The following is a 164,331-nucleotide window of genomic DNA, read 5'->3' as shown; positions in this document are numbered from 1 at the left end:
GTCGTGGCCGAGATCACGGCCGGTGGCGGCGAGGCGATCGCCGTGCGGGCCAGCGTTGCGAATGGCGAGGATGTAAAGCGCCTGTTCGCACGGGCGATAGCCGCCTACGGCTCGCTCGACATTCTTGTAAACAACGCGGCCGTCTACGGCCCGACGCCGCTCGGCAACATCACGCCGGACGAGTTCCACCGCCACTTCGACACCAACGTCCTTGGCGTCATCCAGACCATTCAGGAGGCGGCACGGCACTTTGGACCGGCGGGCGGCAGCATCGTCAACATCGGCTCGATCGACAGCGTCCGTGCGGTTCCGGGCATGGCGGTCTATTCGGCTACGAAGGGTGCGCTGGACTGCCTGACGCGGGCGTTCGCCGCCGAGTTGGGTCCCCGCGGCATCCGCGTCAACACGCTTGCCCCAGGCGGCACGCACACCGAGGGCATCGAGAGCGCGGGCTTCATCGGCAGCCCGTTCGAGACCGAGATGGTCGGCCGGACGCCGCTCGGGCGGCTTGGGCAACCCGCGGACATCGCTCGGGCGGTCGCGTTCCTCGCCTCTGACGATGCCTCCTGGATCACCGGCGACCGCATCGTGGCTTCGGGCGGGTTTACCGGCTGAGGCTTGATCCCGCACCATTCGGCATGGGACGATGTCTGCTTTCTTCCGGACACCGCTCCGAAGCGGACTGGCAGGTTTCCACACGACACTGCCGACCGGCACCGCGGAAGCGGAGGCTTGGAAGCACTCTTTCTGCAACAGACGCTTCTCAGGTATCTACCGCGCGATTGCGTCTCTCGGAAACCACCGTCGTCGGACGTCGATTGCAGAACGGCGTGGGGCGCGGGCGCGACCAGAATGTAGTGCCATTCGCTTCTAGTGGATGGCAGCCTGCAGAACCCGCTCCGCATTGGCCTCAGCGCGCGAGAACTCGGCTGCGATGGTACCGCTCTTCGCCACTAGGATGCGGTCGGACAGGTCTAGGATCTCCGGCAGGTAGGACGAGATCAGAACGACGCCCGCGCCGCTGTCGGCGATGTCGCGGATGATCTGACGGATGCCGGCGATGGCACCGACGTCGACGCCACGCGTCGGCTCGTCGAAGATCACGAGGCGCGGCTCCTGTACCAGCGACTTTGCGATGACCACCTTCTGCTGGTTACCTCCCGACAGCTGCATCACCGACTGATGTTCGCCAAGACGCCGGATGGCGAGGCGCTGTTCCCAGTCCTTGGCGATCGCCTTGAGGCGGCCGAGCGGCGCGATCGGCTGTCGCCGTCCGAACTTGGCGATCCAACCGAGACCGATATTGTCGGCGACCGACATCGTGTCGAAGAAGCCGTCGAGCTTCCGATCCTCGCTGACGTAGGCAATGCCGTCCGCTACGGCTTCCGACGGCAGCGCGTAACGTACCTCGCGCCCGTCCAGCCAGATCCGGCCGCCGTCGAAATTGCGCTTGGTGTGTCCGGCGATGACCTTGGCGACCTCGCTGCGGCCGGAGCCGATGAGTCCTGCGATGCCGGTGATCTCGCCCGGAAAGACCGAGAAGGACATGTTGTTGACCATGGCGCCCATGCGCACGTTCTCGACGCGCAGCACCGGTAGGGCCGAGCGGGGTCGGCGCACCTCGCTCGGCGCTCCGCTGCGCTCGTTGAGCTCCTCGCCGATCATGTGGCGGATGAGTCGGGCACGGTCGAAGTCGGCCGCCGGCCCCGAGACCATCATCCGCCCGTTGCGCAGGACCGAGATGCGATCGGCATAGGTCAGCGCCTCCTCCAGCGCATGCGAGATGAAGATCATCGCGACACCCGAGCGCTGGAGCGAGCGCATCAGGTCGAAGAGGTGGTCCGTCTCCTCCGGAGTCAGGGCGGCCGTGGGTTCGTCGAAGATGATGACACGGGCCTCGTTGAAGACCGCACGGGCGATCTCCACCATTTGCCGCTTGGCCGCCGAGAGCGAGCCGGCAAGCTGCGACGGCTCGACCTTGAAGTTGAGGCGTTGCAGGACCTGGCGTGCCGCGTTCTGGACCTTGCGGACCGAGTTGAACGCACCTTCGCGGCCGAGCACGATGTTCTGGGCGACGGTGAGTTGCGGCACCAGGCTGGTCTCCTGATAGACCATCGAGATGCCTCGCCGGCTGGCGTCCTTGGGAGCGCCGAAGACGGCCGCCTCGCCGTCGATTAGGATCGTGCCGGTGGTAGGCGAGACGACACCGGCGATCAGCTTGCAGAGCGTCGACTTGCCCGCGCCGTTCTCGCCGACCAGCGCGTGGATCTCGCCGGGACGCAGCTCGAAGCTCGCCTCGTCCAGCGCCGCGACGCCGCCGTAGATCTTGCTGACCGCATCGAGCTGGACGACGGGGCGCGTGTCGGAACCGGTCATAGGTCGTCTCCGATCTTGAGGATCTCGCCGCTCGCGCGGCTCGTCGCCAATAGGCTACCGCCCCAGGACGCCACGTCGCCGATCGCATGGCGCCGGCCGTCGGCACGCGACTGCGCCGAGCCCGTCGGCATGAGCGCGTCGTCGAGCGTGACGAGAAGGCCGTAGGAGAAGGACGGCGCCCAGGGCTTGACCTCGCCATAGAGACGCGTCGCGCCGAGCTCGATGGGTAGATCGTGCGAGAACGCCGCGTCGAGACGAGGACCGATCCAATGTCTGGGCGCGATCGTCGCCTTCATCTCCGCGACGAAGGCGGGCTCGCTTTTCAGGAACTCGACCAGCGGATCCCGGCGCGACAGGCAGGCGAGGACGTAGCCGTCGCGATGGCGCCGCAGCCGGCCCGCATAGCCCGGATAGCCGGCCTGGAGCACCCGCCCCGTCTCGTCGACGATCGCGGCACGTTCCAGAAGCGAGACGAGAAGGCCGCCCTTGGCATCGAGGCATACGCCCATCGGATAGTGCAGACCGGGCAGGATCACGCGCAGCTCGCCCGAGTGGCGCAGCGAGACCACCTGCCCACGCGCCTCGTCGTCCCATGCGGCGGCGGAAAGAAGGTCGTCCGTGTCGCTCCGACCGCAATCGACGAGAATGAGTTCGTCGTCGGTACGGAAGACGAGGTCGATGACGGAGGCGAGTTGTCCTATCGGGTGCGACCAGCCTGCGACGGGCCGCCCGTCCGCGTCCAACACCGCCAGACCGCCTGCGCCGAGGCCCACGGCCACCCGTCCGCCAGGGCTCTGGGCGAGCGCGGTGACGGGCGCGGCGAAGGCTGCCCAGAATTCCGGCTCCCCGCCCCACGCATTGAGCGCCAGCACCTGGCGCCCGGAGGAGAGGAGAAGCCGGCCATCGTGGAGCGGGCAGAGCGTGTCGGGCGACTGGACCGATACGGCGTCGGCCTGGTCGAGGCGCTGGTTCGGACCGACGACGCCCTCCAGCGTCATGAAGGGCGCGGCCTGCCGCTTGCGAGCGAGAAAGTTCATCGTGCCGCTCCCCAGTAGCTGTCCGGCCCCCGCCAACAGGCGTCGGCGCCGGCGACGCCGAGGCGCCCGATCTTGTTGTTGGTCACGCCGCCGAGATAGAGCGCGCCCTCGTGCTCCCGCATGGAGGTGATCATGTAGAGGGGGCCGTCCGGTGCATCCCACAGCGCGTCCGCGACCTGACCCTTCGCATCCACCTTGAGGACGCCGCCGACGTTGAGGTTGCCGAAGAGCCAGTTGGTCGGCGGCACGCTCCTGGCCATGCGGCGACGCATGTCGGGATGGCGCATGGCGAGGTCGAAGACCGGGTTGCGCATGCCCGCCAGTGCCACCCAGTAGCTGCCGTCCAAGGCCCGGTTCACGTTGTCGGGGTATCCCGGCAGGCCGTCGGCGAAGACGCGCGGTCCGTCCGAGAGCCGGTCGAGATCGAAGATCAGGATCGAACACTCCCAGGTGCTGGCGACCAGGAGATGCTTGCCGTCGTGGGTCAGGCAGACGCCGTTCGGGAAGCGTAGGTTGTCGCAGACGGTGCGGGTCCTGCGCGTCTTCGGATCGTAGGACAGGAGGCGGCCGTTCGGGCGCCCTTCCAGGAGATCGAGGCCCCAGTCGTCGATGTCGTAGCGCTTGGTGGCGTCGGTGAAGAAGATCGTACCGTCCGGCGCGATGTCGAGGTCGTCTGCCATGCGGATGGCGGTGTCGTCGCGCAGGCTGAACAGGCTGCGCTCGGTCTCGTAGGTCAGGAGCTCGACCTCGCCCGCCATCGTGACCCGCACGAGACCCATGCCGGCGACGCAGACGACGATCCGGTTCTCGGCGTCGAGCGCCAGCCCGAGCGGACGGCCGCCGATCTTGGCGAGCACCTCGGCGCTGTCGTGGTCGGGGCCCGGGATCCGATAGAGATAGCCGTCGCGGCTACCGCAGTAGATGTTGCCGTCGCGGTCGAGAAGGACGTCCTCCGGCCCGTCGACCTGTCCGGCTACGAGAATATCGGCTCTCGCGAGCTTGGGCACGGTCTCGTCCGGCATCAGGCCGTCCATGCCCTTGACAGGTCCCGGATCGTAGGTGGCGGGATCGAGATAGGACGAGGCGAGGAGCCGATGGCGGTTCTTGCGGAACTTCACGTCGATCGCGAGGATCGCGAGGATGATCGCGCCGAGGCTGAACTGGACGAAGTCGCCACGGAAGCCGCCGTTCACCATCGCGTTGTTGAGGATATAGATCGTCGCGAAGCCGATCAGCACCGACATCACGGCGCCACGCCCCGGCACGAAGCCGCCGAGACCCACCACGAGGGCGGTCAGGGCGAACAGCTCGAGGCCGATGCCGGTATCGGAGCCGATGCTGTTCTGTCGGGCGGCGAAGAAGAAGCCAGCGAGCCCGACGAGGAATCCGGCGCAGACATAGGCGAGGAACACCGTCGTCCTGACGCGGATGCCGCCGTGGCGCGCCGCCTTGCGGTTTCCGCCGACGGCCAGCACGTGCCAGCCGAAGCGGCTCTGGCGGAACATGACGAAGACGATGGCGACGACTGCCACCAGTGCCCAGAAGCCGACGGGCAGCGTCAGCACCTTCTCGAAACCGATGAAGTCCCAGAGGTCGTCCATGCGGGCGGAGCCGGAGATTTCGACGAGCCATGCCTGCGAACCCAGGGTGTAGAGGCCCCTCATCGTGATCATGGTGCCGAGCGTCGTCAGCAGCGCGCCACAGCCCATGAGCCCCGCGACGACGCCGTTGACCACGCCGACGAGGGCACCGGAGGCTAGCGCTGCCAGGAGCACCACGGGTACCGGGAGCTGGAGGATGTGGAAGCAGAAGAGCGCGACGAAGGCCGACATCGCGAAGTTGGAGCCGACCGACAGGTCGATGCCGCCGACCGCCACGACGATCAGCAGCGCCAGGACCACGAGGCCACCGTCGGTCGCGTACTGCGCGAGGTTGCGCAGGTTCGAGGCCGCGAAGTAGCCGTCCGTCGTCAACAGCACGCCGGCTGCGACGCAGACGAGCGCGACGAAGGGGATCAGGCTCTCGATCCACCCCTTGGACAGCATGTCGGACAGGATGCGTCTCGGCGACAGGACGAGCCGCGGGACGGGCTGCCTGCGCAACGCGGAGAATGGGACGTCGAGGCTCATGGCAGCGTTCCCTCCGGGGCGTTCGTCGCCGTGCGTCCGGACGGACGCCTGTGGGTGGTCTGGGACCGATCGGAAGCCGCTCCGGACATCACGGGGCTACCCGGAGCGAAGGGGATGCGCCTCAGCGCTTCCAGCACAGCGACGGATCGTAGCTCGCGCCCGCCTTGATGATCTTAAGCTTCGACTCGACCTGCAGCGGCGAGCCGTCGCCGGTCGCTCCCTGGAGGAGACGGTCGACGATCTCGCCCGCGTCCTGTCCCTGCCCGTCCGCGTCGTAGCTCCAGACCCGGTCGAGCACTCCGTCCTCGACAGCCTTGCAGGTCACGTCGTCGCCCCCGCCAGTGGCGTACACCAGGACGTCGTCGGTCTTGCCCGCGTCCTTCACGGCATTGCCCGCGCCCATGGTATGGACGTCCCAATGGCCGAAGATGGCACAGAGGTCGGGGCTCTGCTGGAGCACGGTCGTCGTGATCTGGCGGGCCTTCTCGGGCTCCCAGTCGGACGCCTGGTTGGAGACGACCTCGATCTCGGGATGCTCGGCGAAGACCTTCATCGCCGCTTCGTTCATCATCACGCTGTCGGCCGCCGTCAGCTGGCCGGGAATGATGGCGACCTTGCCCGACTTGCCGCTGCCCGTGCCGCATTCCTTGACGATGTCCTCGGCGATCTCGTGTCCGATCCGCTCCCAGTTCGCGCCGACGAAGGCGGTGGAGGGCTGGCTGGACTGGAGGTTGATCTGGAGGACCTTGATCCCCTGCGCCTCCGCCTGGCGGATCTGGCGCGCCAGGAGCTGGACGGTCGGGTTGTGGACGACGAGCACGTCCGGCTTCTCGCTGATGGCCTTGGCCAGAAGCTCCGACATCACGCCGGTGTTGAAGGCCGGGTCGCGGATGTCAAGCGTGTAGCCGTTAGCGGTCGCGTGTTCCTTCATGCGGCGCGCCCAGCCCTCGGTGAGCGAGATGCCCATGGCGATGGGCACGAAGATGACCTTCTTGCCCGCCATCGCGCCTTCGGCCTGGGCGCTCGCGCCCGTGGTCGCGAAAGCGACGGCGCCTATCATGAGGCCGGCAGCCGTGCGGCGCATCAGACTCTTCACTGTCTTCGTCATGGTGTTCCTCCCGTTTCTGCGGTTCGGTCAGAGGTCGCCGACGGTGTCCGTTTCGGCGTCCCTGGGGTTGAAGTGGTTGTCGACGACGATCGCGGAGAGCAGGACGACGCCCTTCAGCATGTCCTGGGTCTGCGTCGTGAAATCCATCAGCGTCATGCCGTTGCGCAGTACGGCGATGAGGGCGACGCCGACGACGATGTTGCGCACGCCGCCCCGCCCGCCTCGCAGGGGGATGCCGCCGAGCACGACAGCCAGGATGACGTCGAAGATCAGCGTTCCGTTGGTGACGGTGCGGAAGTCGACGGCACCGCTGGCCGAGGCCGTGACGAGGCCGGCGACGAGCGCAGTGAGACCTGCGAAGACGTAGACCACGATGGTCGTGCGGCGGACCGGGAGTCCGGTCAGGCGTGCCGCCTGGAAGTTGTCGCCCATCGCGTAGGTGATCCGTCCCGCCGTCGAGCGGGCGAGTAGGAACCAGGTGGCGGCGACGGTCGCGAGCATCAGGAGGACGGGGACCGACAGGCCAATCGGTAGGCTGCTGGCGAGGAAGGCGACCGTCGGATCGGACTTGGGCAAAAGCAGGAGGAACTCGCCGCGCAGCACCGCGAAGCGCAGGAAGCCGACCATGAACATGGATGAAGCGAGAGTCGCCAGCATGGCCGGGATCTCGACATAGGCGATTAGCCAGGCGTTGAGGAAGCCGATCAGGACGATCGCCGCGAGCGATGCGCCGACCGCCACGGGTGCCGCGACGCCGTTGGCGAGAAGGATGCCGAACACGGTCGCGCCGGCGGTCATCTGCGCGACCAGCGAGAGGTCCAGCCCGCGCGAGATCACGACGACCGCCATGCCGCAGCTCAGGATGGCGAGCGAAGCGGAGTTGGACAGGATGACCTGGAGGTTGCCGAGGCTGAGGAAGCCGTCGATCGAAACCGAGAAGACGAGGACCAGTGCGGTGAGCACGCCGGTGACGATCCGCTCGAGCTGGTTGCCCGAGCGCTTGGCCTTGGTCGGCATGGGCGAAGCCGACGCGGCGAGGCGGCCGGCCGCTGCGAACGGATGCATGTCGTTCCTCCCCGTGCTGGCCGATCGAGCGGCCCCTGTCCGATGCTCGCCCTCCGCCGCGCCGCCCTTCTCCGGGATCGTGCGCGAGCAGGCATTCCTAGGCTACGGCGCGACCTACGTCGGCTGCGTCGTCCCACGCGTCTTCGGCCTCTCTGGCGCTCGACAGTTCCCGTTCCATCTGCGCGAGGCCGTAGGTTGGCACTCCGTCGCCCTCGCGGGCCCCGATCGCATCCCAACGCTCGGCGACGCCAACGGCATCGCCGGCGAAGGCACCGTGCGTCAGCGTGACGTAGGCACGGGCGAAGTGGCCAGCACCGGCGCATAGGATCGCCCGCGTCGGCGCCGCCTCGCCGACGAGGGCCGGCAGGCCCTGACTGACGAGCCCGGGCGAGAAAAGATCGGACGCCTCGGGCGAAAGGATGCCGTCGGTCATCGCCGTCGAGGCGGTCGGGGCCAGGCAGTTGACGCGGATGTCGTACTTCTCGCCCTCGAGGGCCAGGGTCTGCATCAGGCCGACCAACGCCATCTTGGCGGCGCCGTAGTTGGCCTGGCCGAAGCTGCCGAAGAGCCCGGAGGAAGACGTCGTCATCACCACGCGGCCGTAGGACTGCGCCCGCATGATGGCCCATACTGCCTTGGTGCAGATCGCGGAGCCCATGAGGTGCACGTCCACCACCTCGCGGAACTCGGTCATGGTCATCTTGGCGAAGGAGCGGTCGCGCAGGATCCCGGCGTTGTTGACCAGTATGTCGACGCGGCCCCAGGCCTGCATCGCGCTGGCCACCATCGCGTCGATAAGCGGCTCGTCCGTCACCGAGGCCGCGAACGGCATGGCGGAGCCGCCGGCGGCGGCGATCTCGTGCGAGACCGCCTCGGCCGCCGCGACGTTCGTGTCGTTGACGACGACGCGGGCACCGAGATGGCCTAGTAGCATGGCATGGGACCGACCGAGCCCGCCGCCCGCCCCCGTCACGATCGCGACGCGCCCCTCGAGTTTCGTCACCGATCCCTCCCAAGCTCAGTTACTAACTCACTAGTGAATGAACCAGAGTTTTGCAAGGGGTTTATCCGCCGCCCCGACGCTACGCACCCCTGCGGAACATGGTCGGGCGACGGTCTCAGCTCTCCGAGCGGGACCGGCAGATTTCAGTGAAACCGGCCGCCATGAAGGTCGCCATGCGCTCCTTCACCGCGACGAAGTCGTCGGACCGGCATAGCCCACCGGACAGCTTGTCGATGCGGCCCGTGCGCGCCAGGGTCAGCATCAGCGCCCCCGTGGTGAAGTGGTATCCCCAGAAGATGTCCTCCTCCGGGCAGCCCGGCATGGCGGCCTTCAGGAGTTCTATGAGCTTCAGGACCACGGGGTCGAAATGCCGATCCATCAGCTCGGCCCCCCAGAGCGGCGTGTTCGCGACCTGGGCGCCGAGTGCCGCATAGTTCTTCCAGCCCTCGCCACCCTCGATGTAGAGGTCGAGGTCGGTATCGAGAAACGCGCGCAACGCGCCCTCGACCGTCGGACGGCCCTTCGACGCGGCCTCGTATTCCTCGAGCATGCGCATGCGCCGCTCGCTCGTCACCACCGCCCGGCGGGTGAACACGGCGTCGAAGAGCGCCTTCTTGTCCGCGAAGTAGTAGTTGATCAGCGTGTGATGAGAGCCGACCATCTTGGCGACGTCCTTCAGCGTGACGCCGTAGAGACCATGCCGCGAGAACAGGAACTCGGCGGCGTCCAGGATCTGCTCGGTCATCTCGGCGCGCTGGGCGGCCTTCGTCCCCTGGCGGCGGCGCTTCGGCGGGACGGCCGGTTCGATGGTAGGGGTGTGCTTGTTCATGGCCGATCTATAGGTTCAACCGAATACCTCGAACAGGCCCGCGGCCCCCATCCCGCCTCCGACGCACATGGTCACGACGACGAATTTCGCGCCGCGCCGGCGGCCTTCGATCAGCGCGTGACCGACGAGCCGCGCTCCCGTCATCCCGTACGGGTGGCCGATCGAGATGCCACCGCCGTTCACGTTGTAGACGTCGGGATCGATGCCGAGCTGGTCGCGGCAGTAGAGCGCCTGCACCGCGAAGGCCTCGTTGAGCTCCCAGAGACCGATGTCGCCGACCGCGAGGCCGTGTCGGGACAGGAGCTTCGGCACGGCGTGGAGCGGCCCTACGCCCATCTCCTCCGGCGCGCATCCGGCGACCGCCATTCCTCGATAGGCGCCGAGCGGCGTCAGCCCCCGTCGCTCGACGCTAGCCCCGTCCATGAGGATGCAGGCGGACGCGCCATCCGACAGCTGACTGGCGTTTCCGACCGTGATCGAGCCGCCCTCCACGACCGGCTTCAGCGCGGACAGGGATTCCCAAGTCGTGTCCGGCCGGTTTCCCTCGTCCCTATCGATCACGACCCTTCGCTCGGAGACGTCGCCCGTCTCCCTGTCCTTGACGCGCATCACGGTCTGGAAGGGAACGATCTCCGCATCGAAGCGGCCGGCGACCTGCGCGGCTGCCGTGCGCCGCTGGGACTCGGCGGCGTATGCGTCCTGGGCGTCGCGACCGACGCCGTAACGCTCGGCGACACGCTCGGCCGTGCGCAGCATCGGCATGTAGGCCGAAGGCACGTTGGCGGTGACGTTCGGATCGGCGTCCTCGGCGACCCAGGCGAAGTAGCGGTCCTGGACGGCGGAGATGTTCTCCTGCCCCCCGGCGGCGACGACTTCCATGCCGTCGACCACGATCTGCTTGGCAGCCGTGGCGATGGCCATGAGACCCGACGCGCACTGCCGGTCGACCGTCTGGGCGGCGACGCCGACTGGCACCCCGGCGGCGAAGAGCGAGTTGCGGGCGACGTTGGAGCCGGCGGTGCCCGCGCCGAGCACCGTACCGAGCACGAAGTCCTCCACCTCGCCTGGCTCGATTCCGGCACGCGCGATCGCATGGGTGAGCGCATGGGCAGCGAGGGTCGGCGACTTCGTGGCGTTGAAGGCGCCACGATACGCCTTGCCGATGCCGGTGCGGGCGGTGCTGACGACGAAGGCTTCACGCATGGACGGATGTCTCGGGCTCAGCCGGCGGCTTGGCTGTAGAGGGTGCGGAGACGCATCTTGTCGATCTTCCCCGTCGCGGCCTTCGGCATCTCCGGAAGACGGATCACCGTCTCGGGGATCCACCACGATGCGACCTGACCGCGTAGGGAACCGAGAAGATCGAGGTCGTCGATGTCGGCGCCCTTGCGCATCTCGACGAGCAGGATGGGCCGTTCGCCCCACTTGGGGTCGGTGCGCCCGACCACGGCAGCCATCGAGACCTCCGGCAAGGCTCCGACGATCTCCTCGATGTGGGCGGGATTGATCCACTCGCCCCCGGACTTGATCAGGTCCTTCGCCCGGCCGGTGATCGTGAGATTGCCCTCGGCGTCGAGGCGTGCGAGATCGCCGGTGGCGAACCAACCGTCCGCATCCGTCACGGGCTCGTCCTGTCCGAAATACCGCTCCACCACGGCGGGGCCCCGTACGCGCAGGTGCCCTTCGACGCCGCGTTGCTCGGGCAGCGGTCGGCCGGCGGCGTCGGTCAGCAGAAGGTCGATGCCGACGCTCGGCCGGCCCGACACGCCCGCATCCCTTCGGGAGGTGGCCGGGGAGGCCATGGTACCGAGGGGCGACAGTTCCGTCATGCCCCAGCTCGTCTGCACCACGATGCCGAGCACGCGCTCCAGCCGCTCCATCAGGGCGGCCGGCATCGACGATCCCCCGACGACGATGCGCTCCAACGAGGGTAGCGTCTCGCCGTGGGTCTCCACGTGTTCGAGCAGTCCGATCCAGACGGTCGGCACGCCGACCGCGACCGTCACGCCTTCGTCCGCGATGAGGGTGGCGAGGCTACGCCCATCGGCATGGCGGCCAGGCAGCACGAGCCTGGCGCCCACGGCGGGCGCGGCGAAGGGCAGGCCCCAGGCATTGGCATGGAACATCGGCACCGCCGCGAGCACCGTGTCGCGGGCCGTGAAGCCCATGACGTCGGCTTGCAGCAGTCGCAACGTGTGGAGATAGCTGGAGCGGTGGGTGTAGGCGACGCCCTTCGGCGCCCCGGTCGTGCCGGACGTGAAGCAGAGGCCGCTCGGGGCGTCCTCCCCGACGTCGGCCCAACGGGCGGCGGGCCGCCTCGTGGCGACCAGCGTCTCCAGGGACGCGACGCCCTCCCCGACTTCCTCGACTCCGCCGTCGATCACGAGGATCGATCGCAACGGGATCCGTGCCGCGACCTGTCGCGCGAGCGGCAGGAGGTCGGCGCTGACGATCGCGACCCGCGCCTGCGACTGGCGCAGCATGGCGGCGAGCTGGTCCGCCGTCAGCCGCGGATTGAGCGTATGGCAGGCGGCGCCGAGCCCCATGATACCGTACCAGACTTCCATGTGCGTCTGGCTGTTCCAGGCGAGCGTGGCGACATGGTCACCCGGCTCGACGCCGAGCTCCGTCAGAAGGGCGAGGACCCGCAGCGCGCCTTCGCGCAGGTCCGCATAGCCGATCCGTCGCGAGGTCTCGCCCTGGCGTGCGGTCACCACCTCGGTCTGAGGGTGCCACCTGGCTGCGTGATCGAGAAACGTGTTCAGAGTGAGTTCGAAGGGCTGCATCGGACCGTCACTGTTGAGGCTGGACGCACCGCGATGGGTACGGCGTCGGCTGCATGAACTCGGTCTGCGGTAGGCGCCGGAGACCGGCGCCGCCGGATTCAGACCATCCAGAAGTCGGCGACGGCTATCGTCCGGTCGGCGAACTCGAAGAACTCGACCCCGTTGAGATGGTCGGACACGCCACCGTTCGTGACGGTGATCGTGGAGCCGTTCTGGCCGAATCCGTATTGAGACATGACGCCCTGGAAGACGGCCGTATCGACCCCGTCGCCGCCGAGGACGACGTTGCGTCCGGTGCCTGCGTCCAGCCGGTCGTCACCACTTCCGCCATGAAGCGTATCGTCGCCGGTTCCCCCCGCCAGCGTGTCGTTGCCCGCCAGACCGAAGAGGGCGTCCGTGCCGACGGTACCGACCATGCTGTCGGCGCTCGTGGTTCCTTCCGTGTGCGCCGAGAAGGTCAGAAGCGAGGTCGAGACCGCGAGCGTCGCGTCGTTGGCGGCGTGGAGCGGACCTTCCACGGCGATCTTCTCGACGCCGACGAGTTCCTTCGCGCCTAGGGCCAACGTCTTGTCGTTGAGGACCAGCGTGCCGTCCGCCAGCCTGAAGGCCTTGTAGTCGGACCATCCGCCGAGCAGGAACACGGTGTCGGTGCCCGCTCCTCCGGCGACGACGTCGTGCCCACCCGACAGGCGCACCAGATCGTCCCCGGCAAGCGCGTCGACATGGTCGTCGCGCTTGCCGTCCTCGAGCCAGTCGACGGTGCCTGCCCCGACCAGAAAGGTGGACACGGCGACGTCGCCACCCTTGATCCAGACGTTGGGGGGCGGGTTCATGCCGGAAAAGTCCCAGCCCGGCCATTCGCCGGACTTCAGCGCGTCGGTCTGGTACTGCGTCAGGACGACGTGACTGTCCTCGTCCATCAGGTCGTAGAAGCTGGAGGTCGCGATCCGCTCGACCTGGTTCTGCATGATGCCGGACAGATGGGCCGACCAGCCGAAGATGTTGTCCAGCTGGAACCCGTAGGCCTTCACGTACGGGAAATCGGCGGCAGCACCGACATGGTTCTGATCCCAGCCATAGGCCCTGATCGTATCGAAGAGCAGCACGTTGTCGGTCGACGACGCGAAGGATCCATCGTTGCCCGGCACCGGGGGGACGTAGGTTTCGTCCGTCGCGAGCCGGTTCCAGTCGACGAGCGGCGAGTCGAGATCGACACGGAAGATGACGTCGTTCTCGTATCCGAAATTGAAGATGCCGTCGTCCGCATCGGCGCTCTGAAGTCCGGCGAAGGCTACGAAGTCCGCATCGGCGTAGAAGCCGTTCCAAGCCGTCTCGCGAACCTCGTACATGTTGTTGGCCGCGCCGCCGCCCAGACTGTAGCCGGTCACGAGCACGTCCGATCCGTCCAGGCCCCGCGCCGTCGCGTAGGTCTCGACCGCGTCGAGCACGTAGTCGAAGTTGCGGATGTAGGACGCGTCGACGAGCTTGTGCCACTCTGCCTTGTCCGCCTGCGAGTTGGTGCCCGCGATCGAGAACGCGATCTCGGTCAGGATGCCTCCGGCATCGTACTTGCCGAGAACGTAGGACTGCGCCGCATCCTCGCGCGTCCCGAGCTCACTCTCACCCTTGAAGGCACCACGCGCGTCCACGTTCGAAGCCGATATGCCGAGCTCATCCGCCGACAGCCGGCTCCAACCGGCCGGCAACGGCTTGGCGATGTCGTAGCCGGCGAGCGTAGTGCTCGTCGCGATCGTGTAGGCATCCATCACCAGGGCCGACGCGTCGTGCCCCTTGTAGGCGAACATCCCCATGCCGTCCTCCCGACGCGCCCTCCCGAGGCGACGCCGGAATGATGGCACGGGCCGACAGACCACGCAACACAAACTCTCAAGCGAGTGAACGTTTAATCGAACTAGAAGCTGTCTGACTCCTGGCACGGTTCGCTATCGACGCACCGCAGTCGGCAGGACGGCACCGAACACTGGCTGGCGCGCCTCGCTCGCCGCCATCCAGGGGACCAGCCGCTAGAACCGGAGGTCCCACTTCCACCGCTCGTGCAGGGGTAAACCCTTCCGGGCCGCGGCACGCCTGGCTCGCAAACTCTCCACCCGAGCTTTCGAGGCTTCCGCCGCCTCGACCGGAATGTCGGACGGCCTGGCGACGGTCGCGTCGGACACCGGGTCGTCGCCGGCGTTCTCGGCATGGTCGAACTCGTCGTGATCATGGGTCGGGCGAAGGCGGGTCTGTCGAACGCGTCGCGTTCCAGGATCGACGACGCCCGGGACGCGTGCTGGTTCGTCGCCCGTAGGGACGGAGGGTCTCGCTTCCAGGATGCGGGGACGTGCGGGTGCGGCAGCGACCGGACGGTCGTCGCCGGGCTCCCGGACCTGGTCCTCGACCTGCTTCCCGTCCCGATCCCGGTCGCGAACCATCTGGCGAAGCGCTCGTCCCGTCGCATCGGACCAGAGGCCGGGAGGCTCGCCGGCCCCACCGCGCACGCGGCGCCTATGTTCCACGACGAACGGCTTGACGGGTCGCTTCATCGAACGTCTCGAACTCCGGCTTGATTCATGGAAGAGCGTCCTGGTCTGGATGACGGCGTCGGCATCCGGATCGGCTACCGATCGGGAGCCCGCTCCGCGAGAGCGCTCCGCTTGCGTTCGATCTCGGCATCCAGCAACGCCTGCCAGGACCGCGCCGCAGCCAGATGCCGCGCCTTCATCTGCGAAAGCGGTTCGGCGTCCGCGGCCTTCAGGCACGCGGCGATCCGGGCGCGGTAGACGTCTTCGCCGTCCATCATGCCGGTGCCCCTCCCTCGCGCCGACGGCGACCGCCGAGCGTGTGCTTCGATGGCGAACAGAGGTGAACGCTTCCGCTCAACCGGCGTCCGTGTCTCTGTCCATCTTCGGCTTGCGGCCCAGACCCATGTCGCGTGCCAACTGCGAACGCTGCGCCGCGTAGTTCGCCGCTATCATCGGATAGTCGGGAGGCAGGCCCCACTTGGCACGGTACTCGGCAGGCGTCAGATCGTAGTGCGCCGCCAGATGACGCTTGAGCGACTTGAACGACCGTCCGTCCTCCAGGCAGATCAGGTAGTCGGCCGTCACCGATTTGCGGATCGGAACCGCGGGCTCCTGCGCTGCCGGCCCGGCCACGGCAGATGGCGAGGCATCCAGCGTCACCAGGGCCGCGAACACGGCTTCGATGAGGCCGGCGACATCGTCCCGGGGGACATGGTTGTGCGCGACATAGCTCTTCACGATCTGCGCCGTCTCGACGACGAGGACCTCGCGGTCGGCGGGGTTGTCGGCCATGGTGTCCTCGCTCGGTGACATGGCCCCGTCTCGCACGGCTGGGCTTCTACCGCAAACCGCGCCGCACGGCGGATGACGAGCCTCCGGATCCACGGACCGGGCTTCGTCGGCTCACGACCGAGACCGCTCGGTCGCCGTCGCCCACTGCAGGTAGAAATCATTCCCGCTACCCGGCAGCCTGGATCGCCGGAAGTCCGCTGCCCGGAAGCGGACGCCATCCGTTCATCGCCACGGTGAAACGATTCCGTTCCAGTGCGGACGAAGCATGCAACCGGGCGACGACGCCGATCGCACGGATCGCGACCGACAACGCTTCAATTTTGTTCTACGACGTTCAGTCTTCCTACAATTGCAGCGCGTAGGACGGTGCGGTTCGCAAAGGGACTTGCCATGCTTCGATACGTGCTCGCCGCCTCCGTATGCTTCTCGTTCGCGATGGATGCCGAAGCGCGTGGCGGGCGTGGAGGTGGAAAGTCGTCCTCCTGGTCGAGGTCGTCCAGCTCATCCTGGTCGGCTCCTTCCCGACGTCCATACACACCCCGCTCGTCCGGGCGGTCGTCGAGCCCATACGACCTCGGTCCCTGGAGCGGTGGCCCGCAACTCACCGCCGACGACGAGGTTCTCCTCGAACCCGTCGAGACCCCGATCGCAGACGAGGACTTTCCGCCGGAGTCACCATCGGCCGAGCGCGGAGAGGTGCCGGGCGATGTCGCTCCAGACGCCGATGCCTTCACGCCGTCCATCGAAGGCGACATGGTCGGATCGTCCCCGTCCGCGCTGGCGACGGTCGAACTCGTCGGACGTGCTAGAACTCCCGAGGACGTGGGCCATTGCGTCAGCCGAGGGTCGCTGGTGTGCATATGGGACGGCGAAGACGTCGACGCCTGGCCCGTGGCCGTCGACGAGAGAGGCATCCGAAGCCGGACCGGCACACCCATCGCATTCTTCATCGAAGAACGGCGCCGCCCGCCGCTGGACGAGATCAGGGCGGCGGTAGGCTATAGGCCGGTGTCCATGCTGGAAGTCGCAGCGGAAGCGAAGCCGAAGTAGTCCCCGACCCGTCGCGCCCTCGAACGTTCGATCCCGTCGACGACCGGAGCGTCTTGGTCTTGCGCTCCCGCGGAAGGCTCGGACACTCGGGCCCACGACAACCGGCAGTTCCTCAATGGCATGCCGTTCGTGCTGCGAACTGGGTGCATGGCCGACCTTGGCCGAGGTCTTTTCGGAGACAGGTGCAGAGAAGGCGTCTCCGATGTCCTCCTGTAGGATGTCCTCCTGTAGGACCGGTCGACCAGCAGGATATGACGTTTTCGAGATGTCGGAGGAATGGAAGCGGAGATCCCTTCCCGTGCTGGTGCGATCGCGATCCTTCCGGAGATTCTGACCCGATGGATATCGGTCCGAAACCCGGCACTCGTCCCCCTGCACGCATGGACCACTCGTCCCGTGGGGATACGGAGGTGTCCGGCGGGTATCCGATGACATGCCAGCGAGACCGATGTCCGCCGGTCGCACGGGACGTCATTCGCCGGATTAGTGATCGCGTGGTTTCCCGAGCAAGCGGAGTGCCAAGGTGACCTCTATCAGGAAGCACAGAAGGCCAGCCATCAGCAGCAGCATCGATACGATGAAGGCGAGAGCGACGGCGATGTCGATGTGAAGGCCGACGAGGGTCGAGACGAACAAAAGCGCGATGACGAGGCAGACCACGAATACGGAAACGACGGAGAGGAGAACCGCAAGCTTGATGAGCTTCATTCTCGTGTAGGTGAGGTCCATCTCCAGGCGTCGATTGCCTGACGTTGGATCCGGATCGTTTTCGAGCTGGTGCGCTCGATCCATTATGCGGGAAAGCCGACCCGTCATGACGCCGAGGAGTGCACCGATCCCGGTGAGCAGGAAGACTGGCGTGACGGCGATACGGATCGTCTCGACCACGTTCGAAACGGATGCGGCGTCGATCATCTCGTCGTCCTCCCCGAGGCACCGGCAGGATTGCTTGGCGTTTCCTTAGAGTCCGTCGATCTCGGGCGGTAGCCCCGCGATCGCCGCTTCCGCCACCTCGACGTCCTGCCGGACGGTACCGGCGCTGGCACCGATCGCGCCGACCACGGTCCCGTTCCGGAACACGGGCAGACCACCGCCGATCAGCATCACTTCGCCGCCATTGCTATGCTGGATGCCGTAGAGGTCCGCTCCCGGCTGGGCCATTCGACTCAACTCCGCGGTCCGGTTGTCGAACAGACGTGCGGTACGCGCCTTCTGGATGGCGAGGTCGATGCAGCCGATCAGGGCACCGTCCTGACGTGCGAAGGCCAGAAGATGCCCACCCGCGTCAACGACGGCGATGCAGTACGGTATGTTCAGAGCGTCCGCAGCGACCTCGGCGGCAGCGATCATGTGCTGGGCATCGGCATATTCGAGCGTGAGATAGGTACGTGGCATGACTGTTCTCCCGGTGAACGATGCTTGACGCCTGGATCGCGGTGCCGGCGCCAAGCATTTCCCCGAACTACTGCTTCGATCCGTCGGCGCTCTCGATGAACGCCGCGACTTCGTCCGGACGAGACATCATCACGGCATGGCTGCTTGCGATTTCCTGGGTCTTGCCGTCAGCACGCTTGGCCATCGTGCGTTGGGCGGTCGGTGGCACCATGCGATCTTGCGTGGTCACCATGAAGTAGCTCGGCTTCGATTTCCATGCCGCGTGGGTGATCACCCCGCCCACGGCGTCCAGTCCCCATGGAACCTGCGCCCTCGCCATGAAGGCGGTCGTCCCCGGGTCGACGTCGGCTGCGAAGGCGGCCGGGAACTTGGCGGGATCCACGATCAGGAAGCCGTCGGCCGGGGGCAGCAACGGCGCGCCTGGCTCGCCCGGTACCGGCGTCTCCGCCAGCTTGGCAACAGACTCTCCGACATCGGGTGCGAACGCAGCGAGATACACGAGGCTGCGGACCTTGGGATCGTTGCCCGCTTCGGTGATGACCGAGCCGCCGTAGGAGTGGCCCACCAGGATGACGGGATGTTTGGCCTTGGCGATGGCCTTCTGCGTGATCGCCACGTCGTCCTCGAGCGTGATCGTGGGGTTCTGAACGACTAGAACTTCGTAACCGTCCTCGGTCAGGCGGTCATGGACCGCACGCCAGCCCGAAGCGTCGACGAAGGCGCCATGGACGAGAACGACGGAGAATGGCTTGTCTGCGGCGTGCGCCGGCAGGATGGGCGCGGCGACGGTTGCGAGGGCGAGCAGCCCGGTCAGCTTGCGGATCATGACGAATCTCCAGGATTGGGTCGAGGTCTTGGGTCAGGCCACTGCGACTGGATCGAGCGTCACGGCGGTGCGCTCGGCGAGGCTGCCGATGACCGAGGCATAGGCCTGGAAGTGCGGCGTCGCACGGTGGGCGGCGACCGCTTCGCCATCGACGTAGAGTTCGTCGAGCACGAAGCGATCCGGATTGGTCTGGTCCTGCCAGAGGTCGTAGCGCAGGTTGCCCGTCTCCGCGCGGCTCGGCGCGATCATGCCGTCGAGCAGGGTTCGCAGGTCCCCTGCCTTGCCTGGCAGCGCGACGAAGATCGCGACGGTTTTCGCATGGTTGGACATTTCGTTGTTCCCTTGCCGATGGACCGATGCGGCGGGCCACGTTCGAAGCGCCCCGCCGGTCATGCGGGTGCTCATGCGTTCGCGTTCGCGGCGTTGAGTGCTTCGATCAGCTTGGTGGCGATCAGGCGATCGGAGCCCATGTTCTGGCCGGTGATCAGCTCGCGATCGATCACCACGTTCGGCGCCCAGTCGACGGCGCCGGTGGTGACCGTTGCGCCTGCCAGCCGCAGCGCGTCGGGCATGTAGAAGGGCAGCCGGGCGTGGAAGAGATTGTCCTCGGCCCACTTCTCCTCGCTGGTCGAGAAGACGGTCATGCGATACCCCGCATACGGCCAATCCCTGGCGATGTCGCTGGCTCTCGTCGTTTCGCCGTTCACGAGCGCCGCTCGGAATTCCGCGGCACGGGTCATGGCGGCGGCGATCGCCACCGGGCCATGGCAGAGGAGCGCCGTCGGCTTTCCGGTATCGTGGAAGTGCCGCAGGATCGCTCCCATGTCGGCGTCCTGCATCAGGTCGACCACCGGCGCATGTCCGCCGGGTACGAACACACCCGCATAGCCGTCCAGCCCATCCTCCAGAACGGAGCGCAGCGGACGCACCTGGTTCATCGAGGGGGCCTCGTCGAAGAAGCTCTTCCCCCTCGCATAGGCCGCCTCGTCGTCTCCGAAGTGCCTCGCGGAATCGGAGAACTCGTCGATATGCGGCTTGGTGCCGTCAGGCGTCGCGAGGACGATCTCGTAACCCGCCTCGATCAGCGCCATCGACGGCACGACCGTCTCGTTGAGGTACTGCCCGATCGCGGCCGAGCCGCCACCCTTGAGTTCGATACGCGTGGCGTTGGAACCGAGTACCAGGATTTTCGCGTCGGCCATGTGAAGCTCCGTTGTGAATTGCGAGGCCCGTGGGGCACGAGAACAACATGGCCTCGGGGAACATATTCCGGAAATTCATTTCTCGGATGCCTGATATGCTGCTATCGGCATAACCATGCGATACGACCTCAACCTGCTGCCGATCTTCGTCGCCCTGATGGAGGAGCGCAGCGTCACGCGTGCCGCGGAACGGGTCGGCATGACCCAGCCGGCCCTGTCCAACGCGCTCGCCCGTCTGCGCACCATGCTGCAGGACCCGCTCTTCGTCCGGGAGCGCTACGGCATCCAGCCGACGCCGATCGCCCTGGAACTCGCGCCCGTCATTGCCGAGGCCTTGGCGAAGCTCGACGACGCCGTGCTCGGGCAACAGGAGTTCGACCCTGCGACGGCGGAGCGCGTATTGACCATCGCCCCTAACGGCTATGTCGAGTTCGTGCTCATGCCCGCGATCGTGGCGAAGCTCCGCGAGGTCGCTCCCGGTATCAAGCTGCACCTCACTCCGTACGGCAACGATCTGGTCGAGACGGGCGTCATTTCCGGCACCACCGCACTGGTGCTGGGCCGGATAGTCGATCCTCCCGACAACCTGGTCGTGCAGCACGTGATGGACGAAGGGCTTTCCTGCATCGTACGAGCGGACCATCCGCAGATCGGCGACAGCATGACCCGCGATCAGTTCGAGCGGCTCAAGCACGTGAACGTCGTACCGCCCGGGCGGATGCGGGCTGGCTTGTTCCAGGCCATGGCGCAACGGCAGCTGAAACGCGACGTCGCGATATCGGTCACCAATTTCTTCGCGGTCGCGGAGATGGTCGCCGTCACCGACTACTGCGCGACACTGCCGAACTTGATCTGCCGCAGACTGGCGCACGATCCACGGCTCAGGGTTCTCGCAGCGCCGGTCGATCTTGGAACCTTCCCGATCGAGATGGCCTGGCACCTGCGCTACCGTCACGACCCGTCCCATCGCTGGCTGCGGTCGCTGATCGGCGAAGTGGCGGCCTCGCTGAGGGTCGAGCGGGATCGACATTCCTGACCTGCCGCTTCGGTCGAAGCGCTGCTTGGTTCCCATGAATCCCGACGCTTCGGTCGGGCGGACACTCCCAAGGGCCGTAGACCTCGATCGACGACCCCCGGGTGGTCCTTCGCAGCTTGTCGCTCGGCAACCTGTCTGTCGTCCTGGGAACCCGGAACGACCTCGATAGCCGAACGCCCGGAGCGACGGCTGACCTCAGTTGGCCACGAAGGCAAGGAGATCTTCGTTCAGCACGTCGGCGTTCAAAGTCAGCATGCCATGAGAGAAGGTGGGATAGGTCTTCAGCGTGCCGTTCGGAAGCAGTTCGATGGACTTCCGCGCCGAAGCGGCTATCGGGACAACCTGGTCGTCCTCGCCATGCATGACGAGCGTGGGGACCGTCATCGCCTTCAGATCCTCGGTCTGGTCGGTTTCGGAGAAGGCTCCGATGCCGTCGTGATGCGCCTTCGCGCTTCCCATCATGCCCTGGCGCCACCAGTTCAAAATCATTCCCTGATGCACCACGGCTCCCTCTCGGTTGAAGCCGAAGAACGGGCCCGTAGGAACATCGAGAAAGAACTGGGCGCGGTTGGCGGCGAGTGCGGACCGGAAGCCGTCGAACACCTGCAACGGCGTGCCTTCCGGGTTTTCGACGGTCTTCAACATCAACGGCGGAACGGCCGAGACGAGAACCGCTTTCGCCACGCGGCCGGACGGTCCGCCGTGTCGGGCGACGTATCGCGCGACCTCTCCGCCTCCCGTGGAATGGCCGACGTGCACGGCGTTTCTCAGGTCGAGCGCCTCGACGACGGCGAAGGCGTCGGCCGCGTAGTGGTCCATGTCGTGACCGTGGTCGACCTGACTAGAGCGTCCGTGGCCACGTCGGTCATGCGCGACGACACGGTAGCCCTTCGCCAGGAAGAACAGCATCTGCGCGTCCCAGTCGTCGGAGGAGAGAGGCCAGCCGTGGTGGAACATGATCGGCTGGGCGTCCTTCCGTCCCCAGTCCTTGTAGAAAATGTCGACGCCATCGGTGGTGGTGACAAAGGCCATCGTCTCATCTCTCCTTCGTGGATCTGCGCCGTTACTGACCGCTCGGACCGGCGGGTGACACTGCGGCTTTCAAAGCCGAGATCGCGTCGCCGATCTCGACACCTCCACCCGTTGCTTCGAGGATCAGCCGTTTGAGTTCGGGCGTTCTCAGAAGAGCGATGGCGGTCGCCGCCACGTCGTCCCGGGTGATCTCGACGTGGACCTTCGCGAGCCCGAGATCGACCCGCCCGGTGCCTGGATCCTCGGTCAGGGCCGAAGGTCGCAGGATGATCCAGTCCAGATCCGTAAGGACCAGCTGGGTCTCGGCCCTCTTCTTTTCGACCATGTAGTGTTCGAAGGACGCGTCCATGCGGCGCTCGCGCCATGCCTCGGGGAACACCGAGACGAGGAGGAAGCGGCGTATCCCCGCGAGCTTGGCTGCCGCAGCCAGTTTCCCCGGTCCGTCGCCGTCGATGGATGTGGTTCCGGCATCGCTGTCCTTCCCCCCGGCACCGGCGGTGAAGACCACGGCGTCGCTACCACGCATCGCGGCAGCGAGGTCGCCTACCGACATCGCGACGAGGTCTCCATGGACGGTTTGTATGCTTCTCGCCGCCAGCGCGGCCACCTGCTCGGACTTCCGCACCAGGCCGGTCGGCTCGTCGCCCGCCTCGGCGAGCTGTGCCGCGACCCGGCTTCCCACGCCGCCGGCAATACCGACTATGAAGACCTTCATTTGTTCCCCGCGTCGAGATGGAATGAAGCTACGTCTGTGGATCCACTGGCGGCAGCCGAGCGAGAACGAGGAACGGTCCGATGCGGCTTCCACGTTTTGCGACGCCCCGCTCCCGCGTCGGCTCTCTCGGCTCCCACGAGTTCCTGACGGCCTGGAACCCGGGCGCAGAGGTCTCCGGTCGCGGATGGTTTGCCTGTCAAACCGACGTACCGCTTCGGTCGGGCATCGTTCGAGCTCATGGAAAAACGGGGCCGCCCATCGCCATGTCGTGAATGCACCATTGCCAGGACGGCTTACAGCAGTGACCGGCTGTCGCGTTGTGTCGATTTATTTCGTTTTATGTCGACGAGGCGCGGTTCGGTATCGACGCTCTTGTGCAGACCGAACCCCTACTGTCGAACTCCGACGCCAGGTCGGAACTTGCGTTCGAGCACGGAAACGGCAGGCGTCGCGAACCGTTCGCTGAAGTGGTTTGGGTCAGCCCCTGTCATCCACTGGAGCTGTATCGTCACGCAGACGAAGCGCTGGACGGAAGGCATCGGCCTGAATCGAAGAAGTACGCACGTTCAAGGCGCGCAGACCAACGGTGTGTCCCGGGCCATGACCTACGCGATCGAAAGCGACCACCTTCGTCTTCTGTGCCTTTCAAGCAAGACAACGCGGTCCATGTCCACGGCAGTTCGGAGAACCGTCACCGCGCGAGTCCAACTGGCAGTACCAGCTCTCCCAGGTCGTTCCCTTTATTTCGAAGGCGGCCGAGATTTCACAGACAGAATGCAGCGGCGCATCCGTCCGCTTTCCGATCAAGTTGCCGGTCTCAGATCCCCGAGCAGCGTCGGGATCAGTTCGGAGACGGTCGGATGGATCGGGACGGCGCGCTGGACTGTCGTGTACGACAGGTCGGCGTTCATCGCGAGCAGCAGGCCATGGATCGCCTCGTCGCCTTCCACGCCCAGTATAGCCGCACCCATGATGCGCTGGGTGTCGGCGTCGACGACGGCTTTCATGAAGCCGGCGGTCTCCCCCTTCTCTACCGCACGCCCCACACGCGCCATCGGACGCGTAGCGATCAGGATCCGCCGCCCGCTGGCCCGCGCTTCACGCTCCGTCATGCCGACCCGCCCAAGGGGCGGATCGGTGTATAAGGCATAGGCTGGAACGCGGTCGCTCACGCGACGACGTTCGCCGTCGAGAAGGTTCGCGGCGACGATCTCGTAGTCGTTGTAGCTGGTATGAGTGAAGGCGCCGCGCCCGTTGCAGTCGCCAAGCGCAAAGACTCCGGGCACGATCGTCTGAAGATCGTCGCCGACCGGAATGTAGCCGTGCTTGTCGGTTTCGATCCCGACGGTCGCGAGACCGAGATCGTCCGTGTTCGGACGCCTCCCGACGGCCATCAGAACATGGCTGGCGATGATCTCTGGTGCTCCTTGCGCACAGGATAGGCGCACTTTCGTGCCGTCCACGTGGGGTGCGAAGCCGATGCAATCGGCATCGGTGCGCACGACGATGCCCTCGCCTTCCAGCAGCCCGCGGATCGCGTCCGACACGTCCTCGTCCTCGCGAGACACGAGACGGGGACCACGCTCGACCACCGTCACCTCGGCCCCGAAGCGCCGATACATCTGCGCGAACTCCAGTCCGATATAGCTCCCGCCGATCACCACCAGATGGCGCGGCAGCTCGTCCAGTGCCACCATGTCCGTATGGGTCATGACGACCACGTCGCGGACCCCAGGCATGTCGGGGACCACGGCGCGCCCGCCGACATTGAGGAACACGAGCGGCGCGCTCAGGCGTTCGTCGCCGACGCGGATCGTCTGGGCATCCTCAAAGCGGGCATGTCCGCGAAGCAGCGTGACGCCACTCGTTGCCTCCAGCCAGTTCTCGTTGCCGATCCTTGCCTTGCGCGACACGCCTTCCGCCCGCGCCTTCACGGCGCGCATGTCGACCTCGATCGGTCCCGACAGGCGAACGCCATAATCAACGGCGCGGCGGGCGACATGCGCTGCCCGGGCGCTCGCGACCAGGGTCTTCGTCGGCATGCAGCCGGTGTTGACGCAGGTGCCGCCGACGAGATGCCTTTCCACGACGGCAACCTGCCGCCCGGCCTGTGCGAGCCTCACCGCCAGGGATGGACCTGCCTGGCCGGCGCCGATCACGATCGCGTCGAAACGTTTGGTCATGGGAGACAAGCTTTGGGACCGTGCAAAGGAGACATGGTGGACATCGAAATCCCTTCCCGATCGCTCGCTGGAAGCAGGTTCACCATCGGGCAGTAGGTTGTTCCTGTTGGCCAGCCTAGCTGACTTTCGTCATGCGGCAATGCAGGTTGGCACCTCGCAGCGACGCAACGAAGGCGTTGCGATTGCAGACGGTACGGTCGATGTCGGCATATCCGTCCCAGAGCCGGACCAGGGTTCGGACAGCGACTCAAACAGCGCTCTTCGTTTGCTGATCGGCACCCGCGAGCGACAGCACGGTTCAGCCCGTCGGTCCCTTGGTCCTCGCGTCGTACTCGGACCGGCTCGCTCCGATCGCGGCCCGATTGTGGATTGCCCACTCGGCCAGCTCACGGATCGGGCCGGATAGGGATCGTCCCAACGGAGTGAGAGCATACTCGACTTGCGGTGGCGTGGTCTGATGCACCGTCCGTTGCACCAGACCGTCTCTTTCCAGAGCTTTCAGCGCGGACGCCAGCGCTTGCTGGGAGACGCCGGGTACCAGCCGTTTGAGGCTGTTGAAACGCTCGCCACGGCGATGCAGCACCACCACGATCTGAACGGACCACTTGTCGCCCACTCGCGACAGCACGTTTCCGACGCCGGTGCAGTCGGGCAGCGGAGATGGGTCGGCAGTCATGTCCGGGTGACCTCGTCCTGTACGAATGCGTTCTTGCGCCGTCTCGTCGGTCGTATACCTGGTGCAGGTCCAAATGAATGACCGCCTTTCGTGAGGCATTCCAACGCCTAGTGGGATGGTCCAACAGGGAGACCTTCGATGCCAGGTGCTTGGATCCCCAGAGACGCCAACATGGATGCGCCCGTACCGACGTTGTCGGCCAGGGCGATCAGGCTGCCAGATCCAGAGCGTGGAGAGGATATCCAGGTCCGCGTGTCCGCGCCGGTTACCGGACGCGCGTTGCCAGTCATCCTCTTCTCTCACGGCCATGGGTCCTCCATGGATGGCTACGCGCCGCTCGTCGACTTCTGGTCTGCACGCGGCTTCGTGGTCGTACAGCCGACCTACCTCGACGCACGCCGGCTGGGTCTCCACGAGAACGACACGCGCCGCCCTTCGATCTGGCGGACGCGGATAGCCGATGCGAAGCGCGTCATCGACGAGCTGGATCAGGTGCTCAAGCCGGTCCCGGGACTTCGCGAACGCATCGATCCCACGCGGATCGCGGCGGTCGGTCACTCGTTCGGCGGTCAGACGACCAGCATGCTATTGGGCGCGCGAATGATCGCCGGCGACGAAGACGAGGACTTCGCCGATCGACGCGTCAAGGCGGGCATACTCCTGGCCTCGGGCGGCAGAGGTGGCGACGATCTCAGTGACCTCGGCCGCCGGATCACCCCCTATCTCGACACGTCCTTCGACGGAATGACGACGCCGGCGCTGATCGTCGCCGGGGATGCGGACCGCTCGCCTCTGACGGTACGTGGACCGGACTGGTTCCAGGATCCATTCCATCTCTCCCCCGGTCCCAAGGCCCTTCTCACCCTGCGCGGCGGCGAGCACATGTTGGGGGGCATCTCCGGCTACGAGGTGACCGAGACCACAGACGAGAACGCTGACCGCGTCAGGCTCATTCAGGAAGCGACGCTCGCCTACCTCAGGAACGAGCTGAACGGCGATCGGGCCGGTTGGACGGAGATCGCCACTCGACTATCGAACGGAGCCGAGGCAACGATCGAGACGAAGCAGGCGAGTTGCTGATGATACGGGAGCCAAAGCCTTCATTCACGCTGCTCGATACGGTACTCAAGGCCCATAGATCCTGCATCGGCGGGAGCAGCCCGATATCGTGGTGTCCTCGGCGACGATCATGTGATCGTGTCGGTTCCCGACTGATCTCTGACGAGAAGCAGGATGGTAGCTTTCCAACCATCCTCGACGCTATCGCGCAGCTTCCTCGGTGCTGCCGTCGACATAGATGTGCGCGAAGCGCCCGTAGTCGCGCCATCGCTCCATGTTGTCGTTGGAATATCTCGCACCGATTGCGATGGCGCTGGCATCTGACGAACTGCTGGCGATAGGAGCAAGGTAGTGGCCGGGCACCTTGCGCGGCGCCTCCTCGCGGGAGGCGGCGATGCGATCCTTCCCATGAAGGGGCGCGGCATGGTCGTCGGTCATGCCGCCACCTTCGGGAACACCCGCGACCGATGGATGGCCAGCGCGGCCATGACACCGTCTGCGCAAGCGAAGGTGACGGTATGACCCATGCGGGTCACGTCGCCTGCCGCAAAGACCCCAGCAACGCTGGTGGCCTTCATCTCGTCCACCTTGAGGACCGGGCCCAGCGGCCCCGCTTCGATTGCGCATCCGAGACGCTCCGCGATGTCGCTGGAGAAGCGGTAGCGGGGTCCGATGTAGAGCGCATCGATCGGGATGGATCGTCCGTCCGCAAGGCGGACGGCGGACAGGAGCGGTCCGTTCCCCTCAAGGCCGACGACCCTTTCGCGCTCGACCGACACACCCCGCGCCGTCAGCGCCTCGATCGCGTCGGGCTCGACCGTCTGCCCGTCCGTGAAGAACGTCGTCGGACCCCATTCGGGGATCAACTGCGCCTGGTGGACCGACAGCGGCGACGAGGCGAGAACACCGAGGTTGCGGTCCGCGAATTCGTAGCCATGGCAGTACGGACAGTGAATCACGGACCGACCCCAGCGTTCGGCTACGCCCGGAAGGTCGGGCAGGATATCGGTGATGCCGGAGGCCAGAAGGAGCTGCAGGCCCTTCACCGTTCGACCATCGGCAAGTCGGACGACGAAGGCGCCTCGCTCGCGCCCGACATCGACGGCGGCCCCATCCACAAGCTGGACGGTCGGATAAGCCGAAAGCTGCTTGCGCATCGTACCCAGCATCGAAGCGGGGTCGCTTCCGTCGTGCCCGAACAGACCGTGGGAGTGGTTCGTGAAGCGGTTGCGCGGCGCCCCTGTGTCGAGGACGCAGACGTGGACCCTGGCGCGCCCGAGGTAGAGCGCAGCCGAGAGGCCGGCGAAGCTGCCGCCGATGACGATGGCGTCGTATGGCATGATGGGGTCACTCCTGGCGATTGACGTCGCTTCATGTAGCATCAAAAGCTACATAATGACCTCTGTACCCGTCAACCCGCCTCGCCATACTAAGCGGGGGTCAGCCAACCGCGACTGAACGAGGATCTGCCGTGCAAAGAGACACCCGCTTGTCCGACGTCCTGCACGTGCTGCTGCACATGTCGCAGACGGACACGCCGCTGACGTCGGAGGTCCTGGCGCAGAGCATGGGCACCAACCCGGCCGTGTTCCGGCGCACGATGGCGGGGCTGCGGCAAGCCGGGATCGTGGCTTCCGGCAAAGGGCATGGCGGCGGCTGGCGCCTGTCGAGGCCGCTTCGCGAGATCACCCTCCTGGCGGTCTACGAGGCCCTCGGACGCCCGACGCTGTTCGCCTTCGGCAACCGCAGTCGCCACCCTGACTGTCTTGTCGAGCGAGGCGTCAATGCCGTGATGGAAACGACGATGACCGATGCGACGGCCCTGTTCTCCCGGCGTTTCGGTGAGATCACCCTCGACCAGATCCTGCCAGACGTGGCTACCCCTCTGGCGGTCCATGCCGTTTCCGCCAATGCGAAGGTGGGCGTCTGAGTGCGCACGGCGGCGCGCGTCCTTCCGTAAGGCGATCGGTTTCCGGGAGTTGCCTCCTAAATGGGTTGGTCCGCTTTCGACCCTTTCGAGCCACAGTCTCCCGGCTTAGGGTTCCCCGGAAGCGGACACACCGTTCGGGGCGAAGCAAAACCGTGTGTTCGCGACTGAACTCCGTCAGCCAGAATGGGACCATGATCAAAACCGACCGCGAAGTGATCACCGAGCTTCAAGCGGTCATGCAAAACATGCGCGAACTGGGACTGACGACCGCTCGAATGCAGCACTTCTTCGATGTCGGAGAATGGTTGATCTGCTTCGAGGGAGCTTGGATGCTTGTCCAAGACGATCCTGATCACGCCTTGAAGTTGAATGCCTCGTATCTGGCGTTGGAGGCGTACTTCGCGGACGAGTTGGGTTGACGAGATGCCCGATCGCTGACGACCGGGACCGGTCCATCCGCTACCGACCCGGTCGCGCCGATCGGTATGGACGAAGCGGACGCTCGGAAGCGGTCCAGCCGCTTTCGACCCTTCCAAGACATTCCAGGTTGTCGAACGCCTTCCCAAGAGCGGACATTCCGACATCTGACTTCATCCCCACCTAGGAACAGCTCATCCGCTTGCTCGGTCACATGGACCAGTCAGCTCCTCTTGCGTTGCCACCTACGCGGTCCGATCGGTCGTTCTTCCACGAGCTACCGATCGGACCGGAACCAGCCGCCTTCCGATCCGGTTCGCCTGCCGATCTGTGTTGGAGACTTTCATGGCGTTGCGGGTTCTGATCGTCGAGGACGAAGTCCTGATCGCCCTCCATCTCGAGGGTATCCTTGAGGACGCCGGTCACGAGGTCGTCGGAACAGCCGCCAGTTCCAGCGCGGCCCTGGATCTCGCAAGGCGTTCGGTCCCGTTCGACCTCGCCATCATGGACGTCGACCTCCTGGACGGGCCGAACGGCGTCGAAACGGCGCGGCGGCTCCGGGAGGAGCACGGTGTGGCCTCGCTGTTTGTGAGCGGGCGCCTGGAAGAGGAGGTTCAGGCGATGGGGCTCGCATGGAAGCCGCTCGGGTTCATCGGCAAACCCTTCATGGAGGCGCAGATCATCGAAGCGCTGGAGCGGATTGCGGCGCAGCCACAGGACGCCTGAGTGATGCGCTTCAGGGAAGCCTGGGACGTCAGGAGCGCTGAACGTCCAGGCGTGCCGTGCGTCCTCAGCTCTGGATCTGAGCCGAGATGTCGTTCAGCGCCCGCAAGATGTCGTCCGGCGGGTAGGGCTTGGCGAAGAACAGCCCGTTCTCGGGCATCTGCTCCTTGGTCACCTGCACTCGTCCGGAGGTGACGAGAATGGCGACCGGCGGCCAACGGTCGCGCACGGCACGCGCCAGTTTCAGCCCGTCCATCGAGCCCCCCATCTCGACGTCGGTGAACAGGACGCGGATCTCCGAGTGCCGTTCGAGCTGCCGGATCGCTTGGGCCGCGTTCTTGGCTTCGTAGACCGTGAAGCCCGCCTCAAAGCACAGGTCCACGGCCTCCGTGCGCACAAGCGCGTCGTCTTCCACGACAAGGACCGCATATCGTGCGGGATCGAAGGACTGTCCCATGCGGCGCGACGCGACCCTTACGCTGCGACCGGGGTGCCGTGGGCCGCCCCTGTCAACGTGAACCTGACACCGGACGGATCGAACTCGATATGACCCTCGCCGTCGAAGTACGAACCGACGATCCGCTCGATCAACCTAGAGCCGAAGCCGCGCCTGTCAGGTGCGACAACTGCGGGGCCACCGGTTTCGATCCAGCGAAAGCAAAACGTGCCGTCCACGACGTCCCATGACATGGCGACCCGACCCGTCTCGTTCGACAGGGCACCGTACTTGGCCGCGTTGGTCGCCAGTTCGTGGACCGCAAGGCTGAGGCCGAGCGCCTGCTGCGAGGTCAGTGCGAAGCGAGGTCCTTCCCAAGTGATGCGGTCTGGCGTGAGGTGATGGGGCGCGATCGCAGCGGACACGACCTCGCCGACGTCGGCCGAGGTGAAGTTCGTCCTCGTGAGAATGTCCTGCGCCCGGCCCAGCGCCGACAGACGCTGCGCGACCGCTGTGCGGCCCTCGTCCATCGTGCGCGCTTGGCGCAGGGTCTGCGTGGTGATCGCCTGCACCATGGCAAGCGTGTTCTTCATGCGGTGCGCCAGCTCGGCGTTCAGGACGGCACGCGCCTCTTCTGATGCCTTGAGCGCCGAGATGTCCCGCGACACAGACAGGATGCGCTCGGGCTTCCCGTTCGCCCCGAAGATCGGCGACACCTGGACGTCCCAGTAGAGGTGGTTGCCCTTCAGGGTGTCGGCGTAGCCCTGGAAGCTGGCGGACACACCGGCTCGCGCCGAGACGAGGGCCTCGCGTGCGGCCAGGCTGTCGTCGGCGGTGTAGAAGTCCGGCCAGGGGCAGCCCGCGATGTCGTTGAAGTCCGACACCTCCATGACCTTCATGCCCCCCTCGCTCATGAAGACGAGGTTGCCGTCGAGGTCCAGCACCTTGATGCAGTCGCTCGACGAGGTCAGGACGCTGCGCAGGAAGCTCTCGCTGTCACGCAGTTCCTCCTCGGCGCGCCGCCGCTCGACGGCGTTGCGCATGCGGTCCGCCGCGTCCGCGATGAACGCCAACTTTTCGGGACGCCAGTCGCGGACCTCGTCATCGTTGACGTAGAGAACGGCCACCGTGCGCCCGTTCTCGACGATCGGAAGGTTCACGAGCGACCGGACGCAGACGCGTTCCAAGGGACCGATGTCCCCCGCCGTGCGCGGATCCATCCAGATGTCGGGGATGACGACGGTGCGGCCCTGTCGCAGGTCCTCGGCGTAGCCGCCGTAGTCGTCCATGCGGTACACGCCGGCCAGACTCGGATAGCCCTCCGCCGTCCAGTCGCTGGGAACGGTGAAGGTCTCGCCGTCACCAGCAACCGTGCCGTAGCCGACGCGACCCACGCCTAGGGTCTGGCCGATGATGCGGGCAGCCGTTGCCGCCATGTCGTTGGGCGCAGTGAGGTCAGACAAGGCCAGGGCCAGCTCGGCGATCGCCTCCCGCCGCGCTTCGGCCTGGATGCGGTCCGTGACATCGAGGAAGATGACGGTGAACCGGTCGTCCCCGATCGCATGGCACACACCGTCGTACCAACGACCGAGCGTGCCGACCTGGCGTGTGAAGCGGATCGTCTCGCCGGTCTCGACGACGTCGGCGAACTCGTTCACCCACGCGTCCTCGATGCCGGGAAAGACTTGGCGGATCGTGCGGCCGGCCGCGTCCGTGGACGGGATACCGACGAGTTCGCCCCAGGCCCGGTTGACCTCCTCGTAGCGCCAGTCCGTGACCCGCCCTTCCGCGTCGCGCAGGACGCGCCCGAGGATGAAGCCTTCATGAAGGTTCTCGAACAGGCTGCGCCACTTGCGCTCGCTGTTGGCCAGATCTGTGACGGCTCGGCGGCGATCCGTCACATCCGTGAACAAGATCGCGACATGGTGACGGTCCGGGTCGCCGACACGGTGCGCCTCGACCTCGAACATCCGGTTGCCGAGCCCCGTCGCTCCCAGCTCGAAACGAGCGGGTTCACCGGTCAAAGCGACGTGGCCGTAAGTGTCGAACCAGTGCCGTTCGAGACCGGGTGCGATCTCGCTGACCCATTTGCCCACTGAGCCATAGAGCCCTGTGTGCCGCTCATAGGCGGGGTTGCCGTCGACGATACGATAGTCGACCGCCTTCCCGTCCCCATCGAACTTCATCTCGATGACGCACATGCCGACGTCAACGTTCTCGGCAAGCGCCCGATACCTGTCCTCGGCCTCCCGGAGACGGCGGGCACCGGCAACCCGTTCGGTGACGTCGACGCCTTCCACGAAGATACCGACGACCGACCCGTCCGCGTCGCGGATCGGCTGGTAAACGAAGTCGAGAAAGAGGTGCTCGGCCGGGACGTCGGGGCTGGCTTGGAGCGTGATCGGCGTCTCCGTCGCGTGGTGAGGCTGGCCGCGTCGGTACACATCGTCCAAGAGGTCGATGAATCCCTGTGCCACCGCCTCGGGCAATGCCTCAGCAACCGTTCGTCCCACGACGTCACGCCCGCCGACAAGCTTCACGTAGCCCGGATTGGCGCGTTCGAACCGATGCTCTGGCCCACGCAGAAGGGCCATGAAGGACGGCGACTGCGAGAAGATCGCCTCGAGCTGCTCCTGGTCATCGCGGCGCGCCCGTTGTGCGACGGCATAGTCTGTCCGGTCTCGCAGAACCTTCACGAAGCCGATGTGCCGATCATCATCATCGCGAAGCGGCATCATCTCGCCACTGGCCCAGAAGCGGCTTCCATCACTCTTGAGATGCCAGCGTTCGTCGAGGGCACGCCCCGTTTCCAGCGCGATGGTCATCTCCTTGAACGCGCGTCCGCCCTTGCGATCCTCAGGCGTGAAGAAGAGTTCCGCAGTGCGTCCAACCATCTCCCGGGCCGACCATCCAAGGATCTGCTCGGCACCCGCGTTCCAATCGGTGACGATGCCCTCGCGATCTGTAGCGATGATTGCGAACTCGGTGATGCTCTGGATGATCTGCCGGTCGCGGGCCGGACTGTAGGCGGGTTCGTCGCGTCTCATTTCCAGGCGTCCAAAGTCGCAGCTTGATCGCTCGCGGACAGTTGATCTCGTACGACCTTTGCTTCGTCGACGCTCCGTATTCAAGCGAGCAGTGTGGTCAGCGGCAAGGGTTCGGCACGCCTGCTTCCGGGCGGGGCCAAGCCCACGTGTTCAATCCGTGGCCAACGTCCGCTTCGACTGGACCGCGTTCCAAAGCGGACTAGCAGGAAACCACCCGGTCTCGCCGATCAGCTCCACGAAAGCGGACGCCCGGAAGCGGTCTGCCCGCCATCGACCCTTCCAAAACATCCATCGTTGCCGGCATCCCTCCCGATAGCAGATATGGCCCAACACCCTTGAACACTACAACGATGTTTGCAATATCGCAGGGATGAACGACGCCACAGCCGTTGCGGCCCTGTCCGCCCTTGCCCATGCCGACCGTCTCGCGGCCTTCCGGATGCTCGTCCGGGCCGGCCCGAACGGAATGCCGTCCGGAGAGATCGCCGAGGCGCTATCCATCCCGCCGACGCGGATGAGCTTCCACCTCGCCACGCTGGAGCGCGCCAAGCTCCTGCGCTCGTGGCGCGACGGCCGCCGCATCCTTTACGCGGCGAGCTACGACGACATGCGCCAGCTCCTCGCCTTCCTGACCGAGGACTGCTGTTCGGGGAACCCGGAGATTTGCGGGAGCCTCGGCGCCGACCTTCTCGCCCCGTCCTGCTCGTCGGAGATCTGCTCGTGACCGTCACCATCTACCACAACCCCGCCTGCGGCACGTCGCGCAACACGCTGGAGATGATCCGGCAGTCCGGCGAGGATCCGCAGGTGATCGAGTACCTGAAGGACCCGCCGAGCCGCGAGGTCCTCGCCGAACTCCTCGACATGATGGGCCTGAAGCCGCGGGACATCCTGCGGGAGAAGGGGACGCCCTATGCCGAGCTTGGCCTCGCCGACACGGAGCTGACGGACGAAGAACTTTTGGCCGCGATGATCGAGCACCCGATCCTGATCAACCGTCCGATCGTCGTGACCGGCAAGGCCGCCGCGCTCTGCCGCCCGTCGGAGAAGGTGCTGTCGCTCCTTTCCAACCCCGTCGCCACCTTCACGAAGGAGGACGGGGAGGTCGTGGCCCCATCCGGAGCGGCAGCGTGACGGATACCGGCGCCATCGACCTGCCGAGCATCGACCTCGACCAGCTTCGCCCGATCGACGTCGATGCGCTGGTCGGCCCGGGTGCCCCGACGCATCCGCCGCGCATCCTTGTCCTCTACGGCTCGATCCGTGAGCGGTCCTACTCCCGCCTCCTGTCCGAGGAGGCCGGCCGCCTGCTGAGCTGGTTCGGCTGCGACGTGCGCACCTTCGACCCCCGCGGCCTGCCGCTCCCCGACGGGGCGGAGCCCGACCATCCGAAGGTCGCGGAACTGCGCGACCTCGCCGACTGGTCCGAGGGCATGGTCTGGGTCAGCCCGGAGCGGCATGGCGCGATGACCGGGATCATGAAGGCGCAGATCGACTGGATACCCCTGGCGCTCGGCGCCAAGCGTCCGACGCAGGGCAAGACGCTGGCCGTCATGGAGGTATCGGGCGGCTCGCAGTCCTTCAACGCCGTGAACCAGATGCGCATCCTCGGCCGCTGGATGCGCATGGTGACGATCCCCAACCAGTCGTCGGTCCCGAAGGCGTTCCTCGAGTTCGATGAGGCGGGACGCATGAAGCCGTCCGCCCTCTACCAGCGCGTCGTCGACGTCTGCGAAGAACTGGTGAAGTTCACTTGGCTGGTGCGCGGACGGTCGGACTACCTCACGGACCGCTACTCCGAGCGCGTCGAGAGCGCGGAGAAGCTATCCGAGCGCGTGAACCAGCGCACCCTCTGATCCTCCTGTCCCCGGACCGTCCATGCTCGCCCTCGCGATCTTCGTCGCCACCCTCGTCCTCGTCATCTGGCAGCCCCGGGGCCTCGGCATCGGATGGTCGGCGCTGGCCGGCGCCGCAGTCGCCCTGGCGAGCGGCGTCGTCGGCTGGGGCGATGTCGGGTTGGTCTGGGAGATCGTCTGGGACGCGACGTTCACCTTCGTCGCGCTGATCGTCATCTCGCTGGTCCTCGACGAGGCCGGGTTCTTCGCCTGGGCCGCACTCCACGTCGCCCGCTGGGGCGGGGGCAACGGGCGGCGGCTGTTCCCGCTCGTCGTCGTGCTCGGTGCCGCCATCGCCGCCGTCTTCGCCAACGACGGGGCCGCGCTGCTCCTCACCCCGATCGTGCTCGCCATCCTCCTGCGCCTCGACTTCCCGCCGGCCGGGGCGCTCGCCTTCGTCGTAGCCTGCGGGTTCGTCGCCGACACGACCAGCCTGCCGCTCGTGGTGTCGAACCTCGTGAACATCGTCACCGCGAACTTCTTCGACGTGTCCTTCGGCCGCTACGCCGCGGTCATGGCGCCGGTAAACCTCGTCTCGCTGGCCGCGACGCTCCTCGTCCTATGGGCCTACTTCCGGAAGGACATCCCGGCGACCTACGACATCGGACGGCTCGAGGCTCCCGGCAGCGCGATCCGCGATCCGGCAGTCTTCCACGCCGCGTTCCCGCTCCTCGGGCTCCTGCTCGTCGCCTACTTCGTGACGGGGCCGCTCGGCGTGCCGATTGCCTTCGTCACCAGCGCCGCCGCCCTCGTGCTCATGGCGGTCGCGGGACGATGGCTCTCCGGCGGACGCGGTGCGGTGGTCGACTTGGCCAAGGTCCTGCGCGGCGCGCCATGGCAGATCGTCCTCTTCTCGATCGGCATGTACCTCGTCGTCTACGGCCTCGGGAACGCCGGTCTGACCGACATCGCGGCGGGTGTCCTGCGCTGGCTTGGCGAGCAAGGGACGTTTATCGCCACCGTCGGCACGGGATTCGTCGTGGCGGCGCTCGCCTCCGTCATGAACAACATGCCCGCGACCCTCGTCGGGGCGCTCGCCATCGACCGGGCGGACGTGGCGCCGCTCACCCGCGAGCTCATGGTCTACGCCAACGTCGTCGGGAACGACCTCGGCCCGAAGCTCACGCCGATCGGATCGCTCGCGACCCTCCTGTGGCTTCACGTCCTCTCGGGCAAGGGGCAGCGGATCACCTGGGGGCAGTACATGCGGGTCGGCCTCGTCCTGACGCCGCCCGTGCTGCTGGCGACGCTCGTCGCCCTCTGGGTGTGGCTCCCGATCGTGTCGTCCCCATGAAGGACGCGCGCGGCGCCTGGGCGGACATCGCTGCCCTCGGGGTCAGCCAGATCGTCGGCTACGGGACCCTCTACTACAGCTTCGGCATTCTCGCCCCGGCGATGGCGCAAGACATCGGGTGGCCGACCGAGTGGGTGTTCGGCGCCCTCACCGTCGCACTGCTCACGGGCGGGCTGGTCGCGCCTTGGACGGGGCGCTGGCTTGACCGCTTCGGCGCCGGTCGCGTCATGGCCGCGGGGTCCGTCGCGGCCGCCGTTGCGCTGGCCGCCGCCGCCCTCGCTCCGGACGCCCCCGCCTTCGTCCTCGCCCTCATCGCGATCGAGGTCGCGTCCACCTTCGTCCAGTACGGGGCGGCCTTCCCCCTGCTGGTCCAGCGTCACCCGGGGACGGCGCAGCGGAACATCTTGTACCTCACCTTGATCGCCGGGTTCGCCTCGACCCTGTTCTGGCCCCTCACGACATGGCTGCACGAGACGATGGCGTGGCGCGAGGTCTACCTCGTCTTCGCGGCTATGAACGTTGCGGTATGCCTGCCTATCCACTTATGGCTGGCCCGCCGGCCGGAGGCCCGGCCGCTCGCAGCGGCTGAGGCTGAACCCGTTGCCCGCGTCGTCCCCGCGAGGGGCCTCGTGCCGCTGTCCCTTCGGTCCCGGGCCTTCCTCCTGATGGGCGTCGCCTTCGCCTTCCAGAGCCTCGTGGTCTCGTCCGTGCTGGTCCACATGCTGCCAATCATCTCAGCGCTTGGGCTGGGGCTCGCGGGCGTGATGGTCAGCGCGGTGTTCGGGCCGGCGCAGGTCGCGGGCCGATTCACCCTCATGGTGTTCGGGCGGGACCTGTCCCCGCTGGCGCTTGCGGTGATCTCCGCCGCCCTTCTGCCCGTCTCCCTGGTCCTCCTCGCGGCCACCGCGCCATCCACCGCTGGGGCCGCCGTCTTCGCTGCTCTGTTCGGCCTCGGAAACGGTCTCTACAGCATCGTTGGGGGCACCCTGCCGCTCGCGCTCTTCGGCCCCGAGGGGTACGGCGCGTTGCAGGGGCGCGTCACGTCCATTCGGCTGATCGTCGGCTCGGCGGCGCCGTTCGCCTTCGCCCTGGCGACGGACTGGATGGGCGTCACCGGCGGTCTGCTGGTCACGTCGCTCCTCGGGTGCGGGGCGGTCCTCGCCTTCACCACCGTCGGGCTCCTGTTGCGCCGAAGGTCCGATCGTCACTTGCCGCCGACGGTGACGAACGTCCGCTCAAATGCGTGATCGGATCCAAGGCGGACCGACCGCTTTCGACCCTTCTGAGACGCTCAAGGGGCGCTCATTTCTATCGAAAGCGGACGCATTTCGCATTCGAGGGAGAAAGGTCACGCTCTTCGCGGTGGCACTGAACGACGAACATTCTGTAGGTTCGCCGCGACCTAACATCTACTTCGAGACACGGAGGTTGCGGTTTGCCACATGTGATCATGCAGGCTGTAAGTGCGATCGCGTTCGGCGTATCGTTCTTTCTGCTTTGGTTGGCGTTTTTCGGCTTTTGGTTGGGAATTGTAACTAGGCTCTACAGGAATGGCAATTTCGAAGATGTTTTCGCGATAAAGAGGAAATCGAACCCAAAATCGATAGACGCAGCCACAAGAGATATGAGGGACTACTCGAGATCTAAATTTGGCCGATTGCACGGTATCGCTCTTGGTACTTTGGTGATCACGACGCTCGCATTCGGGTTGTGGGCAGCCATTGAGAATAAAAAACCGAGCATCCCGACGCATTCGGACCGATCAACAGTCCAAGTTTCACGCTGACCGATCTTGGTTCCCACCAGAAGGCAGGCGAAAGCATACCGATCGGAAACCACCGGGCTCAGTCGATCTGAGCCGTGGAGTGGACGCATGGGAGCGATCCGTTCGCAATCGACCCTTCCAAGCCATCCAACGCGACGAACCTACGTTCCGAAAGCGGACGCCTTTCATGCCTTCGCATCATGGGTCGAGTGCGGTCTTGGTCGAATAAGCCATGCCACAGGGCGAGAGTAGGCGATGGCATGAACGGCGGCGAAGAGGCTGATTCCCACTAGAATGTACAGGAACCATGTGCCGACGTCCGGCAGGCCGTCGAAACGGTAGTAGTCGATTACCAGCTTGGCGACGAACTCGAAGACCGTTGCGAAGACCGCGCTTGTAAAGACGAGAAGCCAATACTCCGACCGGGTCGGCCGGCGGCCAAGATGCCTGACGACGTAAGCGAAGGCGCAGATCGCCGCGATGATCATCACTGCGAGCGACAGTGCCCATTCACCCGTGAAGTCCCTTGTGATCGAAACCCACTCAGTAAGTGCATAAAGGGGGATGTAGACGGCGAAGTAGCGGACGAGAAACGGTCCCATGCCGCCGAACGTCATCCTATTGGACGGCGGTTCAGGGGGTGGGCCACGCAGCGCCTGCTTCGCTTTGATCCACTCCAAACTGCGCTCGGCGAAGCGGCCCCCTCGGAAAAAGAGCATATTGCCGAGAACGCCTTTGAAGAGAGGAAAACCGATGAGGATCAGTAACACTAATCTATCGATGCCGGCTCGCTGCGTGGATTGGATCACAAGAGCGTTGAGCGTAACGTCAACAACCAGCACGATGATGGAACCGACAGCGACAAGCGACCAGTATTCGCGGGGTGTTGGAAGGCGGAGCTTGTCTTCGAGGAATCGAAGGTAGGTGAACCCTGCGGCACCGATGAGCGCGCCGATACTCATATGGGATGATCGGAACTCAAAAAACAACGTGGCGATCGTAGCTCCTACGAAGATGACGCCCAACACGCCAACATAGATGAGAGCGTAGTAGATACCGTATCGCAGAATTTCTTTCGTGGGCATGTCGTTCAGCGCCCCAACGCATCTCTGACAACGCGGAAAGAGCACACCTCGAGGTCAACCGTCGAGGGCATACCGATCTCTAACGTCCGCTATGGTTGTTTTCGATGGTAAAAGCCGATCATCGCATTTCGAGCCGGTCGTGCCGATCGCCACATGGAAAGCTGACGCCCAACATAGTCAGATGGGTTTCGACCCTTCCAAGACATCTCCCGCCATGTTCCATACTTCCCGAAAGCGGATGTCGATAGACAGATGACCGAACGTGGTGATGCTACAGGCGTGGGATGACCAATCTAAGGGAAGGCACTTGCCTGCTGCGCATCGTCCTCGGAGGTCTGACAGCGCTCTGCGTCACGCTCGCAGTGGTCGCGGTCTACCGGACTGTGGACGCAGCTCGATACGCGATGTCGCCCGAGGAGACGACCCTCTACCTCATCTACGCCATTCCGCCACGCAGCGTCCCGAGAACTGCCGGGATGTACATCATACGCTGGGAGGCGAAGACGCAATCCGAGCAGCTCAATCCTACGTTGATGACCGTCAGGCGAAACGTCGGGTGTCGGGTCGAGCTTGTGAGCAGGACCGTCGACGAGGGCGATCCGACGGTCACGAAGGTTGAGCGGCGAATCTACGACTGGAGCCACGTCCGCGCCGACGACATCACCGTCGAAAAGGTCCTCGTTCCCGGCCAGGGATACGAAGCGTACTACATAAACGTGGAGGTGCCGGGTGAGATGATGAGGCATCAGGCATTCCGCGAGACTCGCCAAGGTACGGACACGGTTACATCCGAGGTGTTTTCTGGGTCTCTTCGCTTCGAGTGGCCATATGCACCCGGACAAGACAGCGTGTATGCGCGGAACCGGGAGCCGTTTCTTGAACTCATGCAGCGATGCACTGGCAAGACGCCGAAGCTTCCGGAACTGCGAGAGCCGCTAGTCCCAGAGGGCGGGATCGCGACATGATCGGAAAAGCCGGCCTCGCCCTGGCCGTGGGGCTAGCCGCATCCCCCGCCCTCGCCTCCGCCGCGGAACCGGTGCGGTACACCGTTCGATACGGGCTGACCCTCGGTACGTTCGAGCCCGTGGCTGGGGAAGCCTTGTGCATCGCCGATGCGGACTGCGTGATCCCGCTTTCGCTGTCGCCTGCAATCGAGATCAGATTGCGAGGCCATCCCGAGAACCCAAGCTGGGGAACGGCCTTCGTCTTCTGCGCAGGGATGGAATGCGGCTTCGGCAACGGTCGACGCACGACCGGGTACGGCGGACGGGTGAACCGCCTCCTCATCTACGATGGTGTTGCTCAAGAAGGCGGGATAGAGATACTCGGCCTGAGGCGTCTACCGCTGCTCGGTCAGTTCGATTTCGCGATCAACCGGTAGGTCGCCTCATCGCGACCGGCAGCTTACCGCCAACCTCGTTCAGAAGCGGACTGTCGCCTTTCCACCCAGCATCGCCATCTGAACCGTCAGGTGCTGGCCGGCAACTCGATCTTGCTCAACGTGACGTTGAGGTTCGCTCATCGAGCATCCCGCGAGTTTGCGCTTGCCGTATTGATCATCTGGGCGAAAGCTTTCGCACGGAACGATCGGATCAAAAACACGCCTCGGTCGCTGCCTATATCTACAATGCCCGAAAGCCATCCGAACCGGTATGTGACGGATGTTATCTCCCGCAACGGTATCTCAAAGCGGAGTTGATCTCCGTCAACGTGCGCCAGCCGGTTCACTCTGTTCGCTTTGAAGACGAAGGCGCTACGCGTCACCACCGCGCGACCGCCGACCCATAAACCACCTTGCGTACTGCTGAACCTGTCTAAGGCCGACGCTACGATCTTCGGATCAACGCCTCCGAAGCTGATACCCCGTTCGGCCATCTGTGACATACGTGCATCCGCGAAGAGAGCGTTCGCTGCCCGACTGTCGATCACCTCCTCGGTCGTGATGTTGTTCATCGGCCTTCTGCCCCAACAAGCCGTCCAACGCTTCGTTTTCGATTGCCTGTGATGACGCCGGTGCTCATGGAGGCGCCAACAGCGCCCTGAGCTGCACGTCGGCTGATCATACGGGTTCTACCTTCTGTCCCTCACGACGGGGCGCCGCCTCGTCGAGCGCGTCCAGCAGGTCGCCGATGCGTGCGGGGATCCGGCGGTCGATGCGATGGGAAGGGGAGCAGCGCATCGCCTGGCGAACGAGAGACGTAATCGCCGGCGACGGGAGGACTCTGAGGCGATCGGTCATTCACATGCCCTCCTGCGCTGCTCCTAACGCAATCATGGGGCGTGATGGTGAATGAAGCGTGTGCGGTGTCCGCGGTCGTTCGGTTCAAGGAAGTTGCAGCAAGGGGAGTTCGGGCATGGTCGCCTGGACCCAACCAAGACTCCTGACGAGCGGAATGATGGCCAGCATGACGCAGCCGTCAAGAACGGTGCGGGTCCAGCGCCCCGGTGCGACCGACAGAACGTCGACGCTGCGCCAAAGGGAGGGTCTGGGAATGAAGCGCGGGACGGCGTCGCGGTACGCGTCGAACCGTTTTCCATGGAGACGAGCGAGCGCCGTCTCCTCCTCCCGGACCACGGGAACGAAAAGGGCGGCGGCGATCAGGGTCACAAGAAGGGTCACGGTGAGGCTTCCGGTCTGTGCCGCGAGCCCGCCGACGCCCAGGAACGAGAAGACGTACAGGGGATTGCGGACGATCGAATAGGGACCGACCGTCACGAGGTCGCGGACCTTCCGTCCGCCGATAAAGAGCGTGCACCAGGACCGTCCCAGGACCGCCGCGACGACCATCGCGACGCCGACGCCGGCAACGAGGCCGTGCGTCCAGGAACCGGGCTCCGCCGACGAACGCGTGAAGAAGAACGCCGGTGCCAGTGCGAGAACCGTCGTCCAGACGGCTAGCTTCCTGCGTGACTGGATCTCGTCCAGGCCGGCAAGGACAGTCGATAGATCAAACGTCATCTCGAACTCGCAGTTATGAGGGCGCGTCGGGATCAGAATGGAATGTCGGCGCGATGCCCGACGCTTCATTCGGTTACGGAATGTTGCGGCCTCCGAAGGCTCGCGCTCCGGAACGAGGCCGGGGTGCGTTCGAGGCCACTCGTTCACGGATGTCGGGACCGGAGTGTCGCTCGGAGGCTGGCAGACCCGGGAGCCGAGGCTTCCCGAGTGCATGTCTCAGGACGGCCCGATGCCCTTAGAACCGGTAGCCGACGAGCAGCAGACCGGACGGCTGGATCTCGTCCTGAACGATCGGGCTGTCGGCGGCATCGCCGATCAGAACGCCCACACCCGCCTCACCCCGTGCGAACCAGTTCTCGTTGAAGGCGAACGTGGCGGTGGCAGCGAGATCGACGCGCTTGATGCCGGCGTCCGGCTCGTATGCCGCGTAGCCGGAACGGACGGATTGCACGGCGTCGATCCCGAAGTAGGCCTGCATGTGCTTCTCATCGGCAAAGGTCGCCGAACCCTTCAGGCCGAGAAACAGTGACTGCGAGACGGCATACTCGACCTCGGCTCCCGCTTCGGCGACGAAGCCGTCGCTTCCGCCGATGGTCTTCTGGGCGCTGACAAAGAGTTCTGCCGGTCCAACCTCTAGGGCGGCCAGCGCTCCGACGTTCACGCCGAAGTCGACGTCGCCCAGACCCCGGAGCCTGTCGGAGTCGTCTTCCGAGCGTCCCGTCTCGTAGCCGAGCAGCCCGTCCAGGCGGATCGCATCGGTCCGGTAGACGGTAGCGGCTGCACCCGTCGGATCGATCTTCAGCCAGTCACCGTAGGTTGCGGAGACGAAGGGGACGGGGGTGACTTCGAACTCGTCCGATCCTTCGTACTCGGGCTCGATCAGCGCACCGCCCCCAACCACGACCTCCCATTCGCCCAGGCGCTCGACGATCCGCCCGAAACGGGAGGGGTCAGGCTGCGACGAGACGGATGGAACCTCGCCGCTGCGCATCTCGTCGACGGACGCATCGGCCGCCACGGCCTCGGACGCGGAGGTCACGGAGGCGGTCATCGATAGCCCGGCGAGGAGTAGACGCTTGAGAAATCTTGCAGTTGTACGGCGGGACGACGGCGAGATGGACGAACGCGACATGGGAACTCCGGTACTCTGGGTCCCGGAGAGGCGAATGAACTCGACCGGGAAGCGTTTGGACGTTCCAGGGGTAGCCGCTCGACGGTGCGAACGAGATTTTGAAGTGTTGCCATGTGTTGCGACGAGGTGATCGTCGCCTCACGTCCCTGAACCCAATTCTCGATGGTCCGGGAGCCGCCGGCTGACGTCCGGTCCGTACAGATGGCAGGGAAGCGATAACTTCAGGATATCTACGGTGGCCCTCCCTCGTCCTGAGGTTCCATGGACAGAACGTGCAGACCGTCTCGAACGCGGTCGTTGAAGGGCGCTCGATCGATGTCGCCGCGAAGCTCGTCGACACAAACCGAAACATTTCCACACAAGCCGGCGGTGGAGCATGTCGTAGAAGCCGGTTCCACGACGCTCGCGGGCGAGTCGTCACCTTCGACTTCGAGGACCTACAACCGTGAACATCGTGCCGCCGAGCGGTGCCGTCCGTCTGTCCCTGATGGCCAAAGGGATGTTCTCCCGGCAAGCCACGGGAGGTAACGCCTTCGCCTACCGACGGAAGTGCGAAGCCATGCTTCCCGTGGTGTTCGATGGAAAGACGTCGGACTATTCGAAAACCGGTACCGGCCGGGCGTTCTCGCCCCGCAAGCGGCACCCGAGCGACGAGATGTCGGTCCGCAAGGGACTGTCCCGGCTTCGCTTCGCGGCTTTCCATACGAGTTCGCGACCGGCCTCGTGCCCCGATCGAACGTGCCTCTGCTCACGTGTTCGCGCGCCGTGGTCGCCGTGCGTTCCGACTTCGGTGGGTTCGGGGCTCGGTCTGGACTACGATCGGACGAGCGCACGATACCGAGCGGCTCCCCTGGTTCGGCATGAACGACCCCGTCCGAGGTGAAGTCCGTGAACGTGGTCTTGAAACGTCTTTATCCTTCGACACTGCGCGGCCAGATCATCCTGATGATCCTGGTTGCCGTGATCTCCGTCATCGTCGTGGGACGTATAATCGAGCCGCTACGCGAGACGGGACCTCTCGCGTCCGCCGATCTCGACCTGATGGTCGACCGCGTGTCGCTGATCGCGCAGGTCATGGCGCGGTCCGACGAAGCGGAACGGTCTTGGCTGCTGGAGAGATTCGCCGTCACCGGGCTGGAACTGCGGGTCGTCGACCGACCCGCTCTCGCGACCATGCGGGCGATGTCGGCCGATGGGTACGCGTTCGAGAGATGGGTTTTCTGGCTGTTCCCGCCAGATGCCTATCCGGCGTCCGGCGGTGGGTGGGATATCGTCGATGGTCGTCCGTTCTTCTGGTGCCCGATCGACGGCTCGACCTTTCTGGTCGCGCGCAATCTGCCGAGCATGGTATCGACGACGGACTTTTCCGGGCCCCTGACCTACTACCTTCTTGCCTTCGCAACGCTTCTGGTCCTGTTCACCGTCTACGCGGCTCAGGCGCTCGCCAACCCGCTGGCACGGATCGTCGACGAACTCGATCGAAGCGACGGCGTCTCGAAGGACACGCCGATCGCCGAGCGCGGCACCGTCGAGATCGTTCGGTTGGCCAAGGCGCTGAATGGGATGCGGACCCGCATCCGCAGTATGGTCGATATGCGCATGCGCATGCTGCGCAGCGTCAGTCACGACCTGCGAACGCCCCTGACGCGCCTGCGGCTGCGCGCCGAGCGCCTGGACGACGTCACCACCCGTCAGTCGATGCTGGGAGACATCGAGCAGATCGACGCCTTGATCGGGGAGACGCTCGCCTACCTGCGCACGGACGCGTTGGGCGAGGAGGCCGAGAAGCTCGACGTCGCCAGCCTTCTCCAGACCATTCAATGCGAGTTCGCCGATGTCGGCTTCCCCGTTCGCTACGAGGGACCGGATCGGTTGTCGGCGGTCTGTCGCCCGAATGCCCTGACCCGCGCCGTCAACAATCTCTGCGACAACGCTCTCAAGTTCGGCCAGGAGGCCGTGGTTTCCCTGGTGCCGAACGGGAGCGAGTACTGGATCGAAGTCGCCGACGACGGTCCCGGTATCCCCGCCGACAAGCGCGAGCTGGTTCTGGAGCCCTTCTACAAGCTCGATGCGTCGCGCGGCCCGAACTCCCCGAAGGGCTTCGGGCTGGGCCTGTCGATCGTCGCGGACATCGTGCGAGCCCATGGTGGCACGCTGGAGCTGCACGATCGCCAGCCGCACGGCCTTGTGGTTCGCCTGCGTCTACCCTCGCTCGGCAACGCTTCTCCGCCGAACTCCTGAAGCGGATGACGTCCGTTCACCCTTGGTTGCAACCGTTGCAGAGTACCATGATGTCCACATTCTCACGCTCCGATCGCGAGCAACCGATGATCCTCGTGGTGGAGGACGATCCGGTTATCGCTTCCCTCCTGGCGAAGACGCTGGATGAAGCGGGCATGACGGCCCGCACCGCCGGAAGCGGTATCGAGATGGACGTGCAGATGCGGCGTGAGACCTTCGACCTGATCGTCCTCGACCTGATGCTGCCCGGCGAGGACGGGTTCCAGATATGCCGCAGGCTTCGCGCCCAGAGCACGATCCCGATCCTGATGCTGACCGCCCAGCACGAGGAGATCGACCGGATCGTCGGGCTCGAGCTCGGCGCCGACGACTACGTGACGAAGCCGTTCTCGACCCGTGAGGTCATGGCCCGCATCCGAAGCCTGCTGCGTCGCGCCTCCTATGCGCCGGAGGAAGGCGACACGTCGCGCCCGCTTCGCTTCGACGACTGGACGATCGATCCCAAGCGACGGCAGGTGCGCAACCCGAGCGGGGCACGCGTGTCGTTGACCACGACCGAGTTCGATCTTCTGCTGGCCCTGTGCCGCAACCCGAACCGCGTCCTGTCGCGGGAGCAGCTGCTGACGATGACCCACGCTGGCCTGGCCGGTCCCGTCGAGCGCTCGATCGACGTCCATATCAGTCGGCTACGCGCCAAGATCGAGCCGGACCCAGCGCAGCCCACCTTGCTGACCACGGTGCGGCTCGCGGGCTACATGTTCACTGCCAGCGTCGAGTCCGCTTGAACGCGAATGCGATCAACCTTGTTGGTCCACACCCAGACAATCGCTACAAAAAGCGAGAACGTGGCGGAGAACGCTCACCGGCGACACAAAACTCAACAACGCGCAAACCTGCTTCCTTCCCTCATCGATAGGTTGATGTCGGACCAAGTCACCGTAGCGGTCGATCTTGCGGATCACCATGCGAATGGAGCGACGAGGCCACAAGCCCTCTGGTTCGATCTACGACCAAGCGTTCGGGAAGTCATTCATGACAGTCGATGCCTTCAGCCTGCACCATTCGCGGCGGATGTTCTGGCCTTATCGGCCAGTCCAGCCTGCTGCAGCCCCCATGACAGTTGCCGAGACGCAAACGGGACATCTGATAAGCGCGGCCCTGCTCTACGACTTTGGGTCGGAGTACGGAGACGACTGGGTCTTGGCCGCCAACATCATGCGCTGGCTAAAGGTGGAAGCGGAGTCGAAATCGTCCTGACGTCGGCATGCCCGGTGTCAGGGCCCCATGCTTCGCAACGTATCGCAACACGATGACATCCGGCACGTACGGCCAGCATCCTACGGTTTGAGGATCGGCGGTCGGACGGTTCGACGTCCGCCGCGAACCCGACCGGAGCGACGCCGTGGCGACCATGCACCAGAACCACCCGATCCGAACCCTGCCGTCCCGGCGACCACGATTGCGACCCATCGTCGGAGTGCTCGGGCTGGTGTCGTCGTGCCTGGCCTCCCCCCTCGCCGCGCAGATGCCCGAAGGGGCCCAATCCATCAGCGTCGTGGTCGCGCGAACGGGCGAGGTGGTGCAGACGGTTCGCGCGACCGGGACCGTCGTGCCGCGGGACGCGATCATGCTCCGGGCGGATCTCGACGGCCTGCGCCTCACGGCCGTCGAGGTCGAGGCTGGCGATCTCGTGCGGGCCGGCGACGTCCTCGCCCGACTGGACGACACGATGATGCGGGCGGACGAGCGCGAACTGTCCGCTCGTCTCCTGCGTACCGAGGGGACCATCAACCAGGCCCGCAACGGGCTGGAAGACGCCGAGATCGCTCTGGCGCAGGCCGAGAGCGACATGCGGCGTGGCGGCTCCCTCCAGAAGCGGGGCTTTACGTCCTCACAGGCGGCCGAGACGCTGGAGACCGCACTGAAGCGAGCGGGTGCCGCCCGAGCCATCGCGGCGCAGACGTTGCAGCTCGCCGTGATCGATCGACAGGTGATCGAGGCCGAGGCGGCCCGGTTGGCAACTCGCCTCGAGAAGACGCTGGTACGCGCCCCCGTCGCCGGGCGCGTCCAGAAGCGCGGCGCCACCGTCGGCATGCTGGTCGCGAGTGCGGGTGAACCGCTGTTCATCCTGTCGGAGAACGCCGTTCTCGAGGTTGAGGTGGAACTGGCGGAACGGGACTTCGCCCTGGTCCGGGTCGGACAGGGCGTCGAACTCCGGATCTCCGGACAGAACGCGCCCGTGCGCGGCACGGTGAGGCTCGTCCTGCCAGAGTTGACGGAGGTGACCCGCCTTGGCCGGGCCCGCATTGCCCTGTCCGCCACCGCCGGTCTTCCCGCGGGCGCCTTCGTGAGAGGCGAAGTCGAAGTCTCCCGTCACCAGGGCGTCGTCGTTCCCGCATCCGCCGTCTCGATCGATGGCGCCGTGAGTTCGCTGTGGCAGGAGCGGGAGGGCGTCGTGGAGCGCGTCCGGGTCAAGACGGGTGCTCGCGTCGGCGATGTCGTCCATGTCACCTCCGGTCTCGCGGAGGACACCCATGTCGTCCTGAAGGCAGGCAGCCTGCTCACGGAAGGAGACCGGATCGCGCCCGTCGAGGTCGCCTACGACATCCCGTCCCAGCCCTCGCCCACTTTGCAGAGCGCGAGGGCGGATCGATGAACGTCTCCGCCTGGGCGATCCGTCATCCGCTGCCGACCACGGTCCTCTTCGTGGTTCTGACCGCACTGGGGCTTCTCTCCTTCCGCTCGCTGCCGATCACGTACTTCCCGACGATCGACGTTCCCCTCGTCACGGTCACGATCGGCGATCCGGGCGCCGCACCCGAAGACATCGAGACGGCGATCACGCAGCGCGTCGAGGACGCCGTCGCCAGCCTGACCGGCATCGAGGAGCTCGAGTCCGTTGTCGAGATGGGCCGCTCCGTCACCACCGTCGAGTTCGAGTTGAGCGTTCCGATCGACCGAGCCGTCGCCGACGTACGCGACGCCGTCGCCTCCGTGCGCAGCGACTTTCCTTCCGGCATCGACGAGCCGGTCGTCGCCCGCGTCGAGGCCGAGAGCGGACCGGTCGTCACCTACGCGGTGGCCGACCCTTCGCTGACCCGCGAGGAGCTGTCCTTCTTCGTGGACGACGTCGTGACCCGCGAGTTGCGCTCGCGAGCCGGCATTGGCCGTGTGGAGCGGATCGGCGGGGTGGACCGCGAGATCCAGATCCGTCTCGATCCCGATCGGCTCCTGGCGCTCGACGTCACCGCCTCGCAGGTCAACGCCGAGCTTGGTCGCCTTGCGTTCGATGCGGGTGGAGGCACGATGCGAACGGGTGATGTCGACCGCATGGTCTCGACGGTCGCGACGCTGCGCTCGCTGGAGGATCTCGAAGCCACCGCGATCCGGCTTCCCAACGGATCCTCGGCGACGCTCGGAAGCCTCGGCACGGTGATCGACACCTATGCCGAGCCCGACGGGTTCGGCGTCCTGGACGGGACGGAGGTGGTCGGCTTCAGCGTGCTGCGAGCCCGCGGCGCCAGCGACGTCGGCGTGGCGGATGTCGTCGACGAGGCGATCGGCGAACTGCTGACGGCGCATCCCACCGTCCGCTTCAGCCGGATCGACGACAGCGTCACCTACACGCTCGGCAACTACCACTCGGCCCTCAAGACGCTGGCGGAAGGGTCCCTCCTCGCCATGGTCGTGGTATTCTTGTTCCTGCGCGACTGGCGGGCCACCGCGGTCGCGGCCGTCGCCCTGCCGCTCGCCATCGTCCCGACCTTCTGGGCGATGCAGCTTCTCGGCTTCTCGCTCAACATCATCAGCCTTCTCGGGATCACGTTGGTCGCGGGCATTCTGGTCGACGACGCGATCGTCGAGATCGAGAACATCGAGCGGCACGGCCGCATGGGCAAACCGGCCCGTCAGGCCGCGATCGACGCTTCGGCGCAGATCGGCCTCACCGTCACCGCTATCGCGGCCACCATCATCGCCGTGTTCATGCCGGTCGGCTTCATGAGCGGGGTGGTCGGGCAGTACTTCCGCGAGTTCGGCCTGACGGTCGCGATTGCCGTGTTCTTCTCGCTGCTGGTGGCACGCCTCGTCACTCCCCTCCTCGCGGTCCACCTGATGCGCTTCCACGCCGAGATTCGCAGGGCTCCTGGCATGGTCGAGCGCGCCTATGCTTCGCTTCTGCGCATCGCGGTCACTTGGCGCGGTACGACGGTCGCGGTCGCCGTTCTCCTGTTCGCCGGCTCGCTCGCGCTCGCCATCCGCCTGCCCACGGCCTTCCTGCCGGACGAGGACAACGGCAAGATCCAGGTCTCGGTGGAACTACCCGCTGGATCGTCCCTCGACGACACCCGGTCCACGGCCGAGACGATCCGCAATGAGTTGAAGAACTTGGACGGGGTCGGCGGCATCTTCATTCGAGGGGGCACGAACGCCTCGGGTCAACGGGGGCTCAACCTCGCATCCCTGTTGGTGATCCTCGAACCAAAGACCGAACGCGCCCTATCCGCCCAGGCGTTGACTCCGCTCGTCGCGGACGCGTTGCGCCGCGTCCCCGACATCGGCTTTGAGCCGCTGAACAGTTCAGGCGAGCGCGACGTGTCGGTCTCGATCCTGTCGCGTGATGGTACGGCGGCGAGCGAGGCGGCCGACGCGATGCTTCGCGATCTCGCCATGGCTCCCTTCGCGGTCGCCCCTGCCTCCAGCGAGACGGCCCGCACGCCCGAGATCCGCATCCGTCCCGACATCGAGCGGATGGCCAATGCGGGCGTGACCACCACGGCGCTGGCCGACACGGTCCGTGTCGCGACCGTTGGGGCCTACGACGACGATCTGGCCGAGTTCATCGATCGCGACCGCCGCATTCCGATCCGGCTTCAACTCGAGCGATCCGCCCGTGACGATCTGGAGACTCTGCGGACCCAGCGCGTTCCTGCCGACGACGGGCGGCTCGTACCCCTGGCGCAGCTCGCCGACGTCGACTTCGCCGAGCGTGTGTCGCGTATCGAGCGCCGCGACCGGGAACGGCGGATCGACGTTGCCTTCGACACGCCGGAGGGCATGGCCTCGGGCCCGGGCATGAACGAGTTGCGAGCCCTGGTCGCGGTGCGCGGTCTGCCGGCGGGCGTTCGCCTGGAGGCGAGCGGTGACTCCGACACGCAAGGGAACGTGTTCTCCGGCTTCGCCTCGGCCATGGGGCTCGGTATCGGCCTCGTCTTCGTGGTGCTCGTGCTCCTGTTCGGCAGCGTCGTGACGCCGGTCACCATCCTCGTCACGCTACCCCTCTCGCTGGCCGGCGTCGTCGCCGCACTGATGCTGACGGGAACGGCGGTCTCGCTGCCCGTCGTCATCGGCATCCTGATGCTGATGGGCATCGTCACCAAGAACGCCATCATGCTTCTCGACTTCGCCCAGGAAGGCGAGCGTGAGGGACTGTCGCGGGCCGAGGCATCGGTCGCCGCAGGCCGCGAGCGGGCCCGTCCCATCGTCATGACGACGCTCGCGATGGTCGCCGGTATGGTGCCGGCGGCGCTGGCTCTTGGCGAGGGCGGCGACTTCCGTGCACCCATGGCGATCGCGGTGATCGGCGGCCTCGTCGTCTCGACGCTCCTGTCGCTGGTCGTCGTGCCGGCCTTGCATACGCTGATGGGTGACGCATCGAACGCGCTTCGGCGCGTTCTGTCGCGCATCGGCTCCGGTGGACGGGCCGAAGCGTCCGTCACGTGAGACCGATGCGTCTCGTGCCGGTGCCCGAAGCGGCACCGGCAACTCGAAACCCATCCATTCGCACGATGAGATCGCCGTTCGTCCGCGCCGCATGCCGAGGTCTCGGCATACGGCGGCCTCGAACGCAACAAACCGCAACAAACCTAAGCCCATCTCCTGTCGGTGCCAAGCTAGGTTCCCAATGGCCACAGTAGAGGGCTTGGCCCAGGTCAGAAAGGAACAAGCAATGTCGACCCCGGTCACAGACCATGTCCACATGATCTCGCACGGCGGAGCGAACGCGTTTCTCTTGGAGGATGGCGACAGCGTGACGTTGATCGATAGCGGCATCCCGGGACACGCAACCGCTATCTTGAATGCGATCGTCGACCTCGGCCGCCCGGTCTCCCACCTCAAGCACATCGTCCTGACGCATGCCCATCCCGACCGCATCGGCAACGCTGCCGCGTTGGTCCGGCAGACCGGAGCGAAGGTCCTGATCCACGCTGCGGATCGTGCGATCGCCGAGCGCGGCGGCAAGTTCCGTCCGATGCGCGCAGCTCCAGGTCTTCTGCCCAGTACCTTGTTTCGAATGTTCGGACCGAAGCCTTCCACAACCGTCGAGCCGGTGGCGATCGACGCCACGATCGCCGACGGCGAAGTGCTGCGGATCGCCGGCGGCCTGCAGGTCGTGCACGTTCCCGGCCACTGCGCCGGTCAGGTCGCCCTTCTCTGGCGTCCTCGCGGCGTCCTGTTCGCGGGCGACGCCTGCGCGAACGTCTTCGGGTTGGGCGATCCCATCGCCTTCGAGGATCTTGAGACAGGTCGGCGCAGTCAGTGGCGGCTGGCGAGACTGTCGTTCGAGACGGCCTGCTTCGGACGCGGAAGGCCCATCGTCGGAAACGCTTCCGCGCGTTTCCGACGCAAGTGGTGGCACGTCGAACGATCGCCGGCCGCATCGCGTCTCGGGCGTGGGAAACTGGCGTGAGGAGGCGGGTATGGATGGTCGCGGCCCTGGCGACGATATCGGCGGCGATCGGGGTGGCCTATTCCCTCCAGGAGCCGCCCTATGCCCCACCCGTCGCGGGACGGCTCCCGGACGGTGGGGCCCGAGGCGTATCCATCGCTCCGACGGTCGATGCCTTGACCTTCGCCCGCTACCGGGACGGTGAGCGGTTGCGTCTCCTGCGCGTCGAGAGCTACGACGACGGCATCGTTCGCGGCATCGCGCTCGACGCGCTGACCGCAGACGACGCCAGAGCCGATCCCGTGACGCTCATGGGCCACGCCTCGTTCGCGGAGGTGATGGACGCTATCGGGAACCCCGTCACCGTGGAGGAAGGGGCGCTCGTCGTTCCTTTCGATGGGCGCAACGTGCAGATCGCCATCGGCGGGAACTATCCTTCGCACATGGCGGAAACGACCTTGGAGGAGTCCTTTCTCTTTCCGAAGATGAGACCGCCAGAGCGCTTCGACGCGGCCGTTTCCGTCGGTGGCGGACTTCTCGACTACGAGATGGAGCTCGGCTTCGTCCCGCTGCCACCCGGCGGCGTGGATACCCCGACCATGGGCCTCGTGCTCGCCACCGACTACACGGATCGCGAAATCCTTCTGAGACGGAGCCAATTCACCGACATCGAGTCGGGGATAGGCTTCACCGATGCCAAGAGCCGCAGGGGCTACATGCCGGTCGGCAACCTCTTCGTCGTTCCACGCGACACCGATCGGTTCTATCGGACACTGGAACTGCGGCTCTACGTCAACGGTACCTTGCGTCAGGTCGCGCTGCCCGGCGAGATGGTCTGGGACATGGGCGAGATCGTCCGACAGAGCGTCGCTGCACGCGATCGGCAATGGGAATGGCAGGGCGGTCTGGCCTCGCTTCCGATCGCCGGGCGAGCCATCCTTCCGCGCACGGTCATCCTGTCGGGCACGACGGACGGTGTCGTGTTCAGGCCGCCGAGCGTCCGACAGGTCGCGCTCGGCATTCTGGAAGGGCTTTCCGATCCCAGGCGGATGCGGGACGCGATGGTGGGCCCGGCGATCCGCGAGGCGAAGCGCGATAGACGCTACCTCCAGCCCGACGACGAGGTGGTCGGGATCGCGGACCGTCTCGGCATCGTGCGCAACCGGATCGTCCCGTGATGCCGGTCGAAGCAACCGTCGACGTCGCGGGCCGTTCGGCTCCGGTGGATGAGAAGCGATGGACGAGCTGGTGGCGGGTCACCGGTTCTCGGATCCGGACCGGCGTTGCGAGTGCGGAGCAGGTGACGCAGGACGCGTTGGTTCTGCAAGACGTCGTCGCGGGATATGGCCGCTCGACGGTGCTGCAGGATCTGAACCTGCGCGTCTCGGCAGGCGAGGTCGTGGCTCTCGTAGGTCGAAACGGCGCAGGCAAGTCCACCACCGCGCAGGTCGCCTGCGGTCTCCTGAACCCGAGGTCGGGAACGGTTCTCGTTGCGGGTCGCGCTCCAGGCACGCGTCGGGGAAGATTCCGTGACGTCGGTCACTGTCCACAGGACTGTGCCCTGTTTCCCGCCCTCACGATCCACGAGAACCTGTCCGTGTTCGCATCCCTCCAGTTGGGGGATCGACAGTCTCGTGCCCGCAGGATCGATCGCTTGCTTTCCGACCTCGATCTGTTCGAACGAGCCGATCAGATCGTAGGCTCCCTGTCCGGCGGTTGGAAGAAGCGTGTCAACCTCGCCGTCGCTCTGATGGGCGATGCCCGTCTGCTCGTCCTGGACGAGCCGACCGAAGCGGTCGACGAGGATACGCGCCTCCTGATCGGCGACGCGGTCCGCAACGCGGCTTCGGACGGAACCGGTTGTCTGCTGGTCAGTCACGATGACCGGTTCGTCGATCGGGTCGCCGATCGCATCGCGCTCATCGAGGACGGGTGCGTCGCGCTTGAGGGTTGCGGCAAGGATCTGGTGTCTCAGACCTTCGGATCGTCGCAGTTCCTTGAGTTGCGCTTCGATGCGCCGGTCGGATGGGAGGACGCCGGACGCCTTCGAGACGTGGCGTTCGCTCCAGCCGACAACGGCACCTGCTGGCGGTTCGTCGGCTGCGATCCCATCGCCCAGGCACGCCTGGTAGAACGCCTCGTCGAACGCAACGCAGGATCGATGACCGTGCGCCGACCTGTTCTTTCCGACCTTGCCAAATCCGACGGAAGAGCGTCCCCATGATCGCCATCGTCCTCGCCTACGCTCGGAGTTTCCTGCGTGACCGGACGGGCTGTGTCATGACGCTCGTCCTGCCGCCACTGCTCTACCTCGTGTTCGGCATGATTTTCACCGCCGATATCCAAAAGGAGATTCGTTCGACGGTGCATGTTCTTGACACCGTTCGCAACGACCGTAGCGCTGCCGTCGTGAAAGGACTCGGCGCGATCTACGGTGATGGGCTTCATGCCGCCCGCGACACACGGGATATCGAAGAATCCGTCGGGTCTGGTTTGTCGGACGCAGGTCTCGTCATCAGGGGGACGCCGGACGCCCCGCTATCGTTCGACATCGTCAGGGGAGCCGAGGATCCGCTCACCGTCATGACGCTCGCAGGCCAGGCGAGCGGGATCGTCGATCGAATGCACGACCGGAAGTTCGAGGCTGCACGGGTGAGCCATCGTCTGGTCGGTCCGGAAGGCGACTACCAGCGAACCTATCTCGCCGGAACGGTGAGCACGCTGTTCGTCTTCTTCGCTGCCATGCATGGTGCGATGATCGGACTCGACGATCGCCGCTCCGGGCTACAGGCGCGTCTGGTCCTTGCTGCCGGCGGGATGGGTCGCATCGTCGGGGCACGGATCGTCTGGTTGACCATCGTAGGGCTGCTTCAGACCCTATGCGTGTTCGCGGTCGCCTATCGCTACGTGCCGGTCGCGGACCACCTGTCGGGTTTGGCTTGGCTCGTGACGGCAACCGCAGTCGCCTTCGCGGCCGGCGGCATCGCCATGGCCCTCTGCGCGATCTGTCGGTCGCGTGAGCAGGCCCAGCCGTTTTCGACCGCCTTGTTCCTCCTCTTGGCAGCGTTGGGCGGAACGATGTTCCCGAGCTATCTCATGCCAAGCGACATTCAGGAATGGAGCTGGGTGACACCCCATGCGTGGGCAGTCGAATGCTACCGCCTAGTCGTCTGGCAGGGAGATATCTCCAGAAACGTGTTCGTCGGATGGGCCGTCCTCGCAACCGTTGGCTTCGGCGGCACCGTTTTCGCTATGGTATCCGAGGGTTATAAAGGCTCTTGGTCTGCCCCCTGAAAAGCGGTCCTTCCTGAAGTAGGCTTTCGAGCCTTTGGAGGATGCCAGGAATGCCGCAGAAGAAGCGCAAGCCCGAGGAGATCCTCGCCAAGCTTCGGCAGGTCGACGTGTTGCTGTCGCAGGGCCGCCCGGTGGCGGAGGCGGTCCGCACGATCAGCGTGACGCCGTTCACCTACTACCGGTGGCGAAAGGAGTTCGGTGGACTGAAGTCCGACCAGGTCAAACGGCTGAAGGACCTCGAGAAGGAGAACGAGCGCCTTCGCAAGGCCGTGTCGGACCTGACGCTGGAGAAGCTGATCTTGACATGTGAGGCTTTGCCGAACGCATCGGGAAACCGGTGATGCCCTTCGAAGAGGCGCGTGACTCTTCGAACCGGCGGCGGCGCTGCATCGACCATACCGTGCGCAAGTTCGGCGTGTCGGAGCGGCTGGCGTGCCGGGTTCTGGGGCAGCACCGATCGACACAGCGCAAGGCACCCAAGGGGCGAGCCGACGATGCGGCGCTGACGGCCGACATCATCGAACTGGCAACACGCTACGGGCGCTATGGGTACAGGCGCATCGCGGCTTTGCTGCGGGATGCCGGCTGGCTCGTGAACGTGAAGCGGGTTGAGCGCATCTGGCGGCAGGAAGGGCTGAAGGTGCCAGCTAGGCAGCCCAAGAAGGGTCGGCTCTGGTCGAACGACGGGTCCTGCGTTCGGCTTCGGCCCGAGCGCCCCAATCATGTCTGGTACTATGACTTCGTCGAGGGCCGAACCCACAACGGGCGCAAGTTCCGCATGCTCAATCTGATCGATCAGTTCACCCGCGAATGCCTTGCCATACGGATCGACCGGAAGCTCAAATCCACCGACGTCATCGACGTGTTGTCCGAGCTCTTCATCCTGCACGGGGTGCCGGGACACATCCGTACCAAGTTCAGAGGGTCAGCCATCGATCCAGTATCGATGGCCCGAAGAACGGTCCGGAGTTCATCGCCAAGGCGGTGCGCGACTGGATCACGGCGATAGGCGCCAGGACCGCCTTCATCGAGCGCGGCAGCCCATGGGAGAACGGCACCTGCAAGAGCTTCAATTCGAAGCTCCGGGACGAACTCCTGAACGGCGAGATCGTCTACAGCGTTGGCCTCGGCCCGCATCGTCATCGAGATCTGGCGACAGCACTACAACACGGTGCGCCCGCACTCCTCGCTGGGCTAACCTCCGCCAGCACCCGGCGCCGTACCGTGGCCGCCTGCGCTACCCAACCCCGCTCGGCCGGCCACCTCGAACGTCGCCAACAAGCCTACCATGCATTAGTTTTGAACCGGGCCACCTAATGGGGGCAGACCATCACGCGCGATAAGGTTACGAAAGTAGTCGCTTCTCCGCACCGTTCTACACACCAGAATGTGTAAGATAAAATGTCATATGCAACCTTAACGAGATCGCGAGAAGGGGCTGTTTTTGATCCGTATCCTGATTGGCCTCAGTCTGATCACCTACGTTTCGTTGGCAATTTCTGGCTTCTGCTTTCGCGAATTTCGTTGGTTCTCTGGGTCAGAAATCGTTTCGAAGGCGCTTGAGTTCGAACTGAGCATAGATGGGCAGCATGACGACGCTGTAGCATTTAACTTACTTCGTGGTAGCTGCTGCCAAATATACCGTGGAGCTGGGTTCACATCCGAGAGTGATTTTGCCGCGATATTCTTCGGAAAGAAAATTCCTGTGCTAGTTAGCTATGGTGAACGCAGATCATCACTTGATAAGCGTGGGCAGAACGCTGTCTACATAATGGACTGCTGCGGTCGAGTCTTGGATATTGAAGGTGGTCGTCGCTAAGGTCATGACCCATTGATTTGAGGCGTCCCGTTTTATTCAGGCTCCGGCCCGGGGACTGGATATGAGCGACCTGCTTTGGCTGGCGGACGAACAGATGGGGCGGTTGCGGCCGTTCTTTCCCGGAAGTCACGGCAGGCCACGGATCGATGATCGGCGCGTATTGAGCGAGATCGTGTTCATCAACCGCAACGGTCTGCGCTGATGGGGTGGAGCGCACCCCGTTCCAACCAGACAGGCTGCAGAGCCTACAAGGCATAGGCAGCCGCGAACGAGTACGGCTATCTGGCCGAGCACGCCCCTCGAAGCGATATTCGACGTCGGAAGCCATGGCGGCCGATGAAGTCGGGAGCGCTCTTGCTCGCTGGATCAGTTGCGGATGCCTACCGGCGCGACGGGGACGAGGACCCGGACGATCGACCCTCGATCCGTCGTAGCACCGATCCGATGCTCCGCGCCGCTGCGATGTGCCTGCGCTGCCGCGCGAAGGGAACGGAATCGCCGGAAGTTTCCCGGTCCGCGTTGGTGATGGCGGGGCGGACGACCAACAGTTCGCGATGGGACGGGCCAGGCGTTCCAAGTGGTTTGGGTCGACAAGTCGAGGTGAGTTGCCTCCGCCGGGACGGATGATCGCGGATCGTACGAGGAGCGATCGAAGTCAAGGCGACAGTGCCGCCGTTGCGGACCAGCTGCATTCCCCGTCTTCTTCCGGCTCCACCGCGGCCATCGCACATGGCTCTGGTGGCATGTTGAGGCAGCGTTCGAGGTCTCGAACGAAATCGATCATGTCCTGTACCGGTGCCTCGACTGCAACGACGACCGCCTCGCCGGAAGGGCCGAACGCAACTGTCGTACGCAGCGGCTCGTCCTCGTCCGGGGTTCGGAAGGTCAGCATCATCGCTTTCCGACCGGACGGTACGTCCCCCGCCGCATCGCCTATGCCTAGGTCGACGTTCACGTCGGCCACCTTCCAGAACCGGCCGTCTGCCTCCCAGCACCTGCCGCCGAAAATGTCGCTGTACCGCACGTCCGTACCCGGTCCACCGAACCCGGTGTCCGTCCTTGCGGCTCGGCGATGCAGCTCGTGCGCGACGGTGTCGCCCAGGGCGACGACCGGGAACCGGGCTCGACGAAGGTTCGCAGTCACGACGTCGATCGCCACCGACCCTGTCGCGCGTCCCGTCGCAGGATCGACCTCGACGACGCGGGCCGTTCCGCCAGCCACCGAAAGCCATCGCAGGATCGCTCCCGGAAGTGCGGCATCCGATGTCGCCGTCGACGAGCATGCCAGGAAGACGCTTTCGCCGCTTCGGATCGGCCGGTCATCCAGTGCAGGCACGCAGGCGAGCGCCATGCAGCAGTTGCGCCAATGCACGGCCGAGGCGGCGCGCGGCGGCGACAGCATGTCGAGGAGGCGGATCGGGTAGGACGTCGCGTAGGGACGCTCGGCCTCCGAGATCACCTTCGTCTCAAGCCACGTACCGTCTGCTTCCCGTACACGGTCGTACAAGCAGACTGCGGCGGATACCACGTCCCCGTCCTCAATCGCCAGATGGACGAGGCCGCTCCAGTCGTCTCCCTCCACGTGGCGACCGACGATCCGGCGATGGCCCAACTGGCGAGCTAGTTCCCGGTCGAGAAGCCACGACGTCGGGGTACGTTCGCTCGCAATGCGGATGCTGCTGCGCATGTTCGTCTCCATGGTTGGCAGCGGAGACGATGTGTCCTACCGAAGAAAGTCACGAGCATCGGAGGCTATCGTCTCCGGAACGGTCGGGACCGATCCGACCGGAGACTATCGCGCCCTCTGAGCCAATTAGGCCAGGAGGAATGTGCATGAAGTGTCGATCACGGCAATAAAACGCAGTCCAATCAACGGGCTATCCAATCGAACGCTTTTGACCCAAAACTAGTTTAGTTTTGTTTATTGGTGGATTTTCACAAACTATTGGTGCTCTCGACAAAAGGCAGGATAGCGGGATCATCGGCTGGCTTTTCCGTTCAGTGGCGGAAGTGGCGCATGCCTGTGAACACCATGGCAATGTCGTTCTCGTCGGCCGCCGCGATCACCTCGTTGTCGCGCATGGAGCCGCCCGGCTGGATCACCGCCGTCGCGCCCGCCTCGACCGCCGACAGGAGGCCGTCGGCGAACGGGAAGAAGGCGTCCGACGCCACGGCCGAGCCGTGCGTCAGCGGCGTGCCGCCCGCCGCCTTGGCCGCGTCCTCGGCCTTGCGCGCGGCGATGCGCGCCGAGTCGACGCGGCTCATCTGCCCCGCGCCGATGCCCACCGTCGCCAGGTCCTTGGCATAGACGATGGCGTTGGACTTCACGTGCTTGGCGATGCGGAAGGCAAAGCGAAGGTCCGCCATCTCGGCCGCCGTAGGCTGGCGCTTGGTGACGACGCGAAGCTCTAGGTCGTCGACCACGCCGTTGTCGCGCGTCTGGGCGAGGAAGCCGCCGGCCACCGAGCGGATCACGGTGCCGCCGGTGCGCGGGTCCGGCAGGCCGCCGGTCAGGAGCAGGCGAAGGTTCCGCTTGGCCGCGACGATCTGAATGGCCTCCTCGTCGGCGTCGGGCGCGATGATCACCTCGGTGAAGACCTCGGTGATGGCGCGGGCCGAGACGGCGTCGAGCCGCCGGTTCAGGGCGACGATGCCGCCGAAGGCCGACACGGGGTCGCAGGCGAGCGCCCGCCCGTAGGCGTCGATCAGCGAGGCGCCCTCCGCCACGCCGCAGGGGTTGGCGTGCTTGATGATGGCGACCGCCGCGGTGCGCTCGGGATCGAACTCGGCCACGAGCTCGAAGGCGGCATCGGTGTCGTTGATGTTGTTGTAGGACAGTTCCTTGCCCTGCACCTGCCGCGCGGTCGCGACGCCGAAGCGCTGCGTGCCGTCGAGATAGAAGCTCGCGCGCTGGTGCGGGTTCTCACCGTAGCGAAGCTGACCGGCCGAGACGCCGGCGACCGCGAGGCGCTTAGGCGCGCCCTCCTCGCCTTCCGCGAACCAGGCCGACACGGCGGCGTCGTAGGCGGCGGTCTGGGCAAACGCCGCGCCGGCCCAGCGGCGCCGGGCGCGAAGCGTCGTTTCGCCCCCGTTCCGATCGAGCTCGTCGAGCAGCGCCGCGTAGTCGGCCGGGTCTGTGAGGACGCTGACATAGCTGTGGTTCTTGGCGCCCGCGCGGATCATGGCGGGACCGCCGATGTCGATGTTCTCGAGGATCGTGGCGAACGGCGCGCCCGAGCGCCGCGTCTCGTTGAACGGGTAGAGGTTGACGACGAGAAGGTCGATCGCGGCGATGCCGTGCGCGCGCATCGCCTCGGCATGGGTGGCGTCGTCGCGGATGCCCAAAAGCCCGCCGTGCACCAGCGGGTGGAGCGTCTTCACGCGCCCGTCCATGATCTCGGGAAAGCCGGTCAGCTCGCCGACGTCCTTGACCGGCAGGCCGGCCTCGGTGAGCGCGCGGTGCGTGCCCCCCGTCGAGACGAGTTCCACGCCGCGCTCGTGCAGCGCGCGCGCCAGATCCACGACGCCGGTCTTGTCGAAGACGGACAGAAGCGCGCGGCGCAGCGGCACGCGATCGGGAACGGGCGTGGTGTTGGCGGCCACAGTCATGGGCGGAGCCTTCCTCGGGTCGGGCTGAAGGGAGTCGCCCTCCCCTTAGCGGCGCCGCGTCACCGAGACAACAAAGGCGGGCGCCCTTAGAGCGGCCGGTTGGCGTCGCGCAGCGCCCGGTCGCCGGGTTGCTCGGCGCCGCGCAAGGGGGCGGTGTCGCGCTGGAGGTTGTCAAGCGTGTTGGGCAGGACGCCGACCGCGCGGTTCATGCCGCCGCAGCCCGAAAGGGTCGCCGCCACCAGCAGCGCGCCGAGAAGCCGTGTCGTCATGTCGTTCGCTCCGATCCGTTCCGCGGCCAGATAAGGCGAGCGGAGCGCGAAGCGAGCGGTGGAACCCTTAGCCGCGCTCCAGGCGCCACGCGAGCTCGGGCTGCTCCAGGCAATCCAGCGCCACGGTGATCTGGCGCGTGCGCCGCATGCCGCCGCTATCGGCGAAGAAGATCGAGTCCTCGATCTCGGGAACGGTGTCGGCGGTGAACCACCAGATCTCCTCGCCCGCCACGAGGCGCACCGCCTCGCCGATGCGCTCCGCCTTCACGTCGGGATGGAGATGGAAGCGCACGAGCCCGATGGGTTCCTGCGCCTCGAGCTTGGCGCCGCGCCCGGCCGAGGGGAAGAGCCGGTCCACGCCGTCCAAGACCGTGCCCCCTTCCGAGAGCGTCATCTGCCGCTCGTGAACGAAGCCGAACGTGGCGCGATAGCCGTCGTGGGCGGCGACCAGGGTCTGGCCGTGCGAGCCGTCGTCGCGCGTGAGGGGCACGCGCGTCGGGCCGGGCAGAAGCGGGCCGCCCAGGAAGCGGTCCAGCGCCTCGGAGCGCGAGAAGCGCGACGAGGAATGGTCGTTCAGCGTCAGGGTCGAGTGGGCAGCCGTGGTGCGCGACAGGCGGCGCCAGCCCCCGTCGAGGCGCTGCGGCGCACCGCAGTTGACCACGAGGCGACGGCCCGCCGACGAGAACTCGAAGGACAGGGTGCCGGCATGGGCCTCGGAGGAGACGCCGGGCTCGGGCGGCAGGCCGGTGTCGGCGATCAGGACCGAGCGGCCGGCGGCCAGGCGCTGGTAGCCGGTCTGGCGCATCTGGCTGATTGGCTCGCCGAGGCTCTCGTCGTGGCGCAGGATCGCGGCGACGAGGTGGTTGTCGGGCGCGCCCGCCCCGTTGAACAGGGCCAGCGCCCCGTCGGCGTGACGAAAGAAGCGCAGCGCCGGCAGCATGCGGTCGAGCGCCGAGAACACGCCGCGCGGCACGATCTGGTTGCGCGTCTGCAGAAGCTGCACGAGCGGCAGGAGGTCGGCGAGGATCGCGACCAGGACGCCGGGATTGCGCGAAACGTGGCCGCCGTCGGGATGGATCTGGCGGTCGAGTTCCTCGGCGAGGCGCGCGGTGGCCTGGCGCACCGAGGCGCGCCGTTCGGGCTGGCAGACGGTGCCGAGCGCCACGGCGATCGCGGCGCGAAGGCGCGGCAGGCCGTCGGGCGCGGAGCGTGCGGTGCGGCGCAGCCAGCGCAGCTCGGCCCCGAGCGCCTGCGAGAAGCGGCGCGCAAACAGGGTGTCGGCGCCCGACAGGACGATCGGCGCATGGGTCATCCACGAGATGGCGCGCCGCGCCACGGTCTCGTGCTCGCGCGACACGCGCGCCCGGCGGCGGCGCGGCAGGGCGAGCCAGTCGCCGACCAGCGCCCGGGCATGCTCGGCCGACAGCGCGTCGCCGCTCTGGGTGAAATGGCGCAGCCACGCGAAGGAATGGAGTTCGGCCAGCCAGTTGGCGGGCTCGTCGCTGACCTGGAACAGGGGGCGGCCGTGCAGCTCCACGACATGACCGCCGAGCGCGACGTGGCCGACATAGAAGGCGCGGGCGACCGAGGCGTCGGCGCGGCGGTAGTCGCGCGGACCCGCCAGCAGCGGTTCGGCGGTGGCGGGCATGCGGACAAGGGCACGCAGGGCCGCCGTCGCGCGGCGCGCCGTCTCGCGTAGCATCAACCCCGCAAGGCGGGGTTCGTCCACAAAACCCGTGGTCATGCCGCCCAAACCTCTCCATCGGCGGTCCCCGCCTTTGGTTGGCGGGCCGTCGCAGGGGCATGAAACGAAGTCTTATCCTTATGCTGCCCCGGCGAGGACTTTCCTCGATCAGGGTTAACGGAAGCTTAAGCCGCGGTCTTGCTTTGCGTGACGCGACGGAAGCGAGCCGCGAAGAACCCGTCGAGGCCGGACAGTTCCGCCGTGTCCCGGCGCAGCATGGCGGGCGTCGTGCGCAGGAAACCCTCCCGGGTCACCGCGTCCTCGATGCCCGGCACCTCGGCGGCGGCGACCGGCACGAGCTGGAACTCGCCGCGCTCGGCCAGGAAGCGCCGGGCCGTGTCCTCGCCCTCGCGCGGGTCGAGCGAGCAGTTGGAAAAGACGAGAAGCCCGCCCGGCCGCACGTGATCGGCCGCGGCGCGCAGAAGGCGCTCCTGGACGCCGGCGAGCTTCTCGACCTCCTCCGCCGTCTTGGTGAAGGGCACGTCGGGATGGCGGCGGATCGTGCCGGTGGAGGAGCAGGGCGCATCGAGCAGCACGGCGTCGAAGCCTTCCGCGTCCCGGAAGTCCTCGATCGAGCCCTCGTGCGTGTCCGCCTCCAGCCGGAGCCGCTCCAGGTTGCCGCGCAGGCGGCGAAGGCGCGAGGCGGAGATGTCGAGCGCGGTGACGCGGGCCCCGGCCGCGGCGAGCTGCGCGGTCTTGCCGCCGGGCGCAGCGCAGGCGTCCAGTGCGCGCAGGCCCGACAGGTCGCCGAAGAGGCGCGCGGGCAGCGCGGCGGCGGCATCCTGCACCCACCATGCCCCGTCGGCGAAACCCGGCATCTGATCGACGGCCCCGGTCTCGCGCGCCCCCAGACGCACCGTGCCGGTGGGCAGGAGCGACCCGCCGAGCCGCTCGGCCCAGAGCGAGGGATCCTCGCGACAGGTGAGGTCGAGCGGCGCGGGCACGCGCTGCGCATGAAGGATCGCGCGGGCGCCCGCCGCGCCGTAGGCCGCCTCGAGGCGGTCGAGCAGCCAGCGCGGGGCGTCCAGCGCGGGGTCGTCGAAGCGGGCGAGAAAGCCCGCCTTGTCGCGTGCGATGCGGCGCAGAACCGCATTGGTGAGGTTGGCAAAGCGCGCCGAGCGCGGGTCGGCCTGCGCGCTGGCGACCGCCAGGTCCACCGCCGCCGAGTCCGGCACGTCGAGAAACAGGATCTGCGCCGAGGCGACGTGGAGGATGTGGCGCAGCGCACTCGCGCCGGAGGGCAGGGCCTTTTCCAGGCAGTCGGCGAGGATCGCGTCGATCGTGCCGCGCCGGCGCAGGGCGGCCAGGAGGATCGCGCGCACCAGGGCCTGGTCGCGGCCCTCCAGCTTGCGGAACTCGGGGTGCCCGTTGCCCCGGTCGGTCAGCCCGTCGAGCGAGGTGCGCGCGTCCACCACGGCGGCGAGCAGGCGCGCGGCGACGCGGCGGGCGCCAAGGCCCGGCCGCTGCGCGTCGTCGGCCAGGCTCGGGCGCTCGGCGGCGGGAGCCGTCTTGGATGGGACGGGACGCCGGAGGCGCTGCGGGGAGACGGGGGGACGATCCATCCCGTTCCTATGGTCCCCTTGTGGTCGGGCGGCAAGGGCGCGGGCGGACCCGCCGGCGGATCAGCCCCAGGGGCCGCGCGAGCGCGGACGGCTGGCGGGAACCGAGCCGCCGGGCCGCTGCAGGCCCCGCGCACCCGCCGCATGATCGAGCCCGGCGCCGAAGGGCGAGCGCGCCACGGAGCCGCCGTCGCCGATTGCGCCCTCCATGCCCAGCAGGGCGTCGATGCGGTTCTGCGTATCGGGATGGGTCGAGAACAGCCCGTCCATGCGCTGGCCGCTCAAGGGATTGATGATGAACATGTGCGCGGTTGCGGGATTGCGCTCGGCGTCGTAGTTCACCGTGCGCCCGGCGCTCTCAGCGATCTTGGCGAGCGCGGAGGCGAGCGCGCGCGGGTTGCCCGAGATCTCGGCGCCGCGCCGGTCGGCCGAGTATTCGCGCGTGCGCGACACCGCCATCTGCACGATCATGGCCGCGAGCGGGGCGACGATCATCGCCAGAAGCACGCCGACGAAGCCGAGCGGGTTGCGGTTGTCGCTCGACGAGCCGCCGAAGAAGAAGGCGAAGTTGCCGAGCATCGAGATCGCGCCGGCCAGCGTCGCGGTGACGGTCATGGTCAGCGTGTCGCGGTTCTGGACGTGGGCGAGCTCGTGCGCCATCACGCCGGCGATCTCCTCGCGGCTGAGCCGCGCGAGCAGGCCGGTGGTGGCGGCCACCGCCGCGTTCTCGGGGTTGCGCCCCGTCGCAAAGGCGTTGGGCTGGTCGTTCTCGATGATGAAGACGCGCGGCATCGGCAGGCCGGCGCGCGCGGCAAGGTCCGCGACGAGGCCGTGAAAGTCCGGCGCGCTCGCGGCGTCCACCTCGCGCGCATGGTGCATGCGCAGCACCATCTTGTCGGCGTTCCAGTAGGCGAAGAGGTTGGTGGCGACCGCAATGGCGAGCGCCACCAACATGCCGCGCGGGCCGCCGATCAGGAGCCCGACGCCCATGAACAAGGCGGTCATGCCGGCGATCAGCATGGCGGTCTTGACGGTGTTCATGGATGTCCTGCCTCTGCCTCGGATGCCTGGTTGCGGATGCGCGCCGGCATCCCGATGTTCGTGACGGAGATTTGGGAACAGGAGCGGAACGCTTCAACCGAGCCATGGTTGAGAGACGTGCCGTCCCGCATCACGATCGCGAAAGGCTTGGCCCATGACAGAGCCCCTGACAGACACGCCCGAGAGGTCCGCGAATGCCGACGCCACCGAGCCCCGACGCGCGCTGTCGCCGGCCGCGCAACGGGCCCTGGCCGAGGCCGAGGCGCGCCGCGCGGCCGGGCGCGACATGGTGGTGCGCCCCGGCGAGCTGCCGCCCGAGGTGAACGGCCGCAAGGGACCCGAGCCGGTGCGCTTCGGCGACTGGGAGAAGAACGGCATCATCAGCGACTTCTGACGCGCTTTCCCCCCTCACCGGAACCGGAGCCATGCGCCGCCCCCTTCTCGCCCTTGTCCTGGTCCTGACGGCCCTTGCGCCGGCCGCGCGGGCGGCGGACGATCCGAGCCCGCCGCGCGAGATTGCCGGCCCGGTCGAGGCGCGGGTGGTGCGGGTGCGTGACGGCGACACGGTGGAGGTCGAGGCCTTCGTCTGGCCGATGCAGAGCGTGTCGGTGGCGGTGCGCCTGCGCAACGTCGACGCGCCGGAGCTGCGCGCCAAGTGCGACTCCGAGCGCCGGTCGGCGGAAGCGGCGCGCGAACGCTTCCGCCAGCTGGTGGGCCAGGGCCCCGTGTTTCTCTCGCAGGTCTCGGGCGACAAGTATTTCGGCCGCGTGCTGGCCCGTCTCGGCACCCGGGACACGCCCGACATCGGCGCGGTGCTTCTGCGCGAGGGCCTGGTGGACGCCTATGACGGCGGGCGGCGGCGCGACTGGTGCAACGCGGTGGGCGCCGCGTTGCCCGAGCGCCCGAAGACGCCGGAGCGCCCGGCTGCGACCACCCAGCCGGGCCTGTTCTGGCGCGGCTGAGATGATGGCTTGAACGGGGAGCCAGCGGTCCCATCTCTCAAAGCGAGGGACGACCCTCGCGCCTTTCCGCACCCCCGCCGGGACGACCCGGTCGTCCGCACCCACGCGGCTCATCGGAAGACGCATCCTATGCCCTGGCTCCTGCTTCTCATTGCCGGCCTTCTCGAGGTCGGCTGGGCCTTTTCCCTGAAAAACTCCGCCGGCTTCACGCGGCTTGGGCCCAGCCTTGTCACGTTCGTCCTGATGGCGGGCAGCTTTGCGCTGCTGGCGATCGCCATGCGCACGCTGCCGCTCGGCACGGCCTACGCGGTGTGGACCGGCATCGGCGCGCTCGGCGCCTTTACGGTCGGCATCCTCGTCCTCGGCGAGTCCGCCGATCCGCTGCGGCTCCTGGCCGCCGCCCTGATCCTGACCGGCATCGTCCTCATGAAGGTCGCCTCGCCGGCCTGACGGACGCTCGGGCCAGCTGCGGGACGCTCGGCGCAGCTGCCGGACGCTTGGACGAGCGACCGGACGCTCGGCCGGACCGGGCGGGTGGCGCGGGCGGACCGGCATCGCTAGAAGCGTTTCACGTGAAACCGGATGCCCGCCCCATGTCCTCGTCGTCCGACGCCGCCCGGATCGAAACGCTCGTGCGCAAGGCGGTGGACGCCTTCCGACCCGACCTCGGCGTGCGGCTGTGGACCGGCGAGCGCCTGGGGCCGCAGGAGGGTCCGTGCATCGCGATCCGCGACGTGGCGGCGCTGGCCGAACTCGCGCTCGCGCCCCGCATCGACACCGCCGTGCAGCTCTGGACGAGCGGTCGGCTCGACATCGAGGACGGCTCGATCTTCGACATCGCCGACCGGCGCTCTCCCGTGAAGCCGAAGGACGCCCTGCGCCGTCTCGGCAAGCGCCGCATCGCGGCGGCCCTGCCCGCGCTCTGGCGCATCCGCCGCGCGGCCAAGCGCGAGGCGCTGGCGCAGACGGGGGCGGACGCGGGCGCCAGCGGCTCGACCAAGGCCGCGATCCAGTTCCACTACGACGTGTCGAACGATTTCTACCGGCTCTTCCTCGACGAGCGGATGGTCTACAGCTGCGCCTACTTCACCGAGTGGCACGACGACATCGACCGCGCGCAACGCGACAAGCTGGAGATGATCTGCCGCAAGCTGCGGCTGCAAAGCGGAGACCGGATGCTCGACATCGGCTGCGGCTGGGGCGCGCTCCTGATCCACGCCGCGACCCATCACGGCGTCACCGGCCACGGCGTGACGCTGAGCCAGGCGCAGTTCGATCTGGCGCAGGAGCGCATTCGTGCCGCGGGTCTCGAGGATCGCATCACGATCGAGCTGAAGCCCTTCCAGGAGCTGACCGGCACCTTCGACAAGATCTCCTCGATCGGCATGTTCGAGCACGTGGGCTTCGCCAACCACGACGCGTATTTCGCGACCGTGAAGCGCCTGCTGCGCCCGCGCGGCCTCTACCTCCACCACACGATCGCCCGGCCCGCCAAGAAGTCGCTGAAGGCCTTCATGCGCGGCGGCTCGGAGTACCGCGCGATCACGCGCTACATCTTTCCGGGTGGCGAGCTCGACTATATCGGCCACTCCCTCCAGAAGCTGGAAGCAAACCGCTTCGAGGTGCACGACGTCGAGAACTGGCGCGAGCACTACGGGCGCACCTGCCGCCTCTGGGCCGAGCGGCTGCGCCTCAACTTCGCCGAGGCCGCCGCCGAGGTCGGCGAGCCGCGCGCCCGGCTCTGGCTCCTGTATCTGGCGGGCTGCGCGCTGGCCTTCGAGCGCGGCACGGTGATGATCAACCAGACGCTCGCCTCGCGGCGCGACAAGGGTCCCTCCGGCCTGCCGCCGACGCGCGCCGACCTCTACCGCTAGGGTTAATCGTTCACGCCTGCTGAACGCACCCTCTTGCCGCAGCGCGGAACACATTTCCGTGCGCCCCGTTTGATCCGCACCTCTCGGGCCGACTGGCCCGGCTGTCCGGATCACGCGCCATGCTCGAAGAATCCCGCTTTCCCTGGACCCACGGCGATGCCGACGGCACCGTCGCGATTGATCCCGAAGCTCGCTCGGGCGAGAGCCACGAGACGACGCACGAGCCGGAAGCGCGCGAGACGAAGCGCGAGCCGCGCCGCGACGAACCCGAGAAGGGCCGGACCGAGGGCGAGAACGAGAACGCGTCCGACGCCAAGGGCGAGGACGACGGGACGGGCGACCAGAACAAGGAGAAGCGCCCCTCGATCCTGCGCCGCCACCCGTTCATCGTTCTCCTGGTGCTGGTCGCGATCGTCGCGGCGGGGGTCGGCGGCTATTTCTACTGGCTCAGCGCGATCCACCCCTACGAGTCCACCGACGACGCCTTTGTGGACTCGCGCCAGTTCGCGGTCTCGCCCCAGGTCGCGGGCTATGTCTCGGAGGTGCTGGTCTCCGACAACCAGCACGTGAACGCGGGCGAGGTGATCCTGCGCATCGATCCGCGCGACTACCAGGCGGCCGTCGACGAGGCGGACGCGCGCGTCGCCGCCGCGCAGGCCGCGATCAACGGTGCCGACGCCCAGATCGCCGCGCAAGGTGCCCAGGTCACCGAGGCGCAGGCTGCGGTCGCGCAGAACGAGGCGAGCGTCCAGTTCGCCCAAGAGGAGGCCGCACGCGCCCAGACCCTGGCGCGCTCGGGCGCCGGCACGGTCCAGACCGCGCAGCAGCAGACCTCGGCGCTGCGGCAGGCCGAGGCCGAGCTGAACCGCTCGCGCGCCGCCGTCACCGCCGCGCAGAAGCAGGTCGGCTCGCTCCAGGCCCAGCGTGCGACCTCGGTCGCCGACCTTCGCGAGGCCAACGCCCAGGCCGCGCAGGCCCGGCTCAACCTGTCCTATGTCACGGTCACCGCCGCGCAGCCGGGCCGCGTCGTTCAGCTGACGGGCGCCGTCGGCCAGTACGTCCAGGCGGGGCAGAGCGTCGCCATGTTCGTGCCCGACGACATCTGGGTGACCGCCAACTTCAAGGAAACGCAGATCACCGACATGCGGCCCGGACAGGCGGTCGACATCCGCATCGACGCCTATCCCGACCACGAGATCAAGGGACGGGTCGACTCCGTGCAGCCGGGCTCGGGCACCGCCTTCTCGCTGCTGCCGGCCGAGAACGCCACGGGCAACTACGTGAAGGTCGTCCAGCGCGTGCCCGTGAAGATCGTCGCCGACTCTTGGCCGCGCGACGTCTCGATCGGCCCGGGCATGTCGGTCGTGCCTACCGTCACCGTCCGCCCGAAGGACTGATCCCATGTCCGCTGTGGCCGCGTCGGCCGCCCCGGCCCGGCGCTCGGGCGCGCCCAACCCGTGGGTGATCGCGATCGTGGTGTCGATCGCGACCTTCATGGAGGTGCTCGACACCACGATCGCCAACGTCGCGCTGCGCTACATCTCGGGGGGCCTCGGCGTTTCCTCGGACGAGGCGTCCTGGGTGGTGACGACCTATCTCGTGTCCAACGCCATCACGCTGACGGCCTCGTCGTTCATCGCCAAGCGCTACGGGCGCAAGCGCTTCTATCTCGCCTGCCTTGCGCTGTTCACGATCTCGTCGGTCCTGTGCGGGTTCGCCTGGAACATCGAGTCCCTGATCTTCTTCCGCATCCTGCAGGGGTTCGCGGGCGGCGGTATGGTGCCGATCTCGCAGTCGATCCTCGCCGACAGCTTCCCGCCCGAAAAGCGCGGCCAGGCCTTCGCGCTGTTCGGCGTGGCGGTGGTGGTCGCGCCCGTGGTCGGCCCGACGCTCGGCGGCTGGCTGTCCGACAACGTGTCCTGGCACTGGTGCTTCCTGATCAACGGGCCGGTGGGCGTGCTCGCCTTCGCGCTGGTCTGGTTCCTGGTCACCGAGTCCGACGAGGCCAAGCGCGAGCGCGAGCAGATCAAGCGCCGGGGCGTGCGCTTCGACCTCATCGGCTTCCTCGCCGTCGCGACCTTCCTCGGCGCGCTGGAGCTCGTGCTCGACCGCGGCCAGACCGAGGACTGGTTCGCATCCAACTTCATCATCGTCTCGGCCACCGTCTGCCTGCTCGCCTTCCTGTTCATGATCCCGTGGGAGCTCAAGCACGACAATCCGGTGGTGGACCTGCGCATGATCTGGAGCCGGCAGTTCGGGTCCTGCTTCCTCGTGATGATGGCGACCGGCGCGATCCTGATCGCGACCACGCAGTTCCTGCCCGAGCTTCTCCAGAGCTTCTACGGCTACACCGCCACCTGGGCGGGCCTGGCGCTCTCGCCGGGCGGCATCGTCACCATGACCATGATGTTCGTGGTGGGGCGCGTCACGAACGTCGTGCAGCCGAAATACCTGATCGCGCTCGGCGCGGCGATCGTGGCGTTCGCCATGTGGGACCTCACGCGCCTCTCGCCCGACGTCAACTTCGGCTACTTCGTCTGGTCGCGCGTCTTCGTCGGCCTCGGCCTGCCGCTGATCTTCATCCCGATCACCACGGCCTCCTACGACGGCATCCCGAAGAACAAGACCGACCAGGCTTCGGCGCTGATCAACGTCGCGCGCAACGTCGGCGGCTCGATCGGCGTGTCGATCGCGCAGAACACGCTGGCCTTCCGCGAGCAGTTCCACCAGAGCCGCCTCGTGGAGCACATCACGCCCACCAGCCCCGCCTACCACCAGACGCTGGAGGCGACCGTCACGGCGCTGAAGGCACGCGGCCTGTCGGCGACCCAGGCTGAACAGGGCGCGATCGCGGTGATCGGCCAGACCCTGGAAAAGCAGGTCGGCTACCTCGCCTATATCGACGTCTTCCACGTGCTGATGCTGATCTCGCTCTCGGCCGTGCCGCTGGCGCTGATCCTGCGCAACGTGAAGACGGGCGGCGGGGCGCCGGCGGGCGCCCACTGAACCGCCCTCAGGCGGCCAGCGCCTCGTCCTCGGCGTTCTCGACGCGCAGCACGTCGCGGGCCCAGCGTTGGAGCGCGGCTCGGTCCGTGCCCGGCACGGCGCGTTCCAGATGCACGGTTCGCCCGTCGCGCGGGTCGATGCGGTAGAGGTGCGCCCAGCCCGCCGCACGGCCGCCGGCGTGCCAGACGAGCCAGACCTCGCCGCGATCGCGCATCGGGCGCCCCGATGCCGCGCCCACCATGCCCATGCGCATCGCACGGTCGCCGGGGCGAACCAGGAGCGCTGCGGGAAGGGGCGGCGATAGCGGGATCATGCGTCGGCTCCGACAAGGAATGCCGGACCGACGCTAACCGAAAGGGGTCGAGGTGGCGGGTCCGCTTGGTTGCCGGGTCGGCCACATCTCCCGTTTCGGGACGCCACCTTGCCCGGACGGGCAGGTTGGCGTCGGGCGTCGGCCCGACTCTGGATGCGGGGCGACCCCTATCGCGTCGCGGCCGCGCGATCAAGGGCCGCGGGCCGCAAGGGAACGGCGCTCGGGCGCGCGCGGTGCTAGCCGAGCGACACGGTTCCGTCGGCGATCAGGGCCTGCACGCTCTGGTGCACGGCCTCGAGGCTCGAGTAGCGCGGATTGTATCCCAGGCGCTGCCGGCTCTTCTCGATGGAATGGCACGAGCTGCGGATCACATGGCCGCGCGTGCTCTCGGCCCAGTCTCCCAGTTCCGCGATCCAGGTCTCGTACGGCGCAAAGGAGATGCGCGGCTCCTGCCCGAACCAGCGATAAACGGCTTCCGCATAGCCGCGCAGCGTCAGCGCCTGGGCCGAGACCGTGTTGAAGACCTCGCCGATCGTCGCCGCGCGGTTCTCGATCGCGCAGACGATCCACTGCGCGACGTCGTCGGCGTGGACATGGTGGACCATCTCCAGCCCGAGGTTCGGCAGCACCAGCTCCTCGCCCCTCGCGATCCGCGTGAAGGTCTCCGGGTTGGTGTTGCCCTGAGGCGTGATCGGGTGCCAGCCCTCGCCGACGATATGCCCCGGGCGGAAGCAGGTGGCCGGAAACCCCGAGCGGCGGGCCTCGTGCACGAGCCAGGCCTCGCTCTCGGCCTTGCCGCGCCCGTAGCTGTCGATCGGGTTGGGCGGATCGGTCTCGGTGGAGGGAACCGCGAACAGGCGCCCGTAGACCCAGATCGAGCTGCAGAACAGGTAGTGCTCGACCTGTCCGCGCAGCGCCTCGACGAGGTGCCGCGTGCTCCCCGGATCGAAGGCGATCATGTCCACGACGATGTCGGGCCGAAGCCCCGCGATCGCGGGGCCGAACCGGCCGCGGCTCTCCTCCGCGATGCGGTCGAGCGTGACGGTCTCGACCGCGCTCCAGGCCTGATGCGGGCGGTAGGGTCGGGCCTCGCCCCGGCTGACGTTCACGACGTCATGGCCGAGCTCCACGAGCCGGGGCACGAGATAGGTGCCCACATGGCCGCTCCCGCCGATCACCACGATACGCGCCATCGCCGTCCCTCCCCGCCCGCACGAGTCATGCCGGTGAGGTAACCCGGCAGGCGGCGGAGGCAAGCGGCTGTGCCGGCGCCGCCGCACAGGTTGCTCACGCGTGCGGCGGATATCCCGACAGGTCGGGCGTCGTCCTGTCGCCGCCCGCAAACAGCTTGGCGGCCAGATCGCGCACGCTCGGGCGGCTCGCCAGACCCAGCGCGCCGTGCAGGAGGCGGACGCCCAGGCGGCTGCGCGGATGCAGGAGGCGCGGGCCGATCTTCGGCACGCCCTGCCCGTCCTCGACCATGGGGCGCATCGCGGCCTCGTATCGCTCCAGGGCGGCCGGCACGTCGTCGCCCGCCCCGATCTCTCCCGCCAGGACATAGGCGCCGGTTACCGCCAGCGTCGTGCCGATGCCGGCGAGCGGCGTCGCGCACCAGGCGGCATCGCCGGTCAAAACGACGCGCCCCTTCCGCCAGCGCTTCAGGCGGACCTGGCGCAGGACGTCGAAGTAGAAGTCCGGCGTCTCGTCCATTCCGTTCAGGACCCGCTCGGCCTGCCATCCCGCATCCGCAAAACGCTCGCGCAGGTAGCGCTTCTGCCGGTCCTCGTCCCAGGTGTCCTCGCCGCCCGGCGGCTGCTGCAGGGTCAGGCTGGCGCGCGTCGTGCCGTGGTTGTCGGGGCGCAGCGAGATGCTCCGGCCGCCGGTCGCGGCGTACCAGCGCCACATGCGGTTGTCGTCGGGCACGCGCGGGATCGTGAAGTAGGCGATGGTCAGGTCCATCCAGCGCGGATCGTTCTCGCCGGGAAACACGAGCTCGCGCGTGTGCGACCCGACGCCTTCCGCGACCACCACGAGGTCGAAGCTCTCGCGGGCGCCGCTGCCGAAGGTGACCAAGGCCTGGCGTCCGTCGTCGTCGATGCGCTCGATCCGGTCGCCGAAGCGGAACGTCGCCCGTTCGCGCGCGGGCTCGAACAGAAGGCGCGCAAGATCGCCGCGCAGGATCTCCATCTCGGCGGTCGGACCGTCGCCGGGCAGCTCGTCCGTGACGAACGCCGCCACGACCTCGCCGTGCTCGTCGATCCAGGTCGTGCCCTCCTCGCCGGTGCCGCGCTCCAGTGCGACCCGCTCCAGCCCCATGCGGCGCAGCACCTCGCGCCCGACGCCGCGCACGTCGACGTTCTGTCCGCCGTCGCGAAATTCCGGCGCGCGTTCCACCACGGTGACGTCGTGGCCGAGCCGACCGAGCCACCAGGCGGCGGTGTTGCCGGCGACGCTGGCACCGGAGACGAGGATGCGTCGGGACACGGGCGTGATCCTCCTTGGACCCAGAATATCACGCCTGATGTATATTCCGGTTAAGCCCGGTCAAGGTTGCCGATCAGCCGTTGCAGGAGCCCGACCAGCTGGCCGGTTTCCTGGGGCGAGAACCCTTCGAGACCCAGCCTGTTGCCCTCCACCAGCGCCTCGCGGCCGATGCGCGCGGCATCGCGCCCCCGGTCCGTCAGGTCGACGAGCGAGGCCCGCCGGTCGCTCGGCGAGGGCGTTCGCCCGATCAGTCCCGTCGCCTCCAGGCGGTCGAGCAGCGCCGCCATGGCGGGTTGCCGGACCGCCGACCAGCGCACGATATCGCGCTGCAGGAGAGGTCCCTTCCAGGACAGGAGCAGGAGCGGCCCGATCAGCGCCATGGTCAGCCCGTGCGGCTTCAGGGCGGCGTCCACGCGGCGGTTGAAGGCGCGGGCGGCGTGGTTGGCGAGGTAGCCGGGTGCCACCGCCGCTTCGGGGTGGATGTCGTCCTGGTCCTGCATCAGAATATCCGGCGCTCGCAGAACCCGCTAACCCGGTCCCGCATTCCGGGATACGGCGCGCCGCCCGTGGCGGCAAGGCGGCGAGACGGACGGGCGACCGGGCCGGTCGCCGGCGCGGCCCGCGGTGCCTCAGAACGCTTCCATCAGCGCCGCGCCCAGCATCGCGGACAGCGCGACCGCGCCGGTGGCGGCGATCGGCGCGCGCAGCGAGCGGCGGCGCTCCTCGATCGTGAAGAGGTTCAGCGGAAACAGGTGCTGGTGCGGCCCACCCCCACCCGCGCTAGCGGCCGGCCGGGGCGCCTCCATGTAGCACTCCTCGTCGAAGAAGCTCCAATCGTCGCTCCAGGTCCAGCAGTCGTGCCGGCGGTAGACGTCCGCGATCGCGCCCGACAGCGCCTTGTCGGTGCGTAGGCGCAGGTAGGGGCCGGGCGCGGACCGGAAGTAGCGCATGGCGAGCGGCAGCGAGCGCTCGGTCGCGTAGTTCGACATCCAGAGCCGGAAGCCGATCCGCTCGCGCAGGGCCGCCAGCACGGCGAAGACCTGCACATGGTCCTCGTGCCCGTATTCGCCCCAGGGATTGTGGGTGAAGACGTTCATGCCCGGTCGCAGCCGCGGCTTGAGGGCGCGGGTGATGCGGTCGAAGTTCTCGCGGTAGTGCGCGGCGACGCGGGCCGGCGAGGCGTTCAGCGAGACCGGGAGCACCGAGCCGGCCGAGCGCTTGGCGAGCCGCGTCATCTCGCGCCGGGTTTCCTCCAGCCCGAGCTTCAGGCCGTGCTCGCCCAGCACCGGCTCTGCCCAGTTGGCGCAGCCGTAGGTGCCGGCCTCCGCGATGTCGAGATGGGTGACGCGGCGCAGCGGAAGCTCGGCCACCGCGCGGCGGCGGCGCTCGCCCAGACCCGGCTGCGCCCAGTAGTCGCCATACACGATCACCACCTCGTCGACCCGCCCGACGATGGCGTTGAACCACAACATCTCGTCGTCGGGATGGGCGCCGACGATCAGGGAGTCGGTGAGCATGCGGTCTGCGGCAGCGGTCATGCGGGTCTCCTCCGGCAGGGCGGGCGTCGTCGGGCGGCCGGCGCGGCCCTTCGAGCCGGTACGGAAGGGGCCGAGCCGTGACGGATCAGCCTAGACACGCGATGGTTGATGCTCCGGTCGCGGCCGGAAACACGTTTCCGGCATCGGCGCATGAAAAAGGCCGCCTCCCCGATCGGGAAGGCGGCCCCGTGATGTCATTGATGCCGGGGGTCGTCGAGACCGCTCCCGGATCGACTCACCTATCAGGCGAACGAAAGAGGCTGCCCCTTCGTGCCCTCGAGATGCATGGACCCAACCGGCATCAGATAATCACTCGACATTGGATCACCTCCTTTCGCTTTGTTGAACATGACGGGAATATGGGCTTGGGCTGGGGGCGACGCAACCCCGAACCGGAAACCCGTGTCCGATGGCCGCAGACGGCACCTCTTCAGTCGCCGACCCGGACGCCGTTTCGTCCGCCGCGCCGGTCGGGCGCGCCGGCGAGGTCTTCCGCGCCTTTCTCGTTCTCGGCTGCACGAGCTTCGGCGGGCCGACCGCCCACCTGTCCTACTTTCGCGAGAGCTTCGTGGCGCGCCGGCGCTGGCTCGCCGACGAGACCTATGCCGATCTCGTGGCGCTCGCGCAGTTCCTGCCCGGTCCCGCTTCCAGCCAGGTCGGCATGGGGATCGGCTGGATGCGCGCGGGCTGGGCGGGCCTCCTGGCCGCCTTTGTCGGCTTCACGTTGCCGTCCGCGCTTCTGATGGCGGGGGCGGCCCTTGGGCTCACCGCGCTTCTGGGTCCGGAAGCGACGGGCCTTCTGGCGGGCCTCAAGGCCGCGGCGGTGGCGGTGGTGGCGCAGGCGCTCGCCGCCATGGCCAGCAGTCTGGCCAGCGGCGGGCGGCGCGCGGCGATCGCGCTCGTCTGCGGCGCGCTCGCGCTTCTGGTCGCCGGCCCCGCCGGTCAGGTCGGCGCGATCGCGCTCGGTGCCGGTCTTGGTCTTCTGCTCGAGCCGGCGAGCGGCGCCCTGGCATCGCGAGACCCCCTGCCCGCGCCGCGCCGACGCACCGGGTTCGCCCTGCTCGCCGTTTTGGCGCTGGTGCTCGTGCTGCCGGGCCCGCTCGCCGCGCTCTTTGACTGGCCGGCGCTGGATCTGGCGGGTCGCTTCGCGCGGGCGGGCGCCCTCGTGTTCGGCGGCGGCCATGTGGTCCTGCCGCTTCTGGAGGCGGAAACCGTGGGGCGCGGCCTCGTGTCCGAAACCGGTTTTCTCGCGGGCTACGGCCTGGCCCAGGCCGTGCCCGGGCCGCTCTTCACCTTTGCCACCTATCTCGGCGCGCTCGCGCCGCCCGGCGGGTGGGGCGGCGCGCTTCTGGCGACGCTCGCGATCTTCCTGCCGGCGGGGCTCCTGATCGCCGGCGCGCTGCCCTTCTGGTCGCGCCTCCGCGCCCTGCCGGGCGCCCGGCGGGCGCTGGCCGGCGTCAACGCCGCCGTTGTCGGGCTGCTCGGCGCGGCGTTTCTGGATCCCGTGCTGCCGGCCGGCGTCACCTCCGGCGCGACGGCGCTCGTGGCGCTTCTCGCCCTGGCGCTGCTTCTGGCGGGCACGCCCGCCCCGCTCGTGGTGCTCGGCGCGGGCGCGCTCGGCTGGCTCGGGCTCTAGCGCGCTGCTAGCCGCGCAGGGCGGCCTCGATGTCGTCGAGAACCTTGTCGCGGCCGATGCCGGTCAGGAACGGCAGGCCCTTGAAGGTCGGCTTGCCGAGATCGTCGGGCACCGGCGTGGTGGCCACCACCACATCGGCGTCGGCGGCGAGCCCGCGCACCTCGGTCGCCTTGCACTGGCGCACGTCCACCGGGATGCCGCGCTCGCGCATGGCCTCCTCGATCGCCACCGCCACCACGGTGGAGGTGGCGACGGCGGTGCCGCAGGCGATCAGAACGGTCTTGCGTTGCATCGTGTCTCCTCCTGTCAGGTGTCCAGCGCCGCCAGCGCCTCGTCGGCGTCGCGGGCCGCCGCCAGGCGCGCCAGCCGCTCGGCGTCGGCCAGCGTTCCGATCACGGCCTGCAGCATGGGGATCTGCGCGCCCTTCTCGCGGACCGCGAGCGCGAACACGACGCGCACGTCGACCCGCTCGTCGGGATCCTCCATCGAGCGGAACGCGACGGGTTCGCCCAGAATGGCGAGCGCCACCGCCGCCTCGCGCACGTGCTCGGGATCGGTATGGGGAATAGCCGCGTTGAGCGCGCCGAGCGGCAGGCCGGTCGGCATGGTCGCCTCGCGCCGGCGCGCGGCCGGACCCCAGGAGGGATGAACGCGGCCGAGCGCCTCGAGCCGCGCCGCCAGAAGGTCGATCGCCTCGTCGCTCGAGGCCACTCGGGCGCCCACCAGGATCGCGCGCGGGTCGAGATGGCGCCGCAGGAGCTCGCTCACGGGCGCCCCGCGAGCGGGCGGCCGGGAGCGACCGTTGCGGGCAGCGCGGCCTCCGGCGCGGGCTCGTCCGCTCCCGCCAGGCGCTCCATCGCGCGCGGCGCCCGGCGCCAGGCGAGAAGCAGCGCGGCGACGCCCCCCAGCACGAGAAGGAGGCCGACGAGGCCGAGCCCCTGCGTGAGGCGGATCACGACCCACGGGATATACAGGAACCCGTCCACCACGCTGGTGATGCCGGTGGCGTTGGCGGGAATCGCGAAGCCCGAGCTGGCGGCCGTGGTGGTCATCAGCGGCGACAGCGCCATGCCGACATAGAAGCCCACGACCAGCGTGACCGTGCCGATCACCACCATGCGGAAGACGTTGCCGTTGACGATCGGCGCGGCCATGGCGACCACGAAGGGAATGACGGCAAGGTCCGCGAACAGGATGATGCGGTTGCCCGGCAGGACCAGCGACAGGAGGATCGCGATCGGCACGAGGATCAGCGACGAGGCGATCGCGGCCGGATGCCCGATCAGGATCGCCGAGTCGAGGCCGACATGGATCTCGCGGTCGCCGGCGCGCTTCTGGACGAAGTCGCGGGCCGCCTCCGAGACCGGGATCAGGCCCTCCATCAGGATGCGCACCATGCGCGGCAGGAGCAGCATCACGGCGGCGAGGTTCATGCCGGTCTGGAGGCTCTTGGTCACAACCGTCCCCGCATCCGCCGAGCCGGCATAGGCGACGAGGCCGAGCACGAGCCCGATCGCGAGGCCCATGACGATCGGCTCGCCGAAGACGCCGAGCCGGCGCTGCACGGTCTCGGTGTCGACGCGGATGCGGTTGACGCCGGGGATGCGGTCCAGGATCCAGTTCAGGAGGATCGCGAGCGGCACGATCTGGGCCGAGGCGAGGTGCGGCACCGAGACGCCCGGCACGCCGTAGAAGCGCTGGACGCCCTTGGCGGTCCAGTCCGCCAGCACCAGCGAGAGCGCCGCCATCAGCGCGGCGGCGAGGAGCCCCATGCCGAGGCTTCCCGTGGCCGCCACCACCAGCGAGCCGACGAAGGCGAAGTGCCAGAAGTTCCAGACGTCGACGTTGAGCGTGCGCGTGAGGCCGGAGAACAGGAGCGCGACGTTGACGAGGATGCCGAGCGGAATGACCCAGAGGCCGACCGAGGAGCCGAAGGCGATCGCGGCCGCCGAGGGCCATCCGACATCCACGATGTCGCGCTGCATGCCGGTGTTGGTGACGATGGCCTGCGCGACCTCGCCGAGCGTCGTCAGCATGAGCCCGAGCACGAGGTTGATGCCGATAAAGGCGATGCCGATCGTGAGGCCCGCCCGAAAGGCGCGGCCGGGCCTGGCGCCCAGCACCAACGCGATCACGAAGATGATGATGGGCAGAAGCACGGTCGCGCCCAGGGCGTCGACCACACTCTTCAGGGCGGCCAGGATCTCGGCCATGGTGTTCCTCCCGGACAACGGGCGGGTCCGGGTCTCGAGCCGCCCGGGTTCACCGCCGGCCCGAGTATGAGCACCTGCCTACGCGCTGCGCAACGGGATCCGGTCGCCTCAGGCGGCCGGCGCCTTGCGGTTCTGGCGGTTCTCCACGAGGTCGTCGACCACGGCCGGGTCGGCCAGCGTCGAGGTGTCGCCGAGCGCGCCGAAGTCGTCCTCGGCGATCTTGCGCAGGATGCGGCGCATGATCTTGCCCGAGCGCGTCTTGGGCAGGCCCGGGGCCCACTGGATCTTGTCGGGCGAGGCGATCGGGCCGATCTCGTTTCGCACGTGCCGGACGAGTTCCTGCTTCAGGTCGTCGGACGGCGCTTCCCCGTTCATGAGCGTGACGTAGCAGTAGATGCCCTGCCCCTTCACGTCGTGCGGGTAGCCGACCACCGCGGCCTCGGAGACCTTGGGGTGCGAGACGAGGGCCGATTCCACCTCGGCCGTGCCCATGCGGTGGCCCGACACGTTGATCACGTCGTCGACGCGGCCCGTGATCCACCAGTAGCCGTCCTCGTCGCGACGCGCGCCGTCGCCCGTGAAGTACTTGCCGGGATAGGTCGAGAAGTAGGTCTGCTCGAAGCGCTCGTGGTCGCCGTAGACCGTGCGCATCTGGCCGGGCCACGAGTCGGTGATGCACAGGTTCCCGTCCGCCGCGCCGTAGAGCGTCTTGCCCTCGCCGTCGACGAGCTCGGGCTTCACCGAGAAGAAGGGGATGGCGGCCGAGCCGGGCTTCAGGTCGGTCGCGCCCGGCAGCGGCGTCATCAGGATGCCGCCGGTCTCGGTCTGCCACCACGTGTCGACGATCGGCAGGCGCTCCTCGCCCACGGTGCGGTAGTACCAGTTCCAGGCTTCCGGGTTGATCGGCTCGCCGACCGAGCCCAGCAGCCGCAGGGACTTTCGCGAGGCGCGTGCGACGAAGCCGTCGCCCGCCCCCATCAGGGCGCGGATCGCGGTCGGCGCGGTGTAGAAGATGTTGACGGCGTGCTTGTCGACCACCTCCCACATGCGACCCGCATCGGGATAGTTCGGCACGCCCTCGAACATCACCGTCGTGCCGCCGTTCGCCAGCGGCCCGTAGACGGAATAGGTGTGGCCGGTCACCCAGCCGACATCCGCCGTGCACCAGAAGACCTCGCCCTCGCGGTAGTCGAAGACGTACTGGTGCGTCATCGAGGCCCAGACGAGGTAGCCGCCGGTGGTGTGGAGGACGCCCTTCGGCTTGCCGGTGGAACCCGACGTGTAGAGGATGAAGAGCGGGTCCTCGGCGCCCATCTCCTCGGGCTCGCTCACCGTGGACACGCGCTCGCGCTCCTCGTGCCACCAGTGGTCGCGCCCCTCCACCATGGGAACGTCGGCCCCGGTGCGGCGCACGACCAGCACCTTTTCCACCTGATGCCCGGCCTTGGCTGAAATTTCGATCGCGCGGTCGCCGTTCGCCTTCAACGGAACCTTGCGTCCCGCGCGCAGGCCCTCGTCGGCGGTGACGAGGAGCTTCGAGGTCGAGCCCTCCATGCGGCCCGCCAGCGCGTCAGGCGAGAAGCCGCCGAACACCACGGAATGGATCGCGCCGACGCGCGCCGAGGCCAGCATCGCGACCGCCGCTTCCGGGATCATCGGCATGTAGATCGAGATGCGGTCGCCGCGCCCCACGCCCAGCGACTTGTACACGTTGGCCATGCGGCAGACGTCGGCGTGGAGTTCGCGATAGGTGATGCGGCGCGAGTCCTCCGGATCGTCGCCTTCCCAGATGATCGCGGTCTGGTCGCCGCGCGTCTCGAGGTGCCGGTCGAGGCAGTTGGCCGAGAGGTTGAGCGTGCCGTCCTCGAACCACTTGATCGACACGGCGCCGGGCTGGAACGAGGTGTTCTTGACCACCGTGTAGGGCTTGATCCAGCTGATCCGGCGGCCGTGCTCGCGCCAGAAGCCCTCCACGTCCTCGACCGAGCGGCGATACCAGTCGAGATAGCGCTCGCGCGTCAGGAGCGTGCCGTTCTTCCAGCTGTCCTTGACGGGTACGATGGTCATGGCGGCGCTCTCCTCCCGATGCGACGTTCGATCCGCCCTCCCGAGGCGGCCGGCGCGCAAGCTAAAGCGTGGCGGGCGGCTTGGACAGACACCAAAACCGGCTCGATCCCGAATTTGCGTATCGCACGATGATTTATCGTGGCTCGACGGGTCCGCCGAGGACGTCCTTGACGTAGAGCTCGCGCACCAGTGTCACCACCACGGCGACGATCGGGACCGCCAGAACGAAGCCCAGCACGCCGAACAGGATGCCGAACACGATCTGGACGCTGAGCGTGAGCGCCGGCGGCAGCGAGGAGGTCCATCGCTGGGCGATGGGCTGGGCGACGTTGGACTCCACGCCCTGGATCAGGAGGTAGACCCCAAGCGCCCAGAGCGCCATCTCTCCTCCTTGCGCCAAGCCCGCCAGCACGATGATGACGCCCGCCACGAAGGGCCCGAGCGTCGGGATGAAGGCGAGCAGCCCCGCCTGGAGCGCCAGAAGGAAGCTGTTGTTCATGCCGATCAGCGACAGGCCGAGCCAGGACACGCTGAAGATGATCGTCATGGAGATGGCATCGCCCAAGACCCAGAGGATCAGCGAATGGGCGCTCTGGTCGAGCACCTCGGCGACGCGCCGCCGCTTGTCGCGCGGGAGGAGCGAAACGAGGCCGTCGCGATAGATCTCCGGCTGCCAGGAGATGAAGACGGCGAGGAACAGGACCACGAAGACGTTTCCGATGCCGCCGAGCAGCGCGAACAGGGCGGTTCCCGCCTGGCTGACGAGGCCGCCGGAGTTGGGCAGGAGGCTCTGGATCGCCTCGCCCTCCGATGCTCCTTGCGTCAGGCGCTCCACCGGCAGGCCCGCGTCGCCCGCCCGGGCCAGGAGCGAGCCGGCCTGGTCGCGCACGGCGGTCAGGAGGTCGCTGAACTGCTGCACCAGCGCCACCCCGCCCCAGGCGACCGGCGCGATCAGGAGCACGAAGGTGAAGAGGTAGACCAGAAGCAGCGAGAGCCAGCGCGGCAGTCCGAGACGCTGCAGGAGCCGCGCGAGGCCGCAGAAGATCGCGGCGATCAGGAGGGCGGCGAAGATCAGCAGCAGCGCCGAGGCGGCGGCGTAGGCGAGAAGCGTCAGCAGCACCAGGGCGCCCACCACCGCGGTGACGAGAACCGTGCGTCGCGCGAGCTGCGCCGACCCCTCGCCCCGCGTCGGCTGCGGCTCGTTCGGCTGGATCAGGGTCATCGCGCTCGGCTCCGCTGGGCGTTCCGCCCGGCGGCGGTCCAGCGCTATATCGAGCCGCCCCGCCGAAAGGCGAGCGCGACCGCGATCCGGTCGCCTCAGGCCGGGCGGGGCCGCGTGCCGAAGATCGCCGAGCCGACGCGCACGCTGGTCGCGCCGAACGGGATGGCGCGCTCGAAGTCGCCCGACATGCCCATGGAGAGCTTCTCCACCCCCGCCTCTCCGGCGATCGTCTGCAGCAGCGCGAAGAAGGGTCCGGGTGCCTCGTCCACGGGCGGGATGCACATCAGGCCCTCGATGCTCAGGCCGTGCCCGTCGCGACAATGCTGCACGAAGGCGACGGCCTCGTTGGGCGCGATGCCGGCCTTCTGCGCTTCCTCGCCGATGTCGACCTGGACGAAGAGACGGGGGCGCCGGTTCTGCCGCGCCATCTCCTTGGCGAGGGCGGCGGCGATCTTCTCGCGGTCCACGGTCTCGATCACGTCGAACAGCGCCACGGCCTCGGCGGCCTTGTTGCTCTGGAGCGGCCCGATGAGATGCAGCTCGATGTCGGGATAGCTGTCGCGCAGGGCCGGCCATTTCGCCATCGCCTCCTGCACGCGGTTCTCGCCGAAGACGCGCTGGCCGGCCTCCAGCACAGGCCGGATCTCGTGCGCCTCGAACGTCTTCGACACGGCGACGAGCTCCACCGAGCCGGCCGGCCGACCGGCCTCGCGCGTGGCGGCGAGGACGCGCGCACAGATATCCTGAAGGCGTTCGACGGCGGTGTCGGAAGTGGTCATGCGGCCTGCCGATTTCACGTGAAACACAAGCGCGCTTCTTAAGGCGGGACGCGCCGCTTGGGGAGGGCTCCCGTCCCGGCCGGACCCGCGCAGACCGCCGCATGGGGCGACGCCATTTTATCGCGTGCGAGCTAAAATCGGGGAACAGGCGTTCGAACCAGTCGTTAGCTGGCACCAAGCCCCTGGCGGAGAGCCTTGTGCCGGGGCTGGCGACATAGGGAGAATCCCATGAGCGACTACAGGAACTCGAACGGCTACGGCCGATACAACGACGACCGCGACGATCGCTTCGGTCGCACCGACGAGCGCACCGCCCGCCGCGACGCCTATGGCGACGACCGCTACCGCTCCGAGTCCGGCGCCTTCGGCCGCGACGACGCGAGCCGCTATGGCTCGCGCGACACCGAGCGCGGCGAAACCGGCTACGGACGCGGCTCCTCGGGCGACTACCTGTCGTCGGCCACGCGCGGCTACGGTCGCTCGTCCTACGGTGGCAGCGACTTCGACCGCAGCTACAACAACAATCGTGGCTACAACGATCGCGGCTACGGCTCCAACAGCCCGGGCTACGGCTACAATACTGGCGGCAACATGGGCGGCGACCGCTATCGCGACGCCTTCGGCACCGGCTACGACCGCCGCAACGAGGGCTACGGCTACGGCTCCAACGCGGACTACCGCAACTCGCAGTCCGGCGAGCGCTCCTTTATCGATCGCGCGAGCGACGAGATCTCGTCCTGGTTCGGCGACCGCGACGCCGAGCGCCGTCGCGAGGCCGACCACCAGTACGGCGGTCGCGGCCCGAAGAACTACACGCGTTCGGATTCGCGCATCCAGGACGACGTCAACGACCGCCTGACCGACGATCATTACATCGACGCCTCGGACATCGAGGTGAGCGTCAAGGACCGCGAGGTCACCCTGACGGGCCACGTCGCCAACCGCGACCAGAAGCGCCGCGCCGAGGATCTGGCCGAGCGCATCTCTGGCGTCAGCCACGTCCAGAACAACCTGCGCGTCAAGAACGACGGCGACAGCCTGTTCGGCACGACGAAGACGACCACGGGCTCGTCTTCGAGCTCGGGTTCGAGCATCCTCTAAGCACAACCTCGTCCCAGCGCCGCGCGGCGCCGGGACGAGGATCCCCCTGGATCCCGACGCGCGGGTCCGTTCGTTGGTCCACCGCGCCGGGAGCCGAGCCGCTTGAACGACACCAGCCGTTCCCACACGCCCGAGGGGGTCGGTGCCGTCCTCGACCAGTTGGCCGACGCCGCGCGCGATACCGATGCGGTACGCGTCGGCGAGATCGCCGACCGCTTCGGCGGACGCGGCTTCGGGCCCTTCCTGCTTCTGCCGGCGCTGATCGAGATTTCCCCGATCGGCGGCATTCCCGGCCTACCGACGGTGCTGGCCCTGATCATCGCCGTGTTCGCGGTGCAGATCCTTCTGGGACGCGAACGGCTATGGCTGCCGCGCTTCATCAAGGAGCGCACCCTTTCGGCGCGCCGCGTCGCGGAGGCCGTGGCCAAGCTGCGTCCCCTCGCCCTCTGGCTCGACCGCTGGTTCCACGGCCGGCTGGAACTCCTCGTCACGGCGCCCTTCGTGAAGGGCGCCGCGGTGATCGTGATCCTGGCCTGCCTGTCGGTGCCGTTTCTGGAACTTCTGCCCTTTGCCTCCACGATCCCGATGGCGGTGGTAATCGTCTTCGGCCTCGCCATGACGGTGCGCGACGGGCTCCTGATGGCGCTGGGCTATGCGGCGACGCTTCTCGGCGCCTTCGGCCTTTGGGCGATCGCCGGCTCGGGCAGCTGAAAGGCCGGGCGGAAATTGACTTGTTTCGCCGAACGGGGTTGATGCCGGATCGATCCTTGCGGTTGCGTCGCGGCCGCCCTCCCCGTTCGCATCCGAGACGAAGTCCGCCGCCCATGCCCGTCGAGCGCTACAACCCCAAGGCCGCCGAACCCCGCTGGCAGGAGCGCTGGAACGCGGCCAAGCTGTTCGAGGCCGACACGTCCGCGCCGGGCGAGACCTACTACGTCCTCGAGATGTTCCCCTACCCCTCGGGGCGCATCCACATGGGGCACGTGCGCAACTACGCGATGGGCGACGTGGTGGCGCGCTTCAAGCGCGCGCGGGGGATGAACGTCCTTCATCCCATGGGCTGGGACGCCTTCGGCATGCCGGCCGAGAACGCGGCCATGCAGAACAAGGTCCATCCCGCCAAGTGGACCTACGAGAACATCGCGGCGATGCGGGCGCAGCTGAAAAGCATGGGCCTGTCGCTCGACTGGTCGAGAGAGTTCGCGACCTGCGACGTCGAGTACTACCACCGCCAGCAGATGCTGTTCCTGGACATGCTGGACAAGGACCTCGCCTATCGCCGCTCGGCCAAGGTGAACTGGGACCCGGTCGACATGACCGTGCTCGCCAACGAGCAGGTGATCGACGGCCGCGGCTGGCGCTCGGGTGCCCTGGTGGAGCAGCGCGAGCTGACCCAGTGGTTCTTCCGCATCACGCGCTACGCAGATGATCTTTTGGCCGCGCTCGACGATCTGCCCGGCTGGCCCGAGAAGGTGCGCGTCATGCAGCGCAACTGGATCGGCCGCTCGGACGGCCTCTCGTTCAGCTTCGGCCTGAAGGGCGCCCCGGAGGGTTTCACCGCCCTTCCCGTCTTCACGACGCGCGCCGACACCATGTACGGCCCGACCTTTGCGGCCGTCTCGCCCGACCATCCGCTCGCCAAGCGGCTGGCGGAAGACGACTCGAAGGTCGCCGCCTTCATCGAGGAGTGCCATCGCCTCGGCACGAGCCAGGCCGAGATCGATACCGCCGAGAAGCTCGGGTACGACACCGGCATCAAGGCGCTGCACCCGGCCGACCCCTCCTGGGAGCTGCCGCTCTTCATCGCCAACTTCGTGCTCATGGACTACGGCACGGGCGCCATCATCGGCTGCCCCGCCCATGACAGCCGCGACTTCGAGTTCGCCCAGAAATACGATCTGCCGATCCTCGACGTCTTCGTGCCGGACGACACGGGCGCGGGCGTCGCGGACGAGGTCTTCTCGCCGCCCAAGACCGAGCGCGTGCGCTACGTGCGCTGGGCGGGCGAGCCGGGCACGGTGATCACCGTCCAGGAGGCGATGGACCGCTCGCTCGCGCAGTTCGAGGCGGCCGGCTGGGGCCGTCGCGAGACGCAGTTCCGCCTGCGCGACTGGGGCGTGTCGCGCCAGCGCTACTGGGGCTGCCCGATCCCGGTACTCCATTGCGAGGCCTGCGGCGTCGTGCCCGAAAGCCGCGCGAACCTGCCGGTGCGCCTGCCCGAGGACATCGACTTCGACAAGCCCGGCAACCCGCTCGACCGCCATCCGACTTGGGGCGCGGCGACCTGCCCGCAGTGCGGCGGCCCCGCGCGGCGCGAGACCGACACGATGGACACGTTCGTGGACTCGTCGTGGTACTTCGCGCGCTTCACGGCGCCCCACGCCAACGAGCCGACCGACCCGCAGGCCGCCAACCGCTGGCTGCCGGTGGACCAGTATATCGGCGGCATCGAGCACGCGATCCTGCATCTCCTCTACTCCCGCTTCTTCACGCGGGCGATGCGCGACACCGGCCATCTCGACCTTGCCGAGCCCTTCCGGGGCCTGTTCACGCAAGGCATGGTGGTGCACGAGACCTATCGCGAGGGCACCGAGTGGGTGCCGCCCGCCGACGTGCGCATCACCGGCGAAGGCGCGAGCCGGCAGGCGACGCGCCTGTCGACCGGCGCGCCGGTGGCCATCGGCTCGATCGAGAAGATGTCGAAGTCGAAGCGCAACGTCGTCGACCCCGACGACATCATCGCCTCGTTCGGTGCCGACACGGCGCGCTGGTTCATGCTGTCGGACTCGCCGCCCGACCGCGATGTGATCTGGACCGAGGCCGGCGTCGAGGGCGCCCATCGTTTCGTGCAGCGCCTGTGGCGTCTGGTGGGTGACACGGCGGAAACACTGGATCGTTTCGGCGGCGAAACGGCTCAGGGCGAGGCGTCCGACGCTGCCCTCGCCGTGCGCCGTGCGGCGCACCGGGCCGCCAGCGGTGTCACCGACGACATCGAGCGCCTAGCCTTCAACAAGGCGGTCGCGCGTCTCTACGAACTCGTGAACACGCTGCAGGCGATCCTCGCGCCGGAGGCCCTAGAGCGCGATGCCGCGCTGCGCACGGCCGCGCGCGAGGGACTGTCGATACTGGTGCGCCTCAGCGCGCCGATGATGCCGCATCTGGCGGAGGAATGCTGGGCAAAGCTGGGCGAGGAGGGCTTGTGCGCCGCCGCCCGATGGCCGACCGTGGACCCGGCTCTCCTGGTGGACAACGAGATCACGCTGCCGGTCCAGATCAACGGCAAGAAGCGCGGCGACATCACCGTGCCCGCCGAGGCCGACAAGGGCGAGGTGGAGCGGCTGACGCGCCTCCTGCCCTTCGTGGTCGAGGCGCTCGGCGGCGCGGAGCCCAAGCGTCTGGTGGTGGTGCCCGGAAGGATCGTGAATGTCGTCGTCTAAGCTCCTCCTGGTGGCCGCCGTTTCGGCTCTCGCCGCGCTGTCGGCCTGTACCAGCGGTCCGCTCTACGGCACGACCGATGTCGATCCGGGTACGGGCGCGCGTTCCTCGGTGCTGACCGAGCTGCGCGGCCGCATCGCGGTGCAGGGCGCCGACACGCGCACCGCGCAGATCTTCCGCAACGCCATGCTGTTCGAGCTGAACGGCGCCGAGCCGGTACGCGGCGCGCTCTACGAGCTGCGCTACACCGTGACGTCGACCGACCAGGTCTCGTCGCTGGAGACCGGCACCGGCGTTCCCACGGCCAGCCTCTACCGCATGACGGTGGGCTTCGATCTCGTGCGCCTCGCCGACAACACGTCGGTGGCCAAGGGCTCGCGTTTCGCGATGATACCCTACGACCGCACCAATCAGGTCTTCGCCGCGACGCGGGCCGTGGTGGACGCGCAGAACCAGGCGGGCGAGACGGTGGCGCGGCGCATTCTCTTTGCGATCGGCCCGGCGCTGCAGCGCGACGCCATGGCGGGCGTTCCCACGCCGGCCACCGCCAAGCCGTAAGGGGTCCGCGCCGGTGGCCCAGCGCAAGGCCGGCGAGGTGGAAGCCTTTCTGTCGCGGCCCGACACCTCGTTTCCCGTGGTCGTGCTCTACGGGCCCGATCCCGGCCTCGTGTCGGAGCGCGCCGACAAGGTGGCGCAGCTGTCCGGCGTCGATCCGTCCGACCCGTTCAGTTCCGTGACGCTGCAGGCCGACGAGCTCGAACGCGACATCGGCCGCCTGTTCGACGAGGCGCGCACGGTCTCGATGTTCGGTGGCCGGCGCCTGATCCGCGTCAAGGGCGCGGGAAACGGGCGCAACCTGTCGGATGCGGTGGCGGACCTCGCCGACAACCCGCCCGAGGGCGCGACGGTCGTGATCGAGGCGGGCGATCTCAAGAAGAGCGCCGGGCTCCGGCTCAACGCCGAGCGCGGGCGCGGTGCCATGGCGCTGCCCTGCTACCAGGACGAGGGTCGCTCGCTCGACCGGATGATCGACGAGGAGCTCGGCGAGGCCGGCCTCTCGATCGACCGCGCCGCGCGCGAAACCCTGCGGGCCCGGCTCGGCGCCAACCGGCTCGCCTCGCGCGGCGAGGTGAGGAAGCTCGCCCTCTACGCGCTCGGGCGCCGCACCGTGACGGAAGAGGATGTCGAGGCGATCGTCGGCGACGTGTCGGCGGATACGGTGGACGAGACCGTGGATGCGGCCGCCAGCGGCGAGGTGCGCCTCCTGCCGGGCCTCGTGGAGCGCCTGACCGGTGCGGGCACATCGATCTTTCAGCTCCAGGGCGCGCTGCTGCGCCACTTCCAGACGCTGCAGGCGATGCGCGCCGAGGTCGAGCGCGGCACGCCGGTTCCAGCGGTCGTCGAGCGCCGCCGCGTCCACTTCCGCCGCAAGGGCGCCTTCGAGGCGGCGCTTGCCGCCTGGGACGGGGCTGGGATCGCCCGCGCGCTGCGCCGTATCGAGGCCGACATCCTCCTTTCGCGGAAAGAGAGCGCGCTGGCCGACACGATCATGCGCCGCATGCTCACCGAGATCGGCGTGGAGGCCGCCCGGCGCAGGCGGGCGCGGCGCTAGCCGCGGCGCATTCCCATCGGCTTGGGTTCCGGACCTCCGATGCCGCGACCCGATCTGGGAAAAAACGCTAGAGAATGCGGTCCCGATAGGTCGCAGGCGCGACCCAGCAGCTCGTCCGGCGCCCGAACAAGCGGTAGCGATTGCGCGCGACAAGGCGGTAGACGGGATCGCGAAGCGCAGCGGGCACGATGCGAAGGACCGTCAGGAGCTTCCAGGGGTAGCCGAGACGCTCGTAGATGCTGAGAACGGCGTCGCTGTCGCGCCGCATCCGCTCGCCCTCGATCACCAGCATCGTCGCCGGGTCCGCCGGATCCATGCCATGTCGCCGGTACAGTCTTTGTCCGACCTCACCCTGCATGGACGCAAGACGAAAGACCGCCGCATGATCGCGTTCGAGGATGAAGCGCGCATTGGCGGAGCACAGCACGCATTCCGCATCGAACAGGATCACGGGCCGGTCGATGGGAAAAGGTGCGTTCTCCAATGGACGTGCACCCTGTTCCGTGCCGTCTCCGCAGCTGGCATAAGCCGGCTTATCGAGCATTCTATGTCTTACAGCGAGCGAACGCGCGGTCCCGTATCCTCGTCGCGCCGGGGTGCAGCCTGCAGGCGGCGGCAGAGGTCATCGAGCTGGGACAGGGAGCGGAAGTCGAGCTGGAGCCGTCCGCCCTCCGCGCCGAGCTCGATCGTCACGGGATAGCCGAGCGTTTCCGACAGGAGACCTTCGAGCGCGCGCACGTCGCCGCGCTTCTCGGGAATCGGTGCCGGCGTGGCCGGGGCAGGGGCCTTGCCGGCGGCGCTGGAGCGGCGTGAGCGGGCAGGGGGCGGCGCGGGCGTCTCGCCGCGCGCGATGGTCTCGGCGGCGCGAACGGAGTGGCCCTCCTCCACGATGCGACGGGCGAAGGCTTCGGGATCGTCCTGCGTGACGGCGGTGCGTGCGGCGCTGGCCGACAGGCGCCCGTCCGACACCATGGCCTTGACGCTGTCCGGCAGCTTCAGGAGGCGCAGCGTGTTGGCGACGTGGGAGCGGCTCTTGCCCAGGACCTCGGCGAGCTCCCCTTGCGTGTAGCCGTGCTCGCGGATCAGCTGGTCGTAGCCGAGCGCCTCCTCCACCGCATCGAGATCGGCGCGCTGGACGTTCTCGATGATCGCGATCTCGAGCGACTGGCGGTCGTCGATCTCGCGCACCACGACGGGCACGTCCTTGAGCCCTGCGGCCTTGGCCGCGCGCCAGCGCCGCTCGCCCGCCACGATCTCCAGGCGCCCCTCGACGCGGCGCGCCAGGATCGGCTGGACGACGCCGTGGCGCCGCACCGAATCCGTGAGCTCGGCAAGGTCCGCCTCGTGGAAGGTCTTGCGCGGATTGCGCGGGTTGGGGTCGAGGTCGGCGGTGGACACGCGCCGCTCGCCCGGCGGCAGGCTGCCGCGCAGCGAGGGCAGGGCCGGGGCACCCGTGCGGGGCGGGGCGGCCGAGGTCGGCGCGCCGCCGATCAGGGAGGCGAGGCCCCGTCCGAGGCGCTGTCGGCCCTTGTCGTCGTTCATGGGGACTGGTCCTGCTTCTGGTCGACGCGTCACGCCGCGTCCGCCAGGAGGCGTTCGCGCTGGATCACCTCGGAGGCGAGGCGGATATAGGCTTGGCTGCCCGGGCACTTCATGTCGTAGAGGATGGCGGGCTTGCCGAAGGAGGGGGCTTCCGAAACGCGCACGTTGCGCGGGATGATGGTCTCGTAGACGTGCTCGCCCATGTAGGAGCGCACGTCGCGCACGACCTGGGCAGCGAGGTTGTTGCGCCCGTCATACATGGTGAGAACGATGCCGTGCAGCGACAGCGCCGGGTTCAGCGAGTCGCGCACCTGTTCCACCGTCTCCAGAAGCTGGCTGAGGCCTTCCAGCGCGAAGAACTCGCACTGGAGCGGCACGAGGATCGCGTCCGCCGCCGCCATGGCGTTGATCGTGAGAAGGTTCAGCGAGGGCGGACAGTCCACCAGCACGAAGTCGAACAGCGCGTGCTCCACGCCATGGAAGTGCAGCGCGTCGCGCAGGCGGTAGGCGCGCCCGCTCGCGCTGGAGATCTCCATCTCGAGACCGAGGAGGTCGAGCGTCGAGGGCACGAGCCAGAGGTCGGGCACCGCCGTCTCCATGGCCGCCTCGGTCACGCTCGCGCGCTCCGTGAGGAGATCGTAGGAGGAGGTGCCGCGCTCCTCGCGGTCGATGCCGAGACCCGTCGAGGCATTGCCCTGCGGGTCGAGGTCGATCAGGAGCGTGCGCTTGCCGATCGCCGCCAGCGCGGTCGCCAGATTGATCGCGGTCGTGGTCTTGCCGACGCCGCCCTTCTGGTTCGCGATCGTGATGACGCGCATGGGATGGGCGGGGGACATGGTATCCATGGGTCTTCGCGCGCTGCCTCGGGGCCGGGCCCCGAGGGGACCGGCGAACTCCGTCAGGAAAGGGGGGCCGGGGAGGGCGAGGCGCCCGCGCCGAGCGGTTCGGCCGAGCGGATCTCGAGGATCACCGACCCGTCCTCGACTAACGGATGCTTTACCATGTCGAGCCGCCATTGGGCAGCGGCTTTCGCGATCTCGTCCTCGTGCGTGCGCCCCTTCAGGAACCAGCGTGCGGCACCCGGTGCCAGATGCGGCGCGGTCATCGCGAGAAGCTCGTCCAGCGGGGCCAGCGCCCGGGCCGACACGGCGTCGACCTTGGCCAGCACCGCGCCGCAGCTTTCGATGCGGGCGGCATGCACGGTCGCGGGGAGCTGGAGCTCGCGCTGGACGGTGCGCAGGAAGGCGGCCTTCTTGGCGTTCGCCTCGATGAGGTCGACATGCCCGCCCTCGCGCTCGGCCATGAGGATCGCAAGGACGAGGCCCGGCAGGCCGGCGCCCGAGCCGATGTCGGCCCAGCGCAGGTGGCGTCGGGCCAACTGTCCGAGGATCAGCCCATCCTCGACATGGCGCGTCCAGATCTCGGGGACGGTCGCGGGCGAGACGAGGTTGATGCGCGCCTGCCACTGCCGCAGAAGCGCGACGAAGCGATCCAGCCGCTCCACGGTTTCACGTGAAACACCGTGCCGCGACAGGACGAGGGCACGCTCCTCCGTGAGCTTCGCCTCGGTCGCGGCCCGACCCATGCGCGGCTTGGAGGGCGCGGGCTTCTTCGCTTGCGCCTTCGAGGCGGGGGAGCGGTCGGCGAAGGGCTTGCGGCGTTCAGGCGGCCTGGACATGCGGCTCCGCTGGGGTCGGGCGCCCGAGGGCGACGAGGATCAGGGCAAGGGCTGCGGGCGTCATGCCGTCGATGCGCTCGGCCTCGGCCAGCGTCGCGGGACGGCGCGCCTCGAGCTTCTGGCGCAGCTCGTTGGACAGACCCTTGAGCGTTTCGAACGAGAAGCCCTCGGGGATGCGCCGGGCCTCGCCCTGCCGCAGCCGCGCCTCGTCGCGCCGCTGGCGTTCGAGATAGACGTCGTAGCCCGCCTCGATCGCGGTGCGCTCGCGCGTCTTCGCATCCACCGCACCCAGCTCCGGCCAGATCGCGACGAGGCGATCCCAACCGATGTCCGGCTGGGCGAGGAACAGCCAGGCCGAGCGGCGGCGTCCGTCCTGATTGACCGGCAGGCCGTGGCGCGCGGCCTCCGCCGGAGTGACGGTCAGGCTCTCCAGCAGCGCGCGCGCCTCGCGCAACCGGCTCTCGCTCGCCCCGAACACGGCGCGGCGGCGCGCATCGACGAGGCCCCATTCGAGGCCCATCGGCGTCAGGCGGCGGTCGGCATTGTCGGCGCGAAGCGACAGGCGGAACTCGGCGCGGCTCGTGAACATGCGATAGGGCTCGGTGACGCCGGTGCGCGTCAGGTCGTCCACCATCACGCCGAGATAGCCGTCGGCCCGGCCGATCACGGTCGGCTCGGCGCCGGAGGCCCGGCGCGCCGCGTTCAGTCCCGCGAGCAACCCCTGCGCCGCGGCCTCCTCGTAGCCCGTCGTGCCGTTGATCTGACCGGCAAGGAACAGACCCTGCGCCGCCCGCACCTCCAGCGAGCGCGAGAGCTCGCGCGGGTCGACATGGTCGTACTCGATCGCGTAGCCCGGCTGGAGGATGCGGACCTTGGCGAGGCCCGGCAGCGAACGCAGGAAGGCGTTCTGCACGTCGGCCGGCAGCGAGGTCGACAGGCCGTTCGGATAGACCGTCGCATCGTCCAGGCCTTCCGGCTCCAGGAAGACCTGGTGGCCGTCGCGGTCGCCGAACTTGACGATCTTATCCTCGATCGAGGGACAGTAGCGCGGACCCACCCCCTCGATCATGCCGCCGTAGAGGGCCGAGCGATGAAGGTTGTCGCGGATGATGCGGTGCGTCTCCGGCGTCGTGCGCGTGATGCCGCAGTCGATCTGCGGGTTGGAGATGGCATCGGTCAGGTAGGAGAAGGGCACCGGCTCGTCGTCGGGGCGCTGGCGCTCGAGGCTCGCCCAGTCGATCGTCGCTCCGTCGAGCCGGGCGGGCGTTCCGGTCTTGAGACGGCCGAGGCGCAGTCCCAGGCGCTCGAAGGTTTGCGACAGCCCGATCGAAGGCGCCTCATCGACCCGTCCTGCCGGGATCGTTTCGGAGCCGATATGGATCAGGCCGCGCAGGAATGTTCCGGTGGTGACCACGACGGCGCCACAAACAATGCGCCGACCATCGGCCAGAACAACACCCTCGACGCGGTGGTCCGCGCCCAGCACGAGATCGAAGGCATCGCCCTCGACGATCGCAAGGCCGGCCTGCGCGCGCACCGCCGCCTGGACGGCGGCGCGGTAGAGCTTGCGGTCGGCCTGCGTGCGGGGACCGTGGACGGCGGGACCCTTGGAGCGGTTGAGAAGGCGGAACTGGATGCCGCCGCGGTCGGCCGCCTCGCCCATGATGCCACCGAGCGCATCGATCTCGCGAACGAGGTGACCCTTGCCGATGCCGCCGATCGCCGGGTTGCAGCTCATGGCGCCGACGGTGGCGAAGCGGTGGGTGAGAAGGATCGTCCGTGCGCCCGTGCGGGCCGCGGCGCAGGCCGCCTCCACGCCCGCATGGCCGCCGCCGATCACCACGACGTCGGCGCGAGAAGCTGAATTGTCCGGTGTCATGGAACGGGGTTAAGCCGCAGCGGGCCGTCGGTGTCAATCGAGCGGCGTGCGGCTTTGCGGAATGCCTGGGCGGGGCGGCTCGCGCAGGCGCGCCATCGTGTAGGCGTCGACGAGTTCGCCGGCGCGCAGGATCGAGCGACGCTCGCAGCCTTCGGTCTCGAAGCCGCAGCTCTCGTAGAGGCGGATGGCGGGCGCGTTGTCGACGTTCACCGAGAGTTCGAGGCGCAGGAGGCCGAGCCAGTCGTCGGCGACCTCGATCGCGGCCATGAGCAGCTGGCGGCCGATGCCGCGCCCGGTGAAGTCATCGTGGACGCCCATGCCGATGCGCCCGACATGCGAGCGCCGACCCTGCTGTCGCCACAGGCCGAGATTGCCGACGATGCGCCCGTCCCATTCGGCGACCAGCGAGGTGATGTCGGCGCTGCCGTTGAAGATCCGCTTCCCGGCGGCGTCCACGCTCTCGAAGGGCAGGCGCAGCGTTCCGTGGCGGTAGCCCGGCAGGTTCATGAGGGCGGTGAGCTGCGCGACGTCGGCGGGCTCGGCGGCACGGACGAGGATGGGTAGATGTTCGCTCATTTGCCGACGCAGAATTCCGAGAAGATGACGCCGAGGAGATCCTCGACGCCGGTGCGACCCGTCAAGCTGCCAAGCCGATCGGCGGCGAGCCGCAGCGTCTCGGCGGCGACCTCGGGCGGCTGGTGCTCGGGATCGTAGGCGGCGAGGATCGCGGCGGTTTCGGCGAGCACGAGGCGGTGGCGCTCGCGCGTCGGCACGACCTCGGCGGGGTCGCCCGCCGCCTCGCGCGCAGCGTTCGAGATCCGTTCGAGAAGCGTGTCGAGCCCAAGGCCGGTGGCGGTCGACAGCGCGGGTTCGCCATGCGGGAGAGCCAGATCCGCCTTGGTGCGCAGGGGCCAGACCGGAGCCTGCGTATCCAATGCCTCGAAGGCGTGGCCGGGCTCGGCCAGCGACAGGACGAGATCGGCCTCGCCGATCGCCGCGCGTGCCCGCTCGATGCCGATGCGCTCCACCAGGCCGTCGGTCTCGCGCAGGCCGGCCGTGTCGGTGAGGATCACGACGGCGCCGCCGAGATCGAGACGCACCTCCACCAGATCGCGCGTCGTGCCCGCTTCCGGTGAGACGATCGCCGCCTCGCGCGCGCTGAGCGCATTCAGAAGGCTCGACTTGCCGGCGTTGGGCGCGCCGGCGATCGCCACGCGAAACCCCTCGCGCCCGATCTCGCCGCGCCGCGCGCCCCTGAGACGCCTTTCGATGTCGACGCGCAACGCCTCCACCTCGGACCGGACGCCCCGCGCCGCGCTTTCGCCGACATCCCCCTCGTCGGAGAAGTCGAACTCGGCCTCGATCAGGGCGCGGGCGCGCAAGAGGCGGCGGGCCCAGCCTTCCGCCAGATCGCGGAACTCGCCCGCACTCTGCCGGAAGGCGCGGCGGCGCTGCGTCTCGGTCTCGGCGGCCAGGAGATCGGCAAGCCCCTCGGCTTCCGTCAGGTCGATACGCCCGTTCGCAAAGGCGCGGCGCGTGAACTCGCCGGCTTCCGCCAGACGGATATCCGGCAGCGCCGTCAGGGCACTCAGCATGGCAGCCACCACGGCACGCCCGCCATGGAGGTGGAACTCGGCCAGGTCCTCGCCCGTGACGCTCGTGGGACCGGGAAAGAACAAAAGGAGACCGCGATCGATCGGCTCGCCCGCAACGTCGCGAAAGGTGCGCAGGGTCGCCCGGCGCGCCTCGGGCACCCCGCCCGCCAGTTGCTCCAGCGCCGCGCGCACGCGCCCGCCCGACAGGCGCAGAACGGCGATGCCGGCGGGAAGCGGACCCGACGAGAGCGCCGCGATCGTGTCGTCCAACGTCACGGCGCCTCGATGCGGATCGCCTTGGCGCCCGTCTGCAGGGTCTCGCGCCCGAGCGCCGCGAGCGTGTCAAGGTCGCCGAGGATGCGCAGGAACGGGTTGCCCGCGAGCGGGCCGGCCTTGGAGGCGAAGCTGACCGCGCCGTAGCCGAGCAGGATTTCGGTCTCCGACACGCCGCCGGGGTAGAGGATCATCTCGCCGGGCGCCGGGTGGGAGGTGGCGTCCTCGTAGCCGAGGCCGAAGTCGTGCGCGCCGAGCGGGATCCACACCGCCTCGCCCGACCAGCGCACGTGGATGACGCGCTCCCGATAGGGGAGCACCGCGCGCATCGCGGCGACCGTTCGCGGCGCGCGCTCGGGCGTGAAGCGGGCGGGAAAGGGCGTCTCGTCGATCACGACGCGGCAGTCGGGCTGAAGGAGCATCGGGGCGCTTTCGAACAGGTCCGGGCCCCGTTAGAGACCATTTCAAAAGCCCACCGGGTCGGCTCGCCGGGTCTCTCCGCCGTCCACCTCGTTGCCGAGCCTCACAGATGCCGCCGGCATCCGCTGCGTTCGGCGCCTCGTGGAGCGACCGAGATCCCTCGCCGATCCTCCGCGGGGACTTCAGAAACAGTCTCCTAGCACGGCTCAGCTCAAGGCGACGACATCGGCGTCGGTCGCGATGCGCAAGGCGTCGGGCACGGTCTCGAAGACGTGGAACGGCGTGCCGGCCGCCGCCCAGACGACGTCGAAGCCCATGAGCGTCCGGTCCATGTAGACGGGCAGGGGATGGGTGGAGCCCAAGGGCGCGACGCCGCCGATCGCAAAGCCCGTGCGCTCGCGCACGAAGTCGGCGTCGGGGCGCTCCACCGGCTCGCCAAGAAGCGCGGCGAGCTTCTTGGTATCCACCCGGTTCGCGCCCGACACGAGCAGCAGCACCGCGCGGTCGGTCTCGCTTGCGCGGAACACGAGGCTTTTCACGATCTGGCCGACCTCGACGTTGACGGCCTCGGCCGCCTCCTCCGCCGTGCGGGCGATCGTGGCGGTGCGAACGACGCGAAACGGCAGGGTGCGCGACAGGGCGGCGATCTCGACGCGGCGCACGGCGTCGGGCAGGTCTTCGGGCTCGCCGCTCATGCCGCCACCGCCTCGCCCGCCCACAGCCGCGCGACGGGCCCAACCGCGTTGTCGGGCTTGCTGTCGCCGATGAAGATCACGACCGGGCCGGGATCGCTTTTTGCGGGATCGTAGAAGTCGAGAAGCCTGGGGTAGCGCGTCTGCAGGAAGTCCGGCACGAGGCCGCGCTCGCGCAGCCAATGGTCGATCACCACCTGGTCGCCGTGGACCGAGTTCGGCACCGGCCCGCAGGAGCCCGGCTCCATCCAGCGCATCGGGTCGGCGGCGAAGCGCTCGTACAGGAAGGCGAGCTCGTCGCCCTGCCAGCGCAGGAGCGCACTCGACACACGGCCCTTCAGGAAATGGTCCTCCATCGCGGCGAGACCCGGCTCGGCGAGGGCCGAGGCGTCGCCCGCGAACACGGTGTCGAGGTCGCAGAGCAGCGTCGTGCCGGTCGTGAGACCCGGCCGGAAGGCCTCGAACTTCGCCCACCAGCGCGGCCAGTCGTGCCGCAGCACAACGGTTTCCACGCCCTCCACGGCCATGTCGAGGTCGGTGAGGCAGCGGATGCGGCCAAGACCGCGGATATGCGCCCGCGCGCCCCGCGCCAGCCGCTCCATCCACGAGGCGTCGTAGCGCCCCCCCGAACGCAGAACGGCGAGAAGCGTCAGCCCCTCGCCGTCATGTCTCGTCTCGTCCATGCCCAAACCCCGATCCCGTTGCGCCAGACATGGCGCGCCGAGGCCGAGGGGCGAGGGATCAGGTGTTCATCGAGTCGAAGAAGTCGCCGTTCGACTTGGTCTGCTTGAGCTTGTCGTTCAGGAACTCGATCGCATCGGTCGTGCCCATGGGCGCGAGGATGCGGCGCAGCACGAAGATCTTCTGCAGGTCCTGGCGCGGCACCAAGAGGTCCTCCTTGCGCGTGCCGCTCTTGAGGATATCCATCGCCGGGAAGATGCGCTTGTCGGCCACCTTGCGGTCGAGCACGAGCTCGGAGTTGCCGGTGCCCTTGAACTCCTCGAAGATCACTTCGTCCATACGCGAGCCCGTGTCGATCAGCGCGGTCGCGATGATGGTGAGCGAGCCGCCCTCCTCGATGTTGCGCGCCGCGCCGAAGAAGCGCTTGGGGCGCTGGAGCGCGTTGGCGTCGACACCGCCCGTCAGCACCTTGCCGCTCGAGGGCACGGTCGTGTTGTAGGCGCGGCCCAAGCGCGTGATGGAGTCCAGGAGGATCACGACGTCGCGGCCGTGCTCCACCAGGCGCTTGGCCTTTTCGATCACCATCTCGGCGACCTGCACGTGGCGCGTCGCCGGCTCGTCGAAGGTCGAGGAGACGACCTCGCCCTTCACCGAGCGCTGCATGTCGGTCACCTCCTCGGGGCGCTCGTCGATGAGCAGCACGATGAGGTAGCACTCGGGGTGGTTGGCGGTGATCGAGTGGGCGATGTTCTGGAGGAGAACCGTCTTGCCGGTGCGCGGCGGGGCGACGATCAGCGCGCGCTGGCCCTTTCCGAGCGGGGCGACGAGGTCGATCACGCGCGCCGACAGGTCCTTCTTCGTCGCGTCGAGATGCTCCATCTTGAAGCGCTCGTTCGGGTAGAGCGGCGTCAGGTTGTCGAAGTGGCTCTTGTGCCGGATCTTCTCGGGGTCGTCGAAGTTGATCGTGTTGACCTTGAGCAGCGCGAAGTAGCGCTCGCCGTCCTTCGGCCCGCGGATCGTGCCCTCCACCGTGTCGCCGGTCTTCAAAGAGAAGCGGCGGATCTGCGAGGGGCTGATGTAGATGTCGTCGGGACCGGGCAGGTAGTTGGCCTCCGGCGAGCGCAGGAAGCCGAAGCCGTCCTGCAGCACCTCGACCACGCCCTCGCCGATGATCTCGATCTCCTGCGCCGCCAGGCGCTTCAGGATCGCGAACAGAAGCTCCTGCTTGCGCAGGACGCTGGCGTTCTCGACCTCGTTCTCCTCCGCGAAGGCGACGAGGTCGGCCGGCGTCTTGTGCTTCAGGTCCTGGAGCTTGATCTCAGGCATTCGGATACTCCAACCCATCGTCCGCGCGAGGAGGAGACAGCGCGAAACAGGGACATGTCAGCGGGAAAGCAATCGGGCCGGTACGAACGCGTCAGACGGCTGCGATGAAGGTGGCCGGGCGGTCGCAGCGCAAGGCCGGACCAGACCCCAGCCGAAAGGCGGGATACGCCCCGACATATAGCCGCAGCCGCGCCGCGGCGCAAGCGGCGGCGCGCGGGGCCCTTGCGGGCCGTGGCGGGGCTACCGCCCCTCCAGGGCGAGCCACGGGTCTCGCCCGTCCTAACGGACCCGTCCGGGAATGACTTCCCAGACCCTTCATTCCTCTTGGACACTTTTCCAGCCTGCGGAAGGCCGCCGGCCCTCCGCAGGCTGGAACACTCGTCGGGAGAAGGGGGTGCAGGGGAATCATTCCCCTGCCGGGTCGAGGGCGGAGCCCCGTCTTGATCCGCGCCGTCCCGCTGCCTCAGACGCGCGCGCCGGCGGGGTGGATCTCGAGGCGGCGAAGCGCGTCGGCGACGATGTCGTCGGGGGCGCGCTCCACGGAGGCCTGAACGCCGTCCTCGTCGGCCGCCAGCGGCTCGAGCGTCGCGTACTGCGAGGTGAGAAGCGAGGCGGGCATGTAGGCGTGGGAGCGACCGGCGATGCGCTGGCCCACGAGGTCGGGCGTGCCGGACAGTTCCACGAAGCGCACCTGCGCCTCTGCCTCGCGCAGGATGTCGCGGTAGCGGCGCTTCAGGGCGGAGCAGGTCACGACGCAGTTCTCGCCCGAGGCGGCCTGCTCGGTGATCCAGTCGCGCATGAGGCGCAGCCAGGGCCAGCGGTCCTCGTCGGTGAGCGGCACGCCGGCGCGCATCTTCTCGACGTTGGCGGCGGGATGGAAGTCGTCGGCCTCGGCGAAGTGCCATCCGAGTTGCTGCGACAGGAGCTTGGCGATCGTGGTCTTGCCGACGCCGGAGGGTCCCATCACCACGAGACATACGGGACGCTTGGGCTGGGACGACGGCATCGGGAACTCCGGAGCGAAGAACGGGAGGGACGCCGCCTCCGGGCGGCATGGGCCAGAAGATCGCCCATCCCCGCCCGAAGTCCAGCGCAAGCGTCAGAACGGCTTCACGATCACCAGGATCACGATCAGCACCATGAGAACGGCGGGTACCTCGTTGACGATGCGCCAGTGACGCGACGATCGGGTGATCTCGCCGCGCTCGAAGCGCTTGCGCGAGGCCGACAGGTAGCCGTGCAGCCCGGTCATCAGCACCACGAGCGCGATCTTGGCGTGCAGCCAGCCGCCCTGGAAGCCGTAGACCTGGGACGCGAGCCACAGCCCGGCGACCCAGGTCAGCACCATGGCGGGGTTGATGATGCCGCGCATCAGGCGGCGCTCCATCACCGTGAAGGTGCGGGCCTCCGGCGCGTCGGCGCCAGCCTCGGTGTGGTAGACGAAGAGGCGCGGCAGGTAGAGCATGCCCGCCATCCAGGAGATCACCGCCACGACGTGCAGCGCGGTGATCCAGAGCTGAGCCTCGAGGGGCACGAACAGGAACAGAACCAGCGCCAGCGCGAGGCCGGCAAGCAGGACGACCGGGACCGAGCGATCCTTGGCGACGGCGGGTGAGGTGGCGGACATCGGGAACGCTTCCGAAGGAGACGGGAAGCTCTGCCCCTAGTCGAGAACCGCAGCGGGCGGCAAGACGGACAAAGGGACCGGGGGCGCTATTGGCGTTTGGTGGTGACGCGATCGAGTTCGTCGAGCTTGGAGCGCAGGAACTCCGGCAGATCGTCGTCGGTGCGGAAGCTGTGCGTATGGCTCAAGGCCTGTCGCACCTTGCCCTGCAGGCTCTGGTTGGTCAGCGTTCCGGAAAGCTCGCGCACGGCCCGTTCCTGCTTCTGTCTGGTCTGATCGTGCGGGTGTCTGGTCACGGCTAGACGCCTCCATCGCACCGGGATAGCGCACGGGACGCCTCTTGGTTCCCCCGTGCGACGACAAGTTGTCCCATGCTGTTGCGATCCAGCCTCACGCCAGCCTGTCGTGCCGCACGAGCTGGAGGAGGCGCTCCACATGCGCGATCGGCGCCTCGGGCGTGATGCCGTGGCCGAGGTTGAACACCAGCGGCCCGGCGCCGAGATGGTGGAGGATCGCCCGCACGCCGTCGTCCAGCGCCTGGCCGCCCGCGATCAGGCGCAAGGGGTCGAGATTGCCCTGGACGGCGCCGCCGCGCTGCAGCTCGCGCGCCTGCGCGAACGGGACGCCCCAGTCGAGGCCGAGCGCGTCGACGCCGGTTCCCTCGCGGTAGGCTTCGAGCATCGCGCCCGCGCCCTTGGGAAAGCCGATGATGCGCGCGCCGGGAACGCTGGCGCGCACGCGCTCCACGATGCGCCGCGTGGGGGCGATGCTCCAGCGCCGGAAGCTCGCGTCGTCGAGGACGCCGGCCCAGCTGTCGAAGATCTGGACGCAGTCGGCGCCCGCCTGGAGCTGGCGCACGAGATAGTCGGCGCTCATCTCGGCCAGAAGCGCGAGCAGCTCGTCCATGGCGTCCGGGTGTTCGTAGCCGAACAAGCGGGCGGGCGCCTGCGTGGGCGTGCCGTGCCCGGCGATCATGTAGGTCGCAACCGTCCAGGGCGCGCCGCAGAAGCCGATCAGCGCGGTCTCGGCCGGCAGCTCGGCGCGCAGGCGCGCGACCGTCGCGATCACGGGCGCCAGATGCGCGTCGGCGTGGCTCGGGTCGAGGTCGCGGATCTCGTGGACGGAGATGGGGTCCATCTGCGGACCCTCGCCCTGCACGAAGCGCACGTTGCGGTGCAGCGCGTCGGGGATGACGAGGATGTCGGAGAACAGGATCGAGGCGTCGAAACCGAAGCGCCGGATCGGCTGCAGCGTCACCTCGGTGGCGAGCGCCGGGTCGTAGCACAGGTCCAGGAACGATCCGGCCCGCGCCCGCGTCTCCCGGTATTCCGGGAGGTAGCGCCCGGCCTGACGCATCAGCCAGACCGGCGGAGGAAAGACGCTCTCGCCGCCCAGGACGCGCAGAAGGGCTCGTTCGGTCATCGCGGGTCCTCGAAGATTGGGAACGGCGCGAGGTCCGCTCGGCCCGGCGCCGCCGTTATCCCGGGGCGCCTCTTCAAAAAAGAAATCCCTTTAAAGAGGGATTCTGATTCTTAGAGTCGGTGGATAGCCGGAATTCACCGGCTCGATCAAACAAGGGCGCCGGCGCGCCGCGGCAACCCCTGCAGCCACCGCCGTTTTCCGCCGCTGTGCCCGTTGTCCACAAGCGTGCCCCCACAAGCCGTGGCGTCACGCATTTGGGGATGAATCGTCACGGACGCACAGGGCTGCCGCGACCCCCTGGGACAAGTCCCCCCTTTGTCCGCCTTCGCCCACAGGGGGGCCGGAATCACGGGCACAACAGGGGCCCGCGCTTGCGCTGGACCCCCGAATCGAGTCCGTGCGAGAGGAGCGGTCGAGCCGAACCCGTGGGAGGAATGACCCCTTGGCATCCGAGATCGTCCTGGCATCGGGCAGCGTCCATCGCCGTCACATGCTCGAAAACGCGGGTCTGCGCTTTTCGGTTCACGCCTCGCAGCTCGATGAGCGTGCGCTGGAGGCGCCGCTCAAGGACAGCGGCGCCACGCCCGACGCGGTGGCCGAGGTTCTCGCCGAGGCGAAGGCCGGCGAGGTGTCGGAGCGCTTTCCCCGGGCGCTCGTGATCGGCGCCGACCAGACGCTGGCGCTCGGCGACCAGACGCTGCACAAGCCCGCCGACATGGAGGCGGCGCGCCGCGCGCTTCTCCAGCTGCAGGGCCGCACGCACGAGCTCCACAGCGCGGTGGCGCTGGTGCGGGGCGGACAAACGCTGTGGCGCCACGTTTCCACCGCGCGCCTCACGATGCGCGAGCTGACGCCGGCCGAGATCGGACGCTACCTCGCGCTCGCGGGCGAGGCGGCGCTCGGCTCGGTCGGCGCCTATCAGATCGAGGGGCCGGGCATCCGCCTGATGAGCCGCGTCGAGGGCGACCTCTTCACGATCATCGGCCTGCCGCTGCTGCCGCTTCTGGCGGAGCTGCGCGCGATGGGCGAGATCGATGTCTGAGAGGCTCGCGGAGAGCCCGCGCGCCTTTGTGTGCGGCTGGCCGATCCACCATTCGCGCTCGCCGCTGATCCACGGCACCTGGCTGCGCGAGATGGGGCTCGGCGGCACCTACGAGCGCGTCGCGGTCGAGCCGGAGCGGGCGAACCTCTTCTTTCGCGAGCTGGCGGTTCGTGGCTGGGCGGGCGGCAACGTGACGATCCCGCACAAGGAGGCTGCGTTTGCCGCCGCCGACCGATGCGATGGCGCGGCCGAGGCCATCGGTGCCGTCAACACGCTCTGGTTCGAGGGCGGACGGCTCATCGGCGGCAACACCGATGCCTACGGCTTTTCGGCCAATCTCGACGAACGCCTGGCGGGCTGGCGCGATGCGACCCACGCGCTGGTTCTGGGCGCGGGCGGCGCGGCGCGGGGCGTCGTCCACGCGCTTCTGGACGCGGGGATCGGCCGCGTCACGGTGTCGAACCGCACGCCGCGCCGCGCCGAGGCGCTGGCGGACAGCTTCGGCGAGCGGGTGCGTGGGATCGGGCAGGAGGCGGAGGGCGCCGTTCTTTCCGCCGCGGACCTTCTCGTCAACACGCGGCCCGCCGCGCCGGACGAGGCCAATCCCGACCTCTCCGCCCTGCCCGACGGCGCGCTGGTCACCGACATCGTCTATGTGCCGCTGGAAACGCCGGTGCTGCGCGCGGCGCGCGCACGCGGGCTGCGCTGCGCCGACGGGCTCGGCATGCTTCTTCACCAGGCGGTGCCGGGCTTCGAGCGGTGGTTCGGGCGGCGTCCCGTCGTGACGGAAGCGCTGCGCGATCTCGTTCTCGCCGATATCGCCCGGCCATGATCCGCCTCGGTCTCACCGGCTCGATCGGCATGGGCAAGTCCACCACGGCCGCGATGTTTCGCGACGAGGGCCTGCCGGTCCACGATGCGGACGCCGCCGTCCACCAGCTCTACCGGGGCCGCGCGGCGCCACGGGTGGAGGCGCTGTTTCCAGGAGTTCTGGACGGGGACGGCGCGGTGGACCGGGCGCGGCTCGGCGCGCGCGTCCTCGGCGACCCGGCCGCGCTGAAGCGGCTCGAGGCGCTGGTTCACCCCATGGTGCGCGAGGAGGAGGCCGCCTTCCTGGCCGAGGCGGAGGCCGCCGGGGCGCCCGCCGCCGTTCTCGACATTCCGCTCCTGTTCGAAACCGGGGGCGAGAGCCGCGTCGACCGCGTCGTGGTGGTGTCGGCACCCGCAAGCGTCCAGCGCGAGCGCGTCCTGGCGCGTCCCGGCATGACCGTGGACCGCTTCGAGGCCATCCTCGCCCAGCAGATGCCGGACGCCGAGAAGCAGCGGCGCGCGGACTTCGTGGTGGAAACGGGCGAGGGGCTCGCCCACGCCCGCCGGCAGGTCGCCGCGATCGTGCGGCAGCTGCGCGGGGAAGGCGGGGCCGCCCTCAGCTCGTGAGGGCGGGCGTGCGGCGCTTGGCGGCCAGCACCCGGTCGAGATGGCCGAACATCCAGGCGCCCACCTGCGCCGACACGATCCGGTCCTGCGCGAGCGTCACGCTGGTGCGGCTGGAGTAGCGGTGGATCTCGTTGAGGGCGGCGAACGGCAGGCCCGGCAGGCCGGCGCCGCGCACGATGCGCCCCGACAGGGTGCGGTCCGTGGCCGCCTCGTTGATGACGCCGTCCGAGTCCGCCACTGTCCACGGCACGCCGCCCATGCCGCCGTGGGTGCAACGGAAGAAGTGCTCGACGTAGCGCGTGCGCGAGGCGTCCTCGGCGCCGCGCCCGCAATTGTCCCAGAAGGAGCGCGACAAGGAGGCCGGGTCGCGACGGGCGTGGAAGCAGGTGCGCACGTTGGCGGGCACGAGGTCGGCGGCCACCGTCAGTGACATGTCCACCGCGTCGAACAGGAGCAGCGCGTCGACGGCGTGTCCGTGGCGCCCGAGCTCGCGGCACAGGCGGATCGCCGCCGCGCCGCCCCGGCTGTAGCCCGCCACGACCACGCGCTCCACGCGTCGCGCCGTGGTGCGGTGAAGGTCGCCCTCCACCTCGCGTAGGATCTGCCGCGACAGCTGCCGCGTTTCCTGCCCGTCCATCGTGGGGCCGCGCAGGTAGTAGCTCTTGCCCCAGGAGCGCTCCCGCTGGAGGCGGCTGACGAAGCTTCTGGCGAACTGCGTGCGGTAGCTCGCGTTGTCGAGCGGTCCGGTCCCGTCGATTCCGGCATAAACGTCCAAGTCGGTTCTCCCGCTGGTTGCAGCTTGGCGGCGGGACAGGAACAGGACCGTGTGGCGATCCTGCGGCAGGCTTACGAATGGGCCGCAATCAGGCGAGGCCGTGGGCCGACACCATCCACACCGCCATGCCGACCATCATGACGTTTTCCAGAAGCGACACGAAGCCGAGCGGCACGTTCGAGTCGCCGCCCACGCAGGCGCACTTGAGCTCGCGCCGGTCGACGTAAACCGCCTTGAACACCGACACCGCGCCCACCGTGCCGATCGTCAGGGCGATCGGGACCGACAGCCAGTTCAACACGCCCGCCACCATCAGGACGCCCGCCAGCGCTTCCGCATAGGGGTAGATCCGCCCATAGGGCACCCAGCGCTGCGCCAGGAGGTCGTAGCCGAGGAACATCGTGGCGAAGCTGTCGACGTCGCGCAGCTTCTGGAGCGCGAGCAGCACCATCGCGAAGCCGACCGTCCATTCGGCGGCGCGCCCCGTGAGCGCCGTGCCGAAGGCCGAGACGCTCGCGGCCAGCGCCAGGGCGAGGCTGGCCGCAAACAGCCAGGCGACCGGGGCGTAGGTCACGGCCTTGGGGTCGCGCACCTTGAGCCCGAGATAGCGGCGCAGGTCGTCGTGGCCGCCGATCCGCGCGCCGTCGACGAAGATCTGCGGCGTCGTCTTCACGCCCTGCTCGTTCTTGAAGCGGTCGACCTCCTCGCGCGTGCGCAAGGGGCGGTCCTCCACCTCGAAGCCGTGCGAGCGCAGGAGATGCAGCGCTCGCAGGCCCCAAGGGCACACGTGCTTGTCCATGACCATGCGGTGGATCACGGCGTGGCGTCGGGTCGTGGCGGCGGCCTTCGGGGCGGAAGCGTCCAGCGTGGCGCTCATGGGACGGAGCCTTTCGCGGAGTGAACGGGAAGCGGCCGCACGGACCGGCGGGCGAGACATCCTCCAGCTTCATATGGTTTAGAAGGGGACCCGTTCCAATGCGAAGGCTTCGGGACGGACCGGAAAAGGGGTGCTCCCATGCGCGAGATCGTCTTCGACACCGAGACCACGGGCCTCGACTTCGAGGAGGACCGCGTCATCGAGATCGGCGGGGTGGAGTTGTGGAACCACATCCCGACCGGCCGGGAGTACCACTGGTTCGTGCGGCCGGCGGGCCGGCGCGTCGATCCGGCGGCGTTCGACATCCACGGCATCTCCGACGACTTCCTGAAGGACAAGCCGCTCTTTTCGGAGGTCGTCGAGGAGTTCGCGGCGGCCTTCGACGGGGCGACCCTGATCGCGCACAACGCGGCCTTCGACATCCGCTTCCTGAACGCCGAACTCGCCCGTCTCGGCCGACCCGCCATTCCGCCGGGCCTTGTGATCGACACGCTGCCGATGGCGCGGCGCAAGTTCCCGATGGCGCCCGCGACCCTCGACGCGCTCTGCTCGCGATTCCAGATCGACACCACCAAGCGCGACAAGCACGGGGCGCTCGTGGACTCCGAGCTTCTGGCGCAGGTTTATATCGAGCTGATCGGCGGGCGGCAGTCGGCGCTGCGCCTCGTGGCGGCAGGCGAGGACGACGACCGGGCCGCCGATCTCGGCGGGCACCGCGCCGCGCGCCGGCCGCAAGCCCTGCCCTCGCGCCTGACCGCCGAGGAGGACGCGGCCCATCGCCGCTTCGTGGAGAGCCTGGGCGAGGCCGCGCTCTGGCGCGCCCATCTGCCCGACCAGAACAACTGACGAGACGGGCGGGAACGCCGGTTCCCTAAGGGGGTGGAGCCACGCCCGCCGCGCTCGCTGCGCCTTCCCGCGCAGCCCGCGATCGTTTTGCGCGGTGCCTCGTGCCGGTGGTCATCGTCGCCACGACGACGCAGCGTCGAAGGGGAGGCCGCAGGGCGGACCGGTGCGGCCTCCGGCGGAAAGCGGCCGGCCCGTCACCGGCCGCCGCGATCGGCATCCGGGCGCGCGCGAAACCTCGAGCGGGCCCCGCGCGCGCGCCACCTGTCAGGCGTTGGTGACCGGCTGGACCTGCTGGCGCGCGCGCTCCTCGGCGACGCGCTGCTGGAACAGGGCGGCGAAGTCGATCGGGTCGATCATCAGCGGCGGGAAGCCCGCGTTGCGCGTGACGTCCGCCACGATCTGGCGCGCGAACGGGAACAGAAGACGCGGGCACTCGATGAACAGGAGCGGCAGCATGTGCTCCTGGGGAAAGTGCTCGAGACGGAACACGCCGCCATACTCGAGTTCCACGTGAAACAGCGTGTCGGCGCCCTCGCCGGCGCGCGCGTTCAGCGTCAGGCGCACGTCGTACTCGTTGTCGCCGCCCTGCACCGCGTTGGCGCCGACGTTGACGCCGATGTTGATGCCGGGCGCGCGGGTCTGGCCGCGCAACGAGGCGGGCGCCTTCGGGCTCTCGAACGAGAGATCCTTGATGTACTGGGCGAGGATGTTGAGGCTCGGGGCCGCGCCGTTGGCGGCGGTGGCGCCGTTGGCACCGTTGGGTTCGGTCTGCGACATGGGGGACTCCCGCTGTTGGCAAGCGCTAGCGACGCAGCGGCCCGGCGCCCGTTTCAAGAGGCTGCCGGGCTATCACGCAAGAGCGGGACCGGGCAAGCGAAGGCCCGAGGCATTTCGGGACGAAGCCTCGCCGGCGCCGCGAGGCCGCCTGCGTGCCGCCGTCCGAAACCCTCAGTGCCGGGTCGGCCCGTCACCGGTTTCGGGATCGCGCCAGGGCGAGCGCGGATCGCCTCCGAGCTCGCGTCGCTCGAAGTCCACCTCGGCCAGTTCGATGATCTCGGGGCCGCGGGCCGGCTGGGCCGGGCGAAAGCCCGAGCCGCGCACCACGACACGGCGGCGCAGGCTGCGCCAGATCGCGTCGCGCACCGGCGGCAGAAACAGGAGCAGGCCGGCGATGTCGGTCAGGAAGCCGGGAACCACCAGAAGAACGCCGGCCAGCGCGATCAGGGCACCGTGCACGATCTCGCGCTCCGGCACGCGGCCGGCTCGCGCTTCCGCCCGGGCGCGCCGGAGCGTCGAGAGCGTCTGCCGCTTCAGGAGCAGGAGACCCACCACGACGGAGGCGATCACGAGAAGCAGGGTCCAGCCGACGCCGATATGGCCGCCCACCCAGATGAACGTGCCGATCTCGGCCAGCGGCAGGATCAGGAAAAGGAAAGGCAGGAAGCGCAGCGGCATCGGGTCGCGAAGCTCGGTCGGCCGGGACAGGCTCCGTTTCCGGCCGCGTCCCGGCATTCCCGCGGCCAACTGGCAGATAGGACGCGCGTTCGTGAATTTGAATGCTGATGCGGCGCCCTCTATATGTCGAACGGATCATATCTTCTTGTAGGACGCTTGCAGGCTTCATGGGTTTTGGGACGATCTTCTTCATCGTGGTGGCGGCGATCGTCCTTTACCAGCTGCGCTCGGTTCTGGGCCGCCGGACCGGCAACGAGCGTCCGCCCTTCGATCCCTACTCGCGGCCGACCGAGGCGCAGCCGCCCGGCAACGTCGTGACGCTGCCCTCGCGCCGCGTGAATGGCCCGGAAGAGGCCGCGCCCGCGCCGGCCGCCTACGAGGCGATCGACGCCGTGTCGCCCGCTGGCACGCCGCTCAACACCGAGCTGCGCCGCATCCGCGACGCCGATCCCGCGTTCGATCCCCGCCAGTTCCTGGACGGCGCCAAGATCGCCTACGAGATGGTGGTCACCGCCTTTGCGGACGGCGACCGCAAGCTTCTCAAGAACCTCCTGTCGCCGGAGGTTTTCCAGGGCTTCGACCAATCGATCGCGGAACGCGAAGGCCGTTCGGAGCGCATGCAGTCCTCGTTCATCGGCATCAACGACGCGCGCATCGTCGCGGCCGAGCTGAAGGAGCGCGAGGCGCTGGTGACCGTGCGCATCGTGTCGCAGCTCATCTCCGCGACGCTGAAGGCCGACGGAACCGTGGTGGACGGCGATCCCGAGACCGTGGTCGAGGTGAAGGACGTCTGGACCTTCGGCCGCGACACGCGCTCGCGCGACCCGAACTGGCGCCTGGTGGAGACCGAGTCCGAGGACTGACCGTCCCGTGAGCGCCGTCCCGTTCCCGCCCGGCTGGGACCGGGGCGACCTGCGCCCGGCGCTGCGCGCGTTCCGCGTGGGCCCGGCGCTGCGCGGTGACGCGGAGGCCCGCCAGGCGGCGCAAGCGCTGGCCCCCGATCCCTCGCCGGGCGAGGCGCGCCGCTTCTTCGAGTGCTTCTTTCAGCCGGCCGCCACCGTGCCGGACGGTTTTCTCACCGGCTACTACGAACCCGAGCTTCCCGCCTCGCTGCGCCGCGAGGGTCCGTTCCGGTGGCCGCTCTACGCCCCGCCGGCCGATCTCGTGCGCCTGGAGGCGAGCGCGCCGGGCCTCGATCCGGATGCGCGCTTCGCCCGCCGCCGCCCGGACGGCGCCCTGGAGCCCTATCCCGACCGCGCCGCGATCGAGGCGGAACTGCTGGACGGCCGGGGCCTTGAGATCGCCTGGCTGCGTTCGCCGGTCGACCGCTTCTTCGTGCACGTCCAGGGCTCGGCGCGCCTCGTGCTGCCGGACGGCGCGGCCCTCAGGGTCGGGTTCGCCGCCAAGAACGGGCACCGCTTCACCGCGATCGGGCGCGTCCTCGTGGCGCGCGGCGAGCTGGCCCTGCCGGAGGCCGACATGGCCGGCATCCGGCGCTGGCTGGCGAGCCGGCCGCTGGAGGACGGCCTCGCGTTGATGCGCGAGAACCGGTCGTTCATCTTCTTTCGCGTGGTGGACGACATCGGCGACCGGGACGGGCCGGTCGGCGCGGCCGGCCTGCCGCTGACGCCGTTCGGCTCGCTCGCGGTGGACCCGCGCCACCACGCCTACGGCTCGCTTCTGTTTGTTCACGCGCCGACGCTGCGGATCGGGGCGCGCCCGTTCGGCCAGCTCCTGGTCGCGCAGGACACGGGCTCGGCGATCGTCGGCCCCGGCCGGGGCGACCTGTTCACCGGGTCGGGCGAGGCGGCCGGAACCCTGGCCGGCACCATCCGCCACCCTTGCGCGTTCACCGCGCTGCTGCCACGGGGAAGCGAGCGGAACGGGGACGACGGGTGAGAAAGCGGCGCGCGCTGACGGGCGAGGAGAAGCGGCTGTGGCGGGCGATCGCGCTCACCGCCAAGCCCATGCGCGGCCGCGCGCTGCCCGAAGCCGAGCCGGAGCCGGACGCCCCTGCCGCCATGACCGCGCCGCCGCCGGCACCCGCGCCCGCCAGCCCCGCCGCGCTGCGCGCGCTTCTGGCCGGTACGACCGCTTCCGCCCCCGCGCGCGGGTCCGCTTCGCCGCCCGCGCTTCACCCGATCGAGCGTCCGGTGCGCCGCAAGATCGGGCGCGGGCGCATTCCGCTGGAGGACCGGATCGACCTCCACGGCCAGACCGAGGCGAGCGCGCACGGCACGCTTCTGTTCTTTCTGCGCCGGGCGCAAGCCAACGGTCTGCGCATCGTTCTCGTGATCACGGGTCGCGGCGCCTCGCTCGGCTCCACCGGTTCGCTGAAGCGCGCGCTGCCGCACTGGTTCGCGACCGCCGACTTCCGTTCGCTCGTGTCGGGCTTCGAGCCGGCCGAGCGCGGCCATGGCGGCGAGGGCGCCTTTTACGTGCGCGTGCGCAAGCGCCCGGGCACGCCGTGACCCCGTTCGGCGAGAAGGTGCGCGAGCTGCGCCGCCAGAAGGGCGTGACGCAGAGCGAGATGGCGCAGGCGCTCGGCGTGTCGGGCGCCTACCTGTCGGCGCTGGAGCATGGCCGGCGCGGGCGCCCGACCTGGCAGCTCCTGCAGCGCATCATCGGCTATCTCAACGTCATCTGGGACGATGCCGAGGAGCTGGAGCGTCTCGCCGAGCTTTCGCATCCCAAGGTCAGCGTCGCCACGGGGGGCCTGCGACCCGACGCCACGGCGCTCGCCAATCGATTAGCCGAGACCATCGCGATCCTGTCCGAGGCGGACGTGCGCATGCTTCTGGAAACCCTGGAGGAGATGGCGACCCGCGCCGAGCGCGAACAGGCCGCGCGCCGCCGCCGATAGGGGTGGAAGGGGGCGGCGCCCGGCCGGCGCTCGCAGAGCCCGAAGCCCTCCGTTCGATGCACGGTCGAGGACTTTCCGGAGCGATGCCGCCGCCGCTCACGCGAGCGTGACCGGCCAGCGGATCGCTCCTGCCCCTCGCCGTGGGTTCGGAGCCGACTAATTTCCGCTGTCGATCCTTTGATGTCCTTCGGCCCCGGCCCGAGGCGACCCGGACTTCGGCCATGACCCGACACCTCTTCCAGCGCCGCCGCGACTGGGCCGCGCTTTCCCTCGTTCTCGCGCTCGGCGCCGCCGCGCCCGCCCATGCCCAGAGCGGCGGCAGCGGGGGCGGGTCCGGCGGCGGGCAGCAGGCCGAGGGCGAACAGGGACGCGAACAAGCGGGCGAGCGCAAGAGCGGCATCGACCTGCCGCTGATCGGCCACGTCCCGCTGCCGGGTTTCCTGGCCGGCCTCTTCGGAGGCGGCGAGGAGGGTGAGACGAGCGCCGAGGGCGGAAGCGGCGAGGGGGGCCAGGGCGGCCAGAACGGCGAAACCAACGGCGAGCCGGCCGCGGTGATCGTCCAGACGGTCGCCACGCAGTCGGTCGGCGACTCGTTCAGCTTCATCGGCACGATCCAGCCCATCGAGCAGGTCTCGATCCGGGCGCGCGTCGATGGCTACATCCAGGAGGTGTTCTTCACCGGCGGTCAGAAGGTGAAGCAGGGCGATCTCCTGTTCCAGATCGAGCCCGCCCAGTACGAGGCCTCGGTGCGGGCGGCGGAAGCCCAGCTCTCGGGCGCGCAGGCCACCGTCAACCAGGCCCAGCGCGACTACAACCGGCAGGAGGAGCTGGCGTCCTCGGGCGTCACGGCGCGCGCGACGCTCGACACCGCCACCGCCAACCTCGAGAACGCGCAGGCCGCCCTTCTCCAGGCGCAGGCGGCCCTCACCCAAGCCCAGCTCAACCTCAGCTACACGCGCATCACGGCGGCCATCGACGGCGAGATGAGCCAGCCGCTGATCACGCGCGGCAACTACGTCTCCACCACCACCACGACCGACCTCGCCACGCTCACGCAGCTGGACCCGATCTGGGGCGTCTTCCCGATCGCCGAGGACCAGCTCGTCACCTGGCAGCGCGTGGGCGTGGGCGCCGGCGAGGAGGCCCCGATCGAGACCGCGCAGAACGGGCGCACCGGCGGGGCCGGCGGAAGCGGCGGCGATGGGGAAGGCGAGGGCGACGCCTCGGTTCCCGACCAGGCGCCGGCCGAGACGACGCCCCCCACCGAGGCCGGCACGCGTATCGCCTCGGCCGACGGCACGGGCGCGGCCGGAGCGCCGCCGCCGCCCGAGGGCGCCGCCGTCGATGCTTCGGCCTCGGCCGACGACCGGCAGATCGGCGCGGACTACAATCTCAACCTGCGCCTGCCCAACGGGGCGGACTACCAGCCGGCCGGCGACTTCGACTTCGTCGGCAACACGGTGAACTCAGCCACCGGCACGGTGGAGGCGCGCATCAGCTTTCCCAATCCCGGCGGCTTCCTTCTTGCCAACCAGAACGTGACGCTGGTGGCGAGCCAGAAGAACCCGCCCATGCGACCCGTCGTGCCGCAGGCCGCGATCCAGCTCTCGCGCGAGGGCCGCTCGGTGCTGGTGGTCGGCGAGGGCGACAAGATCGAGCGGCGCGCGATCGAGGTCTCCGCCGAGGCGGTGGGCAACAACATGGCCGCCGTCACCTCCGGCCTTCAGAGCGGCGAGCGCGTCGTGGTGCGCGGCTCGGCCAACGTGAAGGAAGGCACCGTCGTCCGACCGCTGACGCAGGAACAGGCCGACGCCGAGGCGCAGCAGCGCCGCGCCCAGCGGCCCGAGGGCGGAAACAACGCGGAGGGCGGGGACGGCGCGCAGGAAGGATCCACGCAGGGCGAGGGCGCGCAGGCCCCCGAGGGCGGCGGCTCCCAGAACAACGGCCAGGGCAGCGGCTCGGGGGGCGCCCGGTGATCTCCGACATCTTCATCCGCCGGCCGCGACTGGCCGGCGTCGTCTCGATCGTTGTGGTGCTGGCGGGGCTCCTCGCCATCCTCGTCCTGCCGATCTCGCAATATCCCGAGATCACGCCGCCCACGGTCTCGGTGTCGGCGACCTATCCCGGCGCCGACTCGACCGTCCTGGCCCAGGCCGTCGGCGATCCGCTGGAGCGCGCCATCAACGGCGTCGAGGACATGATCTACATGTCCTCGACCTCCACGGACTCGGGCACCTACTCGCTTTCGATCACGTTCGCGATCGGCACCGACCCCGACATCGCGCAGGTCAACGTGTCGAACCGCGTCCAGCTCGCCACCGCGCAGCTTCCCGAGGCGGTGACGCGGCAGGGCGTGACGGTGCGCTCGCGCTCGCCGAACTTCCTGATGGCGGTGGCCTTCTCGTCGGAAGGCGGCCAGGTGTCGACCATCGACATCGGCGCCTACCTGTCGTCCTCGGTGGTCACCGCGCTGCAGCGCGTGGAGGGCGTGGGCGACGCCAACGTTCTCGGCAACGCCGACTACGCCATGCGCATCTGGACCGATCCCGTGCGCATGGCCGCGCTCTCCATCTCGCCGGCCGAGGTGACCGCGGCGATCACCGCCGAGAACCTGCCCGCCTCCACCGGCCAGATCGGCGGCTCGCCGGCGCCCGAGGGCCAGGCGACGGTCTACACGATCACCGCGCAGGGGCAGCTCAACACGCCCGAACAGTTCCAGAACATCGTGGTGCGCGCCGAGCCGAACGGCGCGATCGTGCGCCTCAAGGACGTGGCGCGCGTCGAGCTCGGCTCGGAAAGCTACGCGGTCAACACCTATGTCGGGACGAACCCCGGCAAGACCATCCAGATCAACCAGGCGCCCGGCGCCAACGCGCTGCAGACGGTCACGGCGGTGCGCGCCGAGCTGGAGCGCCTGCGGCCCGAGTTCCCGCAGGGGCTCGACTACCAGATCATCTACGACTCCACGCAGTTCGTGGACGCGACGATCCACGAGATCGTGCTGACGCTCGGCATCACCGCGGCGATCATCGTGGTGGTGGTGTTCCTGTTCCTGCAGGACTGGCGCTCGACGCTGATCCCCGCGCTCGCCATCCCCGTGTCGCTGATCGGCACGTTCGCGGTGCTGCTCGCCATCGGCTTCACGATCAACGTCATCACGCTGCTCGCGCTGATCCTGGCCATCGGCCTCGTGGTGGACGACGCGATCCTGGTGGTCGAGAACGTCCAGCGCGTGATGACCGAGCGGAACGTCGACCGCGTGGAGGCGACGCGGATCGCCATGCGCGAGATCACCGGCCCGATCATCTCGACGACGCTGGTGCTGCTCGCCGTGTTCCTGCCGACCACCTTCCTGCCCGGCCTGTCAGGCCAGCTCTACCGGCAGTTCGGCCTGGCGCTGTCGATCTCGATGCTGCTGTCCTCGGTGGTGGCGCTGACGCTCACCCCCGCGCTCGCCGCCGCCATGCTGCGCCCGCCGACCGCCGCCTGGGGTCCCTTGCGCTGGTTCAACAAGGGTCTCGACAAGACGCGCAACGCCTATGCCGGTGCCGTCACCTTCCTGGTGAAGCGCGTCCTCGTGGCGCTCGGCGTCCTGGCCGTCGGCTTCGCGGTAGCCGCCATCTCGCTCGTGTCGCTGCCCTCGACGCTCTTGCCCGACGAGGACCAGGGCGCGATCCTGTTCGACGTGTCGCTGCCCGACGGCGCCTCGCTCCAGCGCACCACGGAGGCGATGCTGGAGATCGGCGACATCCTCAGCGAGACCGAGGGCGTGAACGCCTACGTGCTGAACGCGGGCTACTCGCTTCTCCAGTCGTCGCAGCGCACCTCCGGCGGGCTCGGCATCGTGACGCTGAAGCCCTGGGGCGAGCGGCCCGACCTGTTCCAGATCCTCGGCGAGCTGCGGGGCAAGTTCGCGGCCATTCCGGGCGTCCAGGTCGCGGCCTTCCCGCCGCCGCCCATTCCGGGCCTCGGCTCGGTCGGCGGCTTCACCTTCCAGCTCCTCGCCCAGCAGGGCCAGGACCCGGCCGAGATCGCCCAGGTCGCCGACGCCTTCGTGTCGGCCGCCAACGAGCGGCCCGAGATCGAGGGCGCGCGCACGACCTTCTCGGCCGACGTGCCGCGCCTCTACATGAACATCGACCGCGACCGCGCCGAGACGCTGGGCCTCACGGTCCAGGACATCTACGACACGGTCGGCTCCACCATGGGCGAGACCTACGTCAACCAGTTCATCTACGACGGCATCATCTACCAGGTGCGCCTCCAGGCGGAGGCCGGCGCGCGCGCCGTCACCACCGACATCGGCGACCTCTACGCCAAGAACGCGAGCGGCCAGATGGTGCCGCTGCGATCGCTGGTGAAGGTGGACACGACCTTCGGCCCCTATGCGGTGCCGCGCTTCAACCTCTTCACCGCGCCCGAGATCACGGGCCAGCCCGCAAGCGGCTACTCGTCGGGCGCGGCTCTCCAGGCGCTGCAGGAGGTGGCGGCCGAGACGCTGCCGCCGGGCTACTCCTACCAGTTCTCCGGCACGAGCTTCCAAGAGCAGCAGGCGGGCTCGGTGACCTACATCGCCTTCGCGCTCGCCTTCGTCTTCGCCTACCTGTTCCTGGTCGGTCAGTACGAAAGCTGGCTGCAGCCGCTCGCCGTGATGCTGTCGATCGCGATCGCGGCCGCGGGTGCGGCGGGCTCGCTCGCGCTCTTCGGCTACTCCTCCAACATCTACTCGCAGATCGGCATGGTGATGCTGATCGGTCTCGCCGCTAAGAACGCCATCCTGATCGTGGAGTTCGCCAAGGAGCGGCGCGAGGTGGACGGGATGGAGATCACCGAGAGCGCGGTTATGGGGGCGCGCCAGCGCTTCCGCGCCGTTCTGATGACGGCGCTCGCCTTCATCCTCGGCCTGATCCCGCTGGTGACGACGAGCGGGGCGGGCGCGGCCTCGCGCAACGCCATCGGCACGGCGGCGATCGGCGGCATGCTGGCGGCGACCTTCATCGGCATCTTCATCGTGCCGGCGCTGTTCGCCTTGTTCGAGCGCATGGGCGAGCGTCGCAAGGGGCTGTTCTGGGGCCGCGAGACGCGGCGCGGCAAACGCCGTCCGGAGGAGCGCACCAAGGACGAGATCGAGCGCGACGGTCGCTTCCCCTGGCGCTTCGAGCCCAAGGGACCCGCACCGGATGCGACGCCCGCCGAGTAGCCGGGGGCGGCTTCGGGGCGCCGAGGGATCGGCCCCCGAAACACCACCTCAGCGCGGGAAGATGGCCCTCAGGTCGGCGAGCTTCGCGTTGACGAGCCAGCCGTAGTAGTTCTCCTCGGGCCAGCGCGGCCCAAGCCCTCCGGCCCCGCGCTGCCGGTTCTCGCTCGCCAGCTGGCCGGCCCGGCCGATCGGGTCGCCCACATTGTAGAGCGTCGCCGTCAGGCCGGGATTGCCGGAGATGTCGAAGCCGGCGATGTCGCGATAGGCCTCGATCTCGGCCGCGATCACCGCCGCGACGTAGTCCAGCGACTGGTCGGGGTTCATGATCGCGGCGTAGACCTCGCCGGCCTTTCGCATGTCCAGCGCCGGGAAGCCCGAGACGCGCTCCACCCGGTCCGAGACCGACAGGGCCGTGAGCGGGTTGAGCTGGCCGAGGCCGAAGGTCTGGCCGGCATAGTAGGGCTGGAAGAACACGGCGCCGAAGCGGTTGTCGGGATAGCGCACGCCGTCCACGGTGCGGCCCCGGAAGCGCCGCTCGAAGACGCGCTCGCGGCAGCTCCACACGGCGGCGTCGCTGGCGCCCCGGCAGTCGGCGAACTCGGGCCGCGCCACGAACTCGGCGATGCCGACCCCGCCATGGCTGAAGTCGAGGCCGGAGTTCAGGTAGCTCATCGCCTTGACGTAGTAGGTCTGGAGGCGGTCCATCGCGTCGACGTTGTAGGTGTGCTCTCCCACCAGCGCGCCGGCGATGTGGACGGGATCGATGCGGTAGCGCCGGGCGCTCGCGCGGATCTTCTCCTGCAGGTCGCGGCTCGTGGCGAGAAGCTGGTGGATGCGCTCGTACTTGGCCTCGAAGGTGGAGCGCGTGGCGGCCGTGCGCCGGCCCGACGCGCCGGGCACGGCGGGCTGCTCGGCGTGGCGGTTTCCGGGCGGGACGGGCGTTGCGGCCGCGGCCGGCGCGGCCAGGAGAAGCGCCGCCAGAAGCGGCGCGGCAAGGCGGACCATGAGCCGTCTTTCGGTGGGTCGGGAGCGTCGGACCAGCGAAAAACCGACGAATGCGGTCACGTTAGGGCAGGGAGCACCCGGCCCGGTAGTCCCGGTTTCACGTGAAACAGCGCCTGTGGCTCTGCGGACACGGTCCGTCAGCGCGCATAGCGGGTCGGCAGGCGCGTCTCGTGCTTCACGGTCTCCATCGAGATGTAGGCCGACATCTCGAACAGCGTCACGCGCGAGACGAGGCGCTTGTAGATCGCGTCGTAGGTCTCGACGTCGGGCAGCACCACCTTCAGGATGTAGTCGAAGTTGCCGGTGAGCCGGTGCACCTCGACGATCTCGGGGATCGCCTGGACGGCGGCGCGGAACTCCTCCAGCCAGCCCGCCTCATGGCTCGACGTCTTCACGATCACGAAGACCGTGGTGGGCAGGTTGACGCTGCGCCGGTCGAGCACGGCCGTGCGGCGCGCGATCACGCCGTCGGCCTCGAGCCGCGCGATGCGGCGCGAGCAGGCCGAGGGCGACAGGTTCACCCGCTCGGCCAGCACCGAGACGGGAATGGCGGCATCCTCCTGCAGGAGCGCCAGAAGATGGTGGTCGCGATCGTCGAGCATGAAGCATCCGTGCAGGGTTTCACCGCTCGATGCAAGAACCGTGCGTCGAACTCCTGAATGGCGCCGAGCGCGTGCACGCGTTCCCGTTCCCTTCGCTGGAAAACGCGCCCTGCGGCGTGCCATCCGACCGCATCATCATGGGCGACAGGAACGCGGACACGAGGAGCGGGCGATGAAGCGGATCGGGCTGATCGGGGGCATGAGCTGGGAGTCGACCGCGGTCTACTACCGTCTTCTCAACGAGGCCGTGCGCGCGCGCCTCGGCGGCCTCGCCTCGGCCGACGTCCTCGTCCACTCGCTCGACTTCTCGGCCGTGGTCGCGCTCCAGAAGGCGGGGCGCTGGGACGAGGCGGCGCGGATGCTGGCCGAGAGCGCGCAAGGGCTGGAGCGGGCCGGCGCCGACTGCGTCCTGATCTGCACCAACACGATGCACCTCGTCGCCGATGCCGTGCAGGCCGCCGTCGGCGTGCCGCTCATCGACATCGTCGCCGAGACCGGGCGCCGGATCGCGGCGGCCGGCCACCGCCGCCCGCTGCTTCTGGCCACGCGCTACACGATGGAGCACGGCTTCTACCATGCGCGCATGGAGGCGGGCGCCGGCATCCGTCCGCTGGTGCCGAACGAGGCCGACCGCGCCTTGGTGCACCGCGTCATCTTCGAGGAACTGTGCGCCGGCCGCGTCCTCGACGCCTCGCGCCGGGCGATGGAAGAGGTCGTGCAGCGCGGCCGCGACGCGGGCGCCGACAGCGTCATCCTCGGCTGCACCGAGATCTGCCTTCTGATCGACCCCGCCGCCCAGGTGCTGCCCGGCTTCGACTCCACCACGATCCACGCCGAAGCGGCGATCCGGTTTGCGCTGGACAAGAGCCGTTTCGCGCTGGACAACGGTCTCTTGGCCTCGCGCCAGCTTGGGGAACGCATCGCAGCATAGGATCGGGCGACGCACCGAACCCCAGCAGAGCCTGCCCCCAGCATGTGCCGCCTCCTTGCCTATTCCGGCTCGCCGATCTTTCTGGAGGATCTCCTGATCCATCCGGCCGGCTCGCTGGTCTCCCAGTCCATGGCCGCGCGCGAAGCGCGCACCGTCGTCAACGGCGACGGCTGCGGCCTCGGCTGGTACGCCGAGCGTCCCGAGCCAGGCCTCTACCGCGGCATCCTGCCGGCCTGGAGCGACCGCAACCTCGTCTCGCTCTGCCGGCAGATCCGCTCCGGCCTGTTTCTCGCCCACGTGCGGGCGGCGACCTCGGGCGAGGTGTCCACCGGCAACTGCCACCCCTTCGCGCACGGGCGGCAACTCTTCATGCACAACGGGCAGATCGGCGACTATCCGCGCCTGCGCCGCGAGGTCGAGGCGATGATCCCCGACGCGCTGTATGGCGAGCGGCGCGGCACCTGCGATTCGGAGGCGATCTTCCTGGCCGCGCTCGGCCGCGGCTCGGAGATCGATCCGGCCGGCGCCTATGCCGCGACCCTCCGCGACATCCTCGCGCTCAACGGCGGGCCCGACGAGGCGCTGCGCTTTGCGGCCGTGCATTCCGACGGCGAGCGGCTCTTCGCCTTCCGCTGGGCGAGCGACGGCCAGCCGCCCTCGCTCTATGCCAAGCTCGACGGGTCGTCCGTCTTGGTCGCTTCGGAGCCCTGCGGCTGCGATCCGTCGGGCTGGCAGCCGATCCCGCCGGGATCGGTGCTGGAGGTGGCGGACGGCGAGGCGCGGCTGCGCCGCTTCGACCCGCTTGGCGCGCACGCTCAGCCCAGCGCCGCGCCCCGCGTCTCGGCCCTGAGGGACACGGTCGCCACCGCCGCCGCCACGAGAAACGCCGCGTAGAGCGCGAGCGCGCCCGCAAAGCTCTGGGCGGCGAGCGGGGCGAGAAGGCTCGGCGCGGCGAGGCCGCCGAGCCGCGCGACGGCGCCCGCCGCGCCCATGCCGGTCGCCCGCAACTGCGTGGGATAAAGCTCCGGCGTCCAGGCGTAGAGCGCCCCCCAGGTGCCGAGCAGCGCGAAGCTCATCAGAAGCGTCGAGCCGGCGACGAGCGCGGGCGAGGGGTCGAGCCCGTAGAGAACGCAGCCCGCCGCGCTGAGAACCAGGAAGCCCGCCAGCGTCGGCCGCCGTCCCCAGCGCTCGACGCCATAGGCCGCCAGCGCGTAGCCCGGCAGCTGCGCCAGCGCCACCAGGAGAAGAAAGAGTTCGCCGCGCAGGAAGCCGAAGCCCTGCGCCGCCAGTTGCACCGGCAGCCAGACGAACACCCCGTAGTAGCTCATCGAGACCAGAAGCCAGACGAGAAGGATCAGGAGCGTGCGCCGCCGCAGGTTCGGCCCGAGGATCGAGCCGCCGGCCGCGGTCGGCGGGGCGGGCGCGATGGCGGGCAGTTCGTCCTGGTAGCGGTTGATGCGGGCCAGCCGTTCGAGGACGGCGCGCGCGTCCCGCTCGCGACCTTGGCGCAGAAGATAGAGCGGCGATTCCGGAACGAAGAGGCGCGCGGCCAGGCCCACCAGCGCGGGCAGGGCGGTGAGCAGGAACAGCGTCCGCCAGGCCGGCCCGTCCGACAGCCGGGGCGCAGCCAGCGCGGCAAGCGCCAGCGCGATCGTGCCCACGGCCCAGAACCCCTCCAGCATCACCAGCCAGCGGCCCCGGCCGCGCGGGGGCAGGAACTCCGCCATCAGCGCGTAGTCGACCGGCAGCGTGCCGCCGACGCCGAGCCCGGTGAGGAAGCGGAACGCCAGAAGCCACGCGAAATCCGGCGCAAAGGCCGAGGCGAGCCCGAAGACGGCGTCGATCGCGATCGTCAGAAGCAAGACGCGCCGCCGCCCGATCCGGTCGGCGAGCCGCCCGAAGGCACTCGCCCCGACCAGCATGCCGGCGAAGAAGGCGGTGCCGACCTGCAGCGCCTGCGGCACGTTCAGGCCGAACTCGGCGGCGATCGAGGGCGCGGCGAAGCCGACGCTCAGCACCTGCATCGCATCCGCCGCCCAGACCAAACCGAACACGAGAAGCAGACGTCTCTGGAAGGTCCCCGTACCGATGCGGGCCAAAGCATCCTCGAAGGATATGGTTGCGCTCATGAGCCGCTCCCGTCCGGTGGAGCCTGGTGCCGGGCCCCGGGACCGATCCCTCGGCGCAAGCGCGCCGTTTGTCAAAGCGGGCCAGCCGGTGGTCCATCAGGCGGAAGGACAGCGCGGGAGGCGAAAGGCCTGCGCGGACCTTGGGGTCGATCGCACCCTTGCGGCGATGTCGGACGGGGGCTCGCTGTATCGGGTTCCCGGTCGCGGGGGTGCCGACCGGCGCGCGTCGGGACGACCCCGCATCGCCTGTCCGCGTCGCCTATCGTGCGCTTCGCCTGTCGCTGCAGCCTCGATCGCGGCGCTCGGACGCTCCGGCCGCGGGGGGGTCCCTGTCGCCCTGAGCGTCTCCCGGGAATGGGCACGAGCGGAAGGCTTGGCGGGTCCCCTCACCGCGAGGCCGGGCATCTGCGACGCCGGCCGAAGCTGAACCGGGTGTTCGTGGCCACGCAAGCGCTTTGGCCTCGCGCCATCGAACCGAACGAGGTGTCGCTTGGCGATCCCAGCTACCGTCCGCGAAATTCTCCGCACGATCGATTACCGTCGCAAGTTCCACCATGACGCGGCGCCGCAAAACCACTAAAAGCGGCGCAAGGGAGCGCGAAGCGGTCCCCATCGACCACCAAGGAGAAACACGCGTGCCCGATGCGCCAGCCCGAGACGTTCGGGAGAGCCTTCGCGCGGCGGGCGACTGCGGCGCACGGATCGCCTCGCGCGATTGGAGCACGACCGCTCTCGGAACCATCGAGAGCTGGCCGGCGAGCCTGCGCACCACGCTTCTCCTGCTGCTCGCCTCGCCGGCGCCGATCGCGTTGCTATGGGGCCTTCCGAGCATCGTCTTCTACAACGACGCCTATGCGCGCCTCGCGGGCGAGCGCCATCCCGCGCTTCTCGGCTCGCAGCTGGACGAGAACGGACCGGCGGTCGCGCCTGTCGGCTCCGACGTCGTGCGCGAGGTGCTGGGGGGCCGCACACGGCTCGTTCGCAGCCAAGAGATCACGCCGCCGCGCGGCGGCGGACACGAGCCGGCCTGGGTCGACATCGACTGCTCGCCCGTCCCGGGCGAGGACGGCCGGCCGGCCGGCGTCTTCTGCCTCGTGACCGAGGCGACCGGGCGCGTGGCGGCCGAGCGGGCCCGCGAGGCGGCGGAGGCGGCGCTGGCCGACAGCGAGGCGCAGTTCCGCCTGATGGTCGACACGGTTCCCCAGATCATCTGGATCACGGATGGCGACGGGCGGATGGAGTTCCTGAACCGGCAGTTCTCGCTCTATACCGGCGCCCCGTTCAGCTCCATGTCGCCGGGCGAGATCGCCGGGGCCTTCATTCATCCTGGCGATGCGCCCCATGTGGTGGCGACCTTTCAGGCCGCGCGGGACAAGGGCACGACGCACGCCTGCGAGCATCGCATCCGCTCGGCCGACGGCACCTACCGCTGGTTCCTCGACCGGGCCGAGCCCTATCGCGATCCGCAGACCGGCGAGATCACCCGCTGGTTCGGGACCTCGGTCGACATCCACGATCGCCGGGCGGCCGAGGACCGGCTGCGGGAGCTGAACGCGACGCTGGAGGAGCGGGTCGCCGAGAGCACGGTCGAGCGCAACATGCTGGCGACGATCGTCGAAGGCACCGACATCATGGTGATGGCGTTGGACCTCGACTACACCATCCTCGCCCTCAACCAGGCCAATGCCGACGAGTTCGAGCGCGTCTTCGGGGTGCGACCGCAGGCGGGCGACAACATCCTCGAGCTTCTCGCCCCCTGGCCGCACCACCAGGACGAGGTGCGCGCTGGCTGGGCCCGGGGCATGACCGGCGAGAACGTCACCTTTGTCGAGGAGTTCGGCGACCCGGCGCGGGCGCGTCCCTCCTACGAGATCAACTTTCGCCCGCTCCGCGATGAGGCGGGCCGCCAGATCGGTGTCTACCAGTTCGTGATCGACGTGACGGAGCGGCTGCGCGGCCAGGCCCAGCTTCTGGAAGCGCAGGAGGCGCTGCGCCAGTCGCAGAAGATGGAGGCGATGGGCCAGCTGACGGGCGGCGTCGCGCACGACTTCAACAACCTCCTGACCCCGATCGTCGCCACGCTCGATCTTCTGCAGCGCCAGGGCGTGGGCAGCGAGCGCGAGCAGCGGCTGATCACGGGCGCCGCGCAGTCGGCCGCGCGCGCGAGCCTCCTGGTGCAGCGTCTCCTCGCCTTCGCGCGGCGCCAGCCGCTCCAGCCGCTCGCGCTCGATCTCGGCGACCTCGTCGCCGGCATGGCGGACCTCGTTTCCAGCACCACCGGACCGCGGATCGAGATCGCGGTCGAGGCGCCGCCGGGCCTCGCCATGGCGCGGGGCGACCCGAACCAGATCGAGATGGCGCTCCTGAACCTGGCGGTCAACGCGCGCGACGCGATGCCGGACGGCGGCACGCTGCGCATCGCCCTCAGCGAGGAGCGCATCGACGCGGATCATCCCGCGCGGCTGCCCGAGGGCACCTATCTGCGGCTCGGCGTGGCCGATACCGGTCACGGCATGGACGAGGCGACGCTGGCGCGCGCGGTCGAGCCCTTCTTCTCGACCAAGGGGATCGGCAAGGGTACGGGCCTCGGCCTGTCCATGGTGCACGGGCTCGCCTCGCAGCTCGGCGGGGCCATGACGATCGAGAGCCAGGTCGGGGTGGGAACCGAGGTCGTGCTCTGGCTGCCGCGCGCCGCCGTCTCGCCCCAGGCCATCGCGGCGCCGAGCCTCGTGGGTCCCGCGGCCTCCGCGCCGGGCGGGCGGGTCTTGCTGGTGGACGACGAGATCTTCGTGCGCATGAGCACGGCGGACATGCTGGACGAGCTCGGCTACGAGATCGTGGAGGCCGCCTCGGCGGAGGAGGCGGCCCGCCTCGTCGAGGCGGGCGTGCCCTTCGATCTGCTGGTCACCGACCACCTGATGCCGGGCATGACCGGGGTCGAGCTCGCCGCGCTCGCGCGGCGCCACCGTCCCGATGCGGCCGTCCTGATCGTGTCGGGCTATGCCGAGATCGACGGGATCGACAGCAGCATCTCGCGCCTCACCAAGCCGTTCCGCAAGGAGGAGCTGGCCGCGAGCCTGGAGCGGCTCGCCCAGGCGCGCCCGGCGGAGCGGGCCTGAGCGCGACGTCCCGGCCCAGTCGCGCCAGGACCCCGCCGGTCACAGGATGAAGCGCGACAGGTCGGTGTTGCCGGCGATGCCGTCCAGCGCCTTGTGCACATAGGCGGCGTCGACGCGGAAGCTCTGCCCGGCCTTGTCGGGCGCCTCGAACGAGATCTCGTCGAGGACGCGCTCCATCACGGTCTGGAGGCGGCGCGCGCCGATGTTCTCGACCGAGCCGTTGAGCTGGACCGCCAGGTCCGCGATCGCGTCGATCGCGTCCTCGGTGATCTCGAGCTCGACCTTTTCCGTCGCGAGCAGCGCCACGTACTGCTTGATCAGCGAGGCCTCGGTCTCGGTCAGGATGCGGCGGAAGTCGTCGCGCTCCAGCGCGCGCAGCTCGACGCGGATCGGCAGGCGGCCCTGAAGCTCGGGCAAAAGGTCAGAGGGCTTGGCGACGTGGAAGGCGCCCGATGCGATGAACAGGATGTGATCGGTCTTCACCGGCCCGTGCTTGGTGGCGACCGTCGTGCCCTCCACGAGCGGCAGGAGATCGCGCTGCACGCCCTCGCGCGACACGCCCGCCCCGCCCCGGCCGTCGCCGTTGTTGGCGACCTTGTCGATCTCGTCCAGGAACACGATGCCGTTGTTCTCGACCGCATGGATCGCGTCGGCCACCAGGGCCTCGTTGTCGAGGAGCTTGTCGGACTCCTCGTTGATCAGGAGGTCGTAGCTTTCCTTGACCGTGGTGCGCCGCGTCTTGGTGCGCCCGCCCATCGCCTTGCCGAACATCTCGGACAGGTTGAGGACGCCGATGTTGGCGCCGGGCATGCCAGGAATGTCCATGCCGCCGAGCGGGTTGGCGGTGTCGGCCACCTCAACCTCGATCTCCTTGTCGTCGAGCTCACCGGCGCGCAGGCGCTTGCGGAACGCGTCGCGCGTGGCCGGCGAGGCGGTCTTGCCGACCAGCGCGTCGAGCACGCGGTCCTCGGCGCCGGCATGGGCGCGCGCCTTCACCTCCTCGCGCTTCCTTTCGCGCACGAGGCCGATGCCGATCTCCACGAGGTCGCGCACGATCTGCTCGACGTCGCGGCCGACATAGCCGACCTCGGTGAACTTGGTGGCCTCGACCTTGAGGAAGGGCGCGCCCGCGAGCTTGGCAAGGCGGCGCGAGATCTCGGTCTTGCCGACGCCGGTGGGACCGATCATCAGGATGTTCTTGGGCGACACCTCCTCGCGAAGGCTCCCTTCCAGCTGCTGACGGCGCCAGCGGTTGCGCAGCGCCACCGCGACGGCGCGCTTGGCATCGCGCTGGCCGATGATGTGGCGGTCCAGCTCGGAAACGATCTCGCGGGGGGAAAAGTCGGTCATGCCTCGTGCCGTCCAATGGAGGGCCCGCCAGGTGCGGCGCCCGTCGGCCCCGAACATGGGAATGCCGGGCGCGCCGTGCCAGGGTTTCCGGATAGCACCGCCCGATAGGAAGGAATCCTGACGATCTGCGCGAAAAGCCGGGTCGAAATGCGGCGGTTTCGCGTTAAGATGGGGTCACGCACCGTCCGCTCCTCCAGATGACAGGGAACCGATCATGAGTTGCCCGGCCCCCGTCCCGCCAACCGGCTCCCGCGCCTGATGGGTCTGCAGACGCATCTGGCCGCGCTTCCCCGACCCTGGACGGAAGAAACGCTGTTTCAGGCGCTCGCCGAGGGCGCGCGGTCGGAGGGTTTCACGCGCTACGCCCTGATGACGATCCCATCCACGGACGAGGCGGGGTCGGAGATGCGGCTTCTCGCCTCGAACTGGAGCGAGGAGTTCCGGCGCGGCTTCGAGCGACTGGGGCTGAACCGCTTCTCGCCGGTTCTGCGCGCCCTGCGCTCGGGCGCGGTGCCCTTCGTATGGGATGCCGAGACGCTGTACGGCTATGATCCGGCCGACCCCGACATGAGCCCGCAGGCCCGCTTCCTGGCGAACCAGGACTGCCTGCAGGGCGTCTACTGCCCTGTGCACGGCCTGACCGGCTTCACCGGCGTCCTGTCGCTGTCGGGACCCGGCGACCCGGTGAGCGACGAGACCGCGGACGATCTCCACATCGCGACGTTCACGACCTTCGGCATCCTGACCGTCTGCCGCTTCCAGGAAAACCAGCGCAACAACCCGCTGACGGGGCGCGAGCGCGACTGCCTGCGGCTCGCCATGCTCGGCAAGACGAGCTCCGAGATCGGCCTGATCCTCAAGGTCTCCGAGCACACGGTCTCGCAGCACATGACGTCCTCGACCCGCAAGCTCAACGCCTCGAACCGCACCCATGCGGTCGCGCTCGCCGCGCAGCTCGGCTACCTCTCCTGATGCAAGAACGGGCGCTCGCATCGGGCGCCCGTTCTCGTTTCGCAGGCGAAACGACCGCCGGTCAGGCAGGGCGCGGTAGCGGCAGGAACTGGTAGGCCCAGGTCTCGGTCAGCACCGTGTCGCCCTGGCGCAGGTAACAGCGCAACTCCACGGGATCGGTGCCCTCCGCCGTGATGTCGAACGTCGTGCGCCAGGCGGTGCCGACCTTGACGGAGTAGGCATCGGCCTTGCCGAGCGTGCCGCGCGAGGTCGAGACCACCGCCTCGACGCCTTTGGCGTCGCGGGGCAGGGCGCCCACCAGGCCGCCGTCGAAGTCCACCACGACCTTGGTGACGCCGGCGGGACGGGGCTGGCCCGCGATGCCGCCGCGCCCGAGCCGCGTCGCCACGACCTCGCCGACGCGGGGCGGGTAGGGCTCGCGGTTCGCCCAATGCAGGACGTAGTCGAGCGCGATCGCGTCGCCCCGGCGCACCGACTGGTCGGCGAGCCAGTAGGCGGCGATGTTGTCGTGGATCTCGTCGTCGGTCGGGATCTCGACGAGCTGCACGGCGCCCCGGCCCCAATTACCTTTGGGCTCCACCCAGACGCTGGCGCGCTTCTCGTAGAAGACGCCGTCGTCCTCGTAGTTGTCGAAGAGACGGTCGCGCTGAAGAAGACCGAAGCCGCGCGGGTTCTCGTCCGTGAAGCTCGAGGTCATCACGTTCACGGGATTGTTGAGCGGGCGCCAGATGCGCTCGCCCGCGCCCGTCCAGAGAGCGAGGCCGTCGGAGTCGTGCACCTCGGGCCGCCAGTCGACGCGCCGCCCCCGGTCGGTCTCGGAATACCAGAACATCGAAGTCAGCGCCGCGATGCCGAAGCGCTGGATGTCGTCGCGCGCGAAGTAGCGCGCCTGGATGTCCATGACGATCGGCCCGCCCTTCCGGACGTCCATGCGCAGGACGCCCGCGACGCGGGGGCTGTTGAGGAGGCAGGAGATCGCGAGCCGTCCGTCGGCGGAGGGCTCGAGGAAGAAGTCCGTGAAGCGGGGAAACTCTTCCGGCGTCGGCATGGCGACGTCGATGGCGAGCGCGCGCGCCGACATGCCGAACTGGTTGTCCTCGCCGGACGTGCGGAAGTAGGCCGCGCCCAGAAACGCCAGCCAGTCCGTCTCGGTACCGGGCTCCAGCACGCGGAAGCCGGCGAAGCCGATATCGTCGGGAAGCTCCTTGGCAGGGCTGTCGGCGGGTATGTCGAAGAGCTTGGGGTCGTAGCGCAGCGTGCGCGCCTGCCCGTTCTCCACCACGTGGATGCCCACGGGCAGCTTGAAGTAGCGACCGAGGTGGAAGAAGCGGATCGGCGCGCGGCCGTCGTTCAGTTCCAGCGTCTGGTCGGCGCGGTAGCGGATGCGCCAGTGCTGGTCGAAGTCGATGCGCTCCAGCGTGTCGGACGCGGCGGGCACCTCGGGCACATAGGGCGCGGCCGCCATGGCGCGGGCGCGCTCCACCAGCGCGTCGAAGGAGAAGGGCTGCGGCTCGCCGAACCGAAGGGCGTCGCCCTCGGCGGCCAGGGCCTGTCCGGTCACGCCCGACAGCCCGAGAAGGCCGAGGCCGAGCATCAGTTCGCGGCGGTTGAGATCGATCGTCATGGCGCCTTCCTGTCCCCAAAGTCGGGCGGCAGTAAGGGCGTTGCGCGGCCCGTGTCAACGGCGCCGCGCGGGACCGGAGGTCGGCGGGACCCGGCGTCAGGCGCTCATGCGCTCGAAGCCGCCCTCGTTGTCGAGGTCGAGCGCGATGCCCCTGGGAGCCGACCTGGAGGGTGCGGTGACCGGGCGGCGCAGCGGGATCGGCGCGGCCGACGGGGCGGGCCTCGTCGCCATCGCCGGCTCCGCCTTGCGGGCCGGCGCCGCGGCCTCGGCCTCGCCGGTGCGGAAGAAGCTCGTGCGCTCGTCGAGATCGCGCGCCTCGGCCGACAGCGTCTCGGCGGTGGCCGCCATCTGGTTGGCGGCGCTGGCATTGGCCTGCGTGACCTGATCGAGCTGGACGATGGCCTGGTTGATCTGCTCGATGCCCACTGACTGCTCGCGGCAGGCCGCTGAGATCTCGCCCACCAGTTCCGCCGTGCGATGGATGTCGGGCACGAGCTGGCCGAGTCGGTCGCCCGCGGCCTCGCAGGCGCGCATCGTCTCGGCCGACAACTCGCCGATCCGCGCGGCCGCCTCGCCGGAGCGCTCGGCGAGCTTTCGCACCTCGCTCGCCACCACCGCGAACCCCTTGCCGTGCGAGCCCGCGCGCGCCGCCTCGATCGCCGCGTTCAAGGCCAGAAGGTCGGTCTGGCGCGCGATCTCCTGCACCACGACGATGTTGTCGGCGATCTGGCGCATGGCCGCGACCGACTGGCGAACCGCTTCGCCCGAGGCTTCGGCATTGGCCGAGGCCTGGGCCGCCATCTTCTCGGTCTGCGACGCGTTGTCGGCGTTCTGGCGCACGTTGGCGGTCATCTGCTCGACCGCCGCGGAAGCCTCTTCCGAGGCCGAGGCCTGCTCGGTGGAGCCCGAGGACAGCTGCTCGGCGGTCGCCGCCGACTGCGTTGAACCGGACGCCACCTGCGCGGCCGAAGCGCCGACCGCGCCCAGGACCTCGCGCAACCGAGCGGTCATCTCGCCCATCGCCCGCTGCAGGTCGCCGATCTCGTCGCGGGCCGGACCCTCGCCGGCGCGTGCCGTCAGGTCGCCCTCGCCGATCCGCCGGGCGAGCGCCACCGAGCGGCCGAGGCCGCGGCCGACCGAGGTGGCGATCCAGGCCGCGGCGCCGGCCGCCAGCACGACCGCAAGGCCAAGCGTTCCGAGGAACAGGAGGCGGGTGCGGTCGAAGGCGGCGGCGTTGCCGGCCAGAAGCTCCGCGGTGCGGGCGGTCTCGCGGTCGCGCGCCTCGGCGAGGCTGTCCACCATCTTGGACATGAGCGGGCGCATGCCGGTGTTGGAAAGCGCGGCGGCCTCGGCGGCCGCGCCCGCACCGTTGGCACGGTCGCCATTGGCCTTGGTCAGGAGCGCGATGACGTCGGCGGCGATCGTCTCGTACTGCTTCGCATCCGCCTCGAGGCCGTCCAGCGAGGCGCGTTCGGCATCCGGCGCCCCGGCGCGGTAGTCGGCCAGAAGCGCCTGCGCCTTGCGGCTGCGCTCGATCGCGGTGTCCGACAGGTCCTGGAAGACGGCCGGGTCGGTCACGGTATCCAACGTGTTGGCGAGACGGCCGACGTCGGAGATATAGGCGCGCACCGTCAGAAGGCGCTCGCTCTGCTTCATGGGACCGGCAACGGTCGCCTCGAGTGCGGCCTTGGACGCTTCCAGAGCGCGCAAGCCCACGAAGCCGAGCGCGCCCATGAGAACGAGAACCAGGGTGAAGGAGGCGACGAGCCGTGCCTTGATGGTGATGCGCATGCCGGCCGAACTCCCAACGGACCGATGACGGTCGAAGGGTAGGGGGGAGGCGGCTTCCGATCGCTTAAGGCGACGGGCTCGCGGCTGCTGATCGGGCCAATCCGCGAATCGCGGTAAAGCTTTCGCTAACCGCCCGCCGCCGGCTCAGATCTTGCGCAACGCGACCTCTTCCACGAGATGGTCGCCGCCCTTGCGCAGGATGAGGTCCGCGCGGGGCCGCGTCGGCAGGATGTTCTCGTAGAGGTTCCGGGCGTTGATCGTCGTCCACAAGCGCTCGGCGATGGTCAGCGCCTCGTCCTCCGAGATCGCGGAATAGCGATGGAAGAAGGAGGCCTCGTCGCGGAACGCCGTCTCGCGCAGGCGCATGAAGCGTGCGACGTACCAGCGGTGCAGGTCGCGCTCGTCGGCATCGATATAGATCGAGTGGTCGAAGAAGTCCGACACGAAGGGCACGAAGCGGCCGCCCGGCGGCATGTCGCGCACCTGCAGGACGTTGAGCCCCTCGAAGATCAGGATGTCGGGCTGGTCAACCTCGACGCTCTCGCCCGGCACGACGTCGTAGAAGAAGTGCGAGTAGACCGGCGCGCGCACGTGGCGGGCGCCGGCCTTGATGTCGCTAAGGAAGCGCAGGATCGCCGCGACGTCGTAGCTTTCCGGAAAGCCCTTGCGCTGCATCAGGCCGTTGGCCTCCAGCACCGCGTTCGGAAACAGGAACCCGTCGGTCGTGACGAGGTCAACCTTGGGCGTGCCCGGCCAGCGGGCGAGAAGCTCCTTCAGGATGCGCGCGGTGGTCGACTTGCCGGCCGCCACCGAGCCGGCGATGCCGATGATGAAGGGCGTGCGCGCCTGGTCGGAGCCGCGCAGGAAGCGCTTGCGCTGGCGAAACAGCGCCTGGCTGGACTCCACGTGGGAGTAGAGGAGGCGCGAGACGGCGAGATAGATGCGCTCGACCTCGTCGACGTCGATCTGGTCGCCGAGCGAGCGCAGGCGGCGCACCTCGTCGGCGGTGAGCGTCAGCGCCTCGCGGCCGCGGAAGGTCGCCCAGGTCTCGGCCGGAAAGAAGTGGTAGGGCGACAGCGCCTCGCCGCCGAGCGGCGAGGGTCGAAGGGTGAAGGGGTCCACGGCGGCGCTCATCCGGCGTCGGGCACCCGCGACGCCTTCTCCTGAAGGCCGGTCTGCGCCGTGCGCCGCTCGAGCTCGGCGAGCACCGCACTGAGCGGAACGTCGCGCAGCCGCAGCACCACGAGGAGATGGTAGAGGAGGTCGGCCGCCTCGCCGGTCAACGCCGCCTCGTCCTCGGCGATCGCCGCCACGACGAGCTCCACCGCCTCCTCGCCGAGCTTGCGGGCGGCATAGAGCGTGCCGCGCGCGACGAGCTTGGCGGTGTAGGAGCCATCGTCGCCGGATGCGGCGCGCTGCGCCACGATGCGCTCGAGGCTGGTCAGCGTGAAGCCGTGGGTGCTCATGGCTCAGTGCGCTCCGTCGAGGCGCATGGGGATGCCGGCCGCCGTCATGTGGTGCTTGGCCTCCATCACCGTGTGGGTGCCGAAATGGAAGATCGAGGCGGCGAGCACGGCGCCCGCGCCGCCTTCCCGCACGCCCGCCACCAGATGGTCGAGCGTGCCGACGCCTCCGCTCGCGATCACCGGCACGGTGACGGCGTCGGCGATGGCGCGGGTGAGCGGCAGGTCGAAGCCGGCCTTGGTGCCGTCGCGGTCCATGGAGGTGAGAAGGATTTCGCCCGCGCCGAGCGACACGACGCGCCGGGCGAACTGCACGGCGTCGATGCCGGTTCGGTTTCGCCCGCCATGGGTGAAGATCTCCCAGCGCGGTGCCTCGCCCTCGGTCGCGACGCTTTTCGCGTCGATCGCCACCACGATGCACTGGTTGCCGAACTTGTCGGCCGCTTCCGCCACGAATTCGGGCTTTACCACCGCCGCCGTGTTGATCGACACCTTGTCGGCGCCCGCGAGCAGGAGGCGGCGGATGTCGGCGACCGTGCGCACGCCCCCGCCGACGGTGACGGGCATGAAGCAGGCCTCGGCCGTTCGCGCCACGACGTCGAAGATCGTGTCGCGATTGTCGGAGGACGCGGTGATGTCGAGGAAGCAGAGCTCGTCGGCGCCGGCCGCGTCGTAGCGACGGGCGGCTTCCACGGGATCGCCGGCGTCGCGCAGGCCCTCGAAGTTCACGCCCTTCACGACGCGCCCGTCCTTCACGTCGAGGCAGGGGATGATGCGGGCTTTGAGGGTCACGGGAAAACGGCCTGTCGAAGGGGGCGACGCCGGGGGCGCCTGTGGCGCGGCTTATGCGATGCCGCGATAGAGCTCGGCAAGGGACAGGGTCAGCGCGAAGCCGTCGAGGGTGACGCTTTCGTCCGCGCCCGCCACCATCTCGGGCGAACCGAAGGCTTGCGTCTCGTCGCGCCGCCAGAGCCAGGCGCGCGGCTCGTCCTGCGACAGGACGAGATAGTGGAGGAGGGTGGGAAGCGCGGTGTACTCCGCAGCCTTCTCTCCAAAATCCGTCGCCAGCGTCGAGGGCGACAGGATCTCGGCGATGAACAGGGGCTCGCCGGTCGCAAGGTCTCGGCCGTCGCCCTCGTCCCGGTGAACCAGAACGTCGGGATAGCGGATGCCGACCGGCGTACGAACGGCATAGTCGGCTGCGGTGATGCGAAGCGAGGGATCGGTCAGGTCTCGTTTCAGGAGAAAGGCCAGCTGCAGGAAAAGCTCGGCGTGACGCCTCGAGCCGCCTGTCATCATGCCGGTGATCCTTCCCCGTACGAACTCGAGCTTACCCGCGCGGCCCTCGTTCCAGCGCAGGAAGTCGTCGGCAGTCCGGATGGTCGGCGTCTGGACGTTCATGTCACCCAACATAGCGCCGCCATTCCTGCCCCGAAAGGGCAGGGCGGTTTCACGTGAAACAGCGCTTCAGGCGGCCGCCAGCACGCGCAAGGCCTCGGCCGGGTCGAGGCGGCCGTCGTAGAGCGCGCGGCCGGTGATGGCGCCTTCCAGATGCGCGGCATCAGGCGCGGCGAGGCGGTGGATGTCCTCGATCGAGGCGAGGCCCCCGCTCGCGATCACCGGGATCGGCACGGCAGACCCGAGCGCGATCGTGGCGTCCCAGTTGACGCCCGCCAGAATCCCGTCGCGGTCGATGTCGGTGTAGACGATCGCCGCCACCCCAGCATCGGCGAAGCGGAGCGCCAGCTCGGTCGCGGTGAGTTCCGAGGCTTCCGCCCAGCCCTCCACGGCGACCCGCCCACCCTTGGCGTCGATGCCGACCACGATCTGGCCGGGAAAGCGCCGGGCGGCCTCGCGCACGAGCGCGGGATCGCGCACCGCCACGGTGCCGAGGATGACGCGCGACAGGCCGAGCGAGAGCCAGCGCTCGACGTCCTCCAGCGTGCGGATGCCGCCGCCGAGCTGGACGCGCATCTCGTCGCCGACTTCACGCACGATCGCCTCCACCGCCGCGCCGTTCACCGCGCGGCCTGCGAACGCGCCGTCGAGGTCGACGACGTGGAGATGCGTGAAACCCTGCCGGGCAAACGCGCGCGCCTGCGCGGCCGGGTCCTCGTTGTAGACCGTCGCCTCGTCCATCAGGCCGAGCTTCAGGCGCACGCAGGCGCCATTCTTGAGGTCGATCGCGGGAAAGAGGATCGGCATCACGGTCTCCAGCGCAGGAAGTTCGCGATCAGCGCCAAACCCAGCGTCTGGCTCTTCTCGGGGTGAAACTGGGTGCCGGCGCGGTTGTCGCGCGCCACGATCGCGGTGACCGCGCCGCCGTAGTCGACGCTCGCCACCACCTCCTCGGGCCGCGTCGCCACGAGATGGTAGGAATGGACGAAGTAGGCGTGGAGGCCCGTCTCGCCGGTCGCGATGCCGTCCAGCAGCGCATGGTCGCGATGCTGGCGGATCGTGTTCCAGCCGATCTGCGGAACCTTCAGCGCCGGGTCGCTCGGCACGATCGGCTCGACGTCGCCGCCGATCCAGCCGAGCCCCTGCGTCACGGTCTTCTCCAGGCCCCGGTCCGACATGAGCTGCATGCCGACGCAGATGCCGAGGAACGGCACGCCGCGCCCCTCCACCGCCTCGCGCAGCGCCGTTTCCATGCCCGGCACCGCGGCCAGCCCCGCGCGGCAGTCCGCATAGGCGCCGACGCCCGGCAGCACCACGCGGTCCGCCCGGCGCACCGCGTCCGGATCCTCGGTAACGAGAACCCGCACGCCGGTCCCGGCCTCGGCGACCGCCCGCTCGAAGGCTTTCGCGGCCGAGCGCAGGTTGCCCGAGCCGTAGTCGATGATGGCGACCGTCTCGCTCATGCACGCAGTCCCGAAGAAGGGGGATCGAAGAGGGTGCGGGCCGGGCGCGGCGGCAGCGCCACGATGGGCACCACGGCCTGCGGCGCCACAAAGCGCCGCTCGCGCCCGTAGTAGAGGATTTCCGCCTCCGGCAGATCGCGCGCCTCGAACGCCGCACGCTCGCGCCAGCCCTGCCGCTCCAGCCGCCGCGCCCGAAGGCTCGGGCCCTCCAGCGCGACGAGGACGCCGAGCAGCAGCGACAGGAGGCCGCCGATGCCGGGCGCGGCCGACAGGGCGCCGAGCAGGGGAAACGCGATCTCCAGCACCAGGGCGCCCACCGCCCACCACCAGAGGCGGTGGCTCGCGAGCCAGACCGGCGGCAGCACCAGCGCTGCCCAAGCGAACCGCTCCGGCACGAAGCGCGCCGCCTCGCTCGGCTCCGCGGCTGCCTCCCGCTCGAAGACGCGCCAGCGCGTCGTCACGCCAGCATGCCCTTGGTGGACGGCACGAGATCGGCTTGGCGCGGGTCGATTGACAGCGCCTCGCCGAGCACCCGCGCCACCGCCTTGAAGCAGGTCTCCGCGATGTGGTGCGAGTTCTCGCCGTAGAGCGTCTCGATATGCAGCGTCAGCCCCGCGTTGATCGCGAGCGCCTGGAAGAACTCGCGCACCAGCTCCGTGTCGAACGTCCCGATCTTCTCCGCCGTGAAGCGCGTGCGGAACACGAGAAACGGACGCCCCGAGACATCAATCGCCGCGCGCGTCAGGCACTCGTCCATCGCCAGATCCAGCGATGCATAGCGCCGGATGCCCCGCCGCTCGCCCATCGCCCGGCGGATCGCCTGCCCCAGCGCGATGCCGACGTCCTCCACCGTGTGGTGGTCGTCGATGTGAAGGTCGCCCTTCGCCTCGACGTCGATGTCGATCAGCGAATGGCGCGAGAGATGATCCAGCATATGGTCGAAGAAGCCGACGCCCGTCGCGACGCGCGCCCGGCCCTGCCCGTCGAGATCCACCCGAACCCGGATCTGCGTCTCCTTGGTCGCGCGCTCCACGCTCGCATCCCGCCGACCCGCCGTCTCACCCATCATCCGTCTCCACAACGCTTCGCCCCCCCATAGCGCGCAGCGGCGCGGACCAAAAGGGCGCGGGCGTTCAAGGTCGTAGCGGGGCTATCGCCCCGACCCCCATCCGGGAAAGAATTCCCGGACCCTTCTTTTCGTTTGGCGACATGTCCCGATCCGGGAGGGGTCTGCGACCCCTCCCGGATCGGGACACCTCTTCAAGAGAAGAGGGTGCAGGGACATCATGTCCCTGCCGGGTCGAGGGCGGAGCCCCGTCTTGGACCCCGAACGCCCCGCCCTTGGGGTCGCCGCGCCGCGCGCCCATATGGGCGGCGAGCGGGCGTTGGGCCCGGCGTGGATGGGTGTGATGATGGACAGGCATGATCCGGCGATGATGTACGGGACGACGATCGTCACGGTGCGCAAGGGCGGGCGTGTCGTGGTGGCGGGCGACGGGCAGGTGTCGCTGGGCAACACGGTGATGAAGGGGAACGCGAAGAAGGTCCGGCGGCTCGGCAAGAACGGCCAGGTGATCGCGGGCTTCGCGGGCGCGACGGCGGACGCGTTCACGCTGCTGGAGCGGCTGGAGGCCAAGCTCGAGCAGTATCCCGACCAGCTGACGCGCGCCTGCGTGGAGCTGGCCAAGGATTGGCGCACGGACCGCTATCTGCGGCGCCTCGAGGCGATGATGATCGTGGCGGACCGGAACGTGACGCTGACGCTGACCGGCAACGGCGACGTGCTCGAGCCCGAGAACGGGGTGATCGCGATCGGCTCGGGCGGCAACTACGCTCTGGCGGCGGCGCGCGCGCTCGCGGACACGGATCTCGAAGCCGAGGAGATCGCGCGGCGCGCCATGCGGATCGCGGCCGAGATCTGCATCTACACCAACGACAACGTCGTCCTGGAGGCGATGGACGCGGTGTGACGCGGCACTACTGAAGCGGCGAGACGCCGATCAGCCACTGGTGCAGGCCGAGGAGGAAGGCCAGGGCGAGGCCGAGGCCGACCACCATGGCGATGGCGTCGCCCTTGGTCGAGACGGGACCGGCGACGGGCTGGGGCGCACGGCGGAGCGAGGCGGCATAGTCCGCCGCCGCCCACAGGAGAAAGGCGCCGAACAGGACGACGTTGGCGGTCTCGCCGTTGGCCAGGAGGTGGCCGAGCGCCCAGATGCCGATGCCGAGCACCATTGGGTGGCGGGCGGCGCGCTTGATGCGGCCCGCCGGCGCATAGGCGCTGACGACGAGCACGAAGCCGATCGGCACGAGCAGCAGCGTGAGGTGGCGCAGGCCCGTGGGCGGGATCCAGACCATGCCGGACGCGGCCAGGGCGTCGCCGTAGCCCTGGCCGATCAGGATGAGGCCGGCAAGCGAGACCGCGGAATAGAGCCCCTTGTAGGGACCCTCGCCGAGCCGCGCGAGCAGCGCGGCGCGCGGCGCCTCGCCCGCGATGCGCAGCGAATGGGCGCCGACGAACAGCACGAGACCGAGAACGAGAAGAAGCATGAACCGACCCTGCCGCGTTGCGCCGCGCGGCGAGAATGGTTCCAAATCGGGAAACCGGCAAGCGGGCGGGTGCGCAAGGGACGGTTCGGGCGGCTCGCGGTTCGGGGCGGATGCCCTAGCTTTTTCCGCGCATGACGAAGATCGCCGCCGAACCCGCCGAGTCCCGCTTTCGCCGCCTGCGGCGCCGGCTCGACGCCCTCTACAACTCCGACCACCCGAAGGCCCTCCGGTTCCAGGCGGCGATGGCGGCGATCGATGTCCTGATCATCGCCTTCTTCATCCTGAGCCCCCTGATCGAGAACCGGCGCACCTTCCTGTGGCTGGACTACGCGGCGGCGCTCGTGGTGGGGCTCGACCTTCTGGCGCGGGCGCTGGTCGCGCCGCGCCTGTCGCGCTGGCTGCGGCGACCGACGGTCTGGATCGATCTTCTCGTGCTTCTGACGCTGGTGGCGCCGAGCTACTTCTTCAGCCTCGGCTTCCTGCGGGTCCTGAAAATCTGGACGCTGTCGCACAAGGAGGTGCTGTGGCGCCCGGTGCGCCGCAGCCGGTGGCGCGCCTACGAGGATGCGGCGCGCGCCCTGATCAACCTCGTCACCTGCCTCTTCGTGATCACCGGCTTTGTGTACACGGCGTTCGCGCGGCCGGGCTCGGGCGTCGAAGGCTATGTGGACGCGCTCTACTTCACGGTGGCGACGGTGACGACCACGGGCTTCGGCGACATCACGCTGCCGGGGGTGGCCGGCAAGCTGACCTCGATCGTGACCATGATCGTCGGCATCTCGCTCTTCGTGCGTCTCGCGCAGGCCGTGTTCCGCCCCTACAAGGTCTTCTTCCGCTGCCCGCGCTGCGCGCTCGAGCGCCACGAGCCGGATGCCGTCCACTGCAAGGCCTGCGGCCATCTGCTGGCGATCCCCGACGACGGCGATTGACCGCTGGCACCCGTCGGATCCGAGGCGAGCGCGCAAGCCCGGCGCCTCGAAACGGGGCATACCCTGGCGCGAGAGCAGGCATCGCGCCGTGTTCTGCCGCTCGCGCAGGCCGATCGGAACATTCTGCCTTCGCGCTCGGTCTTGGCGCTTGTATCCCTCCGCCGGCTCGGTTCTTTCCCGCCTGTTGTATCGACAAAGGAAGGAAGCCGTATGAAACGGACCTGGATGATGGCCGCCCTGCTGGCGGCGACCGCGATGACCGTCACGCCGGGCGCGGCCCAGGATGGCGCGCCGATGGCGCCCAAGGTCTTCGTGATCACGATGTTCGGCGACGAGGCCAAGCCCTGGCTCGCCAACGAGAACCTGACGGATGTCATCAAGGTGCCGGGTCTGTCGGCCGAGTATCCCGAGGTCCACTGCGGCACCGAGGGCCTGTGCCACATGACCACGGCGATGGGTTTCGCGAACGCGGCGAGCTCGGTCTCGGCGCTGGTCTACAGCGGCCGGTTCGACCTGTCGCAGACCTATTTCCTGATCGCCGGCATCGCGGGCGTCGATCCCGACGATGGCACGCTCGGCTCGGCGCACTGGGCACGCTATGCGGTGGATGGCGGTCTGCGGCACGACATCGATGCGCGCCAGATTCCGGCGGGCTGGAGTTCGGGCGCGCTGGCGCTGGGGGCGAAGGCGCCAGGTGAAAAGGCGACCTGGGGTTCCAAGACCGAGCTGTTCCAGTTGAACGAACCGCTTCTCCAACGCGCCTACGCGCTGTCGAAGGATGTCGAGCTTCTCGACGGCGACGCCGCCAAGACCTATCGCGCGACCTACGGCAAGGGTCCGGGAAGCGCGGCGCCCGCCGTCTCGATCTGCGATACCCTGTCCAGCGACACCTACTGGCACGGCCAGCGCCTGGCCGATGCGATGGCGGAGCTGGTGAAGACCGCGACCGACGGCCAGGGCAACTACTGCACGACGCAGATGGAGGACAACGCCACGCTGACCGCGCTCCAGCGCGGCGAGCAGGCGGGGCTGCTCCGGTTCGACCGGGTGGCGCTTCTACGCACCGCCTCCAACTTCGATCGCGAGCCGGAGGGCGGCGATGCCTACACGTCGCTCAAGGCCCGCTCGGGCGGCTTCCCGCTCGCCACCGAGAACGCCTATCGCGTGGGTCACGCGCTGACCGCCGATATCCTGGCGAACTGGGACCGCTGGTCCGCTGGCGTTCCCGCGCAGTAAACGTTGGAAACAAGCGCCCCGGCTTCGGCGCGGGGCGCAGCCGGGCCCCTAGATCCGGAACGGGCGCATCAGGAGACGCCAGGGGCCGAGCACGAAGCGCGCGACGTTGTTCTGGCGCGTCCAGCGGTTGAAGCGCATGTTGCGCTTGGTGGCGAGAAGCATCTGCATCTTGCGCCGGTGGTTGGGCGGCAGGAGCGGCAGGACCTCCTCGAGGTCGGCCAGGGTCTGCCGGTGCAGCGCCTCGTTGTTGGTGCGGGCCGCGCGGTCGAGCTCGCCGCGAAGCAGCCGCAGGAAGCGCGGCGCGATGAGGTGGCTCACCGGGTTCGTGTCCCAGCTCTCGTCGGCGCCGAAGGTTTCCACGAGCTTGCGCATGTAGATGAGGCGCGAGCGCGCCATGCGCGGCGTGAACGAGGTGGAGCCGGGATAGATGCACCAGAACGACAGGGCCTTGGGCACGAACTCGTTGCGCCAGCCCGCATGGAACAGGCGCAGGAACAGGTCGTCGTCCTCGTAGCCCGACAGGCGCTCGTCGAAGCCGCCCACCGCCTCGAAGGCGCGGCGCCGGATCAGGCTGGAGGAGGGCAGGATGAACATGTCGTCCGCCAGCGCCTCGGCGAGGCGCGTCTTGGGGTGCTCGTGGTGCAGCTTGGCGAGAAGCTCGCGCGTCTTCAGCCGGGCGTGGCGGTCGCAATGGTCGAGGTCGCTGTAGACCCAGCCGAGCCGCTCCAGCCGGTCCGCCTCGAAGGGCTTGCGCAACTCCTCCAGGTGGTCGGGATGCCAGCCGTCGTCCTGGTCGAGAAGCGCGATCAGGGCGGAGCGCGACTCCCGGACGCCGAGGTTGCGCGCCGAGGATTGTCCGCCGTTCTCCTTGCGCACGAGCCGGATCAGCGGGAACTCGGCCGCCAGCCGCTCCACGATCGCGGCGCCCCCGTCGCTCGAGCCGTCGTCCACCACCAGGAACTCGTCGGGCAGAAGCGTCTGGGCCAGCACCGTGCGCACCGAGCGCTCGATGAACTCGGCGCCGTTGTAGAGCGGGATGATCGCAACGATCGACAAGTCGGGGGACGCCGGATCGGAAGGCGACAGATCGGTGGGCATGGGAACTCCGTTCACGCAACGACGCCCACCGCCGGTTCCGGGACGAACGCGCAGGGGACCCCGGAAAACCGCCGGCGGGCCGGTGCTCGAACCGCAACAGGGGGGAACGCGGATCGGCGCCCCTTTCCGCCATCCCTACCGGGACGCCCGGCCCGCGGCAAGGGTCGGACCGGCGGCCCGAACCGGCACCCCGACGCAAAAAAGACCGACATCCGGTCTGGGATATCGGTCTTTTCTGAAATCATGGTGGAGCCAATCGGGATCGAACCGACGACCTCTTGAATGCCATTCAAGCGCTCTCCCAACTGAGCTATGGCCCCGTTGCCGCCCCTGGTGCGGCATCCGACGAAGGCCCTTGGGTGCGGCCCCGTCGTCGTGTGGCGGCTAGGTATGCGATGCCGGGGGGAAGCGCAAGCTAAAAAATCCGGCCCGCGCGTCCCCCCGTCGGATCAGGCGTCGTCGTCCTCGCGGCCGCCGCCGATGATGTCGGTCATGTCGCCGTCCTCGTCCTCGTCGGTCTCGAGGAACGTGTCGTCGTCGTCGCTATCGTCGTCCGCCACGTCGTCGTCCTCGTCGCCGTCGACGTTCGGCAGGTCGGAGCCCTTGGCGTTCGCGTCCTCGTCGTCCTCGACCTCCGACAGCGAGACGGTCTCCTCGTCGCCGTCGGCGACCTCCGTGGTCTCCTCGGTCTCTTCCTCCTCGCGCTCCTCGGCGCGCGACACGCGCGAGGCCGTCGCCTTCACGGTCTCGAAGTACGAGAGCGGATACTCCTTGCCCGTGAAGGGCGAGACGATCGGGTCCTTGTTGAGGTCGTAGAACTTGCGGCCCGTTTCCGGGTCGACGCGCTTGGTGCCGAGTTCGGGTTTTGCCATTCGTGTGTCGCCTTCGTGGGGGTCGCCTGGGAGAGTTTCGCGCGGCCAAGACCCGAGGCCAAGCCCATCGCGGTGGGTGCCGGGCCCTTCGCGGGAGGGGACGCGCAGGCACGCAGAGGACTCGATCAGGATCGGTCGGGTCCCATACGGCGTCGGCCAGGGCTTGTCAAAAGACGCTTTGGCCGGCCCGGCGTCCATGATAGGCGGGCGCCGAACCCCCTGGCGCACGGGGCCCGCCCCGGCTCCGCGCGCCCCGTCCGACCCCGTCCGGGAGCCCGCCCATGACCGCCGACCACGAGAGCCCGCCCCGTCCGCTTGCCGCCCGCCGAACCGGCGCGCTCCAGGGGACGGTGACGGTTCCGGGCGACAAGTCCATCTCGCACCGCGCCTTTCTGTTCGGCGGACTGGCGGCCGGGCGCACCCGCGTCACGGGGCTGCTCGAGGGCGAGGACGTCCTGGCGACGGGCCGCGCGATGCGCCAGATGGGCGCCCGGATCGAGCGCGACGGCGAAGCCTGGGTGATCGACGGGGTTGGCAACGGCTGCCTGCTCGAGCCCGAGGGCGTGCTCGACTTCGGCAACGCGGGCACCGGATCGCGCCTCACCATGGGTTTGGTGGGCACCTACAACTTCTCCGCCACGTTCGTGGGCGACGCCTCGCTGTCGGGCCGGCCCATGGGCCGCGTGCTCGACCCGCTCCGCGAGATGGGCACCCAGGTCCTGGCCCGCTCGCGCGACCGCCTGCCGCTGACCCTGCAGGGGCCGCCGGTGGCCGCCCCGATCCGCTACCGCGTGCCCATGGCCTCGGCGCAGGTGAAGTCCGCCGTCCTGCTCGCGGGCCTCAACGCGCCCGGCATCACCACGGTGGTGGAGCCGGTGATGACGCGCGACCACACGGAGCGGATGCTGGAGGGCTTCGGCGCGCGCGTCGAGGTCGATACGGACGCGGCGGGCGTTCGCACGATCCGTCTCCACGGACAGGGCGAGTTGCGCGGCGTGCCGGACTTCGTGGTGCCGGGCGATCCGTCCTCGGCGGCCTTCCTCGTGGTGGCGGCCCTGATCACCCCGGGCTCCGACGTCACGATCCGCAACGCGCTCATGAACCCGACGCGCACCGGGCTCATCCAGACGCTGCGCGAGATGGGCGCCGCGATCGAGATCCTCGACCCGCGCGTGTCGGGCGGCGAGGAGGTCGCGGACCTGCGCGTGCACCACTCCGCTCTGCGGGGCGTCGACGTGCCGGCCGGTCGCGCGCCCTCGATGATCGACGAATACCCCGTTCTCGCCGTGGCCAGCGCCTTTGCGGACGGCACGACGCGGATGAACGGGCTGGAGGAGCTGCGCGTCAAGGAGAGCGACCGTCTGGCGGCGGTCGCGGCGGGGCTCGAGGCGAACGGCGTCCGGCACCAGGAGGGGCCGGACTGGCTCACTGTGACGGGCCGACCGGACGGCTCCGGCCTCGGCGGCGGGCGGGTTCTGACCCATCTCGACCACCGCATCGCCATGAGCTTCCTGGTGATGGGGCTGGCCACCGAGAAGCCCGTGGCGGTGGACGACGCGCGCATGATCGCGACGAGCTTTCCGGAGTTCGAGGGGCTGGTCGCGACGCTCGGCGGTACGCTGGAGCCGGTGGGGTGACGACGCCGCTGGCGGGCGCACTGCTTCTTCTGTTCTTCGCGCCGCTCGCCTTCATCTACGGCCGGAGCCTCGCGGGCCGGCTTCACGCGCAGGCCGCCGTGCAGCAGCGGTCCGCGCTCGTGCTCATGCTCCCGAAGCTTGTGCTGCCGACGCTGGTGGCGGCAGCGCTCGCGGTCCGCTTCTCCGGCACCCTTCCCGAGAACTGGCCCGTCACCGTGCCGAGCCCGACGCTTCGCGCCGCCTTGAGCGCGCTGTGGACGCTGGGCTCGGTGGCGGGCATCCTGTTCTTTCTCGCGATCCCCTTCGTCCTCGGGCGGCTCGTCGCGCTGGTCGCCGTGGCATCGGGATGGTTCACCGGAGTGCGCGACGAGCCGTTGCGCTTCGGCACGAGCGGCTACAAGAACGAGGACGAGCCGGGCGAGACGGGTTTTCGCCAGGCGAGCCGCAGGGGCGTGGACGAGGGGAGCGGACCGAATGACTGATCCTTACGTGATCGCGATCGACGGACCGGCCGCCGCCGGCAAGGGCACGCTCGCCAAGCGCCTCGCCGAGCACTACGGCCTCGGCTATCTCGACACGGGGCTCCTCTACCGCGCGGTGGGACGGCTTGCGCGCGAGCGCGGCGTCGACCCAGACGACGCCGAGGCCGCGGGCCGGCTCGCGCGCGAGCTCGTGCCGAGCCATCTCGACGACGGATCCTTGCGCGGCCACGAGGCGGGCGAGTGGGCGAGCCGCGTGGCCGCGCACCCGTCCGTGCGCACGGCGCTCACCGACTTTCAGCGCGACTTCGCCCGCCGCCCCGGCGGCGCCGTGCTGGACGGCCGCGACATCGGCACCGTGATCTGCCCGCAGGCACCGGTGAAGATCTTCGTCACCGCGAGCGCGGAGGTGCGCGCGCGCCGGCGCACCGACGAGCTCCTGGCCAAGGGGCGGGGCGTCGACTACGCGCAGATTCTCGATGAGGTCCGCCAGCGCGACGCGCGCGATTCCGGCCGCAGCACCGCGCCGCTGCGCCCCGCCAGCGACGCACGCTTGCTGGACACCAGCGACTTGGATATAGAAGCGGCGTTCCGGGCGGCTTGCGCGATCGTCGACGCATCGCCACCTAGGATCCCGTAAGGCTCGACGGCCGGCTTCGCACAGGAGCGGGCGGCCGGGCCGCATTCGCATGACACCGCCGCCGGCCGGTCCTCGCGCCGAGTGCGGACGATCTTCCCGATGGAGGCCTCGTCCGCTTGTTCCCGCCCTTCCGGCCGGAACGGGACCGCCGATCCGGCATCCGCAACACGAACCGAAGGCGCCCGTCCCCCGATCCGCGCCCGGCGCGTCCTGGGGACCTTTAGGAGAACGAATGTCCAACGCAGCAGTTTCGCGCGACGATTTCGCCGCGCTTCTCGAAGCCTCGTTCCACGAGCAGGATGTCGCCGAAGGCGCCGTCGTCAAGGGAACCGTGGTCGCGATCGAGAAGGACATGGCGGTTATCGACGCCGGTCTGAAGGTCGAGGGCCGCGTGGCCCTCAAGGAGTTCGGCGGCCGCGCCACCGAGCTTCAGGTCGGCGACACCGTCGAGGTGTATGTCGAGCGCATCGAGAACGCGCTGGGCGAGGCCGTCCTGTCGCGCGACAAGGCGCGCCGCGAGGAGAGCTGGGTCAAGCTCGAGGTCAAGTTCAACGCCGGCGAGAAGGTCGAAGGCCAGATCTTCAACCAGGTCAAGGGCGGCTTCACGGTCGACCTCGACGGCGCCGTGGCCTTCCTCCCGCGCTCCCAGGTCGACATCCGCCCGATCCGCGACGTCGGCCCGCTGATGAACACGCCGCAGCCGTTCCAGATCCTCAAGATGGACAAGCGCCGCGGCAACATCGTCGTGTCGCGCCGCACGGTCCTCGAAGAGTCGCGCGCCGAGCAGCGCTCCGAGATCGTCCAGAACCTCGAAGAGGGTCAGGTCGTCGAGGGCGTGGTCAAGAACATCACCGACTACGGTGCGTTCGTCGACCTCGGCGGCATCGACGGTCTGCTCCACGTCACCGACATGGCGTGGCGCCGCGTGAACCATCCGACCGAGATCCTGCAGATCGGCCAGACGGTGCGCGTCCAGATCATCCGCATCAACCAGGAGACGCACCGCATCTCGCTGGGCATGAAGCAGCTGGAAGCCGATCCTTGGGAAGGCATCGGGGTCAAGTACCCGATGGGCGTCAAGGTCACGGGTCGCGTCACCAACATCACCGACTACGGCGCCTTCGTGGAACTGGAGCCGGGGATCGAGGGCCTGATCCACGTTTCCGAGATGTCGTGGACCAAGAAGAACGTCCATCCCGGCAAGATCCTGTCGACCTCGCAGGAAGTCGAAGTGGTTGTGCTCGAGGTGGATCCGGTCAAGCGCCGCATCTCGCTCGGCCTCAAGCAGACGCTCCAGAACCCCTGGGAAGCGTTCCGCGACCAGTTCCCGGTCGGCACGATCGTCGAGGGCGAGGTCAAGAACAAGACCGAGTTCGGTCTGTTCGTCGGTCTCGAGAACGACGTCGACGGCATGGTGCACCTCTCCGACCTCGACTGGAACCGTCCGGGCGAGCAGGTCATCGAGGAGTACAACAAGGGCGACATGGTGCGGGCCCAGGTTCTCGACGTCGACGTCGAGAAGGAGCGGATTTCGCTCGGCATCAAGCAGGTCGGCGGCGACAGCTTCGCCACCGCGGCCGAGAGCGGCGAGATGCGCCGCGGCTCGATCGTCACCTGCGAGGTCACGAGCGTGAACGAGGGCGGCATTGAGGTCCAGATCGTGGACACCGACCTGTCGGCCTTCATCCGTCGCTCCGACCTCGGCCGCGACCGCGACGACCAGCGCCCGGAGAAGTTCCAGGTCGGTCAGAAGGTCGATGCGCGCATCACGCAGTTCGACAAGAAGGCGCGTCGCGTCGGCGTGTCGATCAAGGCGCTGCAGATCGCCGAGGAGAAGGAAGCCGTCGCGCAGTACGGTTCCACCGACTCCGGCGCCTCGCTCGGCGACATCCTCGCCGCCGCGATGAACAAGCGCGACACCGAGTAAACCGCGCGACGCCCTCGGGCGTCCGGGTTTCACGTGAAACACGAGCCCGCGCCGGGAGACCGGCGCGGGCTTTTTCATGACAAGGCCGGTGCGCACCGGACGCTGCGGCGACCGCAAACATCGGCACTCCCGCGATCGACGGTTGACAGATTGGCATCACCCGCCGACCCGCGACCGTTCGGATTGTCTCGAAGTCTGGTAGCCGGGAAAGATCCTCGTTAGGAAACATATGGCACGATAAGAGATGCGGCGACACCAAACGGGCGGGACAGATGGGTCTGATGCGCCATGACCTGAGCGAAACGCTGGACCTGATCGGCGAGGCCAGCGTCGACGGCACGCTCTGGCGCGAGGTGACCGAGCGGGTTCTTGAACACACGCGCGCCGCTGCGGGCGCGATCTACGTGCAAAGCCGCCAGCCGGAGACACCGAGCTTGCCGCCGACCGAGTTCGGTCACATGCTGAACTACGGCGCCGGCTGGATCGAGAGCTACTTCCAGCACTATGCCGCCGGCAATCCCTACCTGAACCGTCCCGAATTGCGGGAACCCGGCCGCATCATTACGGAGGCGGACTGCCGTGGCCCCCTCGCCGTCGGGGAACGCGAGTTAGTCGCCGACTGGCAGGAGGCGCAGGGCTTCCACCACGTGATTGCCCAGTTCCTGCAGGACCGCGACGACGGCACGTTGACCTTCGTGTTCTGGCGAGACCGCGCGGCGGGCGCGGCGTCCTCTCGCGAGCAGGCGGAGTTCGACCTACTGGCGCGCGCCGTCAACCGGGCCGTTCGCGCCGGCGACCGGCTCCGGCAGGCGACCGCCGAGCTGCGGGCCACGACCAGCGCGCTCGACCAGCTGGACGTCGCGGTCATCACGCTCGGGCCCGACGGGAGGGTTCGCGGCACGAACGGGGCGGCGGACGCCCTGCTGGCGGCGCGCGATGGTCTGGTTGCGCGCTGGGGGCGGCTCGAAGCCGCCCATGCGCAGGACCAGGGGAGCTTCGAGCGGTTCGTCGCAGACGCCCTTGCCGCCCGCGTGCGGCCCGGATCCGACGATCCGACGATCCGCCTGCGACGGGTGGGCGGTCGTCCCCCGTGGCGTTTGAGTGCCGTCGCCGTGCAACGCGGCCTTCCGACCTTCAACCTGGATCGAGGGGTGGCGGTGGTCCTGACGCTGCGGACGGACGCCGGCCCGCAGGGCGCCCAGGCGCTGGCGCGGACCTTCGATCTCACGCCCGCCGAAACGCGCCTCGCGCTGCTCCTGGTCCAGCCGCTGTCATTGGCCGAGGCCGCCTCGCAACTCGGCATCCGCCACGAAACCGCGCGTTCCCATCTGAAGTCCCTGTTCAACAAGACCGGGACGCATGGCCAGACCGAACTCGTCGTGCGTCTCCTGTCTGGGACAAAATGACACGACCTCGCGTTTTATCACGTTCACGTGATTAACCACCGTTCGGTATATCCCCCGAACGGGGGATGAAGCGAGTCTCCCTTCATGCGTGTATAGGTAAGACTTCATTATCCAGTTTTTGCGTCGAAGGGTCGCTTCCGGAGGGATGCAGGAAAGCCAGAGGAGATCGGAGGTCGAACTTCCGACAGTGGAGGACATGCGGACGGCCTGGGGCATGACCCCGGCCGAGTCGCGGCTCGCCGTGCTGATGCTTAAGCCCATGAGTTTGCAGGACGCTTCGCGTCATCTCGGCATCAGCATCGAAACGGCCCGTACGCACCTCAAGGCGCTCTTCGCCAAGACCCAGACGAACCGCCAAGCCGAGCTCGTGATCCGCCTTCTGGCGACCGCCCGGCAGTAACCTTGACGAAAAATCCCACCTCGCTTCACCCGAACGGGTGATGACGAAACACCCCTTAGTTGTGCAAGTGCGAAGGGACCGCGGATGTCCCGCCTGCCCTTGAAACCGGACTAGGATCATGAGCCAGGACTCGACCAGCCTTGTGACCGAACCAAGTCGCGCCCGCTTCCATGCGGTCGCCGACCGTTCGTCCGCAGGACGCCCCGTCCATGTCGTGACGCTTCTCGTCGCCATGCCGGTGATCGGCGCCCTGGCGGCCGCAACGGCCTGGGCGCTCGGCGGGACGGGGTGGCAGATGGGCCTGTCGGTTCTGGCGTCCTGGTTCCTGATCCAGCTGATCTACGCCGCGCAGATCGCCTTCTACGCGACCAAGTCGCGCTACATCCAGTCCGTGGAGCGGATCGAGTCCTGGTGCCACAATCTCAGCGACGAGGGCATCGCGTCGCCGGAATTCGACCGCGACGCGGACTACCGGCGTCCGCGCCGCTGAGATCGCGACGGCCCGGCTAGAGGTCGTCTCGCGCTTCCGCTTCCCCGCCCGGGCGCAGGGGGGACACGGCATCGGAGGCCGGAGACGGATCGCGCCGCTCCGGCGGGCCCGGCGGAGACCGGTGGAACGGCCCGGTGTTCTGGGCCTCGGCAGGTGAGATATCCTCCTCGCGTCGTCGGCTCATGCGACACCTCCCAGGTTTTTGTCACCAACATGCCGCTCGGCTTCGGGGTTCCCCCGTTTGCCGTCCCATGCCATGGGCAGGACGGGACAGGCAGCGGGGGGTACGCATGAACGCCACACAAACGCCGGCTCGCTTCCAACCGGTGGAGCGCGGCATGATCGCGGCGGTCGCGACGACGCTGGAGTGCCGAACGCGACCCGCGCCTCGACCCGAACCGTTGGACCTTGCAGGCTCGGTCGAGCGGCGTCCGGGCATCGACGTCGATGCCTATCTTCGTCTTTATCGGCACGTAGGCGCCGACCACCTTTGGTTCTCGCGCCTCTACATGAGCCGCGAGGAGCTCGCCGCGATCCTCGCCTCGCCCCTGACCGAGGTGCATGCCTACCGGCTGGACGACCGCGACGAGGGCATTCTGGAGCTCGACTTCACGCAGGACGGTGCGTGCGAGATCAAGTATTTCGGCGTCGCGCGCGATCTGCAGGGGACCGGCGCCGCGCGCCGCCTGATGAACGTCGCGCTGGACCGTGCCTTCGCGCACGAGGGCGTCCGACGCGTCTGGCTCCACACCAACACGATCGACCACCCGCGCGCGCTGGACTTCTATCGCCGCACCGGGTTCCAGCCGGTCGCGCAGGAGATCGAGATCGCGCCCGATCCGCGCCTCAACGGCGCGCTGCCGCGCGAGACCGCGCCGCACGTGCCGATCTTCGAGTAGTCCCCGGCCGGGTCGACATCTCGGCCCGGGAACGAGCCGTGGGACGCGGACCGCGCGTGCGCCCCCACAGGGACCGGTCTGGGCGGCCGGCGGGCGCGTCGGCCCGCGGGGCGGGATCCATCGTCCTCGGTTGGCGTCAGCGCGCGACGGAGTGGGAGAAGATGTCCTCCTCGTCCCAGCCGAGAAGATCCAGCCTGGCGCGCGTCGGGAGATAGCGGAAGCTGGCCTCGGCCAGTTCCAGCCGGTCCTCGCGCTCCAGCCGCTGGCGCAGCACCGCCATGAGGTCGTGGAGATACAGGACGTCGGAGGCGGCATAATCGAGCTGGGCCGGCGTCAGCGTCTCGGCCGCCCAGTCCGAGCTCTGCTGCTGCTTGGAGAGATCGACGCCGATCAGTTCCTTGGCCAGATCCTTCAGCCCGTGCCGATCCGTATAGGTGCGCACGAGGCGCGAGGCGATCTTGGTGCAGAAGACCGGTTCCGTCATGACGCCGAAGGCATGGTAAAGCGCGGCGATGTCGAAGCGGGCGTAGTGGAAGATCTTGCGCTTGTCCGGGTCGGCCAGGAGCCGGCACAGGTTGGGCGCCTCGCGCTGCCCCTTGGCGATCTGCACGACATCGGCGGTGCCGTCGCCCGGCGACAGCTGCACCACGCAAAGCCGGTCGCGGCGCGTATCGAGGCCGAGCGTCTCGGTGTCGATCGCGACCGCTCCCGTGTAGCGGGCGAGATCGGGCAGGTCGCCCTTGTGGACGCGGATCGTCATGGGTGTCTCGTTCGTCGGGAAGAGGAAGACGGTCTCTTACGCAAGGAAACCGGCCGGGGAAACCGTTTCCGGCGCATTTCACCGGAGCGGGCGCCACGAAACCTTTCGCGACATCGCCCCGAAACGGCGTGGGCGCACAAGAGCGACAGACCAACGCTTCCAGGACAAGCCCGATGCGCTCTTCGCTTCCCACACCCCGCAACCACCCCGCTGACGCTCTGCGGCCCCGCTGTCCCGATCCGGTGCGTTGGGGCGCCGCCTTCGGTTCCGCCGCCGGGCAGGGCTTCTCGTTCGGCGCGCCGGTCGGCCGACCGAAGGCTTCGGATTGGGGATAAGCCGGCTTATCCGTACGGGACGGTTTCGGGCAGGGCCCTGGCCTTGCCGCTCAACCGCGCCCCGAACGACAGGAGCACCGGCGCACGCACGAGAAGCGGCGCCAAGGCGCGGTGGGCCGACGGGCGGCGCGCCAGCGCCGCAAAGAGACCGGCCGCGCGGATGCGCCCCGCGAACTGCCGGCGATAGGCCCGCGCATAGCGCTCGGCTGCCGCCTCATGGCCGGACGCCGCGTCGAGGTCGGCCTCGAGAAGAACGCGCGCCAGGAGCCATCCCGACTGAAGCGCCATGGAGATGCCTTCCGCCACGACCGGATGGGCCTCGCCCGCCAGGTTGCCGGCGCGAAAGACGCCGTCCGCATGGACGGGGCGCAGGCCCGGCCGGATCGGTCCGGCGGCAAGCCAGGCACCGGCGGGTTCCGCCCCTGCCAGCGTCTCCGCAATGCCCCGCGTCGTCGCCCGGAGGTGGCGCTCGACCGCGACGCCGGCGCTTTCGCCCTCCCGGCGGATATGATCCAGCGCATCGCGGCGGATGCAGCACGACACCGACAAGCGACCGTCGTCCACGCGCACCATGCCGCCGTATCCGCCCGGGAACGCGAGAAGCGGCATGTCGCCCGCCGGCAGGCGATCGCCGCGAAAATGCGCCTTGAAGCCGAGTTCGTCGCGCGCCTCATGCCGGCGCGGCAGGTCGGTCGGCAGGTTCGAGCGCTCCCATGACCCGTTGGCCGCGATCGCGACGCGCGCCGTGATGCTGGCCTCATGCCCGGCCGCGCCCTCGAGCCGGATGCGGGTCGAGGTTCCCCGAGCGTCCGTCTCGATGCCGGTCGCCCGCATGGGTTGGAACAGCGTGACGCCGAGGCTGGCCGCGCGCTCGGCGAGGAGAAGGTCCAGCCGGTCGCGGCCCAGCGCGCGGCCGAGACCGGCGCCCGCCGGCATGGGGGCGGCCACGACGTGCCGGCCGGCCATCAGGACGACGCGGCGCACCGGAGGGCCCGCCTCGCGGTCGAACGCGGCTTCCAGCCCGAGCGCGCGCAGGACGGGGCGGCTCGTGCCCGATACGAACTCGCCGCAGACCTTGCGCCGGGGAAAGCGCGCACGCTCCACCAAGGCAACGCGCCAGCCGGCCTCCGCCAGAAGGATCGCGCTCGCCGAGCCGGCGGGGCCCGCGCCGATCACCACCGCGTCGAAGGTCGACGTGTCCCCGATCCCGGTCGTCTCGTTCGAACCGTGTCGCGTCATCGTCTGCCCTCCCGAACCGCCGCAAACCCTTGCGTGAAGGCGCCGTGCCGCCCCTCGTGGAGCGTGAAGCCCGCTGCCTCCCAATGCGCGGAGAGTTCGCGTCCGCAAAACCCGGCCCGCACGCTGGCCGGTGCATCGTGGCGCGTCACCGCGTTGGCGCCGAGCGCGCCCAGGAGGTGCGAGGCGAAAAGCGAGGCGCGGTCGCGATGGGGCTCGGTCGCGACCGTGACGGGTGCCAGCGACGACAGGAGGCCGAGAAGGCGGCGCAGCGTCTCGCCCTCGAAGTGATGCAGAAACAGGTTCGCGCAGACGCAATCGAAGCCGGCATCCTCCCGGCCCAGCGCGCCGGGCAGCGCGAAGACGTCGGCCGGAAGCGGGCGCGCGAGCCAGCCGAGCGCGACGAAGGCACGACGCGTTTCGGCGGTGACCAGATCCTGCCGGTCGAGGAGCACGATCTCGACGCCCGGCCAGCGTTTCGCCAGGCGACGCGCCAGCTGGAGCGCGAAGCGACCGTCGCCCGCGCCGACTTCGAGGATGCGGCGTGGCGGCCGTGCGACGTGCCGCTGCAGGAGGCGGGCGGCAATGGGGACGGCGAACATCAGACGGTTGACCAGCACCAGATCGCGCCGCGATCCCACCGCCAGCGGATCGGCCGGATCGAGAATATCGAGCTGCTCGGTCACGAGCCGGCGCGGCAACGGGGCCATGCGGCGCGCCTCAGGCCGCCTCGAAGCGGAAGGTCTCGGCCGTGAGGCCCGGACCGAAGGCCATGCCGCAGCCGCGCTCGCCCGGACGCGCCCGCCGCAACATGCGCTCCAGGACGAACATCACGGTCGCCGAGGACATGTTGCCGGTGTCCTGAAGAACGGCGCGCGAGTCGTCGAGCGCATCCGGCGGCAGGTGGAGCGCGCGCTCCACCGCATCCAGCACGGATCGCCCGCCCGGATGCACGGCCCACAGGTCGATGCGCTCGGGCGCGACCTCGCCCAGCACCTCGCCGCCGCGCGTTTCCAGCACCTCGGCGATGGCGGCGGGCACGGCGCCCGAGAGCACCATGTCGAATCCGTCGTCGCGCACCGCCCAGCTCATCAGCTCGCGGCTGTTGTCGGCCAGAAGCGCCCGGAAGCTGTCGAGCCGGAAGCCGGTCGGCTCGGCCGAGACGAGCGCCGCCGAGCAGCCGTCGCCCCAGAGGCAGAAGGTCAGGAGCTGTTCGAGATCGGCGGTTTCCTTGAGGTGCAGCGTGCAGAGCTCGAGGTTGACCACCAGCACGCGAGAACCGGGCTCGGAGCGCACGATATGGCGCGCGAGCTTCAGGGCGTTCACCGCCGCGTAGCACCCCATGAAGCCGATCTGGGTCCGCTCGACGGAGGGGTCGAGCCCGGCCCGCGTGACGATCTCGAGGTCGAGCCCGGGCGCCGAGAAGCCGGTGCAGCTGGTGACGACAAGATGGGTGACGGTGGACCGGCCCTCGCCGAGATCCAGGCCGTCGACGGCCCGCGCGGCAAGTTCGGGGGCGGTGCGCTCGAAGAGGTCCATGCGCCGCGCGGTCGAGGGAAAGGCGCCACGCCGGAACAGGCCGTCGCGATCGATCACAGGACCTTCGGGATCCTCGGTCGCGGGGATCACGGAGTAGCGGTGCCGGATGCCGGCACGGTCGGCCATGCGCCGGAACACCGCCTGCCGGCGCGGATCGTCCCGCAGCTTGGAGGCGGCAAAGCGCAGAAAGAAGTCGTGCACCTCGAAAGGGGGGACCGCGGTGGCGATCCGGTTCAGATAGGCGTCGGTCATCGGTCGTGCCGTTTGGGCTGCGGCGGACCGGAAAGGTCGGAAACGCCTCGGGATGTCGCATCGGGCCGAAGGACCCGGTCTCCGCCAGCGCGGATACCCCGTGATCCTAGGGCCGCGCCGATCCGGCGGCGAGGGCCGCGCGCCGGAGACCTTTGGCCGCACGAGGCGCCGCCATCGCGATCCCAGCGTTTGCGGGGTTCGACGGATAGCCGGATGCGAAGATCGCCCGCGTCGGCCCATGCCTCGATCCTGCGGGGACGGGTTTGGCGTGCCGCCGGTGTCGTCATCGATCCGGCTGCGCGAGTGGACACCACCGGCGCGCTGCCGGACCGAGGCCTGTGCCGCGAGGGGACGAAGGATCCGAGTCCGCTAAGATGACTTGCGGCACAGGCTGCGCGCGGCACGCGAAGCGACTCTCGGCCGATCGAGAGTAAGCGGGCGGAGCTTGCCCGGTGGTGCAGGGCGTGAGTGACCTAGGGTGGGCCGACGACCCAGCTACGGGCTCGGCGGTCCGTCCACGACCGATCGGTGTCTAGCGGCGACGCTCCATCGCATCCGACATGACCTGGATCGCGGCGGGCGAATAGATGTGGCCGCTGGGCGTGCGGATCCAGGGGTGAAGCCCCTGCGGCTCGCGGTCCGGCATCATGCCGATCGCGTAGTTGATCGCCTGGTTGAGATTGGCCCAGAGCGCGGCTGAGCGGGTATCGCTCGTATCGACGCGCCAAGCGGCCGGTTCAGGCTTGGCGTCGCGTGCGCCCCAGACGAGCGTCGCTCGCCCCTCGTCCATATCCAGCACCCCAGTTCTACCAAAGGGCTGTAACGGCGTCCCGGACGGTTTGTTGCAGGCAGACGAAAAAGGGCCGGCCCCGCCGGTGAGCGGAGCCGGCCGGGCCGGATGGGGGGACGACAACCGTCCGACCCGAAACCAACGACGGAGCCCCCGACGGGGCGCCGCCGGCGTGCGTCAGTTGAAGCGGTAGGACAGCTTCGCGGTGACGGTGTGGAAGTCGAACGTGTCGGTCGTGCCGAAGTCGGTGAAGCCGCCGGTCGAGCCCGCGCCGTTGGACGCGTTGCCGTCGAAGGGGCCGCCGTCGAGACGCGCCACGAGGTTGCGGTCGCCCAGGTCGGTGTAGAGGTATTCGGCGCCGAACGAGATGTTCTGCGTGATCTTGACCTCGACGCCGCCGCCGACCGAGTAGCCGATCTCGTTGCCGGCATCGAACAGGGCGCCGGGGCGCGCCGTCGCCGTGGAGCGGCCGTTGCCGGCGACCGCCGGGCTGTCGGTCGAGAAGCCGTAGTCGACCTCGCCGTACGCGATACCGCCCGTGGCGTAGGCGAGCGCGGTCGGCGTCAGGAGGTAGCCCGCGCGCAGGCGGCCGGTCGCCAGGTAGTCCAGCGAGCGCTCGGCCGTGTAGAAGGCCGGCGTGTTGGAGAAGGCGCTGTCGCGACGCTTGATGTCGACCGCGTTGATGTCGGCCAGGACGCCGATCACGAAGTTGCCGGCCTGGTAGTCGTAGCCGATATGGGCGCCGCCGATGAAGCTCGAGTCGAACTCCGATGAGAAGCTGTTGCCGAAGGCCGCGCCGATCGTGTTGGCGGCAAACCCGTTGTTGGCGGCGGCCGTCAGGCCCGGCACGGCGGTGTTGGCGCCGAAGCTCGGCGCGATCACGAGGCCGTCGCCCTCGTCGGGTTGGAAGGCGCCGCCGCCCTGGATGCCGAGGTAGAGGCCCGTCCAGGTCGGGGCGGCCTCGATCGCGATCGGAGCGGCCGGCTCCTCGTAGACCACGTCGGCAGCGAGCACCGGGGTGACGAAGGCGGCGCTGAGGCCGAGGGCGAGAAGAAGGCGCTGCATGGCGGACGGTCTCTCTAAAAGGGATCCGCCAGGCCGGCGGACGGAAACGACTGTGGTCCTTATGGTCCCGTTCCACGCGGGATCCGCAAGGCGGCCCCGGGCGAGCGCGGCCGTGCTGTGTCGAATCGGACACGCCGCCGTTGCGCCGCTACCACGAGTGTCGAACCCGCCGACGCCCGATGCCGTAGGGGCCGGCGCGGTCGTGGCTATCGTCCGGGCCTGGTTCTCACGATTCGGTGAACGTTGGCTCGCGATCGGTTGGGGCGCGTCCAATTTACCCTCCCGCTGACGGATCGAGCGGCCGCTCCAGTTGTTGACCTCGACCGGACACGGGAGGGAGCCATCATGATCCATGCAACGCGCCGCCATGTTCTGGCCGGTCTCGCGGTCGGGCTCGTGCTGAGCCGACGGGCGCTGGCTGCGCCATCGGGCGACCTGTCCGCCGTTCTGGCCCCCGGCGCGCGGCTTCGGACCCTGTATTCCGGCGGCCGGTGGTGCGAGGGCCTGTGCTGGGCACCGGCGCTGGGCGGCCTCGTGTTCAGCGACGTGCGACGCAACACCCTGAACGTGCTGGGGGAGGACGGCTGGGTGCAGACCCTGCGCGACCCTTCCAACAACGCGAACGGCAACGCCCTGGATGGCGAGGGCCGGCTCGTGACCTGCGAGCACCGGACCCGCCGCGTGGTGCGCAGGGAACCGGACGGTCAGCTCGCGACGCTGGCGGAGCGGTTCGAGGACCGGCCGCTCAACTCGCCCAACGACGTGGTGCTCGCGCCCGACGGCGCGCTCTGGTTCACCGATCCCGTCTTCGGTATCCGCCAGCCCGACGAGGGCCTGATGGCCGAGCCCGAACAGCGGGCGCGGCGCGTCTACCGGATCGCCCCCGGCGGTGAGCCGGAGGCGATGATCGACACGATCGATCAGCCCAACGGCCTGGCCTTCTCGCCGGACGGGGGCATCCTCTACGTGTCGGACGCGGGCGCCGCCTTGAACCCGGAAGCGGGCCGCGCGATCCACGCCTTCGCGCTCGCATCCGACGGACGGCCGGACAAGGGCCGGCGCTTCGCCGAACCCGAGAACGGCGCCACGCCGGACGGCCTGCGGGTGGACGCGCAGGGCCGCGTCTTCGCCGCCTGCACGGACGGCGTCCAGATCTGGCAGCCGGACGGACGCCGGCTCGGCCGCATTCCGACCGCCGGGCCGAGCGCGAACCTTGCCTTCGGCGGCGCGAACGGGCGGCAGCTCTTCATCGCGCAGGGGCCGCATATCCACGCGATCGATCTCGCCGCCGCGTGAGGCGTTCCGCTTCCCTTTTCGCTTGTTCGAGGTTCTCCCCATGATCCGACGCCGTTTTCTTGCCCTGTCCGCCGCCGCGGCGGCCGCTCCCCTGGCCGCCCGCGCGCAGACGAACCCGCCCGCGCCGGGCGCCGTGCAGGGCGCGCAGGCGAGCCCCGCACGCCCCGCGGGCGAGATGGAACTCGCCTATCTCGCCGATGCGCCCTCGACGCCGACGGGGCTCGCGGTCAGCGCGCAAGGCCGAGTCTTCCTGATGATGCCCCGCTTCACGGGACGCGAGCCGATCACGGTGGGCGAAGTTCTGGAGGGCGGGCGCGTCGTCGCCTATCCCAGCGAGGCACTGAACCGGGTCGATCGTGATGAGCCGCAGCGCTCGATGTTCCATGTGCCCAACGGTGTATTCGGCGCGAACGAGAGCCTGTGGCTGCTGGACGCCGGCCTGCCGGAGGGCAAGGGCGTTCCCGTGAAGGGCGGCGCCAAGCTGATCGAGGTCGATCTCGGCACCAACGAGGTCCGGCGCGTCCTGCCGCTCGATCCGGCCATCGAGCCGACCTCCTCGCTCAACGACCTGCGCGTGGATGCGCAACGCAACCGCGCCTTCATCACCGACCAAGGGCAGGACGGGCAGGGCGCCATCCTGGCGGTGGACCTCGAGACGGGCCGCTGCGTCCGGCGCCTGGCCGAGCACCCGAGCACGAAGTCGCAGGAGAAGGTGGTGAAGTTCGTCGAGGCGCGGCCCGTGATGCAGCGCCCGACCCCGGACGCCGAGCCGAAGAGCCCGCAGGGCGGCGCCAACGGCATCGCGCTCTCGCCGGACGGCGCACGCCTCTACTACGCGCCGCTCATGGCGCGCCGGCTCTACGCGGTGGACGCCGCGCTGTTGCTCGACGAGAACGCCACCGACGGCGATGTCGCGGCGAGCGTCGAGGACCTCGGCGAGAAGGGCATGACCGGCGGGCTGTCGACCGACAGCCAGGACCGCGTCTACCTGACGCTGCAGGAGCAGAACGCGCTCGCCCGCCGCCATCCCGACGGGCGGATCGAGGTCCTGGGCTCCGACCCGCGCCTCGTGTGGGCCGACACGATCTCGATCACGCCCGACCGCTGGCTCTACGTCTCGGGCGCGCAGGTGAACCGGCGGCCCGAGTACAACGGCGGCGAGGACCTGCAGAAGCCGCCCTACGCCATCCTGCGCGTGCGGATCGACGCCGATCCGGCCTGAGACAAGCGAAACGCCGGTCCTCGCGCGGACCGGCGTTTCCCGGTCAGATGCCGGTGCGCTTGGCCACGAGGTGAGCGACGCCCGCGGCCAGAAGCGCCAGACCGCCCAGCACCACCGCGTCGCGCTGCCGGCTCGTGACGTAAGTGTGACGCGACGACAGCGTCCGGTCGCCGCTCGGCCCGTCGATGCGGGCAGGACCCTCGGCCGGCTTGAAGAGGTTGCCCTCGATCTCGGCCATCGGCTCGCCGAGCTGACCGTCCCAGCCGCTCTTGGCCACCATGTCGCCGCCCTTGGGCCACAGGCGCTGGACGATCGCGCCCAGGATCGTGGTGCGTCCGACCCAGATGTCGCGGCGCGGGTTCTCGGCGGCAAAGAAGATGGCGTTGGCGGCCAGGCGCGGATCGTAGACCGGATCGGGCGCGATCTGGCGCTGGCCGGTGCGATTGCGCGCCCAGCTGTCGAACTGCGTCGAGTTCACCGCCGGCAGGTAGACCGTGGAGATCTCGATGCCCGCCCGCTCGTGCTCCAGTTCGGCACGCAGGCCGTTGGTCCAATTCATCGCCGCGCCCTTGGCGCCGGCATAGGGCGTCTGGAGCGGGAAGGCGCGGATGCCGATCACGGAGTTGATCTGGATCACCGTGCCACGCCGGCGCGGACGCATGTACTGCAGCGCCGCCAGCGTGCCGAAGACCTGTCCGAGATAGGTGACCTCGGTGACGCGCCTGTACTCGTCGCCCGTCACGTCCCACGACGGGGCGACGATCGAGGCCATGGCGTTGTTGACCCAGACGTCGATCGGGCCCAGCTCGCGCTCGACGCGCCCCGCTGCCTCGAACAGCGCCTTCTCGTCGGCGACGTCGGCCTCGATCGCCAGCGCCTTGACGCCCATGGCGCGCAGCCGCGCCTCGGTTTCCTTGAGCCGCCCCTCGTGGCGCGCCACCACGGCCACCTGCCAGCCCTCGCGCGCGAAGCGCTCGGACGTGGCGAGCCCGATGCCGGCCGAACCGCCGGTGATCACAACCGTTTTCGTCATTCGCTGATCCATGTCCCGTTCTGAGCATTCGTTCCGGGGCGGGAAGCCTGGAAGGCTCGCGAAGGTTGCATCGCCACAAACAGCCGGGATCGTGAGGCGATGCGGCAACTTGTTGCGCTGCGTTGTCGTTGGAGCGGTTCCAACCAGATAGCCGGCCAACTGTTGTGCCGCATGGACCATCTCCGATGAACGAACATTTCCGTCCGGCCTCCGAGGCCCTTCCCGGCGTGCCGGCCGCCTACGCCGAGCTGATCCGCTCGCCGGAGCGCGTCAGCGAGCGGCTGCGCGAGGCGCTGGTGACGCGGGCCCGGCCCGACGACCCGCATTACCGGCCGCAGACGATGAGCGAGGCGCAGCTCGGCACCCTGCGCGCCGCCCTCGCGCGGATCATCCCGCAGGACGGCCGGGCGCCGATCGACCTGGCCGCGCGCATCGACACGATGATGGCGGAGGCGACCGGCAACGGCTGGCGCTACGAGGCGCTGCCGACCGACCCCGAGGCCTACCGGATCGGCGTCGACACGCTGGAGGCGCTGGCCCGGGATCGCCACGCACGCGCCTTCGCCGAGCTCGGTCCGCAGGAGATCGACGCGCTTCTGCAGGCGATCGCCAAGGGCGAGGCCGGCATCGAGGCATCGGACCGCTTTTCGCCGAAGCAGATGACGCTCTGGTTCGAGGAACTGCGCTCCGACGCCGTGCGCATCTTCGTCGCCCACCCGGCGGTCATGGCGCGCATCGGCTATTCCGGCATCGCCAACGGCGGACCGGGCGGCGCGGCCTTCGCCGGCTTCCAGCAGATCGGAATCAACGAACGCGAGGCCTTCGAGCCGCACGCAACGGCTGGGGAGACCGTACGATGAACCTGTCCGGCATGAAGCGCTATTCGGCGAGCGAGACCGTGGACGCGGTGGTGATCGGCACGGGCGCGGGCGGCTCGCCGCTGCTCGCGCGGCTGGCCGCCAAGGGGCTCAGCGTCGTGGCGCTGGAGGCGGGCCGCAACCGCGACCCGGAGGAGTTCGCGGCCGACGAGACCCTGTCCTCCGACCTCTACTGGATGAACGAGCGCGTCAGCGGCGGGCGCACGCCCGAGGCCTTCGGCGCCAACAACAGCGGCATCGGCGTCGGCGGCTCGATGCTGCACTGGGGCGCCTACGTGCCGCGCGCCGACCCGCGCGACCTGAAGCTGCGCACCGAGACCGGCCTTGGCGAGGACTGGCCGATCGAGCATCGCGAGCTCGTGCCCTACTACGAGGAGGTCGAGGACTTCATCGGCGTCTCGGGCCCCGCGCGCTACGTCTTCGACGAGACGCGTCGCTACAAGCTGCCGCCGGTCAAGCGCAACGCGCCGGCTGAGGCCATGGCGGAGGGCTGCGCCAAGCTCGGCCTCAGGCTCGACGACGGGCCGATCGCCGCCGTCTCGCAGGACTTCCAACAGCAGGAAGGGCCGCTGCGAAACGCCTGCGTCAACTGCGGCTACTGCCACCAGGGCTGCCGCAACGGCGCCAAGGCCTCGATGGACGTGACCTACCTGCCGATGGCGGTGCGGCGCGGCGCCGAGATCCGGCCGGAATGCTTCGCCACCGGCTTCGAGCGCGACCGCGAGGGCCGCATCACGGCCGTCGTCTACCGCCACGGCGACCAGGAGATGCGCCAGCCCTGCCGCGCCGTGTTCCTGTGCGCGGGCGCTGTGGAAACGCCGCGCCTTCTTCTCAACGCAGAGATCGCCAACCGCAACGGGCAGGTGGGCCAGCACTACACCGCGCATGTCGCCACGCAGGTCTGGGGCACGTTCGAGCGCGAGATGCGCATGAACAAGGGCTATCCCTCGGCCATGATCACCGAGGACATGCTGCGGCCCAAGGACGCGAACTTCGCCGGCGGCTACCTCGTGCAGAGCCTAGGCGTCGTGCTCGGCACCTGGGCCGACCAGGTGGCGCGCGGGCGCGGCCTGTGGGGCGAGAACCTCGTGCGCTATCTCGACCGCTACAACCACACGGCCGGCATCGGCATCAACGGCGAGGGCCTGCCGCACGAGGACAACTATCTCACGCTCTCCGACGAGCGCGACGCGACGGGGCTGCGCAAGCCGCTGATCCGCTACAGCTACCAGGAGAACGAGCGGGCCATCCGCGACCACTCGGTCCGTTTCATGCGCTCGATCTGGGAGGCGGCGGGCGCGACCGACATCTGGGAGCTGGAGCGCACCGCCCACACGATCGGCACCTGCCGCATGGGGACCGACCCCGAGCGCTCGGTGGTGAATGACGCGGGTCGCTCGCACGAGATCGAGAATCTCTGGATCTGCGACAACTCCGTCTTCCCGTCCTCGCTCGCGGCCAACCCCGCGCTCACCATCATGGCGCTGTCGCTGCGGACCGCCGACCGGTTCCTGGCGGACGGCGGGGCGCGTTGACGGCCCGAACTGACCCGAAGCCTGCGCGGCGCGTGGCGAAAGTGTCGCGCCGAGCCTGACAAACCCCGCCGCCGCGCCACTTCGGTCCGGCCATGTTTCACGACCCCGACCTCCGAGACCGGATGACCCTCCGCTTCGACCTTGTTCTGCGTCCCTCGCCCTGCGAGATCGCGCGATTTCGCGACGCCGTGCGCGAGCTGACGATCGTGGGCGGCACGCGCGAGGCGGCCGAACGCGCGGCGGCCGAGCGCGTCTTCCTGGTCCGGCAGACGGCGCCGGCCGCATGAGGGACGACGGCCCCTCCGCCGGCGCGCTGTGCGAGGAGACGGCGAGCGAGAACCCCGCCGCCGACCGCCGGCGCGACGGGTTCCTGCCGCTCGAGTCCTATGCCGCGATCGGCGACGGGCGCACCGTCGCGCTGGTCGGCATCGACGGCTCGATCGACTGGATGTGCGTGCCCAACCTCGACACGCCGCCGCTCTTCGACCGTCTGCTCGACGAGAAACGGGGCGGCTGCTTCGTCCTGGCGCCCGACGAGCCGTTCACGGCGACGCGGCGCTACCGCGAGGACAGCAACGTCCTGGAAACCGAGTACACGACCATGAGCGGGCGCGTGCGCCTCGTCGAGGCGCTGAACTCGTCGAGCGCGGGACGCCTGCCCTGGGTGGAGCTGGCACGGCGCGTGGAAGGGGTGGCGGGCCACGTGCGGCTGCGCTTCCACCTGCGGTTCGGCACGCGCGCCGACTCCATCTGTCCCTTCATCCAGACCAACTCCAACGCCACGACCTTTCACGCCGGCGAGGTCATGGGCCTCCTGCGCGTGAGCGAGGGTGTCGAGCTCGAGGAGGAGGCCGACGACGGCGTGCGCGGCACGCTGACCGTGGCGGCGGGCGGGCGAGAGCTCGTCGCGATCCTGGCGGGCGAGAACGAGCCGCTCGTGGTGGAACCCGTCGAGACCATCGACGCGCGGCTCGACACGACCCACGACGAGTGGTGCGAGTGGTCGCGCGGCATCCGCTACGACGGGATGTACCGCCCGCTCGTCCTGCGCTCGGCGCTGGCGTTGAAGCTGCTTCTCTACAGCCCCACCGGGGCGATCGTGGCGGCCGCCACCAACTCGCTGCCCGAGGGCATCGGCGGCTCCAAGAACTACGACTACCGCTACGCCTGGGTGCGCGACGCCTCGTACACGATCAAGGCCTTCATGCGCATCGGCGCCATGAGCGAGGCCAAGGCCGCCCTGTCCTGGCTGATCAAGCGTCTCGACGAGCACGGGCCGAAGGTGTGCTACCGCCTCGATGGGCGTCTGCTCGACGAGATGCGCGAGATCGACCTGCCGGGCTACCGGAACTCGCGCCCGGTCCACAGCGGCAATCAGGCCGCCGGCCAGCTTCAGCTTGGCGTCTACGGCGACATCCTCGAGACCGCCGCGCGCTTCGTGGCGGCGGGGCACGTGCTCGACCCCAACTCGGCGCGCGTCCTGGCCGAGACCGCGGACCTGTGCGCCGAGCAGTGGCGCCAGAAGGATGCCGGCATCTGGGAGCTCGAGGAGCTCGAGCACTACACGATGTCGAAGATCAGCGCCTGGCAGGCGCTGGCGCGCGCGGTGGAGCTCGCCGACGGCGGACACATCCCGGCCACGTGCCGCCCGCGCTGGGAGCGCGCGCGCGACCGCATCTTCGCGTGGATCGAGGAGAACTGCTGGTCCGAGGCGTTGCAGGCCTACACAATGTATCCCGGCACCGAGAAGCTCGACGCCAGCCTCGCGCTCGCGGTGCGCTTCGGCTTCGACGGGCGGGACCGCCTGGAAAAGACGATCCGCGCCATCGACGCCAAGCTGCGGCGCGGCGAGCTCCACTACCGCTACAACGGGGTGGAGCGGGACGAGGGCTGCTTCATCGCCTGCTCGTTCTGGGTGATCGAGGCGCTGGCCCTGCTCGGGCACGACCGGGAGGCGCAGGGGCGCTTCGAGGCGCTCGCCAAGGTGCTCGATCACGGCAAGGGCGCGGGAACCCTGCCCGAGATGATGGATCCGCGCACTCATGCCTTTCTCGGCAACATGCCGCAGGGCCTGACGCACCTTGCCCTGATCCAGGCCGCCGCGACCCTGTCGGGCCACGCGGTCTAGCGCGACCCGGCCGGGTCGGGCGGCGTCGACCCAATGCCCAAAAGGTCTTCAGGGCGTCGGCGCGGCTTCCGCCCGAACGCGCCATCGGCTCGCGAGATCGTGCCCGAGCGACCATGTCTCGAGCGCGTCCCCGGTTGCGTCGCAGTCGGTCTCCAGCGCGTCGCGGTCCATGGCGAACTCGCCGTCCGCGACCACCGCGAAGCGGAAGCAGTGTTCCGCATAGGCGCCGCGCTCGC

At 68.7% G+C, this 164,331-nt stretch carries 158 protein-coding genes, 1 tRNA gene, 2 pseudogenes and 1 riboswitch (1 of these 162 only partly in view); of the genes and pseudogenes, 68 read left to right on the top strand and 93 right to left on the bottom strand.

Annotation, left to right across the window (positions count from 1 at the left end; genetic code table 11):
* The coding region (locus tag BLQ76_RS16070) for an SDR family NAD(P)-dependent oxidoreductase (protein WP_090675380.1) at positions 1 to 615 on the top strand (615 nt) is incomplete at its 5' end.
* 255 nt (positions 616 to 870) lie between these two features.
* Here BLQ76_RS16070 and BLQ76_RS16065 read toward each other — a convergent pair.
* The 12 genes from BLQ76_RS16065 to BLQ76_RS16005 all read right to left on the bottom strand — a co-directional run bounded on the left by BLQ76_RS16065 (position 871) and on the right by BLQ76_RS16005 (position 15,668).
* Positions 871 to 2,376, bottom strand: coding sequence for a sugar ABC transporter ATP-binding protein (locus tag BLQ76_RS16065; protein WP_090675338.1), 1,506 nt, complete (start codon positions 2,374 to 2,376; stop codon positions 871 to 873).
* Positions 2,373 to 3,413, bottom strand: a complete 1,041-nt coding sequence (locus BLQ76_RS16060; protein WP_090675335.1) for an SMP-30/gluconolactonase/LRE family protein — start codon at positions 3,411 to 3,413, stop codon at positions 2,373 to 2,375. Before BLQ76_RS16060 ends, BLQ76_RS16065 begins: the two co-directional genes overlap by 4 nt.
* Positions 3,410 to 5,542: an ABC transporter permease gene (locus tag BLQ76_RS16055; protein ID WP_090675333.1), complete on the bottom strand. Its 2,133-nt coding sequence runs from the start codon at positions 5,540 to 5,542 to the stop codon at positions 3,410 to 3,412. The genes BLQ76_RS16060 and BLQ76_RS16055 overlap by 4 nt, the downstream gene beginning before the upstream one ends.
* A 121-nt stretch (positions 5,543 to 5,663) precedes the next feature.
* Positions 5,664 to 6,650, bottom strand: coding sequence for a sugar ABC transporter substrate-binding protein (locus BLQ76_RS16050; RefSeq protein WP_090675330.1), 987 nt, complete (start codon positions 6,648 to 6,650; stop codon positions 5,664 to 5,666).
* Between the two features lie 27 nt (positions 6,651 to 6,677).
* On the bottom strand, positions 6,678 to 7,715 hold the full coding sequence (locus BLQ76_RS16045; RefSeq protein WP_090675328.1) for an ABC transporter permease: 1,038 nt from the start codon (positions 7,713 to 7,715) through the stop codon (positions 6,678 to 6,680).
* A 97-nt stretch (positions 7,716 to 7,812) separates the two neighbouring features.
* The gene (locus BLQ76_RS16040; RefSeq protein WP_090675326.1) at positions 7,813 to 8,718 is read right to left on the bottom strand and encodes an SDR family NAD(P)-dependent oxidoreductase; all 906 of its coding nucleotides are present in this window, start codon (positions 8,716 to 8,718) and stop codon (positions 7,813 to 7,815) included.
* Between the two features lie 115 nt (positions 8,719 to 8,833).
* Positions 8,834 to 9,547: a TetR/AcrR family transcriptional regulator gene (locus BLQ76_RS16035; protein ID WP_090675324.1), complete on the bottom strand. Its 714-nt coding sequence runs from the start codon at positions 9,545 to 9,547 to the stop codon at positions 8,834 to 8,836.
* 15 nt (positions 9,548 to 9,562) lie between these two features.
* A complete protein-coding gene (locus tag BLQ76_RS16030) occupies positions 9,563 to 10,750 on the bottom strand; it encodes an acetyl-CoA C-acyltransferase (protein ID WP_090675320.1) in 1,188 nt (395 codons plus the stop codon).
* Between the two features lie 17 nt (positions 10,751 to 10,767).
* On the bottom strand, positions 10,768 to 12,333 hold the full coding sequence (locus BLQ76_RS16025) for an AMP-binding protein (protein WP_090675317.1): 1,566 nt from the start codon (positions 12,331 to 12,333) through the stop codon (positions 10,768 to 10,770).
* A 98-nt stretch (positions 12,334 to 12,431) separates the two neighbouring features.
* Positions 12,432 to 14,144, bottom strand: a complete 1,713-nt coding sequence (locus BLQ76_RS16020; RefSeq protein ID WP_139184031.1) for a calcium-binding protein — start codon at positions 14,142 to 14,144, stop codon at positions 12,432 to 12,434.
* A gap of 806 nt (positions 14,145 to 14,950) precedes the next feature.
* Positions 14,951 to 15,130: a hypothetical protein gene (locus BLQ76_RS16010; RefSeq protein WP_139184030.1), complete on the bottom strand. Its 180-nt coding sequence runs from the start codon at positions 15,128 to 15,130 to the stop codon at positions 14,951 to 14,953.
* 79 nt (positions 15,131 to 15,209) lie between these two features.
* A complete protein-coding gene (locus tag BLQ76_RS16005; protein WP_090675306.1) occupies positions 15,210 to 15,668 on the bottom strand; it encodes a Ros/MucR family transcriptional regulator in 459 nt (152 codons plus the stop codon).
* Between the two features lie 369 nt (positions 15,669 to 16,037).
* Between BLQ76_RS16005 and BLQ76_RS21770 the strand changes: the two genes are divergently transcribed.
* A complete protein-coding gene (locus BLQ76_RS21770) occupies positions 16,038 to 16,697 on the top strand; it encodes a hypothetical protein (protein WP_139184029.1) in 660 nt (219 codons plus the stop codon).
* 483 nt (positions 16,698 to 17,180) lie between these two features.
* On the opposite strand, the gene BLQ76_RS15995 is transcribed toward BLQ76_RS21770, so the two are convergent.
* From BLQ76_RS15995 to BLQ76_RS15975, 5 genes are all read right to left on the bottom strand, one after another.
* Positions 17,181 to 17,612, bottom strand: coding sequence for a DUF2721 domain-containing protein (locus tag BLQ76_RS15995; RefSeq protein ID WP_090675300.1), 432 nt, complete (start codon positions 17,610 to 17,612; stop codon positions 17,181 to 17,183).
* Positions 17,613 to 17,657: 45 nt separating this feature from the next.
* Positions 17,658 to 18,092 carry a GlcG/HbpS family heme-binding protein gene (locus BLQ76_RS15990; protein WP_090675298.1) on the bottom strand — a complete coding sequence of 145 codons (435 nt, stop codon included), beginning with the start codon at positions 18,090 to 18,092 and terminating at the stop codon, positions 17,658 to 17,660.
* A 67-nt stretch (positions 18,093 to 18,159) separates the two neighbouring features.
* A complete protein-coding gene (locus BLQ76_RS15985) occupies positions 18,160 to 18,918 on the bottom strand; it encodes an alpha/beta hydrolase (RefSeq protein ID WP_090675295.1) in 759 nt (252 codons plus the stop codon).
* Positions 18,919 to 18,951: 33 nt separating this feature from the next.
* Complete coding sequence (locus tag BLQ76_RS15980) at positions 18,952 to 19,311, bottom strand: putative quinol monooxygenase (RefSeq protein ID WP_425285171.1); 360 nt, start codon at positions 19,309 to 19,311, stop codon at positions 18,952 to 18,954.
* Positions 19,312 to 19,319: 8 nt separating this feature from the next.
* On the bottom strand, positions 19,320 to 20,120 hold the full coding sequence (locus tag BLQ76_RS15975) for a type 1 glutamine amidotransferase domain-containing protein (protein WP_090675293.1): 801 nt from the start codon (positions 20,118 to 20,120) through the stop codon (positions 19,320 to 19,322).
* Positions 20,121 to 20,235: 115 nt separating this feature from the next.
* Here BLQ76_RS15975 and BLQ76_RS15970 point away from each other — a divergent pair, with 115 nt between their 5' ends.
* Positions 20,236 to 21,156: a LysR family transcriptional regulator gene (locus BLQ76_RS15970; RefSeq protein ID WP_090675290.1), complete on the top strand. Its 921-nt coding sequence runs from the start codon at positions 20,236 to 20,238 to the stop codon at positions 21,154 to 21,156.
* Between the two features lie 195 nt (positions 21,157 to 21,351).
* Here BLQ76_RS15970 and BLQ76_RS15965 read toward each other — a convergent pair whose 3' ends face one another.
* The 4 genes from BLQ76_RS15965 to BLQ76_RS15950 all read right to left on the bottom strand — a co-directional run bounded on the left by BLQ76_RS15965 (position 21,352) and on the right by BLQ76_RS15950 (position 25,762).
* Positions 21,352 to 22,188, bottom strand: a complete 837-nt coding sequence (locus tag BLQ76_RS15965) for an alpha/beta fold hydrolase (protein WP_090675287.1) — start codon at positions 22,186 to 22,188, stop codon at positions 21,352 to 21,354.
* Between the two features lie 31 nt (positions 22,189 to 22,219).
* Positions 22,220 to 22,903, bottom strand: coding sequence for an NAD(P)H-binding protein (locus BLQ76_RS15960; protein WP_090675285.1), 684 nt, complete (start codon positions 22,901 to 22,903; stop codon positions 22,220 to 22,222).
* Between the two features lie 803 nt (positions 22,904 to 23,706).
* Positions 23,707 to 25,086: an FAD-containing oxidoreductase gene (locus BLQ76_RS15955; protein ID WP_090675282.1), complete on the bottom strand. Its 1,380-nt coding sequence runs from the start codon at positions 25,084 to 25,086 to the stop codon at positions 23,707 to 23,709.
* Positions 25,087 to 25,384: 298 nt separating this feature from the next.
* Complete coding sequence (locus BLQ76_RS15950) at positions 25,385 to 25,762, bottom strand: winged helix-turn-helix transcriptional regulator (RefSeq protein WP_090675280.1); 378 nt, start codon at positions 25,760 to 25,762, stop codon at positions 25,385 to 25,387.
* A gap of 252 nt (positions 25,763 to 26,014) precedes the next feature.
* Between BLQ76_RS15950 and BLQ76_RS15945 the strand changes: the two genes are divergently transcribed.
* Positions 26,015 to 26,842 carry an alpha/beta hydrolase family protein gene (locus BLQ76_RS15945; RefSeq protein WP_210184181.1) on the top strand — a complete coding sequence of 276 codons (828 nt, stop codon included), beginning with the start codon at positions 26,015 to 26,017 and terminating at the stop codon, positions 26,840 to 26,842.
* A gap of 180 nt (positions 26,843 to 27,022) precedes the next feature.
* On the opposite strand, the gene BLQ76_RS22385 is transcribed toward BLQ76_RS15945, so the two are convergent.
* Both BLQ76_RS22385 and BLQ76_RS15935 read right to left on the bottom strand, forming a co-directional pair.
* Entirely contained in the window at positions 27,023 to 27,259 is a 237-nt protein-coding gene (locus BLQ76_RS22385; protein WP_090675274.1) for a hypothetical protein, read from the bottom strand.
* The gene (locus BLQ76_RS15935; protein WP_090675271.1) at positions 27,256 to 28,161 is read right to left on the bottom strand and encodes an NAD(P)/FAD-dependent oxidoreductase; all 906 of its coding nucleotides are present in this window, start codon (positions 28,159 to 28,161) and stop codon (positions 27,256 to 27,258) included. The genes BLQ76_RS22385 and BLQ76_RS15935 overlap by 4 nt, the downstream gene beginning before the upstream one ends.
* Before the next feature lie 131 nt (positions 28,162 to 28,292).
* Between BLQ76_RS15935 and BLQ76_RS15930 the strand changes: the two genes are divergently transcribed.
* From BLQ76_RS15930 to BLQ76_RS15920, 3 genes are all read left to right on the top strand, one after another.
* Positions 28,293 to 28,751, top strand: coding sequence for an Rrf2 family transcriptional regulator (locus BLQ76_RS15930; protein WP_090675268.1), 459 nt, complete (start codon positions 28,293 to 28,295; stop codon positions 28,749 to 28,751).
* 191 nt (positions 28,752 to 28,942) lie between these two features.
* Positions 28,943 to 29,170: a hypothetical protein gene (locus BLQ76_RS15925; protein ID WP_090675266.1), complete on the top strand. Its 228-nt coding sequence runs from the start codon at positions 28,943 to 28,945 to the stop codon at positions 29,168 to 29,170.
* Between the two features lie 343 nt (positions 29,171 to 29,513).
* Entirely contained in the window at positions 29,514 to 29,894 is a 381-nt protein-coding gene (locus BLQ76_RS15920; RefSeq protein WP_090675264.1) for a response regulator, read from the top strand.
* Between the two features lie 64 nt (positions 29,895 to 29,958).
* Here BLQ76_RS15920 and BLQ76_RS15915 read toward each other — a convergent pair whose 3' ends face one another.
* Positions 29,959 to 30,348 (bottom strand): response regulator, encoded by a 390-nt coding sequence (locus tag BLQ76_RS15915; RefSeq protein WP_090675262.1) that lies wholly within the window; start codon positions 30,346 to 30,348, stop codon positions 29,959 to 29,961.
* Positions 30,349 to 30,365: 17 nt separating this feature from the next.
* Entirely contained in the window at positions 30,366 to 33,374 is a 3,009-nt protein-coding gene (locus BLQ76_RS15910; RefSeq protein WP_090675259.1) for a PAS domain-containing sensor histidine kinase, read from the bottom strand.
* A 370-nt stretch (positions 33,375 to 33,744) separates the two neighbouring features.
* Between BLQ76_RS15910 and BLQ76_RS15905 the strand changes: the two genes are divergently transcribed.
* From BLQ76_RS15905 to arsK, 5 genes are read left to right on the top strand one after another with little or no spacing between them, the layout of a single operon-like run.
* The gene (locus BLQ76_RS15905; protein ID WP_090675257.1) at positions 33,745 to 34,098 is read left to right on the top strand and encodes an ArsR/SmtB family transcription factor; all 354 of its coding nucleotides are present in this window, start codon (positions 33,745 to 33,747) and stop codon (positions 34,096 to 34,098) included.
* Positions 34,095 to 34,508 (top strand): arsenate reductase (glutaredoxin), encoded by a 414-nt coding sequence (arsC, locus tag BLQ76_RS15900; protein ID WP_090675255.1) that lies wholly within the window; start codon positions 34,095 to 34,097, stop codon positions 34,506 to 34,508. The genes BLQ76_RS15905 and arsC overlap by 4 nt, the downstream gene beginning before the upstream one ends.
* Positions 34,505 to 35,230, top strand: coding sequence for an arsenical resistance protein ArsH (gene arsH / locus BLQ76_RS15895; RefSeq protein ID WP_090675252.1), 726 nt, complete (start codon positions 34,505 to 34,507; stop codon positions 35,228 to 35,230). Before arsC ends, arsH begins: the two co-directional genes overlap by 4 nt.
* Positions 35,231 to 35,252: 22 nt before the next feature.
* Positions 35,253 to 36,563: an arsenic transporter gene (locus BLQ76_RS15890; RefSeq protein WP_090675250.1), complete on the top strand. Its 1,311-nt coding sequence runs from the start codon at positions 35,253 to 35,255 to the stop codon at positions 36,561 to 36,563.
* Positions 36,560 to 37,810, top strand: a complete 1,251-nt coding sequence (arsK, locus tag BLQ76_RS15885; protein WP_090675248.1) for an arsenite efflux MFS transporter ArsK — start codon at positions 36,560 to 36,562, stop codon at positions 37,808 to 37,810. The genes BLQ76_RS15890 and arsK overlap by 4 nt, the downstream gene beginning before the upstream one ends.
* Positions 37,811 to 38,513: 703 nt before the next feature.
* On the opposite strand, the gene BLQ76_RS15880 is transcribed toward arsK, so the two are convergent.
* Positions 38,514 to 39,413 carry an ABZJ_00895 family protein gene (locus BLQ76_RS15880; RefSeq protein ID WP_090675245.1) on the bottom strand — a complete coding sequence of 300 codons (900 nt, stop codon included), beginning with the start codon at positions 39,411 to 39,413 and terminating at the stop codon, positions 38,514 to 38,516.
* 404 nt (positions 39,414 to 39,817) lie between these two features.
* Here BLQ76_RS15880 and BLQ76_RS15875 point away from each other — a divergent pair, with 404 nt between their 5' ends.
* Both BLQ76_RS15875 and BLQ76_RS15870 read left to right on the top strand, forming a co-directional pair.
* Positions 39,818 to 40,378, top strand: a complete 561-nt coding sequence (locus BLQ76_RS15875; RefSeq protein WP_210184180.1) for a hypothetical protein — start codon at positions 39,818 to 39,820, stop codon at positions 40,376 to 40,378.
* A complete protein-coding gene (locus tag BLQ76_RS15870) occupies positions 40,375 to 40,794 on the top strand; it encodes a hypothetical protein (protein WP_090675240.1) in 420 nt (139 codons plus the stop codon). Before BLQ76_RS15875 ends, BLQ76_RS15870 begins: the two co-directional genes overlap by 4 nt.
* A gap of 137 nt (positions 40,795 to 40,931) precedes the next feature.
* Here BLQ76_RS15870 and BLQ76_RS15865 read toward each other — a convergent pair whose 3' ends face one another.
* From BLQ76_RS15865 to BLQ76_RS15850, 4 genes are all read right to left on the bottom strand, one after another.
* The gene (locus BLQ76_RS15865) at positions 40,932 to 41,366 is read right to left on the bottom strand and encodes a hypothetical protein (protein WP_090675238.1); all 435 of its coding nucleotides are present in this window, start codon (positions 41,364 to 41,366) and stop codon (positions 40,932 to 40,934) included.
* Between the two features lie 106 nt (positions 41,367 to 41,472).
* The gene (locus BLQ76_RS15860; RefSeq protein WP_090675235.1) at positions 41,473 to 41,652 is read right to left on the bottom strand and encodes a hypothetical protein; all 180 of its coding nucleotides are present in this window, start codon (positions 41,650 to 41,652) and stop codon (positions 41,473 to 41,475) included.
* An 84-nt stretch (positions 41,653 to 41,736) separates the two neighbouring features.
* On the bottom strand, positions 41,737 to 42,372 hold the full coding sequence (locus BLQ76_RS15855; protein WP_170842619.1) for a methyltransferase family protein: 636 nt from the start codon (positions 42,370 to 42,372) through the stop codon (positions 41,737 to 41,739).
* A 235-nt stretch (positions 42,373 to 42,607) separates the two neighbouring features.
* Entirely contained in the window at positions 42,608 to 43,411 is an 804-nt protein-coding gene (locus BLQ76_RS15850; protein WP_244519678.1) for a MipA/OmpV family protein, read from the bottom strand.
* A 972-nt stretch (positions 43,412 to 44,383) separates the two neighbouring features.
* Here BLQ76_RS15850 and BLQ76_RS15845 point away from each other — a divergent pair.
* The 11 genes and pseudogenes from BLQ76_RS15845 to BLQ76_RS15795 all read left to right on the top strand — a co-directional run.
* On the top strand, positions 44,384 to 45,745 hold the full coding sequence (locus BLQ76_RS15845) for an ATP-binding protein (protein WP_090675228.1): 1,362 nt from the start codon (positions 44,384 to 44,386) through the stop codon (positions 45,743 to 45,745).
* A 50-nt stretch (positions 45,746 to 45,795) separates the two neighbouring features.
* The gene (locus BLQ76_RS15840) at positions 45,796 to 46,530 is read left to right on the top strand and encodes a response regulator (protein ID WP_090675375.1); all 735 of its coding nucleotides are present in this window, start codon (positions 45,796 to 45,798) and stop codon (positions 46,528 to 46,530) included.
* Positions 46,531 to 46,777: 247 nt separating this feature from the next.
* Positions 46,778 to 47,002: a hypothetical protein gene (locus BLQ76_RS15835; RefSeq protein WP_139184028.1), complete on the top strand. Its 225-nt coding sequence runs from the start codon at positions 46,778 to 46,780 to the stop codon at positions 47,000 to 47,002.
* A gap of 154 nt (positions 47,003 to 47,156) precedes the next feature.
* Positions 47,157 to 48,401: an efflux RND transporter periplasmic adaptor subunit gene (locus BLQ76_RS15830; RefSeq protein WP_090675222.1), complete on the top strand. Its 1,245-nt coding sequence runs from the start codon at positions 47,157 to 47,159 to the stop codon at positions 48,399 to 48,401.
* Positions 48,398 to 51,466, top strand: a complete 3,069-nt coding sequence (locus tag BLQ76_RS15825; RefSeq protein ID WP_090675219.1) for an efflux RND transporter permease subunit — start codon at positions 48,398 to 48,400, stop codon at positions 51,464 to 51,466. The genes BLQ76_RS15830 and BLQ76_RS15825 overlap by 4 nt, the downstream gene beginning before the upstream one ends.
* 226 nt (positions 51,467 to 51,692) lie before the next feature.
* On the top strand, positions 51,693 to 52,433 hold the full coding sequence (locus BLQ76_RS15820; protein ID WP_170842618.1) for an MBL fold metallo-hydrolase: 741 nt from the start codon (positions 51,693 to 51,695) through the stop codon (positions 52,431 to 52,433).
* A 14-nt stretch (positions 52,434 to 52,447) separates the two neighbouring features.
* Positions 52,448 to 53,590, top strand: a complete 1,143-nt coding sequence (locus BLQ76_RS15815; RefSeq protein WP_090675213.1) for a fumarylacetoacetate hydrolase family protein — start codon at positions 52,448 to 52,450, stop codon at positions 53,588 to 53,590.
* Positions 53,590 to 54,636, top strand: coding sequence for an ABC transporter ATP-binding protein (locus tag BLQ76_RS15810; RefSeq protein ID WP_090675211.1), 1,047 nt, complete (start codon positions 53,590 to 53,592; stop codon positions 54,634 to 54,636). Before BLQ76_RS15815 ends, BLQ76_RS15810 begins: the two co-directional genes overlap by 1 nt.
* Positions 54,633 to 55,706 (top strand): ABC transporter permease, encoded by a 1,074-nt coding sequence (locus BLQ76_RS15805; RefSeq protein ID WP_170842617.1) that lies wholly within the window; start codon positions 54,633 to 54,635, stop codon positions 55,704 to 55,706. Before BLQ76_RS15810 ends, BLQ76_RS15805 begins: the two co-directional genes overlap by 4 nt.
* A 50-nt stretch (positions 55,707 to 55,756) precedes the next feature.
* A pseudogene (locus BLQ76_RS15800) lies at positions 55,757 to 57,003 on the top strand (IS3 family transposase).
* A 583-nt stretch (positions 57,004 to 57,586) separates the two neighbouring features.
* Positions 57,587 to 57,724: pseudogene (locus BLQ76_RS15795) on the top strand (transposase); the annotation flags it as partial.
* A gap of 456 nt (positions 57,725 to 58,180) precedes the next feature.
* Here BLQ76_RS15795 and BLQ76_RS15790 read toward each other — a convergent pair.
* The 6 genes from BLQ76_RS15790 to htpX form a co-directional block, all read right to left on the bottom strand.
* Entirely contained in the window at positions 58,181 to 59,212 is a 1,032-nt protein-coding gene (locus tag BLQ76_RS15790; RefSeq protein WP_139184025.1) for a hypothetical protein, read from the bottom strand.
* Between the two features lie 311 nt (positions 59,213 to 59,523).
* Entirely contained in the window at positions 59,524 to 61,134 is a 1,611-nt protein-coding gene (gene purH, locus BLQ76_RS15785; protein WP_090675204.1) for a bifunctional phosphoribosylaminoimidazolecarboxamide formyltransferase/IMP cyclohydrolase, read from the bottom strand.
* An 86-nt stretch (positions 61,135 to 61,220) separates the two neighbouring features.
* Entirely contained in the window at positions 61,221 to 61,403 is a 183-nt protein-coding gene (locus BLQ76_RS15780) for a hypothetical protein (protein ID WP_090675198.1), read from the bottom strand.
* Positions 61,404 to 61,470: 67 nt separating this feature from the next.
* Positions 61,471 to 63,147: a heparinase II/III family protein gene (locus BLQ76_RS15775; RefSeq protein ID WP_090675195.1), complete on the bottom strand. Its 1,677-nt coding sequence runs from the start codon at positions 63,145 to 63,147 to the stop codon at positions 61,471 to 61,473.
* Positions 63,148 to 63,272: 125 nt separating this feature from the next.
* Complete coding sequence (locus tag BLQ76_RS15770) at positions 63,273 to 64,709, bottom strand: RsmB/NOP family class I SAM-dependent RNA methyltransferase (RefSeq protein WP_090675193.1); 1,437 nt, start codon at positions 64,707 to 64,709, stop codon at positions 63,273 to 63,275.
* Between the two features lie 60 nt (positions 64,710 to 64,769).
* Positions 64,770 to 65,747, bottom strand: a complete 978-nt coding sequence (gene htpX / locus BLQ76_RS15765) for a zinc metalloprotease HtpX (protein WP_090675191.1) — start codon at positions 65,745 to 65,747, stop codon at positions 64,770 to 64,772.
* 154 nt (positions 65,748 to 65,901) lie between these two features.
* Here htpX and BLQ76_RS15760 point away from each other — a divergent pair, with 154 nt between their 5' ends.
* The 6 genes from BLQ76_RS15760 (at position 65,902) to BLQ76_RS15735 (ending at position 71,589) form a co-directional block, all read left to right on the top strand.
* The gene (locus tag BLQ76_RS15760) at positions 65,902 to 66,141 is read left to right on the top strand and encodes a DUF1674 domain-containing protein (protein ID WP_090675189.1); all 240 of its coding nucleotides are present in this window, start codon (positions 65,902 to 65,904) and stop codon (positions 66,139 to 66,141) included.
* 31 nt (positions 66,142 to 66,172) lie between these two features.
* A complete protein-coding gene (locus BLQ76_RS15755) occupies positions 66,173 to 66,709 on the top strand; it encodes a thermonuclease family protein (RefSeq protein WP_090675186.1) in 537 nt (178 codons plus the stop codon).
* Positions 66,710 to 66,838: 129 nt separating this feature from the next.
* Positions 66,839 to 67,159 (top strand): DMT family transporter, encoded by a 321-nt coding sequence (locus tag BLQ76_RS15750; protein ID WP_090675183.1) that lies wholly within the window; start codon positions 66,839 to 66,841, stop codon positions 67,157 to 67,159.
* Positions 67,160 to 67,302: 143 nt separating this feature from the next.
* Positions 67,303 to 68,583 (top strand): SAM-dependent methyltransferase, encoded by a 1,281-nt coding sequence (locus BLQ76_RS15745; RefSeq protein WP_090675181.1) that lies wholly within the window; start codon positions 67,303 to 67,305, stop codon positions 68,581 to 68,583.
* A gap of 119 nt (positions 68,584 to 68,702) precedes the next feature.
* Positions 68,703 to 69,980 carry an HlyD family secretion protein gene (locus tag BLQ76_RS15740; protein WP_090675179.1) on the top strand — a complete coding sequence of 426 codons (1,278 nt, stop codon included), beginning with the start codon at positions 68,703 to 68,705 and terminating at the stop codon, positions 69,978 to 69,980.
* 4 nt (positions 69,981 to 69,984) lie between these two features.
* Positions 69,985 to 71,589: a DHA2 family efflux MFS transporter permease subunit gene (locus BLQ76_RS15735; RefSeq protein WP_090675177.1), complete on the top strand. Its 1,605-nt coding sequence runs from the start codon at positions 69,985 to 69,987 to the stop codon at positions 71,587 to 71,589.
* Positions 71,590 to 71,596: 7 nt separating this feature from the next.
* On the opposite strand, the gene BLQ76_RS15730 is transcribed toward BLQ76_RS15735, so the two are convergent.
* The 5 genes from BLQ76_RS15730 to BLQ76_RS15710 form a co-directional block, all read right to left on the bottom strand.
* Positions 71,597 to 71,902, bottom strand: coding sequence for a hypothetical protein (locus BLQ76_RS15730; protein ID WP_090675174.1), 306 nt, complete (start codon positions 71,900 to 71,902; stop codon positions 71,597 to 71,599).
* A 55-nt stretch (positions 71,903 to 71,957) separates the two neighbouring features.
* Positions 71,958 to 72,064: riboswitch (SAM-I-IV-variant riboswitch) on the bottom strand.
* 74 nt (positions 72,065 to 72,138) lie between these two features.
* The gene (locus BLQ76_RS15725) at positions 72,139 to 73,095 is read right to left on the bottom strand and encodes an NAD-dependent epimerase/dehydratase family protein (protein ID WP_090675172.1); all 957 of its coding nucleotides are present in this window, start codon (positions 73,093 to 73,095) and stop codon (positions 72,139 to 72,141) included.
* Between the two features lie 94 nt (positions 73,096 to 73,189).
* Positions 73,190 to 74,386 carry an FAD-dependent monooxygenase gene (locus BLQ76_RS15720; RefSeq protein WP_090675170.1) on the bottom strand — a complete coding sequence of 399 codons (1,197 nt, stop codon included), beginning with the start codon at positions 74,384 to 74,386 and terminating at the stop codon, positions 73,190 to 73,192.
* A gap of 50 nt (positions 74,387 to 74,436) precedes the next feature.
* A complete protein-coding gene (locus BLQ76_RS15715; RefSeq protein ID WP_090675168.1) occupies positions 74,437 to 74,886 on the bottom strand; it encodes a MarR family winged helix-turn-helix transcriptional regulator in 450 nt (149 codons plus the stop codon).
* A gap of 129 nt (positions 74,887 to 75,015) precedes the next feature.
* On the bottom strand, positions 75,016 to 75,924 hold the full coding sequence (locus BLQ76_RS15710; RefSeq protein WP_244519676.1) for a PIG-L family deacetylase: 909 nt from the start codon (positions 75,922 to 75,924) through the stop codon (positions 75,016 to 75,018).
* Between the two features lie 409 nt (positions 75,925 to 76,333).
* Between BLQ76_RS15710 and chrA the strand changes: the two genes are divergently transcribed.
* Complete coding sequence (chrA, locus tag BLQ76_RS15705; RefSeq protein WP_090675166.1) at positions 76,334 to 77,560, top strand: chromate efflux transporter; 1,227 nt, start codon at positions 76,334 to 76,336, stop codon at positions 77,558 to 77,560.
* Positions 77,561 to 77,567: 7 nt separating this feature from the next.
* Here the strand turns inward: chrA and BLQ76_RS15700 are convergent, their stop codons facing one another.
* The 6 genes from BLQ76_RS15700 to BLQ76_RS15675 all read right to left on the bottom strand — a co-directional run bounded on the left by BLQ76_RS15700 (position 77,568) and on the right by BLQ76_RS15675 (position 83,841).
* Positions 77,568 to 77,852: a PTS sugar transporter subunit IIB gene (locus BLQ76_RS15700; RefSeq protein ID WP_090675164.1), complete on the bottom strand. Its 285-nt coding sequence runs from the start codon at positions 77,850 to 77,852 to the stop codon at positions 77,568 to 77,570.
* Between the two features lie 14 nt (positions 77,853 to 77,866).
* Complete coding sequence (locus BLQ76_RS15695; RefSeq protein WP_090675162.1) at positions 77,867 to 78,328, bottom strand: PTS sugar transporter subunit IIA; 462 nt, start codon at positions 78,326 to 78,328, stop codon at positions 77,867 to 77,869.
* A complete protein-coding gene (locus BLQ76_RS15690) occupies positions 78,325 to 79,773 on the bottom strand; it encodes a PTS galactitol transporter subunit IIC (protein WP_090675160.1) in 1,449 nt (482 codons plus the stop codon). Before BLQ76_RS15690 ends, BLQ76_RS15695 begins: the two co-directional genes overlap by 4 nt.
* Before the next feature lie 108 nt (positions 79,774 to 79,881).
* Positions 79,882 to 81,840, bottom strand: a complete 1,959-nt coding sequence (gene acs / locus BLQ76_RS15685) for an acetate--CoA ligase (RefSeq protein ID WP_090675158.1) — start codon at positions 81,838 to 81,840, stop codon at positions 79,882 to 79,884.
* Positions 81,841 to 81,973: 133 nt separating this feature from the next.
* Positions 81,974 to 83,062, bottom strand: a complete 1,089-nt coding sequence (locus tag BLQ76_RS15680) for an AI-2E family transporter (protein ID WP_090675156.1) — start codon at positions 83,060 to 83,062, stop codon at positions 81,974 to 81,976.
* Between the two features lie 95 nt (positions 83,063 to 83,157).
* Positions 83,158 to 83,841 (bottom strand): YggS family pyridoxal phosphate-dependent enzyme, encoded by a 684-nt coding sequence (locus BLQ76_RS15675; protein WP_090675154.1) that lies wholly within the window; start codon positions 83,839 to 83,841, stop codon positions 83,158 to 83,160.
* Between the two features lie 228 nt (positions 83,842 to 84,069).
* Between BLQ76_RS15675 and BLQ76_RS22165 the strand changes: the two genes are divergently transcribed.
* From BLQ76_RS22165 to holA, 5 genes are all read left to right on the top strand, one after another.
* Complete coding sequence (locus tag BLQ76_RS22165; protein ID WP_170842616.1) at positions 84,070 to 84,942, top strand: BON domain-containing protein; 873 nt, start codon at positions 84,070 to 84,072, stop codon at positions 84,940 to 84,942.
* Positions 84,943 to 85,044: 102 nt separating this feature from the next.
* Positions 85,045 to 85,653, top strand: a complete 609-nt coding sequence (locus BLQ76_RS15665) for an exopolysaccharide biosynthesis protein (RefSeq protein ID WP_090675152.1) — start codon at positions 85,045 to 85,047, stop codon at positions 85,651 to 85,653.
* A 113-nt stretch (positions 85,654 to 85,766) separates the two neighbouring features.
* Positions 85,767 to 88,379 carry a leucine--tRNA ligase gene (gene leuS / locus BLQ76_RS15660; RefSeq protein ID WP_090675150.1) on the top strand — a complete coding sequence of 871 codons (2,613 nt, stop codon included), beginning with the start codon at positions 85,767 to 85,769 and terminating at the stop codon, positions 88,377 to 88,379.
* The gene (locus BLQ76_RS15655) at positions 88,366 to 88,935 is read left to right on the top strand and encodes a hypothetical protein (RefSeq protein WP_090675148.1); all 570 of its coding nucleotides are present in this window, start codon (positions 88,366 to 88,368) and stop codon (positions 88,933 to 88,935) included. Before leuS ends, BLQ76_RS15655 begins: the two co-directional genes overlap by 14 nt.
* Before the next feature lie 13 nt (positions 88,936 to 88,948).
* Entirely contained in the window at positions 88,949 to 89,989 is a 1,041-nt protein-coding gene (gene holA, locus BLQ76_RS15650) for a DNA polymerase III subunit delta (protein ID WP_090675147.1), read from the top strand.
* A gap of 67 nt (positions 89,990 to 90,056) precedes the next feature.
* Here holA and BLQ76_RS15645 read toward each other — a convergent pair whose 3' ends face one another.
* The 15 genes from BLQ76_RS15645 to hemE form a co-directional block, all read right to left on the bottom strand.
* Complete coding sequence (locus BLQ76_RS15645) at positions 90,057 to 90,440, bottom strand: thiol-disulfide oxidoreductase DCC family protein (protein WP_244519675.1); 384 nt, start codon at positions 90,438 to 90,440, stop codon at positions 90,057 to 90,059.
* Between the two features lie 101 nt (positions 90,441 to 90,541).
* Positions 90,542 to 91,531 (bottom strand): ParB/RepB/Spo0J family partition protein, encoded by a 990-nt coding sequence (locus BLQ76_RS15640; protein ID WP_090675143.1) that lies wholly within the window; start codon positions 91,529 to 91,531, stop codon positions 90,542 to 90,544.
* A 29-nt stretch (positions 91,532 to 91,560) separates the two neighbouring features.
* Complete coding sequence (locus BLQ76_RS15635; protein ID WP_425285174.1) at positions 91,561 to 92,349, bottom strand: ParA family protein; 789 nt, start codon at positions 92,347 to 92,349, stop codon at positions 91,561 to 91,563.
* Positions 92,350 to 92,429: 80 nt separating this feature from the next.
* Complete coding sequence (rsmG, locus tag BLQ76_RS15630; RefSeq protein ID WP_090675137.1) at positions 92,430 to 93,209, bottom strand: 16S rRNA (guanine(527)-N(7))-methyltransferase RsmG; 780 nt, start codon at positions 93,207 to 93,209, stop codon at positions 92,430 to 92,432.
* A complete protein-coding gene (gene mnmG, locus BLQ76_RS15625; RefSeq protein ID WP_090675134.1) occupies positions 93,193 to 95,088 on the bottom strand; it encodes a tRNA uridine-5-carboxymethylaminomethyl(34) synthesis enzyme MnmG in 1,896 nt (631 codons plus the stop codon). Before mnmG ends, rsmG begins: the two co-directional genes overlap by 17 nt.
* Positions 95,089 to 95,121: 33 nt before the next feature.
* Entirely contained in the window at positions 95,122 to 95,664 is a 543-nt protein-coding gene (locus tag BLQ76_RS15620) for a GNAT family N-acetyltransferase (protein ID WP_090675132.1), read from the bottom strand.
* Positions 95,661 to 96,959 (bottom strand): tRNA uridine-5-carboxymethylaminomethyl(34) synthesis GTPase MnmE, encoded by a 1,299-nt coding sequence (gene mnmE / locus BLQ76_RS15615; RefSeq protein WP_090675130.1) that lies wholly within the window; start codon positions 96,957 to 96,959, stop codon positions 95,661 to 95,663. Before mnmE ends, BLQ76_RS15620 begins: the two co-directional genes overlap by 4 nt.
* On the bottom strand, positions 96,956 to 97,378 hold the full coding sequence (locus BLQ76_RS15610; RefSeq protein ID WP_090675128.1) for a DUF3830 family protein: 423 nt from the start codon (positions 97,376 to 97,378) through the stop codon (positions 96,956 to 96,958). The genes mnmE and BLQ76_RS15610 overlap by 4 nt, the downstream gene beginning before the upstream one ends.
* Positions 97,379 to 97,582: 204 nt before the next feature.
* Positions 97,583 to 98,071 (bottom strand): YbaK/EbsC family protein, encoded by a 489-nt coding sequence (locus BLQ76_RS15605; protein ID WP_090675126.1) that lies wholly within the window; start codon positions 98,069 to 98,071, stop codon positions 97,583 to 97,585.
* Positions 98,068 to 98,751: a hypothetical protein gene (locus tag BLQ76_RS15600; protein ID WP_090675124.1), complete on the bottom strand. Its 684-nt coding sequence runs from the start codon at positions 98,749 to 98,751 to the stop codon at positions 98,068 to 98,070. Before BLQ76_RS15600 ends, BLQ76_RS15605 begins: the two co-directional genes overlap by 4 nt.
* 58 nt (positions 98,752 to 98,809) lie before the next feature.
* Positions 98,810 to 100,075, bottom strand: a complete 1,266-nt coding sequence (gene rho / locus BLQ76_RS15595) for a transcription termination factor Rho (protein WP_090675122.1) — start codon at positions 100,073 to 100,075, stop codon at positions 98,810 to 98,812.
* A 463-nt stretch (positions 100,076 to 100,538) separates the two neighbouring features.
* Positions 100,539 to 101,081, bottom strand: coding sequence for a gluconokinase (locus BLQ76_RS15590; RefSeq protein WP_244519672.1), 543 nt, complete (start codon positions 101,079 to 101,081; stop codon positions 100,539 to 100,541).
* A gap of 93 nt (positions 101,082 to 101,174) precedes the next feature.
* Complete coding sequence (hemJ, locus tag BLQ76_RS15585; RefSeq protein WP_090675120.1) at positions 101,175 to 101,702, bottom strand: protoporphyrinogen oxidase HemJ; 528 nt, start codon at positions 101,700 to 101,702, stop codon at positions 101,175 to 101,177.
* 86 nt (positions 101,703 to 101,788) lie between these two features.
* Positions 101,789 to 101,947 carry a hypothetical protein gene (locus BLQ76_RS22160; protein WP_170842615.1) on the bottom strand — a complete coding sequence of 53 codons (159 nt, stop codon included), beginning with the start codon at positions 101,945 to 101,947 and terminating at the stop codon, positions 101,789 to 101,791.
* Positions 101,948 to 102,089: 142 nt separating this feature from the next.
* The gene (hemE, locus tag BLQ76_RS15580; protein WP_090675117.1) at positions 102,090 to 103,121 is read right to left on the bottom strand and encodes a uroporphyrinogen decarboxylase; all 1,032 of its coding nucleotides are present in this window, start codon (positions 103,119 to 103,121) and stop codon (positions 102,090 to 102,092) included.
* Positions 103,122 to 103,563: 442 nt separating this feature from the next.
* Here hemE and BLQ76_RS15575 point away from each other — a divergent pair, with 442 nt between their 5' ends.
* The 3 genes from BLQ76_RS15575 to coaE are packed head-to-tail and all read left to right on the top strand — an operon-like array spanning position 103,564 to position 105,600.
* Complete coding sequence (locus BLQ76_RS15575) at positions 103,564 to 104,163, top strand: Maf-like protein (RefSeq protein WP_090675115.1); 600 nt, start codon at positions 103,564 to 103,566, stop codon at positions 104,161 to 104,163.
* The gene (locus BLQ76_RS15570; protein ID WP_090675113.1) at positions 104,156 to 104,995 is read left to right on the top strand and encodes a shikimate dehydrogenase; all 840 of its coding nucleotides are present in this window, start codon (positions 104,156 to 104,158) and stop codon (positions 104,993 to 104,995) included. The genes BLQ76_RS15575 and BLQ76_RS15570 overlap by 8 nt, the downstream gene beginning before the upstream one ends.
* Positions 104,992 to 105,600, top strand: coding sequence for a dephospho-CoA kinase (gene coaE, locus BLQ76_RS15565; protein ID WP_090675110.1), 609 nt, complete (start codon positions 104,992 to 104,994; stop codon positions 105,598 to 105,600). Before BLQ76_RS15570 ends, coaE begins: the two co-directional genes overlap by 4 nt.
* Here coaE and BLQ76_RS15560 read toward each other — a convergent pair.
* A complete protein-coding gene (locus BLQ76_RS15560) occupies positions 105,590 to 106,375 on the bottom strand; it encodes a hypothetical protein (protein ID WP_090675108.1) in 786 nt (261 codons plus the stop codon). The genes coaE and BLQ76_RS15560 overlap by 11 nt on opposite strands.
* 88 nt (positions 106,376 to 106,463) lie before the next feature.
* Positions 106,464 to 107,252: a MauE/DoxX family redox-associated membrane protein gene (locus BLQ76_RS15555; protein WP_090675105.1), complete on the bottom strand. Its 789-nt coding sequence runs from the start codon at positions 107,250 to 107,252 to the stop codon at positions 106,464 to 106,466.
* A gap of 138 nt (positions 107,253 to 107,390) precedes the next feature.
* On the opposite strand from BLQ76_RS15555, the gene dnaQ reads away from it, so the two are divergent.
* A complete protein-coding gene (dnaQ, locus tag BLQ76_RS15550) occupies positions 107,391 to 108,098 on the top strand; it encodes a DNA polymerase III subunit epsilon (RefSeq protein WP_090675103.1) in 708 nt (235 codons plus the stop codon).
* A 264-nt stretch (positions 108,099 to 108,362) separates the two neighbouring features.
* Here dnaQ and secB read toward each other — a convergent pair whose 3' ends face one another.
* Complete coding sequence (secB, locus tag BLQ76_RS15545) at positions 108,363 to 108,875, bottom strand: protein-export chaperone SecB (RefSeq protein ID WP_090675100.1); 513 nt, start codon at positions 108,873 to 108,875, stop codon at positions 108,363 to 108,365.
* Between the two features lie 171 nt (positions 108,876 to 109,046).
* Positions 109,047 to 109,553, bottom strand: a complete 507-nt coding sequence (locus tag BLQ76_RS15540; protein ID WP_090675365.1) for an FxsA family protein — start codon at positions 109,551 to 109,553, stop codon at positions 109,047 to 109,049.
* Between the two features lie 167 nt (positions 109,554 to 109,720).
* On the opposite strand from BLQ76_RS15540, the gene BLQ76_RS15535 reads away from it, so the two are divergent.
* The 6 genes from BLQ76_RS15535 (at position 109,721) to BLQ76_RS15510 (ending at position 117,616) form a co-directional block, all read left to right on the top strand.
* A complete protein-coding gene (locus tag BLQ76_RS15535) occupies positions 109,721 to 110,416 on the top strand; it encodes a Tim44/TimA family putative adaptor protein (protein WP_090675097.1) in 696 nt (231 codons plus the stop codon).
* Positions 110,417 to 110,423: 7 nt separating this feature from the next.
* On the top strand, positions 110,424 to 111,452 hold the full coding sequence (gene mltA, locus BLQ76_RS15530; RefSeq protein WP_090675094.1) for a murein transglycosylase A: 1,029 nt from the start codon (positions 110,424 to 110,426) through the stop codon (positions 111,450 to 111,452).
* The gene (locus BLQ76_RS15525) at positions 111,449 to 112,024 is read left to right on the top strand and encodes a Smr/MutS family protein (RefSeq protein ID WP_090675091.1); all 576 of its coding nucleotides are present in this window, start codon (positions 111,449 to 111,451) and stop codon (positions 112,022 to 112,024) included. Before mltA ends, BLQ76_RS15525 begins: the two co-directional genes overlap by 4 nt.
* Entirely contained in the window at positions 112,021 to 112,416 is a 396-nt protein-coding gene (locus BLQ76_RS15520; protein WP_090675088.1) for a helix-turn-helix domain-containing protein, read from the top strand. The genes BLQ76_RS15525 and BLQ76_RS15520 overlap by 4 nt, the downstream gene beginning before the upstream one ends.
* Positions 112,417 to 112,637: 221 nt before the next feature.
* A complete protein-coding gene (locus tag BLQ76_RS15515; protein ID WP_090675086.1) occupies positions 112,638 to 114,392 on the top strand; it encodes an efflux RND transporter periplasmic adaptor subunit in 1,755 nt (584 codons plus the stop codon).
* Positions 114,389 to 117,616 (top strand): efflux RND transporter permease subunit, encoded by a 3,228-nt coding sequence (locus BLQ76_RS15510; protein WP_090675083.1) that lies wholly within the window; start codon positions 114,389 to 114,391, stop codon positions 117,614 to 117,616. Before BLQ76_RS15515 ends, BLQ76_RS15510 begins: the two co-directional genes overlap by 4 nt.
* A gap of 48 nt (positions 117,617 to 117,664) precedes the next feature.
* Here the strand turns inward: BLQ76_RS15510 and BLQ76_RS15505 are convergent, their stop codons facing one another.
* Positions 117,665 to 118,621 (bottom strand): DUF1402 family protein, encoded by a 957-nt coding sequence (locus BLQ76_RS15505; RefSeq protein ID WP_090675081.1) that lies wholly within the window; start codon positions 118,619 to 118,621, stop codon positions 117,665 to 117,667.
* Positions 118,622 to 118,758: 137 nt separating this feature from the next.
* Positions 118,759 to 119,223 carry an Lrp/AsnC family transcriptional regulator gene (locus tag BLQ76_RS15500; RefSeq protein ID WP_090675080.1) on the bottom strand — a complete coding sequence of 155 codons (465 nt, stop codon included), beginning with the start codon at positions 119,221 to 119,223 and terminating at the stop codon, positions 118,759 to 118,761.
* Between the two features lie 172 nt (positions 119,224 to 119,395).
* On the opposite strand from BLQ76_RS15500, the gene BLQ76_RS15495 reads away from it, so the two are divergent.
* Together BLQ76_RS15495 and BLQ76_RS15490 are read left to right on the top strand one after the other, a co-directional pair.
* Positions 119,396 to 120,154, top strand: coding sequence for an aspartate/glutamate racemase family protein (locus tag BLQ76_RS15495; RefSeq protein WP_090675077.1), 759 nt, complete (start codon positions 119,396 to 119,398; stop codon positions 120,152 to 120,154).
* A gap of 42 nt (positions 120,155 to 120,196) precedes the next feature.
* Entirely contained in the window at positions 120,197 to 121,048 is an 852-nt protein-coding gene (locus BLQ76_RS15490; protein ID WP_090675074.1) for a class II glutamine amidotransferase, read from the top strand.
* Here the strand turns inward: BLQ76_RS15490 and BLQ76_RS15485 are convergent.
* The gene (locus BLQ76_RS15485) at positions 120,970 to 122,283 is read right to left on the bottom strand and encodes an MFS transporter (protein ID WP_090675072.1); all 1,314 of its coding nucleotides are present in this window, start codon (positions 122,281 to 122,283) and stop codon (positions 120,970 to 120,972) included. The two genes, BLQ76_RS15490 and BLQ76_RS15485, sit on opposite strands and share 79 nt — an antisense overlap.
* Before the next feature lie 635 nt (positions 122,284 to 122,918).
* On the opposite strand from BLQ76_RS15485, the gene BLQ76_RS15480 reads away from it, so the two are divergent.
* On the top strand, positions 122,919 to 125,402 hold the full coding sequence (locus BLQ76_RS15480; protein ID WP_244519671.1) for a PAS domain-containing protein: 2,484 nt from the start codon (positions 122,919 to 122,921) through the stop codon (positions 125,400 to 125,402).
* 39 nt (positions 125,403 to 125,441) lie between these two features.
* On the opposite strand, the gene hslU is transcribed toward BLQ76_RS15480, so the two are convergent.
* On the bottom strand, positions 125,442 to 126,752 hold the full coding sequence (gene hslU / locus BLQ76_RS15475) for an ATP-dependent protease ATPase subunit HslU (protein ID WP_090675362.1): 1,311 nt from the start codon (positions 126,750 to 126,752) through the stop codon (positions 125,442 to 125,444).
* Between the two features lie 219 nt (positions 126,753 to 126,971).
* Here hslU and BLQ76_RS15470 point away from each other — a divergent pair, with 219 nt between their 5' ends.
* The gene (locus tag BLQ76_RS15470; protein ID WP_244519664.1) at positions 126,972 to 127,724 is read left to right on the top strand and encodes a helix-turn-helix transcriptional regulator; all 753 of its coding nucleotides are present in this window, start codon (positions 126,972 to 126,974) and stop codon (positions 127,722 to 127,724) included.
* A gap of 61 nt (positions 127,725 to 127,785) precedes the next feature.
* Here BLQ76_RS15470 and BLQ76_RS15465 read toward each other — a convergent pair whose 3' ends face one another.
* From BLQ76_RS15465 to hisB, 10 genes are all read right to left on the bottom strand, one after another.
* Positions 127,786 to 129,348: an OpgD/OpgG family glucan biosynthesis protein gene (locus BLQ76_RS15465; protein ID WP_090675068.1), complete on the bottom strand. Its 1,563-nt coding sequence runs from the start codon at positions 129,346 to 129,348 to the stop codon at positions 127,786 to 127,788.
* Positions 129,349 to 129,444: 96 nt separating this feature from the next.
* Positions 129,445 to 131,139, bottom strand: a complete 1,695-nt coding sequence (locus tag BLQ76_RS15460; protein ID WP_090675065.1) for a methyl-accepting chemotaxis protein — start codon at positions 131,137 to 131,139, stop codon at positions 129,445 to 129,447.
* A 144-nt stretch (positions 131,140 to 131,283) separates the two neighbouring features.
* On the bottom strand, positions 131,284 to 132,273 hold the full coding sequence (gene coaA, locus BLQ76_RS15455; RefSeq protein ID WP_090675062.1) for a type I pantothenate kinase: 990 nt from the start codon (positions 132,271 to 132,273) through the stop codon (positions 131,284 to 131,286).
* The gene (locus tag BLQ76_RS15450) at positions 132,270 to 132,605 is read right to left on the bottom strand and encodes a phosphoribosyl-ATP diphosphatase (RefSeq protein ID WP_090675059.1); all 336 of its coding nucleotides are present in this window, start codon (positions 132,603 to 132,605) and stop codon (positions 132,270 to 132,272) included. Before BLQ76_RS15450 ends, coaA begins: the two co-directional genes overlap by 4 nt.
* A 3-nt stretch (positions 132,606 to 132,608) precedes the next feature.
* Complete coding sequence (gene hisF, locus BLQ76_RS15445) at positions 132,609 to 133,394, bottom strand: imidazole glycerol phosphate synthase subunit HisF (RefSeq protein WP_090675056.1); 786 nt, start codon at positions 133,392 to 133,394, stop codon at positions 132,609 to 132,611.
* Positions 133,395 to 133,445: 51 nt separating this feature from the next.
* The gene (locus tag BLQ76_RS15440) at positions 133,446 to 134,015 is read right to left on the bottom strand and encodes a Uma2 family endonuclease (protein ID WP_090675053.1); all 570 of its coding nucleotides are present in this window, start codon (positions 134,013 to 134,015) and stop codon (positions 133,446 to 133,448) included.
* A 54-nt stretch (positions 134,016 to 134,069) separates the two neighbouring features.
* Positions 134,070 to 134,807 (bottom strand): 1-(5-phosphoribosyl)-5-[(5-phosphoribosylamino)methylideneamino]imidazole-4-carboxamide isomerase, encoded by a 738-nt coding sequence (gene hisA, locus BLQ76_RS15435; RefSeq protein WP_090675050.1) that lies wholly within the window; start codon positions 134,805 to 134,807, stop codon positions 134,070 to 134,072.
* Positions 134,807 to 135,463, bottom strand: coding sequence for an imidazole glycerol phosphate synthase subunit HisH (gene hisH / locus BLQ76_RS15430; RefSeq protein ID WP_090675048.1), 657 nt, complete (start codon positions 135,461 to 135,463; stop codon positions 134,807 to 134,809). Before hisH ends, hisA begins: the two co-directional genes overlap by 1 nt.
* Positions 135,460 to 135,924: a DUF2628 domain-containing protein gene (locus BLQ76_RS15425; RefSeq protein WP_170842614.1), complete on the bottom strand. Its 465-nt coding sequence runs from the start codon at positions 135,922 to 135,924 to the stop codon at positions 135,460 to 135,462. Before BLQ76_RS15425 ends, hisH begins: the two co-directional genes overlap by 4 nt.
* Positions 135,921 to 136,529 (bottom strand): imidazoleglycerol-phosphate dehydratase HisB, encoded by a 609-nt coding sequence (gene hisB, locus BLQ76_RS15420; RefSeq protein ID WP_090675358.1) that lies wholly within the window; start codon positions 136,527 to 136,529, stop codon positions 135,921 to 135,923. Before hisB ends, BLQ76_RS15425 begins: the two co-directional genes overlap by 4 nt.
* 346 nt (positions 136,530 to 136,875) lie before the next feature.
* Between hisB and hslV the strand changes: the two genes are divergently transcribed.
* Entirely contained in the window at positions 136,876 to 137,433 is a 558-nt protein-coding gene (hslV, locus tag BLQ76_RS15415) for an ATP-dependent protease subunit HslV (RefSeq protein ID WP_090675355.1), read from the top strand.
* A 7-nt stretch (positions 137,434 to 137,440) separates the two neighbouring features.
* Here the strand turns inward: hslV and BLQ76_RS15410 are convergent, their stop codons facing one another.
* On the bottom strand, positions 137,441 to 138,013 hold the full coding sequence (locus tag BLQ76_RS15410; protein WP_090675043.1) for an NnrU family protein: 573 nt from the start codon (positions 138,011 to 138,013) through the stop codon (positions 137,441 to 137,443).
* A gap of 131 nt (positions 138,014 to 138,144) precedes the next feature.
* Between BLQ76_RS15410 and BLQ76_RS15405 the strand changes: the two genes are divergently transcribed.
* Entirely contained in the window at positions 138,145 to 138,942 is a 798-nt protein-coding gene (locus BLQ76_RS15405; RefSeq protein ID WP_090675041.1) for a potassium channel family protein, read from the top strand.
* Positions 138,943 to 139,152: 210 nt separating this feature from the next.
* On the top strand, positions 139,153 to 140,178 hold the full coding sequence (locus BLQ76_RS15400; RefSeq protein ID WP_090675038.1) for a purine-nucleoside phosphorylase: 1,026 nt from the start codon (positions 139,153 to 139,155) through the stop codon (positions 140,176 to 140,178).
* A 48-nt stretch (positions 140,179 to 140,226) separates the two neighbouring features.
* Here BLQ76_RS15400 and BLQ76_RS15395 read toward each other — a convergent pair whose 3' ends face one another.
* The 3 genes from BLQ76_RS15395 to BLQ76_RS15385 form a co-directional block, all read right to left on the bottom strand.
* Entirely contained in the window at positions 140,227 to 141,276 is a 1,050-nt protein-coding gene (locus tag BLQ76_RS15395; RefSeq protein ID WP_090675036.1) for a glycosyltransferase family 2 protein, read from the bottom strand.
* 244 nt (positions 141,277 to 141,520) lie between these two features.
* Positions 141,521 to 141,596, bottom strand: a tRNA-Ala gene (locus BLQ76_RS15390).
* 129 nt (positions 141,597 to 141,725) lie between these two features.
* Positions 141,726 to 142,148, bottom strand: a complete 423-nt coding sequence (locus tag BLQ76_RS15385; protein WP_090675033.1) for a TIGR02300 family protein — start codon at positions 142,146 to 142,148, stop codon at positions 141,726 to 141,728.
* A gap of 281 nt (positions 142,149 to 142,429) precedes the next feature.
* On the opposite strand from BLQ76_RS15385, the gene aroA reads away from it, so the two are divergent.
* From aroA to BLQ76_RS15350, 7 genes are all read left to right on the top strand, one after another.
* Positions 142,430 to 143,785 carry a 3-phosphoshikimate 1-carboxyvinyltransferase gene (aroA, locus tag BLQ76_RS15380; RefSeq protein WP_090675031.1) on the top strand — a complete coding sequence of 452 codons (1,356 nt, stop codon included), beginning with the start codon at positions 142,430 to 142,432 and terminating at the stop codon, positions 143,783 to 143,785.
* On the top strand, positions 143,782 to 144,267 hold the full coding sequence (locus BLQ76_RS15375) for a hypothetical protein (protein ID WP_090675029.1): 486 nt from the start codon (positions 143,782 to 143,784) through the stop codon (positions 144,265 to 144,267). The genes aroA and BLQ76_RS15375 overlap by 4 nt, the downstream gene beginning before the upstream one ends.
* Positions 144,260 to 144,904, top strand: a complete 645-nt coding sequence (gene cmk, locus BLQ76_RS15370; RefSeq protein ID WP_090675026.1) for a (d)CMP kinase — start codon at positions 144,260 to 144,262, stop codon at positions 144,902 to 144,904. Before BLQ76_RS15375 ends, cmk begins: the two co-directional genes overlap by 8 nt.
* 232 nt (positions 144,905 to 145,136) lie before the next feature.
* On the top strand, positions 145,137 to 146,831 hold the full coding sequence (gene rpsA, locus BLQ76_RS15365; protein ID WP_090675024.1) for a 30S ribosomal protein S1: 1,695 nt from the start codon (positions 145,137 to 145,139) through the stop codon (positions 146,829 to 146,831).
* A 281-nt stretch (positions 146,832 to 147,112) separates the two neighbouring features.
* Positions 147,113 to 148,237 carry a helix-turn-helix transcriptional regulator gene (locus BLQ76_RS15360; protein WP_139184024.1) on the top strand — a complete coding sequence of 375 codons (1,125 nt, stop codon included), beginning with the start codon at positions 147,113 to 147,115 and terminating at the stop codon, positions 148,235 to 148,237.
* Positions 148,238 to 148,451: 214 nt separating this feature from the next.
* A complete protein-coding gene (locus BLQ76_RS15355; RefSeq protein ID WP_139184023.1) occupies positions 148,452 to 148,637 on the top strand; it encodes a helix-turn-helix transcriptional regulator in 186 nt (61 codons plus the stop codon).
* Positions 148,638 to 148,755: 118 nt separating this feature from the next.
* Entirely contained in the window at positions 148,756 to 149,127 is a 372-nt protein-coding gene (locus tag BLQ76_RS15350; RefSeq protein WP_090675015.1) for a hypothetical protein, read from the top strand.
* Positions 149,128 to 149,143: 16 nt separating this feature from the next.
* Here BLQ76_RS15350 and BLQ76_RS22155 read toward each other — a convergent pair whose 3' ends face one another.
* Positions 149,144 to 149,311 (bottom strand): hypothetical protein, encoded by a 168-nt coding sequence (locus tag BLQ76_RS22155; protein ID WP_170842613.1) that lies wholly within the window; start codon positions 149,309 to 149,311, stop codon positions 149,144 to 149,146.
* A gap of 106 nt (positions 149,312 to 149,417) precedes the next feature.
* Here BLQ76_RS22155 and BLQ76_RS15345 point away from each other — a divergent pair, with 106 nt between their 5' ends.
* On the top strand, positions 149,418 to 150,026 hold the full coding sequence (locus BLQ76_RS15345) for a GNAT family N-acetyltransferase (RefSeq protein ID WP_090675011.1): 609 nt from the start codon (positions 149,418 to 149,420) through the stop codon (positions 150,024 to 150,026).
* A gap of 136 nt (positions 150,027 to 150,162) precedes the next feature.
* On the opposite strand, the gene BLQ76_RS15340 is transcribed toward BLQ76_RS15345, so the two are convergent.
* The 6 genes from BLQ76_RS15340 to BLQ76_RS15315 all read right to left on the bottom strand — a co-directional run bounded on the left by BLQ76_RS15340 (position 150,163) and on the right by BLQ76_RS15315 (position 156,003).
* The gene (locus tag BLQ76_RS15340) at positions 150,163 to 150,786 is read right to left on the bottom strand and encodes a ribonuclease D (RefSeq protein ID WP_090675009.1); all 624 of its coding nucleotides are present in this window, start codon (positions 150,784 to 150,786) and stop codon (positions 150,163 to 150,165) included.
* Between the two features lie 341 nt (positions 150,787 to 151,127).
* Entirely contained in the window at positions 151,128 to 152,360 is a 1,233-nt protein-coding gene (locus BLQ76_RS15335) for an NAD(P)/FAD-dependent oxidoreductase (protein WP_090675006.1), read from the bottom strand.
* The gene (locus tag BLQ76_RS15330; RefSeq protein WP_090675004.1) at positions 152,357 to 153,067 is read right to left on the bottom strand and encodes a class I SAM-dependent methyltransferase; all 711 of its coding nucleotides are present in this window, start codon (positions 153,065 to 153,067) and stop codon (positions 152,357 to 152,359) included. Before BLQ76_RS15330 ends, BLQ76_RS15335 begins: the two co-directional genes overlap by 4 nt.
* 10 nt (positions 153,068 to 153,077) lie before the next feature.
* Positions 153,078 to 154,148: a type III polyketide synthase gene (locus tag BLQ76_RS15325; RefSeq protein ID WP_090675001.1), complete on the bottom strand. Its 1,071-nt coding sequence runs from the start codon at positions 154,146 to 154,148 to the stop codon at positions 153,078 to 153,080.
* A 532-nt stretch (positions 154,149 to 154,680) separates the two neighbouring features.
* On the bottom strand, positions 154,681 to 154,938 hold the full coding sequence (locus tag BLQ76_RS15320) for a hypothetical protein (RefSeq protein ID WP_090674998.1): 258 nt from the start codon (positions 154,936 to 154,938) through the stop codon (positions 154,681 to 154,683).
* Between the two features lie 177 nt (positions 154,939 to 155,115).
* Positions 155,116 to 156,003: an outer membrane protein gene (locus BLQ76_RS15315; protein WP_090674996.1), complete on the bottom strand. Its 888-nt coding sequence runs from the start codon at positions 156,001 to 156,003 to the stop codon at positions 155,116 to 155,118.
* Positions 156,004 to 156,348: 345 nt separating this feature from the next.
* On the opposite strand from BLQ76_RS15315, the gene BLQ76_RS15310 reads away from it, so the two are divergent.
* Complete coding sequence (locus BLQ76_RS15310) at positions 156,349 to 157,299, top strand: SMP-30/gluconolactonase/LRE family protein (RefSeq protein WP_090674993.1); 951 nt, start codon at positions 156,349 to 156,351, stop codon at positions 157,297 to 157,299.
* 40 nt (positions 157,300 to 157,339) lie between these two features.
* The gene (locus BLQ76_RS15305; RefSeq protein ID WP_090674990.1) at positions 157,340 to 158,521 is read left to right on the top strand and encodes an SMP-30/gluconolactonase/LRE family protein; all 1,182 of its coding nucleotides are present in this window, start codon (positions 157,340 to 157,342) and stop codon (positions 158,519 to 158,521) included.
* Between the two features lie 43 nt (positions 158,522 to 158,564).
* Here BLQ76_RS15305 and BLQ76_RS15300 read toward each other — a convergent pair whose 3' ends face one another.
* The gene (locus BLQ76_RS15300) at positions 158,565 to 159,554 is read right to left on the bottom strand and encodes an SDR family oxidoreductase (RefSeq protein ID WP_090674987.1); all 990 of its coding nucleotides are present in this window, start codon (positions 159,552 to 159,554) and stop codon (positions 158,565 to 158,567) included.
* Between the two features lie 185 nt (positions 159,555 to 159,739).
* Between BLQ76_RS15300 and BLQ76_RS15295 the strand changes: the two genes are divergently transcribed.
* From BLQ76_RS15295 to BLQ76_RS15285, 4 genes are all read left to right on the top strand, one after another.
* A complete protein-coding gene (locus BLQ76_RS15295) occupies positions 159,740 to 160,414 on the top strand; it encodes a gluconate 2-dehydrogenase subunit 3 family protein (protein WP_090674985.1) in 675 nt (224 codons plus the stop codon).
* Complete coding sequence (locus BLQ76_RS15290; RefSeq protein ID WP_090674982.1) at positions 160,411 to 161,967, top strand: GMC family oxidoreductase; 1,557 nt, start codon at positions 160,411 to 160,413, stop codon at positions 161,965 to 161,967. The genes BLQ76_RS15295 and BLQ76_RS15290 overlap by 4 nt, the downstream gene beginning before the upstream one ends.
* 122 nt (positions 161,968 to 162,089) lie before the next feature.
* The gene (locus BLQ76_RS22150) at positions 162,090 to 162,254 is read left to right on the top strand and encodes a hypothetical protein (RefSeq protein ID WP_170842612.1); all 165 of its coding nucleotides are present in this window, start codon (positions 162,090 to 162,092) and stop codon (positions 162,252 to 162,254) included.
* Positions 162,251 to 164,095, top strand: a complete 1,845-nt coding sequence (locus BLQ76_RS15285; RefSeq protein ID WP_090674979.1) for a glycoside hydrolase family 15 protein — start codon at positions 162,251 to 162,253, stop codon at positions 164,093 to 164,095. Before BLQ76_RS22150 ends, BLQ76_RS15285 begins: the two co-directional genes overlap by 4 nt.
* A gap of 48 nt (positions 164,096 to 164,143) precedes the next feature.
* Here BLQ76_RS15285 and BLQ76_RS15280 read toward each other — a convergent pair whose 3' ends face one another.
* Positions 164,144 to 164,331 carry the 3' end of a peptidoglycan-binding domain-containing protein gene (locus BLQ76_RS15280; protein ID WP_090674976.1) on the bottom strand. 2,758 nt of this gene lie beyond the right edge of the window, so 188 of the gene's 2,946 nt are visible here — the last part of the coding sequence; its start codon lies off the right edge, out of view; its stop codon occupies positions 164,144 to 164,146.

This window comes from Aureimonas jatrophae, from assembly GCF_900104035.1.
Lineage (GTDB): Bacteria > Pseudomonadota > Alphaproteobacteria > Rhizobiales > Rhizobiaceae > Aureimonas > Aureimonas jatrophae.
The sequence above is the reverse complement of the archived record's forward strand: the minus strand, read 5'-3'. Positions and strand labels throughout refer to the sequence as shown.

Coding starts and splice junctions, on each gene's coding strand:
- BLQ76_RS16065 (WP_090675338.1), bottom strand. CDS start 2,376: ATGACCGGTTCCGACACGCGCCCCGTCGTCCAGCTCGATGCGGTCAGC.
- BLQ76_RS16060 (WP_090675335.1), bottom strand. CDS start 3,413: ATGAACTTTCTCGCTCGCAAGCGGCAGGCCGCGCCCTTCATGACGCTG.
- BLQ76_RS16055 (WP_090675333.1), bottom strand. CDS start 5,542: ATGAGCCTCGACGTCCCATTCTCCGCGTTGCGCAGGCAGCCCGTCCCG.
- BLQ76_RS16050 (WP_090675330.1), bottom strand. CDS start 6,650: ATGACGAAGACAGTGAAGAGTCTGATGCGCCGCACGGCTGCCGGCCTC.
- BLQ76_RS16045 (WP_090675328.1), bottom strand. CDS start 7,715: ATGCATCCGTTCGCAGCGGCCGGCCGCCTCGCCGCGTCGGCTTCGCCC.
- BLQ76_RS16035 (WP_090675324.1), bottom strand. CDS start 9,547: ATGAACAAGCACACCCCTACCATCGAACCGGCCGTCCCGCCGAAGCGC.
- BLQ76_RS16030 (WP_090675320.1), bottom strand. CDS start 10,750: ATGCGTGAAGCCTTCGTCGTCAGCACCGCCCGCACCGGCATCGGCAAG.
- BLQ76_RS16025 (WP_090675317.1), bottom strand. CDS start 12,333: ATGCAGCCCTTCGAACTCACTCTGAACACGTTTCTCGATCACGCAGCC.
- BLQ76_RS16020 (WP_139184031.1), bottom strand. CDS start 14,144: ATGGGGATGTTCGCCTACAAGGGGCACGACGCGTCGGCCCTGGTGATG.
- BLQ76_RS16010 (WP_139184030.1), bottom strand. CDS start 15,130: ATGGACGGCGAAGACGTCTACCGCGCCCGGATCGCCGCGTGCCTGAAG.
- BLQ76_RS16005 (WP_090675306.1), bottom strand. CDS start 15,668: ATGTCACCGAGCGAGGACACCATGGCCGACAACCCCGCCGACCGCGAG.
- BLQ76_RS21770 (WP_139184029.1), top strand. CDS start 16,038: ATGCTTCGATACGTGCTCGCCGCCTCCGTATGCTTCTCGTTCGCGATG.
- BLQ76_RS15995 (WP_090675300.1), bottom strand. CDS start 17,612: ATGATCGACGCCGCATCCGTTTCGAACGTGGTCGAGACGATCCGTATC.
- BLQ76_RS15990 (WP_090675298.1), bottom strand. CDS start 18,092: ATGCCACGTACCTATCTCACGCTCGAATATGCCGATGCCCAGCACATG.
- BLQ76_RS15985 (WP_090675295.1), bottom strand. CDS start 18,918: ATGATCCGCAAGCTGACCGGGCTGCTCGCCCTCGCAACCGTCGCCGCG.
- BLQ76_RS15980 (WP_425285171.1), bottom strand. CDS start 19,311: ATGACCGGCGGGGCGCTTCGAACGTGGCCCGCCGCATCGGTCCATCGG.
- BLQ76_RS15975 (WP_090675293.1), bottom strand. CDS start 20,120: ATGGCCGACGCGAAAATCCTGGTACTCGGTTCCAACGCCACGCGTATC.
- BLQ76_RS15970 (WP_090675290.1), top strand. CDS start 20,236: ATGCGATACGACCTCAACCTGCTGCCGATCTTCGTCGCCCTGATGGAG.
- BLQ76_RS15965 (WP_090675287.1), bottom strand. CDS start 22,188: ATGGCCTTTGTCACCACCACCGATGGCGTCGACATTTTCTACAAGGAC.
- BLQ76_RS15960 (WP_090675285.1), bottom strand. CDS start 22,903: ATGAAGGTCTTCATAGTCGGTATTGCCGGCGGCGTGGGAAGCCGGGTC.
- BLQ76_RS15955 (WP_090675282.1), bottom strand. CDS start 25,086: ATGACCAAACGTTTCGACGCGATCGTGATCGGCGCCGGCCAGGCAGGT.
- BLQ76_RS15950 (WP_090675280.1), bottom strand. CDS start 25,762: ATGACTGCCGACCCATCTCCGCTGCCCGACTGCACCGGCGTCGGAAAC.
- BLQ76_RS22385 (WP_090675274.1), bottom strand. CDS start 27,259: ATGACCGACGACCATGCCGCGCCCCTTCATGGGAAGGATCGCATCGCC.
- BLQ76_RS15935 (WP_090675271.1), bottom strand. CDS start 28,161: ATGCCATACGACGCCATCGTCATCGGCGGCAGCTTCGCCGGCCTCTCG.
- BLQ76_RS15925 (WP_090675266.1), top strand. CDS start 28,943: ATGATCAAAACCGACCGCGAAGTGATCACCGAGCTTCAAGCGGTCATG.
- BLQ76_RS15920 (WP_090675264.1), top strand. CDS start 29,514: ATGGCGTTGCGGGTTCTGATCGTCGAGGACGAAGTCCTGATCGCCCTC.
- BLQ76_RS15915 (WP_090675262.1), bottom strand. CDS start 30,348: ATGGGACAGTCCTTCGATCCCGCACGATATGCGGTCCTTGTCGTGGAA.
- BLQ76_RS15910 (WP_090675259.1), bottom strand. CDS start 33,374: ATGAGACGCGACGAACCCGCCTACAGTCCGGCCCGCGACCGGCAGATC.
- BLQ76_RS15905 (WP_090675257.1), top strand. CDS start 33,745: ATGAACGACGCCACAGCCGTTGCGGCCCTGTCCGCCCTTGCCCATGCC.
- BLQ76_RS15890 (WP_090675250.1), top strand. CDS start 35,253: ATGCTCGCCCTCGCGATCTTCGTCGCCACCCTCGTCCTCGTCATCTGG.
- arsK (WP_090675248.1), top strand. CDS start 36,560: ATGAAGGACGCGCGCGGCGCCTGGGCGGACATCGCTGCCCTCGGGGTC.
- BLQ76_RS15880 (WP_090675245.1), bottom strand. CDS start 39,413: ATGCCCACGAAAGAAATTCTGCGATACGGTATCTACTACGCTCTCATC.
- BLQ76_RS15875 (WP_210184180.1), top strand. CDS start 39,818: ATGTCGCCCGAGGAGACGACCCTCTACCTCATCTACGCCATTCCGCCA.
- BLQ76_RS15870 (WP_090675240.1), top strand. CDS start 40,375: ATGATCGGAAAAGCCGGCCTCGCCCTGGCCGTGGGGCTAGCCGCATCC.
- BLQ76_RS15865 (WP_090675238.1), bottom strand. CDS start 41,366: ATGAACAACATCACGACCGAGGAGGTGATCGACAGTCGGGCAGCGAAC.
- BLQ76_RS15860 (WP_090675235.1), bottom strand. CDS start 41,652: ATGACCGATCGCCTCAGAGTCCTCCCGTCGCCGGCGATTACGTCTCTC.
- BLQ76_RS15855 (WP_170842619.1), bottom strand. CDS start 42,372: ATGACGTTTGATCTATCGACTGTCCTTGCCGGCCTGGACGAGATCCAG.
- BLQ76_RS15840 (WP_090675375.1), top strand. CDS start 45,796: ATGTCCACATTCTCACGCTCCGATCGCGAGCAACCGATGATCCTCGTG.
- BLQ76_RS15835 (WP_139184028.1), top strand. CDS start 46,778: ATGACAGTCGATGCCTTCAGCCTGCACCATTCGCGGCGGATGTTCTGG.
- BLQ76_RS15830 (WP_090675222.1), top strand. CDS start 47,157: ATGCACCAGAACCACCCGATCCGAACCCTGCCGTCCCGGCGACCACGA.
- BLQ76_RS15825 (WP_090675219.1), top strand. CDS start 48,398: ATGAACGTCTCCGCCTGGGCGATCCGTCATCCGCTGCCGACCACGGTC.
- BLQ76_RS15820 (WP_170842618.1), top strand. CDS start 51,693: ATGTCGACCCCGGTCACAGACCATGTCCACATGATCTCGCACGGCGGA.
- BLQ76_RS15815 (WP_090675213.1), top strand. CDS start 52,448: ATGGTCGCGGCCCTGGCGACGATATCGGCGGCGATCGGGGTGGCCTAT.
- BLQ76_RS15810 (WP_090675211.1), top strand. CDS start 53,590: ATGCCGGTCGAAGCAACCGTCGACGTCGCGGGCCGTTCGGCTCCGGTG.
- BLQ76_RS15805 (WP_170842617.1), top strand. CDS start 54,633: ATGATCGCCATCGTCCTCGCCTACGCTCGGAGTTTCCTGCGTGACCGG.
- BLQ76_RS15790 (WP_139184025.1), bottom strand. CDS start 59,212: ATGCGCAGCAGCATCCGCATTGCGAGCGAACGTACCCCGACGTCGTGG.
- purH (WP_090675204.1), bottom strand. CDS start 61,134: ATGACTGTGGCCGCCAACACCACGCCCGTTCCCGATCGCGTGCCGCTG.
- BLQ76_RS15780 (WP_090675198.1), bottom strand. CDS start 61,403: ATGACGACACGGCTTCTCGGCGCGCTGCTGGTGGCGGCGACCCTTTCG.
- BLQ76_RS15775 (WP_090675195.1), bottom strand. CDS start 63,147: ATGACCACGGGTTTTGTGGACGAACCCCGCCTTGCGGGGTTGATGCTA.
- BLQ76_RS15770 (WP_090675193.1), bottom strand. CDS start 64,709: ATGGATCGTCCCCCCGTCTCCCCGCAGCGCCTCCGGCGTCCCGTCCCA.
- htpX (WP_090675191.1), bottom strand. CDS start 65,747: ATGAACACCGTCAAGACCGCCATGCTGATCGCCGGCATGACCGCCTTG.
- BLQ76_RS15760 (WP_090675189.1), top strand. CDS start 65,902: ATGACAGAGCCCCTGACAGACACGCCCGAGAGGTCCGCGAATGCCGAC.
- BLQ76_RS15755 (WP_090675186.1), top strand. CDS start 66,173: ATGCGCCGCCCCCTTCTCGCCCTTGTCCTGGTCCTGACGGCCCTTGCG.
- BLQ76_RS15750 (WP_090675183.1), top strand. CDS start 66,839: ATGCCCTGGCTCCTGCTTCTCATTGCCGGCCTTCTCGAGGTCGGCTGG.
- BLQ76_RS15745 (WP_090675181.1), top strand. CDS start 67,303: ATGTCCTCGTCGTCCGACGCCGCCCGGATCGAAACGCTCGTGCGCAAG.
- BLQ76_RS15740 (WP_090675179.1), top strand. CDS start 68,703: ATGCTCGAAGAATCCCGCTTTCCCTGGACCCACGGCGATGCCGACGGC.
- BLQ76_RS15735 (WP_090675177.1), top strand. CDS start 69,985: ATGTCCGCTGTGGCCGCGTCGGCCGCCCCGGCCCGGCGCTCGGGCGCG.
- BLQ76_RS15730 (WP_090675174.1), bottom strand. CDS start 71,902: ATGATCCCGCTATCGCCGCCCCTTCCCGCAGCGCTCCTGGTTCGCCCC.
- BLQ76_RS15725 (WP_090675172.1), bottom strand. CDS start 73,095: ATGGCGCGTATCGTGGTGATCGGCGGGAGCGGCCATGTGGGCACCTAT.
- BLQ76_RS15715 (WP_090675168.1), bottom strand. CDS start 74,886: ATGCAGGACCAGGACGACATCCACCCCGAAGCGGCGGTGGCACCCGGC.
- BLQ76_RS15710 (WP_244519676.1), bottom strand. CDS start 75,924: ATGACCGCTGCCGCAGACCGCATGCTCACCGACTCCCTGATCGTCGGC.
- chrA (WP_090675166.1), top strand. CDS start 76,334: ATGGCCGCAGACGGCACCTCTTCAGTCGCCGACCCGGACGCCGTTTCG.
- BLQ76_RS15700 (WP_090675164.1), bottom strand. CDS start 77,852: ATGCAACGCAAGACCGTTCTGATCGCCTGCGGCACCGCCGTCGCCACC.
- BLQ76_RS15690 (WP_090675160.1), bottom strand. CDS start 79,773: ATGGCCGAGATCCTGGCCGCCCTGAAGAGTGTGGTCGACGCCCTGGGC.
- acs (WP_090675158.1), bottom strand. CDS start 81,840: ATGACCATCGTACCCGTCAAGGACAGCTGGAAGAACGGCACGCTCCTG.
- BLQ76_RS15680 (WP_090675156.1), bottom strand. CDS start 83,062: ATGACCCTGATCCAGCCGAACGAGCCGCAGCCGACGCGGGGCGAGGGG.
- BLQ76_RS15675 (WP_090675154.1), bottom strand. CDS start 83,841: ATGACCACTTCCGACACCGCCGTCGAACGCCTTCAGGATATCTGTGCG.
- BLQ76_RS22165 (WP_170842616.1), top strand. CDS start 84,070: ATGAGCGACTACAGGAACTCGAACGGCTACGGCCGATACAACGACGAC.
- leuS (WP_090675150.1), top strand. CDS start 85,767: ATGCCCGTCGAGCGCTACAACCCCAAGGCCGCCGAACCCCGCTGGCAG.
- BLQ76_RS15655 (WP_090675148.1), top strand. CDS start 88,366: ATGTCGTCGTCTAAGCTCCTCCTGGTGGCCGCCGTTTCGGCTCTCGCC.
- BLQ76_RS15640 (WP_090675143.1), bottom strand. CDS start 91,531: ATGAACGACGACAAGGGCCGACAGCGCCTCGGACGGGGCCTCGCCTCC.
- BLQ76_RS15635 (WP_425285174.1), bottom strand. CDS start 92,349: ATGCGCGTCATCACGATCGCGAACCAGAAGGGCGGCGTCGGCAAGACC.
- rsmG (WP_090675137.1), bottom strand. CDS start 93,209: ATGTCCAGGCCGCCTGAACGCCGCAAGCCCTTCGCCGACCGCTCCCCC.
- mnmG (WP_090675134.1), bottom strand. CDS start 95,088: ATGACACCGGACAATTCAGCTTCTCGCGCCGACGTCGTGGTGATCGGC.
- BLQ76_RS15620 (WP_090675132.1), bottom strand. CDS start 95,664: ATGAGCGAACATCTACCCATCCTCGTCCGTGCCGCCGAGCCCGCCGAC.
- BLQ76_RS15610 (WP_090675128.1), bottom strand. CDS start 97,378: ATGCTCCTTCAGCCCGACTGCCGCGTCGTGATCGACGAGACGCCCTTT.
- BLQ76_RS15605 (WP_090675126.1), bottom strand. CDS start 98,071: ATGAGCGGCGAGCCCGAAGACCTGCCCGACGCCGTGCGCCGCGTCGAG.
- BLQ76_RS15600 (WP_090675124.1), bottom strand. CDS start 98,751: ATGGACGAGACGAGACATGACGGCGAGGGGCTGACGCTTCTCGCCGTT.
- rho (WP_090675122.1), bottom strand. CDS start 100,075: ATGCCTGAGATCAAGCTCCAGGACCTGAAGCACAAGACGCCGGCCGAC.
- BLQ76_RS15590 (WP_244519672.1), bottom strand. CDS start 101,081: ATGCCGTCGTCCCAGCCCAAGCGTCCCGTATGTCTCGTGGTGATGGGA.
- hemJ (WP_090675120.1), bottom strand. CDS start 101,702: ATGTCCGCCACCTCACCCGCCGTCGCCAAGGATCGCTCGGTCCCGGTC.
- hemE (WP_090675117.1), bottom strand. CDS start 103,121: ATGACCGAACGAGCCCTTCTGCGCGTCCTGGGCGGCGAGAGCGTCTTT.
- BLQ76_RS15570 (WP_090675113.1), top strand. CDS start 104,156: ATGTCTGAGAGGCTCGCGGAGAGCCCGCGCGCCTTTGTGTGCGGCTGG.
- coaE (WP_090675110.1), top strand. CDS start 104,992: ATGATCCGCCTCGGTCTCACCGGCTCGATCGGCATGGGCAAGTCCACC.
- BLQ76_RS15555 (WP_090675105.1), bottom strand. CDS start 107,252: ATGAGCGCCACGCTGGACGCTTCCGCCCCGAAGGCCGCCGCCACGACC.
- dnaQ (WP_090675103.1), top strand. CDS start 107,391: ATGCGCGAGATCGTCTTCGACACCGAGACCACGGGCCTCGACTTCGAG.
- secB (WP_090675100.1), bottom strand. CDS start 108,875: ATGTCGCAGACCGAACCCAACGGTGCCAACGGCGCCACCGCCGCCAAC.
- BLQ76_RS15540 (WP_090675365.1), bottom strand. CDS start 109,553: ATGCCGCTGCGCTTCCTGCCTTTCCTTTTCCTGATCCTGCCGCTGGCC.
- BLQ76_RS15535 (WP_090675097.1), top strand. CDS start 109,721: ATGGGTTTTGGGACGATCTTCTTCATCGTGGTGGCGGCGATCGTCCTT.
- BLQ76_RS15515 (WP_090675086.1), top strand. CDS start 112,638: ATGACCCGACACCTCTTCCAGCGCCGCCGCGACTGGGCCGCGCTTTCC.
- BLQ76_RS15505 (WP_090675081.1), bottom strand. CDS start 118,621: ATGGTCCGCCTTGCCGCGCCGCTTCTGGCGGCGCTTCTCCTGGCCGCG.
- BLQ76_RS15500 (WP_090675080.1), bottom strand. CDS start 119,223: ATGCTCGACGATCGCGACCACCATCTTCTGGCGCTCCTGCAGGAGGAT.
- BLQ76_RS15495 (WP_090675077.1), top strand. CDS start 119,396: ATGAAGCGGATCGGGCTGATCGGGGGCATGAGCTGGGAGTCGACCGCG.
- BLQ76_RS15490 (WP_090675074.1), top strand. CDS start 120,197: ATGTGCCGCCTCCTTGCCTATTCCGGCTCGCCGATCTTTCTGGAGGAT.
- BLQ76_RS15485 (WP_090675072.1), bottom strand. CDS start 122,283: ATGAGCGCAACCATATCCTTCGAGGATGCTTTGGCCCGCATCGGTACG.
- hslU (WP_090675362.1), bottom strand. CDS start 126,752: ATGACCGACTTTTCCCCCCGCGAGATCGTTTCCGAGCTGGACCGCCAC.
- BLQ76_RS15465 (WP_090675068.1), bottom strand. CDS start 129,348: ATGACGATCGATCTCAACCGCCGCGAACTGATGCTCGGCCTCGGCCTT.
- BLQ76_RS15460 (WP_090675065.1), bottom strand. CDS start 131,139: ATGCGCATCACCATCAAGGCACGGCTCGTCGCCTCCTTCACCCTGGTT.
- coaA (WP_090675062.1), bottom strand. CDS start 132,273: ATGAGCGCCGCCGTGGACCCCTTCACCCTTCGACCCTCGCCGCTCGGC.
- BLQ76_RS15450 (WP_090675059.1), bottom strand. CDS start 132,605: ATGAGCACCCACGGCTTCACGCTGACCAGCCTCGAGCGCATCGTGGCG.
- BLQ76_RS15440 (WP_090675053.1), bottom strand. CDS start 134,015: ATGTTGGGTGACATGAACGTCCAGACGCCGACCATCCGGACTGCCGAC.
- hisA (WP_090675050.1), bottom strand. CDS start 134,807: ATGCCGATCCTCTTTCCCGCGATCGACCTCAAGAATGGCGCCTGCGTG.
- hisH (WP_090675048.1), bottom strand. CDS start 135,463: ATGAGCGAGACGGTCGCCATCATCGACTACGGCTCGGGCAACCTGCGC.
- hisB (WP_090675358.1), bottom strand. CDS start 136,529: ATGGGTGAGACGGCGGGTCGGCGGGATGCGAGCGTGGAGCGCGCGACC.
- hslV (WP_090675355.1), top strand. CDS start 136,876: ATGGACAGGCATGATCCGGCGATGATGTACGGGACGACGATCGTCACG.
- BLQ76_RS15410 (WP_090675043.1), bottom strand. CDS start 138,013: ATGCTTCTTCTCGTTCTCGGTCTCGTGCTGTTCGTCGGCGCCCATTCG.
- BLQ76_RS15405 (WP_090675041.1), top strand. CDS start 138,145: ATGACGAAGATCGCCGCCGAACCCGCCGAGTCCCGCTTTCGCCGCCTG.
- BLQ76_RS15400 (WP_090675038.1), top strand. CDS start 139,153: ATGAAACGGACCTGGATGATGGCCGCCCTGCTGGCGGCGACCGCGATG.
- BLQ76_RS15395 (WP_090675036.1), bottom strand. CDS start 141,276: ATGCCCACCGATCTGTCGCCTTCCGATCCGGCGTCCCCCGACTTGTCG.
- BLQ76_RS15385 (WP_090675033.1), bottom strand. CDS start 142,148: ATGGCAAAACCCGAACTCGGCACCAAGCGCGTCGACCCGGAAACGGGC.
- aroA (WP_090675031.1), top strand. CDS start 142,430: ATGACCGCCGACCACGAGAGCCCGCCCCGTCCGCTTGCCGCCCGCCGA.
- cmk (WP_090675026.1), top strand. CDS start 144,260: ATGACTGATCCTTACGTGATCGCGATCGACGGACCGGCCGCCGCCGGC.
- rpsA (WP_090675024.1), top strand. CDS start 145,137: ATGTCCAACGCAGCAGTTTCGCGCGACGATTTCGCCGCGCTTCTCGAA.
- BLQ76_RS15360 (WP_139184024.1), top strand. CDS start 147,113: ATGCGCCATGACCTGAGCGAAACGCTGGACCTGATCGGCGAGGCCAGC.
- BLQ76_RS15355 (WP_139184023.1), top strand. CDS start 148,452: ATGACCCCGGCCGAGTCGCGGCTCGCCGTGCTGATGCTTAAGCCCATG.
- BLQ76_RS15350 (WP_090675015.1), top strand. CDS start 148,756: ATGAGCCAGGACTCGACCAGCCTTGTGACCGAACCAAGTCGCGCCCGC.
- BLQ76_RS22155 (WP_170842613.1), bottom strand. CDS start 149,311: ATGAGCCGACGACGCGAGGAGGATATCTCACCTGCCGAGGCCCAGAAC.
- BLQ76_RS15345 (WP_090675011.1), top strand. CDS start 149,418: ATGAACGCCACACAAACGCCGGCTCGCTTCCAACCGGTGGAGCGCGGC.
- BLQ76_RS15340 (WP_090675009.1), bottom strand. CDS start 150,786: ATGACGATCCGCGTCCACAAGGGCGACCTGCCCGATCTCGCCCGCTAC.
- BLQ76_RS15335 (WP_090675006.1), bottom strand. CDS start 152,360: ATGACGCGACACGGTTCGAACGAGACGACCGGGATCGGGGACACGTCG.
- BLQ76_RS15330 (WP_090675004.1), bottom strand. CDS start 153,067: ATGGCCCCGTTGCCGCGCCGGCTCGTGACCGAGCAGCTCGATATTCTC.
- BLQ76_RS15325 (WP_090675001.1), bottom strand. CDS start 154,148: ATGACCGACGCCTATCTGAACCGGATCGCCACCGCGGTCCCCCCTTTC.
- BLQ76_RS15320 (WP_090674998.1), bottom strand. CDS start 154,938: ATGGACGAGGGGCGAGCGACGCTCGTCTGGGGCGCACGCGACGCCAAG.
- BLQ76_RS15315 (WP_090674996.1), bottom strand. CDS start 156,003: ATGCAGCGCCTTCTTCTCGCCCTCGGCCTCAGCGCCGCCTTCGTCACC.
- BLQ76_RS15310 (WP_090674993.1), top strand. CDS start 156,349: ATGATCCATGCAACGCGCCGCCATGTTCTGGCCGGTCTCGCGGTCGGG.
- BLQ76_RS15305 (WP_090674990.1), top strand. CDS start 157,340: ATGATCCGACGCCGTTTTCTTGCCCTGTCCGCCGCCGCGGCGGCCGCT.
- BLQ76_RS15300 (WP_090674987.1), bottom strand. CDS start 159,554: ATGACGAAAACGGTTGTGATCACCGGCGGTTCGGCCGGCATCGGGCTC.
- BLQ76_RS15295 (WP_090674985.1), top strand. CDS start 159,740: ATGAACGAACATTTCCGTCCGGCCTCCGAGGCCCTTCCCGGCGTGCCG.
- BLQ76_RS15290 (WP_090674982.1), top strand. CDS start 160,411: ATGAACCTGTCCGGCATGAAGCGCTATTCGGCGAGCGAGACCGTGGAC.
- BLQ76_RS22150 (WP_170842612.1), top strand. CDS start 162,090: ATGACCCTCCGCTTCGACCTTGTTCTGCGTCCCTCGCCCTGCGAGATC.
- BLQ76_RS15285 (WP_090674979.1), top strand. CDS start 162,251: ATGAGGGACGACGGCCCCTCCGCCGGCGCGCTGTGCGAGGAGACGGCG.